This window comes from Cellvibrio sp. 25HG11W-0 (assembly GCF_057815475.1).
The window spans coordinates 3,575,632-3,806,317 of sequence record NZ_CM174230.1 but is presented as its reverse complement, the minus strand read 5'-3'; the positions used below and the strand labels follow the sequence as shown (position 1 = coordinate 3,806,317).

At 48.2% G+C, this 230,686-nt stretch carries 195 protein-coding genes, 2 tRNA genes, 1 other RNA gene and 1 pseudogene (2 of these 199 running past the window's edge); 103 read left to right on the top strand and 96 right to left on the bottom strand.

From position 1 onward, the window contains the following. The 14 genes from AC0KUT_RS15875 to AC0KUT_RS15810 all read left to right on the top strand — a co-directional run. A protein-coding gene (locus AC0KUT_RS15875) for a glycosyl hydrolase (RefSeq protein ID WP_488831370.1) crosses the window boundary here: on the top strand, positions 1-1,288 show its 3' portion. Its footprint begins 62 nt before the window's first position; the window shows 1,288 of its 1,350 coding nt (coding positions 63-1,350); the start codon falls outside the window, past its left edge; it ends in the stop codon at positions 1,286-1,288. Between the two features lie 287 nt (positions 1,289-1,575). Beyond that, a complete protein-coding gene (locus AC0KUT_RS15870; RefSeq protein WP_488831369.1) occupies positions 1,576-3,807 on the top strand; it encodes a glycoside hydrolase family 3 C-terminal domain-containing protein in 2,232 nt (743 codons plus the stop codon). Positions 3,808-3,977: 170 nt separating this feature from the next. Next, entirely contained in the window at positions 3,978-5,543 is a 1,566-nt protein-coding gene (locus AC0KUT_RS15865; protein ID WP_488831368.1) for an alpha-N-arabinofuranosidase, read from the top strand. Between the two features lie 581 nt (positions 5,544-6,124). Continuing rightward, entirely contained in the window at positions 6,125-7,186 is a 1,062-nt protein-coding gene (locus AC0KUT_RS15860; RefSeq protein ID WP_488831367.1) for an aldo/keto reductase, read from the top strand. 140 nt (positions 7,187-7,326) lie between these two features. Then, positions 7,327-7,677, top strand: coding sequence for a UxaA family hydrolase (locus AC0KUT_RS15855; protein ID WP_488831366.1), 351 nt, complete (start codon positions 7,327-7,329; stop codon positions 7,675-7,677). A 76-nt stretch (positions 7,678-7,753) separates the two neighbouring features. Further along, the gene (locus AC0KUT_RS15850; protein ID WP_488831365.1) at positions 7,754-8,977 is read left to right on the top strand and encodes a UxaA family hydrolase; all 1,224 of its coding nucleotides are present in this window, start codon (positions 7,754-7,756) and stop codon (positions 8,975-8,977) included. A gap of 68 nt (positions 8,978-9,045) precedes the next feature. Further along, positions 9,046-9,774, top strand: coding sequence for an SDR family oxidoreductase (locus tag AC0KUT_RS15845; RefSeq protein ID WP_488831364.1), 729 nt, complete (start codon positions 9,046-9,048; stop codon positions 9,772-9,774). A gap of 52 nt (positions 9,775-9,826) precedes the next feature. Beyond that, entirely contained in the window at positions 9,827-10,672 is an 846-nt protein-coding gene (locus AC0KUT_RS15840; protein WP_488831363.1) for a fumarylacetoacetate hydrolase family protein, read from the top strand. Positions 10,673-10,868: 196 nt separating this feature from the next. Then, entirely contained in the window at positions 10,869-14,084 is a 3,216-nt protein-coding gene (locus AC0KUT_RS15835) for a glycoside hydrolase family 3 N-terminal domain-containing protein (protein WP_488831362.1), read from the top strand. A 208-nt stretch (positions 14,085-14,292) separates the two neighbouring features. Next, positions 14,293-17,106, top strand: a complete 2,814-nt coding sequence (gene galA, locus AC0KUT_RS15830; RefSeq protein WP_488831361.1) for a beta-galactosidase GalA — start codon at positions 14,293-14,295, stop codon at positions 17,104-17,106. 168 nt (positions 17,107-17,274) lie between these two features. Then, complete coding sequence (locus tag AC0KUT_RS15825; protein WP_488831360.1) at positions 17,275-18,936, top strand: hypothetical protein; 1,662 nt, start codon at positions 17,275-17,277, stop codon at positions 18,934-18,936. Positions 18,937-19,053: 117 nt separating this feature from the next. Beyond that, positions 19,054-19,974, top strand: a complete 921-nt coding sequence (locus AC0KUT_RS15820; RefSeq protein WP_488831359.1) for an OmpA family protein — start codon at positions 19,054-19,056, stop codon at positions 19,972-19,974. Between the two features lie 26 nt (positions 19,975-20,000). Further along, the gene (locus tag AC0KUT_RS15815; RefSeq protein WP_488831358.1) at positions 20,001-21,596 is read left to right on the top strand and encodes a hypothetical protein; all 1,596 of its coding nucleotides are present in this window, start codon (positions 20,001-20,003) and stop codon (positions 21,594-21,596) included. Positions 21,597-21,834: 238 nt separating this feature from the next. Further along, positions 21,835-22,455 (top strand): DUF3617 domain-containing protein, encoded by a 621-nt coding sequence (locus AC0KUT_RS15810; RefSeq protein WP_488831357.1) that lies wholly within the window; start codon positions 21,835-21,837, stop codon positions 22,453-22,455. Between the two features lie 132 nt (positions 22,456-22,587). Here AC0KUT_RS15810 and chrA read toward each other — a convergent pair whose 3' ends face one another. Further along, positions 22,588-23,937 carry a chromate efflux transporter gene (gene chrA / locus AC0KUT_RS15805; protein ID WP_488831356.1) on the bottom strand — a complete coding sequence of 450 codons (1,350 nt, stop codon included), beginning with the start codon at positions 23,935-23,937 and terminating at the stop codon, positions 22,588-22,590. Positions 23,938-24,088: 151 nt separating this feature from the next. On the opposite strand from chrA, the gene AC0KUT_RS15800 reads away from it, so the two are divergent. After that, entirely contained in the window at positions 24,089-25,822 is a 1,734-nt protein-coding gene (locus AC0KUT_RS15800; RefSeq protein WP_488831355.1) for a phosphate ABC transporter substrate-binding/OmpA family protein, read from the top strand. A gap of 63 nt (positions 25,823-25,885) precedes the next feature. On the opposite strand, the gene AC0KUT_RS15795 is transcribed toward AC0KUT_RS15800, so the two are convergent. The 4 genes from AC0KUT_RS15795 to purE all read right to left on the bottom strand — a co-directional run bounded on the left by AC0KUT_RS15795 (position 25,886) and on the right by purE (position 28,859). Further along, on the bottom strand, positions 25,886-26,275 hold the full coding sequence (locus tag AC0KUT_RS15795; protein WP_488831354.1) for a hypothetical protein: 390 nt from the start codon (positions 26,273-26,275) through the stop codon (positions 25,886-25,888). A 146-nt stretch (positions 26,276-26,421) separates the two neighbouring features. Next, a complete protein-coding gene (locus AC0KUT_RS15790) occupies positions 26,422-27,114 on the bottom strand; it encodes a glutathione S-transferase (protein WP_488831353.1) in 693 nt (230 codons plus the stop codon). A gap of 137 nt (positions 27,115-27,251) precedes the next feature. Further along, positions 27,252-28,340: a 5-(carboxyamino)imidazole ribonucleotide synthase gene (gene purK / locus AC0KUT_RS15785; RefSeq protein WP_488831352.1), complete on the bottom strand. Its 1,089-nt coding sequence runs from the start codon at positions 28,338-28,340 to the stop codon at positions 27,252-27,254. A gap of 27 nt (positions 28,341-28,367) precedes the next feature. Then, positions 28,368-28,859 carry a 5-(carboxyamino)imidazole ribonucleotide mutase gene (gene purE / locus AC0KUT_RS15780; protein WP_488831351.1) on the bottom strand — a complete coding sequence of 164 codons (492 nt, stop codon included), beginning with the start codon at positions 28,857-28,859 and terminating at the stop codon, positions 28,368-28,370. A 481-nt stretch (positions 28,860-29,340) separates the two neighbouring features. On the opposite strand from purE, the gene AC0KUT_RS15775 reads away from it, so the two are divergent. Continuing rightward, positions 29,341-31,395 carry a putative bifunctional diguanylate cyclase/phosphodiesterase gene (locus AC0KUT_RS15775; protein WP_488831350.1) on the top strand — a complete coding sequence of 685 codons (2,055 nt, stop codon included), beginning with the start codon at positions 29,341-29,343 and terminating at the stop codon, positions 31,393-31,395. A 188-nt stretch (positions 31,396-31,583) separates the two neighbouring features. On the opposite strand, the gene AC0KUT_RS15770 is transcribed toward AC0KUT_RS15775, so the two are convergent. Genes AC0KUT_RS15770 through AC0KUT_RS15760 form a run of 3 tightly spaced genes read right to left on the bottom strand, consistent with a single transcriptional unit; the run spans position 31,584 to position 34,334 of the window. Next, positions 31,584-32,426: a DUF6671 family protein gene (locus AC0KUT_RS15770; RefSeq protein WP_488831349.1), complete on the bottom strand. Its 843-nt coding sequence runs from the start codon at positions 32,424-32,426 to the stop codon at positions 31,584-31,586. Then, positions 32,426-33,346: a sulfate adenylyltransferase subunit CysD gene (gene cysD, locus AC0KUT_RS15765; protein WP_488831348.1), complete on the bottom strand. Its 921-nt coding sequence runs from the start codon at positions 33,344-33,346 to the stop codon at positions 32,426-32,428. The genes AC0KUT_RS15770 and cysD overlap by 1 nt, the downstream gene beginning before the upstream one ends. Before the next feature lie 52 nt (positions 33,347-33,398). Further along, positions 33,399-34,334 (bottom strand): sodium-dependent bicarbonate transport family permease, encoded by a 936-nt coding sequence (locus AC0KUT_RS15760; protein ID WP_488831347.1) that lies wholly within the window; start codon positions 34,332-34,334, stop codon positions 33,399-33,401. Positions 34,335-34,487: 153 nt separating this feature from the next. Here AC0KUT_RS15760 and AC0KUT_RS15755 point away from each other — a divergent pair, with 153 nt between their 5' ends. Next, positions 34,488-35,429, top strand: a complete 942-nt coding sequence (locus tag AC0KUT_RS15755) for a LysR family transcriptional regulator (protein WP_488831346.1) — start codon at positions 34,488-34,490, stop codon at positions 35,427-35,429. A gap of 339 nt (positions 35,430-35,768) precedes the next feature. After that, entirely contained in the window at positions 35,769-37,043 is a 1,275-nt protein-coding gene (locus AC0KUT_RS15750) for a sugar phosphate isomerase/epimerase family protein (protein WP_488831345.1), read from the top strand. Positions 37,044-37,144: 101 nt separating this feature from the next. On the opposite strand, the gene AC0KUT_RS15745 is transcribed toward AC0KUT_RS15750, so the two are convergent. The 5 genes from AC0KUT_RS15745 to AC0KUT_RS15725 form a co-directional block, all read right to left on the bottom strand. Continuing rightward, positions 37,145-37,456: a putative signal transducing protein gene (locus AC0KUT_RS15745; protein WP_488831344.1), complete on the bottom strand. Its 312-nt coding sequence runs from the start codon at positions 37,454-37,456 to the stop codon at positions 37,145-37,147. Between the two features lie 19 nt (positions 37,457-37,475). After that, positions 37,476-38,519 (bottom strand): FAD:protein FMN transferase, encoded by a 1,044-nt coding sequence (locus AC0KUT_RS15740; protein ID WP_488831343.1) that lies wholly within the window; start codon positions 38,517-38,519, stop codon positions 37,476-37,478. 189 nt (positions 38,520-38,708) lie between these two features. Continuing rightward, the gene (rdgC, locus tag AC0KUT_RS15735; protein ID WP_488831342.1) at positions 38,709-39,626 is read right to left on the bottom strand and encodes a recombination-associated protein RdgC; all 918 of its coding nucleotides are present in this window, start codon (positions 39,624-39,626) and stop codon (positions 38,709-38,711) included. A 77-nt stretch (positions 39,627-39,703) separates the two neighbouring features. After that, positions 39,704-40,324: a BamJ family beta-barrel-assembly machinery protein gene (bamJ, locus tag AC0KUT_RS15730; protein ID WP_488831341.1), complete on the bottom strand. Its 621-nt coding sequence runs from the start codon at positions 40,322-40,324 to the stop codon at positions 39,704-39,706. A 44-nt stretch (positions 40,325-40,368) separates the two neighbouring features. After that, positions 40,369-41,496 carry an AI-2E family transporter gene (locus tag AC0KUT_RS15725; protein ID WP_488831340.1) on the bottom strand — a complete coding sequence of 376 codons (1,128 nt, stop codon included), beginning with the start codon at positions 41,494-41,496 and terminating at the stop codon, positions 40,369-40,371. Between the two features lie 377 nt (positions 41,497-41,873). On the opposite strand from AC0KUT_RS15725, the gene AC0KUT_RS15720 reads away from it, so the two are divergent. Further along, positions 41,874-42,857: a substrate-binding periplasmic protein gene (locus AC0KUT_RS15720; protein ID WP_488831339.1), complete on the top strand. Its 984-nt coding sequence runs from the start codon at positions 41,874-41,876 to the stop codon at positions 42,855-42,857. A 34-nt stretch (positions 42,858-42,891) separates the two neighbouring features. On the opposite strand, the gene AC0KUT_RS15715 is transcribed toward AC0KUT_RS15720, so the two are convergent. Both AC0KUT_RS15715 and AC0KUT_RS15710 read right to left on the bottom strand, forming a co-directional pair. Then, positions 42,892-44,301: an ATP-binding protein gene (locus AC0KUT_RS15715; protein ID WP_488831338.1), complete on the bottom strand. Its 1,410-nt coding sequence runs from the start codon at positions 44,299-44,301 to the stop codon at positions 42,892-42,894. Between the two features lie 69 nt (positions 44,302-44,370). Next, positions 44,371-45,036, bottom strand: coding sequence for a response regulator (locus AC0KUT_RS15710; protein WP_488831337.1), 666 nt, complete (start codon positions 45,034-45,036; stop codon positions 44,371-44,373). A 239-nt stretch (positions 45,037-45,275) separates the two neighbouring features. Between AC0KUT_RS15710 and AC0KUT_RS15705 the strand changes: the two genes are divergently transcribed. Genes AC0KUT_RS15705 through AC0KUT_RS15695 form a run of 3 tightly spaced genes read left to right on the top strand, consistent with a single transcriptional unit; the run spans position 45,276 to position 48,300 of the window. Beyond that, the gene (locus AC0KUT_RS15705) at positions 45,276-45,875 is read left to right on the top strand and encodes a protein-disulfide reductase DsbD N-terminal domain-containing protein (RefSeq protein ID WP_488831336.1); all 600 of its coding nucleotides are present in this window, start codon (positions 45,276-45,278) and stop codon (positions 45,873-45,875) included. Between the two features lie 2 nt (positions 45,876-45,877). Then, positions 45,878-46,630: a phosphatase PAP2 family protein gene (locus tag AC0KUT_RS15700; protein ID WP_488831335.1), complete on the top strand. Its 753-nt coding sequence runs from the start codon at positions 45,878-45,880 to the stop codon at positions 46,628-46,630. Continuing rightward, entirely contained in the window at positions 46,627-48,300 is a 1,674-nt protein-coding gene (locus tag AC0KUT_RS15695) for a phosphoethanolamine transferase (protein ID WP_488831334.1), read from the top strand. Before AC0KUT_RS15700 ends, AC0KUT_RS15695 begins: the two co-directional genes overlap by 4 nt. A gap of 14 nt (positions 48,301-48,314) precedes the next feature. Here AC0KUT_RS15695 and AC0KUT_RS15690 read toward each other — a convergent pair whose 3' ends face one another. After that, positions 48,315-49,466, bottom strand: coding sequence for a Fic family protein (locus tag AC0KUT_RS15690; protein WP_488831333.1), 1,152 nt, complete (start codon positions 49,464-49,466; stop codon positions 48,315-48,317). Positions 49,467-49,819: 353 nt separating this feature from the next. On the opposite strand from AC0KUT_RS15690, the gene AC0KUT_RS15685 reads away from it, so the two are divergent. Further along, positions 49,820-51,235 carry a hypothetical protein gene (locus tag AC0KUT_RS15685; protein ID WP_488831332.1) on the top strand — a complete coding sequence of 472 codons (1,416 nt, stop codon included), beginning with the start codon at positions 49,820-49,822 and terminating at the stop codon, positions 51,233-51,235. Positions 51,236-51,272: 37 nt separating this feature from the next. Here AC0KUT_RS15685 and AC0KUT_RS15680 read toward each other — a convergent pair whose 3' ends face one another. The 4 genes from AC0KUT_RS15680 to AC0KUT_RS15665 all read right to left on the bottom strand — a co-directional run bounded on the left by AC0KUT_RS15680 (position 51,273) and on the right by AC0KUT_RS15665 (position 54,254). Beyond that, positions 51,273-51,443 carry a type II toxin-antitoxin system RelE/ParE family toxin gene (locus tag AC0KUT_RS15680; RefSeq protein ID WP_488835764.1) on the bottom strand — a complete coding sequence of 57 codons (171 nt, stop codon included), beginning with the start codon at positions 51,441-51,443 and terminating at the stop codon, positions 51,273-51,275. Between the two features lie 291 nt (positions 51,444-51,734). Continuing rightward, complete coding sequence (locus tag AC0KUT_RS15675; protein WP_488831331.1) at positions 51,735-51,905, bottom strand: FeoB-associated Cys-rich membrane protein; 171 nt, start codon at positions 51,903-51,905, stop codon at positions 51,735-51,737. A 35-nt stretch (positions 51,906-51,940) separates the two neighbouring features. Next, positions 51,941-53,800: a ferrous iron transporter B gene (gene feoB / locus AC0KUT_RS15670; RefSeq protein ID WP_488831330.1), complete on the bottom strand. Its 1,860-nt coding sequence runs from the start codon at positions 53,798-53,800 to the stop codon at positions 51,941-51,943. A 154-nt stretch (positions 53,801-53,954) separates the two neighbouring features. Next, positions 53,955-54,254 (bottom strand): FeoA family protein, encoded by a 300-nt coding sequence (locus AC0KUT_RS15665; protein WP_488831329.1) that lies wholly within the window; start codon positions 54,252-54,254, stop codon positions 53,955-53,957. A 326-nt stretch (positions 54,255-54,580) separates the two neighbouring features. Between AC0KUT_RS15665 and AC0KUT_RS15660 the strand changes: the two genes are divergently transcribed. The 3 genes from AC0KUT_RS15660 to AC0KUT_RS15650 all read left to right on the top strand — a co-directional run bounded on the left by AC0KUT_RS15660 (position 54,581) and on the right by AC0KUT_RS15650 (position 58,980). Continuing rightward, positions 54,581-55,045 (top strand): META domain-containing protein, encoded by a 465-nt coding sequence (locus tag AC0KUT_RS15660; RefSeq protein WP_488831328.1) that lies wholly within the window; start codon positions 54,581-54,583, stop codon positions 55,043-55,045. A 100-nt stretch (positions 55,046-55,145) separates the two neighbouring features. After that, entirely contained in the window at positions 55,146-55,991 is an 846-nt protein-coding gene (locus AC0KUT_RS15655) for a DUF3014 domain-containing protein (RefSeq protein WP_488831327.1), read from the top strand. Positions 55,992-56,328: 337 nt separating this feature from the next. After that, positions 56,329-58,980: a TonB-dependent receptor gene (locus tag AC0KUT_RS15650; protein WP_488831326.1), complete on the top strand. Its 2,652-nt coding sequence runs from the start codon at positions 56,329-56,331 to the stop codon at positions 58,978-58,980. 121 nt (positions 58,981-59,101) lie between these two features. Here the strand turns inward: AC0KUT_RS15650 and AC0KUT_RS15645 are convergent, their stop codons facing one another. Further along, the gene (locus tag AC0KUT_RS15645) at positions 59,102-60,028 is read right to left on the bottom strand and encodes a glutaminase (RefSeq protein WP_488831325.1); all 927 of its coding nucleotides are present in this window, start codon (positions 60,026-60,028) and stop codon (positions 59,102-59,104) included. Between the two features lie 242 nt (positions 60,029-60,270). Next, positions 60,271-60,981 carry a DUF6445 family protein gene (locus AC0KUT_RS15640; protein WP_488831324.1) on the bottom strand — a complete coding sequence of 237 codons (711 nt, stop codon included), beginning with the start codon at positions 60,979-60,981 and terminating at the stop codon, positions 60,271-60,273. Between the two features lie 577 nt (positions 60,982-61,558). On the opposite strand from AC0KUT_RS15640, the gene nagK reads away from it, so the two are divergent. The 6 genes from nagK (at position 61,559) to AC0KUT_RS15610 (ending at position 67,619) form a co-directional block, all read left to right on the top strand. Next, entirely contained in the window at positions 61,559-62,458 is a 900-nt protein-coding gene (gene nagK, locus AC0KUT_RS15635) for an N-acetylglucosamine kinase (RefSeq protein ID WP_488831323.1), read from the top strand. Between the two features lie 112 nt (positions 62,459-62,570). Further along, a complete protein-coding gene (locus AC0KUT_RS15630; RefSeq protein WP_488831322.1) occupies positions 62,571-63,911 on the top strand; it encodes a sugar MFS transporter in 1,341 nt (446 codons plus the stop codon). Positions 63,912-63,964: 53 nt separating this feature from the next. Next, positions 63,965-65,104 (top strand): acyltransferase family protein, encoded by a 1,140-nt coding sequence (locus AC0KUT_RS15625; protein ID WP_488831321.1) that lies wholly within the window; start codon positions 63,965-63,967, stop codon positions 65,102-65,104. A gap of 63 nt (positions 65,105-65,167) precedes the next feature. Beyond that, positions 65,168-66,361 carry an N-acetylglucosamine-6-phosphate deacetylase gene (nagA, locus tag AC0KUT_RS15620; protein WP_488831320.1) on the top strand — a complete coding sequence of 398 codons (1,194 nt, stop codon included), beginning with the start codon at positions 65,168-65,170 and terminating at the stop codon, positions 66,359-66,361. A gap of 31 nt (positions 66,362-66,392) precedes the next feature. Next, positions 66,393-67,190 (top strand): glucosamine-6-phosphate deaminase, encoded by a 798-nt coding sequence (gene nagB / locus AC0KUT_RS15615; RefSeq protein WP_488831319.1) that lies wholly within the window; start codon positions 66,393-66,395, stop codon positions 67,188-67,190. Between the two features lie 159 nt (positions 67,191-67,349). Then, entirely contained in the window at positions 67,350-67,619 is a 270-nt protein-coding gene (locus AC0KUT_RS15610; protein WP_488831318.1) for a hypothetical protein, read from the top strand. Between the two features lie 40 nt (positions 67,620-67,659). On the opposite strand, the gene AC0KUT_RS15605 is transcribed toward AC0KUT_RS15610, so the two are convergent. Continuing rightward, on the bottom strand, positions 67,660-69,867 hold the full coding sequence (locus AC0KUT_RS15605) for an FdhF/YdeP family oxidoreductase (RefSeq protein ID WP_488831317.1): 2,208 nt from the start codon (positions 69,865-69,867) through the stop codon (positions 67,660-67,662). Between the two features lie 126 nt (positions 69,868-69,993). Here AC0KUT_RS15605 and creB point away from each other — a divergent pair, with 126 nt between their 5' ends. The 4 genes from creB (at position 69,994) to AC0KUT_RS15585 (ending at position 73,955) form a co-directional block, all read left to right on the top strand. After that, entirely contained in the window at positions 69,994-70,698 is a 705-nt protein-coding gene (gene creB / locus AC0KUT_RS15600) for a two-component system response regulator CreB (RefSeq protein WP_488831316.1), read from the top strand. Between the two features lie 5 nt (positions 70,699-70,703). Then, entirely contained in the window at positions 70,704-72,188 is a 1,485-nt protein-coding gene (creC, locus tag AC0KUT_RS15595; protein WP_488831315.1) for a two-component system sensor histidine kinase CreC, read from the top strand. 182 nt (positions 72,189-72,370) lie between these two features. Continuing rightward, a complete protein-coding gene (gene creD / locus AC0KUT_RS15590; protein ID WP_488831314.1) occupies positions 72,371-73,735 on the top strand; it encodes a cell envelope integrity protein CreD in 1,365 nt (454 codons plus the stop codon). Position 73,736: 1 nt separating this feature from the next. Continuing rightward, entirely contained in the window at positions 73,737-73,955 is a 219-nt protein-coding gene (locus AC0KUT_RS15585) for a hypothetical protein (protein WP_488831313.1), read from the top strand. A 122-nt stretch (positions 73,956-74,077) separates the two neighbouring features. Here the strand turns inward: AC0KUT_RS15585 and AC0KUT_RS15580 are convergent, their stop codons facing one another. The 3 genes from AC0KUT_RS15580 to AC0KUT_RS15570 all read right to left on the bottom strand — a co-directional run bounded on the left by AC0KUT_RS15580 (position 74,078) and on the right by AC0KUT_RS15570 (position 77,319). Further along, on the bottom strand, positions 74,078-75,190 hold the full coding sequence (locus tag AC0KUT_RS15580; RefSeq protein WP_488831312.1) for an acyltransferase family protein: 1,113 nt from the start codon (positions 75,188-75,190) through the stop codon (positions 74,078-74,080). 416 nt (positions 75,191-75,606) lie between these two features. Continuing rightward, positions 75,607-76,623 carry an L-glyceraldehyde 3-phosphate reductase gene (mgrA, locus tag AC0KUT_RS15575; protein WP_488831311.1) on the bottom strand — a complete coding sequence of 339 codons (1,017 nt, stop codon included), beginning with the start codon at positions 76,621-76,623 and terminating at the stop codon, positions 75,607-75,609. A gap of 285 nt (positions 76,624-76,908) precedes the next feature. Next, positions 76,909-77,319 carry an MAPEG family protein gene (locus AC0KUT_RS15570; protein ID WP_488831310.1) on the bottom strand — a complete coding sequence of 137 codons (411 nt, stop codon included), beginning with the start codon at positions 77,317-77,319 and terminating at the stop codon, positions 76,909-76,911. 246 nt (positions 77,320-77,565) lie between these two features. On the opposite strand from AC0KUT_RS15570, the gene fabV reads away from it, so the two are divergent. The 6 genes from fabV (at position 77,566) to lpxL (ending at position 82,694) form a co-directional block, all read left to right on the top strand. After that, complete coding sequence (gene fabV / locus AC0KUT_RS15565) at positions 77,566-78,741, top strand: enoyl-ACP reductase FabV (protein ID WP_488831309.1); 1,176 nt, start codon at positions 77,566-77,568, stop codon at positions 78,739-78,741. Between the two features lie 88 nt (positions 78,742-78,829). Next, positions 78,830-79,363 carry a 5' nucleotidase, NT5C type gene (locus AC0KUT_RS15560; RefSeq protein ID WP_488831308.1) on the top strand — a complete coding sequence of 178 codons (534 nt, stop codon included), beginning with the start codon at positions 78,830-78,832 and terminating at the stop codon, positions 79,361-79,363. A gap of 26 nt (positions 79,364-79,389) precedes the next feature. Continuing rightward, positions 79,390-80,286 carry a 1-acylglycerol-3-phosphate O-acyltransferase, YihG family gene (gene yihG / locus AC0KUT_RS15555; protein WP_488831307.1) on the top strand — a complete coding sequence of 299 codons (897 nt, stop codon included), beginning with the start codon at positions 79,390-79,392 and terminating at the stop codon, positions 80,284-80,286. Positions 80,287-80,424: 138 nt separating this feature from the next. Beyond that, a complete protein-coding gene (locus AC0KUT_RS15550; RefSeq protein WP_488831306.1) occupies positions 80,425-80,649 on the top strand; it encodes a DUF2789 family protein in 225 nt (74 codons plus the stop codon). A gap of 171 nt (positions 80,650-80,820) precedes the next feature. Beyond that, the gene (locus tag AC0KUT_RS15545; protein ID WP_488831305.1) at positions 80,821-81,588 is read left to right on the top strand and encodes a DUF481 domain-containing protein; all 768 of its coding nucleotides are present in this window, start codon (positions 80,821-80,823) and stop codon (positions 81,586-81,588) included. Between the two features lie 191 nt (positions 81,589-81,779). Further along, positions 81,780-82,694, top strand: coding sequence for an LpxL/LpxP family Kdo(2)-lipid IV(A) lauroyl/palmitoleoyl acyltransferase (gene lpxL, locus AC0KUT_RS15540; RefSeq protein ID WP_488831304.1), 915 nt, complete (start codon positions 81,780-81,782; stop codon positions 82,692-82,694). A gap of 123 nt (positions 82,695-82,817) precedes the next feature. On the opposite strand, the gene AC0KUT_RS15535 is transcribed toward lpxL, so the two are convergent. From AC0KUT_RS15535 to AC0KUT_RS15510, 6 genes are all read right to left on the bottom strand, one after another. Further along, positions 82,818-83,537: a pseudouridine synthase gene (locus AC0KUT_RS15535; protein ID WP_488831303.1), complete on the bottom strand. Its 720-nt coding sequence runs from the start codon at positions 83,535-83,537 to the stop codon at positions 82,818-82,820. Between the two features lie 5 nt (positions 83,538-83,542). Beyond that, positions 83,543-84,763, bottom strand: a complete 1,221-nt coding sequence (locus tag AC0KUT_RS15530; RefSeq protein ID WP_488831302.1) for a CvpA family protein — start codon at positions 84,761-84,763, stop codon at positions 83,543-83,545. Between the two features lie 71 nt (positions 84,764-84,834). Then, positions 84,835-86,148: a type II toxin-antitoxin system HipA family toxin gene (locus AC0KUT_RS15525; protein WP_488831301.1), complete on the bottom strand. Its 1,314-nt coding sequence runs from the start codon at positions 86,146-86,148 to the stop codon at positions 84,835-84,837. Further along, the gene (locus tag AC0KUT_RS15520) at positions 86,148-86,486 is read right to left on the bottom strand and encodes a helix-turn-helix transcriptional regulator (protein ID WP_488831300.1); all 339 of its coding nucleotides are present in this window, start codon (positions 86,484-86,486) and stop codon (positions 86,148-86,150) included. Before AC0KUT_RS15520 ends, AC0KUT_RS15525 begins: the two co-directional genes overlap by 1 nt. Positions 86,487-86,639: 153 nt before the next feature. Beyond that, positions 86,640-86,720 (bottom strand): DUF6942 family protein, encoded by an 81-nt coding sequence (locus AC0KUT_RS15515; RefSeq protein WP_488835763.1) that lies wholly within the window; start codon positions 86,718-86,720, stop codon positions 86,640-86,642. A 95-nt stretch (positions 86,721-86,815) separates the two neighbouring features. Beyond that, a complete protein-coding gene (locus tag AC0KUT_RS15510; RefSeq protein ID WP_488831299.1) occupies positions 86,816-87,151 on the bottom strand; it encodes a DUF6942 family protein in 336 nt (111 codons plus the stop codon). Between the two features lie 180 nt (positions 87,152-87,331). Between AC0KUT_RS15510 and moeA the strand changes: the two genes are divergently transcribed. Next, on the top strand, positions 87,332-88,576 hold the full coding sequence (gene moeA / locus AC0KUT_RS15505) for a molybdopterin molybdotransferase MoeA (protein WP_488831298.1): 1,245 nt from the start codon (positions 87,332-87,334) through the stop codon (positions 88,574-88,576). Positions 88,577-88,692: 116 nt separating this feature from the next. Continuing rightward, complete coding sequence (locus AC0KUT_RS15500; protein ID WP_488835762.1) at positions 88,693-89,421, top strand: sulfite exporter TauE/SafE family protein; 729 nt, start codon at positions 88,693-88,695, stop codon at positions 89,419-89,421. On the opposite strand, the gene AC0KUT_RS15495 is transcribed toward AC0KUT_RS15500, so the two are convergent. Continuing rightward, entirely contained in the window at positions 89,418-90,659 is a 1,242-nt protein-coding gene (locus AC0KUT_RS15495; RefSeq protein ID WP_488831297.1) for a PepSY-associated TM helix domain-containing protein, read from the bottom strand. The two genes, AC0KUT_RS15500 and AC0KUT_RS15495, sit on opposite strands and share 4 nt — an antisense overlap. Positions 90,660-90,859: 200 nt before the next feature. On the opposite strand from AC0KUT_RS15495, the gene AC0KUT_RS15490 reads away from it, so the two are divergent. Continuing rightward, positions 90,860-92,989 (top strand): TonB-dependent siderophore receptor, encoded by a 2,130-nt coding sequence (locus AC0KUT_RS15490; RefSeq protein ID WP_488831296.1) that lies wholly within the window; start codon positions 90,860-90,862, stop codon positions 92,987-92,989. Positions 92,990-93,218: 229 nt separating this feature from the next. Here AC0KUT_RS15490 and AC0KUT_RS15485 read toward each other — a convergent pair whose 3' ends face one another. Beyond that, on the bottom strand, positions 93,219-93,710 hold the full coding sequence (locus AC0KUT_RS15485) for a hypothetical protein (RefSeq protein ID WP_488831295.1): 492 nt from the start codon (positions 93,708-93,710) through the stop codon (positions 93,219-93,221). Positions 93,711-93,795: 85 nt separating this feature from the next. Further along, entirely contained in the window at positions 93,796-94,290 is a 495-nt protein-coding gene (locus AC0KUT_RS15480; protein WP_488831294.1) for a hypothetical protein, read from the bottom strand. A 187-nt stretch (positions 94,291-94,477) separates the two neighbouring features. On the opposite strand from AC0KUT_RS15480, the gene AC0KUT_RS15475 reads away from it, so the two are divergent. Then, complete coding sequence (locus AC0KUT_RS15475) at positions 94,478-95,518, top strand: IS110 family RNA-guided transposase (RefSeq protein WP_488831293.1); 1,041 nt, start codon at positions 94,478-94,480, stop codon at positions 95,516-95,518. Positions 95,519-95,793: 275 nt separating this feature from the next. Here AC0KUT_RS15475 and AC0KUT_RS15470 read toward each other — a convergent pair whose 3' ends face one another. The 16 genes from AC0KUT_RS15470 to atzF all read right to left on the bottom strand — a co-directional run bounded on the left by AC0KUT_RS15470 (position 95,794) and on the right by atzF (position 117,048). Continuing rightward, positions 95,794-97,968: a hypothetical protein gene (locus tag AC0KUT_RS15470; protein WP_488831292.1), complete on the bottom strand. Its 2,175-nt coding sequence runs from the start codon at positions 97,966-97,968 to the stop codon at positions 95,794-95,796. A gap of 78 nt (positions 97,969-98,046) precedes the next feature. Continuing rightward, positions 98,047-98,214, bottom strand: a complete 168-nt coding sequence (locus AC0KUT_RS15465) for a hypothetical protein (protein ID WP_488831291.1) — start codon at positions 98,212-98,214, stop codon at positions 98,047-98,049. An 81-nt stretch (positions 98,215-98,295) separates the two neighbouring features. Further along, a complete protein-coding gene (gene tnpC, locus AC0KUT_RS15460; RefSeq protein ID WP_488829883.1) occupies positions 98,296-99,843 on the bottom strand; it encodes an IS66 family transposase in 1,548 nt (515 codons plus the stop codon). A gap of 41 nt (positions 99,844-99,884) precedes the next feature. Continuing rightward, positions 99,885-100,232, bottom strand: coding sequence for an IS66 family insertion sequence element accessory protein TnpB (gene tnpB / locus AC0KUT_RS15455; protein WP_488829882.1), 348 nt, complete (start codon positions 100,230-100,232; stop codon positions 99,885-99,887). Continuing rightward, complete coding sequence (gene tnpA, locus AC0KUT_RS15450) at positions 100,232-100,522, bottom strand: IS66 family insertion sequence element accessory protein TnpA (RefSeq protein ID WP_488829881.1); 291 nt, start codon at positions 100,520-100,522, stop codon at positions 100,232-100,234. Before tnpA ends, tnpB begins: the two co-directional genes overlap by 1 nt. 494 nt (positions 100,523-101,016) lie before the next feature. After that, positions 101,017-101,406, bottom strand: a transfer-messenger RNA (tmRNA) gene (gene ssrA, locus AC0KUT_RS15445). 121 nt (positions 101,407-101,527) lie between these two features. After that, positions 101,528-102,550, bottom strand: coding sequence for a glycoside hydrolase family 43 protein (locus AC0KUT_RS15440; protein WP_488831290.1), 1,023 nt, complete (start codon positions 102,548-102,550; stop codon positions 101,528-101,530). A 46-nt stretch (positions 102,551-102,596) separates the two neighbouring features. Continuing rightward, complete coding sequence (locus AC0KUT_RS15435) at positions 102,597-104,075, bottom strand: MFS transporter (RefSeq protein ID WP_488831289.1); 1,479 nt, start codon at positions 104,073-104,075, stop codon at positions 102,597-102,599. Between the two features lie 469 nt (positions 104,076-104,544). Next, positions 104,545-105,240 carry an urea ABC transporter ATP-binding subunit UrtE gene (gene urtE / locus AC0KUT_RS15430; protein ID WP_488831288.1) on the bottom strand — a complete coding sequence of 232 codons (696 nt, stop codon included), beginning with the start codon at positions 105,238-105,240 and terminating at the stop codon, positions 104,545-104,547. Positions 105,241-105,243: 3 nt separating this feature from the next. Beyond that, entirely contained in the window at positions 105,244-106,056 is an 813-nt protein-coding gene (gene urtD / locus AC0KUT_RS15425) for an urea ABC transporter ATP-binding protein UrtD (RefSeq protein ID WP_488831287.1), read from the bottom strand. Next, complete coding sequence (urtC, locus tag AC0KUT_RS15420; RefSeq protein ID WP_488831286.1) at positions 106,053-107,228, bottom strand: urea ABC transporter permease subunit UrtC; 1,176 nt, start codon at positions 107,226-107,228, stop codon at positions 106,053-106,055. Before urtC ends, urtD begins: the two co-directional genes overlap by 4 nt. Positions 107,229-107,424: 196 nt before the next feature. Then, positions 107,425-109,188, bottom strand: a complete 1,764-nt coding sequence (urtB, locus tag AC0KUT_RS15415; RefSeq protein WP_488831285.1) for an urea ABC transporter permease subunit UrtB — start codon at positions 109,186-109,188, stop codon at positions 107,425-107,427. 113 nt (positions 109,189-109,301) lie between these two features. Then, complete coding sequence (urtA, locus tag AC0KUT_RS15410) at positions 109,302-110,603, bottom strand: urea ABC transporter substrate-binding protein (protein ID WP_488831284.1); 1,302 nt, start codon at positions 110,601-110,603, stop codon at positions 109,302-109,304. 119 nt (positions 110,604-110,722) lie between these two features. Then, on the bottom strand, positions 110,723-111,442 hold the full coding sequence (locus AC0KUT_RS15405) for a GntR family transcriptional regulator (RefSeq protein WP_488831283.1): 720 nt from the start codon (positions 111,440-111,442) through the stop codon (positions 110,723-110,725). 115 nt (positions 111,443-111,557) lie between these two features. After that, positions 111,558-115,211, bottom strand: coding sequence for an urea carboxylase (uca, locus tag AC0KUT_RS15400; RefSeq protein WP_488831282.1), 3,654 nt, complete (start codon positions 115,209-115,211; stop codon positions 111,558-111,560). Positions 115,212-115,257: 46 nt separating this feature from the next. Then, positions 115,258-117,048, bottom strand: coding sequence for an allophanate hydrolase (gene atzF / locus AC0KUT_RS15395; RefSeq protein WP_488831281.1), 1,791 nt, complete (start codon positions 117,046-117,048; stop codon positions 115,258-115,260). A 465-nt stretch (positions 117,049-117,513) separates the two neighbouring features. Between atzF and AC0KUT_RS15390 the strand changes: the two genes are divergently transcribed. Then, positions 117,514-118,881 carry a deoxyguanosinetriphosphate triphosphohydrolase gene (locus AC0KUT_RS15390; protein WP_488831280.1) on the top strand — a complete coding sequence of 456 codons (1,368 nt, stop codon included), beginning with the start codon at positions 117,514-117,516 and terminating at the stop codon, positions 118,879-118,881. An 83-nt stretch (positions 118,882-118,964) separates the two neighbouring features. Here AC0KUT_RS15390 and AC0KUT_RS15385 read toward each other — a convergent pair whose 3' ends face one another. Next, positions 118,965-119,699: a DUF6748 domain-containing protein gene (locus tag AC0KUT_RS15385; RefSeq protein WP_488831279.1), complete on the bottom strand. Its 735-nt coding sequence runs from the start codon at positions 119,697-119,699 to the stop codon at positions 118,965-118,967. A gap of 275 nt (positions 119,700-119,974) precedes the next feature. Here AC0KUT_RS15385 and AC0KUT_RS15380 point away from each other — a divergent pair, with 275 nt between their 5' ends. Continuing rightward, on the top strand, positions 119,975-120,877 hold the full coding sequence (locus AC0KUT_RS15380; RefSeq protein WP_488831278.1) for a VanZ family protein: 903 nt from the start codon (positions 119,975-119,977) through the stop codon (positions 120,875-120,877). A 14-nt stretch (positions 120,878-120,891) separates the two neighbouring features. Here AC0KUT_RS15380 and AC0KUT_RS15375 read toward each other — a convergent pair whose 3' ends face one another. Together AC0KUT_RS15375 and AC0KUT_RS15370 are read right to left on the bottom strand one after the other, a co-directional pair. Next, positions 120,892-122,181 (bottom strand): GGDEF domain-containing protein, encoded by a 1,290-nt coding sequence (locus AC0KUT_RS15375; RefSeq protein WP_488831277.1) that lies wholly within the window; start codon positions 122,179-122,181, stop codon positions 120,892-120,894. Positions 122,182-122,594: 413 nt separating this feature from the next. Next, entirely contained in the window at positions 122,595-122,801 is a 207-nt protein-coding gene (locus AC0KUT_RS15370) for a PA3496 family putative envelope integrity protein (RefSeq protein WP_488831276.1), read from the bottom strand. A 205-nt stretch (positions 122,802-123,006) separates the two neighbouring features. Between AC0KUT_RS15370 and AC0KUT_RS15365 the strand changes: the two genes are divergently transcribed. Together AC0KUT_RS15365 and rimK are read left to right on the top strand one after the other, a co-directional pair. Further along, positions 123,007-123,471 (top strand): ATP-dependent zinc protease family protein, encoded by a 465-nt coding sequence (locus AC0KUT_RS15365; protein ID WP_488831275.1) that lies wholly within the window; start codon positions 123,007-123,009, stop codon positions 123,469-123,471. Positions 123,472-123,564: 93 nt separating this feature from the next. Next, a complete protein-coding gene (gene rimK / locus AC0KUT_RS15360; protein ID WP_488831274.1) occupies positions 123,565-124,470 on the top strand; it encodes a 30S ribosomal protein S6--L-glutamate ligase in 906 nt (301 codons plus the stop codon). An 11-nt stretch (positions 124,471-124,481) separates the two neighbouring features. Here rimK and AC0KUT_RS15355 read toward each other — a convergent pair whose 3' ends face one another. Next, positions 124,482-126,800 carry a putative bifunctional diguanylate cyclase/phosphodiesterase gene (locus AC0KUT_RS15355; RefSeq protein ID WP_488831273.1) on the bottom strand — a complete coding sequence of 773 codons (2,319 nt, stop codon included), beginning with the start codon at positions 126,798-126,800 and terminating at the stop codon, positions 124,482-124,484. Positions 126,801-127,543: 743 nt separating this feature from the next. Between AC0KUT_RS15355 and AC0KUT_RS15350 the strand changes: the two genes are divergently transcribed. Continuing rightward, entirely contained in the window at positions 127,544-127,978 is a 435-nt protein-coding gene (locus AC0KUT_RS15350) for an STAS domain-containing protein (protein WP_488831272.1), read from the top strand. A gap of 163 nt (positions 127,979-128,141) precedes the next feature. Here AC0KUT_RS15350 and hisC read toward each other — a convergent pair whose 3' ends face one another. Continuing rightward, on the bottom strand, positions 128,142-129,197 hold the full coding sequence (hisC, locus tag AC0KUT_RS15345; RefSeq protein WP_488831271.1) for a histidinol-phosphate transaminase: 1,056 nt from the start codon (positions 129,195-129,197) through the stop codon (positions 128,142-128,144). A 254-nt stretch (positions 129,198-129,451) separates the two neighbouring features. Here hisC and AC0KUT_RS15340 point away from each other — a divergent pair, with 254 nt between their 5' ends. The 3 genes from AC0KUT_RS15340 (at position 129,452) to AC0KUT_RS15330 (ending at position 134,693) form a co-directional block, all read left to right on the top strand. Beyond that, positions 129,452-130,240 carry a TIGR01458 family HAD-type hydrolase gene (locus tag AC0KUT_RS15340; protein ID WP_488831270.1) on the top strand — a complete coding sequence of 263 codons (789 nt, stop codon included), beginning with the start codon at positions 129,452-129,454 and terminating at the stop codon, positions 130,238-130,240. A gap of 186 nt (positions 130,241-130,426) precedes the next feature. Then, positions 130,427-131,713: an HD-GYP domain-containing protein gene (locus tag AC0KUT_RS15335; RefSeq protein WP_488831268.1), complete on the top strand. Its 1,287-nt coding sequence runs from the start codon at positions 130,427-130,429 to the stop codon at positions 131,711-131,713. A 220-nt stretch (positions 131,714-131,933) separates the two neighbouring features. Next, positions 131,934-134,693 carry an ATP-binding protein gene (locus tag AC0KUT_RS15330; RefSeq protein WP_488831266.1) on the top strand — a complete coding sequence of 920 codons (2,760 nt, stop codon included), beginning with the start codon at positions 131,934-131,936 and terminating at the stop codon, positions 134,691-134,693. Here AC0KUT_RS15330 and AC0KUT_RS15325 read toward each other — a convergent pair. Continuing rightward, complete coding sequence (locus AC0KUT_RS15325) at positions 134,690-135,529, bottom strand: hypothetical protein (RefSeq protein WP_488831265.1); 840 nt, start codon at positions 135,527-135,529, stop codon at positions 134,690-134,692. The two genes, AC0KUT_RS15330 and AC0KUT_RS15325, sit on opposite strands and share 4 nt — an antisense overlap. Before the next feature lie 231 nt (positions 135,530-135,760). On the opposite strand from AC0KUT_RS15325, the gene AC0KUT_RS15320 reads away from it, so the two are divergent. Next, positions 135,761-136,594 carry a phosphatase PAP2 family protein gene (locus tag AC0KUT_RS15320; RefSeq protein ID WP_488831264.1) on the top strand — a complete coding sequence of 278 codons (834 nt, stop codon included), beginning with the start codon at positions 135,761-135,763 and terminating at the stop codon, positions 136,592-136,594. A gap of 335 nt (positions 136,595-136,929) precedes the next feature. On the opposite strand, the gene AC0KUT_RS15315 is transcribed toward AC0KUT_RS15320, so the two are convergent. The 5 genes from AC0KUT_RS15315 to metH all read right to left on the bottom strand — a co-directional run bounded on the left by AC0KUT_RS15315 (position 136,930) and on the right by metH (position 144,223). Next, a complete protein-coding gene (locus AC0KUT_RS15315) occupies positions 136,930-138,522 on the bottom strand; it encodes a carboxylesterase family protein (protein ID WP_488831262.1) in 1,593 nt (530 codons plus the stop codon). A 260-nt stretch (positions 138,523-138,782) separates the two neighbouring features. After that, complete coding sequence (locus AC0KUT_RS15310; protein WP_488831259.1) at positions 138,783-138,971, bottom strand: hypothetical protein; 189 nt, start codon at positions 138,969-138,971, stop codon at positions 138,783-138,785. 91 nt (positions 138,972-139,062) lie between these two features. Next, the gene (locus AC0KUT_RS15305; protein ID WP_488831258.1) at positions 139,063-139,569 is read right to left on the bottom strand and encodes a DUF6942 family protein; all 507 of its coding nucleotides are present in this window, start codon (positions 139,567-139,569) and stop codon (positions 139,063-139,065) included. A 165-nt stretch (positions 139,570-139,734) separates the two neighbouring features. Further along, a complete protein-coding gene (locus tag AC0KUT_RS15300) occupies positions 139,735-140,415 on the bottom strand; it encodes a hypothetical protein (protein ID WP_488831257.1) in 681 nt (226 codons plus the stop codon). Between the two features lie 91 nt (positions 140,416-140,506). Beyond that, on the bottom strand, positions 140,507-144,223 hold the full coding sequence (gene metH / locus AC0KUT_RS15295) for a methionine synthase (protein WP_488835761.1): 3,717 nt from the start codon (positions 144,221-144,223) through the stop codon (positions 140,507-140,509). Between the two features lie 387 nt (positions 144,224-144,610). Here metH and nfuA point away from each other — a divergent pair, with 387 nt between their 5' ends. Next, positions 144,611-145,198, top strand: coding sequence for a Fe-S biogenesis protein NfuA (nfuA, locus tag AC0KUT_RS15290; RefSeq protein ID WP_488831254.1), 588 nt, complete (start codon positions 144,611-144,613; stop codon positions 145,196-145,198). 119 nt (positions 145,199-145,317) lie between these two features. On the opposite strand, the gene AC0KUT_RS15285 is transcribed toward nfuA, so the two are convergent. Continuing rightward, the gene (locus AC0KUT_RS15285; protein WP_488831252.1) at positions 145,318-146,148 is read right to left on the bottom strand and encodes a substrate-binding periplasmic protein; all 831 of its coding nucleotides are present in this window, start codon (positions 146,146-146,148) and stop codon (positions 145,318-145,320) included. 341 nt (positions 146,149-146,489) lie between these two features. Here AC0KUT_RS15285 and thrS point away from each other — a divergent pair, with 341 nt between their 5' ends. From thrS to AC0KUT_RS15235, 10 genes are all read left to right on the top strand, one after another. Continuing rightward, the gene (gene thrS / locus AC0KUT_RS15280; protein WP_488831250.1) at positions 146,490-148,415 is read left to right on the top strand and encodes a threonine--tRNA ligase; all 1,926 of its coding nucleotides are present in this window, start codon (positions 146,490-146,492) and stop codon (positions 148,413-148,415) included. A gap of 26 nt (positions 148,416-148,441) precedes the next feature. Further along, positions 148,442-149,032, top strand: coding sequence for a translation initiation factor IF-3 (gene infC / locus AC0KUT_RS15275; protein WP_488835759.1), 591 nt, complete (start codon positions 148,442-148,444; stop codon positions 149,030-149,032). A gap of 61 nt (positions 149,033-149,093) precedes the next feature. Beyond that, positions 149,094-149,291 carry a 50S ribosomal protein L35 gene (rpmI, locus tag AC0KUT_RS15270; protein ID WP_488831248.1) on the top strand — a complete coding sequence of 66 codons (198 nt, stop codon included), beginning with the start codon at positions 149,094-149,096 and terminating at the stop codon, positions 149,289-149,291. A 34-nt stretch (positions 149,292-149,325) separates the two neighbouring features. Continuing rightward, complete coding sequence (gene rplT, locus AC0KUT_RS15265; RefSeq protein ID WP_488831246.1) at positions 149,326-149,685, top strand: 50S ribosomal protein L20; 360 nt, start codon at positions 149,326-149,328, stop codon at positions 149,683-149,685. Positions 149,686-149,917: 232 nt separating this feature from the next. Next, entirely contained in the window at positions 149,918-150,931 is a 1,014-nt protein-coding gene (gene pheS / locus AC0KUT_RS15260) for a phenylalanine--tRNA ligase subunit alpha (protein WP_488831244.1), read from the top strand. Between the two features lie 112 nt (positions 150,932-151,043). Beyond that, on the top strand, positions 151,044-153,419 hold the full coding sequence (gene pheT / locus AC0KUT_RS15255) for a phenylalanine--tRNA ligase subunit beta (RefSeq protein WP_488831243.1): 2,376 nt from the start codon (positions 151,044-151,046) through the stop codon (positions 153,417-153,419). A 12-nt stretch (positions 153,420-153,431) separates the two neighbouring features. Next, entirely contained in the window at positions 153,432-153,740 is a 309-nt protein-coding gene (gene ihfA / locus AC0KUT_RS15250) for an integration host factor subunit alpha (RefSeq protein ID WP_007642205.1), read from the top strand. Then, complete coding sequence (locus AC0KUT_RS15245; protein WP_488831241.1) at positions 153,721-154,080, top strand: MerR family transcriptional regulator; 360 nt, start codon at positions 153,721-153,723, stop codon at positions 154,078-154,080. Before ihfA ends, AC0KUT_RS15245 begins: the two co-directional genes overlap by 20 nt. A 163-nt stretch (positions 154,081-154,243) precedes the next feature. Further along, positions 154,244-154,320, top strand: a tRNA-Pro gene (locus tag AC0KUT_RS15240). A 464-nt stretch (positions 154,321-154,784) separates the two neighbouring features. Next, on the top strand, positions 154,785-156,977 hold the full coding sequence (locus AC0KUT_RS15235) for a DUF294 nucleotidyltransferase-like domain-containing protein (protein ID WP_488831239.1): 2,193 nt from the start codon (positions 154,785-154,787) through the stop codon (positions 156,975-156,977). A gap of 54 nt (positions 156,978-157,031) precedes the next feature. Here the strand turns inward: AC0KUT_RS15235 and AC0KUT_RS15230 are convergent, their stop codons facing one another. From AC0KUT_RS15230 to atpD, 14 genes and pseudogenes are all read right to left on the bottom strand, one after another. Continuing rightward, positions 157,032-157,541, bottom strand: coding sequence for a transposase (locus tag AC0KUT_RS15230; protein WP_488831236.1), 510 nt, complete (start codon positions 157,539-157,541; stop codon positions 157,032-157,034). A 199-nt stretch (positions 157,542-157,740) separates the two neighbouring features. Further along, positions 157,741-158,087: pseudogene (locus AC0KUT_RS15225) on the bottom strand (transposase); the annotation flags it as partial. Positions 158,088-158,178: 91 nt separating this feature from the next. Next, positions 158,179-160,791 carry an alpha-glucan family phosphorylase gene (gene glgP / locus AC0KUT_RS15220; RefSeq protein WP_488831233.1) on the bottom strand — a complete coding sequence of 871 codons (2,613 nt, stop codon included), beginning with the start codon at positions 160,789-160,791 and terminating at the stop codon, positions 158,179-158,181. Between the two features lie 10 nt (positions 160,792-160,801). Next, positions 160,802-161,806, bottom strand: a complete 1,005-nt coding sequence (locus AC0KUT_RS15215; protein ID WP_488831231.1) for a 2-hydroxyacid dehydrogenase — start codon at positions 161,804-161,806, stop codon at positions 160,802-160,804. Positions 161,807-161,867: 61 nt separating this feature from the next. Next, positions 161,868-162,743, bottom strand: a complete 876-nt coding sequence (locus tag AC0KUT_RS15210; protein ID WP_488831228.1) for an ADP-polyphosphate phosphotransferase — start codon at positions 162,741-162,743, stop codon at positions 161,868-161,870. 40 nt (positions 162,744-162,783) lie between these two features. After that, the gene (locus AC0KUT_RS15205) at positions 162,784-163,677 is read right to left on the bottom strand and encodes a F0F1 ATP synthase subunit gamma (protein WP_488831225.1); all 894 of its coding nucleotides are present in this window, start codon (positions 163,675-163,677) and stop codon (positions 162,784-162,786) included. Continuing rightward, complete coding sequence (locus AC0KUT_RS15200; protein WP_488831223.1) at positions 163,674-165,353, bottom strand: alternate F1F0 ATPase, F1 subunit alpha; 1,680 nt, start codon at positions 165,351-165,353, stop codon at positions 163,674-163,676. The genes AC0KUT_RS15205 and AC0KUT_RS15200 overlap by 4 nt, the downstream gene beginning before the upstream one ends. After that, on the bottom strand, positions 165,350-166,180 hold the full coding sequence (locus tag AC0KUT_RS15195) for a F0F1 ATP synthase subunit B family protein (RefSeq protein ID WP_488831221.1): 831 nt from the start codon (positions 166,178-166,180) through the stop codon (positions 165,350-165,352). The genes AC0KUT_RS15200 and AC0KUT_RS15195 overlap by 4 nt, the downstream gene beginning before the upstream one ends. Positions 166,181-166,183: 3 nt before the next feature. Next, on the bottom strand, positions 166,184-166,465 hold the full coding sequence (locus AC0KUT_RS15190) for a F0F1 ATP synthase subunit C (protein WP_488831217.1): 282 nt from the start codon (positions 166,463-166,465) through the stop codon (positions 166,184-166,186). A 39-nt stretch (positions 166,466-166,504) separates the two neighbouring features. After that, positions 166,505-167,191: a F0F1 ATP synthase subunit A gene (locus AC0KUT_RS15185; RefSeq protein WP_488831216.1), complete on the bottom strand. Its 687-nt coding sequence runs from the start codon at positions 167,189-167,191 to the stop codon at positions 166,505-166,507. Beyond that, positions 167,181-167,555 carry an N-ATPase subunit AtpR gene (locus AC0KUT_RS15180; protein ID WP_488831214.1) on the bottom strand — a complete coding sequence of 125 codons (375 nt, stop codon included), beginning with the start codon at positions 167,553-167,555 and terminating at the stop codon, positions 167,181-167,183. Before AC0KUT_RS15180 ends, AC0KUT_RS15185 begins: the two co-directional genes overlap by 11 nt. Then, positions 167,536-167,943 carry an AtpZ/AtpI family protein gene (locus tag AC0KUT_RS15175; RefSeq protein ID WP_488831210.1) on the bottom strand — a complete coding sequence of 136 codons (408 nt, stop codon included), beginning with the start codon at positions 167,941-167,943 and terminating at the stop codon, positions 167,536-167,538. The genes AC0KUT_RS15180 and AC0KUT_RS15175 overlap by 20 nt, the downstream gene beginning before the upstream one ends. A gap of 23 nt (positions 167,944-167,966) precedes the next feature. Next, positions 167,967-168,368, bottom strand: coding sequence for a F0F1 ATP synthase subunit epsilon (locus tag AC0KUT_RS15170; protein WP_488831209.1), 402 nt, complete (start codon positions 168,366-168,368; stop codon positions 167,967-167,969). After that, positions 168,346-169,875: a F0F1 ATP synthase subunit beta gene (gene atpD, locus AC0KUT_RS15165; protein ID WP_488831206.1), complete on the bottom strand. Its 1,530-nt coding sequence runs from the start codon at positions 169,873-169,875 to the stop codon at positions 168,346-168,348. The genes AC0KUT_RS15170 and atpD overlap by 23 nt, the downstream gene beginning before the upstream one ends. A gap of 538 nt (positions 169,876-170,413) precedes the next feature. On the opposite strand from atpD, the gene AC0KUT_RS15160 reads away from it, so the two are divergent. The 3 genes from AC0KUT_RS15160 to AC0KUT_RS15150 all read left to right on the top strand — a co-directional run bounded on the left by AC0KUT_RS15160 (position 170,414) and on the right by AC0KUT_RS15150 (position 175,225). Next, positions 170,414-171,637: an acetate/propionate family kinase gene (locus AC0KUT_RS15160; RefSeq protein ID WP_488831205.1), complete on the top strand. Its 1,224-nt coding sequence runs from the start codon at positions 170,414-170,416 to the stop codon at positions 171,635-171,637. Positions 171,638-171,729: 92 nt separating this feature from the next. After that, positions 171,730-174,153 carry a phosphoketolase family protein gene (locus AC0KUT_RS15155; protein WP_488831202.1) on the top strand — a complete coding sequence of 808 codons (2,424 nt, stop codon included), beginning with the start codon at positions 171,730-171,732 and terminating at the stop codon, positions 174,151-174,153. A 322-nt stretch (positions 174,154-174,475) separates the two neighbouring features. Further along, entirely contained in the window at positions 174,476-175,225 is a 750-nt protein-coding gene (locus AC0KUT_RS15150) for a SapC family protein (protein ID WP_488831201.1), read from the top strand. Between the two features lie 203 nt (positions 175,226-175,428). Here the strand turns inward: AC0KUT_RS15150 and AC0KUT_RS15145 are convergent, their stop codons facing one another. Both AC0KUT_RS15145 and AC0KUT_RS15140 read right to left on the bottom strand, forming a co-directional pair. After that, positions 175,429-176,337, bottom strand: a complete 909-nt coding sequence (locus AC0KUT_RS15145; protein WP_488831198.1) for a DMT family transporter — start codon at positions 176,335-176,337, stop codon at positions 175,429-175,431. After that, positions 176,334-176,840, bottom strand: a complete 507-nt coding sequence (locus tag AC0KUT_RS15140) for a M48 metallopeptidase family protein (protein WP_488831197.1) — start codon at positions 176,838-176,840, stop codon at positions 176,334-176,336. The genes AC0KUT_RS15145 and AC0KUT_RS15140 overlap by 4 nt, the downstream gene beginning before the upstream one ends. A gap of 325 nt (positions 176,841-177,165) precedes the next feature. Between AC0KUT_RS15140 and AC0KUT_RS15135 the strand changes: the two genes are divergently transcribed. Beyond that, entirely contained in the window at positions 177,166-177,585 is a 420-nt protein-coding gene (locus AC0KUT_RS15135) for a GNAT family N-acetyltransferase (protein ID WP_488831196.1), read from the top strand. Positions 177,586-177,936: 351 nt separating this feature from the next. Beyond that, entirely contained in the window at positions 177,937-178,290 is a 354-nt protein-coding gene (locus tag AC0KUT_RS15130) for a hypothetical protein (RefSeq protein WP_488831194.1), read from the top strand. Positions 178,291-178,337: 47 nt separating this feature from the next. Here AC0KUT_RS15130 and AC0KUT_RS15125 read toward each other — a convergent pair whose 3' ends face one another. Beyond that, positions 178,338-179,276 carry a LysR family transcriptional regulator gene (locus tag AC0KUT_RS15125; protein WP_488831192.1) on the bottom strand — a complete coding sequence of 313 codons (939 nt, stop codon included), beginning with the start codon at positions 179,274-179,276 and terminating at the stop codon, positions 178,338-178,340. A 136-nt stretch (positions 179,277-179,412) separates the two neighbouring features. Between AC0KUT_RS15125 and AC0KUT_RS15120 the strand changes: the two genes are divergently transcribed. From AC0KUT_RS15120 to AC0KUT_RS15105, 4 genes are all read left to right on the top strand, one after another. Next, on the top strand, positions 179,413-180,438 hold the full coding sequence (locus AC0KUT_RS15120) for a zinc-binding alcohol dehydrogenase family protein (protein ID WP_488831190.1): 1,026 nt from the start codon (positions 179,413-179,415) through the stop codon (positions 180,436-180,438). Between the two features lie 109 nt (positions 180,439-180,547). Next, positions 180,548-180,838: a putative quinol monooxygenase gene (locus AC0KUT_RS15115; protein WP_488831188.1), complete on the top strand. Its 291-nt coding sequence runs from the start codon at positions 180,548-180,550 to the stop codon at positions 180,836-180,838. Positions 180,839-181,352: 514 nt separating this feature from the next. Further along, entirely contained in the window at positions 181,353-182,810 is a 1,458-nt protein-coding gene (locus tag AC0KUT_RS15110) for an undecaprenyl-phosphate glucose phosphotransferase (RefSeq protein ID WP_488831187.1), read from the top strand. 61 nt (positions 182,811-182,871) lie between these two features. Continuing rightward, the gene (locus tag AC0KUT_RS15105) at positions 182,872-183,966 is read left to right on the top strand and encodes a hypothetical protein (RefSeq protein ID WP_488831186.1); all 1,095 of its coding nucleotides are present in this window, start codon (positions 182,872-182,874) and stop codon (positions 183,964-183,966) included. A gap of 174 nt (positions 183,967-184,140) precedes the next feature. Here the strand turns inward: AC0KUT_RS15105 and AC0KUT_RS15100 are convergent, their stop codons facing one another. The 11 genes from AC0KUT_RS15100 to AC0KUT_RS15050 all read right to left on the bottom strand — a co-directional run bounded on the left by AC0KUT_RS15100 (position 184,141) and on the right by AC0KUT_RS15050 (position 197,586). After that, positions 184,141-185,631: a lipopolysaccharide biosynthesis protein gene (locus AC0KUT_RS15100; protein ID WP_488831185.1), complete on the bottom strand. Its 1,491-nt coding sequence runs from the start codon at positions 185,629-185,631 to the stop codon at positions 184,141-184,143. 11 nt (positions 185,632-185,642) lie between these two features. Continuing rightward, the gene (locus AC0KUT_RS15095; protein ID WP_488831183.1) at positions 185,643-186,842 is read right to left on the bottom strand and encodes a glycosyltransferase; all 1,200 of its coding nucleotides are present in this window, start codon (positions 186,840-186,842) and stop codon (positions 185,643-185,645) included. A 4-nt stretch (positions 186,843-186,846) separates the two neighbouring features. Continuing rightward, entirely contained in the window at positions 186,847-187,680 is an 834-nt protein-coding gene (locus tag AC0KUT_RS15090) for a WecB/TagA/CpsF family glycosyltransferase (RefSeq protein WP_488831182.1), read from the bottom strand. After that, positions 187,680-188,846 carry a GumK N-terminal domain-containing glycosyltransferase gene (locus tag AC0KUT_RS15085; protein WP_488831179.1) on the bottom strand — a complete coding sequence of 389 codons (1,167 nt, stop codon included), beginning with the start codon at positions 188,844-188,846 and terminating at the stop codon, positions 187,680-187,682. The genes AC0KUT_RS15090 and AC0KUT_RS15085 overlap by 1 nt, the downstream gene beginning before the upstream one ends. A gap of 21 nt (positions 188,847-188,867) precedes the next feature. Next, positions 188,868-190,019 carry a glycoside hydrolase family 5 protein gene (locus AC0KUT_RS15080; protein WP_488831177.1) on the bottom strand — a complete coding sequence of 384 codons (1,152 nt, stop codon included), beginning with the start codon at positions 190,017-190,019 and terminating at the stop codon, positions 188,868-188,870. Beyond that, the gene (locus AC0KUT_RS15075; protein WP_488831175.1) at positions 190,016-191,176 is read right to left on the bottom strand and encodes a glycosyltransferase family 4 protein; all 1,161 of its coding nucleotides are present in this window, start codon (positions 191,174-191,176) and stop codon (positions 190,016-190,018) included. The genes AC0KUT_RS15080 and AC0KUT_RS15075 overlap by 4 nt, the downstream gene beginning before the upstream one ends. After that, a complete protein-coding gene (locus AC0KUT_RS15070) occupies positions 191,166-192,512 on the bottom strand; it encodes a polysaccharide biosynthesis protein GumE (protein WP_488831174.1) in 1,347 nt (448 codons plus the stop codon). The genes AC0KUT_RS15075 and AC0KUT_RS15070 overlap by 11 nt, the downstream gene beginning before the upstream one ends. Positions 192,513-192,544: 32 nt before the next feature. Further along, entirely contained in the window at positions 192,545-193,468 is a 924-nt protein-coding gene (locus tag AC0KUT_RS15065; RefSeq protein ID WP_488831172.1) for a polysaccharide biosynthesis tyrosine autokinase, read from the bottom strand. A gap of 85 nt (positions 193,469-193,553) precedes the next feature. Continuing rightward, positions 193,554-194,942: a Wzz/FepE/Etk N-terminal domain-containing protein gene (locus AC0KUT_RS15060; RefSeq protein ID WP_488831169.1), complete on the bottom strand. Its 1,389-nt coding sequence runs from the start codon at positions 194,940-194,942 to the stop codon at positions 193,554-193,556. A gap of 13 nt (positions 194,943-194,955) precedes the next feature. After that, on the bottom strand, positions 194,956-195,804 hold the full coding sequence (locus AC0KUT_RS15055; RefSeq protein WP_488831167.1) for a polysaccharide biosynthesis/export family protein: 849 nt from the start codon (positions 195,802-195,804) through the stop codon (positions 194,956-194,958). Positions 195,805-196,308: 504 nt separating this feature from the next. Continuing rightward, positions 196,309-197,586: a hypothetical protein gene (locus AC0KUT_RS15050; RefSeq protein WP_488831165.1), complete on the bottom strand. Its 1,278-nt coding sequence runs from the start codon at positions 197,584-197,586 to the stop codon at positions 196,309-196,311. Between the two features lie 389 nt (positions 197,587-197,975). On the opposite strand from AC0KUT_RS15050, the gene glyA reads away from it, so the two are divergent. Next, the gene (glyA, locus tag AC0KUT_RS15045) at positions 197,976-199,241 is read left to right on the top strand and encodes a serine hydroxymethyltransferase (protein ID WP_488831164.1); all 1,266 of its coding nucleotides are present in this window, start codon (positions 197,976-197,978) and stop codon (positions 199,239-199,241) included. 150 nt (positions 199,242-199,391) lie between these two features. On the opposite strand, the gene AC0KUT_RS15040 is transcribed toward glyA, so the two are convergent. The 3 genes from AC0KUT_RS15040 to AC0KUT_RS15030 form a co-directional block, all read right to left on the bottom strand. Then, a complete protein-coding gene (locus AC0KUT_RS15040) occupies positions 199,392-201,332 on the bottom strand; it encodes a S8 family serine peptidase (RefSeq protein ID WP_488831162.1) in 1,941 nt (646 codons plus the stop codon). A 190-nt stretch (positions 201,333-201,522) separates the two neighbouring features. After that, the gene (locus AC0KUT_RS15035) at positions 201,523-201,783 is read right to left on the bottom strand and encodes a hypothetical protein (protein WP_488831160.1); all 261 of its coding nucleotides are present in this window, start codon (positions 201,781-201,783) and stop codon (positions 201,523-201,525) included. A 29-nt stretch (positions 201,784-201,812) separates the two neighbouring features. Beyond that, entirely contained in the window at positions 201,813-202,568 is a 756-nt protein-coding gene (locus AC0KUT_RS15030) for a class I SAM-dependent DNA methyltransferase (protein ID WP_488831158.1), read from the bottom strand. 320 nt (positions 202,569-202,888) lie between these two features. Here AC0KUT_RS15030 and nrdR point away from each other — a divergent pair, with 320 nt between their 5' ends. The 17 genes from nrdR to greA all read left to right on the top strand — a co-directional run bounded on the left by nrdR (position 202,889) and on the right by greA (position 218,719). Then, positions 202,889-203,347, top strand: coding sequence for a transcriptional regulator NrdR (gene nrdR / locus AC0KUT_RS15025; protein ID WP_488831156.1), 459 nt, complete (start codon positions 202,889-202,891; stop codon positions 203,345-203,347). An 11-nt stretch (positions 203,348-203,358) separates the two neighbouring features. Further along, a complete protein-coding gene (ribD, locus tag AC0KUT_RS15020) occupies positions 203,359-204,486 on the top strand; it encodes a bifunctional diaminohydroxyphosphoribosylaminopyrimidine deaminase/5-amino-6-(5-phosphoribosylamino)uracil reductase RibD (protein WP_488831154.1) in 1,128 nt (375 codons plus the stop codon). 99 nt (positions 204,487-204,585) lie between these two features. Continuing rightward, complete coding sequence (locus AC0KUT_RS15015) at positions 204,586-205,158, top strand: RDD family protein (protein WP_488831153.1); 573 nt, start codon at positions 204,586-204,588, stop codon at positions 205,156-205,158. Between the two features lie 38 nt (positions 205,159-205,196). Further along, complete coding sequence (locus tag AC0KUT_RS15010) at positions 205,197-205,856, top strand: riboflavin synthase (protein ID WP_488831152.1); 660 nt, start codon at positions 205,197-205,199, stop codon at positions 205,854-205,856. 130 nt (positions 205,857-205,986) lie between these two features. After that, positions 205,987-207,102 (top strand): bifunctional 3,4-dihydroxy-2-butanone-4-phosphate synthase/GTP cyclohydrolase II, encoded by a 1,116-nt coding sequence (gene ribBA, locus AC0KUT_RS15005; RefSeq protein WP_488831149.1) that lies wholly within the window; start codon positions 205,987-205,989, stop codon positions 207,100-207,102. 37 nt (positions 207,103-207,139) lie between these two features. Next, entirely contained in the window at positions 207,140-207,610 is a 471-nt protein-coding gene (ribH, locus tag AC0KUT_RS15000) for a 6,7-dimethyl-8-ribityllumazine synthase (RefSeq protein WP_488831148.1), read from the top strand. Positions 207,611-207,657: 47 nt separating this feature from the next. Continuing rightward, positions 207,658-208,035, top strand: coding sequence for a GFA family protein (locus AC0KUT_RS14995; RefSeq protein ID WP_488831146.1), 378 nt, complete (start codon positions 207,658-207,660; stop codon positions 208,033-208,035). 88 nt (positions 208,036-208,123) lie between these two features. After that, a complete protein-coding gene (gene nusB / locus AC0KUT_RS14990; RefSeq protein WP_488835758.1) occupies positions 208,124-208,576 on the top strand; it encodes a transcription antitermination factor NusB in 453 nt (150 codons plus the stop codon). A 126-nt stretch (positions 208,577-208,702) separates the two neighbouring features. Continuing rightward, on the top strand, positions 208,703-209,668 hold the full coding sequence (gene thiL / locus AC0KUT_RS14985) for a thiamine-phosphate kinase (RefSeq protein WP_488831144.1): 966 nt from the start codon (positions 208,703-208,705) through the stop codon (positions 209,666-209,668). Between the two features lie 2 nt (positions 209,669-209,670). Further along, on the top strand, positions 209,671-210,147 hold the full coding sequence (locus AC0KUT_RS14980; RefSeq protein ID WP_488835756.1) for a phosphatidylglycerophosphatase A family protein: 477 nt from the start codon (positions 209,671-209,673) through the stop codon (positions 210,145-210,147). A 27-nt stretch (positions 210,148-210,174) separates the two neighbouring features. Continuing rightward, a complete protein-coding gene (locus tag AC0KUT_RS14975; RefSeq protein WP_488831142.1) occupies positions 210,175-210,843 on the top strand; it encodes a retropepsin-like aspartic protease family protein in 669 nt (222 codons plus the stop codon). A gap of 35 nt (positions 210,844-210,878) precedes the next feature. Beyond that, the gene (gene ribA / locus AC0KUT_RS14970) at positions 210,879-211,481 is read left to right on the top strand and encodes a GTP cyclohydrolase II (protein WP_488831140.1); all 603 of its coding nucleotides are present in this window, start codon (positions 210,879-210,881) and stop codon (positions 211,479-211,481) included. Positions 211,482-211,515: 34 nt separating this feature from the next. Then, a complete protein-coding gene (dapB, locus tag AC0KUT_RS14965; protein ID WP_488831139.1) occupies positions 211,516-212,319 on the top strand; it encodes a 4-hydroxy-tetrahydrodipicolinate reductase in 804 nt (267 codons plus the stop codon). Between the two features lie 10 nt (positions 212,320-212,329). Continuing rightward, positions 212,330-213,250, top strand: a complete 921-nt coding sequence (locus AC0KUT_RS14960; RefSeq protein WP_488831137.1) for a DUF808 domain-containing protein — start codon at positions 212,330-212,332, stop codon at positions 213,248-213,250. 440 nt (positions 213,251-213,690) lie between these two features. Continuing rightward, positions 213,691-214,854 carry a glutamine-hydrolyzing carbamoyl-phosphate synthase small subunit gene (gene carA / locus AC0KUT_RS14955; RefSeq protein WP_488831135.1) on the top strand — a complete coding sequence of 388 codons (1,164 nt, stop codon included), beginning with the start codon at positions 213,691-213,693 and terminating at the stop codon, positions 214,852-214,854. 167 nt (positions 214,855-215,021) lie between these two features. Further along, on the top strand, positions 215,022-218,243 hold the full coding sequence (gene carB, locus AC0KUT_RS14950; protein ID WP_488831133.1) for a carbamoyl-phosphate synthase large subunit: 3,222 nt from the start codon (positions 215,022-215,024) through the stop codon (positions 218,241-218,243). Continuing rightward, complete coding sequence (gene greA, locus AC0KUT_RS14945; RefSeq protein WP_488831132.1) at positions 218,240-218,719, top strand: transcription elongation factor GreA; 480 nt, start codon at positions 218,240-218,242, stop codon at positions 218,717-218,719. Before carB ends, greA begins: the two co-directional genes overlap by 4 nt. Before the next feature lie 115 nt (positions 218,720-218,834). Here greA and AC0KUT_RS14940 read toward each other — a convergent pair whose 3' ends face one another. Then, on the bottom strand, positions 218,835-219,140 hold the full coding sequence (locus AC0KUT_RS14940; protein WP_488831131.1) for a YhbY family RNA-binding protein: 306 nt from the start codon (positions 219,138-219,140) through the stop codon (positions 218,835-218,837). Between the two features lie 334 nt (positions 219,141-219,474). Between AC0KUT_RS14940 and ftsH the strand changes: the two genes are divergently transcribed. The 7 genes from ftsH to AC0KUT_RS14905 all read left to right on the top strand — a co-directional run bounded on the left by ftsH (position 219,475) and on the right by AC0KUT_RS14905 (position 226,264). Next, entirely contained in the window at positions 219,475-221,397 is a 1,923-nt protein-coding gene (gene ftsH, locus AC0KUT_RS14935) for an ATP-dependent zinc metalloprotease FtsH (RefSeq protein ID WP_488831129.1), read from the top strand. 118 nt (positions 221,398-221,515) lie between these two features. Further along, complete coding sequence (folP, locus tag AC0KUT_RS14930; RefSeq protein WP_488831127.1) at positions 221,516-222,379, top strand: dihydropteroate synthase; 864 nt, start codon at positions 221,516-221,518, stop codon at positions 222,377-222,379. Positions 222,380-222,430: 51 nt separating this feature from the next. Next, entirely contained in the window at positions 222,431-223,768 is a 1,338-nt protein-coding gene (glmM, locus tag AC0KUT_RS14925) for a phosphoglucosamine mutase (RefSeq protein ID WP_488831125.1), read from the top strand. Between the two features lie 311 nt (positions 223,769-224,079). Next, positions 224,080-224,790, top strand: a complete 711-nt coding sequence (tpiA, locus tag AC0KUT_RS14920; RefSeq protein ID WP_488835754.1) for a triose-phosphate isomerase — start codon at positions 224,080-224,082, stop codon at positions 224,788-224,790. Positions 224,791-224,829: 39 nt separating this feature from the next. After that, a complete protein-coding gene (secG, locus tag AC0KUT_RS14915) occupies positions 224,830-225,243 on the top strand; it encodes a preprotein translocase subunit SecG (RefSeq protein WP_488831123.1) in 414 nt (137 codons plus the stop codon). A 12-nt stretch (positions 225,244-225,255) separates the two neighbouring features. Beyond that, positions 225,256-225,340, top strand: a tRNA-Leu gene (locus AC0KUT_RS14910). 108 nt (positions 225,341-225,448) lie between these two features. Then, a complete protein-coding gene (locus tag AC0KUT_RS14905; RefSeq protein ID WP_488831122.1) occupies positions 225,449-226,264 on the top strand; it encodes a tRNA-uridine aminocarboxypropyltransferase in 816 nt (271 codons plus the stop codon). A 270-nt stretch (positions 226,265-226,534) separates the two neighbouring features. Here AC0KUT_RS14905 and AC0KUT_RS14900 read toward each other — a convergent pair whose 3' ends face one another. After that, positions 226,535-227,707, bottom strand: a complete 1,173-nt coding sequence (locus AC0KUT_RS14900) for a DUF3530 family protein (protein ID WP_488831121.1) — start codon at positions 227,705-227,707, stop codon at positions 226,535-226,537. A gap of 138 nt (positions 227,708-227,845) precedes the next feature. Between AC0KUT_RS14900 and rpe the strand changes: the two genes are divergently transcribed. The 3 genes from rpe to AC0KUT_RS14885 all read left to right on the top strand — a co-directional run. Beyond that, positions 227,846-228,526: a ribulose-phosphate 3-epimerase gene (rpe, locus tag AC0KUT_RS14895; protein WP_488831120.1), complete on the top strand. Its 681-nt coding sequence runs from the start codon at positions 227,846-227,848 to the stop codon at positions 228,524-228,526. Positions 228,527-228,920: 394 nt separating this feature from the next. Next, on the top strand, positions 228,921-230,408 hold the full coding sequence (trpE, locus tag AC0KUT_RS14890) for an anthranilate synthase component I (RefSeq protein WP_488831118.1): 1,488 nt from the start codon (positions 228,921-228,923) through the stop codon (positions 230,406-230,408). Then, positions 230,405-230,686, top strand: the beginning of a protein-coding gene (locus AC0KUT_RS14885) for an anthranilate synthase component II (RefSeq protein WP_488831116.1). 300 nt of this gene lie beyond the right edge of the window; 282 of the gene's 582 nt are visible here — the first part of the coding sequence; its start codon is at positions 230,405-230,407; its stop codon lies beyond the right edge, outside the window. The genes trpE and AC0KUT_RS14885 overlap by 4 nt, the downstream gene beginning before the upstream one ends.

Below are 230,686 nucleotides of genomic sequence, written 5' to 3'. Positions count from 1 at the left end.
GAGTATCCTCGGTTTCTTTACGTTGGGGTTGGCCGCTTGCAGCCCGTCGGAAGAGAGCATCACAACATCTTCTGAACCCAGTGCGAAGAATGTGCCCGCAGCTTTTCCTACCACTGTTGAGCGCCCCAATACGGTAGTACAGACTGCAGCCTTCGAAATCAGCCCCGTTGATAAAGCGGCGACTCAAGAGACTCGTTCACTTTTTGCTTTTATGCGCGAGCAGCGCAAACAATCGATTATGTTTGGCCATCAGCATGAAACTACCCAAGGCCTAACCATTACCGCTACTGACGGCACTCAGTCGGATACCTATAATGCAGTGGGTGATTTTGCCGCTGTTTATGGTTGGGATACACTCTCCATAGTGGCGCCTGCACAAGAGGGCGATGTAGTGGCGCAAGTGCGTAAAGCCTATGCGCGCGGCGGCATCATTACTATTAGTTCTCATTTCGATAACCCTAAAACGGATGGTCACAAAGGTGACTGGCCCACTGGCACTTCTTGGGATAAAACCCCTGCGGTGGTGGATGCTTTGCCTGGTGGTGCATTCAACAGTGTTTATAACGGCTATTTGGATCAGCTAGCGGCTTGGGCTAATGATTTACGCGATGAAAAAGGCACTGCAATTCCGGTGATTTTTCGCATATTGCACGAAAATACCGGTAGTTGGTTCTGGTGGGGAGCAGAGCAATCCACCCCTGAGCAATACAAAAAGCTCTATCAGTACACCGTTGAATATTTGCGTGACACTAAGGGTGTGCACAACTTCCTCTATGCCTACTCTCCTAATGCGTTTGCCGATGCTACGGAAGAAAATTACCTAGAGCGCTACCCTGGTGATGCGTGGGTCGATGTGTTGGGTTTTGATGCTTACGGCCCAGTAGAAGCCAATCAAGAGTGGTTTGCCAATGTGGTAGCCAATGCGGCCTTAGTGGCGCGTATGGCGGAAGCGCGCGGCAAGGTGCCGGTGATTTCGGAGATAGGTATTCAAGCGCCGCAAATTGAAGCAGGTAAATTTGATAGCCATTGGTATCGCAAGTTGATTGCAGGTTTAAAAGCAGATGCAGACGCACGCAGTATTTCGTTTTTGCTCACCTGGCGCAATGCACCTGAGGGTGTTCCCGGTCCAAATGGCACTCAAGTTCCTCACTATTGGGTACCAACTAATCGTCAGGAAAACAAAGATAATGGCACCCTCGATGATTTTATTGCGTTCTACTTAGATGACATGACCGCCTTTAATCGCGATATTCGCGGTGTGTATAGTTTGGATACGCTCGTTAAGTAGTTGCTCTAAGAGTAATGCGTCAACGCATTGAGTGAAAAACGGCCTTCTTTTGAAGGCCGTTTTTATTTGAGGGTAAAAGAGCGTTAAGTTACTTTCAGGTGTGGTGCTAGACGCTATGATTCTCCGCTCACTTGGCTGGCTGAATATTAATAGCGACTAGCTAGCGGCAATTGCAGCGAGTGCTGCTATGGTTAAGCGAGAAAAATAAAAAGTGATAGCACAGACATCACCCTTATAAACGACAGCGTATTCAAGCAATTGAATAAAATATTTCAAGAGGTCAACACATGAAACTAACCTACAGCCTACGCCTGCTGCTAATAGCAATGCTGGCGGGTACCATTGCCCCACTCAGTTTGGCGCAAACGACTACAACCGCACAGCCTTGGATGAATAAGGCATTGAGCGCCGATGAGCGCGCCAGTCTCGTGCTTAAAGAAATGACGCTGGATGAAAAACTGACCTTGGTATTTGGCTATTTCGGAACGGATTCTCCCTGGAAGGGCGTAACTCGCCCACCTGAATCTTTGCATCAATCGGCGGGTTTTGTATTTGGTGTGCCGCGCTTAGGTATTCCCAATATGTACCAAACAGATGCGGGTGTTGGTGTTGCGTCGCAAGCGGGGCCGCAGGTGCGCGAGCGCACGGCATTGCCTTCTGGCATGAATACGGCAGCAACCTGGGACCCGCAAATAGGCTTTGAGGGGGGCGCTATGATTGGTTCCGAGGCACGCACCTCAGGTTTTAACGTGATGTTAGCGGGTGGTGTGAACCTCGTGCGCGAGCCGCGCAACGGCCGTAACTTTGAATACGGCGGCGAAGATCCGCTCTTGGCGGGTACCTTAGTCGGTGCACAAATCCGCGGCATTCAATCGCAGCATATTATTTCAACCTTGAAGCACTTTGCGTTTAACAACCAAGAGACTGGGCGCTTTGTGCTCAATGCGAAGGTGGATGATGCGGGTGCGCGTATGTCGGAGTTACTTGCATTGCAAATTGCATTTGAACAGGGCAAACCCGGTTCGGTGATGTGCGGCTACAATCGCGTGAATAGCGTCTATGCCTGCGAAAGTGCTTACCTGCTCAACGAAGTGCTGAAAAATGACTGGGGTTTTAAAGGTTTTGTCATGTCTGATTGGGGTGCAACTCACTCAACGGTGCCTGCCGCCAACAATGGCTTGGACCAGCAATCGGGCTTCCCTTTTGATCAAGCCGCCTATTTTAGAGAGCCGCTCAAAGAAGCCGTCATGAATGGTTGGGTTACCCAAGCACGTATGGATGATATGGCGCACCGTGTGCTGCAGCCCATGTTCGCCCAAGGTGTGATTGACAACCCTGTAGGTGCGCCGAGCGATAAAATTGATTTTGCCGCCCATGCCAAGGTCACGCAAAGCGATGCTGAAGCAGGCATAGTGTTGTTGAAAAATGCGAATAAATTGCTGCCGCTGAACGCTGATATGAAGAAAGTTGCCATCATCGGTGGTCATGCAGATGTGGGTGTGCTCTCTGGCGGCGGGTCTTCACAGGTTTACCCTGTGGGCGGCATGGCGCTGGAAAATCTTGGCCCGGCCGTATTCCCCGGCCCTATGGTTTTTTACCCCTCCTCACCCTTGAAGGCAATTAAAGCGCGGTTGCCTAAGGCTCAGGTCACCTTCAATTCTGGCGCCGATGTGGCTGCTGCAGCCAAGCTGGCGGCCGAGAGCGATATAGTGTTGGTATTTGCTAATCAGTGGACGGGCGAATCTATAGATGTGCCAGATCTCTCGTTACCTGACAATCAAGATGCGCTCATCGCTGCCGTGGCCAAAGCCAATGCTAAAACCGTGGTTGTGCTGCAAACGGGTGGCGCGGTGTTTATGCCTTGGTTAGAAAATGTGGGTGCGGTTTTGGAGGCTTGGTACCCAGGTACGCGCGGCGGTGAGGCTATGGCGCGGGTATTGTTTGGCGAGGTTAACCCCTCGGGCCATTTGCCCATCACTTTCCCCGCTGCTGTGGCGCAGTTTCCTCGCCCAGTGTTGGACGGTTACCCAGAGGTGAAAGACAAGCGCTTTGATGTGGATTACTTTGAGGGTGCCGCTATAGGCTACAAGTGGTATGAGCTTAAGGGCCACAAGCCGCTATTTGCGTTTGGACATGGCTTGTCCTATACCGACTTCGCCTATAGCGATTTAAAAACTCAGGTCAAAAATGGTCAGCTGAGTGTCAGCTTTAGCATTAAAAATACCGGCGCAGTGGCCGGTAAAGATGTTGCTCAAATCTACATAGCGCCAGTTGCTGCTAAGTGGGAAGCACCTAAGCGTTTGGGGGCCTTCCAAAAAGTCGAGCTTAAACCGGGCGAGAGTAAAACCCTCTCGCTGGACGTAGATTCACGGCTCTTGGGGATGTACCAAAGCAAGAGCAAAACCTGGCAGATCAGCAAGGGCGATTATCAGGTGATACTGGCGACATCAGCGGCGGAACCGCAAGCGAGTGTTAAGGTTCGCCTGCCTAAGCGAACTCTCGATGTAAACGGCAAATAGTTGTAACTTTTCAAAAAGCCCCCGTATACGCCAGTATCCGGGGGCTTTTTCGTTTTAAACCGCGCGCGTTGGATAAACGTAAATTCACGTTAATTTGTAAGACAAATTGAAAGGGGGTAGCTACACTTCGACCTTACAGCGTTAATAATCAATAAAACTAAGGAGTAACTATGTCCGTCTTTCGTCAAATGATTACCCCGCTCGCCGCCGTGTTTGCACTCAGTGTCGGCAGCGTTAATGGGGCCGATATTCAGCTCAGCATCGACCCAGCCCAGCCAGGGCCGGTCATCAACAAAAATATCTATGGTCAGTTTGCCGAGCATCTGGGGCAGGGTGTCTATGAGGGAATGTGGGTAGGGCCTAAGTCGAAAACCCCCAATGTGCGTGGCTGGCGTAAAGATGTTGTGGGTGCACTCAAAGATTTGCAGGTGCCCTTGGTGCGCTGGCCTGGTGGCTGCTTTGCCGATGAATACCATTGGCGCGATGGCATAGGTAAAAAGCGCCCTGTTAAAGTAAACACCAATTGGGGCGGTGTAGAAGAAGATAACGCCGTAGGTACCCATGAATTTTTTGACTTGGCGGAGCAGTTAGGTGCTGAGACTTATATAAACGGCAATTTGGGTTCAGGCACGCCGCAAGAAATGGCGGAGTGGTTGGAGTACATGACCTCCGAGAGCAATTCTACCCTCGCTCAGCTGCGCCGTAAGAATGGCCGAGATAAACCCTTCAGAGTCAATTATTTTGCTATCGGCAATGAGGCTTGGGGCTGCGGCGGCAATATGACTCCTGAGTATTTCGCCAGCCTGTACAACCGCTTTGCGACTTTTGCCAAAACCCCTGCAGACAATCGACCTAAATTTATTGCTGCTGGTGGTACCAATGAAGGCGATCCAGCGCACTGGACTGATGTGCTGACCAAGAGCATTCACCCTAACTGGAGCCTGTCGTTTGATGCCGTGAGTTTCCATTACTACACTTTGCCAACGGGTAAGTGGGATGTAAAAGGCGCCGCCATTGGCTTTCCCGAATCTGAGTGGATGTCGACCTTGACCCGCACCCTGCGTATGGATGAGTTCATTATCAGTAACAAAAAAGTGCTGGATAGAAATGATCCTGAGAAAAAAGTGGGCTTTTATGTTGATGAGTGGGGCACATGGTATGACTCAACACCTGGCACCAACCCTGGTTTTTTGAATCAACAAAACAGCTTGCGCGATGCGGTGGTTGCGGCCCTGAACTTCAATATTTTTCATAAGCATGCCGACCGTGTGCACATGACTAATATCGCGCAAATGGTGAATGTGCTGCAGGCCATGATCATGACCGAAAAGGACAAAATGATCCTCACGCCTACCTATCACGCTTTCAAAATGTATACGCCGTTTCAAGATGCAACCTCCTTACCGTTGACCCTAAGCAATGTGCCTAACTACACGCTGGGCGATCAATCTGTGGCTGCGCTCAGTGCATCGGCAGCGCGCGCTAAAGATGGCAAAATTTATGTGGCCTTGGTGAATGCCGATCCTCATAAGGCTCAGTCATTAGCTATTAATGTGGCAGGAATGAGTGTTGCTTCTGCCTCGGGGCAGGTGCTTACGGCCGAGGTGATGGATGCGCACAACAGCTTCGCCAAGCCCCGCGCCATCGAGCCTGCTGCTTATGAAGCTAAGGCTAAAAATGGTAAGTTGGTGTTAACTATTCCGGCTAAGGCGGTGATTGTGGTGGCCCTGCAGTAGAACATTCAAACATAAAAAATCGGCCTTGAGAGGCTGAGTGAAAACAGCCTTTAGAGCTAACAAAATAACCGCGACTTTGTTCGCGGTTATTTTGTTATGAGGCACTCTAAACGGCGTCGCTTGCACTAAAGCTTTTTACTTCCATCAGACTGGAAGATTCTGTTCCAGCCGATCACCCGTGTGCGTAATTGACACGTTTACCGATTTAGTGGATCCCACCACGCTGCAAAAGGGCTTTTTATCTGCTGGGGCTAACTTTTGCGAGTGATTAACATAGCCTGGAGTGCGGGTAAGGTTCACTTGAGGCTAGTAATCTGAACTTCAATTCGGGCTATGAGGCGAAAATACCTCCGATAGAACTCGAGGTATTTACTTCATCAATTCAAGGCAGCGTAAACGTTGTTGTTTCGCAGTATCTTCAATGTCGTTTTTTACGCAATTCTTTGTTTTGGCCATAGAAATTTATGGGGTGAAAGGCTTTGCGTCAAAATGACTCTAAGTGGCCTTCCATATTGCCAAGTCTTAGGCTAGAATAATTTCATTGGTAATTGTATTTTTAATTATAAAAAGAGGCGCTTGTGGTGTATTCAAACACTAAGTGTGTATCAGCCATCTCTACTAAGGGGCAAACCTCACATTTAAACGCTCTAGGCGCGTTGGGTTTTGGCGCTGCCTCACTGGGGAACCTCTATCGGCCTATCAGCGATCAGGCGGCTATAGATACAGTCGCGGCTGCGTTGGCTACAGGGGTTCGCTATTTCGATACGGCGCCCCACTATGGATTTGGTTTAAGTGAACAGCGCCTCGGTGCCGCTCTTAAAGCGGCGGGCATAGCGCCAGAAGCGGTGACCGTGTCGACCAAAGTAGGGCGTTTGTTGGTACCGACTAACTCCCGCGAGCGCGAGCGCCATGGCTTTGTTGATGCGCCTGCGCTTGAGCCTGTGTTTGATTACAGCTATGACGGGGTGATGCGCTCCTTCGCAGAAAGCTTACAGCGCTTGCAGTTGACGCGAGTTGATATTTTGCTCGCCCATGATTTAGGCAGCCAAACTCATGGTGCCCAACACCCTGAACAGTTTCATCGTTTTATGGCGGGTGGCTATAAGGCGATGTGCGAATTAAAAGCGGCTGGTTTGGTGGGCGCTATAGGTTTGGGCGCGAATGAATGGCAAGTGTGCGAAGAGGCTATGGCGCAAGGGGATTTTGATGTGTTCTTGCTCGCGGGGCGTTACACCCTGCTGGAACAAGCGGCGAATCTTAGCTTTTTACCGCGCTGTGCTGAACGCGGTGTGGCGGTAATCGCTGCGGGGCCATTTAATTCTGGCATTTTGGCGCCAGGTGCGAGTACGCGCGGGCAACGTTTTTATAACTACGCGCCCGCTCCTGCCGCTATTTTGTATCAAGTTGCACGTTTGGAGGCGGTTTGTACGCAATTCGCCGTGCCGCTCGCGGCTGCTGCTTTACAGTTCCCCGCTGCGCACCCACAGGTTGCCACTGTGCTAGCGGGTTTCGCTAGCGCACAAGAAGTTCAGCAAGCCGAGGCTTTGATGGAAATGGCTATTCCCACTGAGTTTTGGATCGAACTGTACCGTTTAGGTTTGATTGATTCTGCCGCACCTTGTCCCGTGCGCAGCGATTCATAGGGATCATCGCTGAATGCAATTTACAGCGCGAGTACCTATCACTAGACCATTAAAACCAAGCCAGCACTAGGCCATTAAAACCAAGCCAGCACTAGGCCATTAAAACCACGTCAGAAAATGACAGATTGAAAGACCACACTATGACGCAGACTGTTAAACCTCATTTGCCTGCTCGCGCTCCTTCGGCGCTGCTGCTGCACCCCAGTGACAATGTGTTGGTATGCGTTAGGCACATAAGTGTAGGCGACAGTATTGCCATCGATGGCGAGCTAATACTTGCAAGCGCTGATATTCAGGTGGGCCACAAGCTAGCTCGTCACGCGCTTGCTGAAGGTGAAAAGGTGCTGCGCTATGGCGCGTCTATAGGTTCTATGACTGTCGCTGCGACCAAAGGCGCGCACGTTCACATGCATAACATGAAGAGTGACTATCTCCCCTCTCATACTCGCAGCCGTCAGTCGCAAACGCCCATGACGCAAGCGGCAGAATAATGACGAGAGAGCTTTTGAAAAACAGCCGCGAGCCAAGTGCATTTTTTAGTGCCTCCTCGGTCAACCTATGGAATCTATGTCTATGTATTTAGCGCAACCGCTGTCTGGATATCTGCGTGCCGATGGCCGTAAAGGTATTCGCAACGTCATATTGGTAGCCTACTTGGTGGAGTGTGCGCATCATGTGACCCGTAAAATCGTCAACATAACTGATGATATGGATGTGCATCTCATCGGTTTTCCCGGTTGTTATCCCAACCAATATGCCTATGACGTTATGCGCGCGGTGAGCACGCACCCCAACGTGGGCGGTGTGCTTTTAGTCTCGCTTGGCTGCGAGAGCATGAACCGCGAAAAATTACTCAGTGAAATTACTGAGTCAGGGCGCCCAGCAGAATTGCTGGTGATTCAAGAAGAGGGCGGCACCAAGTCGACTATCGCCAAAGGCCTCGCCGCTGTGCAGCGTTTGCAGGCGCAAGCGGCGCAAACAAAACGCACGCCCATGGCGCTGAGCGAATTAATTGTGGGCACCATATGTGGTGGTTCCGATGGCACCAGCGGCATTACGGCTAACCCCGCAGTGGGGCGCTGCTTTGATGCGCTCGTGGCTGCAAATGCTAGCTGTATTTTTGAAGAGACGGGCGAATTAATTGGCTGTGAAACAATCATGGCGGAGCGTGCGCTTACCCCTGAACTAGGCGCAGAAATTGAAGCCTGCGTCGCCAAGGCCGAACATTATTATCGCGTCATGGGTTTTGGTAGCTTCGCGCCCGGCAATGCCGATGGTGGACTTACTACGCTCGAAGAGAAATCCATGGGCGCCTATTCTAAATCAGGCTCATCACCGATTAGCGGTTTACTAAAACCTGGCGACATTCCTCCTCAAGGTGGCCTCTATTTACTCGATGTTGTCCCCGATGGCGAGCCGCGTTTTGGCTTCCCCAATATTTCTGATAACGCTGAAATTGTCGAATTAATTGCCTGCGGTTGTCATCTGATTTTATTCACCACGGGGCGCGGCTCGGTGGTGGGTTCGGCTATTTCGCCGGTGATAAAAATCTGCGCAAACCCAGAAACCTATGAACGCTTAGCTGAAGATATGGATATTAATGCGGGCCGGATTTTGGCGGGCGAAGCAAGCCTCGATCAAGTAGGCGAAGAAATTATGCAATCTGTTCTCGCCGTTGCTGCGGGTGCGCGCAGCGTATCGGAAGATCTTGGCCATCAAGAATTTATTCTCACCTATAAAGCGTTTGAACCTATTGGCCCGAGTTGTTTGCCCGTGCGGCAGATCGCGTAATACTCTACGTAGTTTAATTATGTGTTTATATTTTTTTCAATTTATTTAATCGTAGGGTTTACATAATTATGAAGCGACTTGAAGGCAAGACTGCACTCATCACTGCAGCTGCACAAGGCATAGGCCGCGCGAGCGCCGAACTGTTTGCCGCTGAAGGCGCGCGCGTGATAGCCACGGACATTAATATTGCTGCGCTCAACGAGCTAACAGAGTGCGAAACCTATGAGCTCGACGTGCTCAACAGTGAAGAAGTGCGTGCGCTGAGCGAAAAAATCGGTGCTGTAGATATCCTATTTAACTGTGCAGGCTATGTACACAACGGCACCATTCTCGACTGTGATGAAAAAGAGTGGGATTTTTCGATTGATCTCAACGTCACTTCCATGTATCGCATGATTCGCACTTTTCTGCCTGCGATGCTTGCCAAGGGTGGTGGCTCTATCATTAATATGTCGTCAGTCGCCAGCTCTATTAAGGGCGCACCAAACCGCTTTACCTATGGCATGACCAAGGCTGCCGTAATCGGCTTAACCAAGGCCGTCGCGGCAGATTTTATGACCCAAGGTGTGCGCTGCAATGCAATATGCCCAGGCACAGTACAAACGCCTTCGCTCGAACAGCGCCTACACGCCACCGGTGACTATGAAGCCGCCTACAAAAATTTTGTTGCGCGCCAGCCTATGGGGCGTTTAGGTACTGCCCGTGAAATGGCTGAGCTAGCACTTTATTTGGCGAGTGATGCTTCAGCGTTTACCACTGGCACTATTAATATTATTGATGGCGGTTGGAGCAATTAATCCCCGCGCATATTGTTCACATTTTTTTTGAATAGATTGGGAGAGAACATCTATGAAACTACTTCGCTATGGCAACCCCGGACAAGAGCGCCCCGGCATATTGGATGGGGAAGGTAATATCCGCGATTTGTCGGGTGTGGTAAGCGATATTAATGGTGCTGCACTCAGTGCTGAATCGCTACAAAAAATTGCTACGCTCGATTTAACCGCACTACCCAAAGTGGATGCGGCGGTTCGCTTCGGTCCTTGTGTTAATCAGGTAGGTAAGTTTATTTGTATTGGCCTTAACTATGCTGATCATGCGGCAGAGTCCGGCCTGCCAGTACCAAAAGAGCCTGTAGTTTTTATGAAGGCGACGAGTGCTATCACCGGCCCCAACGACAATATTATTAAGCCGCGCAACTCCACCAAATTAGATTGGGAAGTGGAGTTGGGTTTAGTGATAGGTAAGCACGCCAGTTATGTTCCACTGGAAGATGCCATGGATTATGTCGCGGGCTACTGCGTTGTTAACGATGTGTCCGAGCGCAATTTTCAATTGGAGCGCAGCAGCCAATGGGATATAGGCAAGGGCTGCGATAGTTTTGGCCCGCTTGGCCCCTATTTGGTGACTAAAGATGAAATTGCAGATCCACTTAACTTGAAACTTTGGTTAAAGGTAAATGACAAAATGTACCAAAATGGCACCACCACACCTATGGTGTTTGGCCCAGCATTTTTGGTGCATTACCTTTCACAATTTATGAGCCTGCAGCCTGGCGATATTATCAGTACCGGTACACCGCCCGGTGTAGGTCTTGGCCAAAAGCCACCGGTCTACTTGCAGCAAGGCGATATAGTGGAGCTGGGTATTGAAGGCTTAGGTGTGCAAAAGCAAACTGTTGTGAATGCTCAGTAAATATAAATTAAAATATTTTCCCCCTTCCTTTACCGCTTGGTTAACTGGCGTTAGGAAGGGGCCAGTCAGTTTATTTCTGTACAACATCGAATACACCCTAAGAAAGTAATGTAGGGTAAAGCTGCACCAAACAATAAAGCAGTGATGAATAATAAAAACCCAGCCTACAAAAATCCGTATTACGAGAACCGCACCCATGAAAACACCTAAATACCTATTAGGCCTATGCCTTATTACAGCGGCACTTTTTTCTACAAATAATACAGTATTTGCAGAGCAGAATGAGTCGCTAAAACTCTGGCCTAAACTCGAAGCACCGATTAAAGATTCGGCAGCGTTTAATGCCAAACTTGAAACGATATTGCAAAAAATGAGTCTCGAAGAAAAAGTCGGGCAAATCATGCAAGCTGAAATTCAAGCGGTTACCCCTGCGGATATTAAGCAATATCACCTAGGGTCGGTGCTTAATGGTGGCGGCTCTATGCCTAATCGCGCAGAGGGCGCTCAGCCGCAAGAGTGGGTAAGTTTTCTAGATAGTTTATACGATGCCTCCATGGATACCCGCGATGGCGGCCAAGCTATTCCTATTTTTTGGGGTACAGACGCGGTACACGGCCACAACAATCTTGTTGGTGCAACACTCTTTCCTCACAACATTGGTTTGGGGGCAATGCATAACCCAGCGCTTATTGAAAAAATTGGTGCTGCTACCGCATTAGAAGTGCGTACAACTGGCACTGAATGGGTATTCGCACCCACGCTCGCCGTCGCGCAAAATGATCGCTGGGGCCGCACCTATGAAAGTTATTCTGAAGACCCAGCGCTGGTAGCGCGCTACGCTCGGGCGATGGTTGAGGGTTTGCAGGGAAAAATAAATTCAGCTAATTTTTTAGCAGAAGATAAGGTTATTGCCACCGCTAAACATTTCCTCGCCGATGGCGGCACCTTAGGTGGCGATGATCAAGGTAATGCGCGCCTTAGCGAAAAAGAATTAATTAAAACTCACAATGCGGGATATGTGCCTGCGCTAAGTGCGGGCGTACAAACTGTCATGGCCAGCTTCTCCGAATGGAATGGCGAGAAGATGCACGGCAATCAGTACCTTTTAACGGAAGTGTTAAAAAATAGAATGGGTTTTGATGGCCTGGTAGTCGGCGATTGGAATGGGCACGGTCAGGTTCCCGGTTGTACCAATGATTCTTGTGCGCAAGCGATTAACGCGGGCATAGACCTCTTAATGGTTACCAATGATTGGAAGGCCATGATTGCCAATACGCTTGCACAAGTTAAAGCCGGTGAAATTTCAATGGCGCGCTTAGATGATGCGGTGCGCCGCATTCTGCGCGTAAAAATGCGTGCAGGCTTATGGAATAAAAAACCTTCGCAACGCGCGCATGCGGGCGATGCCTCCTTGGTGGGCAGTGCTGAGCATCGCGCTATAGCGCGGCAGGCAGTGCGTGAAAGTTTGGTGTTGCTCAAAAATGATGGCGGTCTACTACCCCTTAAACCACAGCAAACTATTTTGGTGGCGGGCGATGGCGCTGACAACATAGGCAAGCAGGCGGGAGGCTGGAGCATTTGGTGGCAGGGTGTTAGTGATGCCAAAGAAAACTATCGCTTCCCCGGTGCCACCTCTATTTTTTCGGGTATTAAGGCTGCGGTCGTTGCGGCAGGCGGCAAGGTAGAGCTATCAGTTGACGGCGCATATCGTCAAAAGCCAGATGTGGCTATAGTCGTGTTTGGTGAAAACCCTTATGCAGAAGGCAATGGCGATAGAGATACACTTGAGTTTGAAGCTGGCGATAAAAAAAGTTTGGCGCTACTTAAAAAACTTCAAGCCCAAGGTATTCCTGTAGTATCAATTTTCCTTTCTGGTCGCCCGCTGTGGGTGAATCCTGAGTTAAATGCATCGCAGGCATTTGTAGCCGCTTGGTTGCCCGGCTCTGAGGGGGCGGGTATTGCCGATGTGATAATCGCGCGCGCAGATGGAAAGCCACGCTATGATTTCAGCGGAAGCTTGTCATTCTCTTGGCCTAAGTTGCCTCTGCAAGATCAACTCAACAAACACCATAAAAACTACGCACCTTTGTTTAAGCTCGGCTACGGCCTCAATTATTCTTCGCGTAAGAAAACGGCAAAAAAACTACCGGAAGCAGTAGTAGGTATCACAAGCAGTGAGCCGCAAGATATTAAGCTTTATGTGCGTCGCCCCTTGGAGCCTTGGCATATTTTTATTGAGAACTATGAGCGCCAACAAATTTTAAGCGGGGCTTTTGCTGCCTTGCCCAAAGGTGATGTAAAGGTGCAAACCAGCGATAAAGATGTACAAGAGGATGCATTACATTTTACCTGGAAAGACACCTGGCGCGCAGGGCTGACCCTTGAAAGCGGCAAAGCACTAAATCTTTTACCCTATCTTAATAAGGGTGTATTGGCGCTAGATTTAAATGTGCTGCAGCTCAGTAAGGGCGGGCTCAGTTTTAAAATGAAATGTCAGCAGGGTGATTGCGATCGCCAAGTGCCCTTTACGCTCAAGGCGCGCGCACAAGCGGGCAAAGGTTGGCAAGAGGTTTTTGTGCCGCTTAGTTGCTTCCCGCGTGCGGGCGATAATTTTGATACGGTCACTATGCCTTTCGCGTTAGAGGTGGGTGGTGAAGGTGAGGTTGCCGTAGCGAATGTACGCTTGTTGATGCAAAGCCCCACCAATGCAGTCGTAGAATCTTGTCCTGATGTCAAGACTCAATCAGTAACGCCAGATATGTTAAATGAATGGTGGGCAATAGATTGGTGGCTGCCGCGCCATGAACAAAAGCTTGCCGATTTAAAGGCGTTAAACGCGCAGGGTAAAAAAGTCGACTTATTATTTATTGGTGACTCCATAACCCAAGGCTGGGAAAAAGAGGGCGCAGAAGTTTGGAAAAAATATTATGCCCCGCGCAATGCTTTCAACATAGGTTATGGTGGTGATCGCACTGAAAATGTACTTTGGCGGTTACAGCATGGTGAGGTAGATGGCATAGCGCCTAAGGTGGCGGTATTAATGATCGGCACTAATAACACCGGGCATCGCCATGAGAACCCCGTTACCACCGCTGCAGGCATTAAAGCGATACTGGCAGAGTTAACCCAGCGTTTGCCTAACACGAAAATTTTGCTGCTGGCTATTTTCCCGCGCGATGCGACGGTTGACGGACAACTACGTCAAATTAATGAAAAAATAAATCCTTTGATTGCGCAGTATGCAGACAACAAACGCATTTATTTTGTTAATGTTAACAGTGCCTTTTTAACTAAAGAGGGCGTTTTAACCACCGATATAATGCCAGACCTATTGCACCCACACGAAAAAGGCTATGAACTGTTGGCTAAAGCGCTAGAGCCGCACTTACATAAATTGCTAGAAATTAAGTAGCGCGATGATGTTAAGTAAATGGAGAGTGCTAAGTAAATTGAGGGTACTAAGTAGATTGATGGTGTTGGACGTTTTTCGGCGCAATACCTTGGTGGCTTTTAAAAAAATAACGGCGCGGTCATAGGCGCCGTTTTTTTTGCCTTAAGTAAGTGTATAGCTTGATCGCTCGACCTTATAGAATTCTAAAAATGGAGATATAGGTATGTATATGAAATCTCACTCTGGCTCTATGCTGCAGCGTATAGCTGCGCAACTTTTAGTTATGTTTTCATTATTGGTAGCGCTGAATGCTGCTGCGCAAACTAGTGCGGTGCGTGAACGCATTTTATTGAATGATAACTGGCGCTTTGCGTTGGGCAATGCGATAGACCCCAGCAAAGATTTCAACCATGGGACGGGATACTTTTCCTATCTTGCCAAAACGGGCTTTGGCGACGGCCCTGCAAGCCCCGCATTTGATGATCGCGCATGGCGGGTGCTGAGTGTTCCCCATGATTGGGCAGTTGAAATGCCGTTTGATGCAACGGCGAGTAAAAGTCATGGTTATAAAACGGTAGGGCCGAAATTCCCACAAAATTCGATTGGTTGGTATCGTCGCGAATTAAGCATACCAGCCTCAGATCTTGGGCGGCGCATACGTATTGAATTCGATGGTGTGCAGCGTCAATCGCAGGTTTTTATTAACGGTTTTTTTGTCGGCGAAGAAGATTACGGAAATTTAAGTTTTAGTTATGACATCACTCCCTATCTAAATTATGGTGGTAAAAATGTAATTGTGGTGAGAGCCGATGTTTCTTTTGAAGCGGGTTGGTATTACGAAGGTGCGGGGATAAATCGCGCTGTCTATTTATTAAAAACAACTCCCGTTCATATCGATCAATATGGTACCGCCGTTGTCACCGAGTTAGCGGACAGTAAAGCGGTGATTACTATCAATACCAGCTTGATTAATGAACATGAAAACTCAGCCTATGCCGATGTGCCCGCAGAACATCTGTTGCTCTCGCAAACGCTAGTGGATGCGTCGGGCGAGGTTGTCGCACAGACCAAAAAACAAAAAACTATCTTGGCAACCGGTGCGACACAAACCCTGCAAGATCAACTTAAACTTAAATATCCTATTCTCTGGTCACTCGATAACCCCTATTTGTATAAGTTGGTCACGCGTTTAGAAAATCGCGCCGGCCAGTTGTTAGACGAATATGAAACACCTGTGGGCGTGCGCACAATTCGCTTTGACGCCGATGAAGGTTTTTTCTTAAATGGCGAACATATAAAACTTAAGGGTAGCAACAATCATGAGGATCACGCGGGTGTAGGCGCGGCTATTCCCGATGCCTTAATGGCTTATCGTTTGCAACGGTTAAAAGATTTAGGGATGAATGCCTACAGAGCGTCCCATGCGCCGCCATCGCCAGCCATGTTGAATTTGGCGGATCGCATGGGTATTTTAGTCATCGATGAAAATCGATTAATGGGCATAAATGATGTTCACCTCAGTGCGGTCGAGCGCATGATTAAACGCGACCGCAATCACCCGAGTATTATTCTCTGGTCGCTGGGTAATGAGGAGTGGGGAATTGAAGGCAATATTAAAGGGGCGCGCATTACTAAGAAAATGCAGAGCTTTGCGCGTTCACTCGATCCAAGCCGCTTAAATACAGTCGCCAATAGCGGTGGTTGGGGTGGTATATCTGCAGAGATTGGCGTGGCGGGTATTAACTACATAAAACAGGCTAAGCCCGATCAGCAGCATCTGGAATATCCGCAACAAATTCTGCTTGGTACAGAAGAAACAACCACCCAGCAAACTCGCGGTATCTATGTCGAAAATAAAGCCTTGGGCCATTTGGCCCCCGCAAAAGACGGTACTGCAGGTGCTAATGCCGCCGTTGGTTGGCAATATTATGCAGCACGGCCTTATTTGGCAGGCATTTTTTATTGGACAGGTTTTGATTATCGCGGTGAACCAACACCCTATGTTTATCCTGCCGTAGGGTCACAATTTGGCATTTTAGATAGCTGTGGTTTTGCAAAAGATGGCGCTTACTATTTGCAAGCCTGGTGGGCACATAAACCTGTGTTACATATCTATCCACATTGGAATTGGCCTGGTAGAGAAGGTGAGTTAATTGATGTGGTCGTGTTTAGCAACAGTGAAAAAGTTGAATTATTTTTGAATAATAAATCTCTCGGTAAAAAAGTCATGCCGCGCAATGGTCAGCTCAGTTGGACTGTAGCTTATGTACCGGGGGAGCTTCGCGCACAAGGCTTTAGTAAAAATGAATTGATCCAATCGGCACGCGTTGTTACCACTACGCAAGCGGCCGCCATACAATTAACACCCCACGTGCATAGCATCGTGGCGGATGCGCGTGATCTTGCCGTTATCAATCTAGCAATTACAGATGCACAGGGTAGTGTGGTGCCGACCGCCGATAGTCAAATTCATTTTTCAGTTGCAGGCCCAGGAAAAATTATTGGTGTTGGCAATGGCAACCCTTCTTCTCACGAAAATGATGTAGAGCTTGAGCGGATAAGGACACAAAATTTAGGGGAGTGGACCGCCCCGAACCCTGCAGACAGCAAAACCCTGGTTAAGTTTGAAGTGACCTTTGATCGCCCGACCTTAGGTTCAGCGGCGGAAATACATTTGCTGTTAAATGCCTTAGGTAAAATGCAAACCGCGACACTCAATGGAAAGCCTCTGTATAAAGATAAGGGGCCAGAGCAGGCGCGCACTGAAATTCTACTAGCGCCTTTGAGTTTAAAAGAAAGGGATAATGTATTACGCTTGGACGCTGCTCCTTTCGATGAGTGGCGTGATCGAGAAGGGCTGTTTCAGTTTCACCCAGCAACGCTAAAAGTCGTGCAAGCTGCTGCCCCCTATAAACGCAAAGCCTTCAACGGCCTCGCGCAAGTGATTGTGCAATCAACGGGTGGGCAAGGTGAAATCACCCTGAAAGCTACAGCAGAAGGCTTGGCACCTGCAGAGGCGAGCGTTATGGCTCAGACGAAGTAAGTGCTAGCGGGCGCCTAGTGGTACTTAGATGGGTTATTAAGCCTAGGCAAAGTTAAAGGCGTTTATAACGCCCCTCTCTGTCGCCAGTATTACTGAGGCCACAGGCGTAGAAAATGGTGGTATTCAATTAATTGTTATAACTTTATGGGTTTAGAATTGGATCAACACATGACTAGGTTGGGAATGGGAATCAAAGGATCAGTTGCGATCACAATAATGACCTTATTGTTGGTTGGCTGTGGAAATACGGGGCCAGATGTGGCTGTCACACCCAGTGTGGGCGATAGCAGCAGTAACGCAAATACTGATGGGGGCGCCGTTGATTCAGCACAACATAGTTCTGTGCAAAATAGTTCTGCGCAAAATAGCTCTGTGGCAAATGAATTTTCTGCCACTATGCCAGATAGCGAACTGGTAGAGGGTAGCTACCCACTTGTAAATAATACCCCACAACCTGATGGCTCATATACTCGCTTAAAAATTAGCATTCAATTAAATAAAAAGCTTGCTCAGGTTACAAAATTATATTTGCTGGTGGATCAAAATCGCAGTACTTGCCCTACGGGGATTACGCAACGGCTTATAGCACCCGATTTTCCCGTGGAACTGGCGGCGGGCGAGGATAAAGTTAACTTTACCCTAGAGGCCTATCCTGATAGTGATGTTGAAGCTAATTGCGAGAATAGCTTCAAATTAAAAATGGTTGATGCCATAGATGAGCGAACTATCCCAGTCGAAGGTAAGGTTACCTTGATTGATGATGATGTACCTCGGAATTTTGCTGTTTCTGCAGAATATGGCAGTCATGGCAAAGTCTCCTTGATGGGTTCAAAGGAATTTGATGGGCGCACTTTTCAAGTGGAGCAGCTGGGGAAGCGCCAAGCCAGATTTACCATTGAAGACGAATACTTACATTATTTAGTGCCAGGAACCCCCGATTTAAATGTTTTACCCTATGACAATTCGGGCATTGAAGATTTTGTGTTTCGCATAACTCCCTCAAATGGAGACCCAAGCTTTACTGTTAGTTTTCCAGCATATAGGGATCTTTATGATGTCATAGATAATTTTTCAAGAGGTGGATGGTCATATACCGAAGAGGACGGCGACAAAGCAGATTTTGAGTATGCACAACAGCATTACTTAATAACCGATATAATTCTAAATGGCTTTTGGGATAATTATTTTTATAATGACTTAAGCAAAATTAGCTGGACATTGAAAACTACATTGCCAACTAATGAAATTAGGTTAGGTGTAAACGGTGTTGGTAATCTGTCTGGCTTGATTGAACCTAGTGATCTTAAGCAAGAGGAAATTGATTATATAACTAAGGTCGGACCTTATAAATTGGATTCTGATAATCGTACATTAAGAATTAATCCAGTAATCTTTCCAATCCTTGAGTCGTATATTTCAGATATGCGCATAGGCAAACTTGATCCAAGTATTGAGGTGTGTGAGTCAACATCATCAACATCACGTTGTCAGCCTCTATTTCCAACTTTGAATATTAGGCCCACCACTAAAACAATCTCCTTAAATCTGTCTGGTATAGAGAGTCGTCTTTTTATCGAAAAAGATAGATTTTACATAGTGGTTAAGGATGTAACCTCAGATGCATTAAATCATGTAACCCGCTTAATTCCGCTGTCGGCCCCCGAGACCAAGCTCACTTACTTTCATTCAGGTCAATATGAATTGAAATTGGTGGATTATAAGGGTGACTATCGGGCGAGTACTATGATCACACTTTATCCTGATGATAAAGACAAATCTGTTTCGCTAGCGGTGGAAGAGGTTGCCGCGCTGAGTAACGCTGAACGGTAGAAAAAACACTTGTGAGTTAGCTGCAGCCAGTAAGTGTAAGGCAGTAGCAATTTATGTGTTATGTGTTGTGTATAGTAGCTTATTGAATTGACCCTAGGTTTCCCCTATACGGAGATTATGACGTTGAATATTAAATATGGAATTATTTTTACAGCGTTGATTGCTGCTTTTTCCCATGATGTTTTTGCGGTAGAGGAAGGGCATGATCATGCTCTTTTATCGCGTATTCCAAACTCAGGTATCGAAACGTTTTATGAGGCTGATTTTTCTGCTTTCAATTTTTATAATGTGGATGCCAAAAACACTATTCATAAAATTACCCGAGAGGGGCGCCTTACACAAATTTATTACCAGCTAAAGCAGGCTACAACGGCTTTAGCCTTGGCCCGTAATATACAGTATTCATTAAAAGCGTCTGGTTTTCTGTTGCAAGCAAGCTTGAGTGATGATGCTATTAACCCAATTAAAGCGGAGCTTGAACGTATTATTGTGAAAAATGCGCCGCTCATGATTGTGCTTGCGCCGGAATATTTGTATATGACTCGTAAAGCTGCATCAGGCGTACAGCATGTAGCAGTTGTTATATCCTCATTAAATGAGGATCACTTCATCTATTATTTGATTTTAGAAGAAAAAACGCAGACATTTGTTCCGCTCAAAGTATCGGAGAAAGACATTGAAAAAGGGCTTCAAGAAAATGGGAAGGTAGAAGTCTACGGTATTTATTTTGATGTAGGTAATGCAACAATAAAACCAGAGTCAGGTGAAGCGTTGAGTGCCATTGACAAGGTTTTACGCGCCGATAATAAATTAACATTATACATAGTGGGTCATACCGATAGCACTGGCGACTTTTCAAAAAATATGCGCTTATCCGAACAGCGTGCTCAGGCAGTTCTCCGCAAGCTGACGGAAGAGTATGCAGTCGATAAAAATCGTTTGCGCGCCTATGGTGTTGGTTCGTTGTCGCCCCTAGGCGCAAACTCTAGCGAGTTTGGTCGAGCAAAAAATAGGCGTGTGGAGCTTGTGCAGCAGTAAAGTGTTTTTAATTCATGGCGTTTGTCATGGCTGTATTTTTAGTTAAAGAAATAATGTGGGTTGTTATGGCATGTATATGGAATTTGGCGATTAATAGTCTTGTTACAGCGGGGCTTTTGGTGTCGGTAGGTTGCAGTGATTCTGGTTCGGGTTCATCAGGCCAGACAAGAACGTTGGTAAATATCAGTCTAGGCGAGATTAGCAGCAAAAGTGAAATGGCTTCATCGTCTTCTGCCGTCAGTGAGTCTGCACCTAAAGTGCGCCTTCCTAATTACACCATCAGTGTGGATAAGTTGGAGTATCTAGAGGGTTCAGAGCCAGAGCCCAACAAAATTCTTCCGGTAACCTTCCATTTTGATAAGCCTTTGGTGGAAGATGCAGTTATAGAGGTAGATGTTAATGCTCAATTTGGTACGGGTATTTTCCCTGGGAAAATATTGCCTAGCTCTAAAGTAGCTCTACCCAAAGGAGCGAGCGAGTTTACTATTCAACTAGAGAGTTATGTCGATAATAAACCTGAAGGAGTCCAAGAGGCGAACTGGTATTTAATTCTGGAATCTGCCGGTCAACGAGTTAGCCTGCCCGTTAATAATGGCATCAATATTATTGATGATGACAAAATGCGGTCTGCCGAAATGGATGTGGAGGCAGGTCAATTAATTACTTGGGATCTCAATGGGGCATCTAAGCCCTTTGGTGGTGAAAAATTTACTGTAACTCAAGTGTCGGGTGAGTCGGTTAACTTTAGCGTTGATGGGGATGTGTTGCGTATTCTTGCTCCAGCGCCCAATAATTATAGTATGCCGAGAGGCGATCAGATGATTGGAATTAGTTTTCATGTTGTATCTGATTCTGGCGAGGATTACACCATAACGCAGAATATCTATTCTGCTACACGTTTTAAGTCCTTTGTGCAAAATATTAGATATGATGACTATGTTGATGAGGCGCCAATAATGGCTGATAGGTATCTTCAAGGGGCGACCATGAATACCGGCGGTGTTCATCATTTAATTGATGATGTTTTTGGGCCACCGGTGATTCAACTTAATTTTTTGAATTCTGACATAAAAATTAAAACACCATTCACCTTCACTTTTTTGCGCCTCCACTCGAATGATATTGTTGGCGAAGCCAATGCGCAGATTAGCGATGACGGAAAAACTATTACGCTCTCGCAAGAGGATTGGGAAAAAGCAAAGCAGATAATTGATTTTAAAGAAGATGGAATTAGACTTGAGGCTATACCTCAATTAATTGATGAAATTAATGATTCTGAAGATAGTTTTGGGCAAGGGTTCGAATTGGAAATGAGTCTGCGTATAGCAGACAAAACTGCTTCGGTAGCTATAGACGAAACCGTTCCGGATGAGGTTGTTCAATCAGGTAAATTGTTTTTGGTTTTAAGCGATACTTATACCGATGGCCCTGGGGATGGCGTTGTTTTTATTAGACGACTCGAGCAAAGGGTTACTAATTTTGAGCATTTATATGGGTCAGATTTTTTTGTTAACATAGTGGATCTATCAGGTGTGTACTCAGGGCACACAAGTGTCTCGCTGTATGATAAAGCTATTAAGCATAAATCAGTTACTATTGATGCGGAGGCCTCAATAAATTAGACGATATTGAAAGATCTGCTAGTTTTGTGTTTGGGTAGCGTTACTGAGATGTAAAAGCTTGATTCGCTTAGCGCTACTGCGTGACAGAAGGGCTGCTTATTTTACCCGTCCTGCACTAGCGACTTAGCTTGCCTAACCTGTTCTTGGCTAGGGCTTTTAATCACTGCGCTCGATGATATTTATTTAATGTTGATTTTTTTGAATTTTCTTTAATCCCTAATCTAGGAGTTTGAATGTAATGGCTATTAAAAAAGTGATATGCATGACGGGCATGATTATTTTGGCCTGTAGCAACATGGTTTTCGCCGAAAGTTTTAAAGTAGATATGAAACCAGGTCTGTGGGAGAACAAAATGGAGCTGGTGGGTGATGCTGGGCAAAAGATGGCGGCAGCTCAAAAAGCGCAAATGACCCAGGCCATGGAAGAGATGAAAAAGCAGATGGCGAGCATGCCTGCGGAACAGCGCAAGCAAATGGAAGCTATGATGGCGCAGTCGGGGATGTCATTGAAGGAGGATGGTGTTAGTTTCCAAAATGGGCAAGTTAATATTTCTGATAAAGGCACTGTGGCAAAAAGTTGTGTCACTCAAGCTGAGATTGATCGCGGTGAATTCGGTGAAATTGAAGGCGACTGCACGTCAATTATTAAGCAAGTAAAAGCCAATCACTTTAAGTCTACGCAGGCCTGTAAGGGTGGCGATGGCTCCAGTGAAATGGAAATTATCTTCGACTCGCCCAAGCACTACACGGGCAAGGGAACTGTGACGAATGTTGTTGAGGGTAAGCCGCAGGTTATGCAGATTTCCATGGTAGGCACTTGGCTGGGTAGTGATTGCGGCACAATTAAGCCGGATAAATAGAAGTGTTTAATACCTCAGGGCAATATTGCCCTGAGGTGATTTGGTCAAGGGGCTATGTTGTTTTCTAATTGGCCCATCCTGCCTGTCAATGTTTTTTCAAATCTCTCTTCTTACGCCCCCCATGTTTTGTTGTTAAACAAACCAGTGAATTGCGATACCCAAAATTGCACAAATCCCCAGTACGCGCATCACACTCATCTTTATATAAAACAACAGCACACTGGCGGCTATGCCAAGAGCGAGTGCAATTAAATCCACTTGTGTGAACCAGCCCTGCGCACTACCTTTTGGCCAGAGCGCGTGATAGCTGAAGAAAAGTGCGAGATTAAAAATAACACCTACAACAGCAGCGGTAATGGCGGTGAGGGGTGCGGTGAAATTGCTGTTGTGTTGTGTGGATTCCACCAGTGGGCCGCCTGCGAGAATAAAAATAAACGACGGCAAAAATGTGAACCAGGTTACCAGGGTTGCTGCAATGATCCCCGCAAGAATGAGCGAGTCACTGCCGAGAAAAGCTTGATTGTAGGCGCCAACAAAGCTGACAAAGGCAACTACCATAATCAGTGGCCCCGGTGTGCTTTCGCCGAGCGCGAGGCCATCCATCATTTGCGCTGGGCTAAGCCAGCCGTAGTGATTGACTGCACCTTGGTAGACATAGGGTAATACCGCATAGGCGCCGCCGAAAGTTAAGAGCGCGGCGGTGGTAAAAAACCAAGCCATATGGGTGAAGCCGTGATCCCAGCCAAAGCCCATACCCAGCGCTAGCATGGGAATTATCCAGAGCAGCGCGCCAGCTAGTAATACCATGCTTAAGCGTTGCCAGTGAAAGTGTGTGTGTTCGGCTCTGGCGGTGTGATCGTCGATAAGCGCGGGGCCATAGTCCATTTGTTTAGCTTGGTGATGGGCGCTGGCGGTAAAAATATGGGGAGTATATTTTCCGCCGAGCCAGCCAATAACGGCGGCACAAAAAATAATAAGTGGAAAGGGGAGGTGTGCGACAAAAATCGCCACGAAGGCCGCGGCGGCCAACCCCATCAACCAATAATTTTTTAAACTGCGCGCGCCTATACGCACGGCTGCTTGCACGACTATAGCGGCGACGGCGGGTTTAATGCCGTAAAAAATACCGGCAATTAAACTGGTGTGGCCAAAGGCCAAATAGACCCAGGCTAATAAAATTAATATAAAAAGTGAGGGTAGTATAAAGAGAACACCGGCGGCTATGCCGCCCCAGGTGCGATGCAGTAGCCAACCAATATAGGTGGCGAGCTGTTGTGCCTCGGGCCCGGGTAGCAGCATGCAGTAGTTGAGTGCGTGGAGAAAGCGCGCTTCAGAAATCCAGCGTCGTCGCTCTACCAACTCTTGATGCATGAGGGCAATTTGCCCTGCTGGGCCGCCAAAGCTAATAAAGCCGAGCTTAAACCAAAAGCTCAGTGCGCGTCTAAGTGTGAGCGGAGCAATCTGATTCTGTGGTGTTGGCATAACGACCTGAGTATTTCGGTTGTGAACTGAGAGCGGCATTCTGCCGGAGGCTAATCACTTTCACAAAGAGCATTTGTGATGCGACATTGTCATTTAACTGTCACAAAGCCTTCCTATAGTGCCCGCTCCTTTAAGGTCTCCGAGAGTTATTATGTCCCCGAAATCCCACAAACATATGCATTACAATGTGGCGCTGGTTGATAAATTATGGAATTTAAAGCGGTTGTGTGAAGGGCATTTGAATATGCACATTCCGCTTAATATGGTGTTAAAGGATGAAGAGTACCGCGCAGAATTATTAGAGCGAGCGCTGAGCGTTCAAAATGAAGAACTGACAGCGCTGGTGTGGGATGTGCGACATATGGAGGATGAAATCGTCTCCTCCAATCACAGTGGCGATTCGCTGAGTTTAAAAAAGAAAAGTAGTAAGCATCTTAAATTGACTCGTTTGTCGGTGATGGCCTTGGGACTCATTGTCTTTATGGCGGGCTATATGCTGCGCTCATTCTTGCCGTTAAATGCAGGCGATGTATTTGTCCTGCAGGCTTTAACTCAGGCACAAATTCAATCGGCGATTAAGTCGCCTGCTCAGCGTCAGTCTTACCTAAATCAAGATGGTTTGGCGCGCGCCACTAAACCACTATTTCGTTTGCATGGTTCCAATACTGTGGGGGAAAAATTAGCGCCGCGCTTGGTGGAATCTTACTTTATGGCGCGCGGTGCGACAAATATTAAAACCGAGCAGAGTAATAACCCTGCAGAGAAAAATATTAGTGCTGAGTTAGATGGGCGTATTGAATATGTGGAAATTCAGGCTCATGGTTCCAGCACGGCTTTTGCTGATTTGTTAAATGATAAGACGGATATGGGGATGGCATCGCGGCGCATTAAGGATCAAGAACGTGAATCCTTAATGAAATCGAAGGGTGATTTAAGTGATCCTAATAGCGAGCAGGTGATTGGTTTAGATGGTTTGGCAATTATTGTGCATGCGAATAATCCTGTGTCGTCACTGTCTTTGCTGCAACTTGTTAAAATATTTTCGGGTGAATACACAAATTGGCAGCAATTGGGCGGCAGAGAGGTCCCCATTACATTATTTGCACGCGATGAGAATTCGGGTACTTGGGATTCCTTTAAAAGCATGGTGCTTGAGCCGAAAGGTGCGAGTTTGTCGTCGCAGGCTAAGCGCTATGAGTCGAGCAGTTTGTTATCAGATTCTGTGGCAAAGGATGAGGGGGGTATAGGTTTTATTGGTTTGCCCTATGTTCGCCGAGCGAAATTGTTAGCTATTTCTCCCACCAAAAAATCTAAGGCGATTATGCCGACTCACTTTACGGTGAGTACGGAAGATTACGCACTATCGCGCCGTTTATATTTTTATATGCCGCAAAAAAATGCTAACGGCGATGCGCAAGATTTTGTGCGTTTTACTGCAACAGAGCGCGGTCAGAGTATTGTGGAAGATATAGGCTTGGTTTCACAAAACATTAAAACGGGTCAGCCCTTCAATACGAGTTTTTATCCGAGTGAGATGCGTGACCTTACGTTGCGCTCGCAACGTCTGTCGATTAACTTCCGTTTTAAGGATGGTAGTGATGAGCTGGATACTAAGGGTATGAGCGATCTAGAGCGTTTGGTTAAGTATGTAGAAGTGAATTCGCCTAAGCGCGTGCAACTCTTTGGTTTTTCCGATAGCGAGGGTGATGCCCAACAAAATCTAGAGCTGTCCCTACGTCGTGCCAAGGTAGTTGAAGAGTTTTTGATAGAGCGCGGTATTTATCCATTGATTGCTAAAGGTATGGGGGAGCTTGCGCCCTTGGCGAGCAGTAAAACACCTGAAGGGCAACATATGAACCGACGTGTAGAAGTGTGGATGCTCTAGCAGCTGTTACCAGGGGATAAAAACTACTTGAAATATAACGGAGTCTTTATGGTTGAGGCGCCGTTATGTTTTAGTTTGAGAGAAGGGCGTTAGTAGCCATTTTTTTGCGTCGTCCACATTCTTAAACAGCCGCCCATTTATCATAGAGCGCGATGAGAGCAAGTTGCGAATAAAGGTCGTGGTTTCGCGCGTGCGTGGATTGGTGTCGACCCAGGCGATACGAAACTTTGAGGTGAGCCCCGCCTGTTTGACCATATCGGGAAAGGTGAGTGCATCGAGAGTGGAGAGAATTGTGCTTATATGCTGCTCGCCGAGAACGTTATAGCAATTGTATTTGTGGCAGGTATCAATAATTTCCTTCCAGCCATCAATAGCATTAGTGAAGGTGCCGGAATCGCTGACCTTGATGTGTATGTAAAATTCATGTGGCGTGATGTCGAGCTTGTAACGCATGTTTTTTCCCGGCCTGAAATTGTGTGTTGATTGGTGTTCAAAGCAGCGCAATATTGTTATCAGCAGTGTTAGTTCATTTAATTTAGGGTTCAACGTTTGGTGTTTTTACGTATAAGTTTCTAGTGCATGGTCGCAATTAAATTGTTTCAGGGAGCGAAAGGGATGCGAAGGTCGGCAAGTAATTTTCCTGCCGATAAAACCTCTTGCTCATGTGCAGCTTCACGCCAGGTTTCTTGCAGTGCAGCCTTATACCAAGCTTGGACAGCCTGATGCTGTAAAAGGTGCTGTTGGTAAATGCGCGCGGCGTTGCTGAGTGGAAGGTTGTAGGTTTGTATACGCAGCGCAACGGGAGCGAAAAACGCATCCGCAGCGCTGAATGCTGCACCCGCGAGATAGGGGCCGTTAAAACGCTTAAGGCCATCGCACCAGAGTTCGTCAATACGTGTTAGGTCACGCTCAAGATCAGTATCCACTTGATGCATTGCAATACGGTGACCGCAGCTCATGCCGCACTGTGTGCGCAAGGCATTAAAACCAGAGTGCATTTCCGCACAGGCACTGCGCGCCCAAGCGCGTGCAGTTTTGTCCTGCGGCCAAATGTGAGGATAGCTTTCAGCGAGGTATTCAGTGATGGCGAGTGAATCCCATATCACCAGCCCTTGATCCTCAAGGCATGGAACCTTGCTATTGGGTGCAAACTGCCTAAATAGTTCACCGGCACCGCTGGCAGGAAAGGGGTGGAGCTCTTCGGTAAAGGGAATTTCAGCCGCGCGCATCAATACCCAAGGCCGCAGTGACCATGAGGAGTAGTTCTTGTTGGTGATATGCAGCTTTAGCATCTTAGGTTCTCCTTAATCCCCCCAGCATAGTTTAGTCGCTATGCAGGCTATCAATAGTTGTGCACGCCGTTTGGGTTTGTGGTGTGGCGCTATGTCGTTTTTTTGACTGCAGCTTAGGCCTGGAACCTAAAAAGGGTTTAAGGCGTTTCTACCGCTAGGGCATTTAGGCTCCAAGCTATGGCTTCATTGTAGAAGGCATCAGGCAAAAATGGTGTTAAGTCTTGTAGGGTTTGCTGTAATTCTGCCACATTCTGGCTGACAAGATTGATATGGCCCACTTTGCGCCCCGGGCGCACCTCTTTGCCATACCAGTAAGTGCGCGCAGCAGACAGGTTTAACCAGTTGGGGTTGTAGTCGGTGCCGATCAAATTGATCATCACATTTTGCCCGAGAATTTGCGGCTTGGGCGTTGCCATCCCCGCCACGGCGCGCAGGTGGTATTCGAACTGACTGATGCTCGCACCCGCTTGGGTCCAGTGGCCGGAGTTGTGCACGCGCGGTGCTAATTCATTGATGAGTAATTGGTCGCCCAAACGGAAGGTTTCCATGGCCATAACGCCTACATAATCCAGCGCATTTAATAGCTTGCTGAGCATGGCTTCGGCTTCGGCTTGGAGCTGGGCAAGGCGAGTGAGCGGGGCGATGGAAGCGTAGAGAATGCCGTTTAAGTGGAGATTCAGCGTGAGCGGATAAAACACGCATTCGCCTTGGGCATTGCGCACACCTACAAGCGAGACTTCTTCATCGAAATTGATAGCCTGCTCAGCAATAGCTTCGCCCTGCCAGTCGGTGGGCACTTGGTCATCATCGGTGCGCAGCCAGTGTTGGCCGCGGCCATCATAACCGCCGGTGCGACGTTTAAGCAGTACGCGTTCGCCCAGTTGGTCGCGCAGTTCATTGGCGGAGATGTCATTGCTGACATTGCGCCAAGGTGCAGTCGCTAAACCGAGAGAATCAATGAGTTCTTTTTGTGTTTTACGGTCCGCGAGCAGGCCAAACACATTTTGGTTAATAAAGCGCGGGTGTTGCGCCAGCGCCTCAGTGACCAGCGTTTCCGGCCATTGTTCGCGCTCTGCAGTCACAATATCCTCTGCACGCAGGTCGGGCGCTTGGGCTTCATTGATATCGATAGGGCAAACATCGAGCGCGAGCGGCATGCCCGCGTGCTTTAGCATGGCACCCAATTGGCCTGCCCCCAAAACCCAAATACGTTGACTCTGGCTCATGCGAAACACCGAACTATTAAGAGGGGATTACTGATCGCGTGGATCGGGATTGTCCAATACAGACTGTGTTTGGTCTTGACGGAACTGCTCAATTTTGACTGCAAGTGCGGGATCTGTCACCGCGAGAATCTGACAGGCGAGAAGGCCTGCATTAAATGCACCCGCAACGCCTATCGCCAGAGTACCTACCGCAACGCCTTTAGGCATTTGAACGATGGAATAAAGGCTATCTACGCCGCTTAGGGCTTTGCTTTGTACGGGAACGCCCAGTACAGGCAAGCGTGTATGAGCTGCAACCATGCCGGGTAAGTGCGCAGCGCCACCGGCGCCACCAATAATGACGGCATAGCCGTTGGCAACGGCAGACTCGGCAAATTCAGTGAGCTTATGGGGCGTGCGATGCGCTGAAACCACTTCAGTGTGATATTCCACTCCCATTTGCTCCAATACGTCTACTGCCGCTTGCATAGTGGCCCAATCGCTTTTGGAGCCCATAATCACTGCTACTTTTCTTGCCATAGTCTTGCCCAAATGGTCATCAATCAGAAAAAAGGCGCGCATCTTATCATAAAGTTATGATTGTCGAGTAAATGATGCCCCGAGAACTCGGTTTTCTGGGGGATTTTTCGGGTCTATTTAAGTGTCTATATAAGTGTCTTGATAGGCTCCTTGAGGGCTTATGCAAAAATGCCTAATTAGACGGGTTTTTTTATAGTGGTATGAGAAGGTAAAAACTCTTCGTTTAGGGCTATCTTCGTCGTTGTGGTTTGTAGTAGTTTTGAAGTGTTAATTGGAAGCGTTAATTAGAGACGTTAATTGAGGAGGCATTGGGGATAGAGATACGCATTGCGTATTTGGTTTGCTAACAAAAAATTATATTAATTTGGTTTAACTGATTTTACGTGTTTAAGAAATTGTTGTGATGAATGGCGGTAGCACTCATCAGGTGCCATCCTATAAAAACCAAATAATAAGTATGACCTGTAATTAGGGAGCCATTTTGAAAGCTGAAGTAAATGTAAAGATTCTGGTCTTGCTCCTGCTGGTTTCAATCGCGAGTATTGCATTGCATCGTGCAGGTGCATTTAATACGTCGTTTAATGTGTTGGCAGCAGCCAATAAATTTGTACACGTTACCAACACCGATGGAACGTCTCGCGCTGCCATCAAGTATGAGAATGAGACGCTATTACTGAGTTGTAAAATTGGAGATGCGGAAAGTTACAAGTATTGTGGTGTAACGATAAAGCTCCACGAAAACCCTTCTTTTGGCATGGATCTCAGCCGTTATGTCAATGTGTTAGTGGATATCGATTTTCAAAGCCCCGTAGCCGATTCGCCCGTGCGCCTTATGTTGCGCAATTATAATGATCATTATTCTTCAGTCGACAAACCTTCGTCTTATAAGTACAACTCAATTCAGTTTGTGCCAACGCCTAGTGTGCTGGCAAAACCCATTCCGATCAGTTCATTCCAAGTGGCAAGTTGGTGGATTGAAGAATATAAAATAAGTTATGAAGATGCGCAGCTTGATATTAGCAATGTGCCTTTAATTGAAATAGAAACAGCACTTGTTAAGGTGCCTGGGGACTATTCAATCCATATTAAAAAATTGGTGCTGCAGGGGCACCTGTTTGCGGAAGAGACATTGCTGAAGTTTTTGCTGGTGCTGTGGTTGGTGACGACCATCTATATGTTGCGGCGACAGCATGCGGCCTTAAAAACAATCTCTAACCGTGATGCCTTAACCGGCATCATCAATAGGCGTGGGCTGAATGAGTATTTAAATAAGTATTTTCTTGGCAAGGCGCAAAAGAAAAGCCTGTGTATGTTTTATATCGACATAGATGATTTTAAAAAAATTAACGATAGTTACGGTCATTTGGTGGGCGATGGCTTGCTGTGTGAGTTTTGTAGTGCCATAGAGGCTGAATTGACGCAATTTAGTTTTAAGGCAATCTCTCAGGAGTATTTATTGGCGCGACTATCGGGCGATGAGTTCGCGTTGATCATTTGTGACATTAATGATTTTCAAGTAATAGAAATAGCCAGCCGCTTAATTTCACGCTTCTCGCAGGTGCTGATAGTCGATGGCATAGAGGTTAAGGTCAATGCCAGTATCGGTATAGCGCGCAGTTCTGGTGATATTAATGTGCCTGAGGTGCTCATGAGTCATGCTGATTCCGCGATGTATCACTCCAAAAAAAGCGGGAAGAATCAATTTAAAATATTCGATCAGGATGTCTTAGAAGATGTCATGTTTCGTAAAAAGGTATCAGGTGTTTTGCGTGGTGCCATAGAGCATAAAAGCTTCGAAATTTTGTTTATGCCTATTTATCACAGTGAGGGTTTGCGTGTGCGTGGTGCTGAAATATTATTGCGCTGTACCTTGCCTGAGTTGGAGGGGATAGGCCCCGATGTGTTTATACCTATAGCGGAAGAGTATGGTTTAATTCGCGATATAGATGCCTGGGTGATAGAGGAGTGCTTCAAAACAATTAGTCAAATTCCCGATCTTATTGCTGCGCAGCAACTTACGTTTTGCGTCAACATTTCCGCGTTAGAGTTAGTTAATCAGCATTTTCCTAAACAGGTTAAGCTGTTGTTGAAACGCTACAATATAAACCCTGAATGTATCGAGTTGGAGCTGACGGAAACGAGTTTGGTGAATGTTGATGAGCAGAGCATTGCACTGCTGAATGAGCTTAGATCCTTAGGCGTAACCCTATCGCTTGATGATTTTGGTACCGGCTATACCGCGTTTAACCAGCTGCTTAACTATCCCGTTAACTGCCTCAAAATTGATCGCGCCTTTATTGGGCAAATTGATAAGTTGGGTGGCGGTGGCACGACTATGGTTGATGTGATTTTAGCTATAGCGAGTTCCTACGACTTAAGTGTTATTGCCGAAGGCGTAGAAACTGAGCAGCAGTATCAATATTTGCTGCAACAGCACTGCGGCTATGTCCAGGGTTTCTTTATGTCTAAACCCATTCCTTGGAACGATTTTTTACAGAAGCTCAATAATGTGGTCTTGCTGCCACCCAAGCAGTAGTTGGTTTAATTTTTTTCGTGTGGTCACAAGCAATCGTTCACATTCTCCATTCAGGTGTTTGCGGTGGCGGCGCTGCGTGTGCAAGCTCATGCGGTTCATTGGCGCTGAGAATTTTGGCATTTATTGGGCTGGCTCTGGAGTTGGTCTCTTTTTGCATGAAGCATTGTGTGTATGCGGCTTAGAACGTTCTAGGGGTTGCAAACAGGGCAGTGGCTGGGGTCTGCCGCTGCCTCTGCAGTGGGAAAGTTTTGCTCAAGGTGGCAGTTGGCGCAATGAGCCCTGCGTGCCTTGATGCCATGGGTTGGGCTGCCACAATCGCGGCAAGGTAAGCCCGAGTGCGCTTGGTCTGGCCAAAAGCCGGGTGTGTTGCAACGCGGGCAGGGCGATAGCAAGCGTGCGATGAGATTTTCCATGGCTTTTCGGATGTTCCCTCGACGCTCTGGGCAATGATGCGCGCGTAGGTCGTCGCTGATAACAAGCTCTTGCTCAAACGCTGAGCCAAGCAATCCATAACTGCCAAACCAATGTGTTAAATGTTCCTCTATCTCGTTAAGCCCATAAAGCCCCTTTGCGATACCCGCAGGGCTGCGCAACATTAAGCCTTGATTGGCGGGCGTGCTCGCGACAAATTTAAAGAGTTCTTGCGCGTTGTGAATCACTTGGGCGCGGGAGCTACTAAAACTGTAATGGTGCCCAATCAGCGACCAGCCCGATTGAATGTCGACACAGGCAATCAATTCGTGATTGGCAATTCCAAAGCCATAGGGGCTGGGTGTAAAGCTGCCTTCGCTGCCGAGCCCTAGGTTGAGCCCAGTGAGCTCACAGGCCAATTGTGCTTTTTTAAGTGCGCATTCTTTTGGGTTGAGTTTGCGCTCAATCTCGCCACTAAAAGTACCCAGCGCATCAGTGTCAAAATCTTGTGTAAGTACCAGTGTTGCGTCTAATTGCGTGGCGAGTAAGGGTGCGAGTATTTGTTCTTTTCCGTGGCGCGTTAGCAATGCAAATTGGCTGTTTGAAAAGCGTGTTTTCATTAGAAGTAGCCTTCGCGTTTTTTCTTTTCCATAGACCCAACTTGATCCTTGTCGAGCATGCGGCCTTCGCGCTCGCTGGTTTTGCTGCGCACTAACTCTTGAATAATATCTTCAATTTGAGTGGCGTCACTCAGCACAGCGCCCGTTTGCGGATAGCAGCCAAGCGTGCGGCAACGCAAGGGGCGATGAGCTAGGGTGCCGCGTTCGCGCTCGCTCAAAAATGGCAGCATGCGCTCGTCGTCCAAAATTAAATACTGGCCGCCGTTGTCGCTTATCCAGCTCAAACGCTCTGCCGACAAGTAGAGCGAAACCAGCTCGATTTTTTCTTTCAAGATATATTGCCAAATATCCAGCTCGGTCCAGTTAGACAGGGGAAACACCCGCACCGACTCGCCTTTATCGATATTGCTGTTGTAAATATTCCACAGCTCTGGGCGCTGATTTTTTGGGTTCCAACCCTGAAATGCATCGCGCACCGAAAATACACGTTCTTTCGCGCGGGACTTTTCTTCATCGCGTCGTGCGCCGCCCAAGGCCGCGTCAAATTGATAGAGTTTCATCGCCTGTTTGAGCGCTTGAGTTTTCATTAAGTCATTGTATTTTACCGAGCCTGAGGTGATCGGGTGAATGCCCAGTACTAGCGCTTCTTCATTGGTGTGTACCAATATTTTAAGTTGATGTTTTGCGGCCATGGCATCGCGAAAGCGCGCCATTTCTGCGAATTCCCAAGTGGTGTCCACATGCAACAAGGTAAAAGGAACCGGTGCAGGGTAAAAGGCTTTACGCGCGAGGTGTAGCATCACCGTTGAGTCCTTGCCAATCGAATAAAAGAAGCAGGGGTTGTCGAAGCTGGCGGCTACTTCGCGGATGATGAAAATGGCTTCTGCTTCAAGTTGCTGCAAATGGGTTTGGTTGTACATGGCGGCTTATCTCTCGGTAAATTGCAATGAATAAAGGGGGCGCATGGCGCCCCTACGCGCTCATCCATGTCAGTAATTGGTAGTACAAAGGGATACCCACTAGCACGTTGAAGGGAAAGGTCACACCTAGCGATGCAAATATCGACAAGCCCACATCGGCCTCAGGGATAGAGCCGCGAATGGCGGCGGGGGCGGCGATGTAGGAACAACTAGCGACTAGTGTGCCTAATATGAGGATGCTGCCTTCCGGGAGGCCAAGTGCTAGGCCCGCCGCTACACCTATGAAAGCCAAAAACATCGGGGCGATTAACGCGAAGCTGATCAACCGCCAGTGCTTTAGTGGGAAGGGGTTAAGGTGTTTGGATACACACAAACCCATTTCTAGGAGGAAGAGTGCTAGCAGTGCTTTAAACGCGCCGAGGAATAGGGGGGCGATTGCGGCGCTGCCCTCGGGGCCGTACCAGTAGCCAATTAACAAGCCGCCAGCCAATAAGACTACACCGCGACTCGTTAGCGCTTCGTGCCACAGGGCGCTGGCCTTGGCGGTGCTGCCGGTTACTTTACGGTAAATCATAATGGCCACCACAATCGCCGGTAGCTCTAGTAGTACTAAATACAGGGTGGTTTGCGGTGCTATGGTGAGGTTGTTGGCTTCGGCAAAGGCTAGGGCCACCGCAAAGGTACCGGCGCTGGCAGAGCCGTAGTGCGCCGCAAGGCTCGCGCTGTCGGCCTGATTCAAGCCCGCGAGCTTGCGTACCAGTGGGTAGACTAATAGGGGGATGGCAACACCAATCAGAATCACCACTACCACTTCGGGTAGCAGCTGCCAGCTAACTTGGCCATGCAGTGCAAGGCCGCCCTTTAAACCAAGGGTTAGCATCAACAAAATACTGAGGGTGTCGTAGGCTGCCTTAGGTACTTGCAGATCAGACTTGGCGACGCCCGCAAGGGCGCCCAGTAGGAAAAACATAATGACGATATCGGGCATGGCAAACCTCTAACGTGGGGTGGGTGATGTCTGGGCGCCATTATCGTTAGATTGGTTAATAGATGATAATTAATGTTTATGTTTTTATTTATAGATAATTATCTATACTGCGCTGTAAATGTATTGTGTGATTGCTCTCGGAGTGACTGTGTTATGAATATCCGCCATCTCACCTTTCGCCTGCTGCAGGTTTATATCGCCGTGGTGCGCACTGGCTCTATCTCCCAAGCGGCGGTGCAGTTGCATCTCACTCAGCCGACGGTGTCTCAACAGATCAAGCGGCTTACCGAGGCAGTGGGTCATGAATTACTAGAGCAGCGCGATGGCGGCTATCAGCCCAGTTTTGTGGGTAAGGAGTTGTATCACGCGGCTTTGGATGCGCTCAGCCGCTTTGAGGACTTTGACAATCTGCTCACCCAAGCGGCGCAAGGCCAGCGCGGGCATTTTAGTTTGGGGGTGGTGACAACCGCCAAATACATAGTGCCGCGCCTGCTCAGCCCATACGCGCAGGCGTTTCCCGCGGTGGATGTGACGCTCAATATTGGCAACCGCAGCAATATTCTGCAGCGCTTTGATCAGCAGTTGGACGACCTCTATCTATTTAGCCACCCACCCACGGGGGAGAAGGTGGTGAGCGGGCGCTTTTTGCGCAACCCGCTGGTGTTAATCGCGCCCCTCAATCATTGGGCCGCGCAGGCAAAAGAAGTCAACTTTGCTGATTTGGTTAACGAGCGCTTTTTAATGCGCGAACCCGGCAGCGCCACGCGTATGGTGTTTGAGGGTTGGCTGCGCGAGCAAAACCTAGCGCTGCACAAAACCATGCAAATGGAGAGCAACGAAGTAATTCGTATGAGCGTGGAGGAAGGCTTGGGTTTGGCGGTATTGTCCGAGCACACTCTCGCGCAAGCGGATGCCCGCGTGGCGCACCTAGCCGTGAGCGACTTTCCCTTACATAGCCATTGGTATTTGGTACGCCACGGCGACCGCCGCCTAAGCGTCGCCGCGCAAAATTTTATTCAATATATGGACGCCCACCTCGCCGACTTAGTGGAGCCAAAATATCTACGCAATGAGTTGGGTGGTTTGTTGGAGTGAGGCAACCCCACCCAAGAGCGCTACTTAAGCGACTTGCTTTATTTGCTACTATATCGCTCTTGTCAAACAGTGTTGCCTGTAAAATATTTTTCGTAACTTCCTGCTGGCTGTTACTGACTAGTTGTAAGCTTTTGTTATTTCAACTTCCACGCGGGGAAATCTTGGTTTATCGTGGTGTATCGCTTTGGTTCAGGGTTTTAATGCGATAAGTTCTACTCGTTAGAAGGCGAATTTCACATGGTTAAGCGCTGGTTGTAAGTTGACTGCTGATGTTGGTTGGTAATTACGTAAACTCCAACACTCTTTACCTGATATGAAAACATACAACAGGTCAGAAATATGAGAGTTGTAACGTCAATAATATTGATTTATATTTTTAGCCAAAACTGCTTTGCACAACATTTGATAGAATCCCAAGCTGACCGCTTACATCAGTACGCCGGACATTGGGTAAGTAGCCTCCACGCGGATACAGATAGTGTCGATACATTTCCAGCTATTAAGATGAATAGCATTTCGGTAATGAATAGTCAGGCTATGCAGGTGGAGGTACTGCAATATCAAAATGGCGAATACAAACCATTGCTTACCGAGCTAATCGGTTATGACTCAAAGAGTGATCAGGTTATCGCCTTAGGGCAAAATCAAGAGGGCGTTATTTTTAAAGGGAAGGGGCGTTTTTTATCTGAGAAGAAATGGAAAATGCAAGATGTCGATATGCGGGGTGATTTTTATTTGGCCGTCGAGTTTAATTTTAAAACCCCCACCAATGTATTGCTTGAAGGGTTTGATGGGTCAGGTAAAAGTCTTTGGAAAACCCGTTATATAAAAGCTAACCCAAAAGATAAAAATATTGGCATTCAGTTAGTTTCCTTGCACAAGGAAATGCTAAAAGACCCTGTGGCAACTCTGCGGGAACTAGGCCGGATGGGCTATAGCTACGTAGAAACTTTTGTTTATGATGACGGTACTTTTTATGGGATGTCGCCAACCGATTTTCGTAAAGTCGTAGAAGTCAATGGCATGCAATTTTTAGGGTCTATGACATTTCATGACCTTCCTGCCGGCGATGATTGGGACAGTGCCTTAAGGTGGTGGTCAAAAACGATAGATGACCATGTAGCCGCCGGCGTAAAATATTTGTCAACGTCTAATAACCAACTTAAAACCGTAAAAACTAAAGCAGAACTTAAACGCTATAGCAATTATTACAACGCTATAGGAGCGCTATGCCGTGAAAAGGGCATAGCCTTCGCTTTTCATAATCATGCCGATGAATTTAACAGGGTCGAGGGGGTTCGTATCTATGATTACTTTTTGGAAAATACCAACCCTGAATACGTTTACTTTCAGGCTGACATTTATTGGATGCAAGTGGGCGGAGTAAAAGCGGTAGATTATTTTAAAAAATACCCCAACCGTTTTTTAAGCTGGCATATAAAAGATTATAAAGAGCTAGGTGCCAGTGGAGAAATTGACTGGATGGAATTATTCCATCACCCAGAGTTTGACGTGCCTAAATATATGGTCGCAGAGGTGGAGGATTATTCCTACCCGCCAATGTATAGCGTACAGATGGCATGGGAATATTTATATTATAAGATTTTAAATTAACTCTATGCCGCAAGTAGCCCTAAATCCGAGCTGGCTCGTCTTTTTTAGGTCGGGGGCGAGGGTTGCTCCTCCCCTTTTTAAAGGGGGAGGTTGGGAGGGAGTTACGCTTTTACGCGTTCCGTTTGGCATTGCCAGCAATGCTCGAACGCAGCGTCATTTTTTTCTTGGCACTGTGAGCACATCCAGTCGGGGGCATTCTTGTCACTGAGTGCGGTGGTGATGATTTCGGTGGCGACGAGGTAGTCGTCATCGTCCAGTACCCAGAGTTCTGGCCAGGTATCAAAGGGTGAAACCTCGCCTATAGCGCCTGAGGCAAACTCATTTTTCCACAGGGTTTTAATGCCCGCCTGCTCTAGCAGGTTGGAGGCATTGCCAACTAAAAAACGATTTTCGTGGGTGTAAACGAGTTTCATTTGGCACTCCGTTTATTCGTTATTTTTGACTAAAACTGACGTCGGTTAAGTCTTTCATGGGCTGACTTTCAGACTCGATAAGTTGGTCGCCTTCCTGATCTATAAATAACACGGCAATTTTATTGTCATTGGCAATTGCCATGCCTTCTTTGCTGCCCAAACAATTTAATGCGGTAGACCACGCATCGGCGATCGTAGGGTTGGGGTGCAGTATGGTGACGGATACGGTGTTGTGCTCTACCGGTTTGCCGCTGCGCGCATCGAGTATGTGGCTGTAGCGTTTGCCGTCGCTGTCGAAATAGTGGCGATAGGTGCCCGAGGTCATGAGCGCCATAGGCGCGCCGCTATTGAAACTGACAATTTTTTGCAGCTTGCGTTCATTGGGCAGGGGTTTGTCGAGGCCGACACGCCAGGCGTCGCCCTTGGGTTTCTTGCCGCGCGCTTGCAGTTCGCCGCCAATTTCTACTATGTAGTTGGCGATCTGGTGCGCTTCAAAAATTTTTACGAGCTGCCCTACCGCATAGCCTTGGCCAATGGAGGAGACGTCTACGCGCAGGCTGGGGAGTTGTTTGCGCCAGTGGGTGTTATCAAGGGTTTCGAGTTTGTCCATGCCGACACTGGTGAGTGTTGCGCTGAGTGCTTCCTCGCTGGGTGGGCTAAATATATCTTTTTTGAAACCCCAAAGATCAAACAGGGGTTTGATGGTGAGGTCGTAACAGCCTTGGCTGGCGTGATTCACGCTGCGTGCTATGTCAATGAGCGCAGTCATTTCGGCGGTGACGACGAGCGGCTCGGTGGTTTGTTCTGCATTAAACTTTTCGATGACCGAGTCGTCACGGTAGTTGGAGAATACATCGTCAATACGCTGCAGCTCTGCGTCTACTTCAGTGTGCAGCTGCGCGCTATCGAGGCCGTCGGGGGTGATAAAGGTCAGGTGATAAGTTGTGCCTTGTGCATAGCCTTCCAGCTTGGTCAGCTCGGGGGTTTTAGTGCAGGCAAGGCTGAAGCTGGCGAGCGCGATAATTAACAGCTGCTGGCCGGTGCGGCGCAAACGATGAGTCATAGTGAGCCTCTTGATTGGGCGAGGAATAAGAATGGGTGATGGCGGCGGGCAGTATAACCCATGGTGAATGTGAACTTGGCTGCCGCAGGTGTAGTTAAATAGGGTGTTTAAGCGTGAGTTGAAGTGGTTGTAGCGGGCATCCTTGCCCACCTGCGATTTAATCTGCCTATGATTTAATCTACCTGCAATTTAATCGCCATAGGCCGAGGTATCTTCGCCGCCGAAGGCAGCAATAACGTCGGTCATAAAGGCTTTAAGCTCCAGCGCCATAATCGCAAAGTCCGCGTCGAACTGCTCCGCCTTGGATTCGGGGCTGCGTTCGTTGGCTTGCTCGCTGATGGAGTCTTCAAACTTGAGGCGTTTTAGGCCGAGTTGATCGTCGACCACAAAGTGAATGGCTTCTTTCCAGGTTAGCGCTAGCTTGCTCACATGCATGCCGCTTTCGAGGTGGCTGAGGATTTCGTCGGCGGTTAAGTCCTGCGCTTTGCAGCGAATCACGCGGCCGTCTTTGGCGGCTTGCAGTTCGCACTCTTCGCCCAAGGTGAGTTGATGAGTCGCGGCGCGCTCGCGCAGCCAGTGGGTCATCACCTGGGTGGGCAAGTTGTTGGGTGCTATGGGTAAGCAGCGCAGGCTGCCGAGGGCTTCGCGCAACTTGCTCAGTAGGTCTTCGGCGCGCTTGGCAGAGCCAGAGTTTACGACTATGAGCTTTTCCTGTGGTGCTATATAGGCAAAGTCGAGCGAGGACTTGGTAAAAGCGCGCGGTAGCAGCGAGAAGATAATTTCATCTTTCATGCCGTCGCGCTCTTTGCGTCCAATCGGGCGACCTTCGGCCTCGCTCAGGGCGAGAATTTTTTCTTCCAGTTGTTCTTTGATGACGCCGCTGGGGAGAATTTTTTCTTGTTTTTTGGCGCAGATCATCACGTAACCGTTAGTCACATGCACAAACTCGCTGCCGTGGCGGCCGAGCGGTGGCTCAAAGCCGTAGCGCAGCGGGTCGAGGCTGCCACAGGGGGTAAAACTGAATTCGGCGAGCTTTTCGTTGAGCTCTTCGGCGCTCAGGGTCCAGGGCTCCGCTAAGCGATACAGTCGTAAGTTTTTAAACCACATAAATCATTCACCTGAATAAAAAACGCCAACTCCGCAGGGAGTTGGCGTTAGTAGCGGCGGGATTAAGCCCGCACGGATTAAGCGACTATCTCAAGCAACTCTACTTCAAATACTAAGGCAGAGTAGGGGGCGATGCTGGCACCAGCGCCGCGCTCACCGTAGGCGAGGTTGTGCGGAATGAACAAGCGCCACTTGGAGCCTACGGGCATTAATTGCAAGGCTTCAGTCCAGCCAGCGATTACGCCGTTCACTGGGAAGTCGATAGGCTGGCCGCGCTGTACGGAACTGTCGAATACTGTGCCATCGATCAGAGTGCCGTGGTAGTGGGTTTTTACTTTAGAGGTGGCGGTAGGAACTGCACCGGTACCTGCACTGATAATTTCGTATTGCAGGCCTGACGCGGTCACCTTGATGCCGTCTTTTTTGGCATTTTCTGCCAAAAAGGTTTCGCCAGCAACGGCCAAAGTTGTGCTCTGTTCAGCTTGTTTGGCCTGCATGCGGGTGTTGATCTCTTCAAACGCCGCTTGCATATCGTCGTTGCTAATTGTCATAGCAGTGCCGGCCAAAGCATCTAATAGGCCTTGTGCTACGGCTTCGTTGGCTATGCCATCGAAAGGATTGTCCAGCAATTGCTGGCCCATTTGACGGCCAATGCCGTAGCTGACGCGCTCTTCAACGCTGGTATAGTTTTGCGACATGGTAACTCGCTCCGATAAATGAAAAGGGCGCGCAGTCTAGCAGATTACGCGCTCTTGTCGTTGTTTGTTGGCGACGGGTTTGTCACTTGGTCTGCTGTGGTCGGCTCTGTGGGTTCGAGCGCATCGGGGGCGAGAATGTTGACTTCGCGCATGAAAATCCCCCAAAACGCGATGAACAGTGCGGCAACTAAGGGGCCAATTACAAAGCCATTGAGCCCGAAAAGTCCTAAACCACCCAAGGTGGAAAGCAGCACTATATAGTCGGGCAGTTTGGTGTCGCGGCCCACCAAAATGGGGCGCAGTATATTGTCGATCAGGCCGATGACGCCCATACCGAAGGCCACCAGAATAATGGCCTTGGTGTTGTCGCCAGCGGCAAAGAGGTAGAGCGCAACCGGTGCCCAGACGATTGCGGGTCCCACGGCGGGAATGAGTGATAGCACTGCCATCACCACGCCCCAGAGCAGCGCGCCAGGAATACCCAGCGCCCAAAATATAAAGCCACCGAGGCTGCCTTGTACTACTGCAATGACCAGATTTCCTTTAATAGTCGCGCGCGTAACCTCGCCAAACTTGGCAAACAGCAGGCGCTCGCGTGCATCGCCCAAGGGCAAGGCGCGAATCAACAGCTCCAGTAAATAGTTGCCGTCGCGCAGTAAAAAGAAGGTGAGGTAGAGCATAAGACAGATGTTGAGTAGCAGAGTAAAGGTGTTTTGGCCAATACTTAGTGCGTGCTGGGCGACGAACTTACCGCTGCTCATGGCCATGCTTACAGAGCTTTCTTTAACCTTGGTTGCATCGACGCCAAAGCGGTCCAGTGTTTGTTGCAGGGCGGGAAAGGCGGTGCGAACCTTGTCGATATAGTGGGCGGGGTTAACTTCACCAGCTTCCAATTTGGCATACATATCTGCACCTTCGCTAACCACGGAGGAAACCAGCAAGGTCACGGGTAACACCACCACCAAAATGCAGGTAAGCAGCGTAATCATTGCGCTGAGGTTGTTGCGGCCTTTTAGGCGTGCGCAGAGCTTAAGCTGGAGCGGATAAAAAATAATGGTAATGGCGCAAGCCCAAAAGATGGTGCCGAAAAAGGGCTTAAGCACCCACATAAAACCAACGGATACCAAGAGTAAAAACAGTAAGAAGGTGCGTGTTTCCAATTGTTGCTGCATGAAGCTAATCCTTAGAGTAATACCTAATGGGTTGGGCAAGAGGACCGAGGTCGACAAAGGCTTCGACTATACGGCAGTGCTTTACAGGTGTCATCTGCCGCTGCTACTGATCGCGACTCAGTAAGTGTAGGGAGGGCACTGGCGGGCGCTAGGTTGATATAAGCGATGTTATGCGTTTGCAGCGCAGTGGGCGTTGCGACAATTATGTGCACTGCTTTTCCCTAGTTCAGAATTCGGTAAAGTGACGTCTTAGCGGAGCTTTTTCGCCAAGCTGCTATGCTTCTACTTTAGTGTTCACAAGCGCGTAGGATTTGTGTCGCGTAGCTTTCTATTTTGGCTGTTTTTAAGGCAAATTAAAAATAATGGCAGTGGTGCTTATGCGATTGACGTTAATTCCTCCATTTCTTGCGCGCTTGCTGCAGTCAGCAGTAAGCGCCGTGGCTATCGTTTTTATCGCGGGGGCGAGTTTAAGCGGAATAGTGGTCGCGCAGGTGGATAATGTGAGCCTTGCAGGCGAACAAAAAGTGCATGTGCCCATTAAGGTGCAGGCGACGGCGCTGGAGCAGCCGCAGGATTATTTTGTCAGTTTGTTGCAGATGATTTTAGAGGAAAGCAAAAGCGAACATGAGGTGATCGATATTGTTTTTTCGCCCCATGATTATTCGCAAGCGCGCTGGATAAATATGGTGGCTCAGGATCCAGATGACGTGGTGATGTGGACAATGTCGACTAAAGCGCGCGAGCAACTCATGCAACCCATACGCATTCCTCTGTTTAAGGGGCTTTTTAGCTACCGTGTTTTTTTGATTCGTAAAGGTGATCAAGCGCGCTTTGATCGAGTGAAAAACCTTAATCAATTACGCGGCTTTGTTGCAGGCCAGGGCGTGCAATGGCCGGACACGCAAATCTTGATGGATAATAAACTTTCGGTCACCACTGCAGAGCACCTTGAGTCGCTCTATCGTATGCTGAAAGCACAGCGTTTTGATTACTTTCCGCGCGGGGTGTCGGAGGCATGGTTTGAGGTGGCTCAGCGTCATGAAAAGGATGTTGTGGTCGAGAAAAGCATTTTGCTTTACTACCCAGCGCCTATGTATTTTTTTGTGAATAAAAATAATAAAGCCTTGGCAGCGCGTATTGAGTTGGGCTTTCAGCGCATTATCGCCAATGGTAAGTTTGATGAATTTTTCTATCAGCATGCGCGGGTTGCTGGCGCATTAGCGGCTTTAAAAAATCACTCGCGCCGCCTATTTGAATTGCACAATTCCGACTTGCCTGATGAGTCTTTAGTGGGGGTGAAGGGCTATTGGTTGAGCCCTTCATTTGAGCCCGATGCGGCGCTGCCCTTAGCGCCAAAATAAGGGTTGGCGTCAATCACATTGCGCACACTAAGATTCAGTTGAGTGGGAAATCCAGTGTAATTAGCAATCCCTGTGGGCGGCGATTGCTAATGGTTAGCTTAGCGCCGTGCAGCTCAGCGATGCGCGTCACAATGGACAAGCCCAAGCCGCTACCATTTCTATCCGCTGGATGTTCGCGAAAGAAACGATGGCAAAGTGATTCCAGTTTATCTGCTGGCACCCCCGGCCCCTCATCGGCAATACTCAACCGTATATATTCTGCTGTTATGTCACCGTCTAGTGTGATCTGGCCTTGCACGGGACTGTATTGGCAGGCATTTTCCAATAGGTTGCGCAGCATTACACCAAACAATACAGAATATCCCTGTAATTCAAGGGTGAAGAGTACAGGTGCTATGACTACTTTGTGGTCAAGCATTTTAGCGGGACGAGAGTCGGCTAGTACCTGCACAATTTCTTGCGCAAGTTTGCCTGGGTTAAGGCTCTCTTTTTCGCCCAGTGCGCGCGGGTCAAGGCGCGCTAAGGTGAGTAGCTGTTCAACTAAGCGCGTGCTGCGATCTACCCCTTTTAACACCTGCGCGAGATTGTGTTTGGTACCTGCGAGATCCTGACTACCTAAACCCAGTTGGGTGTAGAGTTTTAAGGCTGCCAAAGGCGTGCGCAATTCGTGCGCAACATCACCAAGGAAACGCCGCTCGCGCTCAATATCTTGTGCGACGCGCGCCATCAAACTGTTGATGGCCAGTACCAGCGGTTTTAGTTCTTGGGGAGGCAGAGTCTCAATACTGACCGGCTCTAGTTTATCGATATGGCGCTCTCCCAATTGCGCGGATAGTTTCAGCAGAGGTTGCAAGCCGCGACTGATTACAAAGATTAAACTTAAGCCCATTAACAAGGCCGCAACTATAAGGCCGCCGAAGGAGCTGAGAGAGATTTTATTTATAAGTTCACCGCGCACATCAGAGCGCTCCGCTAAAATAATCCAAAGACCATTATTAGGCATGTGCCGACTAAATACATACCAGTCGAAGGCGTCGTATTGCGTTAAGAAATAACCATTCTGTAATGGCGCGAGTGCATGCAGTGGCGCCGTCGGTGTTTTCAGCAGTAGGTGACCTTCAAGGTCCCAAATTTGTATGGCAAGCTTGCCTTCGTAGCCGTGACCGTCCTCGCTACGCTCATCGTCATCAACACCCGAGTAGGCTTGCACCGCATTTTGCAGCGCATTATTGAGATGGTCGAAATCAATCTCATCAATGGGACGGTCGACAAACCCCTGCAGCATGCGGCTGGTTTGCGCGAGTTGCGCGTCATATAGCTCATCAATTTCAATCATCGCCAAATAGCGGTTGACTAAAAACATCACCAAAAAACTGCAGGTGAGGATCGCCAATAGGCTGAAAATTAAAAATTGTTTAATTGATTTTATCTTGAAGAAGTTCACGCCTATTTGTCCTAATATTTTAGTTGTCTTGTGCTCGACCAATTAAAGGCTTGAGGAGGAGTACATTGTCTACAGCTCTACTTTATTGATGACATAACCTACGCCGCGCACCGTGCGAATTAAGTCTGGTGCGATTTTTTTTCGCAGGTGGTGAATATGAACTTCGAGCGCGTTACTTTCCACGTCATCGGTCCAGCCGTATATGCTTTGTTCGAGTTGTTCGCGGCTTAGAATGCGCCCTGCATTTTCAATGAGTTTAATCAACAGCATAAATTCGCGGCGTGCGAGTGTTACCGATTGATCTTTATAGGTAAGTGTTTGGTTGTCGGGGTTGATGCAGAGCTCGCCGTGAATAATATGCGCGCTGGCGCGGCCTGAGGCGCGACGGCTGAGGGCGCGCAAACGTGCTAATAATTCATCTAAATCAAATGGCTTGAGGAGATAGTCGTCAGCGCCGGAGTCGAGGCCTGCGACCTTGTCATTAAGGGTGTCGCGCGCGGTGAGCAGTAGCACAGGTAAAATCATCGCTTCTTTGCGAATGATTTTCAGTACCTCTAAGCCGCTAATACCCGGCAGGCCAATGTCCAACACCATAAGATCGAAATTCTCACTGCGCAGCGCACGCAGAGCCGTTTCGCCATCTTTTACCCAGTCGATGGCATAGCCGCGCGGCCCTAGTGCCTCTTGCAGGGCTTCGCCCAGCATCAAATCATCTTCTACTAATAGTAGGCGCATAGTGTGTTGTTCTCTGCAGTGAATGTAGGCTGAGCCTTTCAGCTCTCTTAAAGGTATAGCTTTTATGCTCTTGGTCATAATAAAGCTTTTCGGCTTATAAATACCCTTAGAAGCTTAAGCAAACCTGAGCTAGAGCCTGACTGCGCAAATAGTCTCTTAATATTGTACGTACCTCTCGTGGCTTAAGTTGTACTTAAGAAACATTGTGCATCATCGCGCAAGGTCTCTAGAGGTTAGTTATGCGCCTAGGTTTATCCCCTATTTTTATTTGTCGTTTCTTCCGGTGCCTGTGGCTGGGTGTTTTCTGCTGCGTGCCTTTAATTGCTCATGCAGAGCATTCACGCTGGGCTAGCCTAAACGCGCATCAAGGTGAATTTCTTGCCGTGGAGCAAGCGTTTCAACTTACGGCAATGTTGAGTGGTGAGTCTATTGAGCTGCACTGGAAAATTGCGCCAAATTATTATCTTTACAAGCATAGAGTGCGCACCAAACTACAAAAATCAGTGGCAGGCGTACAACTGGAACCATTGATATTTGTACAGCAGGCACAGTCGTTACGGGACCCTAACTATGGCCTAGTTGAAGTTTATAAACTTCAACTAGATGTGAACTTGCCGCTTGCGCATTGGCGCGCGGCCCACCAGCCACCTTTAAGTGTATGGGTGGATTTTCAAGGCTGCAGCGCGGTTGGTTTGTGTTATCCACTGCAGACCTATCGTTTGCGTATTCGCGCATCGGGTGTGGAGCTTCGCAATGAAACCCATTTGCTTAGTCGTGCGTCATTAAATTCTTTGCTGGCACAGCAGCCCCATTTCTCTCTTTTAGCTTTAAGCCTTTAACTATGAGTCATCAAAAAATAGACATATCACCTTCAGGGGTACAGCAGACGCAGCACTTTTGGTGGTGGCATTTGCAATTGCCCTTGGCGTTATTGCTGTTGTTCTCTCTCGCTATTGAGGTGTTTGGCGTAGATCGTCATCTGGCCCAGTGGTTGTATCAATGGGAGGGGGGGCGTTGGTCGCTGCGCAATGCGTGGTTAACCAATGCGTTTTTACACAGCGGTGGCAAACACTTGTCACTCGCTGTTGCTTTGCTTTGTCTCGGCGGCTTTGTTGCCAGTTTTTTTAATGCGCGCTTGGCTGCCTATAAGCGTCCACTGGGTTACCTCGTATTGTGTGCGGTGAGTGCGAGCTTATTGGTTAGCCTAGTTAAACAGAACTTAGCCGTTTCTTGCCCCTGGGAGTTTGATTTGTTCGGCGGCAAGCTTGCTTATGTGTCGGTGTGGCAGCAGCTTTGGTTGCGCACGGGCGAAGGTTGTTTTCCTGCCGCCCATGCCAGCGCTGGCTACGCTTGGGTTTGCGCTTACTTCGCCGCTCGCTCACTCGGTGTTAGCTGGGCTAAATGGCTTTTAGTGGGCGCCCTCGCGTTCGGCTTTTTGTTCGGCTTTGGGCAGCAGTTGCGCGGTGCGCACTTCATCTCCCACGACCTTTGGACTCTGGCTATTTGTTGGTTCACGGCGCTTGTGGGTTATCGCTTTTTGTTGATGCCCAAGGCCTCGCGCGCAATTTTTTCTGAAGGTGTAGAACAAGTATGATGAAAACTGCAGTAACGTCCCCTAAAGCTTTTTTATCGCGGCTTAACCCCTTATCCTCAAGGCTCACACCAAGGCTATTTGCTGCTTTTTGGTCGCTGGTATTTGTGGTGTTTTACAACAGTGCTTTTTTTGGAGAAGTGCATAAGCTAGTCGACGTATTTAGTGTGGGTGGTGCGCTATTTGCTCTCAGCCTCGCACTGCTCTTATGGCTACTGACATTTTTAATACTGAATTTGGTCGTGCTTCCCTATATTGCCAAGCCGCTGTTCATCTTAATTATTTTTGGCGCGGCGTCAGCATCTTATTTTATGAATGCCTATGGCATCGTCATACATCGGCTAATGATTCAAAATGTGGTTGAGACTGACGTGAGTGAGGCAGGTGGGCTTTTCTCTGGGCGCTTGCTGTTCTGGTTATTGCTGTCGATTATCCCCGCCTTGATGGTAGCACGCACGCGCTTAACCTTTGGTAGTTTGCGTGGTGAAGCTTGGAGTAAAGTAAAAACAACCGCCATAGTACTCGTGTTAATCCTGCTGCTTATATTTAGCATGTCGGCGCAATATGCTTCTTTCTTTCGCAATCACAAAGATATTCGCCAGCGTGCGAATCCGCTTAATTTCATCTACGCTGCTATGAGCTATGCCGCCCAGTCGAATGAGGTTGTGGTAGTCGCACCTATAGGTACAGATGCGCAGCTGATGCCGCAAGCGCTCGCTGCGACTAAGCCTAATTTAATTATATTGGTGGTGGGCGAAACCGCGCGCGCCGATCATTTTGGTATTAATGGCTACGAACGCGATACCACACCGCAATTGGCGCAAGAAAATATTATTAATTTTTCACAAGTACATTCTTGCGGTACTGAAACTGCTGTCTCTGTGCCCTGCATGTTTTCACAACTAAGACGCGACAACTACTCGGATAAAAAAGCAAAATCGCAAGAGTCGGTGTTGGATGTGATTCATCGCGCGGGTATTCCCGTTTATTGGCGCGATAATAACTCCAGTTGTAAGGGTGTTTGTGATCGCGTGGAATACGAAAATATTCAACAGTGGACGCTGCCAGAAGTGTGCAATGAACGCGAGTGTTTTGACAACGCGCTGCTGCACCAACTCGATGAAAAGTTGGCGACCATGCAGGGTACACGCGGCGCTCAAACCAAACTCATTGTGTTACATCAAAAAGGCAGCCACGGCCCAGACTATTATCATCGCTACCCTAGTGATGCAGAGGTGTTTAAGCCTGCCTGCCAAACGAATCAGTTGCAGGATTGTAAGGATCAGGAGGTAGTGAATGCTTTCGACAATACCATTCACTATACCGACCAGTTTTTGGCTAAAACGATTGAGTGGTTAAGAACTAACGACACAAACTACAACACCGCCATGATCTACTTGTCTGATCACGGTGAATCGCTCGGCGAGAACGGTTTATACCTGCATGGAATGCCCTATGTATTGGCACCTGAAGCGCAAAAACATGTACCTATGTTTATGTGGTTTTCAACCGGTTTTGAGCAAGCGCAGGTCATTGATCGGACCTGTTTACAACAGCGCACCGGCGATGAGTTTACCCACGACAACTTGTTTCATACCCTGTTGGGCTTAACCCAAGTAGGCACCAAGGTTTATGACCCTGCTTTGGATATGCTGCAGGGTTGTCGGCACTAAGGTTGTTTAATATTTTAATGAGGCGGGGAGATTTTGTAGCGCGTACTGCGCCCCGCCCCCGGCAATCTCTCCAAACAACCTTTGCTCAATAAATCAGTGAGGTGGCGCGTCGCCGTCGCTTTACTGACCTGCGCCACTTTTTGATATTGCGCAGCGCTAATTCCCCCCTCAAAACCGCGCTCGCCGCCATCGAGTAAACGGTTAAGCACTTTGCGCTGTTCGGGCGAAAATGTTTCCTGCTGAAATTTTTGCCAAAAGCGACGTTTGTGTAACACGCGTTCCATTTTTTCGAGCGCTGTATTCAAGCTGGTGTTGAGTGTTAGTAAAAACCATTCCAGCCAGTCGGTTAAGTCAAGGTCGCCGCGCTGAGTGGTTTCCAGTATTCGATAATAATCCGCACGCTTATCCAAAATGGCTGTGGACATGGCGTAGAGCCGAATGGCTTGGTTGTCGGTTTGCGCCAGCGCCAAATCGGTCAGTGCGCGCGCTATGCGTCCATTGCCATCCTCAAATGGGTGCAGCGTAATAAACCAAAAGTGGGTAAGGGCGGCGCGCACTAATGGGTCTAAGTGCGCATGGTTGCGGGTGCGATTAAACCAAGCAATAAACTCACTAAGCTGCGCATCCAATTGCGTGCGCGGCGGCGCTTCAAAGTGAATCCTTGGCTTGTCGATGCGACCGGAAACAACCTGCATGGGTTCGTCGCCGCGCAGTTGCCCAACGGCGAGCGAAATTAAGCGAGGTGCATCGTCGGGAAAAAGCCAGCGGTGCCATTGCAGCAGGCGCTCCAGCTCCAGTGGCGCGGTAATATTTTGCACCGCATCAAATATCAGCTCGGCCAAACCCTCGCTGCGCGCAGTGTGTGAATAGCTAAGCGCATCCCCCTCAAGCAACAGCCCCAAGCGCTGCGCAAGGGAAGAGCGCATAGACTCAGCATTAAGCTGCTCCCCCTCAATCGCCGAGGAGTTCAAGATATTCTGCAAAAGCGCATCCAGCGCCGCTGCCGCACTTAAGCTCGCATCCTCCGCCCCCGCGCGCCCCAAGAGTAAACCCAGCGACATATGGGTTTTGCGCAACAAAGGCTCCAGCGTTTGCTGCTGCCAATGAAATACAGGCCACTCAGGCTGTTGCCAAATCCAGCGAATATCCGGTGTGTAATCAACCATGGGCTAGCTCCGTATATGGGGCCTAGGTAGGAAAAGAATCAGGTATGAGCCGATTAAATATATTATTCAGCTCACCATATGAGCCGAATAATGCATTTAATCGGCTCATATGGCAAGTTTTGGGGGATTGCTGGGTGGGTTTTACGGCTCTAAAGCGTGGTGGGTTGGCATGAAAGGCTTATATACTCTTAGCAAAAATATGGAGAACGCCTAGCATTAACGCTTTTAATTGGTGGGCGCCCTGAATTAGCGATTACATTTCCGGCTATCAGCTTGATGATTGGGTTGAGGCTTTGAGCAAAAATTTCAATGATTTTGTAGAAGTCGTTCAAGTAATTTAAAGGAAAATTAAGATGTTTTTATGTGAAGTTCGAGAGTTTGGTAGAGGGGCTGATTGGGTAATCGTTAATGATCATATGTATCGAAGGGATAGATATTTTTTCTATGATGAGAATTTACACCCATTGCACCCTGTCGATCCTGATCTGTATGGTATTTTTTATGTTGATGATGGGGCGTGGATTGAATATAAAGATGCCGCAGGAAAAATCACAACAAAGCATCTGTCCTTTGATGGATGGAAAATAGATTCCATAAAAAATCACAGATATTGTTCTGATTGCGAAACTATTGGTGAAAAAGTATTTTACGTTGACGGTAAAAGAAAGGACAAAAAAATAGTTGCTTACCTTGGTGAAAGGGAAGTTGCAGCTATAAATGTCCCTAGAATTAATTACAGATTAAAGTCTCATAATGAATATGTGTATGGCTATGCCAGTCAAACAATTCATTGTTTTGATTCTGAGTTGAAGAGCGTTTGGACTGAAGAGTTGGGTGCTGAAGTTCTTTCGACCCATATTGAGGTTGATGCTTCTGATGAAAATAATGCGGCTCTAATCGTATATTTTGGTTCTGATTCGACGTCTTATGGTGTTCGCGCTTGTAGGGTTGATACCGGCGCCTTGCTCTGGGAAATGAAGATTGAGGCTCAGGCCTTAAACATGAAAATCACAGAGGGAAAAATATATTTCTGCTGTAAGGGAAAGTTTATGCGATTGAATGCGTTAACCGGAGCGCTAGAGGTTGATCAATTATTGTCTTTTGAGAAGGCTGATGGTGGTCAGTGTTCCTTAAGTGCAGTTGTGCCTATTAAAACAGAAATTTTATGTTTTTATGAACAAGAGAAATTCTTTGAGGTTAGGACGGCAGACGCTCGCAGCCTGTTGCAAAAAATTACCTTGCCTGAAACACTTTTTGTGTTTCCTTCAGAGCCTGATGTGTTCGAATACGCGGGTCGATACTACTTTGGGCTTGAGCACCAAGTGATGTGGCTAAACCCCATGAAATCTGCACAGGCGGTGTTAACTTTAGATAATACAGCGCCTAAGGATTGCGAGGTGATATTTGAAAGTCGCCCTCCTTATACGGTGGAGCCTATTAAAGATGCTAATGGAAAAAATGGGTTTTATGTTCGAATGGAAGGGGATGACCCAGACAAAATTATTCGTTATGCCAATGTTGTGTTAAAAGAGCTTGCATATATGAATGGAAAAACATCAGAAATTGAATTTGAAACTCGTGACCATGATAATGCGGGTGCCATAATTTTAGAGGTTAGTACCAATAAGCTACCTTGCAATAGAGCTTTATCTGAGTGGGCTGAAATATTTTCTGTTATTAAAGAGCGAACTGAAGAAGAGTTATCTATTAGTGAAGTTAAAGCTGGTGATGGCGAAAGTAATTTTGTTGTTGATTTACGTGTTGTGTGACGATTGAGCGATGTCCTCCCTGGCATATGTATAGTGCTTACCGCTCGCGGTGAATATCTTCTGGCTGCAGGTCTCGGCGCTTATGGATTACGGCGAGTATGTCAATTTGAGTGGGTTTAATTTCATATAAAATACGGTAGGAGTAGAGCGAAGTTTCTCTTACTGTTTCGTCCTTGAGTTCTGTAACTATTTTCCCTTTGTGGGGCAGTGCATTAATGGTGAGTGATTTGCTTGCCAGTGCCTCTGCAACACGCTTAGCGTAATGCGCTGATCCTGGGCTATCTAGTCATAAATATGGCGCAGCTGCACTCTTGCGTGATCTGGCCATCTCACCATGCTTGAATATCTTTAAGAAGTTGTTCGGCGGTAATGGCTTTGTCTTGCGCGGCATCTTGCTGGCCGCGACGAATATTTCCCAGTACATAAAGCCGTAAGCTAATTGAAGGGGGGGGTATTGATGTGTCGTTAGTTTGCTAGGCGACGCGGGGCAATAACTGCATCAAAACTTCCCCTTATCCTCTGGGTTCGCACAGCTAGACGTACTCGTTGAGCCGCAGCCGCTGCAACCACCGCAGGCGGCGGCTTTTTTATGGGCGGAGGGCCACCAGCGGCGTACGAGAAAGATGAAGGCGATGAGTACGCAGGCGCCTACGATAATTTCTTGCCACATATTTGCCTCCTCTTAAATATTAATTCTGCTAAACCCTATTGGGATAATAGCAGGGCAATTTGGTAGGTCGCCCAGGCGGCAAAGTAGGCGAGGGCGAATAAATAAATAGTAAAGCCTGCGGTGGCTTTTATCGAGTTGGTTTCGCGTTTGACCACGGCAATGGTGGATATGCATTGGGGCGCATACACAAACCAGGCGAGGTAGGCGAAGGCGACCGGCAGGCTCCAGCTTGCAGCGAGGGCAACGCCTAATGCGGCATCGACTGATTCGCCGCCTACGGCGTAAACGGTTGCCAAGGCACTTACGGCTACTTCGCGCGCGGCCATAGCGGGAATGAGCGCTATACACATTTGCCAGCTAAAGCCCAAGGGCGCGAACAGCGGTTGCATCCATTGGCCGAGTTGACCGGCAAAGCTGTATTCAATGGCGGGTTGGGTTGCGCCTACTGGTGCACCGGGGAATGTAGCTAAAAACCACAGCACTATCGAGAGCGCAAGAATAATGGTGCCTACGCGGCGCACGAAAATCCAAATACGTTCGCGCAGCCCGATTAATAAATGGTAGGCCATGGGCCAGCGGTAGCTGGGCAGCTCCAGCAGGAGTGGATATTCCTCGCGAGTTTGGTTGCGGCGCATGATCCAAGCGACTAAGGCGGCGCTGGCGACACCGGCGAAGTAGAGTGCAAACAGAGTTAAGCCCTGCAGGTTGAAGATGCCCCATACCGTTTGCTCGGGTATAAAGGCGGCGATAATCAGGGCGTAGACTGGCAAGCGCGCCGAGCAGGTCATGAGTGGGGCGACCATGATGGTGATAAAACGTTCGCGCGGGTCGGAGATAGTGCGCGTGGCCATAATGCCCGGTACGGCACAGGCAAAGCTGGACAGCAGCGGGATAAACGAACGGCCAGAGAGGCCTAGGCCGCGCATGGGGCGATCAAGCAAAAAGGCGGCGCGGGTGAGGTAGCCAGTGTCTTCCAATACCAATATAAAGAAGAACAATATAATAATTTGCGGTAAAAACACCAGTACGCCACCTACGCCTGCAATCACGCCGTCGGCAATAAAGTCGCGCAAAATCCCTGCGGGCATATAGGTGCTGACCAGTTCACTGAGTGCTCCAAAGCCGCCATCTATGAGGTCAACTGCAGGCCCCGCCCAGGCAAATACCGCTTGGAAAATGGTCAGTAAGACGCTGAACAGCACCAATAAACCGAGCACGGGGTGCATCACGATACTGTCGAGCCGCTCCTGCCAGAGCGGCAAGTGGTCGGGCTGTATCACGTTGTCTTTCACAATGTTTTCAATTTGAATATAGAGCGCTTCAACAGATTCTTGGCGATCGCTAAGGGTGAGTGCTTGCTCACCTTTGGCTAAGGGTGGTTGCTGGGCAAACTCATTGAGAACAGCGCGCAAGTCATCTACGCCTTGGCGTTTAACGGCCACGGTATCAATGACCGGAATGCCAATAGCCTGAGCGAGGCCGGCGGTATTGATGCTAATGCCACGGCTGGCGGCGGCATCCATTTGGTTGAGCGCCAATATCATGGGGCGATTGAGGCTTTTTAGCTCCATCACCAAGCGTAGTCCCAAACGTAAGTTGGTTGCATCGACTACGGCTATAAGCACATCGGGTTGTATTTCTCCGGCAAAGCTACCCAAAATAACATCTCGGGCTACCTGTTCGTCGGGGGAGGTGACAAAGAGGCTGTAGGTACCGGGTAAGTCGAGTAATTCTGCCGAGCGACTCAAACCCTGTATTTGACCGGAGCGACGCTCAACGGTAACACCGGGATAGTTGGCAACCTTAGCGCGCGCGCCAGTTAAGCGATTGAAGAGCGAGGTTTTACCGCAGTTGGGGTTGCCGATAAGTGCGAAACGTAGCGTTGGAGCAGACATGGTACTACTACCTAATGTTGGTGAAGCGGGCTAGCTGATAGGGGCGAGGCAGATTTTTTGTCGACTTTTTGTGAGGCTTTTTATCGATCTTTTGTGGCCTTTTTGTAGGTATCTTTGGATCGCTTTATTGGTAAGCCCTACCTAACAAATTTAATCAAATACTACCAGAAATCACTTCTACTCCGATTTTTGCGGCTTCGGCGCGGCGCAGCGCAAACTTAGTGCCGTTTACTTGCACTGCCAGTGGGTCTGAACCCATTAAGCCGAAACCTATAACCTTGAGCAGTGCACCGGGTAGAAACCCCAGTTCCTTAAGACGCAGGCTAACTCTCTCATCTTGTGTGCCGAACAGTGGCTGCGGCAATACTGCGGTCACGCGCAATTGCGCGCCCTTGCGGCACTGGTCTAAGCGCAAGCTGGTGAGCATGGCATCAGGAAATACAGCACTGTTCATAGTGATTGGCTCATAGATAAGTGTTGCTGAATGTAAATGAGAGTGATTATTAGAAAGAATACCTTATTTGCACAGCGGCTGCAATTTCGCACAGTAGATATTCGGATGATTTTTGTGGATTGATTGCGCTGCAACCTTGTCTTCTAAAGATGATGAGTGTCTGACGCAAGTAAACGGGCTCTATAAATGGGCTCTATATAGGCGGCACTAATCGTGGGGTTCAAGGTCGCAATTAAGGGTTTTGGGGTATTTAGCCCCCAATCAAAGCAGGGCTGTTAAGCTATAGGCCGATTTGTATATCACGTTGACTTCATTTAGGAGGGGTTATGAAGCTGGTTCAATTTGCAGGGGCAATAAAGGGCGTTGGGATTGGCGCTTTCATGGCGGCAACCTTAATTGCCTGCGCGCACAAACCGGCCCCTGAGCCGAAGGTTGAGCAAGTGCAGTTGCCGCTTGTAGATACCTATTGGCATCTCAGTGCCATAAAAGGTGTTGCGCTGAGTTATGATCAAGGGCAAAAAATTCCTTTTATTCAACTCTCGGCAACACAAAGGTTGCAGGGCTTTACTGGCTGTAACCGCATTACCGGTGGCTATGAACAATCGCTCGCGTGGCTTAGGTTTAATCAGCTAGCAACAACGCGTATGTATTGTTCAGCACGCGCGGGTGGGCTTGAGGCGAGGCTATTAGAAGGGCTTAATAGCAGCGCAGTTTTTCGTTTGGCGCAAAATCGTTTGCAGTTGCTCGACTATAAGAGTCGAATAATTTTAGAATTTACCCCAGCACCTTAAGGGTTAAATCGCTGGTGGCCTGTTAGACTGATTGGCCCGCTAGAATAGCGCTCGCTCAGCCTCTTTATTATTGTCTGCTCTCACTTTAAAGGAAGTACCTATGCAAGAAGATTACCGTCCTTCGCGGAAAAGCTCCTCAGCAACCACTATCGCTGTGGTAGTCGTATTAATTATTTTGGGCGCAGTAGCATTCTTTTTTATGCGCGGTGAAAAGCCGACGCTAGAAACTCTGATTAAACCTGTAGCCGTAGCGCCCATTGTTGAGCCAGAAGTAGCGCCAGCGCCAGTGCCTATGGTTGATTATGAAGCACCGAAAGAGCCAGAAGAAGTGCTCGAGCCACTGCCTCTTCTCAATGAAAGTGACAGCGTGATACTAGATGCACTTAATAGTTTACGTGGTGAGGGCTTATTGAATTTGTTGGTGCCGCAGGAAGTGCTGCGTAAATTTGTATTAGCCACTAATGCGGTTGCAGAAGGCAAGATAGTCACTGAGTATCGTCCAGTCGTATCGCCACCGCCGCCATTTAAAGCGGAGAGCTATACCGTAATGATAGAGGGCGAAGCCGTTGAGCAGGAGCGTATAGGCGCGGCTAATTTTGATCGCTATGAAACCTATGTGACGACGCTTGCATTAATCGACTCCAAAGCTGCCGCCGCGCTGTATTTTCGCTTTTATCCATTATTGGAAGAGGCGTTTACGGAATTAGGTTTGAAGAAAAGCAACTTTCACTCGGTGATGATTGCAGCGATTGATAATGTGTTAGCGGCACCTGATGAGCGCGGCGATTTATTATTGGTTCACCCTAAGGTGTTTTATCAGTTTGCTGATCCTTCATTGGAAAAACTGCCCCAAACTCACAAGTTAATGTTACGTATGGGCCCTGAAAATGCGCGCAGTGTTAAGGCCAGTTTGCGCCAATTGCGCGCAGCCATAATGGCGCACTGATCTAGTCCGGTGCATTTTTTTTGCTAATCATTTTGTTTTAAAAAAGGGTCGCATTGATGCGGCCCTTTTTTATTGGGTAGATGGGTAACTTTTTCTGCTTTTTTAAACAAACCCATAAAAATATTTTTTGTGAGTTTTGGCGCGCAAACCATCCAGCTTGTTGATTTATAAAGAAATTAGTCAAAACTTACGCGATAAGATGCGCGCCTCAATGTGTTGACAACGTTGTCCAGTCGGTTTACTGTTGGTTTCACGACAACGTTGTCTGCTGATGGCGATTGTAGGGATTAGTTGAAAACACACACATACATAAATTGCTTTATTGCGGGAGCAAACCATGCAAAACAAACTGAGTGCAGCTATTAAACTGGCTAACAGACGCGTAATTCTTTTGGGAACTGTAACGACTATCGCCTTGGCGAGCAGCGTTTCTGTAGCGCAAGCCGCCACCGGTGATGTTGAAGAGGTAATGGTGTCTGGTATTCGCGGCGCCCTGAAAAACTCTGTCGATATCAAACGCAACTCCACCGCGTTAGTGGATGCGGTTTCCGCAGAAGACGTCGGTAAATTACCTGACTCTGACGTAGGGCAAACTCTTGGCCGTATTCCTGGTGTAAGTGTTGGGCGCGCATTTGGTCAAGGTGCTTCCGTGTCTATTCGCGGTTCTGATCCACAAATGACTTACACCACGCTCAATGGTCAAGCAGTTGCCTCTACTGGCTGGTACGACCAGCAGGCGATGGATCGTTCGTTTAATTATTCTCTGCTGCCTTCTGAATTAATAGGCGGCATGGATGTGTATAAATCTGCGCAAGCTGATCTCGCCGAAGGCGGTATTGGTGGCACAGTGGTGGTAAAAACCCGCAAGCCGCTGGATTTGGATGCCAATACTATTGTGGGCAGTCTCAAGGGCAGCATAGGCACAGTAAGTGACGAGTTTGCACCTGAGCTTTCTGGTTTGTACAGCTGGAAAAATGATGCAGAAACCTTTGGTGTGTTAGTGGCCGCAGCTAAAAGTGAAGGTGACTATATTCGTCGTGGTGTTGAATCTGATACCCGTTGGGCCGCAGATGTTGCACCAACTACGTTTGTACAAGAGCGTGAACGCACCGCCTTGGATGTTAATTTGCAAGCGCGCCCCACCGATAATATCGAATTGGGTTTACATGCATTAACCATGGAGTTAGTGGGTAATAACTCAAACACCAGTCATTATATTTTTCATGATGCAAATTGCACTGCGCGCAATACTGACGTTAGTTCTGGCTTTAACCCTAACGGCGTGTGCTTAAGCAGTAATACTACCGCGGCCAATGCAACTGATGCTTTTATTCAAACCTGGGCGCGTGTAGGTACTATGACCTCGGACAGCTTGGCATTTAATGCCAGCTATACCGGTGAAGGGTTTAAAGCTGAGTTTGTAACAGGTAAAACCAGTGCTGATGGTGGTACTGATATGACCACTAACTATTCTTATGGCTCTTGGACTGCAGGCTCAAGCTTGCCTAAGTGGGCTGGTGTGATTGATGCAACAGGCAAAGAAATTGTTGTTAAACCATCGCAAAGTCAAGCGACCTTGGTCAGCCAATTTAGCCCTACAACTGGCCCTGGCGGTTCATGGGCGACAACGCGTGGCCCCAATACCGATGAAGAAACTTTCACGCAATTAGACTTCACGTTTGATTTGGATTTGGGTGCAATTAAATCGTTCAAAACTGGTATTCGTACTACTGAACATGAATTTGAAAAGCGCACTGAGCGCTCAGTCTTTAATGCTACGGCCACTACCGTCAATACTGCTTCACTTTACAGCGGTACTATTGCGATGGGCACGCCAGGTTGGTCATCACCCAAACCGAACATTGGTGCCATGATGGCAAATACCATGGCCAATATCAGTGGTTGGGTTGAAGAGCGTCCCGGTTATGGTTTGTTGAATGAACAGAATCAAGCTTGGTACGGTATGTTTAATTTTGAAGCCGATGCAGTGCGCGGTAATTTTGGTTTGCGTTACATTTCTTCGGATGTTTATGCCAGCGGTTATGATCTAGATGGCACTGCGCTTGCGGCTGGTGATGTAGGGCAAAATGCTGGTTGGAGTAAGCGTAAGGTTAAAGAGTCAGCAGATTACAGCGATATATTACCGAGTGTGAACGTCGCCTTTGACTTGAGTGATGAGTGGGTGTTGCGTGTTGCTGCATCGCAAGCGATTACTCGCCCCAATTATGAAAATATGTTTTTGGGTCAGCAATCGGGTTGGCAGGATCAAGTTGCTGGCAATGAAACTGTAACACTCGGTGATGTGGGCTTGGCGCCGATGAAATCCAGCCAAGCTGATGTGAGCTTGGAATATTATTACGGCGATGGCAATATTGCCTCTGTAACATTTTTCACCAAAGACATTTCAAACTTCATCACCACAGAAACCATGATCAATCAAAAAATTGGTGTCGTAAGTCCTGACAGCGGTTTGGATAGTTGGACTGTAAATCAATATGTAAATGCCGGTGGCGGTGAAATTGATGGTGTTGAATTGCAAGTGAATCATGCCTTTGATAATGGCTTTGGTATTTCTGCTAACTACACCTACGCTAATGGCAATGCCCCTGCCAGTAGTTTCCAAGATGATATTGGTGTGTTCACGCTTTCATCTAATCACAATGCCAATTTGGTAGGATATTGGGAAAGTGACGAGTTCTCTGCGCGTGCGGCCTATAACTGGCGCTCTAAATACATGGTGCGTGAAACTGGTTGGTACGGCAATCGTATGCATGATGCCTACGGCACCTTGGATTTAAGTTTTGGTTGGAATGTTACTGAGATGGTGAATGTTTCATTGGAGGCTACTAACGTTCTTGAAGAAAATGATATTCAATATGGTGCTGCAGAAGCCTATACCAGCGTAAAAGATCCATTGAAAGAGGGCTACCCTGCATGGTCATTTATGGGTGAAGCTGTTTATAAGCTTGGTGTAAATGTTAAGTTTTAATGCTTAGCTTAAGCTGCATCTAGCTTGGTTAGTAACATAAATAAGCCCCGAACTTTTCGGGGCTTATTTATTTGTGGCGGGTAGCTTTTTTAAATAATTATCTGAGTATTAATGTGTGCGATTAAAAAATTGAGGAGTCTGTTTTTGTCGTTATTGCTTCAAGCACCTTCATGCCTTTATAAGAATTGCCGTTAGAGTTTAGTTTTGGACTCCACACGGCAATGGCGTATTTACCTGGGTGAATAGCAACTATACCTCCGCCCACACCGCTCTTGCCGGGCAATCCTGCTCTAAAAGCAAATTCGCCCGCTTCGTCATAGAATCCACACATTTGCATAACGGCATTAATTCGTTTGGTTCGCTGGGGGCTGATGATCACTTCATTTGTTATGGGGTTTACACCGCCTGCCGCTAGAAACAAAAAGGCTTGTGTTAGTTCTTTGCAGGTCATCTCAATTGAGCAGAGATGAAAGTACAAGTCCAGAACGCGCTCTACATCATTATGTATATTGCCGAAATCTTTCATGAAGTTGACCAAGGCATAATTTCTATAGCCAGTACTCTTTTCTGATTCAGCGACTTTTGAACAATAATTAATTGTTGCTACGCCCGATGTTTTGCGAATGAACGCCAGTAACTCACGTTTTGGGTCGCCCAAGCACGACACTAAGATGTCGCAAACAACAATAGCGCCAGCATTGATGAAGGGGTTGCGAGGGATACCATTTTCATATTCTAACTGTACCAAAGAGTTAAATGCAGAGCCTGAAGGTTCTACACCTACACGATTCCATAAATCCTCCCCGACGCATTTTAAGGCCAAGGTGAGTGATAATACTTTGGCGATACTTTGAATGGAAAAGGCCTCCTCTGCATCGCCAAAAGAATATTGCAGTTGCTCGACGGTGGTAAGGTAAATACCTAGCTTTGTGGGGTCTACGTCACTGAGTTCCGGAATGTAGGTAGCGACTTTACCGTAATCTTCAGTGTGCTCAAGGTCGGCTGCGATTTCTCGAAATATATGTTGATACTCTATCGTTGGGCTCATGTGTACTGGTCCGAGGTGGCATAGGTTGCTAAGGCGCTAAACGCAGGGCTGTTGTTATAACGCTTATGGAAAGGGTTATAGCACCCACCAGGCTTTAATAAACGACGTATAACGGTGTATATATTGTGATGGCGCTAGATTGTTGGCAGGTGTGGGCTTGATGTTAAGCGCGCGCAAGCGCGGCGCAGTCTAACAGAGTTGGTTGCGCTAGTCGTGGCGAGAGATGAGCGGCGGGAAAGAGGTTAAAAATCAAAAAAAGAATTGAGTGTTAGACGTCCGTGCACTGGATCGCTACTGATGCTGACGTCGGCATTTATGTAGGGGGCGTGAAGGAGTGAGCCAGGGTAAATAATGAGGCGATTGAACTTCGCTTCGATAAATCCGATTTTGCTAAATAGCTCAGTGGAATCGCGAAAGTAAGTTTGCTGAGGGCGGTGTTGGTTTAGTTCCTCATAATACGTATCTAAATAGTGTTCGCGATTATCGGCTGTTATGCGCGCAAGCCCTGTTGTTTTGTGCCGATAAAAGGCGGTGCCGCCATGCTCTTGACCACACAAAAATAAAAGCACAGCAGTGTGATACTGGGTGCTGGCATCAAAGTGTGGTGTAAGTTGTAGTGGGCCTAATTCTTGCGGTTTCATGGTCATGAGTGAGAAGGCGCAAATACTTTTGCGAATATCCAGTTCGGCGGGCACATTAAATTCGCTTTTTAATAGTGGCTCTAAAAAAGTAGTTAAGGTGTAGGAGTAATCCTCAGGCGCTTTAGCGCGGATGCCGGGGTAGCCTTTTTTTTCGTTGTAGCCGGGGTAGGGGCTAAATTGCGCGTGGGTCGCTGTTGCGCATATAGTCTCCGGTTGCTGTAAAAAATTATCTATAACCAATATTGTGCTGCCGTCGATTTTAAGTCGACTTAGCTGTGGCGGATGATTGAGGAAATCAGCGTGTTCAGTCATAAATGTTGCTATAAAAAATGAATGATTTAAAGGCAATAAAAAATATTGAGTATGAGGCTAGCATTAAGCTCGGAAAGGAGCAACTTGCGCGTGGAATGATTTTAGTTAGACGTTTTTTGTGTTTTCGGAATGCGACTAGAATGCGATTAATAGAGTCTAGATGTGTAATTCTTTATCAGGCTTTTAGTGGTAGAGATGTTACATTCTCGCGGAGCCATTATTTTTCACGATATTACGCGGAATCATTTGACAACGTTGTCTTTGGTGCGTAATCTGAAATAGTTCGCTGCTACTAGGCCTGTACTCTCCTCGGGTTCTAGTGTCAGTGTGAGTTCTCTAGAGCGTAGTAGTGGTCTTGTGGTTGGCACTTCGCGTGAGTGCCAACCTTTTTTGCCCCTAAGGCTTTGACGTCGCGCTAGAAAGGTTAAGGCGATACGGTCTGAGCTTAATTTTCGCTAGGTTTTGTTTTCAAGTTTGCGCCTTTAACGCTGAATGAGCGATTAGAATAGCGCCCGATTTTGGACGGTGGCCCTGTGTGTGTTCAGGTGCGGCCGATGCGAGTAGCAATGAGGTAGATATGGGTAAGCAACCCTTGAGTGATCAGGCTTTGTATATAGGTATTGATGGCGGAGGCTCTAAGTGTCGCGCGCGTATTTTAACTGCGGATCAGCAGGTGCTAGGCACTGGCGTCGGTGGCCCAGCAAACCCCTATCACGGGGTTGAGCAGGCGAAGTATTCCATTCGCACTGCTGCAGAATTGGCCTTGGCAGATGCGCACTTGCCAGAATCGCAGTTGAGCCAATTGATTGCGGGCATTGGTTTGGCGGGCGTAAATGTGCCCAGTCTTTATAAAATGATGAATGAGTGGCAGCACCCGTTCGACAAAATGTTTTTAACCACCGATTTACACATCGCCTGTTTGGGCGCGCACAATCGCGATCAGGGTGCGGTGATGATTGCAGGTACCGGCTCTTGTGGTTATTCATTTGTAAAAAATCAGTCGCTTATTTTGGGTGGCCATGGTTTTCCCATGGGCGATAAGGGCGGTGGTGCCTGGATGGGGCTTGAAGCGATTAAGGCCATTTTATTGGCTTATGATCAGCTTGGGCCAAGCACGGTGTTAAGCGAATTAATTGGTGATCACTATCAAGCGCGCGGTGTTGCCCTGGTTGATAAACTTTGCGGGGCCAAGTCGAGTGATTACGCTCAGCTGGCTATTTTTATTCTCGATGCGGCGGATGCGGGCGATACAGTTGCACGCACTATAGTGCAAGAGGGTGCAAATTATATGAGCGCCGTCGCGCGTCGCCTCTGGGCCACTGAACCTGAGCGCATGTCAATTATTGGTGGCCTTGCTCCACGGCTAACAACCTGGATGGATAAAGAAATTGTAGATTGTCTGTCACCCGCCGTGTATCAGCCAGAATTTGGTGCGGCTTATTATGCGCGGCAGTGCATGGAATTGCGGGCTATCTAGTTGCTCTTAAGCTCCTTAGATTTTTAGCATTATTTTTTAATCAATATTGCACGATGTCTCAGTGGTATTAATCATGCGATATAAACCAAAGCAATATAAATAGGAAACGACCATGAATCACAACGCTAATTCGTCTGCTGCTTCTGCACGTCCTTCGGCACCGGTTTCCATGTTTGTCCCTATGCTTATTATAGGTACGTTATTTTTTGTATTCGGCTTCGTTACTTGGCTCAATGGTTCGCTCATTCCTTTTTTAAAGATTGTGTGTGAGCTTAATGAGTTTCAAGCACTCTGGGTTACCTTTGCTTTTTATATTGCCTATACCTTAATGGCTTTGCCTGCTGCAGCCGTTTTACGCCGTGTAGGATACAAAACAGGCATGGTGTTGGGCTTAGGGATTATGGCGCTGGGTGCGGTGATGTTTATTCCTGCTGCTAAAACCAGTTGGTATGGATTATTTTTAATTGCATTGTTTACGCTCGGCGGTGGTTTAACTTTGTTACAAACTGCCTCTAACCCTTATATCGTGTGTATTGGACCGCGTGCCAGTGCGGCTATGCGCATTAGTGTTATGGGGTTAATTAATAAAGCGGCGGGTGTGGTTGTTCCTTTGGTATTTACCGCGTGGATTCTCACGGGAATGGATCAGTTTAGCGGTGATGCATTAGCGGTTTTGAGTGAGTCTGAGCGCGCACTACGTTTGAGTGAGTTGTCATCTCGTTTGGTGTTTCCCTATGGATTGATGGCCATAGTGTTAGTGGGGCTCATGTTGTTTGTGCATTTTTCACCACTTGCAGAATTACAATTCGATGATGAGCCGCAAGAAAAAGCGGATGATGGAAAAAGTATTTTGCAGTTTCCACAATTAATTTTAGGCGCTGTTGCACTCTTTACCTATGTGGGTGTTGAAGTCATCGCAGGGGATACGATTGGGTTGTACGGCAGTTCACTGGGCGTTACGCACTTTGGTTCGCTCACCTCATACACCATGAGCTTTATGGTGTTGGGTTACATTATTGGTGTGGTCGCCATTCCCAAATATTTGCAGCAAGCGCACGCGCTTTTAATGTCGGCTGTGTTGGGTATTGTATTTACCGCTGGTGTTGCGCTCAGCTCAACGGCAGATATGAGTATTTCACAGGCTTTGTTGGGCTGGGCTGGTATAGCGCCGGTACCGAATAGTGTGATGTTTTTAGCCTTGCTCGGTTTTGCGAATGCATTAGTGTGGCCCGCTATTTGGCCGCTGGCACTCGAAGGCTTGGGTAAGCATACCAGCACAGGTTCAGCGCTGTTAATTATGGGCATTGCTGGTGGCGCGCTCCTGCCTTTGGTGTATGGCCAATTTGCACATCTGTCCGGCAATAGCCAAGCCGCTTATTGGATGATGATTCCCTGTTACCTCTTTATTCTGTTTTATGCGCTTAAGGGCCATAAGCTGCGCGCCTGGAAATAATATCATTTTGGTGTGTTTGATACTCACAATGCTAATGTATGTGCGAGGGTTTTATGGTTAAGCAGCGATTTTTAGCCTTAGATGTCATGCGCGGTTTAACCTTGGCGCTGATGATTTTGGTTAATACACCTGGCTCATGGGAATATGTTTACAGCCCTTTATTGCACGCTGATTGGCATGGTGTAACTGCTACAGATTTTGTGTTTCCCTTTTTTCTGTTTATTGTGGGCTCTTCCATGTACTTCTCAGTGCGTGGTTTGGCGCAGCGCACGCGTATGCAGCAGGCAACAAAAATTCTACGGCGCGTTGCTCTGCTTTTTGTTATTGGTGTTTTACTTGCTGCTTATCCTTTTGCTCAGCCGCTAAATGAATGGCGCATTATGGGTGTCTTGCAGCGCATCGCTTTAGCGTACGGTGCTGCCGCATTTATTATTTTATATCTTGGTTTTACTGCACGTATGTTGCTCGGTGCTTTTATGTTGCTGAGCTATTGGGCATTGATCGCGAGCTTTGGCAGTGACCCATTAAGTTTGGAGAATAATTTGGTTCGCCATTGGGATCTTATTCTTCTCGGTGAGAACCATTTGTGGCAGGGCAAGGGCGTGGCGTTTGACCCTGAAGGCGTGTTGAGCACCTTGCCAGCAGTTGTCAATGTATTAGTGGGCTTTGAGGCAACGCGCGTGCTACTAAGCGCGCAAACAAAAAGTGCCGTCACAGCAAATTCCAGGCAGGGTAAGGCAAGCCTCTCGACGTTTACAGTGCTCGCTATGACTGGTTTTTTGATGATTGCGTCTGGGCTTTTATGGCATCCATTATTCCCCATGAATAAGTCATTGTGGACGAGCTCTTTTGTGCTGTTAACCTCGGGCGCGGCCATCCTCTTTTTATTGGTATTGTTGCGTTTGGAGCGCAGCCCTGCGCCGCTACTTCAGCGGGTTGTAAATCCGGTTTATCTCGCCTGCGCCATTATGGGAAAAAATCCTCTCTTTATTTATGTGTTGTCTTTTTTGTGGGCGACAACTCTTTATGTGGTAACAATTGGTGATCAATCGGCTTATGACTATCTGTATCAGTGCTTCAGGGCGTTTGCCAATCCTTATTTGGCCTCCTTGTTATTTGCACTCATGCAGGTCGCCTTGTTTTGGTTGGTTGCTTGGGTATTGCACAAGCGCGATATCATCATCAGCTTATAGCATTTGTAAGTACGACTGACATAAGGTCGGTTTGATGCAGTCATTTTTTTGGATCATAAAACAATGAAACAAAAGCAAGCCCTGCTAGGCGCAACAGTATTTACCGGTGAATCTTTTGTGGAAGGTTGTGCGGTAATTTTGTGTGAAAATTTAATTGAGGGGCTTATTCCGCAAGCAGATGTTAGCAGCGAGTGTGAAAAAATTTATTTAGAGGGCGGCATCCTGGCGCCCGGTTTTATGGATTTGCAAGTGAACGGCGGGGGCGGTGCCTTCTTCACTAACGACACCTCCGTTGCTGCACTGCAAACCATGTTGGATGGTCATCGCCCAAGCGGTACTACGTCAATGTTGCCTACGTTAATCAGCGATACCCGCGCTGTACATCAAGCCGGTGTTCATGCGGTGGTTGAAGCAATAAATCTGGGTGTGAAAGGCATTCTCGGTGTGCATATTGAAGGACCATTTTTTGCGTTGACACGGCGCGGCGCGCACAACGAGCGCTATATTCGCACCATGGAGCAGGCCGACATTGATTGGCTGACACGCGCGGCAGAAGGCCTAGGTGCATCAAACGCTTCGGCGCACTTAGCACCTGCGGGAAAAATAATGCTGACCTTAGCGCCGGAACATACTGCGCCGGGTCAAATTAAAACATTGGTCGATGCGGGGCTTATTGTCTGCGCAGGCCATAGCGATGCACTCTATGTTGATGTGGTGCGCGCACTCGAAGAAGGACTCTCGGGCTTTACTCATTTATACAACGCTATGCGCCCTACCACAGGGCGCGAGCCAGGCGTGGTTGGTGCTGCGCTAGAAAATAAAGATGCATGGTGCGGCATTATTATTGATCAGCATCATGTGCATGCGGCTTCTGCGCGCATTGCCTACGCCGCTAAACCGCAAGGCAAAATGTATTTGGTGAGTGATGCAATGTCCACCGTTGGCGCAGAGCAAAAACATTTTGAAATTTATGGCGAAACCATATTTGAAAAAAATGGTTGCTTAGTGAATGCCGAAGGGCGTTTAGCAGGCAGCGCTATAGGCATGATCGACGCAGTGCGCTTGAATACCGAGTGGTTGGGCGTGGCGCTGAGTGAAAGTTTGCGTATGGCAGCGCTTTATCCTGCGCAGTTTATGCAGTTGGATAACTGCCTTGGACGGTTACAGCCAGGCTATCGCGCCGATTTAGTTCACTTCACTGCCGACTACAAGGTTACCCATACTTGGGTGGCGGGCGCAGTGCGTATTCACGTTTAATTTTTGCAATAACCTGTGTTTGGAGTGCTCCATGAAAGTTGTCATATTGCCTGATGCCGCCGCTGTTGCCGCTTATGGCGCTGCTATTTTTATACGGCAAATTGCCCATAAGCCCGACTCTGTTTTGGGGCTGGCAACGGGCTCTACACCGGTGGCGCTCTATAGAGAATTAATCGCAGCTTATCAAGCTGGCACTGTGTCTTTTGAGCAGGTCACCAGTTTTAATCTCGATGAATATTTGGGCTTGCGCGGTGATCACCCACAAAGCTACCGCTATTTTATGAATCAACAATTGTTTGACCACATAAATATTAATACAGCGAATACTCATGTGCCTTTGGGGGATGCGCAAGACCCTATAGCGGCCTGCGCAGCCTATGAGGGCGCGATAAAACACCTGGGCGGTATTGATATACAGCTGCTCGGTATAGGACGCAATGGTCACATAGGGTTTAATGAGCCATCGTCTTCCCTGCGTTCGCGCACCCGCGTTAAAACCCTCACTCGCGCGACCATTGAAGACAATGCGCGTTTTTTTGGCGCCGATGAATTTCAGCCGCATTTGTCGCTTACTATGGGGATAGGGACTATTTTAGAATCTAAAAAAGTGTTGTTGCTCGCCACCGGTGAGAATAAAGCTGAGGCTATTAACGCTTGCGTAGAGGGCCCATTAACTGCTGCCTGCCCAGCGTCTGCGCTGCAACTGCATGAGCAGGCGGTATTGATTATTGACGAGGCGGCGGCCTCACAATTGAGCGATGTGGAATTTTATAAACACATTGAGCGTGAAAATCAGACGTTATTAGCAGGGTTGGCGGCGCAAGCCTAGAGTGCTTCCAAGTAGTTCACTTATTGTGCAAGATAAGTGGCTATTGATGTTTGAAAGTGTGAACTCTGTGTCAGTGTTCCGTTTATTTTGGTTATATTACTTAAGTATCAGCGTAGGTTGCCGATAGATTGACTATATCCAGATATTTACGGAGGCCCTATGGTGTACCTAGGCCCAATTGAACTGCGTTATCAAAAAGTGAAGAACCCGGCGACTCGCCTTGCACCTGCAGGTGCCGTGAGCGCCTACGCCAAAGAAGCACATGACATGCCGATTGGCGGTGCGACTGAGGATGTGGTTACCGCGCCCGATGGTGTAGAGCGCAGAAAGAGTAAAAAAGATCGCCGCGGTAAAGGCCACAATACGTTGCTGGAAACCAGAGCAGGCCGCGACCGCCGCAAAGCTAAGTCGATCAACATCTCCATTTAAGCGCATATCTGCTCAGTCTAAGCGCACCCCCCTTTTTTGTTTAACCTCCACGTGCAACTCGAACTGCAACCGATTTAAACGCGGGGGTTTTGCTGCGTGGGTCGTGCGCAGTGCCGATAAGTACGTTGGCCTCTGGATAGTAGGCCATGAGGTTGCCGCGCGGTAAATTAAAGCTAAATACTTTTACCTGTAGCATTTCACCGTGTGGCGATTTAAGGTCGATGAGGTCGCCCGCCTTTGCATCTAGTGCTTCTATGTCTTCTTGGTTCATCAGCACAGACCAACGCGTGTCAGTGCCACGATAGGAATCGCTCTCCTCATAAATAATCGAATTGAATTGTCCTTCGCTGCGAATACTCGCCAGTACGAAAGGGAATTCTTGGGTGGCGATGTCTGCGGGAAGCGAGCTGGAAGAGAACTGCGCTTTGCCGGACGTGGTGGGGAAATGCTTTCCTTTTAACAGCCGGTCGGCGACGGTGAATTCTTGTTTAGTGCGACCTATGTCTTTGAGTTGTTCAAGCCCAGGAATCGTGGCAGCTATGGCAGCACGAATGGAGTCATGCTGTTTCAATTGGGCGAAATCCAGAGGGCTATCCGGCAGCAAGCGCTTGCCCAGCTCGCATAAAATTTCCACCTCGGGTTTAACATTGTTCAAGCGTGTTATACCTCCATCGCTCAGGCGCACATAGTTGAACATGGATTCTTGCGTAGTGGGTTGCCACTCCTCATCCCGTGCGCACACGGGCAATATCAAGGCGGCACTGGTTTCCATCCCCTGTATGTGGCCAGCATTGAGGGTAGTGGTTAGGTAGGCTTTGAAGGGAATGGCATCAAGTGCGCTGCGTGCCCAGGCGCTATTGGGTGTGGCTGCATAAAGGTTACCGCCCATAATAAGCGCCACATCCATCTGCTTGTTGTGAGCCGCTTCAAGGCAGGCGAGGGTGTCCAAACCTTCGCTGCGTGGCAGGCGAATGGAAAAGAGCTGCTCGAGATGTGCGAGTACATCTTCTGCCAGCAGGGGTTTAACACCGACAGTGCCAATACCCTGCACATTGCTGTGGCCGCGCAGGGGCAATAGGCCGGCGACAGCTTTGCCAAGCATACCGCGCAGCAGTGCCAGCATGGCGATGGCCTCGACATTTTCCACGCCATTCAAGTGATGGGTAATGCCCATGCCCCACGCGAACACCACCTGGTTTGCCTGCGCATACACCTTGGCCAAGGTGCGAATCTCGGCTTCTGCTACACCGCAGGCTTGGGTTAATTCTGCCCAGCTCAGTTGCGTGATCTGCGTTTTATAGGCCGCAAAGTTTTCGGTGTGTTGATCGATAAATTCTTGCGTCAGTGTGTGGGTTTCTAACAGCGCTTTGGCAAGCGCCTGCAGTAGCGCTAAGTCAGAGCCAATTTTGGGTTGCACATAGTGCGATGCAATCCAACTGCCGCCCATGAGCATAGACTTCGCACTTTTAGGCACGGCAAAGCGCACCAGCCCAGGTTCTTTCGCCGGGTTTATCACCACCACATCGCCGCCGCGCTCGCGACAGTTTTTGAGTTGATGGACAAAGCGCGGATGATTCGAAGAGGGGTTGGCGCCTATTACAAAAATACAGTCGGCGGTACCAACATCGTCGAGGGATATAGTCGCGGTGCCGCTGCCAATCACATTATAAAGCCCGACGCCGGTTGCTTGGTGGCAGTAAAAAGAACAGTTATTCACGTTGTTAGTGCCATAGAGCCGCGCCAAGAGCTGCAGCACAAAACCTGCTTCGTTGGAGGAGCGGCCTGATGAGTAAAAAAAGCTGCGTTCAGGCGCGCTCGCGGCAAACGCCTGCGCCAGTTTATCTAGCGCAAACTCCCAGCTTACGGGCATGTATTTATTGCTATCGGCATCCTTGAAAATTGGTGTATTCAAGCGCCCTAAGGTTTCCAATTCGCGCGCCGAGAGCTGCTTAAAGTCATCCAGCGTATGATCAAAAATTTCTGTGGGAATAGGTGCTTGAATATCAGTGCTCTGCGCCTGAATACTTTTATTGCACACCGAGGGGAATTCATCTTTCTCATTGGTCATACCGCCGCGCTGGCCGCCCATGCCCAAGCCGCACGCCTTACAGGCATTTTTGCTGTTAAGTGCCTTAGCGGAGTTCAGTAGCCCAATGCGCGCAACTGTTTTAAGGGTATAGAGAACTTTTTTAGGGCCACCACCAACAATGGTGATGGGTTCAGCGGGGGTAGTATTTTTTAATGACATAGCGGGGCATCATTGTTAAGGCGTGTGCCAAGAGGTTATGGCTTCAGAATCAACATTGCAATACGTTAAATGCTCCCTTTTTGACGTAGAATCCCAAAACTTGTTGGAATCGCACGGAACCTGCTTATGCCCCATATTTTAATCGTGGAAGACGAACCCTCTATTGCTGAAAGCTTGGAGTTTGTGCTGCGCGCGGATAGCCACACAACCCATTGGCTCAGTTTGGCGGGGGCGGCGTTGAACTATGTTCAGCAGCACCGGGTGGATTTGATTGTGCTCGATGTCGGCCTGCCGGATATGACCGGCTTTGAAGCTTGTAAATTACTGCGTAAATTTAGTGAGGTGCCGGTGATATTTTTAACCGCGCGCGGTTCGGAATTGGATCGTGTGGTTGGCCTTGAGATAGGTGCCGATGACTATGTGGTTAAACCCTTTAGCCCGCGCGAAATGGCTGCGCGGGTCAAGGCGATTTTAAAGCGCGTGCCTGCTGTGTCTTCGGCGGTACATATAAGCGCAGAAGTTGTTCATTCACTGGCTGAGTTCACCCTGGATCACAATGCTAAAACCATTAATTATTGGGGCCAACCCTTGGTGCTCACGCGCTTTGAGTTTTTGTTGTTGAGTGCGTTTATCGCGCAGCCGGGGCGCGTGCTCAGCCGCGATCAATTGCTCACGGCGGCGGGTGCAGCGGCAGAGGCGGGCTACGAGCGCGGCATTGATGGTCACATTAAAAGCCTGCGCAGTAAATTGCGGCACATCAAACCTGAGGCTGAACCGATTAAAACCCAGCGCGGTTTTGGTTACTGCTATCAAACGGCGCCGACGGAGTAGCGCTCATGTCCTTAAGTTTGCGTATTTTTATTGTTTATATGGTGTTTGTAAGCCTCTGTAGTTATTTTGTGCTGCGCACGGTGATGGAGGAAATTCGCCCCGGTGTTAAGCAATCGACAGAGGAAACCTTGGTGGATACCGCCAACTTACTCGCCGAATTTTTGCGCGAGCCAATGTTGCAACAGCGGTTAGACAGCGAAGCTTACACCGACATATTCAAAGCCTATGGCCTGCGTCAACCTAAGGCCAGTATTTGGGGCGTTGAAAAGTCTGCCGTGAACCACCGCATTTATGTCACCGACAGCAATGGTATTGTGTTGTTGGATTCAAAAAATATTGCCGTAGGGCAAGATTACTCGCGCTGGAACGATGTGTATTTAACCTTGCGCGGTCAATATGGCGCGCGCTCCTCGCAAGAGTTTGAAGGCGATGAAGGTTCCAGCATTATGTATGTGGCGGCGCCAATTAAAAGCGGTGCAAATATTATCGGTGTCGTCAGCGTTGCCAAACCTATGCGCAGCTTGCAGCCATTTATCGCACGCACTGAGCGACGCTTACTGTTGTTGGGCAGCAGCCTTATTATTTTGGGCCTACTGAGCGGAGCGCTGTTTTCTTGGTGGCTAAGCCGCGAGCTGCGCAAGTTGCGTGAATTCGCCCAAACCATCAGCCACGGCGAGCGTGCACCCATTCCGCAAAGTAAAATTGCCAGTGGAGAATTGCGTCAATTGGCCTTGGCGCTCGACAGCATGCGCCGTGAATTAGATGGTAAAGCCTATATTGAACACTATGTACAAACCCTCGCCCATGAACTTAAAAGCCCTTTGACGGGTATTCGCGCTGCCGCGGAATTATTGCAATCGCCTTTGTTAGATGCGCCAGAGCAAGCTGAACAGCGCCAGCGCTTTATTGGCAATATTGCGGGCGACAGTTTGCGCTTGCAGCAATTAATCGAGCGCCTTTTGGATTTAGCAAAACTGGAGCAGCAGCAAGTTTTAGCAAACCCGACCACAGTGAATATCAGCGCATTGTTGTCTCAACTAGTGGAGCAGCAGGCTGCGCGTATTAGCTTGCAGCAATGTCTGTTGAGCGTGGATATTGCTGCTAATTTATTCATCAAAGGTGATGCTTTTTTAGTGGGGCAGGCGCTCACTAACTTACTCGATAATGCATTGGATTTTTGTGTGCCCTCAGGCGCATTGCGCATTAATGCAGGGTTAGAGCGCGTAACGGCGGAGGAAAATACGGGTGCGAATACCGAGGAGGCAATCGTCATTCGTATTTACAATGAGGGTGAAGCCATTCCCGATTTCGCCCTTGCGCGGCTTACTGAGCGTTTCTTTTCCCTCGCGCGCCCACGCACGGGTAAAAAAAGCACGGGGCTGGGGCTGAATCTGGTGCAAGAGGTTACAGAGTTGCATGGCGCTTATTTTCAGCTGCACAATTGCGCACAGGGTGTGGAAGCACTCATGCGTTTTCCGTTAAAGGCCTGAGAGGAATCTGAGAGAGCCCTGAGCTGAATCTGAGAGAGCCCTGAGCTGAATCTGAGAGAGACTAAGAAAGACAAGCTCCACATAAACTCCATCCAAGCGCCATAAAACCTCCACACAACCCTCATACACCCCACACACGAGCAGGGCATTATTTCTCCTATCAAACACACAAGGAGAAACCCATGAAACGCCCCTTACTTTTTAAGTCCCTCACTATTGGCTTATTGATGCTCTTGCTCTTAATACCCTTGGGTATGATTGGCAGTTCGATTGATGAGCGCCGCGCTTACAGTGAAGATGTAGTGGCAGATATAGCGCGCAGCTCCAGTTACAGCCAAACACTGGTCGGCCCCATTTTGGTTATTCCCTATAGCAAGCTTGAGCGCTATGGCGTGATTAACAGCAAAAAAGAAACGGTGATTGAGGCTCGGCGTGTGACGGGCGCCTTGCATTTTTTGCCTGACGTTTTGCGGATTAACGCCCAGTTAAATACCGAATTGCGTGAGCGCGGTATTTACCGCGCGCGACTCTATCATGCAGATAGCCATATTGATGGCGCCTTTCGCTTACCGATACAGCTTGGCATTACCCAAGATTTTGCGGATTACAGTTTCTCTACGCCCTATGTTGCTGTGGGGATTAGCGATATTCGCGGTATAGAAAATTCGCTCAAATTAAAGATGAATGACGAAATCGTCGCGTTTGCTGCGGGTTCAGATCTGAGCATATTGGGTGATGGTGTTCATGCAACCCTCGCGGCAAGCAGCTTGGTAAAGGCGGCGGAGCAGCCGCTGGAATTAAATTTTGCGTTCGACCTTAAGCTGCAAGGTACTGAGCAACTGCAGGTGTTGCCGATCGGTCAAGAAACACATGTTAACCTCGGTTCTGATTGGCCACATCCCAGCTTTAGCGGGGAGTTTTTGCCGGTAGAACGCAGTGTTGATGCTCAGGGTTTTAGTGCGCGCTGGCAGACATCTTACTTCTCTACCAACATCGCGGAATATTTTACGCGCTGTGTTGAGGAGGATGAATGCAGAGAGTTTAAACAGCGCTTGTTAGGTGTTAAGTTGATAGACCCTGTCAATCAATATGTAAAAAGTGATCGCGCCATTAAGTATGCCTTGCTCTTTATAGGGCTCACCTTTGCCAGCTTTTTCCTGTTCGAAATTCTTAAGCGTCTGCAAATTCACCCCGTGCAATATGCGTTGGTGGGGGTGGCCCTCGCACTTTTTTATCTGCTGTTATTGTCGCTCGCTGAGCATATTGGGTTTGTATTGGCCTATGTATTGTCTTCCGCTGCCTGTGTGCTTTTGATTGGTTTTTATGTGTCAACCGTGCTGCAAAGTGTTGGGCGTGGAATTGGTTTTGCCGCGGGTTTGAGTTTTCTGTATAGCATTCTCTATGGCTTGTTAAGCGCAGAAGACTATGCCCTCTTAATGGGTTCAATATTGTTGTTTGTGCTGCTTGGTGTGTTTATGTTGCTCACCCGCAACGTAGATTGGTATGGCTTTGGCAATGCCACTGCTATCGCCAAGGAGCACAAATAACATGGTGATACTCTTGATGTCGGGGGTTATTTTATTGAGTGTGTTGGTCGGCGGTGTAGGTGTGAGCTATTGGCTCTGGCGCCGTGGATTTTGGGGGCGCTGTGTATTGATCGCAGGTTTAGCATGCGTCGCAATGGAAGCTCATGCAAAGATCTATCCTCAGCCCCACTTAAAGCAACATTACGAGCGAATAATTTTAGGTATGGATTCTGGCCGCTGAGTCGGTTTGTAGATTTGCGGTTCTGCGCCGGTAGCTGCTTTGCAGCTTATGTTTGGTAGATGCTACTTTCTGGTAAGTGCTACTTTCTGGTAAGTGCTAGCAATTACCGGCGCAGGTGTTTACTACACTTTTTTAGTCTCTAAATTGTATTTTCGTTTAGCTCTGCTGAGAAATTTGTTGCGCAAGCTCTCGCCTAAGGCTACACCACCAAGTTCTATGTGGTTGTAGGAAATATAGGCGAGGCTAAAGCTACACACGAGTGCGGAGAAACAATAGACCAGTGCAGCAAAACCACTATTGCCCAGTAGGAAGGTTACCCCATTGAGTAGCGCAACAATTAAAATCGTGTGGACTAGGTAGAGGCTGTAGGATATATCCCCCAAAAATCTAAACACAGGTGCATTTAGCAGCGAAAATTTCTCGGGTGAATAGTAAATAATAGCGACTAAAGGTGCTATGTAGAGGGTTTCCCAGTAGACAATCCATAAGTCGCCGAAGCCTGCGCCCGTGAGCGGTCGCGCTAGATAAAACCCCAGTGTCAATATGGCAATTAGGCACCAAAAAAGTGTGCTTGGTAGTTTTTCTACGCGCACTGCAAGCCACTTTCCCCATAGCAAAATACTCAAACCTAGATAAAAGCTAATGATGTAAAAATTCCAATGGTGTTTAAAATCTAGTGGAATGAGCGAAAGCACAACACAGGCACCTAGCGCTAATAGAACATTGCGTAGGCTGGTGCCTGATAACAACATGACAGGAATTAACACGGATCCAATTAGTTCAACAAAAATTGACCATATAGGTGGGTTGGCTTTAAGTGAATAGCCAATATAACCGGCGATAAATTTAAGCGGGGTAAAGTCGCCATACTCTTTGGGATTAAGTGAGTGGCTCAGGTGTGGGTCGATAAACAGAAGGTAGAGCCCGCCGCAGCTTACGGTGACAAACATCAGTGGCATGATTCGGAAAAAGCGGCGGTGAGCATAGATGGCAATTGAGTCTTTGGTGAGCTTATGTTTTGCGAGCGATGAGCCCACCACCAAACCACTCAGCACAAAAAAGAAGGTGACGGCGGCACTGCCATTAAATATGGGTGGAAACGTAAAGTCGGGAAAGGCATCAGCGACTCGCCCTTGTAAATGAACCAGCAGTACTATCACTGCCGCTAATCCGCGCAATGCATGTAAGGGAATGGAGAAACCTTGTTTTCTGGCCGCATCGAAAAATAAATTCATATCAGCAATCCCTGTGAATTTTCAGGGCAGAATTAAGCTGCACCTGAATAAAAAGAATGGACGTTTTAGCGAAGTAATAGAGCGTTCAATAAAATTGCCCTTGTTGGTGGGGCTGGCAAGCTTTTAATGCAGACTATGTGCCATGGGGATTTGTGCGACATTGTGCGGTTTTTTTTTGCGGTATCTGCTGTAAAAGGTGTGTTAGTTCTCAGGTAAGGCGGGTAATGCGGTTTGTGCTGGGGCAATTAACAGGCTTTGAACGCAGCCAGTGCATTAATTTTGTGCAGTAAAAAAGATGCGCATTTACTGATTTTAGCGCTAGTTTTCTTGTTTGATGCATTATTACTCTTAAACGCCATAGGGCGAGTTATTTAACATGCCTCGCCCTATGGTTTATTTTGTTTTTACTCTTTTGATTACCCTTTCAGTATCGATTCAATTTTAGCGAGTTCATCGCTGCTGAACTCAAGGTTGTTAAGTGCGGCTACTGAATCTTCAATTTGTGCTGGGCGGCTAGCACCGATTAAGCAGGTGGTGACGGCGTCATTATGCAGTGTCCAGGCGATAGCCATCTGCGCGAGTGATTGGCTGCGGCTCTCGGCAATGACATTGAGCGCTTGTACCTTAGCAATTTTTTCGGGGGTGATATCTTTGTTGCCGAGATAAATTTGCTCGCTGCGCGCCGCGCGTGAATCAGCGGGAATACCGTTCAAGTATTTGTTGGTGAGCACACCCTGTGCGAGGGGTGAGAACACAATCGAACCAACGCCTTCGCTTTTTAATACATCGGTCAAGCCATCTTCAATCCAGCGGTCAAACATGTTGTAGCGCGGTTGATGAATTAACAGCGGTGTGCCCAGCTCGCGCAAAATACGCACAGCGGCTTGAGTTTGTTCGGGCTTATAGTTGGATATGCCCACATAGAGCGCGCGACCAGAGCGCACAATGTAATCCAGTGCCTGCATGGTTTCTTCAAGAGGTGTTTCTGGGTCCATACAGTGATGGTAAAAAATATCAAAATAATCGAGCCCAGTGCGCTTTAAACTTTGATCGCAACTGGCGACTAAATATTTACGCGAACCGCCAATACCAAAAGGGCCTGGCCACATGTCGTAACCGGCTTTGCTGGAGATAATTAATTCGTCGCGGTAATGGGTAAAGTTCTGCTTAAAAATAGCCCCAAAAGTAGACTCTGCTGAGCCAAAATGCGGGCCGTAGTTGTTGGCCAAGTCAAAGTGATTGATGCCTAAATCGAAGGCTTTACGCAGCATGTCGCGCGCATTCTCTTGGGAGTCAACCGCGCCAAAGTTTTGCCATAAACCGAGCGACAAGCGCGACAGACGAATACCACTTTTACCGCAGCGTTGGTATTTCATTTGGGTGTAGCGATCGGGGTTGGCAAGGTAGCGCGGATTAGGTTCGTGGGTAATCATGGGGTTCCTCTTTCTCTAAGTAAGGGGTCGTCACTTAAAAAGCATCGATAAGTTGAGCGTAAATAAGGCGCAGGCAATAATCTAGGTGTGGATATTCTAAAAATAAGGGGCGCAAAAATGCGCGCTATTTCTTGGTGTTATTGTTTTGCGCGCTATTCTACCCGAAAAAAATCTGCCCCAGTTTTTGTGTGTGTAAAGATTGGTAGTGATCTATTAAGTATTCACCTTGCAAGCCTAGCTTTTAAACCTGTGCTGACGGGGCGTTATGAGTTTGTTAATGAATACTTAGGGGTGAAAACTATAACTCGCCAGCAATAGCAGCCACATAGTCAGCACCAATATAAGCCCAGCGGCAAAGGCGTAGAGGCGGTGCACAACATTATTATTAGTGATATGAATCCAACTATGCACCACCCGCGTGAGTACGAAGCCCCAGGCACAAATAAGCATGGCGGTGGAGTCCACACGCAACACGAGCGTTAAGATTCCCGCCGCATAAAAAAGCAGGGGTACCTCAAATAAATTGGAGTAGTTGCGCGCGGCTTGTGCAATGGCCTCGGGAATATCGCTGCTGTTATTGAGTCGAAATTGACTCAGTTTAAGTTGTTTTGATTTGACGGCGTTGATGCGCAAGCTTAGTAAATAGCCGGCAACGACACATGTGAGTAATACCATCGCAAACATGGGGTAAAGCATAAACTCTCCTTAATCTTATGGGATTGAATCTGGTGGATTTGGCTCTGCGCAGTGCATGAATGTCAATATTGGCGCACGGCGATGAAATAGCGCTGCAGCCCTTAGTGTAATACTAATGGCGCCTTGCTCAGGCTAAATTACCCAAAGCGCTGCTTTATTGTGTCTATGCCACTATAATACCCACCGTTTAGGGCAGCCTTTCTGCTCATTATTTAATCGACTCGTAAACCAAAACAAGGGTGATTCATGATTATCAGGCCAAAAGTTCGCGGTTTTATCTGTACCAATGCCCATCCACAGGGTTGTGCAGCCAATGTACAAGAGCAAATCGTTTACACCCAAGGCAAGGGCGCTGTTGCTGGCGCACCTAAAAAAGTGCTCATACTGGGCTGTTCAACCGGTTTTGGTTTGGCGTCGCGCATTACCGCAGCCTTTGGCGGCGGTGCGGATACTCTGGGTGTGTGCTTTGAAAAAGAGCCCTCGGAAGCAAAAACCGCCACCGCAGGTTACTACAACACGTCTGCCTTTCACGATGCAGCTAAAGCGGCTGGTTTGTATGCACAAACCTTGAATGGCGATGCTTTCTCGGATGCCTTGAAAGAGCAGGTTATCAATGAACTTAAAAACTCAATCGGCAAAGTCGATTTAGTGATTTATAGCTTGGCATCACCGCGCCGCACTGACCCAAAAACGGGCGAAGTTTATAATTCGGTACTCAAGCCTATCGGCAAACAATACATTTCTAAAAACCTCAATACCGACACCTTGAAAATCGGCGATGTCACCATTGAGCCGGCTACAGAACAAGAGATTGCTAATACCGTTAAGGTAATGGGCGGTGAAGACTGGGAGATGTGGATTGATGCACTAAAGAGTGCTGATCTGCTCTCTGATAATTTCCAAACTGTGGCTTATACCTATTTAGGCGATAAGCTTACTTGGCCAATCTACGGTAAGGCGACTATCGGCAAAGCCAAAGAAGATTTGGATCGCGCAGCGACTGCCCTGAGCAGTAAACACGGCGGTAAGGCGCGCGTTGCCGTGCTTAAAGCAGTCGTCTCCCAAGCCAGTGCGGCGATTCCGGTAATGCCTTTGTACCTCGCTATTTTGTTCAAGGTAATGAAAGAAGAGGGCACCCACGAAGGCTGTATCGAGCAGATTCAACGCTTGTTTACGGAGTGCCTCTACACGGCTACGCCGCGTTTGGATGATGCCGGCCGCTACCGCGTCGATGAGTTGGAATTAAACCCCGCTGTGCAAGCCAAGGTGGAAGCTATCTGGGATCAAGTAACGGAAGAGAACCTGTTCGACCTGACTGACTTTGCTGGTTACAAAGCGGAATTCTTACGTCTCTTCGGTTTTGGCATAGATAATGTAGATTATGATGCCGAGACAACTCCTCAAGTGGCGACGAATTTTTAATTAAGCACTGCGGTGCTGCATTGATTAATCCCTCGCCCGCCGCGAGGGATTTTTTTTTGAACGCTAATTTTGTAAGAGGCAGATAAGTATGCGCGAGCGAATTGCGATAGATATGGATGAAACCATCTGCGATACCCTTAGTCGACATTTGGATTGGTACAACACTGCGTTTAATCAAACCTTATCCAAAGCAGATTTGGCCGGCAGCAAAATCTATGACAAGGTTCTGCCCGAAGCCGTCAGTCGAGTGCGCGCCTATCCAGACAATCCGGATTTTTTTGTGGACATTCCTATTTATCCACAAGCGCGTGCCGTAATCGAAGAGCTGCATCTGCAGTTTGACATTGTCATAGCCACTGCCGCTATGGAGCATCCCAACTCTTTTGCGCCCAAGTACCAATGGTTGGTTAAGCATTTGCCCTTTATATCGCCCATGAATTTTGTGTTTTGTGGCAACAAAGGCTTGGTAAAAGCCGATTATTTGATTGACGATAGCCCGCGCCACTTTGAGGGCTTTGGGGGGCAGGGTGTTTTGTTTAGCGCGCCGCATAATCTGCATGAGCCTGCACTGGTACGGGTAAATGATTGGCAGGACGTTAGCGATTACTTTCTTAAAATATAAATCTGCTGCAATAGGGAAGCTTTACCATGTCTATAGTCCGTCACCTATTAGGGGTAACTATTACCCTATTGTTTGTGTTGCTCACCAGTTTGGTTTTTTTGCCGATCATTGGGTTGGCATTGTTGAAACTGCTAGTGCCCATAGTGGCGTGGCAAGCGTGGTGTAATCGCCGCTTGGATTGGTTGGCGAGCCTGTGGATGGATGCCAATGCGCGCCATCAAGCTTTGCTCTTACCTACGCGGTTGCAGTTGGACGGAATGGAGGGTTTGAGTGAGCAGGAATGGTACATGATGATAGCGAATCATCAGTCCTGGGTGGATATATTGGTGCTGTTACGGGTGTTTAATCGCCGTATCCCCTACCTTAAGTTTTTTTTAAAACAATCGCTTATTTGGGTGCCGCTACTGGGCTTGGCATGGTGGGCGCTGGAGTTCCCCTTCATGCGTCGCTACAGCAAAGAGCAGCTGGCGCGCCATCCCGAATTAAAGGGTAAGGATGTGGAGCAGACGCGTAAATCTTGTGAAAAGTTTCGCCATCACCCCGTTACCATTATTAACTTTTTAGAAGGCACGCGTTTTACCTCAGCCAAACATGCGCAGCAGTCGTCTAGTTATACGAATTTATTGATGCCCAAAGCGGGGGGGGTGGCCTTCACCTTGGCGGCGATGGATGGACAGCTGCATAAGTTGCTGGATGTCACACTTTGCTACAGTGCGGGGCGCCCAAGTTATTGGGAGTATGTGTGCGGCAAGGTGCCAGAGGTTCAGGTACATGTTCGTCAGCTGCCGATTCCCGCTGAATTAATAGGCAACTACGCTGATGATGAAGTGTTTCGCGCAGCGTTTCAGTTATGGGTGAATGAGCTTTGGCAGCGAAAGGATGCTCAGCTTACGACTATGTTGCAGCAAAAAGCATCATCATAAAAAATACACTAGGAGCTTAGCGGTCTTTAACGTTATTCTAGTGCACCACTCCTGCGCGACCTGTGTTTGTACATCTAACCTAGGCGTTGCGGAGTCATTGCACTGGGTGATTGCTGATCACCCATAAAGGAGGGCCTTATGATGTACACCCTGAGCGAACTTTTTGCCAAACTCGGCCTCCCTAATACCGCTAGCGACATGGATGCCTTCATCGCCCGCTATCGCCCGCTGCCTCAAGCTGAGCCACTCGCCAGCGCGAGTTGTTGGAATACAGAACAGGCGGATTTTTTGCGCGAAGCACGCCAACCTTATTCCGATTGGGCTGAGGTTGTGGATGAGTTGAATTGTTTATTGCGCGATTAATTGGCTAGTTTTTCATCTGTTATATCTAAAATGGTCAGCGTTTGCTGGCCATTTTTTTTGCATTGCCGTGTTTAAATCGCGTTAGCATTTGCCATTTATAGCGGTCGCGGTTAAGGTTTGCTTTCGTAACTACTTAATTTTCATGACAAATTAGTTTCAAAGGACGATTTTATGTTAAAGCACAGTCTGGTTTTGGCACTCTCAAGCTTCCTGGTAATCCCCGCTTTTGCGGCGGATAAGCGCCCTTGGGATATTGAGGTTGATTTAGGGGCGAATGCCACCTCGGGCAATACGGAAACATCGAGCTTTCAGGGGAAAATCGACGCCAAGCAGAATTTCACTAAGTGGGAAAACCAATATGTGCTCAGTGCGCTCTACAAAGACGATCAGGTAGAGCAACTCGACGGTACCAGTAGCTCAGAAAAAACCGCCGAAAAATATTTTGGCTCGATTAAATCCGCCTATGTTTTTGGCGCAGAGAAGTCCTATTTTTTTGGTTTCGGTTCTCATACGAGCGACAAGTTTGGCTCCTACCGCAGCTACTCTACCTTATCGGTAGGTTATGGTGATTGGCTTTACTCAACCCCAACATTAAATTGGTATGCCGAAGTCGGCCCCGGTTATTTTGAAGGCGATAAAGTCGTGCAGGGCGCTAATGCCACTCTTGCCGATGTGTTGATTAAAGAGAGTGGTGCCATGTTGCGTTTGGCATCGGCCTTGGAGTGGATGATCACCCCTACGGCAGAATTTAAACAAACCCTCAGCGTTGAAGCGGGTGATAACAATACTCGTACGCTGGCGGAGACATCTCTCTCTACCTCTATTACCGATGCGATGAAAATGAAAGTAGGCTTTGCAGTGGCGAATGATACGGATGTAGCACCGGGCAAGGTAAAAACGGACACTACGACGTTTGTTAACTTGGTTTATAACTTTTAAGTCGGTTGTGCTTGGTCTTAATTGATTGTTTCGGTTAATTGTTTCGGTTAGTTATCTCGATCAATGTTTTGTTTGTTCTAGCAATTGTTTATGTTCAAATGCTTCATCTCAAGCCGCTCATGCGTAAGTATTAGCGGCTTGAGTCTGCCTACCGCTATAATCGCACCCTACCTACCAATAGATTCTTGCTTATGTCTGCTACTTTTACTCGCCAGCTACTTGCGCCACGCCATTGGTTTTCTTGGTTGGGTGTGGCCCTATGGGTGCTAATAGCGCAACTGCCTTTTAGGCTGCAGCTGGGTATGGCGAGACTCTTAAGCCCGCTATTGCGCATGAATAAAAAACGTTTGCACCAAGCGCAAACCAATTTGCGCTTATGTTTTCCGCTGTTGTCTGATGCAGAGCGCGAAGCACTGTTGCGCGAGACTTTATTCTCAACCGCAATGGCTGTGTTCGAAACGGGTATCGCCTGGTTTTGGCCAAAGTGGCGCTTGCGGCGGCTCTTCACTGTGACGGGATTGGAATATATAGAACAGGCGCAGGCGGAGGGGCAGGGCGCGCTGCTGTTGAGTTTGCATTTCACTACCCTAGATATCGGCAGTGCGATGATGGGGCAGCTGATCAATTACGACGGCATGTATCGTCCTCATAACAATGCAGTTTACGACTATCTGCAACAAAAACGCCGCGAAGCCTATTGTAAGGGCGGCATGGCATTTAGCCGCGACAATGTGCGCGCTATGGTGGGCCAGCTGCGCAAGGGGCGTATGATTTGGTACGCGCCAGATCGAGATCTCGGTGAAAAAATTTCGGTATTTGTTCCCTTTTTTGGTGTGCAAGCGGCGACAGTAACGGCCACCGCTCAGTTTGCACGCATGGGACGCGCACGGGTAATTCCCTTTAGCCAGCAGCGCTTGGCTGATGGCAGCGGCTATGCAGTAACAATTCATCCGCCATTTGCTCATTATCCCAGCGGCGATGAAATAGCGGATGCGCGCCGAGTGAATGAATTTATGGAGCAGGAAATTTTAAAATGCCCTGGGCAATATTTTTGGGCGCAGCCGCGGTTTAAAACTCGCCCCGAGGGTGAGCCTAGCGTTTATTAGTGTCGACGACTTAAGCTAAGCCATTATAAAAAAGAACGAAAAGAATCGCGCGGATTAATAATCCGCGCGATTTTTTTTGAGATGATTTTTTTAAGAAAGGGGGCTGCGCTAGATGGTTGGCCGTTAATGCAAAGCCGCTACTTCATGGCAGTCTAGCGCGCGATATTCACCTAAACCGAGCGCAGGGTCTAATTCTACACTGCCGATGGCGCTGCGGTGCAGTGCTACCACGGGATTGCGAAAGCGGCCAAACATACGTTTTATTTGGTGGTAGCGCCCTTCGGTTAAATGCACTTCGGCAAGGCACTCTCCCAAAATTGTTAATTGTGCGGGGCGGGTGGTGAGGTTTTCAAAAGGGAAATGCATACCTTCCGCAAAAGCGCTGATGTAATCCTCGCTTAGCGGGTTGGCGAGGGTGACTATATAGCGCTTGGCAATTTGCTGTTCGGGGGCGCTCAAACCGCGCGACCAGCGGCCATCATTGGTGAGTAGCACCAGCCCTGTGGTATTGAAATCGAGGCGGCCGGCGATGTGTAAATTATATGCGGCGAGCTCTGGCTCGCGGCGTAAAATTAAATCGAGCACGGTGGGGTGTTTGTCATCTTTGGTTGCACTCACTACGCCTATGGGTTTATGCAGCATGAGATAGATGGCTTGATTGGCCTGCAGTATTTTTTCATCGAGTGTTACGCGCGTAAACTGATCGACAAATTGATGAATATCAGTGGCAGGGTTGCCGTCAACCTGTAAACGGCCTTGTGCTAGCAGCAGGCGAACATCTTTGCTGTTGATGCCAGTTTGTTGGCTGATAAAGCGGTCGAGGCGGGTGCGTTTAGATTTCATCGGTGTTAGTGGGGCGATGATTTGGGTTTGTCAGAGTAGTGCACCTTGCCCTGCGCATCGGTCCAGCGGTAAATTGGTACTGGTGCATGATCGTCAGGATTATTGTCTGCTGGTGCCGTATCTGGCGTTGTATCTATAGGCATATAGTTTGCGTCGCGCCCACTTTGATCCAAATCCTGTATTTGATAGCGGCTCATGCCATTGGCTGCAGGTGTCTCGCTGCTAAAAATAATTTCGGTGAGTTGATTAAGTTTGGGGTTCATCATCAGCTGCATTTTATTGGGCGAATTTAACTGCGCTTGGAATTCTGGATCTTGCACTATGGCGATAATGCGCGGGTCGTGTTTTAAGGTGTCCACTCTACGCCAGGCGGCGACCATTTTTTCTGCGGCGGCCTGTTGCCCTGTGCCGCCACTTTCTGCGGTGTCAGCAGTTGCCAGCAGCGCTTGAATGTCGGGGTCATTCATCACGTTTTGAAACTCTTGGTTGCGCATCAGTGCATTGACATCACCCGTGGTTAAGAGCGACTGCACGTCTTCGTTTTCAAGTAACAGTTTCATTTTTCCGTTGTTAGCTGCTTGTTGCACATGGCTGAGCATCGTTTGTGGGTCTTCCATAAATGCGCGCGTTACATGCGTTGCGGCGGGGTCATCGAAGGCGATATCTGCAGCGCTGGCAGCAGCCGTGCTAATGAGTTTTTTCGCGCTGGCTTCAATGAAAGAATCGCGCGCACGCGCGAGGTCTTTTATCTGCGGTACAGGCGCGCCTAGGTCGCGTGTTGTGGCGTCGCGGTCTATTGCGCTGTTATTGGCAACGCTATTTTGTACTGGCTGAATATCTGGTTTCTTGGTTACGCCAATGGCATATACAACCAGCAAGCCTAGCAGTGTGCCCATTACCAAGCCAATACTTGCACCGCCTACTTTTGAGCTGGTGGCGACGGCATCGCTTTGTGGGATTGCGCGGGCTGCTGCTTTGAGGAGGAGTTCTACCAATAAGCTCACGACTAAAAAAATACTGCTGCCGGCCACAAAATAAGCCACTAAACCATCGAGCGGTGTGTAGTGCACAACCCACTTAGCCAGTGGCTTGGTGAAAAATATGGCGGCAGGATAGGCGATAGCCCAGCTCATAAGGCGGCTTATGGATTTAACAAAACCCTTCTGGTAACCACGCCAGCAAAAAAATGCGGCTATGACTAAAAAAATAACAGTGACCAAGCCCATGATGTTTTCCTTTTCTATGCAGGTTGCTTTCAGTGCGGGCGATCATCTTTTCGCCGACGTGAATGTTATGTCTATAAATGAATGCGTAAGTTGTTATAAATTTCACTGCTGAAGTCGGTGCTGACTCCGGCTTGCTGCGCGTAATCTTGCCAGCCGCTTACCACCGCAATGACTTGTTCAATAATGTCTTGGGCTTCGCGTTTAAAGTTGGTGATTAAATTCGCTGCCTGCACAAGGTCGGCGCGGGTAAAATTATCGCGCTTGCCATTTAAACTGAGTTGGTGCGAATTCACCCAGGGTGAACCAGGTTTGTAGCTGTAGGCTATGTCAAATGCGGGCGCCAGTTGCCAGTCAGCTTTGGGGCTCGCCAAGATAAAGCCAGTATTTTTGCTGTGGTCATCGTGGTTGCGCGCGACTATGTTGAACACCATACGCCGATAAATTTCTATCGCTTCTGCGCGTTTTAAGCGCAATTGGCGGGCAACACTGAATAGCTGTTCGTAGCTGTAGTGGCCGGGCTGTTTGAAATCGGCATGATCCATAGCGCAGAGCGATTGATAGTGCAGCTTGTGATTACCGTTGCGATCAAATCGTTTTGTTAAAAAGTGAGCGCGCTCACCTTCAAGTAATAGTTCGCACGGCGATATGTTAATGCCCGCTGCGCGCGCCATTAAATAATACGCATATTCCATGCGACCAAAACCTTGTGGGTCGCCAAAAGTTTCACGTTTGCTGCCGCGCTCGGTAATACCGTCAAATTTTAGCAGGTAGTGCTCAAAGCCTGCGGGTGCGTCTATTTGCCCCGAGCGAATTTCGTTGCGTGTTTTATTGATGGCAATTAAGGCTTTGGCGCGCGCACCCCCCGCAGAGGTTCCTACTTGCATAATGGCGCGCATGGAATCTTTGTCGGTTTGATCAAGTTGGCTGTGAATACCCGCGCGCTCATTGAGTACTTCTTGCGCCATGCTCATGAGTGATTCGACTTCCAGCGCGCCTTGATTGGTTTGCGGACGCTGTTCGGCGGGTGCATATTCGAGCGCGCCCATGCCGCGCTTACCGGTATAGAGTAGGCGCTCTAAGGGTGTAAATGAGTCGGGGTTGCGCCCATTGCGTGCCAGCCATGCATCAATCACCGCATTGCCAAAATCATCGGGCAGGGTGTCTGCAAACGCGGCGGGTAAGCCTTTGTAGGTGGCGTTGTTTAAATGCGGAAATTGAAAGCGGCTTTGCCCTTTGGGGGTGATAGGCATTTGCAAAGGGGCAATTTGTACGCCGCTTGCCATCCATTCGGGGGCGTATTCAAAGGTCGCGCTGGCGGTTTCTGGTGCCCAGGCCAGAGCGCCTACAAACTTATCCCATAGCCACACTTCTGCGAGGTTTTGCATTACCAGTCCAACCTTGGTTCATTCACTGCTAGGGGTTCGCTGCTGGCAGGGCGGGCGCGCTGTCGTTTTTTGCCACGCAGTTTAAGCTGCTCTAGCGGGCTAAATGCGGTGGTGGTTATGAGGCTGTCCAGTTGCTGCAGTTCATTAAGTGCGCGCAAGGCTGCGATAAAGTTTTCCAACTTGCCACCGCCCGCAATAAGTTGGCGATAGCTTTTGGGGGTAATACCTATCTCATCAGCGAGGGTTTGCTGGGTGATGTTGCGCTCTAAACGCAGGCGCTCTAGGCGTTGGCCCAGCTCGGCAGCTATAGCGGTGTCACTTAGGGTGTATAGATTCATAATGGGTATTATATTACTTCTAATTTATTATTTTTACCAATAGGCGTTAGTTATATACCTATTATTTTTAATCTTAATTAGTGGGTATTTTTTTACCTTTAAGCTACTGTAATTTTACTTAATGGGTTTTATTTTACCTTTTATTGTCGTGTGCTAAGAGCCCTGCTTTAGATGGAGTAATCGAGCAATGCGCTCATTGGATAGCTGGCGATAGTCAGTGTAGGGGCAAACGATGAGGCGGGTGGCGTGATTGGATGCAAATAATTATCCAGTCAATGCGGTGACGGTAGTTCTAGGCTGGCAGTGTAAGTTTTACCGGCCACTATACATCAATGCTTCTGCTGCTTGCGTTTGTAGTAAGTGTTGGTCGCGATAGGCTTGCCGGCTCGATGGAAGCACATGTGCTGCTTGACGTTGGTGCCAATCAGGATCAACTTTGCATAAGCGTTAAACAGCTTGCGCCAGTGATTGCTGGTGTTGGCCGCAATATAGGCAGTTTCGCCTAGCTTAAGGTTATGCGCTGTGAGGAGTTGCGGGTAATGATCAAGTTGCGGGCGATTAGCGGTATACGGTTTTATCTGCGACTGCTCTGAGCCTAGGCCAATGGCGGTGTGCGCAGTGGCGTGAAGCGGGGGCTGAGTTGATGATTGCTTAGAGTGCGTCATTCGGCATTTAAATCTCTTCTGCTGATTAAATAACAGAAAGGATACGTGCGGTGCTAGCGGTGAAAAAAATGAATTGTGACTAAAAACCATGCCAATAGGTTGTTGGGATAAACTGGCCGCTGTTAATGGCTTCTGCCATCAGAAACGTGATTTTTCCATATTATATAGAGTGAGTTAACAATGGATGCCTGTTCCCAGCCTGATTTACTGGCGGTCGATGTAGCGTTGGCGCGTATCTATCAGCAGCTGAAGCCGCTTAGTACGCACATCCACGAATCTGAATGGGTTGATGTGGCGCATGCCCTCGACCGAGTGTTAGCTGAGCCAATAATGGCGGCTATTAATGTACCTGCCGGTGATAACTCGGCAATGGATGGCTATGCAGTCAAGGCGGCCGATTGCTCGGGGCCAAACGCTAGGCTCACACTGGTCGGTCAGGCGCTGGCGGGGCATCCATTTGAAGGTGCGTTAACTGCTGGGCAAACAGTGCGCATTATGACGGGCGCACTGGTGCCCGCAGGTGCAGATGCGGTAGTGATGCAGGAAAATACTGAGCGCTTCGCGCAAGCTGTCCATATTCAGCAGCAGGTTAGCGTGGGTGAAAATATTCGCCGCGCGGGCGAGGACATAGCCCTCGGCGAGCAAGTGTTAGCACAGGGTAAACGCCTAGGCGCATTGGAAATAGGGCTACTTGCCTCCCTTGGCATGGCGCAGGTTGCTGTATATCGCCGCGTTCGAATTGCTGTGGTAACCACAGGTGATGAATTGTTGCCTGCGGGGGCGGCTCCTGCAATGGGTAAAATATTCGACAGCAATCGCCCTCTGCTGTTGGCCTTGCTGCAGCGCCTCGCAGTAGATGTGATGGATTTGGGCATAGTTGCCGATGACCCCGTTGCGCTCAAAGCTGCTTTTACGCGCGCCATGAGCTGGGCGGACCTGCTCATTTCAACGGGTGGTGTGTCGGTGGGCGATGCAGACTACACCAGGGATGTATTAACCGACATGGGCGAAATAGATTTTTGGAAAATCGCCATGAAACCGGGTAAGCCCTTGGCATTTGGAGCGCTCGGCACTGGCTGGTTCTTCGGTTTGCCTGGCAATCCAGTATCCACCGCTGTGACCTATCACCAAATAGTTGTGCCGAGCGTCCGTTATCTCGCGGGTGAACAGCTTGTGGTGCCGAGTATGTTGACGGCAATCGCCGCTAGCCCCTTAAAAAAGCAGCCTGGTCGAATGGATTTTCAGCGGGGTATTTTAACCACAGTGCAAGGCATTAATTCGGTCGTTAGTGCGGGGTCGCAAAGTTCTGGGGTGCTGCGCGCTATGGCCAATGCCAATTGCTACATCTGTTTGGCGAGGGAGTCAGGCTCGGTCGCAGTAGGCGATGAAGTGAGTGTGATTCCGTTTGATCGTTACATTCAATAACGTGTTGCTATCTTTAATAAACTATCGCTATTTTCAATAGCTTGCCGTGCACTAGCCTATTGAATTACGTGGATTAGTAGTCTGAGTATTTACCCGAGGAATAACGTTTGGATCTTATGATGGTATTGATAGCGGGCGGGATATTTGTCGCCGCGCTCCTATATTCCTCCGTCGGCCATGCAGGTGCATCCGGCTATATTGCAATCATGGCGCTCGCCGGTTTAGCGCCTGAAAGCTTAAAACCCGCAGCGCTCTGTTTAAATATTTTGGTGGCAACCATTGCCAGTGTTAAATACATCAAGGTCAGCGCCTTTTCGTGGCCCTTGCTCTGGCCACTCATTATTACTTCCATTCCTTGTGCGTATATTGGCGGGCTCATGAGTTTGCCGAGCAACTACTACAAGCCGGTGTTGGGGGTGATGTTGGTGTATGCCGCCTTCCATTCGTTCTTCACGGCAAGGTCTGCCAGCCAAAAAACAACGCGCGCACCGCAGCAGCTCTGGTTGATGGCGGCGGGCATGGTGATAGGTTTTTTCTCGGGTTTAATTGGCGTGGGCGGCGGCATTTTCTTGAGCCCCATTTTACTGTTTTTGCGCTGGGGTGAAACACGGGTTATTTCAGGTGTCGCCGCGGTGTTTATTTTGGTTAACTCAACAGCGGGTTTGCTCGGTGTTTTCACTACACATCCTACCTTGCCCAGTGGCCTTGCTTATTGGGCGCTTGCCGCCATCATCGGCGGCTGGATTGGCGCCAGCCTTGGCAGCAAGCATCTCAGCAATATTGCGATCCGTCAGGTCATGGCACTGGTGTTGTTGATTGCGGGCGGAAAAATGCTTTTCACCTAATAGCTGGATGCAGCGAGGTTGTCGGCAGCGCTCGCTTTACTCGCGCGCGCTAATTGCCGCGATTTGCGTTTGCGCGCCCAAATGATAATCCCCGTCACTGATAGCATCGCAATCACCAGCCCCAGTAGTGTCACCAGAATTCTACCCGTTAATCCAATAATACGTCCCGAATGAAGCGGGAATTGCGCCTGCATAAAAATATCGCCTGCCGAGCCTTGGCCAGGGAAAGTGCCACCTAGATAAGCGCCAGTTGCACCATCAAAATACAACCAAGGGTTGCCCAGCCCCATGTCTCCGTGCCCCATCCCTGGTGCAAAGAAACCAACACCATATATATCCTTAAAGGACGCGTAATAAATACCGCCAAGTGGTGCTTGAATCGATTCCTTGTCAGCCTGCTGCTGGGCGAGGGCAACTATAGCCTCGCGGCTCAGCGCGGGCTCTGCCTCGGTAACGGGCGCTTTGAGTTCGAAAGGGGTGGGTGTTAGCGCCGAGAATACGCCGACCAAGGGGCGCACTACTTGCGAGCTAAGATTCATAGAGACTGAAGTGACAGCCATCATTAGCAGCAGCAACCATACCCACACACCGCCAGAGCGATGTAAATCAAAGGTGACTTTTTGGCGGTTGCTGCCCCAGCGAAACGCAAAGGATTTACGCCACTGGGCGCGCGAGGGAAAGGAGATGCTCAGGGCAATCAAACAGTCCAATACCCACACGATGCCGATAATACCCATCAACAATAAGCCCGTCTCCAGCCCAGATACATCGGGGAGGTGCAGGGAATAGTGCAGTTTATAAATGAACGGTAAAAGCTTATCCGGTGCGAGCGAAATCTCACCCCACAGGCGCTTGGCTTGAATGTCGCCGCTATAGGCATTCAGTGCGACTTGGCTGTAAGGCAGGCTTACTGCTGGGGCTGCTTTCGCTTGATCTGCTGAGAGTTGCTGGCGTGCCACTACCATGGCGCTCATGGCATCTCCTTCTTCCAGCATAAGCGGCATGAACGTAACCCTAAGCTCGGGGTGTTTGGCCTCTAGTTGCGCTGCCAAAACGAGGGGGGTGAGCTGCTCAGTCCGTGGATTGTTGGTATCGCTAGAGTGATAAAACTCGGGTGCAAGCCAAGCATCCAGTTCGTGATCCCACGCGATAATCGCGCCGCTTAGCCCCGCAATAAACAAAAATACGGCGATAAATAACCCAAACCAACGGTGTAAAAGCCCAAGAACTGTACGCATAACAAACCCAAAAAATGCTAATGAATGATGATTTCTAACACTATAAGGGAATTCCTATCAAATACAAATAATAATCATTACTATTGACATAAAATTCTAACCCCTTATATTTGTCGCTCCTTTCAACCTAAGACCAACATCCCTGCAGCATCACCTCTCATAAGGGTGGTGCTTGCCTCATCTTTATTTTGGAGTGCTTTATGTTTAACGCCCGTCATCGCCGTCTGCCTACTAAGCTTGCCGTCGCCATCGCCCTACTGAGTTCAAATAGCCTTGTGCTGGCGCAATCGGCGGCGTCAGCAATAGAGGGCAGTGTTGTTGAAACGAGCGCTAAAGAGGCGGGAGTGGAAGAGATGTACATCCTAGGTGTGCGCGCCAAACGTATCAGTAAGGGTGCAACAGGCTTGGCGCTAGAAATCAAAGACACCCCTCAATCCATCAGTGTTGTAGGGCGCGATTTTATTGATGGCTTTGCCACCAGCAACCTCAATGATGCCTTGCGCTTAGCGACCGGTGTACAAGTTGAGGAGTGGGAAACTAACCGCTCCAACTACATGGCGCGTGGACTCGAAATTAAAAACACCCAAGTCGATGGCGTAGGCTTACCTAACAACTGGGGCATAGTAACGGGCGCTATGGATTCGTTTGGCTATGAAAAGTTAGAAGTGATTCGCGGTGCAAATGGTCTTTTAACCGGAGTGGGTAATGCCTCTGGCACTATCAACTACGTGCGCAAGCGCCCCACCAATGACACCCAAGGCAGCCTAGGGGTAAGTGTTGGCTCTTATGATTTCAAACGGGTTGAAGCAGATTACTCAACGCCCTTCACCGACAGCAGCGACTGGGCTGGGCGCGTGGTCGTCGCGAGTGAAGATAAAAACTCATACCTACGCGACCTGTCCAACGACCGCACCTTTTTGTATGGCGTAGTGGATGGTCAACTTGGTGAAAACGCTACCATCACCTTTGGCTACTCCTACCAAGCAGCAAACACTACTGGCAACATGTGGGGCGCACTGGTATTTGCAAATAGTGATGGCACTCAGGCCGAGTTTGATACCAGCGCCTCAACCACGCAAGATTGGACAATGTGGGACACGCTCAATGAAACGGCTTTTGTTGAATATACCTATGCACTCGCAGACAACTGGGATGCAAAGCTCACGTACAACCATCGTGACTATTCAGACAACAGCAAATTATTCTATGCCTACACCTCGGCTGGGCTTGATAAAGAAACGGGTCTAGGGTTGATCGGCTGGCCTGGGAAATGGGCAGAGGAGACAACGGCAGACTTGGTAGATATCACCCTGAATGGCTCCTTTAGTTTGTTTGGACGTGAAAGTAGTGCCATTTTCGGCGTGAGTAGCGCGCGCAGTGACAGTGATTCCTACAATAACCCAGCGGCCTATACTGAGCCGGCATTTGGTGCGTTGCCAGCCTTTCCCTATGCAGGCAATGCAATAGCAGAGCCCGCATGGGGCGCCAAAACACTCAATGGCGAAACCCATCAAAATCTTCAGCGCATCTATGGTGCCACCAATATAGGCCTTACGGACAAACTAACGGCGGTGGTCGGGTTTAACAGCGCTGAATATCAGCGCGATGGCCAAACAAGCGACAAACCATTCGATCAAACTGAGCGTGAGTTCAGCCCCTACGCAGGCTTAAGCTATCAAATAACGGATTCGGTATCAGGCTACGCCAGCTACTCCGACATCTATCAGCCGCAAGATTATTACGACATCAACAAAGATTACTTGGCCGCAAGCAAGGGCGTTAACTACGAGCTGGGTGTAAAAGCAGATTGGTTGAATAAACGTTTATTAACCACCTTCGCCATGTTTACCGCCGAGCAAAAAGGCCTTGGAACATACGCAGGGCTCGCCAGTGACGGCACCTATTACTACGCAGGTATGAATGTAAATTCCACCGGTGTAGAGGCAGAAATAACCGGCAAACTAGGCGACACGACTGAGCTTATTTTGGGGGCCACCTCGCTTCAGCTGGTAGACGATGACGAGCAAAATGCCTATCTCTGGGTGCCGCGCGAAACACTCAACTTAGCCCTAACGACGCGCTTGGCACAAAACGAAAAAGTGCAATTAGGCATTAGCGGCAAATGGCAAAATGATATTCGCAACGGCACGGTACGCCAAGAAGCCTACGCCACGCTCAACACATTTGTGCGCTGGGATTTTGCATCCAACATGCAAGCACAGTTAAACATCAACAACATAACTGACCAAAAGTACATCACCAGCCTATACAACGTAGGTTTCTACGGTGCTCCCCGCAATGCAAGCCTCAGTGTAAAACTGAACTTCTAGGCTGTTCTTGTTGAGCAAAGTAATGGAGGCTGCACCGCTCGATTGGGTGCGGCATTTCATTCTTTAAAGAGGGGGGAACGAACTTGTACCCTCCTCCTAAGCTTCTCATTACTCCACTATTCACCACAAAGCCGTGCTAAGACTGGCTTTGCCAAACCCTCTTAGTCTCGTTACTCCGCTTAAAGCCGCATTGTTTTCGACACTTTTTCGACACTATTGGTTAGAAAAGTTAAAATCTACTGGCCCAAAGTGATATTTTTTTCGAATTAAAAAATAGTATTCCCGCTGAAAATAACTCTACACCTGTTGCAAAAATATTTGCTTTGTTTTCAGGGGCTAAGGTCGCGTACATACCACCCTCGCCAAGGTTAAGTACCGTCAACCAATAAACAGTGTCCAAAATTGAGTTGTATAGGAAAAACAAAGATATTGCAGAAATAAAAACTGATAGCAATGCGTTGGGTGACATTCCTGTAGGTTCTATTTCTGATCCAGGGGGTATTATTTTCTTTGCAATAGATAATGGGAAATTCCAAAGAAGTATGGCTAAAAACAACCAAGGAAGATAGATAAGGCCTGATGCTGTGGCTGATGCCAGTATTCCTTGAACTGTTCCATAAATTATGTTTTCAAGGAGAAATGCCATATTTTTAATGGAAAACAAGAACAACCCAATTGCGAATAGCTTTATTCCAATTCCTAAGTAATGATATGCCTTCATAATTTTTCCATTTTTAGCAGATTAGTATTAACTATTCATTGATAGGCAAAAGGCAAGACCTGCCCCCGAATTTCTTTATAGCTTTTCACGTAATTGATTCTAAATACTTATTCAAAGCCATAACAGACTTTTTCAATTCGGTTTTAGCTTGTGGCAGTATTAATAACTTGCAGATAACCCACCCAAGAGGGCCATGCGGTTTAACATACACTTCTTGAAGAACCTGACAACCATTTGAAGATTCGCGAAAAACCGTTCGGAAAGCCATGTTATGAAATGGGAAAAAATAACCACGCCCAACACGCTCACCATTTTCATAAAATGCGTCTTTTGAAAAATGTCTAACCTCTTTACAAGGCTCATAGTGAGTAATTTCCATAAACAAAGTTGCTTTTTGCGAACCCATGTCACAAAGAAGCTCTATACCTACAAGTCTTTCTCCTTCAAAATTATTTTTTACGCTGTGAATCCCTTTTTCAGGCGGAGTCCAACTTGTTATGTCTTTATTAAGGATTAGATATTCAAATACTAAATCTTTACTGTAGGGAAACTCACTTAAAAGACTTGCAAACATTTTCACGGATCCGTTTATGTGGCGCTAAAACAGTTTATTCAACGGACTCGGCCGCATATTTACAGGTTGGTTTTAACTATTTTATAAGGGGCAAAAGGCAAGACTTAATGGGATGGTCCGCCCCACTCCCAAAACGGCTTCGAATGAGCCATGATGTGTGTGCGAACATACATCAACAAGAGCGGAGCAGACCATGAGCAATGATAAACCAAAAAATGATGTGGCGGTGCTGGGAATTGATTTGGCCAAACAAAGCTTTCAGCTTCACGGTGTCGACAAAAATGGCGCCACTGTCTTGAAAAAGAAGTTAGCCAGAAAGGATCTTTGCGAGCTTATCGCTCGGCTTCCTGTTTGTATTATTGGCATTGAGGCCTGTGGCGGTGCAAATCACTGGGTGCGAGTGTTTCAAAAGTTTGGCCACACCGTACATATGATTGCCCCGCAATTTGTAAAACCTTTTGTTAAATCCAATAAAAACGATGCTGCTGATGCCGAGGCAATCTGCGAGGCGGTGCAGCGCCCGTCCATGCGCTTTGTGCCAGCAAAAAGTCTGGAGCAGCAGGATATTCAAAGTCTGCACCGAATTCGAAGTCAGGCGGTTGCCAGAAGAACCGCGCAAGCCAATCAAATTCGTGGCTTGTTAATGGAGTATGGCTTTATCATTCCGCTAGGTATTTCATACGTTAGAAAATCCATACCCCTACTTTTAGAAGAGGCTGATAACGGATTAACCACCATGTTTCGCGAGTTGCTGGCTGATCTTTACGAAGAAATGGTTCACCTAGATACGCGCATTAAAACCCTTGAAAATAAGCTTGATGCGCTATGTACCCAAAATGAAGACTGCCAGAGACTGCGCAGTATTCCCGGCGTTGGGCTTCTTAGTGCAACGGCAATGGTGGCCGCAATTGGAGACATTAGTGTCTTTAAAAATGGCCGAGAATTAGCGGCCTGGTTGGGCCTAGTGCCACGACAACATTCCACCGGCGGCAAACCAACGCTGTTAGGTATCAGCAAGCGGGGCGATACTTATTTGCGAACACTGCTTATCCACGGCGGGCGCACAGTGGTAAGAGTGGCCAATAAACATCAAGACAAACGCAGTACATGGGTAATGAAGCTAGAGGAGCGTCGAGGTAAAAATATTTCGGCGGTTGCGGTCGCCAATAAAAATGCGCGCGTAGCCTGGGCGCTGCTTAGTCACAAAACCACATATCAAGCTATCGCCGCATAAGCGAAAGAATTTAACAGCAAGCTGTTATCAACGAGTTGCGTAGATAAAGTTCAAGTGATGGCAAAAAAGGTAATACCTACATATCAGTAAGTCTGACGGGGTCTCGGGCTCATTAGAAGCCGAAGACTTGATGAGACAGATATGTGCGAATTCCATCAGGGCCAGAGGCTTTAATTGCCTCACCTCAAGGCCGGATATATGGAAGCAACCTTTTTACAATTACGAACACTTTCATCTTGCAATACGGGGCGGACCATATATGACCCTGAATCCCTTTACAATACGTTTCTGTCGTATCTTTTGAGTCGATCTGTTTTAAGGTTATCTGAAAGATCAGACATTAGTGTAGTTATTCTTCCTGGCGAATAATCCTTCCATTGCTTAACATCAGCAAGAACTTTATGAAATACTTCATCTTTGAGCCGATTCCCTAGCTGAATTCCAAAAGTGCTAGGAAATATATTTTTAAAACTATCCCTAACATGTTCACATTTTGGAGACATAGATATAAAATTTAGTATATATTCAGGACGCATAATATACTCAGAATTTTTTTCCCGTATAATTTCTTTCGTATGCTCTAGAGCGCGTGTCTGGTTTGTCATCCACCATGTTTTTAAACCCATTTCAGACACCGTTCCAATTTCGTTATTTTTCTTTCGTAGGCCATATACGCCATGCACCAGAAGGGATGTATTATAGGCGAGGTTTTCATTATTTTTGGTTTGATTTGACATCATGGTTTCTGATAGCGAATTAACTTTGGTAATATTACAAACGGATTCAAGATCCTCATTTGAAATGAATTTTAGTTTATATTCCGTAATTAGGTATTTTCGGAGCTCTTCGCGCCCCTTATCGTTTTGTACATTATCATAAGTTAGAAACTGCTCTATGTATTGTTTCCAACCTCTGACCTTGCCATCTTCTTTAGCATAGAAATATGATCTAATTAATATCTTACTGCTATTTCTTGCGATCTCTCTCGTCATGTACTGTTCCATTTGAGAGAAGTGATTAATGAACTCATAGTAGGTGCCCTGAATATGCGTGTATATTTCTTCAAGAACACATTCTGAAAGGTATAGTGACATACCTGTTTCGGAGGATATTTTCAAAAGATTCCGAGCGACTTGATTATCTTCTTCCAAATACCTTTCAGAAATTGCTTTAACGAGAATATCACTTCCTAGAAACAGATTGAACGATGAACTCATCGTGCTGAAATATTCAATAACCCTTGGTTCAGCTTGCAAGGAGAAAAGAAGAACATAGGTTCTAGAAAGATGTGTAAGGTATGTCCTCTGATTGGGAGACCCGTTATAAAATACTCCTCGAAGTAATACCTCGATGCATTCTCGATAATTTTCAATTTTATTCTGTTCAATTGCGTCCAACTCAATAACTTTGTCAATACAATCAGAAACAATTAGTGGTGGGTCATTGTTTTCCTCAGAGGAAAGGAAATGTGAAAACAATAACCCTTGGCTTTCGAATATTGCATGAATAACTTTCACGCAACAATCTGCAACTATCTGATACTCCCCGTCATCGGCATCAAACATCGTGCTAACAAGTAGCTTAAGCTCAGCTAAAACATTTATTTTTAATGATTCGTCATTTTTATTTTCATTGAAAATTGATTGTCTTGTTTCATAAGGTAAGCAATATTTTTTTTGTTTTTTGTACCATCTTATTTCTCGTCCAGATGCATTCTTTGATCGAAGAAAATCTAAACGCTGTCGAATATGCCCTTTAATTAACTTATCCGACCAAGGGAAGAACTCAAATATTTTTTTACAGATACATTCCTCAGACATAAGAATTCCTTTATCTGGATCAGTTTCAGATAAAGCCCAAAGAATCATTGTGTCTGTTATCGAGTGTATTAACTTCCGATTTCCTAACCTGTTAGTAACTTCATGCTGTAAAAAAACAAAAGCTGATGGATCTTTAGAGTGTAACGAAGAAAATGCATCATCTCCTCTAGCAACATGTGACAGAAATTCCGTGTATGTAGAAAGGTGATTTTCAAATGCATTTATTGTTCCGATAGAATCATTCATATGACTAGAGATATATTTTCTATCACGGATTTTAATATTTACACCCAGCTCATCTGACAACAAATCCTCCTCTCTATCGATATGAGGTATTGCTCTAGATGTCAGATAGTAAATTCTGGTTACATTTCTACCAAACTCCTTTAGTCTGGCGTTTGTCTTCCTTATTTTTTCACGATGATTTTCTTGCCTAGTGAATTGGTAAAATATGCGTCCATTATCGCATTCGTATAAACCATCAGCGCCGCCATCTTTTACACCACCGCAAGGTACAAAATTACGCCCCTCTAATGCAGATAAAAAATCTTGAGCAAAACGCTCGAATGCAAATCCCTCAACCTTATCGAGAGCAATTTCTGATAGATCTGGATGTATGTTCTTACTCATTAGAATGACTTCCTAAATTCTTTGGTCCCTAACAGTTTATTCAACGGCCTCGGCCGTATATTTACAGGTAAATTATTTTTACCCTTTTAAAAAAACAATGTGTATCAATGCCTTGGCGGTTGACCAAAATAAAGTTGGAAATGTACGGTTAGATATATTTGGAGATATACGGCGTTTGATTTTTGGAATTGCTGTGGTGCGAGAGCTGATTGATTCAGCTTTGTTTTTTTGTGTAACTTGTTTCATCGTTCCCTCCGCCATTTTTTGGCAATCCTGCTTGCTGTTATCAAGTCTTCTGAAGTGTTCTTAATTCTATTTGGTAAGCGTCTAACCAACCACACCTAGATTTACTTGCCAAGGCATCAAATCTTCAAGTCCATCATCTGTATTGCGCTTAGGGATTTCTGTCAGCAAATGCTCAACATACTTTACCGGATTCAGACCATTTGCCTTAGCCGTTTCGATAATCGAATATAAAATCGCGCTGGCTCTCGCACCGCTGGCGGTGTTGCTAAACAGCCAGTTTTTGCGGCCGATCACAAAGGGTTTTACGGCGCGCTCCGCGCGATTATTGTCGATGCACAGTTGTCCGTGTTGTGTGTAGGTAGTGAGCTTTCTCCATTGTCGCAGCGTGTATGCGACCGCATGACCTAATGTGGATTTAGGGGGCGTCTGTTCCACTGATTTATCGAGCCATGCTTTAAATTCAGTGAGCAGCGGTACAGCATGCAACTGCCGCAGGGTATATTTTTCTTCCGGTGTTTTGTCGTTCAGTAGCGCTTCCACACGGTAGAGTTTCTGAATGTGCGCCACTGCCCAATCAGCACGGCCTACTTTGCCCTTTGGTTGTACTTTTTGCGCATCGGTAAATTTCCGGCGTGCATGAGCCATACAACCAGCCAGTGTTGCTTGAGTGCTTTCGTAAGCCGCATAACCATCAACCTGTAAATAGCCTTTATAGCCGCTTAGAAATTCTTTCGGGCAAGCAGCTGCGCGACTGGGTTGATAGTCGTAAATCACAATGTTGTTCGCGGAGCTGTTCGGATCAGGAGAATCTCTGCCGCTACAGTAGACCCACATGTAATTTTTTTTGTCATCCTGAAGCACTGTCACTGGCGTTTCATCTGCATGGATGGCGGTTTGTGTTAGCAGCGTTATTGTTAATCGCTGCAATAGCCTTTCAAGAACATCCGCACTACGCATTATCCAGTTGGACAGGGTGTTGCGATTGAGGTCGATATTCAGTTGCTTAAAAATAATTTCCTGGCGATACAGCGGCAGTGCCAATTGGTATTTATTGCCGATAATGTGTGCCAGCAAGCTGGGCGTGGCCATACTTTTGGGAATGGGGCTGGCTGGCACAGGGGCGATCACAATCGGCGTATTCGTATGGTTCTTTTCGCACTGACGACAGGCGTATTTCAGGCGCAGGGTTTCAATGACTTTTAAACTGGCGGGAATGTATTCTAGTTGTTCACTTTTTTCTTCGCCGATTTTGTGTAAGTCGCCATTACAGCAAGGGCACATTTTTTCTGTATCAGCGATATCAATTATGCGTGTTTCACGCGGCAAATCGGCGGGCAATGGTTTACGGCCGGTTTTCTTTTTAGTTGAAGTGGCGGCAGATGTGATATCCGCCGCTGTAGCGTCTGTTGTTATCTCTGCGTCACTGTCTGCACGGATTTCGTCTACTATTACTTCCGCTTCGTTAAATAACCAATCAAGTTGATCTGGGGATTTTTCTGAAGACGTGCCAAATTGGCGGCTTTGCGCCAGCTTGAATTGCTCACGCAGAAAACGAATTTCTTGCTCCAATATTTTATTTCGCTCTTTAAGCGAATCAATTTCGACAAGTAATTTATGAGAGTTTGGCATGGCCGTATTTTACTACGACCACCGAGGTTACATCAAAATAATTAACTGGCTTGCTGAAAAAATACCGGTTGATGCCCAATCACATCATAACCGCCTAGCAGCCACTGTAATTGTTGTTCACTCAAGGTAAGTGTTGCAGTTTGAATTTGTGTTGGCCACTTAAAGCGGGATTTTTCCAAACGTTTGTACCAGAGTACAAAGCCTGTAGCATCCCAATAAAGAATTTTCAGTTTATCGCGCGAGCGATTACAAAATACATACAGCGCAGGCTCAAATGCCGAGCGCTCCAACGCTTGCTCTATCACTACGACGAGGCCATTGATGGATTTGCGAAAATCGATAGCATCCTTGTACAGAAAAATAGCAGGCGGATCAACAAAGCAGCGCATTATGCAAGCGCCTTAATAACGTCCGCTAACCATTGCGCCGATACTCCCGTGGGCATACGCAGCTGTGTGGCACCGATGTGAAGCTGAATACTTTGGTTTTCGAGGGGTTTTGTCGTTATCGCAACAAAGCGATTTTCTGCGGGTTGCGTCGCCAATTGCTTTTTGCGTGTACTGAAATATTTATTATCAATCTCGCGCTCTGCGCAAAATGCCTTCGCGGTTTGTCCTGAGGCGGCTTGCTCCTTAATCAGTGCTCGCCATTGCTCTTGTGTTAATCTGGCCATCATCATTCCTCTGTTGAAAAAGGATTAGGCTAATGATTGGTGGCCAAAATGGGAATGTGTGCTTTATTGGACGCTTACTCTATTTGTGCTGCTTTAGTCATTGGGCTGATTTGTCCGCTCTCTGGAATAACCTTTGACTGAGTATATCCAATAGTATGGGATTCGAGAACCTATTCATACAGTAAAGGTTATTGCTCTGACATGGGCGGATCAGGCTAGAGGAGAGGTGCCATAGATATTTTCACTAAAGCTAGGTGTTCAATCAACAGCGTTAGAGCCTTAAGAAAATTAGCAGAATTGGCCTTCATTATTGAAGGTTCGACGGGGGGAGTGGTTCTCACACATCCATGTGTTTGACCGCTTAGCGGCAGCCTAAAGGCTGACCAAAATTGATCCAGTCAATTTTGTGAACCCGATGGCCCTCTGCGTCCAACCCGCCTCCACCAACACCAAAAACAAAACCCCCGACCATTGCTGATCGAGGGTTTTGTTTTTGGTGTTGGTGGAGGCGGGGGGACTTGAACCCCCGTCCGCCAGGACTCCATCCGCGGCTCTACATGTTTAGATCCGTTTATTGAATTTAACTCTAATCAGCCCAACTGGCAGGACGAAAAGAGCGATCCTGTTAGGTTTTAGCAGCGCCGTTCCAGGCAGACTTTGCCGCGATCCAGTTCTGTATGACGGGCTTTAACGCGGTACTGGCACCTTGTTATAGACCGCTAGCGGCGTACCACTAGAAGGTGCTTCAAAAGCTGCTTACGCAGCTAATTGGGCACCGTAGTTGTCATCATTGGCAACTGTATTGTTTGCAGCTTTGGATTAACGTGATTGGCTACCCTCACGACATGCACCTTGGACTTTGTTACCAGCGTCGAATCCTAATCGCCCCCGGTCACTGAACTTTATGGGGTGCTCTTGCAAGCGCTCCGTGGATCAAGTCAGCGAGTGGGGCATTCTACCCTTATTCGCCGAGTTGATCGAGTGTTTATATTTAACGGGGTGATTCTTTGCTTATTTATCTCTATAAGGCGTAATGGTTTGAATGCTGCCATCGGCGTTGTAGCTGATAGGGGTCATCTTTATAGAGCGCAAGTGGGTGATGCCTTGTGACAGTACGCAGTCGTGATAGAACAGATAATCTTGATCTTGGTAGCGGCAAATTGAGTGGTGTGTTGTCCAGCCTACGACGGGAGTCAGTATTTGGCCGCGATAGGTGAAGGGGCCGTAGGGGTTGTCGCCTGTGGCGTAGCACAATAGATGTGTGTTGCCCGTAGAGTAAGAGAAGTAGTAGGTGCCTTCATGCTTGTGCATCCACGAGGCTTCGAAGAAGCGACGGTCATGATCGCCTGCGAGCAGCGGCTTACCTTCTTGGTCAAGGATTAAAATTTCACGGGTTGGCTCGGCGAATTCTTTCATGTCGTCGCTTATGCGTGCGACTATAGGGCTGAGTGCCGGTTCATGATCTGCAGGTTCTGTGTTTGTTTCTGCATATTGATGATTGCGGTAGTTTTGCAGTTGTCCGCCCCAGATGCCGCCGAAATACATGTAGTGGGCGCCGTCATCGTCTTCAAATACAGCGGGGTCGATTGAGTAGCTGCCTTTGATGGCTTCAGGCTCTGCAACGAAGGGGCCTATTGGCGAATCGCTAATGGCAACACCAATTTGAAAAATACCGTTGCTACGCTTAGCGGGAAAATATAAATAGTATTTGCCATTTTTATGGGCTGCATCGGGCGCCCACATCTGACGTTCGGCCCAAGCTACATCTTTCACGCGAAGTGCAACGCCGTTATCCACGGCGGGGCTGGCGGGAGATTCCATGGAGATTACGTGGTAGTCCTCCATGCCGAAGTGGTCGCCGTTGTCGTTGAAGGGAATGCCTGCTTCAATGTCGTGGGATGGGTATATGTAAATTTTTCCATCAAAGACATGTGCCGATGGGTCTGCGGTGTAAATATGCTCAACCAATGGCTGAGCTATGGCGCGCGCCTTTAAATCGGCAACAACTTCCGGTGCTAATAATTCTTCAGACATAAAAATCTCACTACTTCTTAATCAATTTCAAATGTAATGCTAACGATTAACGACCTGCAGATTTTCTGCGTTCGTTTAGGTCGTTTTCAATTTGTGTTTCCATGGGTTTGTTAATCGCGTAGAGGAACATACATGCGGCGGCTAGAAAGAATGGCAGGGAGGCGAATACGCTGACTGCTGTTTTAATGCCCTCGATAGTTTGCTCGTTTTGTACTGCCAGTGATGCCTCATAGCCATAGTGGGCAAGTAGGCCCGCTACCAGTGAGCCGCCAATGGTTAAACCTGCTTTGAGGCCGAGAATCATGGCAGAAAACACTATGGCGGTGGCGCGACGGTTGTTTTTCCATTCGGAGTAGTCGGCGACATCGGCGATCATGGCCCATAATAGTGGAATGGTTAGACCGTAGAAAAAGCCGTGCAGAATTTGCGAAATAAAGATGATGCCAATATTGTCGGCGGAGAAGAATTTAAAGGCCAATACGAACAGCGTTGAAACAAAGAGTGCGCCTGCAAACACGTTGCGCTTACCGAACTTATCGGCGAGGCCTTTAGAGAAGCCAATACCTACAATCATCATCAAAATACCGCAACCGTTAAACAAGCTGAAGGCTGAGGTGGGGGCATCTTTAGGCCATTGAAATTCAGAAAGTCCGATGCTGGTGAGGCCGCTGTTCATGCCTGCAATAAAACTATTGAAGCCGATATTTTCTAAAAATGAAGCCAAGGCATTTTCATTTAAATAATTTTCAAAGTAGAAAATGTACATGCCGCCTTTAAGTGCAAGGGTGACGAACACCAGCACGGTGACCGCAAGCATAATAATCCAAGGTAGATTTTTCAGCAGATCGCTAACATCTTGTGCGACGCTATTGCGCGCTTCAACAACAGGGAGAATACGTTCTTTAGTCGTCGCGAATGCAATCAAGAAAAACACCGTGCCGACGATAGAAAAAAGCAGCATGGTGTTGTGGAAGCCAACGGCTTTGTCGCCGTCGCCCAAAATAAGTACGAGCGGCAAGAGCAATACCTGAATGACAAACTGCGCCACCATCACGGCGACAAAGCGGTAAGACGATAGGCTATTACGATCGGCCATACTGCCAGTTAATACACCGCTGAGTGCGGAATAGGGTAGGTTGTTGGCAGCGTAAACGACCAGCAGGGCGATGTAGGTTACAAAGGCGTAAATGACTTTGCCGCTCTCATCAAAATCGGGGGTGCTGAATGCGAGTAAGGCAATAGCACCAAAGGGAATCGCGGTCCAGAGTAGCCAAGGGCGAAATTTACCCCACCGCGTGGAGGTGCGGTCGGCAATGATGCCCATGACCGGGGTGAAAAAAGCGCCGAACATACCGCCAATAGCCATGATAGTGGCTGCCTTGCCCGGGCTAATGCCGTAAACATCGGTATAAAAGAATGCCAAGAAGGTGAGTAGGGTTTGAAAGATCAAGTTTGCGGCTAAATCGCCGAGGCTGTAGCCAACTTTTTCAACAACAGATAGTTTTTGTGTAGGAGATTGAGTCATTTTGATTTTATCTACTTATTGGAGTGGGACTTCTTATGTGTGTGGCATTGGATTATGGCTTGGTGTTTGGCGTAAAGCATCTGGGTTTGCGCCAGCCTATTAGAGCGAGCATTAATGAACCTCTAGAAGAATAGCTCCTTTCCACACAATACGATGATGCTTAGCGCATGCCTTATTAATATCCCTAAACATAAGGTTCAATGCTTAGAACCCTGAAACATAGCATACTAGAATCGCTTAAAGGAGGCTTATAGTCAAGAAGTATATAACATGCAAGGTGCCAATAGGGGGGCTTTAGTTTGTGCCTTGGAGCATCAAAACCAATGTGACTGTGAGATCAGTGGGTAAATGAGGCCTGTTAAACCTGATGGGTGTTAAGAGCTGAGAATCAAGAATCGCATGCAAAGGTTTGGTGCGAGTACCGGTAGGAGGGCAAACCGGTGACTCGCTGTGATTTTTAAGTTGTGTATTAAACGCTCAAATAACGCTGTACTAAATCGTCGCTAAGCTCAGCAATTGGCCCAGTTGCGACTAGGCTGCCTTTTTCCATAATAAAAAAATCATCCGCAACACGGCGAGCGAAAGGTAACTTTTGCTCCACAAGCAATACCGTGAGATTAAATTCACGGTTGAGTTTGCGGATTACCTCGCCGATATCGCGCACCACATTGGGTTGAATACCTTCGGTGGGTTCATCCAAAATCAGCAATTTAGGGTCGAGCACCAAGGCGCGGCCAATGGCGAGCTGCTGTTGTTGGCCGCCAGAGAGATCGCCGCCGCGGCGACTTTTCATTTCTTTTAATACCGGAAATAGTTCGTAAATTAGCCCAGGCACAAAGCGCGCCTTGTCTTTACGTGCGCCGAGGGAGATCTTTAAGTTTTCCTCTACGGTTAACAGCGGAAAGATTTCGCGGCCCTGTGGTACAAAACCAATACCGCTACGCGCGCGATTTTCGGTAGAGAGTTTGTTGATGTCGTTGCCATCAAATTCTATGAGCCCATCGCGAATGGGAAGCAGGCCGGTAATACATTTCAGCAGGGTGGTTTTGCCCACGCCATTGCGCCCAATCAAGCAGCCGCAGGTACCTTGTTTTAGGTTGAGCGATAAATCCCAGAGAATATGGCTTTGGCCGTAATACTGATTAATGTTGTTTATCTTAAGCACCGCTTATTCCCCTAAATAGACTTCGATAACCTTAGGATCATTTTGTACTTGATCCATAGTGCCTTCGGTTAATACCGACCCCTGGTGCAGAACCGTCACCTTTCGTGCGATAGAACGGACAAATTTCATGTCGTGCTCAACCACTATGACGGAGTGCTTGCCCGCGAGTGAGAGTAATAGCTCTGCTGTTTTTTCTGTCTCTTCGCCCGTCATACCCGCAACAGGTTCATCCACGAGTAAAACGCGCGGGCTTTGCATGAGCAGCATGCCGATTTCAAGCCATTGCTTTTGGCCGTGAGAAAGGGCGCCAGCATCCTTGTAACGCAAATCGGCAAGCCCAATTTGGACCAGCACTTCATCGATGCGAAATTTTTGTGCGCTGTTCAGTTTTTGGGTGAGTGTCCACCACACGCGTTTGTCGGCGGCGGTTGCTAGCTCTAAATTTTCGTAAACGCTTAGCGCTTCAAATATGGTGGGCTTTTGAAACTTGCGCCCAATACCGCCGCGCGCAATTTGGTGTTCAGACAGTTCGAGCAAATTAATTTGCTGACCAAAATAAACGCTGCCACTGTCGGGTTTGGTTTTGCCGGTAATCACATCCATCATGGTGGTTTTTCCCGCGCCGTTGGGGCCAATAATGCAGCGCAGCTCACCTTCATTAATATAAAGGTTGAGGTTGTTGAGCGCGCGAAAACCATCAAAGCTAACGGTAATACCTTCAACATACAAAATAGTGCCGTGGGTAGTATCTAAGGGGGCGCCAAAGTTGGGGTCACTGGGGCCAAGGTTGCGTCGCGCTTGATTAATAATATTCATGACTGCGACTCCTTGGTGTTAGCGTCTGTTGTTGTGGCTGCTGCATCTGTATTTTTTTGCGCATCTGTTTCATCGGCGAGCGGTACTTTTTTCGCTTTAAAGCGATTTGCTAAACCGACAATGCCTTGAGGTAGCACTAAAGTAACCAATACAAACAGTGTGCCTAAAGCAAACAACCATGTTTCAGGTGAGTAGGATGTAAAAATTGTTTTGCCATAGTTCACCGTGAAGGCGCCGACGATTGCGCCAAATAACGTACCGCGCCCACCCGTTGCAACCCAGACGACTAATTCGATGGAGTTGAGCGGTGAAAATTCGCCGGGATTAATAATGCCGACTTGGGGTACATAGAGTGCACCGGCAATACCCGCGAGCATGGAGGAGAATACAAACAGCCAGAGTTTGTAAGATTCTACTTTATAACCACAAAAACGCGTGCGACTTTCGGCATCGCGAATGGAGACAATAATTTTCCCCATACGCGAGGTGACTATGTAGCGACAGGCGATGTAAGCCACTATCAACATAAAGCCTGAGGCTAAAAATAATGAAATGCGTGTGCCATCGCTGGTGATGGAAAAGCCGAGAATATCTTTAAAATCCGTTAAGCCGTTGTTGCCGCCAAAACCCATTTCGTTGCGAAAGAACGCGAGCAGCAGTGCATAGGTGAGTGCTTGCGTAATAATCGAAAAGTAAACGCCGGTTACGCGCGAGCGGAAGGCGAGCCAGCCAAACACAAAGGCTAGTATGCCGGGCACAATAACGACCATCAGCGCGGCAAACCAAAACATATCAAAGCCAGACCAATACCACGGCAGTGAATCCCAATTCAAAAACACCATAAAATCTGGCAGCTCTGGGTTGCCGTATTGACCGCGCGCGCCGATTTGACGCATGAGATACATGCCCATGGCGTAGCCACCGAGTGCAAAAAAAGCTCCGTGACCGAGGGATAGAATTCCACAATAGCCCCAGATTAAATCTACCGATAGCGCGAGTAGGGCGTAGCATAAAAACTTCCCGACCAGTGTGACCGTAAAGGTTGATACATGCAGGGCCGACGATTCGGGCACTATTAGGTTGCAGATAGGAATAATGATCATGGCAATTAGCACCAGCCCCAGCACTATCATGCCGCCGCGATCACTTAATAATAAACGTTGAGTTAACATTCAATTCTCTCTTTATTAATTCTTTCTGTTTGTAGACTGGAGGAGAGGAGCGAGCTCCAGCACGACCATGTTTCCGAACAAACCAAAAAATAAAATGTGGGCTTGTTAATTTTTTACACAATGCCAACAATGTGTCGATTGCAAGTGCGAATGTTGGGGGTCGCAAGCTCACCAACAACAAACGATTTGCCACAGGTTAGTCCGCTGCTGCACGTCCCTTCTGCGGAAATATTCCTTTGGGTCGTTTTTGAATAAATAAAATTAACAGCACCAATACCAGTACTTTGGCGAGTACCGCACCGGCATAGGGTTCTAAAAATTTATTGATAATTCCGAGGCCCATAGCACCTACAAGTGTGCCCCAGAGATTGCCTACGCCGCCGAATACCACAACCATAAAGGAGTCAATAATGTAGGCCTGCCCAAGGTTGGGGCCGACGTTGGTTAATTGGGAGAGTGCAACACCGGCGATACCCGCAATGCCTGAACCCAAACCAAAGGTCATCGCATCTACCCAGCTTGCGCGCACACCGACTGCGCGCGCCATGGCGCGATTTTGCGATACGGCGCGCACTTTTAAACCGAGTGATGTTTTCTTAAGAATCATCAGCAGTGCGAAAAACACAATCAAACCAAAAAAGAAAATGTACATGCGGTTATTGGTGATGGAGAGTACAGGGTTAATCACAATGGAGCCGCTCATCCACTCCGGTAGTTCTACGGCGCGATTTAAGGGTGAGAAAATACTGCGTGCTGCTTGTTGCAAAATAAGGCTGATCCCGAAGGTGGCAAGCAGGGTTTCAAGTGGACGACCATAGAGAAAGCGAATCACGCCGCGCTCGATAGCTACGCCGACTAAGCCCGCCACCAAAAAGGCCGAGGGGATAGCAATCAGTAAGCTGTAGGCAATTTGGTTGGGGAAAAGCTGTTGCACCATCCACGTCACGTAGGCGCCGATCATCATAAGCTCGCCGTGGGCCATATTAATGACGCCCATAACACCGAAGGTTATCGCCAGCCCAATGGCGGAAAGCAGCAATACAGAACCAAGGCTCAAACCGAAAAATATATTTTCTGTTAAGCGAAATGCTGCAATACGGTCTTCAATAGAATCCAACGCAAATTGTGCTTGTTGTTTAACTTTGGGGGCTGAGTCGTTTTGGGCGGTTGCTAAGAGTGCGGTGCGCGCCTCTTGCACGAGTGATCCGCGCAAAATTTGTATAGCATCAAGACGCACTTGCGTATCAGCACTTTGTAAATTAAACAGACCAACAGCAATGGTAATTGCATCGCGCACGGCTTTATTGGGTTCAGTTTTTTGGCGCTCTTGCAGGAGCACTATAGAATCTTCGTCGATACCATCAGAGATCATTCGCTCTACCGCATTTAGGCGGGCAGCGGGGAGTTTGTTATTTAAATTCAATTGGGCATAAAGGCTACGTAACTGAGTGCGCATGGTGTTGTTGATGGGAACACGTTTTAGTTTTTTGGTGTCTTCTTGCACAATCTTTGCGCCGTTAATAGCATCAATAAAACTGTCATTGGTGCCGGAAATGGCCACCATCGGTGTGGCTGAGCGCGTTGCGTAGAGTTTGCCTTGCTGTAAGGCGTCGATAATGCCGCCTACGCGCTCATCATCGAGTTGCGCAAGTCTTTTAATGTGTTGTGTGCGTTTGGGTAAACTACCTTGGGTCAGTGCTTTTACCAGCTGTTCAAATTCGTTGTTTGGGGTCGCCGTTGGCGCAGGTGTAGGTGCGGCCGCAGTTTCATTGGAAACGGCTGGCTCTTGAGCGCTGTTAGTTTCTTGCCCGATATTAGCTTCTTGAACTACAGCGGCCGCTTGAGTCATCGCGGTTTCTTGCGCGGCGCAGATGCTGGAGTAGGCGATGAGGGCGGAAAACATAAAGCCCAGGTAATAGCTGTTGCGGAAAACTCCCGCCATCCTCTGAGTGATTTGCATAAACATATCTCGGTTAAAGCAAGCTAGATAAGGGTTTAGCTGATGGTGCAATAATTTTTATATTTTTACGGTGAAAACGGCTCGCAAGCTGAGCTTGGGAGCCGTCGACTTACTTATTGCGCAGCTGCTGCAGCACCCAAACATTTTTTAGTTTTGGTGTTGTAGTTACCGCACTTCAAGGTGATCCAGTCAGAGGTTAAGTCTTTGCTGCCTGGCAGAAAGTCAGACCATGCATCGCCTGGCACCAAACCTTCGGTTTGCCATACGGTAAGGAATTGACCGTCTTCTTGAATTTCACCAATTAATACGGGCTTGGTGATGTGGTGGTTAGGTAACATTTTGCTCATGCCGCCGGTCAAGTTAGGTGCTTCAATACCAACGATGGCATCAACTACTTTATCGGTGGCAGTAGTGCCCGCTTTCTCAACCGCTTTTACCCACATATTGAAACCAATGTAAGTCGCTTCCATAGGGTCGTTGGTTACGCGCTTATCATTTTTAATGAAGGCTTTCCATTTTTTAATGAAGGCAGCGTTAGCATCGTTCTCTTCGCTCATGAAGTAGTTCCATGCGGCCAAGTGCCCTACCAGTGGTTTCGCATCTATACCTGACAGCTCTTCTTCACCGACAGAGAAGGCCACTACAGGAATATCTTCTGCAGTTACTTTTTGGTTGCCCAGTTCACGGTAGAAAGGCACGTTGGCATCGCCGTTAATAGTAGACACTACCGCTGTCTTTTTACCGGCTGAACCAAAGCGCTTGATGTCAGACACAATGTTTTGCCAGTCGGAGTGACCGAAAGGTGTGTAGTTAATCATGATGTCTTCTTTAGCTACGCCTTTGGCCATCAAGTAAGCTTCAAGAATTTTGTTGGTGGTACGTGGATACACATAGTCGGTACCGGCTAATACCCAGCGCTTAACTTTCATTTCTTTCATGAGGTAGTCAACGGCAGGAATTGCTTGTTGGTTTGGTGCGGCACCGGTGTAGAACACGTTGCGTGAAGACTCTTCACCTTCGTATTGCACTGGGTAGAAAAGCACGCCGTTTAACTCTTCGATAACGGGCAATACTGATTTGCGTGATACTGAGGTCCAGCAACCGAAAATGGCAGCCACTTTATCTTTGGTCATCAGCTCACGGGTTTTTTCCGCAAACAGTGGCCAGTTAGACGCTGGGTCAACTACAACGGCTTCTAGTTTCTTACCGAGCAGGCCGCCTTTTTTGTTTTGCTCATCAATCAGCATTAATACGGTGTCTTTCAGGGTGGTTTCTGAAATGGCCATGGTGCCTGAGAGTGAATGAAGTACACCAACCTTAATCGTATCAGCCGCTGCTGCACTGAACGAGGCGATGCTTAAGCCGCAGGCGATACCAAGTGCCCCGACGTGTTTTGCTATTTTCTTCAACTTCATGGGTCTTTCTCCTAGTGATGGACTTTCTGTGGTTTAACGTCTGTGTTCTAACTTTTTGTTCGTTATTACGCATTAAATTTTTATCAGGTATTTCTGATGAGCAGTATTTTTTTAAAAATCTAGCTGTCAGGATTTTGCAATTTTTGTGCCTCATAGAGCATATGTATGGTGATCTTGCGTACTTCTGCCTTGCTCTCTTCGATGTGGTTCTTTAAGTAGCTTTTAGCATCCTCTGCGCGGCGCTCAATAATGGTGCGTAATATTTTTGCGTGCTCGTTATAGGTTGCTTCAACACGATTTTTTTTGGTGAAATCTATCCGGCGAATAATGCGTAAACGTTCACTGATGTCGTGATGAATGCGCGCCATTTCTGCATTGCCTGTAGCTTCCACCAGCTGTTCATGAAAACGCTCATCAAGTGCGCCCACGGTGGGGCCATCTTCTAATCTGTCTTCGGGCTTTATTAGCCAAATCTTTTTTAGGTCTTCGAGATTGGGCGCTGGCTCCATTTCGCAGAGTTTTTTTATGGCAGCTAATTCCAACACTATGCGCACATCGTAAAGCTGTTCAAATTGATTGAAATCAAAGGGCCTAACTTGCCAGCCACTGCGAAATGATACGTCGACAAAACCTTCGCGCTGTAAGCGTGTGAGAGCTTCGCGCACCGGTGTGCGGCTAGCTTCTACGCGCTCGGCTATTTCGTTTTCGCTGAATCTGTCGCCGGGTAAAAGCCGAAAGCTAAAAATATCCTGCTTAAGCTGCAGGTAGATGCGCTCCGTTAAATTGGTGCGAGGCTCTTCAGTTTTCTTTTTGTTTTTGTCGATTTTAATTAATTTCATATCTTTACCGTAGGTTGGTGGTGAGCTTGCGAACCCCAACATGACTATGTTAAAAATTTCCGCGTTGCTTGTGTTGGGGTTCGCTTCGCTCACCGCCAACCTACGGTTATTAAATTTATTCTTCCTCAAGTACCAGTAATAAATCGCCAGCGTTAACTTGATTGCCCGGTGTGCAATGAATTGATCCAACTTTGGCAGCGCGATCTGCATAGACCGAGAACTCCATTTTCATTGCCTCTACAATTAGCAGCGGCTGATCTACTTCTACCATTTGCCCCGGCTCTACGAGCAGTTTCCAAATATTGCCGCTGATATCGGCGGTAACGGCGTGGCCGTCTACTTCGATGGGGTTGGTGTTTACCTTTACCGAGAGTGCCGCATCCACTTGGGCTTCTTCATCGGCCTGCCAAAGCGCTACTTCTTTTGTGAAAGCCGCTTGTTGTTTGGTTTTGAACTCGGCAATGCTGCTAGCGTTGTCGGCAAGAAATTGTTCGTGCTCGGCGAGGCTGAAAAAACTTTCTTCAATTTTTAGTGGCAGGCGGCCCTCACGGAAGGCTTCACGCTGTTCGGTGAGTTCTGCTTCGCTCACTTCGTAGTAGCGCACGCGGTCAAAAAATTTCAGCAGCCAAGGTTCGCCGTTTGCAAATACGGGGTTCTTTAAAAATTTATTCCAAATTGGCAGGGTGCGGCCCACCAGTTGATAGCCACCGGGTGAGTCCATGCCGTAAATGCACATGTAAACGCCGCCTATGCCTACGGTGCCTTCGGCGGTGTAGGTGCGCGCTGGGTTGTATTTTGAGGTAAGCAAACGGTGACGCGGGTCAATGGGTACGGCGCAGGGCGCACCCAGGTAAACATCGCCCAAGCCCAACACCATGTAGCTGGCCTCAAACAACACCTCTTTCACTTGCTCGATGGAATCTAAACCATTAATGCGGCGCATAAATTCGGTGTTGCTAGGCAACCAAGGTGCTGTGTCGCGCACCGATTGGCGATAGCGTGACACCGCATCAAGGGTGGCGGAATCTTCAAAGGCCATGGGCAGGTGCACTATGCGGCTGGGCACTTTTATGTCGCGCGCATCACCGAGTGTTTCTTCTATAACTAATAATTTTTCTATCAAAGCGGTTTGGTGAATTGCGCGGCTGTCGTAATTAATTTGCAGTGAGCGCACACCGGGCGATAGTTCAATTACGCCCTTGATGGGGCTAGCTTTGAGCGCTTCCATTAAGGCGTAAACACGCAGGCGTAAACTCAGTTCTAAAATGTTGTCGCCGTATTCCAGCAGTAAATATTTATCACCCGCTTGGCGATAGCTCACCAGCGGGCGGCTGCCTTGTGCAGGCAGTGACGCGCGAATGCATTCAGAAATGGTGTCTGCAGGTTTGATGCTGGCAATAGTCGCTACGGCGGGTTGTAGGCTTAGGGTTTCTATGGCCTTGTCGGCTGCCAATTCCAGTGCGAGTGCTGTATCAAAGCTGAGCGCTTTAAAGCGAATTTTATCGCCCGGTTTTACTTGGCCTACTTTCCACAACTCCGCTTTTACAATAGTTACGGGGCATACAAAGCCGCCGAGACTGGGGCCGTCTTTGGTGAGAATAACGGGCATGTCGCCGGTGAAATTAATTGAGCCAACCGCGTATTCGGTGTCGTGAATATTCGATGGATGCAAGCCCGCTTCGCCGCCGTCACTGCGTGTCCAGGTTGGCTTGGGGCCGTTAAGGCGAATACCTAAACGGTTGGAGTTGTAGTGCACTTCCCATGCGGTATCAAAAAACATCTTGATGGCATCTTCGGTGAAAAAATCTGGCGCGCCGTGGGGGCCGTAGAGCACACCAATTTCCCATTCGTTAACGCCATCGACCATGTTGATGTAGTTGGGAATTAACGCGGCGGGCGCGGCCTCGGGTGAAAAAATAGGTGCGGGTGTGGTGCAGGCGGAAAAATTTGGGTTGCTGATGGGCAGCATGTCGGTGGCGCGCAGTGTGCGCCCGGCGTGGCCGCCAAATTGGCCGAGTGCAAAGGTAGCGCGGCTGCCTAAATACACAGGCACATCAATACCATTGCGCACCGCGAGATAAGAGCGGCAACCGCTTTCTGCTTTACCGACGTCTAATACTTGGCCAGCTTTCACACTGATAGGTGCCCAAAAATCAATTAATTGGCCGTCGAGTTTGGCGGGGGATTTTGCACCGGTTAGCGCTATAACTGTGTCGGTGTGAAAACGCAGCTTGGGGCCAATTAAAGTGATTTCTAAGGCGGCGGCATCGTTGTGATTGCCGACAATGCGATTGGCTAATCGAAAGGCGTAGTCGTCCATGGGGCCTGAAGGTGGAACTCCCACGCTCCAGTAGCCCACGCGGCCGGGGTAGTCCTGCACGCTGGTGTAGGTTCCGGGTTGCAGCACTTCAATCACGGGCGCTTGGTAGACGAAGCTGGCGAGTTTGTTGGTGGCAACATCGCCGCTACCAAAAAAATCTGAGCCGACGATTTGGCGTAAATAATCTAAGTTGCTCGCAATGCCCGCTACGGTTGTTGCATTGAGTGCGGCAGTCATTTTGGCGATGGCATCGGCGCGGTCATCACCGTACACAATTATTTTGGCGATCATGGGGTCGTAGTAGGGCGATACTTCAGTGCCGGTGGCGACCCATGTGTCAATTCTTGCCCATTTTTGTTCTGAAACATCGGGGAAGGTAACTTGCGTTAAAACGCCGGGCGATGGTTGAAAGTCGCGCACTGGATCTTCCGCATACAAGCGCACTTCAATGGCGGCGCCCTTGGGGTTTATTTCAATGTCGAGTTTGGGTGGCTCGCCTGCGGCGGTGAGAATCATCCACTCAACTAAGTCAATGCCAGTGCAAGCTTCGGTAATAGGGTGCTCTACTTGCAAGCGCGTGTTGACTTCTAAAAAGTAAAAGTCGTCGCGCGCGGCGTCGTAAATATATTCAATGGTGCCGGCAGAACGGTAAGCAACGGCTTCGCCCAAACTTTTAGAAGCGGCCAATAATTTTGCGCGCGTGGCGGCAGGTAAGTTGGGTGCGGGAGTTTCCTCTACCACTTTTTGATTGCGGCGTTGCAGTGAGCAATCGCGCTCGCCCAGGGCTAAGACATTGCCGCGACCATCGCCAAAAATTTGCACTTCTACGTGACGCGCGTTGTCTACGAAGCGCTCTAAAAATACGCCGCTGTCGCTAAAAAAGTTTTGGCCTTGGCGTTTTACTGTGTCAAAGGCGTCAATCAATTCTGCTTCGCTGTTGCAGCGCGTAAGGCCAATGCCGCCACCGCCGGCGGTGCTTTTTAGCATGACGGGGTAGCCGATTTTTGCGCCGGCGGTTACCGCGTCCTCAAGTGAGTCCAATAAACCTGTGCCAGGGGTGAGTGGCACGCCCGCTTTTTCGGCAATTTCACGCGAGGTGTGTTTTAAACCAAACTCGCGAATTTGCGCCGGGGTAGGGCCGCAAAAGGCGATACCTTCGGCTTCGCATTGCTCACAAAATTTTGCGTTTTCCGACAGAAAACCGTAACCGGGAATAATCGCTTGAGCGCCGGTTTTTTTCGCGGCGGCGAGAATTAAATCTACTTTCAAGTAACTTTCAGCGGCGGTGTTGCCACCGAGGCAGATAGCTTCATCACAGGCGCTGACATGCGCAGAGTTGCGATCCGCATCGGAATAAACGGCTACCGATTTAACGCCCATTTTTTTCAGGGTTTTGGCGATGCGAACGGCAATTTCACCGCGGTTAGCAATTAAGACTGTGTGAAACATTTTCCTTCTCCGGTGTTATGTTTTCTGAAAAGTTTGTTGTTGAGCGTTATGCCTGCAGCGACTTGATGTAAGCGCGCCAGCCACCTAGGTGGGTAATATCGGTTGCGCCATTGACGGCGGCGCCTTCACATATAAACCCTTTTACCTCGCGGCCATCGCACAGGGTGAGCGTGCCTATGCCGAGCGGCGCGGGAATGAGTGCGACAAAGCTGCCAAATTTTTCCAGTGGTACATCCCACAGCTCCACAATAATGTCGGCACCGGTTTCGCTGCGAATTAGGCCGGGCTTGGGCGGCGTGGTGTTGGGTAGTGCATATAAGCGGTAATTGCTGGCGCTGTAGGTGCTCTCTACAAAGAGTGCGTTGCGCTCTTGCAGTTGCGTGTTTAGCGGCATGCCGGTGAGGTGTGCACCCACTACCGCGAGACGCACATAACCGGCAGGTACAGTGTTATTTTTTGGCGACGGCACAGAAACAGGCGCGTGCGCTATGGCACCCAAAGGTAATTGTGTTGTGGCTTGCCAGCTTTTACCCCAAGCGGCCAACGCGGCGTCTTGCCATGCAGCTGCTATGAGGGTGATGCCGAAGGGCAGGCCGTCGCTGCGCATAGCGGCGGGCAGTGCCAGCGCTGAGCAATCGGCAAGGTTTACGAAGTTGGTGTAGGTGCCGAGTTGGCTGTTTACGCCAATAGGGTCGGCGGCGACTTCATCTAATGTTGGGTGGCGCGGTGATGTAGGTACTAAAAGTGCATCCACACTGCTCATGAGGGTTTGAATGGTGCGAGCTAAATCGGCACGGCGATATTCGGCGCGAAATGCATCGCTGGCAGTAAAGCTGCCACCTTGTTGAATAATGCCGCGCACTACCTCATTCATGTCGCTGCCATTGGTTTGTAAAAAATTGCCAATAGCTGCTTTGCGCTCTGCTATCCAAGGGCCACCGTAGAGTAATTGCGCCAAGGCGAACATGGGCGTGAAATCCAATTCGACCAGCTCTGCGCCTGTGGCTTTAACTTGTTCGAGGGTTGCCAACCAAGCCGCTTCGGCGTGACTATCACCAAACCAATTGGGTGCGGTGGGAATACCAAAACGCGGGGTGCTGGAAAAGTAATGGGCGCTAGCGGCTGTGCGCGAATAGCCATCTGCGGGGTCAAAAGCTTGCATCACTGTAGCGACGGTTTCCGCATCCTCAACGCTCAAGGCAAAAATAGATACGCAATCCAAACTGCGACAGGCGGGCACTACACCGCTAGTGCTAAAGCGTCCTTTAGTCGGCTTAAGTCCCACAATGTTGTTAAAACCAGCCGGTACACGGCCTGAACCGGCGGTGTCTGTGCCTAAGCTAAAGGGTACTAGGCCGCGCGCAACACTGGTGGCGGAGCCGGAACTGGAGCCGCCAGATACATAACTACTGTTAAAGCTATTGGGCACTGCGCCATAGGGCGAGCGTGTACCTACTAGGCCAGTGGCAAATTGATCGAGGTTGGTTTTGCCCATGACTATAGCGCCAGCTTGTTTGAGAAGAGCAACGGCGGTGGCATCGGCGGTGGGAATATAAGTGAAGGCAGGGCAAGCTGCGGTGGTGGGAATACCCGCGACATCTATATTGTCTTTTACCGCGAAGGGTATGCCATACAGAGGCAGCGATTGTTGGCTGCCTAGGCTGTCGAGTAAATCTAGCTGCGCATCGAGTTCGGCGGCAGAGAGTATATAAATCCAGGCGTTATCGGCCCCGCTTAATTGTGCGCGTAAACCGTGCAGAGCAGTGCGTGCATCGAGACCTTGGCTGCTATAGGCATCTAGCCATTCAGCAATAGTCCTGCTTATTAATTGCGTCATTATTGTTCCTGCTTGAAATCAAAAATACAATCTTGCATACAAGATTGTATTCAGCAGGAAGCGTGCCAAGAGAAAATTAGGTGGTGTTTTTTGGGATTGCCATAAATTAAATTCTTTGTAATTCAATGAGTTAAATGACGTATGGTGCGAGGGGTTAAGGCTGAATTTACACCTTTTTCCTATTCCGTGTATGCGCTGAAGTTGTGCGCGGGCTTTTTGCAGTGGCATCAGCTTGGTGCGTCTGTTGTGCGGATTATTCACCTGTATTTATAGCCTGGTGATAATTATTGAGCTGTTAAGCTCCACACGCTATATATTCCCCCAAGGGTATTTATTTTTGAAGATGTGCTGCGCCGAGCATGCATGCTTTTTAATCGTCGAAGCCTGCGGCAATCTTTTTTGCTAGTCTTGTTTTAGACATGGCTCGATATTCAGCATTTTAAAATTGGTTTTAAGGATCTATTTATGACTATGAATTGGCACCAGCTGCTCTGCGCTGATCGCTTAGGCAATCGCGTGGCAAAACACGAAGAGGGGCGCTCGCCATTTCACTCGGATCACGACAAAATTATTTTTTCGGGGGCTTTTCGCCGTTTAGCGCGCAAAACCCAAGTGCATCCCATGGCGACCAACGATCACGTTCACAATCGCATGACCCACAGTTTGGAGGTGGCCTGTGTGGGGCGTACCTTAGGTATTCGGGTGGGTGAGGCTTTGAAAGATAAGGGCGACTTGCCTGCGCAATTTTTGCCGACCGATATAGGCGATATAGTACAAGCCAGTTGTTTGGCCCACGATATTGGCAACCCGCCCTTTGGGCATACCGGTGAAGATGCGCTGCGCAATTGGTTTCAAAAAGAGGGAGCGGAATTTCTGCAGGATTTATCCCCCGCCGAGCGCGATGATATTCGTGTATTTGAAGGCAATGCACAGGGTTTAAGGGTGCTGACTACCTCAGAGTATCATCAGTATCACGAAGGCATGCGCCTAACCTATGCAACCCTTGCCTCTTCTATTAAATACCCTTGGTGTTCATCGCCCACGGTATTGGGGCAGCGCCCTAAAGATAATAAATACGGCATATTTCAAACCGAGTTAACTTACTTTCACGAAATTGCGCGCAAAACTGGCTTAATTGAGCGCGGTGAAAATTGGTATTGTCGCCACCCGCTGGTCTATTTAATGGAAGCTGCCGATGACTTTTGTTACGGCATTATCGATTTAGAAGATGGTTTGGAAATGGGAATTCTAAAGTGGGAGGAAATTTATGAGTTACTGCATCCCGTTATTGAAGACTCGGCGCAACTCCCAGATTTAGAGCGGTTGCTTAAAAAAGTAAACGATGGACGTAAGCCCGCACTGATGCGCGGTAAGGTGATAGATGCCTTTATTAATTCGGGAACGCGTGCTTTTATAGAGCATCAGGAAGCTTTTTTAAACGGGGAGGTGGATGGCGATTTGATTTCGCTGTGTGACCCTAAGGTAAAAGTAGCGGTGCAGGCAGCGAAAGAGCTGGCTAAGCGCAAGATCTTTAATCACTCGCGCAGAGTGGAGCTGGAAATTGGTGCCTATTCGATTATAGGGACGCTTTTGTCGACGATTTGCACGGCAGTCTATGCCTCTTTGGGCGGAGCCGAGCAGATGACCTACAAGGACAATCGCGTTATGGCCTTAATCGGTGAGAATAATTTTCACCCAGATGTGATCGATAAAACCGGGCGCTACAAATATCATGCACTCATGGCGGTGATTGATTTTGTGAGTGGCATGACCGATAACTATGCCACTAATCTCGCCAAACAATTTAATGGTATGGGCAATTCAAATTATTGAGTTGTGTTTTTTTTTGCAAAAAAAATGCCCAGCTATGACTGGGCATTTTTTATTCTGTTTTGCAACGTGAATAGGAGCGGGCGTTATTTACTTGGGAAGGCAAAAAATACTTTGGTGGCGGCTATTCCCAATCCGGGCCCAACTTGTCCCTTAGATTCAAATTTCACGCCGGTTATGATCAAACCATCGCGGGCAACGGCTTGCCAGGCTTGTGCTTCTTGATCGCGGTCGAGTTGTGCTCGCTCTAAATTTAAATCGTCAAAATTACTGCTGGCTTGGCTATTAATAATTTCTGCCACGTAATAGGGGCAGGGCGTGGTAATGCACATAATGCCCGAACTGCGTACGTTCAAGTAGGTGCCCACAGGGGTGTTTTTATTGGCGCCGACCCATGCGGCTGATGTGTTTAGGCGCGTGATTTTTAAACCGAGTCGAGGTTTTACTTGGGTGCTAATACTGCCACGCAAGAGTACTTGTTCTGCGTGCAGCGCTGCGTTCAGTTGTGCATTTTGCTTGCTGTCGAGTTCCAGTTTTTTGAGGTTAAGTTCCGCAACATAAATGCTGTTGGGCAAAATGGTTGCGCTTTGTAGCGCCTCATCTTCAGTGGTGAGATAGAGCGAGTATTGATTAACGGGGGTGAGAAACCAACCGCCACACATGGGGTAGGCGCACTTGCGATAGTCTGGTTTAACTGAGTAGGTTTGCTCGATGGGACTTGGTTTACTTTGCGCTAGCGCGCTGGTGCAGAATAAGAAGGTTGCCACGCATAGAATACTGAAGTTGGCTAGCAGGCTAACGGTAGATTTCATGGTTTTCATAATGTTCTTTCCCATAGTTTTCATTACGGAGTTATTGTCATTAAAGCCTTGATGAAAAAGGTAACTGAAACAAAATATTTAAAGTGGAATAGCTAACACCGAGTATTGCGCATAAATGCACCGCACTCTTTGTGTGGCGGATACCGACATGATCCTCACACGGCAAGAGTTTAGTGGGATAGCCTCGATTAAATAAAGGGCATTTGCGCCCTCATGCGCCAGTGATTTGTAATAAGTTGTTATAGTGCGAACTTCATACGAGGCGAGGCAGTATTGTGCGAGTTAAAGCAATGACCTGGGGTTTGCTAGCGCTTTTGTGCGGGGTATTTCCGTTGTTTTTTTGGGGTGGACCTGATTGGGTTTCGCCGCCGTTAATTTGTGCCTTTTGGGATTTAGGGCATGTTGCCTTTTTCTCGGTATTGTTGATGTTTGTGCAGCGCTTTAGGGTGTTTGACTTGCCGCGCCAATGGCTAATGATAAGCCTTATTTGTGTGGTTTCAGGGGCACTGATTGAGTTCATACAACAATTTGTGGGGCGCGATGCCAGTGCAGCTGATGTCTATCGCGACTTGGTGGGAGTGTGGTTGGGATTGTTTTGGGGGCAGCGCGCTAATCGCCGCATATGGATTATGCGTAGCCTTGCGCTGCTGCTGACGCTGCCAAGTGCTTGGCAAATAATGCAGGCAGCTAATGCACATTGGCAAGCACAGCGAAATTTTCCGCTGCTGGCAGGCTTTGAAGATAGGGCAGAACTATTGCGCCTAGGTGGACAAGGGGAATTCAGTGTTGATCGGCATACTCAGGGTCAGCAGTCGTTCAAAGTGACCTTGGATACAGTGCAATACTCCGGCACGGGTATCAATAAATTACTTGGCGATTGGCGCGGTTATGAAACCTTGGTAATGGACATTTACATTCCCGACACTGAATATTTGGCGCTTGTGTTAAGAGTGTCAGATTTTACCCATGATCGTGGCGACAACGATTATTACGATCGTTTTAATCGGCAGTTGGTATTGGTACCTGGGTGGAATCAAGTGCGCATTGCGGTCAAGGATATCGAGCAAGCGCCAAGAGCGCGCGCGATGAATTTAGCGGAAATAAGTCATTTGGGTTTGTTTGCTGTGGCGCTACCCTCGCCGCGTATTTTTTATTGGGACAATGTGCGCTTAGAATAAACCTGTAGGTTGCGCTACACGACGACGACACGATTTCGCCCCGTGGATTTGGCTTTGTAGAGTGCCATATCAGCGGCTTTAAATAATTCATCGAGTGTTTCGTGGGCAATAAACGTGGTAACACCAAAACTGGCTGTTATTTTGAAGTCTTGAGAGAATTCTAAATTGGCAATCAATTCACGCAATTTTTCAGCGAGAAGTCGGGCGTGATTGATGTCGGTGTCGCGGCATAAAAGTACAAATTCTTCGCCGCCCCAGCGCGCAAATAAATCTTGGGTGCGAATTTGCTTTTGGACGGCGGCCGCTAGCGTAGTTAAGACTTGGTCGCCTACATCATGGCCATAGCGGTCGTTAACTTGTTTGAAGTGATCTATATCCAGTAGCACGAGCGACAGCGGTTTCTTGTATTTACGCCACTCGCTTAAACCTAAGTGAATGGCCTCTTCAATGCCTAAACGATTAAACGCACCAGTGAGGAAATCAGTTTTGGATTTCAATTCGAGAATCTTACTGCGCGCATCCAGCAGCGTGTTAACTTCGATGAGTTCTGATTCTCGCTTGCGCTGAAACAGCACTTGGTCTTTAAGGTTCATCACGCGGTAGCCTAGAAAGGCCAGAATGATGGTGAGCCACACAACGATGATGCTCAAATACCAGTCAGCTGTATTGAGCCTTTGGCCAATCAATTCTATGCGATGTAGCTGAAAGCTGTGTTTACCTAAGGCTTTGCCAGAACCAGTTTGCACATCAAATACCACAATGTTGTCAAACTGTGGGTGGCTCAGTGACGGGGGGATTTTGTTGTCGTATATCCACCAGTTGGCCACAAAAAAATCTCGTAGAGAAAACTCACTCATGCTGGAGAGCAGTTTAGTATTGAATTCAATTTGATTGTATTTGGTGCTCTTATCAATGGCGGGGTCGCTGTACTGCGGGTCGAAGTTGCGCAGAGAAATACGCAGGGTCTTGCCGACACCACTGTAGTCTAGCCAGATGCGAATTTTATGGAAGTTGCGCAGATCAAGCCCTTTTACCCGCTTAGGGTCAAAGATGACTTCAAAGCCGCAAAAAGGGTATTCATATTGGTCGCGCAGAATGCAACTCCATTTGAAGTGCTCTGCATCCTCGAGATCAATAAGTGAATTACCGCCTGACTCTTCGTCATGATAGAGGCGCACAGTGTAGCCACTGTTAGGGTCCACAACGAGGCGTTGTTCGAGTAGTGTTTGTTGAAATGCAATGGCGAAGATGGTGAGAACAACCAGCAGGCCTAAAGTGGCTTCAAGCCTTAAATTCTTTTTCATGGCTGGCATGGCTCCCATTGGGGCAGGTGCAGTAATGCATCGTTATTGTTTTATTGGCTATTATCTATTCCTTTTGGCCTCAGGGTGATTAAGAACTGTTAACTGTGTTCGACGCTAACTGATTTGGGGGCAATAGTGAATATTAAGTATATTTATTGGGTCGCATACTTGTATGCACGATCATAGTGCCTATTGCAGTTATCGGCAATGCGTAAGCGTGGGTCTTGCAGATTAGGTCTAAAAACTGAATTATGAGATTGCAATGATATAAGAGGCGACAGCTGGTTAGGTGCTCTGAGGCTAAATAAGTCTAGAGGTTTGAGGAAAGATGTGGTGGCTTTAGTTGATGGGGCGGGTTAATAACGTCATCTACCTTGATCCAGATTGTCGCTGGAGCAAGGTAGAGTCAGGCATTAAAAATCTAATCCGTAAATATCATCGTAACCAAGTTGGTCTTTAATACGACGACGTTCCAAGCGATCTTCGATTTTGCGACGCATTTCCAGGGTGTGCTGGCTGGCTTCTTTCCCAGTTAGCTTGGGAGTTGCCTCCTCGTCATCGATTTCGATGCTAACATCATTGATCAAATCACTATCTTGCGACTCTACATCAACAGACATTTGACTACTCCAGTATTGATAGAGAAGGGTTGGTTAGGTCCTCGGTGGCGAGGTTATTTCTGACCCGCGCTATGTACCATAGCTGATGAAAAAACAAAAGAAAAATCTTCTGTGGGTACTAAGATTTTTCTTTTTACCTGGGCGCAAATTTAGGGTACAAAGCGCGCCCAATCACCATGTCACTGTATTAAATTGAGGTATGTCTGTGAGCATAAAGCAGCCGCAAGTAATCGGTTGGCGCGAATGGGTAGCGCTGCCCGACTTAGCCATTCCCCATATTAAGGCTAAGGTGGATACGGGAGCGCGTACCAGCGCGTTGCACGCCTACTATGTCACCCCTTTTGAAAAAAATGGTACACCTTGGGTTCGGTTCGGTTTGCATCCAGTGCAACAGGACAGCTTGACTTGTATTGAATGTGAAGCGCCTATTAAGGATCGTCGGCAAGTCACTGATTCGGGAGGGCACAAGGAGGAGCGTGTGGTGATAGATACTCGCCTGCAAATCAACGGCGTGGAGTACACTATAGAGCTGACCTTGACTGACCGAGAAAATATGCGTTTTCGCATGTTGCTGGGGCGCAGCGCGCTTAAACAGGGCTTCTGGGTTGATAGCAGCAAATCGTTTTTGCTGGGCGGTAACAAGCAGCGAGCACCGCAAGCAGCACTCTAATCACATTAAGTTTCTCAGGAGGCGGTTGTTGCTTTTGCACCTAACTAGCCTCGACTTCTGTCCTAACTCATTCTGAGTACAACCAGGTTATTTATGAAAATTGCCATACTGTCGCGCAATCGCCGTCTTTATTCCACTCGTCGTCTCATGGAAGCATGCACTGCGCGTGGCCACGACGTACGCGTCGTCGACATTCTCAAGTGCTATATGGATATTACCTCTGCTAGCCCCGCTATATGGTATATGGGCGAACGGCTGGAAGGGTTTGATGCCGTCATACCGCGCATAGGTGCGTCTGTCACTCACTATGGTTTGGCGGTTATTCGTCAATTTGAAATGATGGGCGTTTACTGTCTCACCGAATCTATTGCGCTGGGGCGCTCACGGGATAAGTTACGTGCGCTGCAGCTGTTGTCGCGCAAGGGGATTGGATTGCCCAAAACAAGTTTTGCCTACAATGTTCACGATACGAAAGAGCTGATCAAATTGGTGGGGGGAACGCCGCTGGTGCTGAAACTCTGCGAGGGTACTCAGGGGCGCGGCATAGTGCTGGCAGAGACGCCAAAGGCAGCAGAGAGTGTTATTGAGGCCTTTCGTGAGTTGCGTGCAGAGTTCTTGGTGCAAGAATTCATCAAAGAAGCCAATGGCTGCGATATTCGCTGCTTTGTGATTGGCGATAAGGTAGTAGCCTCTATGGAACGCACCGCGCAAGAAGGTGAGTTTCGCTCTAATTTACACCGTGGTGGCAGTGCAAAAATTGCCAAGCTCACCCCGACGGAACGGCGCACTGCTATTAAAGCGGCCCAAACCATGGGGCTGCAGGTGGCGGGGGTAGATTTGTTGCGCTCGAGTCGTGGGCCTTTGGTGATGGAGGTGAATTCCTCACCGGGATTGGAGGGCATTGAGGCATCAACGCACAAAGATATAGCTACCGCTATAGTAGCTTTTGTCGAAGAAAATGCGCGCCCCAATGCCAATAAAGTCAGAGGTAAGGGGTGATTTCAGGGCGCCTAGGCGCCCAACTTCATAGCGGTATCTAGGTTTACAATAGTGCCTTTGACAGAATAGCGCCCCTTCACAAAATGGCTTTCAAGCTGCTCCACATTCATGGGTTTCGCGTAGAGAAACCCCTGAACCTGATCACAACCGTTGGCGCGTAACCAACCTGCTTGAACGGGGTTCTCTACTCCTTCCGCGACTACACGCATCTTCATATTGTGTGCTAAGCCAATAATTGATTTGGCGATGGCAGAATCGGTACTACCTTCGGTTATATCATTAACAAAACTGCGATCAATTTTGAGCTTTTGAATGGGGAAGCGCTGCAGATACGCCAGTGATGAATAGCCTGTGCCAAAGTCATCTATGGCGAGAAACAAACCCATTTGTCTCAGCTCTTTAAGTTGCTTGATGGCCTCACCGGCATGCTCCATCGCCGAGCTCTCGGTTATTTCCAGCTCTAAATATTTTGCGGGCAAGCCTGTCTCTGCCAGTATGGCTTTTACCTTGCCGGGGAAGTCTTTTTGACGGAACTGACGTGGCGATAAGTTCACCGCCACTGTGCCTATATTTAGGCCCGCCTTGAGCCAGCGCTGCTGTTGCAAACAGGCTTCGCGCAGAACCCACTCACCAATGGGCACTATGAGCCCTGTTTCCTCTGCGAGGGGGATGAAATGTATGGGGGAGATAAGACCACGTTTCGTGTGTTGCCAGCGCACAAGCGCTTCCACGCCCATTAGTTCGCCGCTGTGTAAATCAAATTGTGGCTGATAGTGAAGCGTGAGTTGCTCTTGCTCTATGGCGCGGCGCAGTTCGTTTTCTAACAGTAAATAGTTGACCGCCGTAGCGTTCATGCCCTTAGTATAAAATTGACAGTTATTTTTACCGAGCTCTTTGGCTTTATACATGGCTATATCGGCATGTTTTAATAGCTCATCGGCCTCTGTGCCATCTTCAGGGTAGAGGCTGACGCCAATGCTTACTGTGGTGGAGATTTCGTGGTCGCTAATATCCATCGGGCGCGCCAGTGTGGCCAGCAATTTATTGGCAACAAAAACAACATCGTTAATATCGTGTATGCCCTCCAGTACCACCACAAACTCATCACCGCCTAAGCGCGCCACTGTATCCATATCGCGCACGCCTTCATGCAGACGCTGGGCAATGGCTTGTAGCAATATGTCACCCGCGTCATGGCCGAGGCTGTCATTAATATTTTTAAAGCGATCGACATCAAGTAGTAAAAGCGCGATTTTACTACTGCTGCGTTTGGCGCGCGCCAAGCTGTGATTAATGCGATCGTAAAAGAGCGCGCGATTGGGAAGGGCGGTGAGCGGGTCATGAAACGCCATGTAGTTGAGCCTGGTCTGCTGTTCACGCAGGGCATTTTCTGCAATTTTGCGCTCGGAAATATCAGTGCCTATAGTGGCGACGCCAAATATATTGCCTTCTTTATTGCGCAGCGGGAATTTCACCAATAAATAGGTGTGCAGGCTGCCATCTTTATGAAGTAGCTCAAGTTCCCGTTCAAATGTTTGCTGTTCATTGCGCGCGGCCGCATCTAGGTCCCACATAGCGCGAGCTATGACTTCTGGGTAGATATCAAAAACATTTTTGCCGACCAGTCCGGTGTCATCGACATTGGCCATCAGCTTAAAATGCTCACTTGCCAGCATCACATTGCCATCGAGATCCTTCACGGAAATTAATGCGGGAGAGTAACTTAAAATGGCGTTTAGGTAGGTTTCACTCGCCCAGAGGGCTTGCTCTGCGAGACGAAAGCGCTCGCTCTGCTCTTCATAATGTCGGCTATCAATGATTTGGCGTACTAATAAGGAGCTGAAGGTCCAGAGTGTTTCTAGGGCTGCATCAGCTTGCTGTAATTTATCAAGCGGTACATTGGACTCAATATAAAACACGGCGAGGGTGCGCTTGTTCTCAATAATTGGGCGCAAGAGTGCCGACTGGGTTCCTTGTTGAAAAGCCTTATTGCCGAGCAGCGTTAATGCTGGTTTATCAAGGTCGCAGTTGCTGCCATATTTAAAGGTATCTGCGATATGTTGCTGGGGTAAAAAACTGAGGCGCGCAAGCGGCGTTGATACGCTGGTTGCAATTGTTTCATCGATAGAGCGGGTTGCTATTGTTTCTACAAACAACTGTTGGTTTCGCGCAATGATGAATACAACGCGACTGATTGCTTCTTGCGCAATCACAAGTTTTACGAGGCGCTCAGCAATTTGCTTGTTATTTAAATCAGTAAATAGCTGCTGAAATTTTTTGATGAGAGAGACAGTCGAATGATTTGACTGCGCGGTAATATCTTTTTGCATAGCAACTCAATTTGGGTGCGCGTCCTATTGGCAAGACAAGGACGCTTATCGCATGTGGCGAATAGAGTGATGCCGCATGGCCTAAGCGATAAATCGCTCCTTAGGCAGATGAGTCAAAGCAATGCTTGGCGCTCATGAATACTGCGGTTTGCTGCCTTGCATTTGTTTTCCTGAGCCCAGCAATCCTAAGGCTGACGTTATCCCAAATTTTTACTTATAAGCAGAACTATTTTTAGTGGATCTGCTACTGAACGCATCATAGCTAAAATATTTGCACCTGTCTTTACTAAAGCTGAATTGAAACTTTGGCGACTATTATGTGAGCTAATAGTTTGTGGGTATAAGCTTTGGGTTGGTGATAAATACTGAATTATTTTTAATCTACTTATCAATCAATTTTTAGTATTAATAACGAAGGGCGAAATAGTGAGTCAATAGTTTGCTCTTTGTTAGGTTGCTCGCTTTAGGCTGGGGCTGGTCTAGAATGATTTAGCATCTAGCTTCTCAAACGGCGTTTTAACAGCTGTTTGCCGATATTGTGTTACTGGTGTTGTTACTTATATATACAGTTGCTTGTTTGTGTAGTGGTGCGGCTGGGTTGCCAAATTGTCGTAGGTAGTCAATAAAGTGTTCGCAGTCATGAATTGTCACAGCGACATGAAAAATGTAATTGCAAGTTTTGCTGTTGATGCAAGGCTGTAAATAAAAGAAATGCAAAGAAAAGCAAAGTAAGGGCGCTGAACATGAAAGACCCTAAATCAATAAAAGCACGGGACCCGGTTTTGGTGCCAAAACCGGCGCTGAAACCTAAGCCCGCATCTGCATCTAGTGATGGCATAGCTTTTTCTGATGGCCCTATGTTGGAGTGGAAGCTGATTAATGATGGGCGCGGTATGCGGGTGGATATCATTGGCGATATGGATGCCACCTTGCGCAAACAGTGGAAAACGTTATTGGTGGAGACTGCAAGCAATGACATTAAGAAGATTGAATTTAATATGACCGATGCATCGTCAGTCAGTCTCGCAGGTTTGGGTATGTTGCTGCTTTTGCGCGAGCGCAAGGGATCGAGCAAAGACGCCATAAGCTTGCTAAATTGCACGCCTAAGGTAATGGAACTATTGAGTTGGTGTGGAATGGAAAAGTATTTTACGGTTGTGCCGGTACATAAACGTTAGTGGTATAAGGTTGCGCGAGGTTTACGTAAGTCTAATTTCGTAGCGGGTTTCCGGCACCATCGGCGAGACTTCAATCGCTCGCTAGGTGATGCCAGTAGAGTAACCTTTTACGTGGGTGAGGTGCCGCACATATTTCATTCGGAAGCACCTCACTGTGTGCAAATTAAGTCGCTTGTTTTAAGCATGAAATTAAACGTCGCATTTGCTCATCAGTGCCTATGGTGATTCGCAAAAATTGGTCGATGCGTGGCTTGTTAAAGTAACGCACCAAAATCTTGTGATCGCGTAGCTGCTGAGCAATTGCAGCGGCGTTATCACCCGCAGGGCGCGCAAAAACAAAATTAGCTTGCGATGGCAGTACCGTAAAGTTTAATTTTTCCAATTCGGTAACAGTCCATGCGCGTGTTGCCATAATTTTAGAGCGACAAGCTTGAAAGTAGGCCTCATCTTCAAATGCCACTACCGCGGCAGCCTCTGCAATACGATCCAGTGGATAGGAGTTGAACGAGTTTTTAACGCGATCGAGCCCATCAATTAAATCCCTATTGCCTATGGCAAAACCCACGCGCATTCCTGCCAGCGAGCGAGACTTAGACAGGGTTTGTACAACCAGCAAGTTGGGGTATTTATTCACTAAGCTAATCGCGGTTTCGGCTCCAAAGTCGACATAGGCTTCATCTACCACCACCAGTGACTCTGTGTTTTGTTGCAATAGCGCTTCAATCTCGGCTAGGGGCGATCCTATGGAAGTGGGGGCATTGGGGTTGGGGAAGATGATGCCGCCATTGGCGCGGGCGTAATCTTTAAAGTCAATGCGAAAGTCATCTCTTAACGGGATGCATTCATACTCAATCCCAAATAGCTTGCAGTAGACAGGGTAGAAGCTGTAGCTAATGTCGGGAAATAGCAGCGGCTTTTCCTGTTGAAAAAACGCCATAAACAGCAGGCCTAATACCTCGTCGGAACCATTGCCCACAAACACCTGATCAGCGTCTACAGCGTAGTAATCTGCCAAGGTGTTTTTAAGTTTTTTAGAGTTAGGGTCAGGGTAGAGGCGGAGCTTATCCACCGCATCATGGGAAATCGTATCAATAACTTTGGGGGAGGGCGGATAGGGGCTTTCATTGGTGTTGAGCTTGATTAACCCATCAATTTGCGGCTGCTCGCCGGGAACATAGGGCTCCAGCTCGCGGACTACCTGGCTCCAAAACTTCGACATAACGACTCCTCAAGGTCGGATAAAAATCAGGGCGCAGTATACGCTGCAAGGTGAATAGCTTCTATCTATTCACCTTTGCTATTGTTGATTGCGGTTTTTTAGTCAGTTTATTTTCGCGCAGCGTAATAAGTCAGTGGCAAATGCGCTTAGGGTGATAGTTGTACGAGTTTAGCCCGCGTTATAGTTTATTCATTCATCACATGAGGCTGTGTGGCGAAGTTTTTGCTTTAGATCTTTTGATTGAGGAGTGAAATATGGTTACTGCGCCTAAATTAATCTTACTCGACTTGGACGGTACGCTTTATGTCGGCCAAGAGCCAATTCCAGGTGCTGTATTTGCCGTTCAACAATTGCGAGAAAGTGGCATACCTTTGCGCTTTCTTACCAATACGACGACCAAATCCCAAGCGCAATTGGTCGCGCAGATGCATGGCTTGGGTTTTGAGCTAAAGAGTGAAGAGTTAATCAGCGCGCCTGGCGCCGCGCGCCTTGAATTACATCGATTACAGCGGCAATTGGGGCGAACCATAAGGATTTGGCCAGTGGTGGCGGAGGTGATAAAGGCGGATTTTAATGAGTTTGATCTAGATGAATCTGCTCCAGATTACATTGTATTGGGGGATATAGGGGCGGCGTGGAGTTTGGCGCTAATTAATCGCCTTTTCAATGCGATGTACCAAGGGGCAGAGTTAATCGCGCTGCACAAAAATCGTTTTTGGCAAACGGAAGCGGGTTTAAAGGCCGATATCGGCTTTTTTGTAGCTGGGTTGGAATACTTATGCAGCAAGAATGCGCGCATTATGGGCAAGCCCAACCCAGAGTTCTTCCAGTCAGTATTGACCTCTACTGGCGTGGCTGCAGCAGATACCCTCATGGTGGGCGATGATATAGACACGGATATTGGCGGCGCACAACAAATGGGGATGAAGGGCGCTCTGGTCAAAACAGGGAAGTATCGAGAGGCCTATTGCGCGGAATCACGGGTGAAACCAGATTTGGTGCTCGACTCTATTGCAGACTTAATGGCCAATATGAGTGCGTAGTGATAGAAAGCGAATTTAGTTAACGGCCCTGATAGGAATAGCGCCGTTGAGCGCGCGGCTTAGATGGGAGCCATAGTAGTGTTTTGTTCATCTTGCGGTAAAAAATCGACTATTCGTTCTAATTTGAAACGGGAAATAGAATGAATTCAGCGCTAGGCTTAAGCCGTCTAACTAAATGGCGAGAGAATGTCGAAGCAACAAAATAAAAATCTTATCAAAATACATGTATCCCAGTTAAAACTGGGTATGTTTGTTAGTGAACTAGATAAGAGCTGGCTGGAAACGCCTTTTGCTGTGCAAGGTATGCCCATGAACAGCCAAAGGGCAATAGATGCCATTGCAGAGCACGCTGTTTATGTATGGATTGATCCGCTCAAGCAGGCGGCAAATAGCTTGGGTTCCTTAAAAACCCTTACTGCAGTAACTACCTCTAGTACGGCCATTTCCCACAGCGCCAGCCTCGGCGCGCAAAGGTCACCGCCTAAGCGTAAACACCTGTACGTCAATAGCGTTACGGCAATTGAGGAGCAAAGCTATGCTCAGATACTTTATACGCAGGGTAAATCTGCCATCAAAAAAATACTTAGCGAAGTGGCTAGTGAAGGGCGAGTAGCGATTGCTGATGCGCGCGGTATTGTAAAGGGCTGCGTTAAAAGCGTCATTCGCAATCCATCTGCGTTAATGTGGATGTCGAAAATTCGTGAACAAGATGCCTACACCGCAGAGCATTGTTTGAATGTTTGCGTGTTAGCTATGGTGTTTGGGCGGCACTTGGGTTTGTCAGAAAAAGACATCGTGCGCTTAGGGCTCTGTGGTTTGTTGCATGATGTCGGTAAGATGAAAGTTCCGCTCGATCTTCTCAATAAAACCGGAAAGCTTTCCAGCGATGAATTTGAGCTTATTAAAGGGCATGCTCTGCGCGGCTTTGAGCTCTTGCAAGAATCGAATGAGTTTATTCCGCCTATTGTAGCTGAAGTGGCTAAAAGCCATCATGAACGCATGGATGGCAGGGGCTACCCTTACAAAACACCGGCAGCAGCGCTTGACGAAATGGTGCGTATGATCACCTTGGTGGATGCTTATGATGCTATGACGTCTGACCGTTGCTATTCCAAAGGTAAAAGCAATACCGAAGCCCTAAAGATTATTTATGATCAAAAAGGCGCGCAATTTGATGAGAATTTAGCACTGGAATTTATCAAGTGTATCGGTATTTATCCTGCGGGCAGCATAGTGCAACTGATCAATGGTTGTGTCGGCATAGTGGTAGAAGTCAATCAAAAGTTTCGTCACCTTCCTAAAGTTCTCATAGTGCGCGATGCTGAAGCCCGAGTGGAAAACCCCTATTACGTCAATTTATTGGACATAGAGTTTGGCTCCTTAAGTAATGATCATCTTGTGCGCTCGACACTTGGCAGTGGCGCCTTGGGAATATCGATTGCTGAATATACTAATACGGAGGTCAAGGTTTAACGTGGCACTGTATGAGTGCACCGCAATCGCACATTTATAGATTTTGTCGTTCCATGCAGGGCTCCTATCCTCGGGGCGCACTGTCGCCTCCTATTGAATAATCCTTTTTGCCAGATTAAAAACGCTTGTTTGCTCTCTGTAAGAGTGGATTTAAGGAATTGAGCCTGTTTATACTCGCAACCCCATTCTAATAAATACTATGCCTTAAACGGAAGTTGCTATGCGTATAGCCGTTGCCAGTCGAGTTGTGACCTTAATTGTTGTTTCCCTCACCGCTATAACTCTCACCTCAGCCTATGCGGTCAACGAGCAGTATGCGCGTCAGGCCGTTGTGTTGGAGGAGCGCCATCGAACGCTCAAAGCCATGGAGATGATGATTGAGGGGATTAATAAACTCACCAGCTTGGCACGGGCGCATGCAGCTACCGCGGAATCTTGGTATCGCCGCGACTTTGAAGATGAGGTGAATGTATTAAAAACCCGCGATAGAGCCATTAAAGAGATGGCTGAGTTAAATATCACGGACGAAGAGATGGCATTATTGGTCAGTGCTAAACAAAGTTCTGATGAATTAATGCAAATTGAATTCAAGGCGTTTGAAGCGGGCGCTCAGGGCCGACGCGATACTGCGATTGGGCTGGTGTTCGGTGCTGAATATCAAGCGGCAAAGGTGCGTATTTGGGATGCATTAGGAATAGCGGAAGCGCTTATTGAAAAGCGCTTACAAGCGGAGGCGTTCGAACATGCAAAAACGGCGCAATGGGCGCGCTGGGTATTTATCCTTTCCGTCACTCTCACGGCACTCACTAGTCTCATCGCCTTACTTTATTTTTATCAAAGTCGTTTTATCGCCCCGCTGATAAATCTCGCGCAAAAAATGCAAGCGCTCCTCGCAGGTGATGCCCTTGATCACAAAGTTTTCATCAACTTAAAATCTGAAATTGGCGATTTGTCGCGCTCTATAGAAGACTATCGTCACAAGCGTGAGGGCTTGGATGCCGAACGCCAAGAGGTGGAAGAGAATTTAAAAAAATCGCAAACGCGTTTAGAGCAAATATTAGAGGAGTGCCCAGCAGGCGTAACTATTTTGTCGCCTGATGGTGAGCCGGTGTTTGCCAATAGCCGCATGGCCGAAATATTAAAATTTAATCTTGACGAGTTTTTTAGCCGGAGGGCAGAGGAATTTTGGGTCAATGTAGAAGATCGTAAAGAGTATATCGGCCTTTACAAAAAACATAATCGAGTAGATGGATTCGAAACGCTGTTACGCTGTGACGACGACAGCCACATATGGGTGCGAATCAGCGCCCGACCCATAGAGCATGAAGGGCGGCCCTATCTTCTCACCTGGGTTTTTGACATAGATCAAACGAAAAATACCGAGGTAGAACTTAGGGAGCAGACGGCCTTCCTGCAGGTGCTGATAGACACCATTCAATTCCCAATTTTTTATCAGGGCGCCGATACGCGTTTTATTGGTTGTAATAAAGCCTACGAAAAAGTGTTTGAGCAAGATCGCCATGATTTAGTGGGTAAAAGTGTGTTGGATTTGGACTATCTGTCGGTTGAAGATCGCTTCTTCTATCAAAAAGAAGACGAGCAACTCATTAAAAACTCTGGCAGCGTTCATCGTACCGTCACTATTCCGTTTGCAGAAGGTGAAAGCCACGAGGCGCTTTACAGTGCCTCAGGGTTTCGTAAAACTGATGGTCGGCCCGGCGGTTTGGTTGGCACCTTTGTTGATATTGAGGAGCAAAAAGCAGCAGAGCGCACCATGCAGGCAGCGAAAGAGTTGGCAGAAGAAGTGTCGCAAATGAAATCAAACTTTCTGGCGAATATGAGCCACGAAATTCGAACGCCAATGAATGCGATTATGGGGATGTGCTATTTAATTCTTAAGACGCCGTTGTCTGGTAAACAGCAAGAGTATCTTGAGAAAATTCAGTTGAGCAGCGAGCACCTGCTACATGTAATCAATGACATTCTTGACTACTCAAAAATTGAAGCCGGAAAATGTACCATTGAAAAGGTACCGTTCAATATAGCTTCGCTCATGACGAGCCTGTCAAATATGATGCAGCACAAGGCGCACGATAAAGGCTTAGCGTTTACGATTCTGCTGAGTAAAGATCTACCTGAATGGGTCATTGGTGATTCATTTCGTATCGGGCAAATTCTTATCAATCTCGTCAATAATGCGATTAAGTTTACCGATCAGGGCGCTGTTGTGATTGAAATAAGTGCGGTGTTACCTAACTCAGTATCGAATAGCCTAAGGTTTTCAATTAAGGATACTGGGATTGGTATTACGCAAGAGCAAAAGCTTCACCTCTTTCAATCCTTTCAGCAAGCAGATGCCTCCACCACGCGGCGTTATGGTGGCACAGGTTTAGGATTGGCCATTTCCAAAAACTTGGTTGAACTCATGGGCGGGGAAATTGGCGTTGAATCCCATTTGGGGCAGGGCTCTGTGTTTTGGTTTAGGTTGCCGCTCGAGCCTATTGAACATGATGCCCGCTTATTGGAACAACAAGCGCAAGTTGCTTCATTGAATGAAGCAACCAATAAAGACAATATCGAAAAAACATTGCTGCTTATGGCAGGCGCGCGCATTTTGTTGGCGGAAGATAATCGGCTGAATCAAATCGTCGCAGCGGATATTTTGCACGATGCCGGATTTATTGTGGATATAGCTGATAACGGTGAGGTTGCCGTTGCCCTTGCCAAGGCGCGCAAATACGATTTGGTGTTTATGGATGTACAAATGCCGGTGCTGGATGGCCTGTCGGCAGCGCGGGTTTTGCGTCAAATACCATCCCTTGCCAATTTGCCTATTATTGCGATGACCGCCAATGCCTCGCATCAAGATCGTGAAAAATGTCTCGCAGCCGGCATGCATGATCACCTTGCTAAGCCCATTGAAGTCGACCAACTTTGGCGCGTGCTCACTAAATGGATATCGCCAAAAGTCGGCTCTTAATATGAGTCAGATTGTTCTGTGGTCGGGGTGCGCGTGTAGAGGCCTTCCAGCGCTTTTGGGTAGCTATTGTCAAATTCCTCTAGATTTACATTCGCACGCTTTTGGCTGAGTTGCTCATAAAGTGCTTTGGCTTTTTTAGTGATGTCTGCTCGTACGGCTTCATCTAATTGAAATTGCTGGTAATAGTTATTCTTATTGAAATTAATTACTCGGTCGCCACGCATAGCCCCCACTTCTAACCAGGCCAAGGCCTCGTGCTGCTGTTCTTCTGCTTGCGCGTGGTTGCCTGCGGATTGGTTCATTTTACTTTGCATGAGTTTAATGCTGGCGAGCTCGCTCAGGCTGAGTGTATAGCCATGAACGCTCGCATTAATTAAATAATCTTCTGCAGTGGCGAAATCGGCATCGCGCATTTTTGCTTGGGCATAGAGCAGCATCGCTTGGCTATCACCTTGGTTCGCCATGGTTGCTAAGGTTTCATTCGAGTAATACTCATAAGCGTTTGAAAAATAATTCCCGTCTTGATCCACCTGCGGGTACCCGTGAGCCTTTTGCCATTCGCTAAATAGCTGGAAATTCTCATCAGAAAGATCAAATGGGCTAGTACTGAGGGTTGGCGCTATGGCTGCAGGGCTTGATGTCACGCCGCTGGTCTTTTTTATGCCGTGTGCTTGGTTTTTGGTGAGGCGCGCGCGCAAAGAGTGAGTTTCTAGTTCTGTGTCTATATTCACGGCCATAGCAGAACGTGGCGCTGTTGAGGGAGCGTAGTGAAAATAAAATGCGCCTAACAGCATTGCTATGAATACAAAAATATATGTACGGTTTTTTAATGCCATCTGCCTGTCTCTTGTGAAATTATTATTTTAAGCCAAATTGTGCCGTTGATTGCGGATACTCTACGTATCTTAGAGGGGTATCTCAGCCTAGAGTTTACTGGGTTAACGTTCAGGGTTGCATATCTTTCCATACTTAATGCTGATTTAAGTTAGCGGCATTAAGCTGGTGTTCTCTCTTGATAACAACCAAACTCGGTTAGACAAGATTGCATGACGGAAGGGTGACTGGCAATGAAGAAACCGAGCGGTGGCGCTTCCATTTCCAGTCAAGAGCTTGTTATTGATTGGTTTAACTGGGTGCTTAGGCTCACCCTAGTGGGCATTGGGTTATTGGTGCTTTTTTGGAGGTTGGACCTCGACCAGCGCCTTGCATTGTATTTGTCGCAACAGCCTGGCGGCTTTCCCTATGCGGCTTCATCAAATTATGAATATATCTTTCATAAAATTCCTAAGGTTATTTCTGGTTCTGTCTTTATTGGTATGTTGTTGTTGGCCATTTTTTTGTTGCCTTGGTGTAACTGGTTTGAAAGAATTTCCCCCACATTTTCGTGTCAACGCCTTCAGTTACCGATAATTGCTAAGCCGCGTGTATGGCTGCGCCGGTTTCCCGCTGGGACTGCCGCAAGTTTATGGGTGACCATTCTCGCTATGGTGTTTGTAGCGGAGATGATTGGCCATCTTAAGCGCGCCTCCAGTGTCGACTGCCCGATTCAAATACAGGTATTTGGTGGCCATAAAGTGGTCGCGCTAAGCGATATTCATGAACCTTTCCCTCATTTTGGCGAGGGCGGACATTGTTGGCCTGGGGGGCATTCGATCACTGGCTTTTTGTTTGTCGCATGCTTCTTTGGTTTTAAGCGCATGGGGATGAACAAAGCTGCACGCATCAGTTTGGTTGTTGCGCTCGTCTACGGTAATTTTTTAGGGTTAACTCAAGTGTTGCGCGGGCAGCACTATCTCTCACACCAGTTGTGGTCAGCTTATTTGGTGTGGGTGTTAAGTTTGATTTTTTTTATATTTTTCGGGTTTCTGCAAAGATTTTTTTCAAAGACGCGTAGCGAGTAAAAATATGTATTTAACATCTGGCGCATTAGGTACTCTATGGTTTTGTAAGTTGGGTTGAGAATGAAGATCAAGTGAAATAAAAAACCGATAGAACCTTAGATTAGGGGTTTTATAGTGGTGGTGTCGGAAAGAATGATGTTAGCTTTTATAACCCCCCCCCCAGCCAACGATCTGCCTAGACTACTAACCGTAGCGCAACCAAATTTTTAAGTTATAAATAATTGTTTGAGAAAGAATATACCATCTTGACTTTTTGTTAACCCCCCGTTGCTAGCGGCTCGGGGGGGGCAACTGAAGCTTGTCTTCAATATTATCCTGCATAATTCCAACTGCAATTAATAACCCTGCAAATAAATTTCACTCATACGTGCCGCATTAAATTTTTTCACACGCAGGTAGCGAGTCGTGACCATGACTGGGTAGTGCTTTAGCACTAAATAAGTATTCAGTTGGTCTGCCACTATAACCTGTTGTGAATGACTTGGGTCTGCGTCAGAAAACTCAACCAAGCCAACCCCGTTAGCATCGAAAAAGCTAATCTCTGTCAGTGTATATTCACGCCCTAAATCGAGAATCGCTTCAGCTGGGTAAATAGCCGTAGCCCATCCGGGTAGCCAATAGTTAGTGGGTGCAGAGTTTGTTTGTTCATCCATTAAGGCTTCGGGATTGCCGAGTGCGCCGGGCATTATCATAGAGGGGTATAAGGCGATAGGGGCGGGTGTGTTTGTTGCTGCGCTGGCAGCCGACGACGATGACTCGCTCGTGGCGATGGAGCTTGCGTTAGCTGTACTAGAACTGCTTAAACTTAATGACGATGACGATGACGATGACGATGACGATGACGATGACGATGACGATGACGATGACGATGACGATGACGATGACGATGACGATGACGAGCTAGAAAGATCGCCGTAGTGAATAGGGAATAGGGCTTTTCCTTGGTCTGAATTTTTTTGGCTTAGCATCCAGTTGTAAATGCTTTTTTCGGTGGTGGGCAGCGCGCTGTGGGTCGTGTTATACACACTGCGCCAGCCACTGTGGCCATCATTGGGCATGAAGGTCGCGCGTAAATTATGCGGGCGCAATGCGGAAAACAAGGTGCAACTTTTTCCGTTATAAATACAGCTGTAACTAGGGTGTTGGTATTCAATGGTAGCTTCTGGGCAGCTAGCGGAACCATTAATAATACTTTTTGTATTGCTCGACGCCATATTGCCAGATGCGCCGCCCGCGAAACCCCAGAAAGGAATGTTGTGATCGCGTACAAAACAGGGATCAATCGCGCCCGCCGCTTCTATAGGCACTGCGGCAGCAAAGTGGTCTGGGTTTGCCATTAGGTATTTCATAAGGCTGCCGCCGCCCATACTCAACCCCGTAAGGTAAACACGGTCTGCATCTATTTCTATACCTTTGGTTGCCAATTGCTCGGCTGCATCAGAAATTATTCGTCGAATAACATCAACACTAAACCCACCCTGCGCCATGGACTGCGGAATAATCACCAGCATATTTTCCTGGGGTGAAAATTGCCCTGTCACTATGGCGGCACCAGGCCCACCTGCGGCTGCCTCCACTTTATTAAGCGTACTGGCAACGCCCGCGTAATAGTTGTCGTCGCGGGTGTAGCACATATTGATGATCGATGGCCCCTGTTCACCCTGGCCATGTAAAAACACCACCAGAGGAAATTTCCCCGCTTTTATTTGCGTGCTACTGGTGGCAGGCGCATACACATAATAGGGCACACGGGAGCGCAAATTGCTGGCGACTCCGGGCGTACACTCTGGCCCCTCGTGAGATAGATATTGCAAGCGGATGATATTGGCATTGGCCATGTAAGTGGGCGCTTCAGGAAAACGCTGATCTATAAGCGCGAGTGCAGAGAGCGAAAACAAGCAGAGCATGAGTGCGAGTATTGATTTCATAGCATTTTCCTACTTAGGGCAAGAAGGTGATGGTGCAAATAACAACAGCCACAGACTCACTTGGTATATACAAGGAAGTTGGCGTTAAGGGATGGTGGACACTAAGTGACCTTAGCTGAAGGATAAAGGCGGGATAAATGTTTTGCTAAAAATGAGACAAAATCCCTTTGTCATACCGTTGGGTTAAATTAATAGCGGCTAAGGTGGGCAGTTTATAGATGAAAGTTATGTTTGGAGCCCAAGGTGTATTTCGATTTAATTTAAGGTTTTTGGCGCTCTTTTTCATAATCTTTGTAGGGCAGGCTATTCGCTTTTCGGCAGACCTCTTGGGCACTTAAGGTGGGCTCTTTATTGCAGTCCTGTAGGTTGTTGTATTGGATGTTGTCGTAAACATTGTTGGCGGTACAGCCCGAGAGCGCAATCAGGCTGAGTGAAAGTAAGTATTTCATGGTAAATAACTCCGTGTAGTTAGGCGAAATAATTATCAGCCTGTAAGACTAATAAAATGCTGTAAAGTTCGCAGCCAATAACGGATTGCTGTTAGTCGATGGTTTGCATTAACTCAATCAATCGCGCAATACGTTTATTGGATAGCTGGCGATAGTCCGGGTAGGGCGCAACAATTAAGCGGTGTTCTTGGTTGATGGCAAAGTAGGCGTCCAACCAAGTCAGTGGCGGCAGCCTTAAGTGCGCGGCGTAGGTTTTGCCTGCGATGATATGAATTCTGTCATCCTGATGAAATTGCGGTGCATTGAATAGCAGCGCGGCCTGCGAGTCCTGCTGAAATAATTCTTTATCGCGCAGCGCCTGCCAACTGGGCGGCAACTCACTTCGTTGTTGTAGGCCATACCAATCAAACAATAATTTGGCGTACACACTAAACACCTTGCGCCAGTGGTTGCTGGTGTTAGCCACAATATGCCCCAGCTCCCCCATCGCCAAAGCGCGCAGTTCGCCCATAAGCGGGTAATCATCCAGCGGCGGGCGATTGGCGATATAAAAATTGACGCGGCTGTCGCTAGCTCCAAATCCGATTTTGTTTGTCATTGTAGGCGTAGGTTGGGTTGAGGAACGAACCCCAACATGACCATGCTGGGGGTAAGATAAAAAGCCGATGGATATTTTTGTTTTGGATTTTATAGGTGATTGGTGGTGTCGGCGAGCGTGGTGTTGGGGTTCGTAAACTCACCCCAACCTACGGGTCATCTTCAATTATGGCTTCTTGTATTTTTTAAGGGTCAGTTTTTCAATTTCACCATCTTGAATAATTAATATTTCATTGTTGTGTGGATCTGTTAAGAATGTTTTCCCATGTAAATAGCCTATATATTTAAATGTTTTGGTCCCTAATTCTAAATACCAATACTCGCTATTAGTTATTATTTTGTACGCGTTGCTTTTTCCTGTTGCAAATGAGTAAAACGGGGTACAACAAAATATAAATAAGACGACCGAGCGTATGTGAGGTGGGAACATATTTGATGCTAAGTTGCTTTTTATCATCGCTACAGCAGGGATGGTTGATAATAAAATCGCACAGGTTGTCCATCTGGATCCTATATTTTCAGTTACGACAAAGCCTATTACGCCAGGAATGAAAAAGCCCACAAAAATAAGCCAATCCATAGGTGACATCTTTTTTTTATTCTGTTCCGGTGTTGCTTCATTCGGTTGTTTATTCTGAGATGCAAATGTACCGATAGCAGCGCCAATAAGTACAAAGGTAAGGCCTGAAGCTAATGGTATAAATGATGCAATTATTGCTTCATTTATAGAAGCGTATTCAAAAGCATTAATATCAAATGTACTCCAGTAGCCCCAGATATACATAGTCCCTGTTACTAGAAAGTATGGGATGATGAGCCAGAAATACTTTCTTTCTATTTGTTCCATAATTATTCCTTAGTTGGTAATCCGTATGGAGCTTAGCGCGATACGGAGTTTTGATTTGATATCCCCCAGCAATCCGCTCACTCCTTGCGGGCTACTCAGCAACCCCCGGCTCATACGCCAACACCGGGCTCATCCAGCGCTCTATCTCCTGCACACTAACCCCCTTGCGTTCCGCCAAACTTTCTACCTGATCTTTCTCAATTTTTCCTGTGGGGAAATAAGAGGATTCTGGGTGCGCGAAGTACCAGCCGGATACCGCTGCTGTGGGCAGCATGGCGAAATGCTCGGTTAGGGTTATGCCGGTATTGTCGGTGGCTTTTAGCAAGTTAAACAACTGGGTTTTTTCGGTGTGATCTGGGCAGGCCGGGTAACCGGGCGCAGGGCGTATGCCTTTGTATTTTTCTGAGATCAAATCTTCATTGGTGAGATTTTCTTCGCGGTCGTAGGCCCAAAATTCTTTGCGTACGCGCTGATGTAGATGCTCGGCAAAGGCTTCGGCTAAACGGTCGGCGAGGGCTTTTACCATGATGCTGTTGTAGTCGTCGCCGTCGTTTTGGTATTGCTTGGCGAGTTCTTCTGCGCCTATGCCCGCAGTAACCGCAAAGCCGCCAATGTAGTCTTGCTTGCCAGTTTCTTTTGGCGCGACAAAATCGGCGAGCGAGTAGTGGGGTTTGGTTTCCATGCCCTGTTTTAAGTGTTGCTGGCGAATGTGGTGCAGCTTAGATATTTGTGCGCCGTCTTTGTCGTACACCGCTATGTCATCGTGATCGACTGTGTTAGCGGGCCAAAAGCCGATAACACCGTTGGCGCTAATTAATTTTTCATCGATGAGTTTACGCAGCATCTTTTGTGCATCGGTAAAGAGGTCACGCGCCGCTGCGCCTACGATTTCATCTTCCAAAATGCGCGGGTATTTTCCGGCGAGGTCCCAGCTTATAAAGAAGGGCGTCCAGTCGATATATTCAACCAGTGTATTTAAATCGTAGTTTTCCAATACTTTGATGCCGGTAAAAGCGGGCGTGGGCGGCGTGTACTTGTCCCAGTCTAGCTTCAAACCCTTTGCTATGGCTTCGGGGTAGGTACGCACTGTGCCGCGCGGTTTGCGGTTGGCGTTGCGCTCGCGCACTTCTACATATTCTTGCTGTAATTTTTCTACAAAGGGTGGGCGCAGCTCGTCCGAAAGTAAGGTGCTGGCAACACCTACCGCGCGTGAGGCGTCTGCCACATAAACGACTTGGTTGAGTTTGAATGCAGGGTCAATTTTTACCGCCGTGTGCGCTTTAGAGGTGGTGGCACCGCCAATCATTAACGGCTTATTGATGCCACGGCGTTCCATTTCGCGGGCGACAAACACCATTTCATCAAGCGAGGGGGTGATTAAACCCGACAGGCCGATGATGTCGCAGTTTTGGTCGATAGCTGTTTGTAAAATTTTATCGCAGGGCACCATTACTCCAAGGTCGACTACCTCGAAGTTGTTGCACTGTAAAACCACGCCCACAATATTTTTGCCAATGTCGTGCACATCGCCTTTTACAGTGGCCATTAAAATTTTGCCATTGGGTTTGGAGGCTTCGGTTTTTTCCAGCTCTATGTAGGGCTGTAAATAGGCGACCGACTGTTTCATAACGCGCGCGGATTTCACCACCTGCGGCAAAAACATTTTACCGGCGCCGAATAAATCGCCGACCACGTTCATGCCGTCCATGAGTGGGCCTTCAATGACATCCAGCGGGCGCGGGTAGTGTTGGCGCGCCTCTTCGGTGTCTTCAATAATGTGCGTTGAAATACCTTTTACCAGCGAGTGCTCAATACGTTTGGCTATAGGTAGCGAACGCCATTCGGCATCTTCTTTTACTTCACCCGTAGAGCCGTCGCCGCGATATTTTTCGGCGATGTCGAGCATGGCTTCGGTGCCATTACTAGTGCGATTGAGGATGACATCCTCAACGCGATCTTTTAATTCTTTGGGTAGGTCATCGTACACCGCCAACTGACTGGCGTTCACAATACCCATGTTCATACCGGCTTTAATGGCGTGGTACAAAAACACCGAGTGAATCGCTTCGCGCACCGGGTTGTTGCCGCGAAAAGAGAAGGACACATTAGACACGCCGCCGCTAATGCCAGCATGAGGTAGGTTTTTGCGAATCCAGCGGGTGGCTTCAATAAAGTCCACTGCGTAGTTGTTGTGCTCTTCTATGCCGGTAGCTACCGCAAAAATATTGGGGTCGAAAATAATATCTTCCGGCGGGAAGTTTATTTTGTCCACCAAGGTGCGATAAGAGCGTTCGCAAATTTCTTTTTTGCGTGCCATGGTGTCGGCTTGGCCGTCTTCATCGAAGGCCATTACCACTACCGCTGCGCCGTAGCGCATACAGAGTTTAGCTTTGTACAGAAATTCTTCTTCACCTTCTTTTAAACTGATGGAGTTAACAATCGGCTTGCCTTGAATACATTTTAAACCGGCTTCTATCACTTCCCATTTTGATGAGTCCACCATGATGGGTACGCGCGCAATGTCCGGCTCGCAGGCAATCAAGTTTAAAAATTTCACTATGGCTTTTTCGGCATCGAGCATGCCTTCGTCCATATTGATGTCGATAATCTGTGCGCCGTTTTCAACTTGTTCTAAGGCCACTTCGAGCGCGGTGGTGTAGTCCTCTTCCACGATTAGCTTTTTAAAACGCGCGGAGCCGGTCACGTTGCAGCGCTCGCCCACGTTTACAAAGAGCGAGTCTTTGGTGATGTTGAAGGGTTCTAAGCCTGACAGGCGACAGGCAATTTCTAACTCAGGAATTTTGCGCGGTGGGTATTTTGCCACTGCATCGGCGATGGCTTTAATGTGCGCGGGCGTGGTGCCGCAGCAGCCGCCGATAACATTTAAAAATCCGCTAGCGGCGAACTCTTCAACAATTTCTACCATTTCCTGCGCGGTTTGGTCGTATTCACCAAACTCGTTGGGCAGGCCAGCGTTGGGGTGTGCGGATACATAACAGTTAGCGACGCGCGACAACTCTTGCACATATTGGCGCAGTTCTTTGGCACCCAGGGCGCAGTTCAAGCCCATGGTGAGCGGCTTGGCGTGGGCGAGAGAGTTATAAAAAGCTTCGGTGGTTTGGCCGGACAGGGTGCGCCCAGACGCATCGGTAATGGTACCGGATATCATAATCGGTAATTCAAACCCGACTTCATCAAAATATTTTTTTACCGCAAATACCGCAGCCTTGGCGTTGAGCGTATCGAAAATGGTTTCGATCAAAATCAAGTCGGCGCCGCCGCTGACTAGGCCATCCATTGATTCGAGATAGTTTTCCACCAATTGATCAAAGGTGACATTGCGTTTGCTGGGGTCGTTGACGTCGGGCGAAATGGAGCAGGTGCGGCTGGTTGGCCCGAGCACGCCCGCTACAAAGCGCGGTTTGGCCGGATTTTTTGCGGTGAACTCGTCGCACAGCTCGCGCGCGAGTTTGGCGGAGGCGTAGTTGAGCTCGCGGCTCAGGTCTTCCATGTCGTAGTCAGCCATGGAGATGCGCGTGGAGTTAAAGGTGTTGGTTTCGAGAATGTCGGCGCCAGCATCAAGATAGGCACCTTGAATTTCGCGCAACATTTGTGGCTGAGTAATGGCGAGCAAATCATTATTGCCGGCGATATCCATGTGGTAATCGGCAAAGCGCGCACCGCGATAGTCGGCCTCCTGCAGCTTGTAACTTTGAATCATGGTGCCCATGCCGCCATCCAAGATAAGGATGCGCTGGGCAATGGCGTCTTTTAGGGCTTGCAGGCGGGCTTGGCGGGCGGGAGTCAGTGTCGCTTTGGTCATAGGGATAGAGCCTGTATGTTCGGTGGTCATTGCCTTAAGGGCAATATCAAAAAATATTGATATAGATGTTTGGCGTGAATTCTAGCAGAAACTGGCGTTGCTGTGGTCGCTCGCGAAATACCAAATTGTGCTGAAAGCTCGACTTCAGCTAGGTTGATGCGCCTGCTGCAGGGCATTTTTTGCGGGGCAGCTAAGATTTATCCGTGCCAATTGTCATTTCTGAGTTTTTATCCCAAAGGCTTTGCAGTAGAATACCCGAGTAATTTGATCGGGTATATTTCCCATCCAGCCGCAAAGCATAGTGCAGCTGCCTCAAGCACCGAGCTGCAGCCATGTTGCGCCGCCCTAATCTGAAGGTCCGCCAAGATTATTATGGTTAATGTTGATATCACTGAGTCTGCTCAAGCGTATTTAAAAGAACTTCTCGACAAGCAAAAGGACAATTCCGGTATAGGAATCCGTATGTTTGTTGCCAACCCAGGCACGCCGAGCGCGGAAACCTGCATTGCCTACTGTCGCCCCGGTGAAGAAAAAGAAGGCGATGTCATTGTGCCGCTCAATGGCTTTAGTGCGCATTTTGAGGAGCGCAGCCTGCCGTTTTTAGAGGATGCCAAAGTAGACTATTCTGCTGACCGCATGGGTGGTCAGCTGACGATTCGCGCTCCCAATTCTAAAATGCCGCGCGTGACTGATGACAGTCCCTTGGAAGACCGTATTAATTATGTGTTGTTTAATGATGTAAACCCCAGTCTTGCTTCCCATGGCGGCAATGTTAGCTTGGTGGAAATTACCGAGGATATGATCGCGGTACTTAAGTTTGGCGGTGGCTGTCAGGGCTGCGGCTCGGTGGCGATCACGCTTAAGCAGGGTATTGAGGTGCAGCTGATGGATAAGTTGCCGGAGCTGAAAGGTATTCGCGATGTGACCGATCACACTGATCGCTCTAATGCCTATATGTAATTTGCTTGTGCGGCCTGTTTAAGGGTTGCGGCGCTAATGAGTTGTATGACACCGCCCTGTGCGGTGTTTTTTTTGCCTGAATCTTAGTGTTTGTGTGGTGAGTAATCGCCATGATCAGGTTAATTGGCTTCTGCTAATTCTTGATATTGACCTGAGGCTTTTAGGGTCTTTATGCCTTTGTCCAGTTGTTCGGCCATGTCTGTGGCATAAGGGTATAGGGGCGAGAAGGCGACGTAGACGCCGCCTGCATGAAGTAAAAAGCGCGCATCAATACTGCTGCTGGGCAATTGCATGTTATTAAGTGTGTATTCCGCTTCGCGTGCGAACATGATTCCTGCGTCTATTCTGCCTTGGCGCAACATGCCGATGATCTGGTTTTGGCGGGAAAGATTCACCTCAGTAAAGTGCTGGCGATACTTTTCATACTCATCGCCGTATTCATAGTCACGGATTATGCCTACTCTCAAGCCCTTGGGCACATCGGCTAGTGAGCTGAACTCCTTGAATTTATTGGGCAGTACATACCAGTAAGCGCTTACGGTAAGCAGTGGCACTTTACCAAAAATCAACTTGCTGCGGTTATTCATTTGCTGGGTGATGTTATAGCCGCCGTCTAACTTTCCGACAGATAGATCATGCAAAACTCGGGAGTAGGGTAGAACGCGTAATTGCGGGGTAATGCCGCGGGTGGCCAGTGCTGCGCGGATGATATTGGTTGTTATGCCTTCACCATGGGCATTGGTATAGGGCGGCCAGCTGTCTTCTGCGCCAAGCGTTATGCGTGAGGGCAGCGGGATGTTAAGGCTGTTGTTGTCTTTGCTGGTAGGTGGAGTGCTTGCAGCAGAGTGCAGAGTAGCAGGCTCGGCGGCCTCTACTGTCGTTTCTATAGCTCCGATAGCATCGATGGAGCAGCAAATCAGTAGCCAGTTTAAAAGCTTGATTGATCGCATGGGCCAAGGGTCCTTTGGCTGTGGCGTGTATGTAGCCGGTTGCTTAGAATTCCAGCCTAGTGCCTAAGAGGGGTTGAGGCAATAGTTAATCGCCTTGAGGTTGCTTTTGCGTGCGTGGGTCGGTTTTTGGGATTCGCCTATTAAGTAGATGATTGTTGTGCTGTAGTGCCTTGCCTCTTTGGCGGTGAGTTTTTCATTACTGGTAGTTACAGTCCGTCTCGCATATACTCCACGCCCCGCGATTTTTACATCGCTGTTTCGCTGAACGCTCTGCGAGAGTGCTCCTAATATTGTTATCAAGTGGCCTTTGGTAGGGGTCACCACTGGAAAAGGATACATACATGCCTGTTATTACCCTTCCCGATGGCTCTAAGCGCCAGTTCGATCAAGCTGTATCCGTGTACCAAGTCGCTGCTGATATTGGCGCTGGTTTGGCGAAAGCCACCATTGCCGGCCGTGTAAATGGCGAGCGCGTTGATGCGCATGATCTGATTACTGGCGACGCTGAGTTAGTTATCTTTACGGCCAAAGATGAAGATGGCTTAGAAATTATTCGCCACTCCTGTGCTCACCTTTTGGGGCATGCGATTAAGCAAATGTGGCCAGATGCCAAAATGGCGATTGGTCCTACCATTGAAAACGGCTTCTATTACGATATAGATTTGGAGCATGCGCTCACCGATGAAGATGTAGCGGCGCTTGAAGCGCGCATGTTGACCTTGGCTAAGACCGAATACGATGTCGTTAAAAAGAAATCTACCTGGCAAGAAGCGCACGATGCGTTTAGTGCGCGTGGGGAAAACTACAAGTTAGAGATTTTAGAGCGCGATATTCCGCGCGATGCGACCCCAGGTCTGTATCACCACGAAGAATATGTCGACATGTGCCGCGGCCCCCACGTGCCCAACATGCGTTTTTGTTTGAATTTTAAATTGATGCGCGTTTCCGGTGCCTATTGGCGTGGCGATTCCGATAACAAAATGTTGCAGCGCATCTACGGCACCGCCTTTGCTGATAAAAAGCAATTGGCTGCTCATTTGAATATGCTGGAAGAAGCGGTAAAACGTGATCACCGCAAGCTGGGTAAAAAGTACAACTATTTCCATTTGCAAGACGAAGCGCCAGGCATGGTGTTTTGGCATCCGCGCGGTTGGAGTATCTATTCCACGCTCGAAACCTATATGCGCAATGTGCAGCGCAATAACGACTATCAAGAAGTGAAAACCCCGCAGGTGGTAGATCGCAGCCTGTGGGAGCGTTCGGGTCACTGGGATAAGTTCCGCGCTGGTATGTTCACTGTCTCGTCTGAAGATCGTGATTTCGCCGTTAAGCCCATGAACTGCCCGTGCCACATTCAAGTATTTAATCAGGGTTTGAAAAGCTACCGTGAGCTACCGCTGCGCTTGGCTGAGTTTGGCGCCTGTCACCGCAATGAGCCTTCGGGCACACTGCAGGGCTTGATGCGCGTGCGCGCGTTCGTACAAGACGATGGTCACATCTTCTGCACCGAAGCTCAGGTTCAGGATGAGGTGTCGACCTTTACGGATTTGCTCTATCAGGTTTACGCTGATTTTGGCTTTAGCGACATTATCGTCCGTATTTCTACTCGTCCAGAACAGCGTGTGGGTAGCGATGAAGTCTGGGACAAAGCCGAAAAAGCACTGATGGATGCCTTGGCGGCCAAAGGCTTGCCCTATGAGTTGTTGCCCGGTGAGGGCGCGTTCTACGGCCCGAAGATCGAATTCTCGCTGCGTGATTGCATTGGTCGTGTATGGCAATGCGGTACGATTCAGGTAGATTTCTCTATGCCGGGACGTTTGGATGCACAATATGTTGCTGAAGATGGCTCGCGCCAAGTTCCAGTGATGTTACATCGTGCGATTCTGGGTTCATTTGAGCGTTTTATCGGCATTTTGATCGAGCATTACGAAGGCGCTTTTCCCGCTTGGTTGGCACCGGAACAGGTTGCGGTTCTCAATATCACCGACAATCAGGCCGATTTTGTGAAAAAAGTGGAAAAAACCTTGCGTGATAAGGGCTTTAGAGTGATTTCGGACTTGAGAAACGAGAAGATCGGCTTTAAAATCCGCGAGCACACAATTCAGCGAGTTCCCTACTTGCTTGTCATTGGCGACAAAGAGGTCGAAAACGACTCTGTAGCAGTTCGCACAAGAGACGGAAATGACTTGGGTGTAATGAATCTGGAAGCCTTCATCGAGCACTTGACCGCCGATATCGCGCGTCGAGGCAGAATTGCTGCTGCTTAAAAGCCGCTTTTTTGTTTGAAAGATGAATTGCTGGGCAGATTTGTTCCTATAAATTAATTGGAGATACAACTATCAAACGAGATAACGCCACCGCCAGAGGCAATTCTAAAAAAGCGCGGATCAACGATCAAATCGAAGCCAAAGAAGTTCGCTTAATTGACGCCGAGGGCGAACAAGTAGGTATTGTTTCCCTGAGCGACGCATTAGCGAAAGCGCAAGCAGCTACTTTGGACCTCGTGGAAATCGTTGCAGATAGCGATCCTATAGTCTGTAAGATTATGGATTACGGCAAGCATCTGTTTGAAATCAAGAAGACTAAAGCTGCTGCGAAGAAGAAGCAAAAGCAACAGCAAATAAAAGAAATGAAGTTTCGCCCAGGGACGGAAGATGGTGACTATCAGGTTAAGCTTAAAGCGCTGATACGTTTCCTTGAGAGCGGGGACAAAGCCAAGGTAACTCTTAAGTTCCGTGGCCGCGAACTCGCCCACCAAGAGTTGGGAATGGAAGTGATGCAACGCATCGAACAAGACCTGCTTGAGTTGGGCACTGTAGAGCAAGCTGCGAAAATGGAAGGCAAGCAGCTCACTATGGTTATAGCTCCTAAAAAGAGAAAATAGTCGGGCTTTTAGCTGCCTTGATTATTTAAATTGTTTATCTAAATGTGTGGAGTTTTATCCCATGGCAACAAAAGCTAAAGTACATAGCGGTGCTGCAAAGCGCTTCAAAAAGACTGGCGCAGGCTACAAGTTTAAACACGCCAACAAGAGTCACATTCTGACCAAAATGACTACTAAGCGTAAGCGTCAACTGCGCGGTACTAGCATCGTAGATGCGGCAGATGTACCACGCGTTAAGCGTATGTTCCGTGCCATTTAATTGGCCCAATAGTAATTATTAAGAGGTTTAGAAAATGGCTCGTGTAAAACGTGGTGTAGAGGCGCGTCGTCGTCACAAGAAAGTAATGAAAGCTGCAAAAGGCTACTATGGTGCACGTTCACGTGTATTCCGTGTTGCCAAGCAAGCTGTTATCAAAGCTGGTCAATATGCTTACCGCGATCGTCGCGTTAAAAAGCGTAATTTCCGCGCTTTGTGGATTGTTCGTATCAATGCACAATCTCGCGCTGAAGGCATGACCTACAGCCAATTGATTGCTGGCTTGAAGAAAGCGAGCATCGTTCTCGACCGTCGTGTATTGGCTGATCTGGCTGTATACGATAAAGCAGCATTTGCTGCAGTTGTTGCGAAGGCTAAATCAGCTCTGGCTGCTTAATCGTCCAATGACTTGAGGTGCTAATTTATTGGCACCGCTGTGAACGCGATGAAAGGGGAGGAGCTTCAGGTTCCTTCCCTTTTTATTTATCCGGTTGTCAGAAAATGAATTGCGGTATTGGCTGCTGCAGCGGTGTGAGCTAATACCGCAATTCATTTCTGAGTGCGCAGAGCGCTCGGCGTGAAATCGGTATTCGAATTTATTAATTGTTATCAATGACTGGAACAAGCAGATGGAAAATCTCGCTGCGCTGACTGAAGAAGCGCTCAAATTAGTGGCCGATACTCAAGATTTAAATGCGCTGGAAACCTTGCGCGTGGACTATCTCGGCAAAAAAGGTCATATCACCGCCTTGATGAAAAATCTCGGCGGTCTGTCGCCCGAAGAGCGCCCCGCTGTAGGTGCTGAAATCAACAAGGCAAAGGATGCAGTGCAAGAAGCGTTGAACACGCGCAAAACGCTGTTGGAGGCTGAGGCTATCAATGCCAAGCTCGCTAGCGAAGTGGTCGATGTAACTCTGCCGGGTCGCGGTCAGCACAGCGGTGGTTTGCACCCTGTAACGCGTACCTTGCAGCGCATTGAGGAGATTTTTGCGGCGGTGGGCTATAGCGTTGAAGTCGGTCCTGAAATCGAAGACGATTATCACAACTTTGAAGCGCTCAATATTCCTTCGCACCATCCGGCGCGCGCCATGCACGATACTTTTTATGTGGACGATACACACGTATTGCGTACCCATACGTCGCCCGTACAAGTGCGCACTATGGAAAATAAAAAGCCTCCCATTCGCGTGATTTGCCCCGGTCGTGTTTACCGCTGCGATTCCGACATCACTCACTCTCCGATGTTTCATCAGGTCGAAGGTTTGGTCGTCGATAAAAACATCAGCTTCGCTGATTTGAAAGGCACTATGGATCAATTTCTTAAGGCCTTTTTTGAGGCAGACGTGCCTGTGCGTTTCCGTCCATCCTATTTCCCCTTTACTGAGCCATCGGCTGAGATGGATATTCAGTGCACCCAGTGTTGCGGCAAAGGCTGTCGTATGTGTAAAAACACGGGTTGGCTGGAAGTGGGCGGCTGCGGCATGGTGCACCCTGAGGTGTTTAAATCCAGTGGTGTTGACCCCGAAACCTATACTGGCTTTGCCTTTGGTATGGGCGTAGAGCGTTTGGCCATGTTGCGCTATGGCGTAAACGACCTGCGCTTGTTCTTCGAGAACGACCTGCGCTTCTTAAAGCAGTTTTAGCTTATGTAGGTTGGGCAGTCATGCCCAACACGACCATCCTGCCGATTATTGAGTGCGGTAAAAACAACGGTGATTGTTGGGCATGACTGCCCAACCTACGGAAAAATGAATTATGAAAGTAAGTGAATCCTGGTTGCGCGAGTGGGTTAATCCCGCCATTACAACGGATGAATTAGTTGCCCAGCTCACCATGGCGGGCTTGGAAGTGGATGCGGTGGAAGCTGTCGCGGGCCAATTTACGGGCGTCATCGTCGGTGAAATCGTCGGCTGTGAACAGCATCCTGATGCGGACAAATTGCGCGTCTGCCAAGTAGCTGGGTTGCCTGATGGTCCCACGCAAGTGGTTTGCGGCGCGGCGAATGCGCGGGTCGGCATCAAGATCCCCTTTGCGACTATTGGCGCTGAGTTACCTGATGACTTTCATATCAAGAAAGCCAAATTACGTGGTGTTGAATCCTTCGGCATGCTCTGTGGTCAAACCGAACTCAAAGCAGGCGACGATGATACGGGTTTGTGGGAGTTGGCGGCTGATGCGCCTGTCGGCCAAGACATTCGCACCTATTTAAATTTGGATGACAAGCTAATCGAGGTTGATTTAACTCCCAATCGCAGTGACTGCTTAAGCCTTAAAGGTGTGGCGCGCGAAGTGGGTGTGCTAAATCGCGTGCCGGTGCAAATGCCTGCGATTAATCCCGTAGCGGCGACCATTAGCGATGTACTGCCCGTCAGCTTATCGGCAGGTGCTGCCTGTAGCCGCTATGTTGGCCGTGTGATTCGCAATATCGACATTACCCGTCCTAGCCCTGCGTGGCTGCAAGACAAGCTAGCGCGCGCTGGTTTGCGCTCTATAGATGCAGTAGTAGACGTTACCAATTATTTGTTGGTCGAGCTGGGTCAGCCCATGCACGCTTTTGATTTGGCTAAATTAAGTGGCGGCATCAATGTGCGTTTGGCTGAGCAGGGCGAGCAGTTGGTATTGTTGGATGACCAAGAAATTAAGCTGAATGCGGATACGCTCTTAATTACCGACGACAAAGGCCCCTTGGCCATTGCGGGTGTAATGGGGGGTAAGGCCAGTTCGGTGACCGACACTACGCGCGATATATTCTTGGAAAGTGCTTTCTTTAATCCATTGGCGATTGCTGGTCGCGCTCGCGCCTATGGTTTGCATACCGACTCATCACACCGCTTTGAGCGCGGCGTTGATTACGCTCTGCAGCTTGATGCGATGGAACGCGCAACCGCGCTCCTGCTGGAGATTGTTGGCGGTGAAGCCGGCCCAGTCATTCACGCACAGAACGAACATTTGCCCCAAGAGCGTCAGGTAACCTTGCGTAAAGCGCGCATTCTGAGCGGTTTAAGCTTGGAAATGGCTGATGCTGAAGTGGTTGATATTCTCAGTCGCCTTGGTTTGGGGTTAGTTTCACAGAATGATGCAGGTTGGACTTTCAGTGTGCCCAGCTATCGTTTTGACATATCCATTGAGCCTGATTTACTCGAAGAATTGGCGCGGGTTTATGGCTATAACCGTTTGCCTACGCGCAGTCTCGCTGCACCTATGGATATTGAAGCTCATCCTGAAGTGCAGATGGGTTTGCCTGCGCTGCGTAAGCAATTGATCGCGCGTGGCTACCAAGAGGCAATTACCTACAGCTTTATCGAGCCTAAGTTATCCGCATTGTTTGATCCTGAGGTTGCGCCTGTCATGCTGCGCAACCCTATTAGTGCCGATATGGCTGCAATGCGCACCAGTTTGCTGCCAGGTTTGGTGAGCGTGTTGCGTCACAACCTCAATCGTCAACAAACGCGCGCACGCCTATTTGAAACCGGGCAGCGTTTTGTGCCCTCTGCGGGCGGCCTTAAGCAGGAGCCTATGTTGGCTGGCTTGATCTACGGCAGCCGCGCACCAGAATCATGGGCTAATCTGGCTGAAAGCGTAGATTTCTTCGATTTAAAGGGCGATTTGGAGGCTCTACTGGCTCTAACTGGCGATGAGGCAGGCTTCACTTTTGCGCCTGCGCAGCATCCCTCTATGCACCCTGGTCAAACTGCTGGAGTTTATCGACAAAATGAACTGGTTGGTCATATAGGTGCGCTGCACCCCACACTCCTGCAAAAGCTGGATATACCGCAATCCGTCTATATGTTTGAATTGGCGCAGGCGCCGCTGCTGCAGGCGCGGATACCGGCCTTTAGTCCTCTGTCTAAATTCCCCGAGGTGCGCCGCGATCTGGCAGTTTTAGTGGATCGCAACTTGGCGGCAGACGAACTCTTGGTGGCGGTTAAAAAGCAGGCGGGTGAATTCATCAAAAACTTAAAGGTATTTGATGTTTATATGGGCAAAGGCATTGATCCACAAAGAAAAAGTGTCGCAATGGGGTTGACCTTTCAACATCCATCACGCACTCTTAATGAAGATGAGATCAACGCCTCCATAGACACAATTGTGCGGTATTTGGAGGTGAATTTTTCCGCCACCCTCAGATAGGGAATAATAATTATGTCGGATGGTGCTCTTACAAAAGCTGACCTGGCCGAGAAACTTTATGAGGATCTTGGACTCAATAAGCGCGAAGCCAAAGAACTGGTGGAACTCTTTTTTGAGGAGATCCGTCACGCGCTAGAAAACAACGAGCAGGTCAAGCTGTCCGGCTTCGGCAACTTCGAGTTGCGCGATAAAAGCCAACGTCCGGGTAGAAACCCCAAAACGGGGGAAGAAATTCCCATTAGCGCACGCCGCGTGGTTACCTTCCGCCCCGGACAAAAATTAAAGGCACGAGTAGAAGCTTATGTTGGAACCGAGTCATAACGACGAACTCCCTGTCATTCCGGGAAAGCGCTACTTCACCATTGGTGAGGTTAGCGAGTTGTGCGCGGTCAAGCCTCATGTGTTGCGTTATTGGGAGCAGGAGTTCCCCCAATTAAAGCCAGTGAAGCGCCGTGGAAACCGCCGCTATTATCAGCGGCAAGATGTCTTAACCATTCGTCAAATTCGCGCTTTATTGTACGACCAAGGCTTTACTATTGGTGGTGCAAGGTTGCAAATGTCGAGCGAATCTACTGCTGGCGATAATGGCCAAATGAATCAATTGGTCACTCAAATGATTGGCGATTTAGAGCATATTTTGCAGTTATTGAATACTAAATAGTCGATAAGTTTTACCCGCGTCCTTAGCTAGGTATTGCAAATTCCCAATAAGAATTTCCCCCACAATTCCTTCTTGCAATCGTGAATAATTAAGGTATTATGCCCCTCCCTTACAGCGCTGGCCCAGCCGGCGTTGAGCATTGAAGTTTAATGCAGTTTTATTTCGGAGCGTAGCGCAGCCAGGTAGCGCACTATACTGGGGGTGTAGGGGTCGTGGGTTCAAATCCCGCCGTTCCGACCAAAAAAACGTTGTTACTCAACGATAAAAAAAGCCCGCCTAAAAGCGGGCTTTTTTTTGCGCCGAACATAGCGACAATCTAGAAAGTGACAGCCCTCAAAAATGATGTGAAAGCTCAAGGGCAACAACTCTCGGTATTAATTGAACCTAAACGAAGAGTCACCCATCTCCAAAACATCTTAAGCATCTTGAGGGCACCCACCAATCAAGAAGTCGTAGTAAATGGTGGGTGCCCTGAAATATCCCACAAACCAAATGACGCTTACCTCGCGCCGTTACCCTCCCGCAGGCGGGAGCCCAGAGGCCTTTAGCAGCACTTCACTAGGCTTTCGCGGCTTTCGTAGCTTTAGCCGCCATTAATTCCGCCACTCCGCCCTAATCTCTAGTACCTGCCTTTCAGGCCTGCCTATAATCCCACCACTCGCGCAAACCACTTGCACTCCACACTTCACCGTGAACACGCACCTATGCAAACTCATGTGCCCACCCAAGCCGATCAAACCAAACAACAGCAAAACAAAGTCGCACTACAACCCACGCAGACAGTTGGTGAGCAGCAGGGCGAGTTTGTGGATAACCGGCCAGAAATGGCAGGGGGCCTGCAGTTGCGGCAATTAATGGACAGTAGCCGTCAAGCCGTAGCGGGCAGAGCGCTGCAGGCGATGATGAATACCAGCGCCCAAGCCCGTGAGGGCCGCGCAATGCAAGCCATGATGAACAAAAGCACTCTAGCCCGTGAAGCACAATCGGTTCAGCTGATGCTTAACGCGATTGCGCAGGCGAACTCGCCAGTGCAGCGCGTTGAAGAGGAAGAAACCTTACAGGCCAAAGCCACAAATGAAAATACCGCGCAGCTTGAAACGGCAGCAGAAGCGCCAAAACCGAATAATACCGGCCTGCCCGACAACCTTAAATCTGGCATTGAGTCGCTTTCTGGCATGAGTATGGATCATGTGAAAGTGCACTATAACTCCTCGCAACCAGCGCAGTTGAATGCGCATGCTTATGCGCAAGGCAGTGAGATTCATGTGGCACCGGGGCAGGAACAACATGTACCGCATGAGGCTTGGCATGTGGTGCAGCAGGCGCAGGGGCGGGTGAAACCGACGATGCAGATGAAGGCTGGAGTGCCGGTGAATGATGATGCGGGGTTGGAGACTGAGGCAGATGTGATGGGGGCGAGGGCCTTGCAGATGCGCCGACACGAGGACGCGACGCCAGGCCACAGCTCCACCCCGCTGCCTGCCGTCCAGTTCCGCACCCTCTACCAACTCTCCGCGCCGGGCGAGATCGTGCAGCGGAAGATCTACTTCGAGACGCCGCCCCACGGCCTCGGCAACGAACTGGAGGTGGAGCAGGTCCTGGAGCGGCTGCATCCGCTCATCCGCCACGAAGCGCTCTCGCCGACGATCCGCGGGTTTATCGTCGACATCCTGGACGAGTACGACGAGGACGACCGGGGGTTCCGCGACCTGGCTGATCTGGCGGTGGCGGTCGAATTCGATGTCCGAGCGGAGGACCCGGACCAGCACATCCTCATTGGCGACGAGGAGGCCGAGATCATCCTAGACCCCACGTTCCAGAAGATGCTCGAGAACGTGGAGCTTCCGGCGCTACAGCAACGTCTGCTGACCTCCGAGATCAAGAACCAGGCCATCTGGATGAGCGATGTCTACAACGTTCTCGCGGCAAGAGTGAAGGCACGCAAGATGTCGCCGGAGGACATCCTCAAGTGGTTCACGGCGCAGACGCGGGAGTTCGCGTTGAATATCATCCGCGCGGCCGCGAATGCGTTTGGACAGCCCAATGTGCCACTGACCGTGCTCATGGCGGGCTCCGGCGCTCGCGGCGAGATGTTTCCCGGGTCGGACCTCGACTTGGCGGCGGTGACGGAGACCAGCAACCATCAGGAGACTATCGAGATCTTCGAATTCATGCAGCGCGTGGAGAAGATCCTGCAGGTGACCATCCTGGCCGTCTCTCGCAAGCTGACGGGCAGGAACGAGGACATCGGGCTGGGCCCCGACACGGGGGTCTACGGGTTCCGGAATTCGCCCGAGGGGTTGGCCGAGAAGGCGCTCGGGATGCAGAACACCGGCCAGGACGCCTCGCCGCTCGTGCATACCAAGAACGGCGAGAAGGCCAAGCTGGGACCGCGCTTCTTCGCCGCTCGCGACAAGCTCGGCGGCGAGGCGCACGGGCTCGTCAGCCTCGGCGAGATCCTCAGGGAATTCGGCCCACCGCCAAAGGTGGTGGGCAAACTCAACATCAAGACGGACTTCCTGCGCATGCCGACGCTGGCGCTGCGGGACCTTACCCAGGTCTGCGGCCTCAAATCGACCAGCTCCTTCGACCGTGTCCGGGAGCTCGTGAGCAGGGGCTTCCTTGGCGGGGAGACGGGCGGAAAGGTGATCGACGCCTTGAACGCCATCGCCGGGGTGCGGCTGCAGTGCCACGTGCACTACGGGAAGGAGACGGACACGTTCGCGGTCACCGACCGCGACCAGACGAGCGACTCCGACTACGTGCTCACCAAGTCCGAGGTCGCGCAGTTGCAGCAGGCTGCGCTGGACTTGACGGCGTTCTGGGATCGGCTGAGAGTCTACCAGGACAAGCGGACGAAGAAGTCGTGGGGTGCGCTGACGGGCAACACCATCTGACCGTGCGTCAGTTACGGACACAAATCAATAGGGTCAGACTCGAATGGCACTAAGTTAAGCCGCCTGCGCTAGCATTTCGGCTCTTAATACTGATCTCGGTTTTGTCATGAGCTTAAAGGGTTTGGGTCTTTGTTTTATATGCCGAGGCTCAACTCTTCCTTGCCGTTGGTAGAGCGTACATTTCATGATTTCATTGAGTAATAAGTTCTTATGCTTTGCTGGAGAAGTAACGGCGATAGCGTTGTCGCTATTGCAGTAAGATATTAATGTTTGTACGCAAGATTTGAACGCTAAGACAAAATCTCCAGAGCTACTTCCAGCTTCTGACATCAAATAACGAACAACGTTGAATACGATAAAAAACATCTGTATTTCTTTTTTCACCATCTCAGGTGTTTTTGATTTTAAAAACTCCATGCCCAAGGTTGTTTTTAGGTCTCGAAAGTAGAGCTCAACACTCCACCGCTGGCGATATAATTCTGCGATCAAAAAAAGAAGGTCATATATGGTCCGCCCCGTATTGCAAGATGAAAGTGTTCGTAATTGTAAAAAGGTTGCTTCCATATGTCCGGCCTTGAGGTGAGGCAATTAAAGCCTCTGGCCCTGATGGAATTCGCACATATCTGTCTCATCAAGTCTTCGGCTTCTAATGAGCCCGAGACCCCCGTCAGACTTACTGATATGTAGGTATTATCTTTTTTGCCATCACTTGAACTTTATCTACGCAGCTCGTTGATAACAGCTTGCTGTTAAATTCTTTCGCTTATACGGCGCTAGCTTGATATGTGGTTTTGTGGCTAAGCAGCGCCCAAGCTACGCGCGCATTTTTATTGACGACCGCAACCGCCGAAATATTTTTACCTCGACGCTCCTCTAGCTTCATTACCCATGTACTGCGTTTGTCTTGATGTTTATTGGCCACTCTTACCACTGTGCGCCCGCCGTGGATAAGCAGTGTTCGCAAATAAGTATCGCCCCGTTTACTAATACCTAGCAGCGTTGGTTTGCTGCCGGTGGAATATTGTTACAGCACTAAGCCAACCACGCCGCTAGCTCACGACCATTTTTGAAGGTACTTATATCACTCATCGCGGCCACCATCGCCATGGCGTAGAATGCTATGAGGCACGTAATTTCAATCGATAAGACCTCAATCGTTTGTTCTTGTACTTCACAATGACGTGCTGAAAGAATCGATTTGCTAGCTTCCTTTTTCTTCCCAGCGAATCAAGCTGCTTTCCGCAGGTATATTAGCGTGTGAATGGGCGCTGATTACGCGCACCGTATAATCTGTCATGTTGCGTGTAGTGGTGATTTCCCCTGTGTAGTGATAGACGCTGATGGCGCCCGCTAATGGTTTGGAATACTCCAAGTCAATTATCTCTGCTGAGAATGGAGTGTTGGCATTGTTGTTGGAATTGCTGTCGGTAATTGGCTCGGCAAACAGTTGTACCTTAATAAATTCTGGGCCTATACCGCCAAGGTAAACTTGTACACCAATTGTAAAGCCACTGTCTGTGACTTGATATTGTGGCCGCTCTATATGCACTTCATGCCAGTGTTTCTGTAATTCCTGTTGCCATTGCAAGAGTTCTTTGGCGATGGCGCCGTTATTTTGAGTGCGCGCGTGTAGATCCTGCGCAGCAGGATAATAATAATTATCGATATATTCTTGCAGCATGCGGTTGCTGCTAAAGCGAGCGGTGAGCTTACTCATACTGGCGCGCATCATTTGAATCCACTGTGCGGGCAGGCCCTGTTTATTGTGCTGATAAAATAACGGAATTATTTCGTTCTCTAAAAGTTGATAGAGTTGTTCCGCATCTTGGGCGTCGTGTTCGCTGCCATGCTCTTGGCCATCGCCCAAGGCCCAACCTACATCAGGTTCGTAGGCTTCGGCCCACCAGCCATCGAGACTGGATAAATTTAATCCGCCATTGACTAAGGTTTTCATGCCGCTCGTGCCGCAGGCTTCCCAGGGCCGGCGTGGGTTGTTGATCCAGAGATCTACGCCTTGCACAAGATGTTGTGCAAGGGTGATGTCGTAGTCTTCAACGAGTGCTAGGTGGTGGCATATGTCTTGGCGTTGGGCGAACTCGTGCCAGCGCTGTAATGCGCGCTTGCCGGTGTTGTCTTTTGGGTGTGCTTTACCCGCAACAATAAGTTGCACAGGGTAGTGACTGTTACAGAGTATGCGCGCGAGTCGTTCAGGGTCGTGCAGCAATAGATCGGGGCGTTTGTATTCAGCAAAGCGCCGTGCAAAACCGAGGGTGAGAATGTTGGGGTCGAGCGGTAAATCTTGCGGCAGCGCGCAACTGGCCAAGTCGACATGTTGGAGCTCGTTGTGACTATGTTCGTTGCGCCATTGATTAATAAGGCGCTGGCGGGTGTAGTCAACTAATTCCGCGCGATTTTGTGCGGCCATCTGCCAGAGTTCGGTATCTTTTAATTGTGAAAATTTAGCGGGAGATATGTTGCTAATGTCTTCGCGCCAGCGATCCTTTCCGAGCAATTGAGTCCACTGTTCATCGGCGGCGCTCGAATCCCAGGTGGGAATGTGTACGCCGTTAGTGACAGCTCCAACCGGAATTTCACATTGGGGCCAGCGTAAGAACAGCGGTTGGAAAATACTCTGACTAACGCGGCCATGAAGTTGACTTACACCATTGCTGCGCGCACAAGTGTGCATAGCGAGATAGGCCATATTAAAGCCGGGTGCGGCTTGCGTGGATTGATCATTGAAACTATTGGCCGGCGCGCTGCCTAGTTTAATAAGTGTATCCAGATCAATACCTAATTGCGGTACATACTGGCTGATATAGCGCATTAAAAGCTCGTGGGGATAGCGGTCGAAACCTGCGGCTACCGGTGTGTGTGTGGTAAAAACATTGCCGCCGCGTGTGGCCCAGAGCGCCTCCCAAAAATCGACTTGGTATTTATCTTTATAGGCGCGAATTCGCTCCAGCGTGGCGAAGGCAGCATGGCCTTCGTTGAGGTGACACACATCAATATTAATTCCGCTGTTAGGGTCTTGCGTTAGGGTTTCTATTAAACGCCAACCGCAAATACCTAATGCGATTTCTTGCACTAAACGCAGCTCTGTGCCACCGCCATAAAGTTGGCTGGTGATACCGCGGTCAGTAACTTGATTGCTGGAGTCGTTACTGTCCAGAAGGTAGAGCGTGATTCTACCCACTTGTACCTGCCAGACGCGAAAGCGAACGCGGCGACATAAAAATTCTGTTTCAATTTGCAACCAGCTGCCGTCGCTGGCGCGCAGCGGGCGAATTGGCATATTGCCTGGCTCGTTAAATAAATAGGTTTCTTGTTGCCAACCGTTTTCATCAAGGCTTTGGCGAAAGTAGCCCTCTTGGTACAGCAGCCCAACCGCCACTAAGGGCACGCCAAGATCACTGGCAGTTTTTAAAAAATCACCGGCGAGTAAGCCTAAACCACCCGCGTAGAGCGGCAGTGCATCGCACAAACCAAACTCCATGCTGAAGTAGGCAACGCCGCGTAAAGGCGCTGCTGGATACTGGCGGTTATACCAAGCCGGGTCGCTCATGTATTTTTGGCGTGCAGATAAAATATTGTTGAGTTGTGCAACAAAATCGTCATCCTTCGCCAGCGCTTCAAAATGGCTGTCACTGGTTAGCTGTAATACTTCTATGGGGTTTTGTGTGCGCTCCCAAACGTCGGCATTTATTAGTCGAAGCAGTTGATCGCCAGCGTGATTCCAGCTCCAGTGCAAATCTGTCGCCAGTTCATGCAGGGGTGTAAGCGCGCTGGGCAGCGGTCGATTGAAAAGTGGCATGATGATTCCTTTAGTTGACGCGACAAATTTTTTCTAATTCGCTGCGCTCAAAATAGCTAATGTTAGCGAGGGTGACGCGGCTTATTTCGCTCAAGGCCTCGCGGGTAAAAAATGCTTGATGGCCAGTAATAACCACATTAGGGAAGGTGAGTAAGCGCGCGAATACATCGTCTTGCAGTAATAAGTTTGATTGATCTTCAAAAAACAATTCGGCCTCTTCTTCGTAAACATCGAGGCCGACGTAGCCAATTTTTTTACTTTTTAACCCTTTTATGACTGCCGGCGTGTCGATTAAACCACCGCGCCCAGTATTGATTAACATCACGCCGTCTTTCATTTGGGCGATGGTTTCGTGATTGATCAAGTGATGTGTGGCGGGCGTAAGCGGGCAGTGCAGTGAAATAATATCGGCACGGCGCCAAATTTCATCGAGTGAACAATATTGAGTGCCCTGAGCAATGAGTTCGTTGTTTGGGTAAGGGTCGTAGGCAATTATATTGCAGCCTATGCCTTTCATAATCTGTGCGAGAATGCTGCCAATTTTCCCTGTGCCAATAATCGCTACGGTTTTATTGACCAAATCAAATCCCAGCAGGCCATTAAGCGCGTAGTCATTTTCGCGAATACGATTGTGGGCGCGATGCAGGTTGCGATTGAGCATTAAGATCAAGCCCAGCGCATGTTCGGCTATTGCATGGGGCGAGTATTCAGCCACGCGTGCGACACACAGCCCCAGCTCAGTGGCTGCGACTATATCTACCTGATTAAAGCCGGCGCAGCGTAGCGCAATTAATTTTACCCCTAGCTGCGCTAGCGCGTGCAGCACGGGAGCATCTAGCTGATCATTAACAAAGCAGCAGACTGCACCACAATCTTTCGCCAATATCACCGTATTGAGGTTGAGCGCTACTTCGTGAAAGATTAATTCGTGGGTAGGACCAAGGTTGTTTAGGTCATTGGCGCCGCTAAGAAATTCTCGGTCATAGGCTTTGCTGCTGAAGACAGCGACTCGCATGGTGCTCTCCTATATGTGCTGCTTTCTCGATGCTGTTTGGTTTATTACATAAATATAAATACTATTCGCCTGCGACTAAACGCGCTCTGATACTGGCGAGCTCCTCCTTGCGTGCGCTGTCTACCGAGGGCGCCTTGAGTTCTAGTGCGCGCAGTGTATTTAATAGAATCTCAGAGATGATCAGCCGTGCATTTTCTTTATCGTCTGCGGGTACCAGATACCAAGGCGACTGTTTGCTGCTCGTAGCGGCTATGCATTTTTCATAGGCGCGCTGGTATTGATCCCAATACTGCCGCTCTTCAATATCAGAGATGCTAAATTTCCAGTTTTTATGAGAGTTATCAATGCGTGCTAAAAAGCGCTCGCGCTGTTCATCTTTTGATAGGTGTAAAAATATTTTTACAATTTTGGTGCCGCTGTGATCCAGATGTTTTTCCATATCTACAATCGATTTATAGCGACGCTTCCAAATATCCTTATTGTGTAATAAATCTTCTGGCAAGCGCTGCGCGTGTAAAATTTCTGGATGGACGCGCGCGATCAACACTTCTTCATAATAGGAACGGTTAAAAATACCTATGCGCCCACGTTCGGGTAGGCATTGATTGGTTCGCCATAGAAAGTCGTGATCCAACTCTGTGGCGCTGGGGTGTTTAAAACTAAAAACCTGGCAGCCTTGCGGATTAATGCCTGACATCACATGTTTGATAGCGCCGTCTTTACCCGCGGCGTCCATGGCTTGAAAAATTATGAGTAGTGAATAGCGGTCATCGGCATACTGCAGCTCCTGCTGGTCACTAAGGTCAGAAATCTGCTGGCTTAATTGTTTTTTGTAGTCAGTTTTTGAGGTGTAGTAGGGCTCTGTTTTGGTGGGCCACTTTTTCAAATCGATTTTTTTACCTGGCTTGGCTTTAAAGTCATCTGTATCTATTTTCATGGCTTGGTGTCCCTGTGTCTGCTGTGTAGTGGGCGTTTTTTTACGTGCTTTTAATCTGCAGCGCTTCAAAGCCAGAGATTAAATCAAACAATTCTTCATCGATACCCGCTTGGCGCAATTGATGATAATTGCGCTGCATGTGTTCGAGTAGTTCATCGATGTTTTTCTCGGCGCGCTGCATGGCGGCCAAGCGGCTGGCGTTTTCGCTGGCGAGTGAGTCTGCACAGGCGCGAAATAGAGTAATAAACAAATATTCATGGATAAAGCCCAAAAGCGCGCGATGACTACCGCCAATAACTTCGGGAATGTTTTTACTGGGCCAAGATTGTTGGCGGATACTGGCCTGCCAGTTGTTATCCAAGGGTAGCAGGCGCTGTGCAACAGGCCTATAGCTTGCTCCTCCTGTGGGCTGATGATGGTATAGGTAGACCTCATTTATGTCGCCGCGCTCATAGCTATTTTCTAAGTCTAACAATATACGGCTCACGAGCGGTGAAATCGCCGCGATACTATTGGGCAGTGGAAAGCGCTCGCTAATTGTTAAGTCGCTTTCGCGCAAGCGCGATTCTAAGCGTTCACCTAAAACCCATATTTTTTTCTCGCCAGGAATATTCGTTAACTGAGCATTTACATAATCGCTCATGGATTCGTTGAATTGGCCCACTAAGCCTTGATCAGAACCAAAAACTAGTACGCCTACTGCCGCATTTTTTTTAATTGGCGCTGCCGCTTGGCTTATCAAGAATTGATTGTCGGCCTTAAAGCACGCAAGTAACGCAAGCTGTAGATTTTGATAATAATCATCCAACGCCTGCACTGCATTTTCATATTGGCTGATGCTGGTGGCCGCCATTGCTTTCATGGTACGCACTACGCCCTGCAAGTCTTTAGCGCTTTGGGTTTTATGCAGTAGGCTTGCGGTAGTGTCTGTCATGGTCTTGGTGTTGTAGTGTTGGTTTGTTTGATGTCGGTTTTGGGGGCTGTCACAGGCACATTTTCTGGTGTAGCCACAGGCGCATTAGCCTTAATATTTGTTTGTAGATTTTTTAACACGTCTTGCGCGAGCGCGAGAATAGTGGCTCGGTCACTATCGGTTAACTTGTCACCGCTGCTAAAGCTAGCGCGCAGATTGTCGGGAATAGATGGCGCTGCTTCATAGAGCGCGCGCTCCACCGCGGGTATCTGCGCAAGGAGGATTTCATCGAATAATTTTTCACTCAGGGCTAAGAGCATTAAAATTTGTGCAGCTACTGTCACCGGTGAATATTCTGGTTGGATCAAACAGGCGCGAATGCGTTTGCCGTGTTCAATAATTGTGCGCGAGTCTTCATCGAGGCGCGCACCAAAACGCGCGAAGGTTTCTAGCTCTTCAAACTGTGCGTAAGCTAATTTTAAATGGCCCGCGACGGCGCGAAACGCGGCGCGCTGGGCTTTACCGCCCACGCGTGAAACAGATTTTCCCACATCCACTGCGGGCAATACGCCCAGTTCAAATAGCTTGGGTGAGAGATAAATTTGACCATCGGTGATGGAAATTAAGTTGGTGGGAATATACGCGGAGATATTTTGTGCTTCAGTTTCAATGATGGGTAGCGCAGTCAGGGAGCCGCCTCCGCGCTCAGGGCTTAAATGGGTGGCGCGCTCTAGTAGCCGTGAGTGAATATAAAAAATATCGCCGGGATAGGCTTCGCGCCCTGGCGGCCTACGCATTAATAGCGACAGCTCGCGATAGGCGCGTGCGTGCTGGGTGAGGTCGTCGTACACAATTAAGACATCGCGTCCTGCTTCCATAAAGTATTCAGCAATACTGGTGGCGGCATAGGGGGCGATATAACTTAAACCGGGTGGACTATTGCCTTCAGTAACCATGACTAAGGTGTAAGCCATGGCGCCTTTTTCTTGTAGCGTAGCGATAGTTTTAGCGACTGCGGATGCGCGTTGGCCAATCGCGCAATAAATACAAATAACATTTTCATCGCGCTGATTGAGAATGGTATCTACCGCTATTGTGGTTTTACCTGTTTGCCGGTCACCTAAAATTAATTCGCGCTGGCCACGGCCAATGGGCACCATTGCATCTATCACTTTAATGCCGGTTTGCAGCGGGACAGTCACAGCGGCGCGATCCATAATGGCAGCGGCGGGGCGCTCTATGGGTAAACGCTGTTGGGTGTTGGGGGCGGGTTTGCTGTCTTGCGGGCGCCCTAGTGGATCTATAACGCGGCCCAACAGTTCAGGGCCAACGCCAACATCCATGACGCGCCCCGTGCGCTCAACGGGGTCGCCAGCTTGAAGCTTCCAGTAGTCGCCCAGTAAGACCACGCCAATTTCTTCTTCATCTAAATTGAATGCAATACCAAAAATATCACCGGGAAATTTTAATAATTCCTCTGCGCCTACACTGCGCAAGCCGCGCACCTGGGCAATGCCGGTGGAGACCTTGACGACCACGCCAATTTCTTGTGTGGCAAGTTGTGGTGATACTTGCGCGCGCGCCTGTGCGAGATCGCTAAATATAGTGGTGAGCATGGGTGCTAGCAGCGGAGCTGGAGGCAGCACTTCCATTTCCTCTTCTATCTGCGAGCCGGAAAGTGATTGGTGATCACTCATGATGCGACCTTACTTGCTTGAGCGCTCGTATCGCGGTCGGTAGCTACAGTGTCATCTTTGATAGATGCGAGTTTCTGAGTGAGCAGGTCCTGCACGCCTTGTTCAAAATTGAGCAGATAATTATCTATAGTCCATGCCAGTTTTTGGTCGCCGGCAATAAGGGCTATACCGGTACTGGCTGTAGGCTGTGTTTCAAACTGCAGTGTGGTTGCGATGCTTAATTGGGTATTGATCTGATCGCGCAGTTGTTGTTGCTGGGTTTCATTGAGTGGGAATTGACTGCGAATTAACGCCTGTTGTTGCGTATCCTTCAACGCCTTGGCGAGTGCTTGTTGTTCACTGTCGGCAAGTTTGGCGAGTTGTATTTTAAATCCTTCAAACATTGCGGCCTCTAAAGAGCTATTCGCCAAATCATGAAGTGCTTTATTCGCAATCGCAAACACCTCAGTGCGCGCATATTGCGTGAGGTTGGCTTGCAAGCTTTGCTGCTCGGCAACAAGTGCCGTTTGACGTTGCGCGCTTAATTTATCGGCTGCGCTGCGCGCTTGGGTTAACAGGTTTTGTTTTTCTTGCTCTGCCGCAGTGCGAGCATCTGCTAAGAGCTTATTGCGTTCAGTTTCAATTTCACTGTTTTGGGTTTGCCAATGCGTTTTGGCTGCGTCGGCGTCTTGTTGCGTTTTAGCGGCTTCGGCCAACACTTTGGCGGTATGCTCTTCGCGTGCATCTATTGCATTCAATATGGGTTTGTATAAAAACCGTTTGAGCAGCCACACAAGAATAATAAAATTGAGTGCTTGAGCCCCTACGGTAAACCAGTCAATTAACATGATTTATTTTCCTGCAGCTTGGGCGATGGCATAGTTCCAAAAGGGGTTGGCAAACAACAAAATCATGGAAATAACAAAACAGTAAATGGCGGTCGACTCAATCATTGCTAAACCGACAAATAAGGTGCGGGTGATGGTGGAGGATGCATCGGGCTGCTGTGCTAGCGCACTGAGTGCTGTGGCTACGGCGCGCCCTTCGGCAAAGGCTGGCCCCATAGTGCCAAAGCCGGTAGTGATTCCAGCAATAGCGATGGATACCATGGCGATGAGGGTTGCAGAGTCCATAATGTTGTCCTTTTAAAATATACCAGTAGATGAGGCGGGTTAATTTTTTGTATTAACGGGAGTAACAATTTGAGTCGCTGCTGCGATATAAACCGCGGCGAGCACAAAAAATATATAGGCTTGCACCAAGCCGGTAAGCAGCCCGAGCAGCGTCATAATGATGGGAAAAATAAGCGGCGTAATGACCAGGAGGATGGCGATAATCATAGCGCCGCTCATCATATTACCGAATAGACGCACCGCCAGTGCAAGGGTGCGAGATAGCTCGCTGATTAAATTAAAGGGCAGCATGATGATGGTGGGCTGGGTATAGGTTTTTAAATAACCGAGCATGCCCTGATTGCGAATACCATAGAAAGGCACGGCAATAAATACACAAAGTGCCAATGCGGTGGTGGTGGAGAGTGAACCGGTAGGCGGCTCAAACCCCGGAATAATGGTACCTATATCGGCGCAGGCGACTAATAAAAATAGGCTGCCTAAAAAACCAATATAAGTACGTGCATGGCGCAGGCCTAAATCCTTTAGTTGTTGTTCTAGCGTCGTGACTACAATCTCTAAAATATTTTGCCAGTGCGAACGCTGTAAGCCATGAGACAGACGGCGCGTGATAAATGCTGAACCTGCGACTAGGACCAGCATTAGCAGCCAGGTGTAAACAATGGTGGCATTGAGCTTTATCACGCCATACTGCCAAAAAATAATTTGGTCTGGACTAAGATGCATAGGTCTTGTCCTTTGAATTTTGTGCGCTTGCTAGAGGTGAGTCAATTTGGGCTAAATTGGCGGTATTTTTCATGCGTGTGCTATAGCCATTCACGAGCAAGCGACCAATAAAAAATCCGAGCATGCAGGCGGCGAGTTTTTTCCAGTCGCCTGCAGCAATCCAATAAATGCCACCTAGTGCGATTGCCATACGCGCAATAAACCCACCCACAAACCACAGCGCGGCGCGTGGGTGCGTGAGCCGCTGGGTAACAGTCCACCACAGGCCGCCGTAAAAAATACCCCCCAATAGAATGCCCGCAAATAATGACCAGCCGATGACGGACCAGATAACTTGCGAGTCATTAATCTCTATGCCGATCATGGGGGTTCTCCTCGAGTTTTTTGGATGCATCTTTTGAATCTGAATCAGTATTTTGTTCTAGGTCTTGATGCATGGCTTCATCTTGCTTTGTTACCCAGTGCCATGCATTGAAACAGCCGAGGCTAAGGCCTGCCATCAGCAGCGCTAGAGTCCATGAGTGTGTGTCGCGGTAATGGGTGTCGAGCCAGAGGCCTAAGGCTGCGCCCAATAGAGTGGGCACTACAATCGACCAGCCGATTAAACCCATCATGCCCAAGCCAAACCAAACACCCGTGCTGGGATTGCGCCGCGCGCGCTGTTTGAGTTGTACGCGCGTGCTCACTTGTCGCCCATACTTATCTTGGCGGCTGTGTTCGTCATTTTTATTGTTGGGTTTTGGGCTATTCATTTTTCATCATGTGTAGCTGCCGTTTAGTTTTGGTGTAAATTTACAAACTGTTTGAGAAACCCGCTTTCCAGCTTGGCTTTTAAATGTTGCTCCTTGCGCTCTTCCTCATCTAATACGAGAAACTCCTCTGTGAGTTTTCGATGTAACTCATTGAGGTCGTTACCCTTGAGTGCGCGCCTTACCGATAGCACAATGTTCAACCCCGTTTTCACTAAAACACCTTCGTCCAGCGCGTAAAAAATCTCACCTTGGCCTGCAGACTCAAGGGTAAGAATGCCGGGTACAATGGCGGCAGTGCAATCGCGCCGCTGGGGTAAAAAACCATAGGAACCCGCACTAGTTTCTGCGACTAAACGCAGTACATCTTTATGCTCTGCGAGGCAGCTGCTGGGCAGCAGTAATTTAACCTGCAGTTGTGCGGTCATGGGCTGGCTGCTCTGTGCTTTGATTCGGGCTAGGGTTTTGTGTGTGTTTGTCGTCTGAGGCTTGGTTTTTATCAACCGCTGCGCTTGGTTGTGTATTGGCGGTTACTTTTTTGTCGGCAGAATATTTTTGTTTTGCTTCATCCACCGCGCCAATCATATAGAGCGCACTTTCGGGGTAATCTTTAAATTCATCGTTCAGAATCCGCTCGCAGCCATCGAGGGCATCTTCCAAACTCACTAATTTCCCAGGGATGCCACTAAATTGTTCTGTGGTGAAAAATGGCTGTGTAAAAAAACGCTCTAGTCTGCGCGCGCGCCCGACTAGAGTACGATCTTCTGCTGACAATTGTTCTAGGCCGAGCATGGCAATAATGTCTTTGAGTTCAGCGTACTGTGCGAGGGTTTGGCGTACAGCTTGCGCGAGTTTGTAGTGGCGTTCGCCGACGATACCGGGCGTTGCCATTTTGGAACTGGATTCAAGAGGATCTAACGCGGGGTACATGCCTTCACTGGCGCGTTGGCGCGAGAGCACTATAGATGCCGATAAGTGCGAGAAGGTGTGAACCGCGGCGGGGTCGGTGAAATCATCAGCGGGAACGTAAACAGCTTGAATAGATGTGATTGCGCCCTTGTCAGTATTGGCTATGCGCTCTTCTAAGCTCGACAATTCAGTGCCCATAGTGGGTTGATAGCCCAGTCGCGATGGCATTTGCCCCATTAGGCCCGATACTTCTGCGCCCGCTTGTAAGAAGCGAAAAATATTGTCGATTAATAGCAGCACATCTCTATGAGCATCATCGCGAAAATATTCCGCCATGGTTAAGGCGGCATGCCCCACGCGAAAGCGCGCTCCCGGTGGTTCATTCATCTGGCCGTAGACCATCACCATGTTGGGCAGCACGCCTGCCGTTTTCATGTCGCGGTAGAGTTCTTCGCCTTCGCGCGAGCGCTCGCCTATCCCGCAAAAAATACTGACACCGTTATGGTGACCGAGCATGTTGTGAATCATTTCCGTGAGCAGCACCGTTTTGCCAACGCCCGCGCCGCCAAACAAACCAGCTTTGCCGCCGCGCTCAAGTGGTACAAGAACATCAATAATTTTGATGCCAGTGGTAAAAATTTCGGCTTGAGTGGAGCGCTGTGTAAGGCTAGGAGGCGTATTGTGCACAGAGCGCCAGCTAATATTTTCCGGCGGAGGCAAGCGGTCAATGGCGTTGCCAAAGACATCGAACATGCGTGAGAGTATGGCATCGCCAACGGGCGCCTGTAGTGGGTTGCCGCGCGCTTCTACCACTGCACCGCGCGCTAACCCTTGGGTTGGTGTGAGCGCAATCGCTCGTACGCGGTGGGCGTCTTGCTGCACCAATACTTCCATGACTATGCGGCCTTGATCGGCGTGCAAGAGTGATTGAATTCCTGGTAAATCTGTTTCGAAATAAACATCGACAACACTGCCGCGCAGCGCGACAACCGTGCCGGTGTGCATACTGTTGGAGCCACTCTTCATAGTGCTTCCTGAGCATTTCGGCGTCTAAATTACCAATATGTAAATAATGGCTTAGATGTTTAGTCTAAGGGGAATTTAACTATCTAGATTTGTTTTAGATCAGATAAGGTTTAATTAAAACAGGTTAGAGTGATCTTAGCAGGTTAGAGTGAATTTAGTGATCGCACTTAAATTGCAACCTATCTCATTTAAGTTGCTCTCATTTAAGTTGCTCTCATTTAAGTTGCTTTCTCATCCAGCTCATCCCAATGTGCTTGTTAGCGCCTACTGAAGCCTATTAGTGTTCAGTAGACCGCAAATAATGGCAGAGTTCTGTGCGATGGCGAACTTAATAGGTCGCTTACGCTATAGGGCGGAGTTGCACTTATATGAGCTGATCGCGCTTCGGTGTGCTAACGAACAGTTTTTTAAATGCTAAGTGTGCATTCTGCCGTGAGGAATCGCTGAATTAATACTTCTTGCTGAGCTTGCGTGAGGCGTTGTTCTGGGTTTTCTTCGCGTTCAATATTACGTTGATCATTATTAGAGAAGATGCCACATGAAATCAGATCGGCCTTTGGTGTTAAGTGTGAATGGTGGATCTTCCAGTATTAAATTTTCGCTCTATAACCGCGATGATTATTTGGTGCCGATCTTTGAAGGTCAGTTGCAAAAAATTGGGCACCCTAAAGCGAGCCTTAGTGTTAAGGGCGTTGAGGCTGCGCATAATTTTGTTAAAACAGTTGGCCTAGGTGATTATGCTGCTGCCATTGAGTTGCTGATAGAGTGGATCGCATCGCAGTTAGATTCTACCTTGGTGCAAGTTGAGCTCGGGCATTTAGTGGCCATAGGTCATAGAATTGTGCATGGTGGTATTAGTTATTGGAAGCCGACAGAGGTAACCCCCAGTTTTATTAAAGAGCTGCGTAAGCTCACTCCACTTGATGCTGAACATGTACCAGAAGAAATTATGCTGCTTGAAGCATTTTTAGCGCGCTTTCCTGCGCTTAAACATATTGCCTGTTTCGATACCGCTTTTCATCACAGTATGCCGCGTGTTGCGCAATTGCTTCCTATTCCGCGTCGCTATGCCATTAAGGGAATTCGTCGCTACGGTTTTCACGGCTTATCGTGTACTTACTTAATACAAGAGTTGGCGCGGCTTGAGGGTGAGGAAGTTGCACAGGGAAAAGTGGTGTTAGCGCACTTGGGCAGTGGTGCCAGCGTAACCGCGGTGGCGGGCGGAAAAAGTATGGATACCAGTATGGGCTTAACGCCTTGCTCGGGCTTGCCTATGGGCACGCGCGCAGGTGATCTTGATCCGGGCTTAGCCTGGTATATGACGCAGGCTGAGCGCATGAACAGTGCGCGCTTTCATACCATGATCAATTATGAGTCGGGTATGTTGGGGATATCAGAGATTAGCGCTGATATGGGTGTGTTGCTCGAGCATGAAGTTAATGATTCCCGCGCGGCTGATGCCGTTGCTTTTTTTTGTTATCAAACCAAAAAATGGATTTGCTCTATGGCTGCGACCTTAGGCGGTATTGATACTTTGGTGTTTTCTGGTGGTATTGGCGAGAACTCACCCGAGGTGCGTGCGCGCATTTGCAGCGGCTTAGCGTTTATTGGTATAGAGCTGGATGCCGCGCAGAACCAACACAATAGCGGCGTTATTTCTTCCGTGAAGAGCAGAGTGACAGTGCGAGTAATGGATACAGACGAAGAGCGGGTCATTGCACAGAACCTTAAGCAATTTTTGAAAATTCATGACGGCAATTAATTTACAGCAATGGCGTTATTTTTGGTGATGGTAATGACGTGTTTAATCAGCTAGCGAATTTAATTAGCCAACTTATTTAAAAGGACAATACTGTGAATATCTCGATACATGAACAAGAGTCTAGCGCGAAGCTTAATGATTTAGAGGGAGATAGTGGTTTGGCAGATCAGCCGCTATCACAAGCATTGTTGAGTAAAATGAATGCCTATTGGCGTGCGGCAAACTATTTGGCTGTAGGTCAAATTTATCTCTATGCTAATGCCTTGCTCAAACAGCCGTTAACACTCGAGCATATTAAGCCGAGGTTATTGGGCCACTGGGGCACAACACCAGGATTAAATTTTATCTATGTTCATTTGAATCGGGTTATCAAGAATTTTGATTTGAATATGATTTATATTGCGGGCCCAGGCCACGGTGGCCCCGCGTTGGTAGCCAATACCTATTTGGAGGGAGTCTATAGTGAAGTTTATCCGCAGGTTAGTCAAAATGAAGCGGGTATGGAAAAACTCTTCAAACAGTTTTCATTTCCTGGGGGTATTCCCAGTCATGTCGCACCGGAAACACCGGGTTCAATCCACGAAGGTGGCGAGTTGGGTTATGCCTTGTCTCATGCTTTTGGTGCCGTGTTTGATAACCCCGATTTAATTGCTGCCTGTGTGGTGGGTGATGGTGAAGCAGAGACCGGCCCATTGGCGACGAGTTGGCATTCCAATAAATTTTTAAACCCCATTAGTGATGGCGCAGTCTTGCCAATTTTGCATTTGAACGGTTACAAAATTGCCAACCCTAGTGTGCTTGCACGTATCCCCCACGAAGAGTTGACAGCGCTATTTCATGGCTATGGTTATACGCCATTTTTTGTGGAAGGTGATGATCCTGAGGTTATGCATCAACTGATGGCGGCAACCTTGGATAAGGTTGTTGCAATGATTCGAAAAATCCAAATGGATGCGCGCGCCAGCGGAATTAGCAAGCGCCCCTTATGGCCGATGATTATTTTGCGCTCGCCTAAGGGCTGGACTGGGCCAAAAGAAGTGGATGGTGTACACATTGAAGGAACCTTCCGTTCACATCAAGTGCCCCTAAGCCATATGGATAAAGCGGGCCATGTACAGATCTTAGAGGCTTGGATGCAGAGTTATAAACCGCAAGAGTTATTTGATGCGGCAGGTAAATTAAATGCAGAACTTTTGGCGCTAGCGCCCGTAGGTGTGCGTCGTATGGGGGCCAATCCTCATGCCAATGGTGGTTTATTGCTGCGCAATTTGCATCTGCCCACGTTTGATACCTATGCCGTAGACCTTCCTTCTCCTGGTGCGATAAAAGCAGAGGCAACGCGTGTTATGGGTTGGTTTTTACGCGATGTAATGGCTAATAATTTATCCAATAAAAACTTTCGCATTTTTAGTCCCGATGAGAATAATTCGAACCGTTGGCAAGATGTGCTCGATGTAACTGAACGCAGCTGGATGGCGCAGACGTTTGAGTTTGATGATAAGTTGTCAACCTCTGGGCGAGTGATGGAAATTTTAAGTGAACATCAATGCCAGGGTTGGCTAGAAGGTTATTTGCTCACAGGGCGACATGGCTTTTTTTCTTGTTATGAGGCATTTATTCATATCGTGGATTCCATGGTGAACCAACATGCTAAGTGGTTAAAAACAGCTAATCATATCCCATGGCGAAAACCTGTTGCCTCGTTAAATTATTTGTTGTCTTCCCATGTGTGGCGCCAGGACCATAACGGCAGCAGCCACCAAGACCCAGGCTTTATTGATCATATCGTCAATAAAAAAAGCGAAGTCACTCGTATCTATTTGCCGCCAGATGCGAATACCTTGCTGTCTGTTACCGACCACTGTTTGCGCAGTCGCAATTATATTAATGTGATAGTGGCAGGAAAGCAGCCTGAGCATCAATGGCTCAATATGGATCAAGCAAAAGAGCATTGTGCAAAAGGTCTCGGTGTTTGGGATTGGGCAAGTAACTACCATGGAGAAGCGCCTGATGTTGTTATAGCCTGTGCGGGCGATGTGCCTACCTTAGAGGCACTTGCAGCCGTTAAGCTACTTAGGACGCATTTTGCTGATCTCAAAATTCGCTTTATTAATGTAGTTGATTTGATGCGCTTACAACCTCAGTCTGAACATCCACATGGGTTAAGCGATACCGATTTTGATGCATTGTTTACTTGCGATAAGCCGATTATTTTTGCTTTTCACGGTTACCCAACCTTGATTCATAAGCTGACCTACCAGCGCACCAATCACCATAATTTGCATGTTCATGGGTTTAAAGAAGAGGGCACAACAACTACCCCATTTAATATGGTGGTACTAAACCAACTAGATCGTTTTCATATATTTCTTAATGTTATAGAGCGAGTGCCGCAATTAGCGTCTCATATTTTATGGGCTAGAGAGTTTCTACAGAATAAGTTGGCTACTCATAAAAACTATATTGAAGAACACGGAGAAGATTTGCCTGAAATTCGAGATTGGGAATGGCGTTAAGGCCATTACTCCTATCTCGGCTGGTGCTCTGTGACTCGTATTTCATGGTGCGAGCGGGTTTGTACCTTTGGTTTTTGGGGCAGGCCTAACCGGTGATGTATACCGGCTTTGGAAATCTGAGTATGAATAAGGAAAATCTGAGCGGGCCCAAAGAAAAGGCTTGGAGGTAAAATCCTATACAGAAGTGTATTGTTTTTATTCTGGCTGGGTGTTTTTTGAGCAAAATTCGCGGGTTTATGCTAGTGGCATATTGAATCTAAAGTGCTACTATGAGCCTCGATTTTTTCTACTCCCAGCCCACACAATAAAAAGAGGTATCCCCGTGGCAAAGCAACTTATGATATACGAAAAAATTCAGCCGCTGTCTTCAGAGGCGCATCGTACTTATTCTGTGCAGGTTGATGACTATAAATTTGCCGGCGAATTGATTTCAGTGCCTGTTCTGGCCAATGAAATCCCCTTTGCTGCCAATGAATTTCCTATTGTGTTTTCTTCGACTGGCGCGGAAGGAGCATACATTCCTTTGGCCATGATGGGCTTGCAATCCGGTGAGAACCTGCTGGTAAGTACTGAAGGTAAATTCAATACCCGTTATATTCCTGGGTTCTTTCGCCGTTACCCCTTTGTCCTAAGTACTGGTAAAGACAGCGATACCATGACCTTGTGCATTGATGACGAAAGCAGCTTTATCGATAAGACTGGCGCAAAAGGTAATCGCTTGTTTGATGATGCAGGTGCACAAACACCATACTTGAAAGAAGTGTTGACGTTTTTGCAGGATTATCATCAGCGCGCTGAAATGACACAGGTGTTCTGCAAGCGCCTCCACGAATTAGATTTGTTGGAGCCTATGCAGGCCAATATTACCTTTAAAGGCCATGCAGAAGCCGGCATTAATCTAACGGGCTTTTTTGCGGTTAAGCGCGAAAAGCTTAAGGCGATAAGCGATGCTGACGCGCTCGATTTCTTTAAGAAAGATGGCCTAGAGTTAATTTATAGTCATCTGCAATCTATGACGAATCTGAATAAGTTGATCGATGCAAAATCTGCACGTTTAGATGCGGCAAAATAAGGGCAGTGCTTAATTCACTGCCAAGGCCGAAGCCCGCAAGGGTTTCGGCCTTTTTATTTTAGCGTTGCTAATTCTATAAGCACCCTGCGAAATGGAAATAATTGAATAGAGATGAATTATGAGGCTTTTCTTTACGAAGCGATGTATGTGCTGAATTCAGCTCGACCTATTTGATACTGCACCTGACGAATGATTACGCTCATTTATATCCGCTTTTGTGTGGCGAGACTCACGCCGCCAATTACCAATCCTGCGCCAAGTAACTGTACAGTTGTTATATTCTCACCTAAAAAGAATGCGGCCAAAAACAGCGTGATAACAGGGCCTATACTGCCTAATACCGCCGCTTTGCCGCTGCCAATAAGGCTTATGCCTTTGTTCATTAAAAAGCTGGGAATTACGGTGCAAAAAATGGCGAGTATCAATGCCAATCCATACACTTTGTTGGTTTGTGCAAAACTGTTAAAACCTAAAACGCCAATGCTATGCACCACTACGCCAGCGCAAGCGGCAAGCATGGCATAGGCCGTAAATCGGCTCGAACCCACCTTGGGAATAAGGTCGCCCGCTAAAACCACAAAAAGTGCAAATGACATTGTGCTGAGTAGCACTAATCCACTGCCGAGCAAGGTGAGATCCCATGCTTGCGTTAGACGCATATCCTGTACAAATACCAACAGCATACCCCCATAGGCGAGCGCTAGAGCCAGTTTGGTTTGGCGGTTAATGGGCTGCTTTTTCCAGCCCGCGAGCATCAGTAATACAAGGGTTGGGTAGATATAAAGAATCAACCGCTCCAAGCCTGCCGAGATATATTGCAGCCCCATAAAATCCAATAGGCTAGAAAAGTAATAACTTAATAAACCAAGACCAATAATTTTCCAAAGATCGCCTTTTTGCAAAGGTGCTAAGGGGAGACGTTGAATTAAGACTGCTATAGCAGCGTAAAAAGGCAGTGCAAAAAGCATGCGTAGCATCAGCAAAGGTGTTGCGCTAATACCTTCGGCGTAGGCCAGTTTAATAACAATCCCTTTGGCTGCAAAACAAAAGGTGCCGAGCACAATACATATTAATCCAAAGCTAACAGATGAGTCGTTAAGTAAACGTTTCATGAATAAATATCACCAAATAAATCCAGTTGTGTAAGATACAGGCGGACGTCAAACTCATACTGGTGATAGTTGGGTTCCATATGGCGACAAAGTTGATAAAAGGCTTTGTTGTGCTCTTTTTCCTTAAAGTGCGCTAGCTCATGTACAACAATCATTTTTAAAAATGCTTCGGGTGCAACGCGAAATAAACTAGCAATCTTAATGTCATTTACAGCTTTTAATTTTCCACCTTGCACGCGGCTAATGTAATGATGCTGCCCTAGCGCATGTTGTATTACTTTTATCTTATTGTCATAGGTCACGCGATTAAGTGGTTGGGTTTTACTCATGTGGCGATTTTTAAGTGCCATAGTGTAGTTGTACAGTTGGCTTTCAGAGCGAACCTGATGCGCAAGTGGATATTTCTTTAAAAGGACTTCCGCCAAACGTCCGTCGCTAATCAACTGATTGGCTTGGCTGATAATCTCTGCAGAGTAGCCCGTAAGGTATTTGAGTTGCGTCATTGATGGTGTCTTATTTAGCTGTGTCTTAATGACATGAGGTGGTTAGCACTGAAGCCTTAGGCGCTTGGCTGTGGTTTTTTTGGCAGGCTTCAGGGTAAAGGCCTCGTATTATATAGCAATAGAAAACGGTATATGCTTATTATGCCGTCTGATTTCGTTGGCTTTATATTGCTTATCGCGAAGTATGAGCAAAGACTGCTAAATGCTATGGCCTTTTTCACAAGCATAGCGGGCTATTATTATGAAAGGATAAATCGATTGTCGAAGACTCTCGTGGTGCAAAATGCCTTCCCCATTCATGCTGACTAATTTATGTGAGAGTTCTATGCTGTGTGAAGAATTGAAATCTGAAGAGGTTGCTAAAGTAAATGACTTTTATAGAAAAACCGCTTATTTTCGATCTGTTACAGAGAAAGAAAGAGTCTTTATTGTCCGTGATGAAGGTAAGATTGTCGGCGCTCTGTGCGTTGAATCTGAGGCAGATATACGGGTTTTACGTGGAATGTATGTATTGCCTGAGCTGGTTCGAAAGAAAATTGGCACGACACTTTTACAGTTTATAGAGCCGGTATTGAAAGATAAGGACGCCTACTGTATCCCTTATCGTCATTTGGAAGGTTTTTATGAAACTATTGGCTTCAAGGCGGTAGATGTAAATAGAACACCAGACTTTATTGCTAATCGCTTTAATTTGTACTGCGCTAAAGGTCTTGAGGTTTTAATCATGTATCGGCCCAAGGGGTAGTTGCATGTGAAATTTAATAAGTAATGCATATTTTTTAATGTCTGTAGCAATGGTGTCTGTAATGTTGGTAAAAGGTGCGTTAAAAAATATGGATCATGCTAAGTTTTAAAACTTAATATAACAGCTTTATATCCTAGTGGAGGAGCTTGAAGCTATGTTTCCTGGGAAGTAAATGCCTGCCAACGGACCGTTTCAGGTGTCGCGGGTCAAGCTCAAAGAGTTGAGTAAGCATGCTGAGGAGTCTAACCGAATACCTCGAGTAGCTTGGTAATTTTTTTTAGATTATCAAAGTGGTTTATTTGCCCGCCATAGAGATACCTAATTGCTGTTAACCTGAGTGGTTTTTAATTAATGAGTAGATTGCGTAAATTATTTCGCTGGGAGCGCGGACGTCAAAATACAGGTTACGAGAAAATGTTGTTGTGCACTGCTCACTGGCCGATAAAGTTTGACTTGTACATTTTAAAATTCAATCTTGGTAGCGAAATTTCCTCTCATATAGATTCTGTGGCCTTTGGTAAACATTACAGACTTAATATCGTTTTGTGGGCAGCCAGTGAAGGTGGCGAATTTATTTGTGTGAATCCTATTTTTGCCACCAAGAGGATTAAGTGTTTCCGGCCTGATATTTCGGAACACAGCGTTACCAAGATCCGTAAAGGGACGCGTTATGTGTTGAGCTTAGGTTGGATTAGGGCTGCATAGCCGATCTTTACGCGTTAAAATTTTGCATTCTATGGTGTAAATGGATATTACTCTTCCAATACATCTGCCGTTAAAATATTCCTCTCAATCAATTCCTGCAGAATATTTCTACACTTTTCTTTTAGCATATCTCTAAGTAGCCGCACTGCGGGCGTAATCGATTGTCGACTGGGGCAGATGAGCCACAGTTCTGTGGCGGTGGGTTGGTAGTCGGGCATGAAGTTCACCACATGGCCCGCTAGTAAATCTGAGGACATGTCTAAACAAGACTTTACTGCTAGGCCTTTGCCCGCCACACACCAGCGGCGCACCAAATCTGCATCGTTGGCGATACGGTTGCCGCGCATTTTTACGGTGTAGTCGCTGCCTTGATGCGTGAATCCCCATGTATCGTGAATCATGTCTTGCAGTTGGTAGAGCAAGGCATTGTGTGCGGGTAATTGATGTGGGTGTTGCGGTGTTCCGTGTTCTTGGAGATATGCAGGGGTGGCACAAAGTAGGCGCGGAATTTTACAGATTTTAAAACCATAGAGGTTTGCGTCAGTCGGTGAGCCGTAGCGCAGGGCGATATCAACGGCATCGCGATAAAAGTCGATATTGGCATCGCTGATGTGTGTCCTCAGGCTTACCTTAGGATATTTATCCATGAATTCATCTAACCACGGAATAATGCGATTGCGGCCGAGATCAGATGAAACTGCAATGCGCAGTTCGCCATCGATAATGCCCAGCTCACCTTGCATACTTTGCTGCGCTTGATCGAGCATTAACAGAGCCTGTTCGCACTGCGGAATGTACTTTTCACCCGCGTTAGAAATACGCAGTTGTCGTGTCGTACGAATAAAAAGCTCTACACCTAGGTTCGCCTCAACCCGTTTAAGCGCCGCACTGGCTGTCGCCACACGCATGTCTAGGCTCGTGGCTGCGGCAGTAATATTGCGAAATTCCGCTACTTTGAGTACAACCTTTAGGTCTTCTATTAGCATATTGTCAATTTATATTTGATAATGATTCAATCATTATGCTGTTTAAGGCGATTTAAGCAAGGGTTACTATGGCCTCACGGACAAGCAATATTCACAGGCATGAATGTACATGCAAAGATATTTTGAGGAATTCCTTATGAAAGCTGTTGGCTATAGCAAATCTCTCTCCATCCATGACGCTGATTCATTGATTGATATTGAGTTGCCGCAACCCATTGCGACAGGTCGTGATCTATTGGTGAAAGTGAAGGCGGTTGCGGTAAATCCGGTGGATTATAAAATTCGTCAAAATATGGCGCCAACCGAAGGTGACTACAGGGTATTAGGGTGGGATGCGGTGGGTGAGGTAGTGGCCTTAGGTGAAGCTGCATCCCATTTTAAATTAGGCGACCAAGTTTATTATGCCGGTGCGTTAATGCGGCAGGGCAGTAATGCGGAATATCAATTGGTGGATGAGCGATTGGTGGCTATAAAGCCTAAAAGTCTCACCGATGCAGAAGCGGCGGCATTGCCGCTGACCGCGATTACGGCATGGGAATTATTATTTGAGCATTTAGCAATTCAACCGCAAGCCCCCAATGCTATAAAGCCATCCAATGACGTTATTTTGGTTGTGGGCGCAGCCGGTGGCGTGGGCTCCATTTTAATTCAACTTGCAAAAGCGATTACCGGCGCGACGATTATTGCTACGGCTTCGCGTGAAAGTTCGCAGGCCTGGGTGAAAGAGTTGGGTGCACATTATGTGGTTGATCACAGCAAACCACTGCAGCCGCAAATTGATGTCTTAGGCATTGGGCAGGTAACGCATGTTGCCAGCCTTAATAGCACAGAAACCTATTTTGAAACCTATGTTGATTTACTTGTGCCTTTTGGGAAAATAGCGCTTATCGATGACCCTAAGACATTGGATGTCGCTAAGATTAAAATGAAAAGTCTGTCTCTACATTGGGAATTTATGTTTGCACGCTCCATGTTTAATGCGATTGATATGCAAGAACAGAGTCGCCTTTTGACGCGCGTGTCTGATTTGATTGATCAAGGTCATATTCAAACAACAGTAGGAAAAGACCTAGGTACTATTAACGCTGCGAATCTGAAAGCAGCGCATGCTACTTTGGAGTCGGGTAGTTCAATAGGGAAAATAGTGTTGCAAGGCTTCTAGTAAAATGGGTGGCAGTAATTCGTCACCTGCATCTTATTTTTCACAGCCTTAAAAAAGACATCAAAAAAGTAACATTGTGTTTCATTGGTCACTTAAAGAGAATTAGATTATGGCGAGATTAACGATAGTTGCCAATATTACGGCTAAGGAAAACCAAGTAGATTTGGTCAAAGCAGAGCTTTTAAAGTTGGTTGATATTACCCGCAGCGAACAGGGTTGCATTAATTATGACTTGCACCAGGATATAGCCAATCCTGCACATTTTATGTTTTATGAAAGTTGGGCGAGCCGCGAACTGTGGCAGACGCATATGGGCAGCCAGCACTTGGTTGAATATCTTGCGGCAGTAGAGGGTGCCGTTGCAGGCTTTAGCCTTAATGAGATGACGCAACTTTCTTGATCGTTAAATCGATCATTCGAGTAAAATGTTGAGTTAGGCGAGGGAAGTATTAATACAATTAATACTTCCTTTTTTTATGGTAAAACTAGCCGTTTGGCCAGATAAAGAAAGGGCCGCCAGATAATCAACAGCGAGGTAAAAAATAAAGTCAGGAAAAAATGCAGCCAATATTGCCCGCTAAAATATTACAGCGCCAATGTGCACCTAAGTGAGCTTGGTCGATATGCATACTGCAACATCTTGGGGCGGAAGATTCAGCTACTATTCCTTCTATTTGTGATCTAATCTTTGCCTTTGGCGTAACAATAGTTGTTTTAAGGCTTCATTATGTTTTTTTTGAGCGGCTTGTTCAAAAAAAGGGATGAAACTTTATTCTAATTATTGTTTGGCCTAATTAATGCTTTATACCTTATGAGTGACTAGCACCTGAGCTTTAATTTCTAAGTTGAATGTAAAGGTGCTGCGATCCTGTGGCAGTCAATTGCTGAAGTTGTCGTAATTTCATGGAGGTAGTATGAGCAATCTGTCTGTAAATAAGGTGCTGGCAAGTCCAGTGACCTTATCGAATATCCCCCCTGTTGTCCGTTTTCATCACTCGCAAATTCTTGCGCTATTCCGCGCTATAGATAGCATGTTAATTGTATCGATATTGTGGGCAATACTAGAGTTGCTTGGTATGACCTGGACCAATGTTCACACAGCATTTTCTATAAGTACGGTAATTTTATTTGGTTACTTTGCCGAAAGTAATGAGGTCTATTATTTGTGGCGCGGTCACTCTATGGCAGATTTGTCTACACGTATATTTTTAGCCTGGTTTGGCACAATGCTAGTTATGGTTTTAGCCTTTGTCTTAATTTACCCTTTTATCGATGTGGCTATATTGCCCATGGCAAGCTGGTTAGTGGCCACGCCTGGCGTCATGATTGGTATGCATATTGGTCGTCGAGTATTGCTCGCTAAGTTACGCTCTAATCCCACTGAGCCACGGCGGGTAGCTATAGTGGGTGCAAATGATTTGGGTTTGCGCTTGCTCAACTCTATGGCGGTTATGCCTTGGCTTGGCTACAAAGTGATTGGGTTTTATGACGATCGCGTAGCGCAGGAGGAAGTGGGGCGACGCCTAAATAATACTAAAATTAAGATTGTGGGCGGTTTAGATCAACTCTACGCAGATGCCCATGACGGAAAATTAGATATAGTTTTTGTTACCTTGCCGATGCGTGCAGAATTGCGTATGCACTCAGTGATAGATCGTCTTGCCGATACCACTGTGTCGCCCTATGTTATTCCTGATGTATTTAGTTTTGATTTGCTGCACTCGCGTTTAACCTGCTTGCAAGGTATTCCAGCCCTGAGTATTTATGACTCGCCCTTGGTGGACAATAGTTGGGCTAAGCGGCTTGAGGATTTTGTGTTGGGCTGTGGCATTTTATTGATGTTGGCCATCCCCATGCTGATGGTTGCTGTAGGTGTGAAGTTAACATCACCCGGCCCCGTATTTTTTAAGCAGACACGTTATGGTATGGGTGGTGAAAAAATTAAAGTGTGGAAGTTTCGCTCTATGACGGTCTGTGAGGATGGGCCGAGTGTGGCTCAAGCAAAACGTGAAGATCCGCGCATTACGCCCTATGGTAATTTTTTACGGCGTACGTCGCTCGATGAGTTGCCACAATTGTTTAATGTTATCTCCGGTAGTATGTCGTTAGTAGGCCCACGGCCCCATGCGGTGGCACACAATGAATTCTATCGCGGACAAATTAAGGGTTATATGTTGCGTCATAAAGTTAAGCCCGGTATTACGGGTTTAGCACAGGTTAATGGCTTTCGCGGTGAGACGGAAACCCTCGACAAAATGTCTGGTCGTATCGCCTATGATTTAGAATACATACGCAATTGGTCGGTGATGTTGGATATTAAAATTTTATGGAAGACGATATTCAAAGGCTTTGTCGGACAAAATGTATATTAATAGATATAGGATAGAGAATGGTGCACGCGCAGCGCTATTGTGCACGCTAGGAGTAGCAGGGATGCTGACAACAACCACTGCATGGGGAGAGGATCGCTTTAGGTTGACTTTAGGTGCCCATGAATACTGGGATAGTAATTTTGCACGCAATGCCATTGTGGACTCTGAGCATTACACTCGCTCGGTTGTAGCGCTTGCCGTGAATGAGCACATTAGTAAGCAACATTTTTCTTTTGGTGTAACAGGCAATCGCTATGATTATGATCAGCGCGATGATTTAGATGTGAGCTTCTATGAAGGTAATGCAAGTTGGCGCAGTGATTGGAATCAACGCGTCAAATCTTCATTGGCTTGGACGCGCGATGCTTATGCTGTTGATCGCCTAGAGTTTGCCGGTAAGGACGTAGTTGCTGTGGATAATCTCACTGGGCAATTTACTCTTGGTACAGGAAATAATGTTGGCGTCACACTAGGTGCAAGCAAGGTGGCGCAAGCACACTCAAATGATGCACGTGAATTATTAGATTTTGATGAGAATGAATTTTTTGTTGAGGGTACTTACACTTCAGCCACTCATTCTTTGTTAAGTCTGCGGCTGCGTCAAGGTAAGCGGGGCTATGTAAATACGGCGCGCGACAATCCTAGCCCATTAGATTTTGATTATGATCAGCTAGAGCTTGGCGGCGTTTGGGTACTGACGCAAAAAACCCAAGTGGAGTTTACCCTAGGGCGCTTTAAGCGCGAGGGTATTATTAATACGGGTACGGGTACTCAGGCGTCGCTCGATATTGGTTGGGCGATCAGTGAGAAACTTAAGCTAGCATTAAGCTATAGCCAAAGCGAGCCTGCACTCGGTGAAACGTCAGATTCACCAGCCGATATACGCGCAAGTAAATTGATGCTTACGTGGGTGCCGGCACACAAGTGGCTGGTTGGTATTAGTGCTGGGTATAGTGAGCAGGGTTATTTGCCGCAGTTGACAGAACCAGCGCGCGAAGAAAATATTATTACCATCAGTCCTTTTACGCTAACCTATCATTTTTCCTCGCTTGCTAGTATTCACCTTGATAGTCAGTGGGTGGATCGTCAATCACCTTTACTCTATCGTGACTATCATTATCTTCAGGCGAACCTGGGTATAACCTTGGTGTTTTAATTCAGATATTTTTCTGATGGTTATTTTTGATGGCTGTTTCGATGGTTTGTTGTGAAAGTTGCTTTTGATAGCTGCCTTTGATAGCTGCCTTTGATAGTTGCTTTTGATAGCTGCTTTTGATAGCTGCCTTTGATAGTTTTCCTGCTGTTGTTGAATCTTCTTACAGAAGTCCCCCTAGGTTAATCTTAATAAACGTTGAAGATAGTGGATTGCCGGTATTGCTTTAGCCGGAGCCATGGCCGCGCCTTCATGTAGAAATTGTTTAGTCTCGGCGCGAAAAACACATGACATAATAAATATATATACCGCGCCGCCAAAACTGGCGAGTAATACTAGGCGTAGTCCTAATGCCCAGTCCTGTGGGAGTAAGAGTTTGGCAGCCTGTACCAAACCTAACATGAGTAAAGCCGCACTAAATGCGGGTGCGACTGTGCCAAGCTGACGTAATATGCTCACCTGAAACACTCTTTTGAAAAACACCAAATTGAAATAAATACTTAGGTAAGAGCGCAGGGAGAATCCGGCTGCAGCGACGGCTATTCCGTAGGGGACCAATAGCAATCCTAACAGGCAATTTATGATAAAAACGATACTTGCGATTGTCATCACAGCGCGGGCATGGCCGTTTGCAGTTAAGGCTGCGTTGATTTGCGCGCTCATGGCGAGCGGTGCAATACCTAAAGCTAGTAAGGTCATCACGTAACCACTTTGAATCCATTTTTCAGTAAAGGCGAATTCAATAAATTCTGGCCCTATAGCTGCTGCACCAAATGTAATTGGAAAAATAAAGTAGGCGCTCATGCGCATAACCCTCAAGGTAGCTTGCGCGCGTGCGTCGCGTTCATCAAGCCGTGCCAGTGCTGGCAATAGTGCTTGCTCAAAAGGTTTTATAATGATTTCTTGGAGAATGAATAATACGCGGCCACCGACTCGGAAGAAGCCTAGTGCTGCGGGCCCCAGCAATATTGCTATCAGCATTTCATAGGCTTTATCCGCAAGGTTGCTAATAATTTGCGAGAGCGTGAGGTGTGTAGAAAAGCTGAATAGGGAGCGAGTGTGAACCATGGAGAAATTAAGGCTGGGTAACCAATGCGCAGTTTTCCAGGTGATGACGGTGATGAGCACCTGGTTAATGAGCTGTTGCCACACCAATGCCCAAACACCGTAGCCGTTAAAGGCAAGCAGTACCCCGATGATGCCGGACAGCAAGCTGGCAATGATGCTGCGCAAAGCAATGGCGCGAAAATTAAATTCGCGTTTGAGTTTTCCTTCATGAACAGATTTGGCGCCCTCGAGCAAGAAGATAATAGAAAGAACCTGCAACAACAATGCTGCACGGGCATCGTAGTAGTGGGCAATTAAGGGCGCAATTGCTAAAAATATTGCCGCTATAAAGACGAGGGCTAGTACTACATTCAGATAGAAGCATGTCGTTGCATAGTCTTGATCCCATTCAGTGTGGCGCACAATCGCATGGGACAAGCCGGCGTTAACAAAAACCCGCCCCAGCTCTACGACTATAAGCGCAAAGGCGACCAAGCCAATTTCCTCTGGCGCCAGCAGGCGCGAGAGAATGATAAAAATCACAAAGCTGAGCAGGCTGTTCGCGCCCGCGGCAGCGCTCATCCAGAGCCCACTTTTACCAAAACTATTTTTTAAGCTCATAGCATCTCAGTTTAGGCGTTAATTAATTGTTGCAATGCGTGCCGGTATTTATGTTGATCAATACAGGTTTGCATTTGTTGGGAGCAACATTGTTTTTTTTCTGCTAGTAGCTCAGGGGACTGATAAATTTCTGTCAGCATTCGCGCGCTGTATTGAATGTCGGCATCGGCCCAGGTGGCATCTTCAAATTCTTGGAACTCGGGGTGGGTGGAGTTAACCTTTATAGGTTTATAGGGTACTAAAAAACTATTTTCGGCGGTACAAAAATCCATATTGCCCGACCAGCTGGTAGCCAGTACGGGGGTGTCTAGCAGCATGGCTTCTGCCATTGTTAAACCAAAGCCTTCTGAACGATGTAAAGACGCATAGAGATCGGAGCTTTGAATTAGCCCGAGTATATCGGCACGACTCCACTGCTGATCGATCAATATGATATTTGTGTGCGCTGCCAATGCCTTAAGGAGTGAGATTTTTTCAGGTGAATTACTCCCAGCATTTGCCTTCAGTACTAAGTAAGCATCAGGGGTATTTATAAAAGCTTGTTTGAAGGCGGCGATTAACCCCAACGGGTTTTTTCGCTCCATGGCGCTGCCAAAACTAAAAATGGTAGATATTAAAAATGCCTCTGCAGGAATATGTAGCTGCGCGCGTATACCGGCCGCAGCGTCACCGCGGGTGACGGGGTGCGTTACGGTTATTACTGGGGAATGTGTGTAGCGCTTAATAGCGCTAGTGGTAAAGCGCGAGGGAGTGAATATGGCATTCATATAACGCAGTGCGCGAACCCATTCGGCAGGAATAGTTTCCAGTTCCCAAGCCCAATAGCCAATGTTGTAGGTCTTTTTAAAATCCACTAAGCCCATTTGTAAAATGACGGGTGGCAGCATTGGTGGATTAAGATGATAGATTCTGCAGTTAACCTTAGGTGTTGTTATATTGTTGAACGTCGGTTCCGGCCAGTCCCACGCTAGTTCTTTTGGTTTTCGAAAGTAGCTTTCTACGCTGGTGCACTTAACGCTATAGCCATCAGCCGCTAATTGCTGCGCACAGAGTCGCGCTGATTCACCAATCCCAGAGATGCTGTTAAAAAAACCAATTACTTCGATATATAAATCATCGCTATTCGGTAGTGGCCTGTGGCTTTTGGGAATCAAGCGCTGCAATAGCCGCGCACGCAGTAGCCGGTACATTTTCCGCAACAGGTTTTTCATGGGTTCACATTTTCTCAGTGAGTTTATTCGTATTCGGCAGCGCTGTTTGGGCGGCATTAGCGGCGCAGTATGTGTTTGTTAGGCGCTTGCCACTGCGCAGGCAGAGGATTAGAAATTGGCCAATATCTAGGGTGTAGCGTCGCAGTAAGCGTGAGGGTTCTAAGCACAGACGATAAAACCACTCTAACCGCATGCGTTGAATTAATACAGGTGCACGGTTTTTTTCTCCTGCAAGAAAATCGAATAAGGCACCCACACCCATTAATACTTGAACATTTAATGTTGAACGATTGTTGAGTATCCACTGTTCTTGATGGGGGTTGCCCATGGCGACGAGAACAACGTTGGCGTTGCTGCTATTAATCGCACTGATAACGTGCGCGGTATCTTTTGCTTCGTCGTAACCATTGCGCACGCCGACTACATTGATGTGATGTTGATTGATAAGGTTCTGTGCTGCACGTTGCGCAATACTCGGTTTCGCCCCGAGTAAAAATACCCGTGCGTCGGCACCGAGGCTTTTTAAAAAATAGGGTGTGAAATCAGTGCCGTTTAAGTTTTCGATAAAGGTGCGGCGATGAACCAGCCAGCTCGCTATATCAATACCGATACCATCGTTAACAATGATGGTGTTGCTATCAGACATTTTGGGAATGAGCGGCTGACACTGCACAATAAAGTTGGTGTTGGCAAAAAACAGCGAGAGCGGTTGGTTTTGTTGTTGCTGCATTTTTTGTCGCACTAGCGGAGCGAGAGCGGTGGCGGTGGTGCGTAAAATCGGAAAACCGCCCAACGCTAAAATGTCTGTGGTGTCGCGCTCATGCTGGGGAGTATTCATCAGGCAAATACCTCGGTGTCGTCGAATTTTTGGGGCGCGAGCATACGTTCAGTGACTTGCTTCCAATTCAGTACAGTGCGTTTTGGATGTGACCCTTGTGGATTCAATGCGCGCGAAATAGCCAGCGCGATGGAATTCTCATCGCCGATGTCGTAACCAAAGCGAGTGGGGTAATCAGCGGCAATAAAATGGGGGCAAATCGCGGGTAAGCCAAAAAACTCATACTGCGTTAATTTGAGCGAGGTATCGCGCAGATACGCTGGTAAATTCACACTGGAGTAGGGCGCAATGCCGAGTGTGGCGTGTTTTATGTAAGGTAGTGTTTGGGCGAAAGGCATTTCGCCATAGACGCTGACATTTTCACCATACTCAGGATGGTGTGGCTGACAGGAGCCGATAATGTGAAATTGAATCTGTGGGAAACGCTTGGATGCCAGCACAAAAAATTCTGGGTCAAATAACATGGAACCCACCGATACCGCATGAATACCCTCGGGGTAAGGCGATGGCCCAGCATTTTCTGTCGCGGCATAATCTATACCTTGGGGTACAAAGGCGAGATTGTGTACCGAGGGGATGGTCTCGGCCAGCGCTTTTGACGGCAGCACTATGGTGTCTATGTCTTTGGCAACGCGGGCAAACGTTTTACGAATATAGTCAGCGGCATCAATGGTGTCGAGTGAGTCTGAGGCGCGGTAAAGTATTTTGGCTTGTGGGTTTAGTTTTTTAATTAAATCGAAAAATATCGGCGCTATGCCGCTCTCTAATACAATCACATCTGAGTCTCGTATCCACGCGCGCAGTACGCTGTTGAAACCAAAGCTGTAGAGGTGATACATAAACGATTCAAAGGGACGAATACGAATAGGGTGAATTAAAGTTTTCCACAAGTAGCACTCCACACCTTGATAAGTCACAACCTTGTTGGCTTGATCATCGAGCGATAGGCGCGGGTCATGTTTATAGCGCGATAAAAAACTGTAGCGTAGGGAGAAGAAACGGGTGGTGCCCATTTGCGCCAATTCGCTGGCGACAAAATGAATGCCCGCTTTGCGCGGCGAGCGAAAATCGTGCGCGGAGAGCAGCAAGTATTTTTTCTTTGCAGTGGGAGATGTAACGGCAAGTTGCGGCTCGTCAATATTGCACAGGGTATCGAGCGTTGTCATAGCGATCTCCTTCATGGCCCATCAAAAGTTAGGTTCAGTTGTAGGTTCGGTTGTAGGTTTAGTTAAGGGGTCAGTTAACGGTGCTTCAGGAGGGCTTATAGCCTCGGCTTTTTTTGCGTCATAGAAAAACAACTGCAGTGGCCCCCATTGGGGTGCAAGTGGTTTATCGGGTCCACTTAAGGCGAGCGGGTAATTGCCCCACCAGCCACCAGCGGCCCAGTAGCTCCAACCCAGCCATGCTTGGCTATTCATCATTTCCAAAAAACGTGTAAGGGTCGCGAGACATTCGCTACTGGCAGGCACGCCAAATTCACCTAAAAATAATGTTTGTTGATGGGTGTTGGCCCAGCTACTGATACGCTCAAATTTATCCGTAAACTCTTCGGCAGCGCGACAGCCTGTGCCCGTAGTGGCGGTGTGAGTGCCTGAGTAGTTGCTGTCAGTGTATTGATGCACTTCAATAACCGCGCGTTTAAGCGGATCATGTAAATCTTCAAAAACATTCGCATTGCTGTTGGGCGCGCCCGCAAACCAATCCTGTAGACCGCTCCAGTGTCCACCGCTGACAAAAACCAGATTGCTAACCTCCGCTGCGCGCAGTGCTGCAAGTGTTTGTTTGGCAATTGCTGCCCATTGCAGCAAGGGGATTTTTGCGGGTTCATTCATTAATCCAAATGCGGTGAGCGTGGGGTCGTTAAATTCAGCGGCCAACGCGAGCCAAAACGCAATATAGGCCGCGGTCAGGTCGGTGCCATCGGGCAGCGTTTCATCTAATGTATAGCCGCGATAACTGGCGTAGTTGTGCACATCTAACAGCACGCACAACCCCTGCTCTTGCGCGCGCTTAACCGTGAGTTTGATGTGCCCTAATTCGGTAGCGTCAAAAGGTTGATTCAGCGCAGGTTGCAAGCGCTCCCAGAGAAACGGCAGGCGAATCATATTGGCGCCTTGCTCGGCGATAAATTGCAGCTCTGCTGCGCTGGGGTAGGTGTAATCGCGGAAGACAACCCCCGGTAATGCGCGCCCATTAAATTCGGCACCGGCAAGGTTGACACCCGTTAACCGCGCCTGATCTAGGCAGCCTGCGTGAGCTGGTAGCCATGCCATGCTGAGAAGGGTAATCAGCATCACTTTACTGAGACACATTAAGGGTTGGCGAATAACGTTGTTCATGATGCGGTGCGCAGTTGGTCATAGAGTGCGAGGTAGCGATCTGCCACCTGCGGCCAGGCATAACGGGTAGCAAATAGCTGTACGTTGGCCCGCCGACTTTGGTAGGCGCTCTCCCCTTGATTGTGGAGCTGCAGAAGTCGGTCAATGGTATTTTGGTGCGGGCATGGTTGTAGGTTTTGTTGCGCTGAATCGGTACAAAACCCAATCTCTGACGCATCAATTAAACGTTGAAAAGGAGGAATTGGACTGAGCACCGGTGTAAGCCCCGCGCTCATTGCTTCTATGGGTGCAATACCGAAGCCCTCGTGACGCGAGAGACACACAAAATAACTGGCTTGTTGTAGCAGTGCTTTTATTTCGTTGTCGCTGGGGTTGGCGGCGAGCGTAACGGCGTTGGATATGCCTAAGGTAGTGCAGTATTCCTGCAGCTCACTCAGGCTGTGATCGTATTCGCGTCCAGCAATAATCAAACGCCATTCTGCATGCTGAGCATGCAGTGTTTTAAACAAGTCTAAGGTTTCTATCAGGCCTTTGTTCGACGACCAGCGCCCAAAATACATGAGGGTGGGCTTGAGTTGCGGCGCGGCGCAATCGGCGAACTTTTCTACGTCGACGCCGTTTTCAATCACTTCTAATTTTTGCTTGCTCATAATCTGACTGAACAACTCGCCGTCGTTGGCGCTGGTGGCAATGACCTGGTTGTAGGCATTAGCCGATAAGCGGGTAATGCTTTGGAAATAAACTTTTTTAGCGCGTGATGCAAAGCCGCTATGAAAGAAACCGCCGTGCGTGGAGAGCACCAGCGGGCGGCGGTGTAGCCATTTGGTGGCGGCGAGAAAATCGTAGAAAAAGTCTACGCCGTGAACGTGAATGACATCGGCATCTTTCAAATATTTAAACACGCTCGGGCAGAATGGGTAGCGACTAGAGCCGTGGTAGGGCAGGCGAATCACCTCTATGCCATCGATCATTTCGCGCTCGGGCAGTATTTGAGTTGAATTTCTGAAGAGTCGGTCGAGGGTGATAATGCGCGTAGCGGTTTGCCCTAAGCTCAGTTGATGGCGGGCAATATTGCGCACCACTTCTTCCATGCCGCCAATTGACGGCAAATATTGGCGCACTATATGGGTTACTTTTAACGAGGATCTACTGGGCATGGAGGGCTCCTTGGTGTGCAGGTTGGCGGACCGATGTGGGAGCTGTTGGTGCCGGTCTTTGTAAACTGCAGCCCACTAAAAACCAGAGGACTGCGGCGCTTTTGAGGGCGAAAAATGAGGTGCCACTGACGCACAAAATGAGCGCTATATAGATGGAAATTAGCGCGCGAAAACGACGGCTTTCAGGTGTGGATGCAGGTAGATTCCAAAAACTAAACCACAGTAACAGGCAGAGCGGCAGGCCGAATGTTGAAAGTATATGGGCATAGCCTTCGTCAAAGTATTCACTGTGAATATTCGTGGCTAAGAGCATGGGCAGGTCAAACTCCATGAGCGCCCAACCGCTATAGGCGAGACGCCCGCGCAGGCCGTCATCGGTCATAACGCCATTTACACTCTCCGTTGCAAACCCAACCACCAGCAATAAAGCAACGGCCGCAAAAGGCGCCACAAGGGTGATAACAACTGCGTTGGTCGGCACCAGTAGGCGCAAAACAATAAATAAGCTAACGGTCATAAGTGCAAAGCGTGAGTCCGACAGGATGATCATGACAATAGCGGTGACGACAAAAAAGACACCTGCACGCCAGTCTTCGCGCGCGCGACACAAACCCCAGGCGATGCAGAGCGAGGCAAAGTTTCCGAGTGATACAGGTTCGAGAAAAACCGAGGAGATACGATGGGGGCCCAGAAGGCTGGGAAAGAGTGTGCGGCCTATGCCTTCGGGGCGCAGGCCATTAAGTTGCAGGCGACTTTCGCGCACGTAATCGGTGATGGGCTGGAGATTACCGGTGCTGATGTAGTAACTATAGATATCGAAAAACTGGGTGTAGGTATCGACAAACAAGGCTTCAAACATTCCCATCGTCAGCACCACCCAAATGGCGACCTTGAGGGCTTTGTCGGCCATAGCGATGCTGCCTAGGTTGCAGCCCAGCCAGAAAAAACAGAGGGGAATCGCAAGGTCGCGGAAGGTCTTGATATTGAGTTGTTCATTCACCAGTGCGGTGATGCAGAAGGTGGCGCCGGCTATGCAGGCCAGTATGAGTACGCCGGGTAAGAGGCGGCGGGCCAAAAACGGCAGGCAGCTCACGAAGATCAGTGCTTCGGCGCCACCCAAGATTGCGCGCGAGGTGGGCATCACAAAGGTATTGAGCAAGCACAGCAGGGCTTGATAGCTCACGCAGGCAACAACGATGAAGGTTGCTAAACGCTGGTCGCTCAGCCACGCGGTTTTTGCCAGCGGCTGCCAGTATTGCCTAGCAGAACTATGATGAGTGGCCTGAAAGCCTCTAGGCGCAGCGCCTCCGGGTTGATAACTGACGGGTTGATTCATCCTAACCTCTACTACAAAAGCCCAGCAGGCTGTTAGGCGCGCAGTGTGGCGCCGAGCAAGCGCACGCCTAATTCACGTAAGCGCTGAGCAATAACGGCAAGCGCTTTGGTGCGCGTATGGTGTGCGCGTGCAACCAGTAGCGCGGCACCTGCATGAGCGGCAATTAAGAGTGCATCGCGGTTCGAATCCATAGGGCTAGTCGTTATCAGGGTTATGTCGAAGCCCTGTGTCAGCGCGGCTAGGCGCGCGGGATATTGTTTACTTGAGAGCAATTCCTGCGGGTTGGGCGCACAGGTGCCTGCGGGCATAATTGAGAGCGAGCTAATAGTGTCTATCCTGCTGGGCGCAATGATTGCGCGCTCGGCAATCCAATCAGACAAGCCTAGGGCATGGGGTGGCAGGTTAAATAAGCTATTGAGCTGCGGGTTGCGCAGGTTGGCATCAATGAGCAGGGTGCGCATGCCCAGCTGGGCAAAGCTAATGGCTAAGTTGGCGGCAGTGAGCGCGGTGCCCACACCATCTTCTGCACTCATTAAGGCCAGCGCTCGCGCGTCGCGTTGACTGGATATGTTTTCGAGTGCTAGGTGTTGATAGGACGCGGTTTGTTGGCTGGCATTGAAATAGCGCAGCATCAATTCACTGCGCAAGCTGCGCACCGCTTCGGCCTGAATGCTGTCGGGTTGAAACAGTGCGCTCAGGCGACGATCAAATTTGCTCGAATTGGCGGGGGTTTGGGTATAGGCAAACTGCTCCGCCAGAATCGCGTGAATATCTTCAGGTGCCAGCAAACCCAATTTTAGTGCGGCGTCGCCAAAGCGCAGCCCCAACTTTTTTTGAGTCGCGCTGATGTGGTTGAGGTCCCCAGCGGTGAGTTTGCCCTTGGCCACCAGCATCGCGCCCATTTTGGTGGCGCTAACGGCTGGGTTATCCGTCAGAGCTTGAGCTAAATCGTTCATGGGGCGCCTCCTGCAGGGCTTATCTATTGCTAAACACAAATTTCAATTTTTACGTTTTTTACCTTGTAGATTTTTACGCTGTAGATCAGCTCGGGCTAGCAAGCCCTGGGCGAGTGTATTTTTGCGGAAACTCAGCGGGAATATAGGCGAGCACTGCCAGCCCCAAACCCTCTTCCAAGTCTGCGGGGGTGCGAATGCGTTGATCGAACCATTCCCAGCAGAGCGCCAAGGCGGTGCCCAGCAATAGGCCCGCGATACAGGCCAAGGTGAGTGCTAGCGCGGGCTTGGGTGATGTGGGGCTGCGCGGAGGTAATGCGCTGTTAAGTACCGCCACATCGGTTGCGGCAATTTGGCTCTCTAGGCGCGATTGCGCGCTGCGTGCAAGGGCCGCGTCATAGGCAGATTGTGCGTTGTCTACTTCTTGCTTCAACAGGGTCAGTTCATTGCGATTGCGGCTGAGCAGCAAGACGCGCGCTTTCTGTTCCGCAATGTCCGTTTTGAGTTGATCTTCGAGGGTTTGGGAGAGTGCAACCGAGGACTTAAGGCTGCCGTTTATCATCTCCAGCATCTTGTTCATTTGTTTTTGTAGGCTACCTACGTCGCTCTGCGCCTGCTTGTATTGCGGGTGGTTTTCACCTACTTGATTTGCCAGTTCGCTCACCCGCGCTTGGGCTTGGGCCAAGTCTGCACTTAAGCGCTGCACTTGGGGGTTATTCAGCGCCTGAAATTCCGCTTGGCCGCGTTTGGTGCCTTCAATTTGGTCGCTGCGGCTCTGGGAATTGAGGCGCTCACTTTGCACGGTGATCAGCATGGACGACAGCTCTGCCAATTTGGCCGACTCCAAATCTAAGCGGTCAGAGGTGGCGATGATGTTGTGCGCCTCTTGGTAGTTGGATAACGCGTCCTGTTTCTCAATCAGTTCGGCGCGCAGCCCAGTCAGCTGCTCCTTGTACCAAAGGCTGGTTTGTTTGGCCGGTTCAACACGCAGTTCAAGGGTGGTGTACATATAAGCTTGGGCAAAGGCGTCGGCCAGTTGTGCGGCGAAGGCGGGGTCTTGCGCTTGAAAGGTAATGCTTAACACGCTGCTGTCGCGCTTGGGGACAACCATCAGTCCTTGGGCGAGAAAATACAGCATTCGCCCTTTGTCCTGCACGGGGTCGCCGCTGAGTTTGGCGGCCTTGATCATGGCGGGCGACTGTTGTAGCGCCAGCTTCTCGATAACCTTGCTGGCCACGTTGCGGCTGCGAATAATATCGGCTTGGGTGGCGGTGTAGCCGCCCGTTAAGCGCCCCGGTTGAGATTGCCCGCTGATGGGATCAAGCCCGCGCCCATCTACCAATAAATCAGTCGATGCCGTGTAGGTTTTGGGGGTAATGACGATAGCCACCAGTGCCATCACTAAGGCTAAGAGCGTGGTGTGAATGAGCGCCCATTTGCGCGCGAGCAAGATACTGATCAGCGACTGTAAACTCATGTTCTAGCTCCGGTTAAAAAAGGCTTTCCTTAACGACCAATACATCGCCATCCATCACACTGTCGCTCAGTTTGGCGCGAAATTCTTTAAGCTTGCCATCCGCATCTTGGCGAAATAGTTTGATACTGCTATCGCTGGCGCGCGCATTGGGGCCACCGCCCGCACTTAGCGCCTGCATAACATTTAACGGGCGATCAAGCGGATACATGCCGGGAGTGTGAACTTCGCCGTTAAGGTAAAAACGCCCCGCGTTAGGCACATAAAGCGTGTCGCCATCTTGGAGCCACACCAGCGCGGTTTCATCTGCATCATAATTCAGCAGTTTTTGCAGATCGTATTCAGTGCGCTCTTGGCGGCCATTACCCTTGGTGCGGGTCAGTATTAAACGTTCGCTACCGCTCGGCGCTATGCCACCCGCCCACGCGATAGCTTGGGTAAGGCTGGTTGGCCCTTCGAGCACCAACTTGCCGGGGCTGTTTACCTTGCCCAAAATCGCGACGACCTGACTGCGATATTTGGTCACCAATACATTCACTTGTGCACTTTTAAGGTAGTTGCCTTGCTGATAGCGCTCGGCAATTAGCTGCGCAGCATCGGCGCTGGTTTTACCCGCAATCGCCATAGAGCCAACCAGCGGTAAAACTACAAAACCTTTGGCGCTGACTTGGCTCTCGGCGGTGAGTTCAGGTTGCCCATACACGGTGATGTGTACCTCGTCGCCCGCACCTATGGAGTAGGCGCCATTGCTATTATCCTGAGTCGCATAAGGGCTAGCAGATTGCTCCGCCGCGATTAGCGCGCAGGGGCTTACAAGTAAGACAACAGCGGCACATAAAACCCTAAGACGTAGCTCCACGTTCATGACAGATCCTTAATGGTACAAATTGACTTATGCGCTCAGTTAGACAGCGCGACTAGCAACTTCCAAACGCGGGTGCGGGCCCACATTGCCAAACGCTACAGGTGTTTTCTTTAAGTGCTGTTGCAAAAGCGAGGCCTAGTTGCGCACATGGTGCAAAAAACAACAAAAAATCAGCGAAACGTCACGTAATAGTGGATCGAGGAGGTTTTAAGTGCAGGTCTTAGGCGCTGTTCGCAATAATTTCATCGCTGCCCGTCGATTTGCTCGGTGCAAACAAGGGAGTCTGGTGCTTTTGTGTATTATTTTGGTGCATTAACTAATGTTTGGACTGAAGTAGAGTCGATGCTTGAATTGAACTTAAGGTCGAGCAGCGAATGTGATTTCTTTGTTATCGTTTCAGGCACATAAAAAAGGAGGGAGGGCTTGAAGCCTTCCCTCCTTTTTTGATTGCACTGCGTATCTATCTTTTGTGCTTTTGTGCTTTTGTGCTTTTGCGCGTACCCGTTAAAGAGCTTCCGGCTTTACAATTTCAAGCGAGTATTGAACGCCTGAGCGAGTATTGGCCACAATTAAAAGAGCATAGTAGGTTTGATGGTTGTAGGTGATGTTACTGGTGACTATTCCGTAGTCTGAACTGCCATCCACAAAGTTGTCGAGACCGTCAAACTTGTTGTAAATATCGCTCGCATCTTGTCCTCGATCAGAGAATATAAAGCGCCTAGGGAAGAAGTAGCCGCAGTTCTTATCGGCGGAATCACACTCCCACATAACACCGAAACCCGCTGAACGTAAGTTTTGCTTTAGTTGGGTTAACACCTTCAGGTAGGATTTTGAAACGCTGGTGGGAACGTCAAATATTTTTACTTGTTGCTCGCCCGTAAGCTTCAGCTTTTTGTAGTTGTCAGGCTGGTCTTTTAGATTTTTAGATAATGGAAAGATTACGCGCGTGAGGTCATTGATGTTTTCAGCTTGAAGGTTGGCACCTTGGAATTTTTTTACCAAGTCAAACCCATTGGTGCTTCCGGTGATTGGCTCGCTAGTGGTGGCAGGCGCGGCGCGCTCTATTGCAGCGTTGGGTGCTGGGTCATCAGCGCGTATTATTTCGATAGAGTACTGCACTTTACCGCGATATTGCGCGGCTATAACTGTAACAAAATAGGATTGATTTTTGCGCACTGCCTTGCCGGTATAGATGGCGTAATCTGAACTGCCGTCAACAAAGTTATCGAGCCCATCAAATTTGTTGAAGATGGCACTGGCGTCTTCGCCGCGATCTGAAAAAATAAACTGTCGAGTAAAGAAGTAACCGCAATTTTTATTGGTGGAATCACATTCCCAAAGTTTGGTAAAACCCGCTGCTTTTAGGTTTAATTTAAGCGTGTTGAAAACCTTGAAATAGGATTTAGAGACTTCTGTTGGAACGTCATACAGGTAAACCGACTGTTCACCGCTTAGCTGGAGTTTTTTATAGTTTGTTTGGTCGCTGCGTAAATTGCTAGAAAGGGGTAGAACAACTCGGGTTAAATCGTTGTTTTGCTGGGCGTTTAACACACTGCCGGGGTACTTTGCGACTAGGTTGTTTTCTTGAGAGCCCTGTAGATCGGTGCCCTGAGTGAGAGCTTCCGTGGGGTTTTCGATGACTTCTGCGATTGAATCCTTTAGCTGCTGTTGTTTGTCGATCAGTTTGCTGGCTTTGTTGAAGAGATCCATGCCGCTGCCCGCAAAGCTTGGCTGAGCTGCAAGGGTGCTTAGAAAGAGTATGAGTGATATATGTTTGATCATAATGTGGCCTGTCCTTTGGGGGGTATGCGTAGCAATTTGAATAGGTTAATGAGGAGGGTAGAATCTAACCTATTGAAACTGAACACTTAGTTAATCCTTTCGCTGTCGCTTAAGGTGCTCAATGGGGTTGGCAATATAGCGGGCTTCAGCCGCGAATTCCAGTGAATGCTTAGAGCAAATTGTGCGTTACAGTGCTTTAGACTTACGAGGTTTTACTAACTCCTTAAGTGGCTAGGCAGTCCATCTTGAGGCAAATTGTTGCGCCACATGAATTTTTTGCATGGAAGCTTTTTGCGTGCTTGGTGTACAATGCCTGCCTAAATTTTTCCCCCTTCCCATTAATACCACAGCCTCACTCGGGGACCTGTGGGTCAGCTTAGGACTCATCTATGTTTGATAAGAACCAAACTATCGCTTCTTTTGACCCTGAAATTTGGGCTTCCATCCAAAATGAAGGTCAGCGCCAAGAAGATCATATCGAGTTGATCGCCTCGGAAAACTACACCAGTCCGATGGTGATAGCGGCTCAGGGTACCAAGTTGACCAACAAATACGCTGAAGGCTATCCGGGCAAGCGCTACTACGGTGGTTGTGAGTTTGTTGATGTGACGGAAGCCTTGGCTATTTCGCGCGCTAAAGAACTGTTCGGTGCCGATTACGCCAACGTGCAGCCGCACGCCGGTTCTCAGGCTAACCAAGCGGTTTACGCTGCACTTTGCGCCCCCGGTGATACCATTTTGGGTATGAGCCTGGCCCATGGCGGTCACTTGACTCACGGTGCCAAAGTGAGTTCGTCAGGCAAGTATTACAATGCGATCCAGTACGGTTTGAATTCCGAAACTGGCTTGATCGACTACGACGAAGTTGAGCGTCTGGCGCTGGAACACAAGCCTAAGGTCGTTGTGGCAGGTTTCTCGGCTTACTCTCAAGTAGTAGATTGGCAGCGTTTCCGCGATATCGCTGACAAAGTAGGTGCTTACCTGTTTGTCGATATGGCGCACGTTGCGGGTTTGGTTGCTGCAGGTCTTTACCCTAACCCAGTTCAAATTGCCGATGTAACCACCACCACCACGCACAAAACATTGCGTGGCCCGCGCGGCGGCCTGATTTTGGCCAAAGCCAACGAAGAAATTGAGAAGAAGCTGAATTCAGCCGTATTCCCCGGCGGCCAAGGCGGCCCTTTAATGCACGTAATCGCCGCTAAAGCGATTAGCTTTAAAGAAGCTATGACCCCTGAGTACAAAGCGTATCAACAACAAGTAGTTGTTAATGCCAAGGCGATGGCGAAAACCTTCTTGGCGCGCGGCATCAATATAGTGTCTGGCGGTACTGAAAACCACTTGATGCTGGTTGACTTGATCGGTAAGCAATACAGCGGTAAAGATGCTGATGAAGCCCTCGGCAAAGCGCACATCACCGTTAACAAAAATGCCGTACCTAACGACCCGCGCTCACCTTTTGTGACCTCTGGCATTCGCGTAGGTACACCTGCAGTAACCACTCGTGGTTTTGGCGAAGCGGAATGTGTAGAACTCACCAACTGGATCTGCGACATTTTTGATGCACTCGAAGCGGGTAATGCCGATGCTGTGATCGAAACCGTTAAAGTTAAAGTAGCGGCACTCTGCAAGCGTTTCCCTGTTTATGCTGACTAATTTTTAGTAAGTATGGAACGACAAAAAAGCAGCCTGTTGGCTGCTTTTTTTTGTTGCGATATTTCATCGCCGCTGTTTTTACCTTTCAGAAAAAAGCCGCTCAACTTTCGCCGAGCGGCTTGCTGCTACTACTTGCTAGTCGGTTTGAGACTAGTTGTAGTAGTTCATGTACAGGCCCATGCGCAACGCAGAGCTGTTATCGCGATTGGCATAGCGGCTGATTTTTACGGTGTAGTAGCCTGATTGCGTGGGAGTGAAGTTTACATATTCAAACGAATTATCCCAAGAATAAGAACCGCCTACATAGTTGCCGTTAGGTGCGTAGACTCTCATGTCTAAGTCCATGCCTATAGGGTGCGCATTGTTGCGGTTGTTGTAGGTGTAAGTGCCGCGATTCATCCAAGACAACGCAACGCGCGCATTTTTGAAGCTGTTAGAAATGTAAATGCGTTTGGTGACATAGCCATCGCTGCTGCCATCGTCTTTATCAAACGTGCTCCATGAGGCGTTGTTGCCGCTCCACCAAGCCCAATAGCCAGAATATTGCGCACTTAAAAAATCAATGCCGCCCAATCCGACTTTATCAAAACCACCGCTAATGGCATCAGTAGCGCCTGCCAACATTTTCGCCTTGGCTAAATAAGGGCGATATTTCAAGTAGGTAGAAGAGCTCATCATGTCGGCCGTAAACGCCGCAGCGTGAGGGCAGGACATACTGGTGCCCGTCATGGTGAAGCCGCCAGCGGTAATGCTGGTGCCCGGTGCAGAAAGCTCGGGCTTATCGTTGCCAATGCTAGGGTCAGTGAATGATGAGCCGCTGTTAATAGCATTGTTTGAATCGTTGTAATTACCTACCGCAATGATATTCAGACCTTTGCCCGGAGTAGAAATACTGCCTGAGGTAGTACCTGAGTTGCCGGCACTGTTAAACATCGCAAGGCTGTTGTTGTAGCTGTAATTGTCCCAGCTGCGGTCAGTGGTGCCATAGTTATTGCTGGAAGCGTCGCCATTGGAACGGGTGGTAATGTAAATACGGTCATTGCCGCCCACACCATCCAAATCACTATCATTGGGGAGCACGGCGCTGCCGCGGCAGTATAAAAACGAATTGGGCGATACGCTGCGAATGATCGCGCTCACGTTGCGCGAGTGATTGGTTTCTGAGCCTGCCAAACGATCGTAATTGGTAACGCGCGACTCGTTGGCACAGCCGCTTTCAGTCATATAAATACCAATGCCATCGCCGCGCGTGGTACTAAAGGGCAGCGCCCAATTAGTGATGTTGGTTGCGTTCATCGCCCCGTTAATATCGTCTTTGAATTCCGGTGCGGGTTCAACGCCTGCGATCATGGCGTCATCGTTTTCGATCAAGCGGGCAAGGGCGTCAGCGGTCAAGGCAGCTGTTAAGCCTTCTTCGCCGCGCGCCAAGGCTTCGCGTACACCTTTAGCGTCGAGCAACTTGTTACTTTCAGCCCAGCGTTGAACCGTTGCGCTGCGTAAACGGTTAGCTTCGCTTTGCTGTTTGCGCAATGCTTCAGCGCTGGTATCGCCAAATTGATTCAATTCTTTGGCGCCAATTTCGCGGCCATTGACAACGCCGCTCGCGGTTTCGCCATTGCGAATTTCACCGAAGCCAATCTCTGTGGGCAGCTCAACTACAACCTCAACGTTCAAGGCGATATCCACGTTTAAGGTAGCGCTGGTGTTGCCTTGGCTCAGCATGGCTTTCACCCACTTCACGACACGCGGGTCAAACTTCTCGGTTTTGGCAAGGGGTACTTCGCGCTCAGAAATTTCCTTCCCATTCGCATCGAGAATTTGGGTTTTTAATTCCCCTTTTTCATCCGCAAACTTAGTGAAGGAATAGCTGGCGCCATTAATAACTTTTACCTTGTTATCTACAATTGCCGGAGAATCCGTCTTAGGTTCAGTTGCGGCAAGGCTAGTGGTGTTAAGTGTGGTGGTGAACGCGGGAGTGACAACGCTAGGTTTGCTCAGATTGGTTTGCGCACTGCTCGCACTCGCGGCTAAAGCAGTGGTTAAACTGAGTGCAATCACAAGTGGGTGTTGAATGAATATTTTGAATTTCATGATAGTTTCCTTTATGACGTTAAGTTCAGTTGCAGCCCAGATAATCCTTTAGGCTGTACACAGTCTATGCGCGTGCAGAGTCATCCTCTGTAAAAAAATACCGAGGAGGTTGTGAGATATTTACGTGAGGGCGCGCAGAGGTGCTTGCAGTGGGAAGGGTGCATGGTTCATGATGCCGCTGCATGAACGCTTAGCCAAAGAGTCTCACATCTTCGGGGAACTTCGTAAACTCATCGGAGTGTTTCTGTGTTATTTCGCCAGTATGACTTCTTGAATTCCATATTCTGTTGAGGTGAGCATAAGAATGACCAATTAAAACTTCAAATTCATGTTCATCGATCTCACTAGCTGGCGTTATGCGAGAGCTTAACTCCTGCAGATGTTCGATAAGCTCTTCAATTTCATATGATAGTAGAGCCCATTCAACTGGATTGCTTTTTCCATTGATCATCTTATATCCTCTTGTGGTCTAGCAAATGTTTAGGCTGCCGCCTTAGTGCACACCAAAATCACATTCCCCTCTTGCCCATCCCAGCCTTCAATCTTACTGAAATCCCGCTTCAATACTGTCACCTCGAACCCTATAGTAGTAAGCAGGTTTTTCATGGTTTGAATATCCATTGCCAACATGCTGTGGTGATCTTGCCACGCGGTGATAGTTGCATTGGTTTTTTTATGAATCGTTAAATGTAAATCAAGTAGGTCGCCTTCGCCTTTGTAAAACCAGCGTGATTGAAAGCGAAAGAGGTCTGCGCCTTGTAAGTGTTCGTGGCTTACGCCTTGATCGTTGGCGATGGTGTTTTTGTCTACGGCATCAAAACAAAATACACCGCCGGGGTTGAGGGCGGCGTAAGCGCGGGTGGCAGTGGCTTGAAATTTTGCGCTGGGGTAGCAGTAGTGCATGGAGTATAAAAAGCAGGTGATGAGATCGAAGGTTTGTTCAAAGTGAAATTCGCTCATGTCTTGGTGCGAGAAGTGGGCGTTGGGGCAGCGTTGGGCGGCGAGTTCGAGCATGGGGGCGTTGAGGTCTACACCAGTTGCCGCATAGCCAAAGCGCAAAAAGTGTTCGATGTGTGGGCCGGTGCCGCAGGCGAGATCGAGATAGGCATTGCCGCCGCTGCCGAAGAGTTTGTGCAGCCTATGAGCTTGATCGCATTGTTCACCATAGTTGATGTGCGCGCACATGAGGTCGTAGCAACCCGAAAGGTCGGTATACAAAGTGGTTTCAGCTATCAAGGCGGTGGCTCACATGAAACCCTGGGCGGGTTTTGGTTAGGGGGCGGGCCAGTTGCGTGTTGATAGGGTGTGGCCATTTTGGATGCGGGCGCATTCTATAGATTTATGGGTTTAATCATAGATTCTTGAGCTAAATAATACAGTTGTGGTGCTTAGGTTGGGGGCGCGGAATTTTCGGGTTTGTTGCGCGGCTTAGGCGGCGAAAAAGCCTTTGGCAGCAGGTGCCTAACAGAATTGGGTTTGAGGTGAATTTGTCTAAGGCTGAGCTATGGGGTTTTATGCTAGTATGCGCGCACTTTTTATGGCTGGGGCCCATAGCTATGCATTGTCCGTTTTGTAGCGCTGAAGATACCAAGGTTATAGATTCCCGTTTGGTCGCCGAAGGCGATCAGGTGCGCCGTAGGCGCGAGTGCTTGAGCTGTCACGAGCGTTTTACAACGTTTGAAGTGGCGGAATTAGTGATGCCGCGCATCATTAAGCAAAACGGCACCCGCGAACCCTTCGATGAAAACAAGCTGCGCGCTGGCCTTTTGCGCGCGCTGGAGAAGCGCCCAGTAAGTATTGAGTCTATCGAATTAGCGCTCAATCACATCAAACATTACTTACAAGCCACTGGCGAGCGCGAAGTAAAAGCGCTGTTGGTGGGTGAAAAAGTGATGGAGCAGCTGCAAAAGCTCGATGAAGTGGCCTATGTGCGCTTCGCGTCTGTCTATCGCCGCTTTAAAGATTTAAACGAATTCCGTCAGGAAATCGACCGCCTCGAACAGCAACCGGATTAACACAAAGCGCTATGGCTCTCTCTCCTCGCGATGTTGAATTTATGGCACAGGCTTTGCGTTTAGCAGAGCGTGGCTGCTACACCACTATGCCTAATCCTCAGGTGGGTTGCCTGCTGGTAAAAGACGATCAAGTAATTGCTGAAGGCTGGCATATTCGCGCCGGCGAAGGTCATGCGGAAGTAAATGCACTTACCGCCGCAGGTGAGAAAGCGCGCGGCGCCACCGCCTATGTGAGCCTTGAACCCTGCAGCCACACTGGCCGCACTGGCCCCTGTGCCCTGGCGCTTGCCGAGGCGGGCGTGGTGCGCGTGGTGTATGCGATGGAAGACCCAAATCCGCAGGTATCAGGGCAGGGCATCGAAATGCTTCGCGCTGCAGGCGTGTTAGTTGATGGGCCGCTGTTGGAAGATGACGCGCGAGCGCTCAACCCTGGTTTTATCAAACGCATGACCCGCAGGCTGCCTTATGTGCGCTGCAAAATGGCGATGAGTTTAGATGGCCGAACCGCTATGGCGAGCGGCGAAAGTAAATGGATTAGCAACCCCAAGGCGCGTACTGATGTGCAGCGTATGCGCGCGCGTTCCTGCGCGGTCATCAGCGGTATTGAATCGGTACTGCAAGACAATCCATCACTCAATGTGCGTGCCGCAGAGTTGGACTTACCCAATGCCGAAGCGGCGGCGGCTAAGCAGCCACTGCGAGTAATTTTGGATTCTCACTTGCGCTTGCCGCGCAACGCGTTTTTGTTAGGCTATGAGTCGCCCATTTTGGTGGTGCACAATGGCGCTGAAGCGAATCAGGATAAGCTGACGGATTGGCCTGCTCATGTAGAGTTTTTGGCGCTGCCCGCACGGGATGGGCGCATTAACCTAGAAGCACTCTTACGTGAGTTGGCACTGCGCCAATGCAATGAAGTGTTGTTAGAAACAGGGGCTACATTGGCGGGCAGTTTTTTACGCCGTGGTCTGCTTGATGAAATTATTATTTATATGGCATCTAAATTGATGGGCAGCAATGCGCGCCCGCTGTTTGATTTGCCCATCGACAATATGAACGCAGCCCTCGCGCTGAAGATTACCGATATGCGCGCGCTCGGCCAAGATTGGCGTATTACCGCCATGCCGGATACGGAGTATTAGTCGGCACTGAATGCCGCGCTTGTGCGTACTCACTCTTTATATGGCGCTTAGTTTGTTGAGCGCAATTGTATTTTCAACGCTTACACGAAGGTTTTCCCTGTGACAGATCAAGAGCCTATTGCTCCACTCCCAACGCCGCCCGCAGTGGATAACAGCGCGACGCGCGCTAAGCGTTTGGGTGCATTTTTGATTGATTGGGTGATTTTGGCTGGCTTTATGGGCATGTTGTTTGAATATCTGGATTTGGCGCCTACCCAATCTATGGATATGAACGCGGCCATTATCGAGATGGCGCAAAAAATGAGCGCACTCCCCAGCGCCGATTACTGGACCTTATTTTTCTTTCCCTATGTCATGTTCTTTTTGCTGCATGGTTATTTGCTGTTTAATTTTGGCCAAACCATCGGTAAACGTGTAATGGGCATCGCCATAGTGACGCTGGATAATCGCAAACCGCCGTTCGCGAATTTGATATTGCAGCGCTACCTCACCCAATGGGTGCTGGGGATGATCCCCAATTTCGGCATAATCATTCGGGCGCTCGATGTTTCAGCTATTTTCCGCGACGACAAACGCTGCGTGCACGACCTGATTGCGGGCACCAAAGTAATAGATTTACGTATTCCTACTGCGGGTAATACGCCCGGGCAGCAGGGTAGTTTGATTGTTTAGGTTCGCTGACACGACTGACAGTAAGAAGAGGTAAGGCTATGTTTACCGGAATTATCGAAGCGATTGGTGAAGTGGTGGCACTGCAGCCCAAAAATGGCGACTTGCGTCTGCGCATCAAAACCCATGGTTTGGATTTGGCGGATGTGCGCTTGGGCGATTCCATCGCCACCAACGGCGTTTGCCTAACGGTGGTGGATTTGCCAGGCGATGGCTACTGGGCCGATGTGTCGCGCGAAACAATGGACAATACCAGCTTGCCCCAGTGGAAAATGGGCCAGCGGGTCAATTTAGAAAAAGCCTTAACTCCGCAAACGCGTCTGGGCGGTCACATTGTCAGCGGCCATGTGGATGGTGTGGGCGAAGTAATTAGCCGTCACCCCGACGCGCGCTCCGAGCGTTTTCGCATTCGTGCACCTAAGGCGCTCGCCAAATATATCGCCCATAAGGGTTCTATTACGGTAGACGGCACCAGCCTCACGGTGAACAAGGTAGATGGTGCTGAGTTTGAGCTGAATATAGTGCCTCACACCCTTAAGTGGACCATCATGGATACTTACCAAGCAGGCACACACTTAAATTTGGAAGTGGATGTGCTGGCGCGTTATTTAGAGCGCTTAATGCTGGGCGACAAAGCGGCAGAGCCTGCGCCTGAGTCGGGCATTACCCTGGATTTTTTGGCGAAGAATGGCTTTATGTAGGGCGCGGTTCGAGCGCTAAGGACTAGGGTGAAGGTTAATTTTTCGCGAATTTTACTGAACCTTACTAATATGCAGGTCGTTACTCGAATGTAAACCTGTAAGAGAATGCAGCCCCATAACGAGACTGATTATGCCACTCAACACAATTGAAGAACTCATTGAAGACTTGCGTCACGGCAAAATGGTTATCCTGATGGATGACGAAGATCGTGAAAATGAAGGCGATATCATTATGGTGGCTGAGCACGTGCGCCCCGAGGATATCAACTTTATGGCGACCCACGCCCGTGGGCTTATTTGCCTAACGCTCTCTAAAGAGCGCTGCCAGCAGTTGGATTTACCGCTGATGGTGAGCGACAACAAATCTCAGCACAGCACTAACTTCACGGTTTCTATTGAAGCGGCAGAAGGTGTTAGTACGGGAATTTCAGCGGCGGATCGCGCCCTTACTGTGCGCGCAGCGGTAAAGGCCACGGCCAAGCCGGCTGACTTGGTTCAGCCTGGGCATATATTCCCGCTCATGTCTCAGCCTGGTGGCGTAATGAGCCGTGCAGGGCATACGGAAGCGGGCTGCGATTTAGCAATGCTTGCGGGTTTTGAGCCTGCCGCCGTGATTGTTGAGGTGATGAATGCCGATGGTTCCATGGCGCGCCGCGCCGATTTGGAGCAATTTGGCGAGCAACACAACATGAAAATCGGTACCATTGCCGACTTGATTCACTACCGCGCCACCAAAGAGAAGACGGTTGCCTGTATCAATACACGCAAGGTTGAGACACTTTACGGTGAGTTCGAACTGCGCACCTATCGCGATTTGGCGCGCGGCGATTTGCATTTTGTGATGGTAAAAGGCGAAATTGACGCAGAGCCAACCCTCGTGCGCGTCCATGTGATGGATATAGCGCGCGACGTACTCAGCCTTAAGCGCACCTCGGTCGCCGGTGGTAAAAGCTGGACCTATCAAGAGGCGCTTAAAGCCGTCAGTGAAGAAGGTAAGGGCGTGGTGCTTTTAATCTGCCACGATGAATCTACTGGCGAAGTAGAGGAGAGTATCGACTGGCTGATTTCGGGTAAGCAACAGCGCCGCAGCTCCGAGACTCTGTACAAGCAAGTTGGTACCGGCTCGCAAATCTTGCGCGATTTAGGTGTGCGAAAAATGCGTGTGATGTCGGCGCCCATGCGCTACTCAGCGCTCTCGGGTTTTGATTTGGAAGTGGTGGAATACATTTGCCCTGAAGGCGATTAATTTTCTAACAAGATTATTTTTTTAGTGAGCGAGCATCATGAGCAATATTAAAGTTATTGAAGGCGATTTTTCCGCATCAGCAGGCAAGTACGCGTTGATCGTCAGTCGCTGGAACAGCTTCGTAGTAGAAAGTTTAAAAGATGGCGCCTTGGATACTTTGCGTCGTCACGGTATTAAAGACGAAAACGTCAGCATTTTTTATGCGCCGGGCGCGTTTGAGTTTCCCTTGGTTGCGCAAAAAATTGCCGCTAAAAAAGAATTCGATGCAATCATCGCGCTTGGCGCTGTGATTCGCGGCGGCACACCACACTTTGATTATGTAGCGGGCGAGTGTACCAAAGGCTTGGCGCAAGTGTCGCTTAACGCGGGCGTGCCCATTACCTTCGGTGTATTGACCGTAGATTCTATTGAGCAAGCGATTGAGCGCTCGGGCACTAAAGCGGGCAACAAAGGTGTTGAAGCTGCTGCAACGGCGCTAGAAATGGTGTCTCTCATCGGTAAAATTTAATAAGCCAAGCGGTAAGTTTTTATTAAGTAAATGCGAGGTGTCATTAGATGGAATTTGTCTCAACGCATCGCCTAAGTTGTCACTGTGGCGCTGTGCAAATCGCCTTAAATTTACCGCGCGGCTTGGAAGAGTTACGTCGCTGCAACTGCTCTATGTGCAGTCGCAGAGGCGCTATAGCGGCATCAGTTGCGCTGGCCGATTCAAAGATTGAGCAGGGCGAAGATAAGCTGAGTTTGTATCAATTTAATACCATGACGGCGAAGCATTACTTTTGCTCGGTCTGCGGTATTTATACTCACCATCAGCGCCGCTCTAATCCGCATTTGTTTGGTTTTAATGTCGCCTGTGTGGAGGGAGTTGATCCTTTTACCTTGGGTGATATTCCGGTACTGGATGGCAGGTTGCATCCAAAAGATCGGCTTTAGCATCGGTAAGGAAATCGTTAATTGTTTTTTCATTTAGTGGTCGAATCTATCGATCATGCGTTCTTTATCAGGTAATCAGTTCATGAACATGCAAAAAGGCCATCAGGCCGCCACTCGCCGTATGGCACGTCACTATGCTATGCAAGCGCTCTATCAATGGCAAATGGCCGGTTCCTCTATCAATGCGATAGAAGCGGAATTTCGCACTGACAATGATATGAGCAAAGTGGATGTTGAATACTTTCACGAAATTATTCACGGTGTGCCCGAGCACCTGAGCGATATCGATGAAATTTACCTGCCGTTTTTAGTGGAGCGTTCACTCGCTGAGTTGGACTCGATCACCCAATCGCTGTTGCGTATGGCTACTTACGAATTCAAATTCCGTGTTGATGTTCCCTATAAAGTTGTTATCAATGAAGCTGTTGCGCTTGCGAAAAAATTTGGTGCAGAAGATAGCCACAAATTTATTAATGGTGTGCTTGATAAAACGGCAGCCGTAGTGCGCGCCGTAGAAGTTAATGCTAATCGTAACCGTTAATTTTTTTGGCGGTTTTAGTTGCCGAGAGCACAGCGGTAGCCAGCTTAAAAGTGACAGCCAAAATAGCAAAGGTGCGCAACCTACGCGCCTTTGTGTTTCCTCCCTCTATTATTCAGCAGAGCACCCGTGTTAGGCGAATTTCAACTTATCCAGCAATTTTTTCAGCGCGAGCAAGCGGAGAATCCGCAGGCGGGTGTATTGCTGGGCATTGGCGACGACTGCGCGCTGTTGCAAATTCCCACCGGTAAAACCCTCGCCGTTTCGGTAGATACATTGGTTGCCGATGTACATTTCCCCGCGGACGCTGAATCAGAACTGATTGCTGAACGCGCGCTGCGCACTAATTTAAGTGATCTTGCCGCTATGGGCGCAGAACCTTTGTGGTTCACGCTCGCCTTAACGCTACCTGATGCCAATGAAGACTGGCTGCGCAGTTTTAGTCGCGGGCTGTTTAAGTGCGCACGCGAATTTAACATCGCCTTGGTGGGCGGCGATACCACTTCTGGCCCCTTGAGTATAAGTATCCAGGTAATGGGTGCGCTCGAACCGTACACGGCTATGCGACGCGATGGCGCCGCTGCAGGAGACTTTATTTTAGTCACGCATTTTCTGGGTGATGGTGCTGCAGCTTTAGCGTCATTGCAGGGGCGCTGCGAATTTAATACAGAACATAGCGACTATCTGTTTGAACGTTTTTATCGCCCTGTACCGCGCTTGGCGGAGTCGGCCTTAATTCGCAGTATCGCCAGCAGTGCGTTGGATATATCTGACGGGCTAGTGGCAGATTTACAGCATATTTGTAACGCGAGTGATTTGGGTGCGGTAGTGGATGTGGAAAACGTGCCGCTATCGCCCGCACTCCTGGCGCTGAGCGATAAAGCAAAAGCTATTAACTGGGCGCTAAGTGGCGGTGACGATTACGAGCTTTGCTTCACCGTCTCGCCTGAGCGTATGTCTGAAGTGGCTATGTTGATTGCTCAGGGCAAACTTAACGCAACGGTTATTGGCACTATGGTAGTGGGCGATCGCGTGCACTGTGAATTTGAAGGCGAGCCGTTTGCGCTCGGTCAAACTGGCTATCGACATTTTTAATGATGAAAAATCCTCGTTTTAAAGAATTACTCGCTAACCCTAATCACTTTTTTGCATTTGGTTTTGGTAGCGGTTTAGCACCTAAGGCGCCGGGTACTTTTGGTACCCTCGTGGCCGTGCCGATTTTTTGGTTGATTCAAGATTTATCTTGGCCAATTTACCTAAGTTGGTTGCTGGTTACCTTTGCGTTAGGTGTACTTTGGTGCGAGCGCTCATCGAAAGCGCTGGGTGTGCACGATCACGGCGGCATCGTCTGGGATGAATTTGTCGGCTATTGGATTACCATGTTCATGGCGCCTAAAGGCTGGTTGTGGATCTTGATTGGTTTTGTGCTTTTCCGTTTGTTCGACATAGTAAAGCCCTGGCCCATTAATTGGTTGGATAAAAAAGTGGAAGGCGGTTTTGGCATTATGATTGATGATGTGCTGGCAGGTATTTATGCCTTGGTGTGTTTACAGTTGCTGGCGCATTTTATTTAAATTTTTGTACACGCGGGAGTCGAAACCATGAAGTGGGTGATTCAGCTGTTGTGTTTGATGTTTAGTGCAATGTTTGGTGTGGTTGGCGGTTTATCTATATCGCTTCCTGCAAATGCCACCGAAATCCAAGTGAAAATGCTTGCCGCTGGCAGTGCCCTCTTGGAAATAGATGGAAAGCAGCATATGTTGCGCGCGGGTAAGCGCAGCCCTGAGGGGGTGCTATTGGTTTCTGCAACCGGCAAAGAGGCGGTGATTGAAATAGATGGCGAGCGTCACACTTTGAAGCTAATGCGCCGTATTTCTAGCGGTTTTGTTACACCTAATAAAGCCGAAGTACGTATTGCATCGAGTAATGGCGGCCACTACGTAACACCTGGGCGCATCAACGGCTTGCCCGTAGAGTTTATGGTGGATACAGGTGCGACCAGCGTTGCCATGAATCGATTTGAAGCGGAGCGTTTGGGTATTGATTATCGCGCGGGCACGCCTATCAATATCAATACGGCGAATGGCGCCACTCGCGCTTACGCCTTAACGTTAAACAGCGTAGCGGTTGGCGATGTGGAGTTACATCAAGTGTCCGCGAATGTAAGCGAATCAAGCTCGCCCGATATTATTTTGTTGGGAAATAGTTATTTAAGTAAAGTGGAAATAGCGGTAGAGGAAGGTGTATTGGTGTTAAAAGCCAAACACTAAAAGCCTTCAAATACTCCAAATATTGAGGTTAAGCAGTGACCATTCGTTTTGTAGAGTCTTCTAAATTACCCACGCCTTGGGGCATGTTTGTCATGCACGGTTTTAGCGATGATGAAAACATGAAGGAGCATGTGGTGCTTACCATGGGGGATATCAGTGGTAGCGAACCGCTACTCGCGCGGGTTCACTCTGAATGTCTAACAGGTGATGCCTTATTTAGTATGCGCTGCGATTGCGGGCCCCAATTGCAGGCGGCCATGCATAAAATATCTATTGTGGGGCGCGGTGTTATTTTCTATTTGCGTCAAGAGGGGCGCGGTATTGGTTTGCTTAATAAAATTAAAGCCTATCACCTGCAAGATCAAGGCGCTGATACCGTTGAGGCTAATGAGCAGCTGGGTTTTGGCGCTGACATGCGCGACTATTCCATTTTGAAACCTATGCTGGCGCATTTAAATATCACTGCATTAAAGTTGCTCACCAATAATCCCCGCAAAGTAAAAGCGCTGCAGGACATGGGCATTAATGTGGTTGAGCGTTTGCCGCATCAAACGGGGCGCAATCCCCACAACGCCAAATATTTAGAAACCAAACAGGGCAAGCTTGGCCATTTATTTAATGCGGCCGACGAAGAATAAACTCCTTCCCCCTTTTATCGTTGAGATTAGAGTTATGACACGAATAGCAATCGCCGGTGCTGCCGGACGTATGGGTAAAGCGCTCATCGAGGCTACGCAAAAAAATGCTGAAACTACCTTGGGGGCTGCGAGCTTACGCCCCGCCAGTTCTTTAATTGGCGCGGATGCGGGCGAGTTAGCTAATGTGGGTAAGCTCGGTGTTTTTTTAGTGGGCGATATCGCTGAAGTGATGAACGACTTTGATGTGCTAATCGATTTCAGTTCGCCCCAAGCCACGCTTGAAAATGTAAAACTCTGCGCCGCCCACCACAAGCCCATAGTGATTGGTACTACCGGTTTTAGCGACGCTGAAAAAGCAGAGCTACTTGCCTTTCAAAGCCAAATTCCATTGTTGCTCTCTGCCAATTTTTCTACGGGCGTGAACCTGTGTTTTAAATTATTGGACATAGCCGCGCGCGTATTGGGCAATGAATACGATGTAGAAGTGTACGAAGCCCATCATCGCCACAAAGTGGATTCACCCTCAGGCACCGCAGTGCGCATGGGTGAAGTGCTCGCCAATGCACTGGAACGCGATTTAAAACAAGTCGCGGTTTACGGTCGCGAAGGTCAAATCGGCGCGCGCCCACGTGACACCATCGGCTTCGCCACAGTGCGCGGCGGCGATGTAGTGGGTGACCACACTGTCATGTTTATGGCCGACGGCGAGCGCGTGGAAATAACCCACAAAGCCTCCAGCCGTTTAGCCTTCGCCAATGGTGCTGTGCGCGCTGCCGTATGGCTGCAAACACAAAAAACCGGCTTGTTTGATATGCAAGATGTGTTGGGTTTGCGTTAGGACTTAAGTTATGGCCGGTTCCAGTTTATTACTGTTAATTGATGATATAGCCGCGGTGCTCGATGACGTGGCGGTTATGGCCAAGGTCGCCGCTAAAAAGACGGCGGGTGTACTGGGTGATGACCTTGCGCTCAATGCCGAGCAGGTTTCGGGTGTGCGCGCTGAGCGCGAGCTGCCGGTGGTGTGGGCTGTGGCTAAGGGTTCGTTCCTTAACAAATTAATTCTGGTTCCGGCGGCGTTGTTGATATCGGCGTTTGTTCCCTGGCTAATTGCGCCCTTGTTGATGATTGGCGGCGCCTATCTTTGTTATGAAGGGTTTGAAAAACTCGCCCATAAGTACTTACATTCACCAGTGGAAGATCGACAACACCATGATGCCTTGGTGGCTGCTGTTGCCGATACCAAAGTGGATATGGTCGCCTTTGAACGCGACAAAATTAAGGGTGCAGTGCGTACTGACTTCGTTCTTTCGGCGGAAATTATTGTTATCGCCTTGGGTAGTGTTGCTTCGGCGCCCTTGGCAACACAGGCTGGGGTGGTGGCGAGCATTGCATTGATCATGACCGTGGGTGTTTATGGCTTTGTGGCACTGATTGTTAAGCTTGATGATATGGGGCTTTATTTGGTCAACAGGCCTGGAGCCTTAGTTCGGTTTATTGGGCGAGGCTTAGTCGCAACGGCGCCTAAACTGATGAAGCTTTTGGCAGTTGTCGGCACTGCTGCCATGTTTATGGTGGGCGGCGGTATTGTGACGCACAGTATTGCGCCGCTGCATCATCTTATAGAACAAGCTACTGCGGCGACTCAGCCGATAGGCTGGTTAAGCGCTTCACTTTTGAATGCGCTGGTGGGTATTTTGATTGGTGCTTTAGTGTTGATAGTGGTGAATTTTGCTCGGCGTTTTATAACTAAAAATAAGCTTGGAGCTTAGGTGTTCCCATGGTGACGTGCTGATTGTCATATTGGGGCAATATCCATTGGACACTGGCGCCTCACTCCCGTAGAATTCTCGGTTAGATTGCGCTCGGCCAAACCGAGTCAGGTTCGCACCAGATTAATGATAAAGCGAGATGAAATTAGGTTTCATCTCGCTTTTTTACAACCCGCGCCCGCGTGCTTGGGTTGGCGACCTGGCCTTCATTTACGTCCTTTGAACAGAATCGCTATTTCGCGCCCACCTCAAGTGTGTTCAGTGCGGCTGCTTTTTTGAGCCTGTGAAAAGTGAATTTAAGTTGCCCTTTGTGGCTCGCCAGCGCCAGATTTCGTTTTTAAATTGCTAGCAGTTTGTTGTTTGCCACGGTGACTTTTGCATTGCTATGTTAAAGCACCGCGGCACTGCACAGCCAAAACCCAACCAGTTAGGAGGTTGTTTTGACTACTCGGGAATCCCTTCCTGCCAAAAAGAAGGCTGCATTACTGGTCCTTGCCGACGGCAGTGTGTTTCGTGGTACTGCAATTGGTGCCTCAGGTCTTTCAGTCGGTGAGGTGGTATTTAATACTGCAATGACTGGCTATCAAGAGATCATTACTGATCCATCCTACGCGCAACAAATCGTCACGCTTACTTACCCTCATATTGGCAACACCGGCACTACGCCTGAAGATGCCGAGTGCGATCGCATTTGGGCGACAGGTTTAGTGATTCGTGATTTGCCCTTGTTGGCGAGTAATTTCCGCAATCAGCAGGATCTTTCCAGCTATCTGCAAGAGCGCAATGTGATTGGTATCGCCGATATAGATACCCGTCGCTTGACTCGTATTCTGCGCGATAAAGGTGCTCAAAACGGCTGCCTAATGGCGGGCGATGATATAGATGAAGCTAAAGCGCTGGCGGCGGCTCAAGCCTTTGGTGGCCTTAAAGGGCTGGACTTGGCAAAAGAAGTTACCGTAAGCGAAGCCTACAGCTGGAATGAAACTAGCTGGAAGCTGGGTGAAGGCCACAACACTGGCGCCGCGACTAAGAAATTTAAAGTGGTTGCCTATGACTACGGCGTAAAGCGCAACATTCTGCGCATGCTGGTAGATCGTGACTGCGAGCTGGTGGTTGTTCCGGCTAAAACTACCGCTGCTGAAGTTTTGGCGATGAATCCTGATGGCGTGTTCTTATCCAATGGCCCTGGCGACCCGGAGCCATGCACCTACGCGATTGATGCGATCAAAACCATTTTGGAAACCGACATTCCGGTATTCGGCATTTGTTTGGGGCACCAATTATTGGCGCTGGCCTCGGATGCCAAAACCATCAAGATGAAGTTTGGCCATCACGGCGGTAACCATCCGGTACAAAACCTTGAAACCAAGCGCGTAATGATTACTGCACAAAACCACGGTTTTGCGGTGGAAGAATCTAGCTTGCCTGCAAATTTAGTGGCGACCCATAAGTCGTTGTTTGATGGATCTTTGCAAGGTATTCACCGCACCGATAAGCCAGCGTTTAGCTTTCAGGGTCACCCTGAAGCAAGCCCCGGCCCGCACGATGCAGATACTTTGTTCGACCACTTTATTGAATTGATGCAATCCCGTAAAACCGCTTAATAAATCGTGATTTAGGGTGCGCCCTGAACTGATTGGAGCGGGGGCAGGGTTGTGAGACCGTCGGAGGCAGGATGCCGACGTCGAGCCTACAGGGAAGTATTCAGGGCGCGTCTCGCAAGCCTGTCGCCGCTCCAGCGATGCCTCAAAGCATCCCAACTGGAGCAGACATGCCAAAACGTACAGACATAAACAGTATTTTGATTCTCGGTGCCGGCCCCATTGTTATTGGCCAAGCCTGTGAGTTCGATTATTCCGGCGCGCAAGCCTGTAAGGCACTGCGTGAAGAGGGTTACCGCGTTATTCTGGTGAACTCCAACCCCGCGACTATCATGACCGACCCCACCATGGCGGACGCGACTTATATCGAGCCGATTGAGTGGCAGACGGTTGAGAAAATCATCGAGAAAGAACGCCCCGATGTGATCTTGCCTACTATGGGCGGTCAGACTGCACTCAACTGCGCTTTGGCGTTGGCTAAGCACGGCGTGCTCGAAAAATACAATGTTGAGCTGATTGGCGCCAAAGAAGAAGCCATCAACATGGCGGAAGATCGCAACCTGTTTGATCAGGCCATGAAGCGTATCGGCTTGGAATGTGCGCGCGCTAAAATCGTTCACACTATGGAAGAGGCCAAAGAAGCACCGAAAGAGTTTGGCTTCCCCTGTATTATTCGCCCCTCATTTACTATGGGCGGTTCAGGTGGCGGTATCGCTTACAACTGGGATGAGTTTGAAGAAATTTGTACGCGCGGCTTTGATTTGTCGCCCACCAACGAGCTGTTGATTGATGAGTCGCTGCTCGGCTGGAAAGAATATGAAATGGAAGTGGTGCGTGACAAAAACGACAACTGCATAATCGTTTGCGCCATCGAAAACTTTGACCCCATGGGCGTACACACCGGCGACTCCATTACTGTAGCGCCAGCGCAAACCCTGACCGACAAAGAATATCAAATCATGCGTAACGCCTCGATCGCGGTACTGCGTGAAATTGGCGTAGAAACTGGCGGTTCTAACGTTCAGTTCTCCATCAACCCCGTTGATGGCCGCATGGTGGTAATTGAGATGAATCCGCGCGTATCGCGCTCATCTGCCTTGGCTTCAAAAGCGACTGGCTTCCCCATTGCAAAAATCGCCGCAAAACTCGCAGTGGGTTACACGCTGGATGAGCTGCAAAACGACATCACCGGCGGCGCAACACCGGCGTCGTTTGAGCCGTCTATCGATTATGTTGTAACAAAAATTCCACGCTTCACCTTTGAGAAGTTTGGCGAAGCCGATGCGCGCTTAACCACGCAAATGAAATCCGTGGGCGAAGTCATGGCGATTGGCCGCACCTTCCAAGAGTCGCTACAAAAAGCACTGCGCGGTTTGGAAGTCGGCTCTGCTGGTTTTGAGTCTAAAGTTGATTTCACTACCGAAGAGGGTATTGCCCGTATTCGCCGTGAATTGACTACTCCTGGCGCCGAGCGTATTTGGTATGTGGGCGATGCCTTCCGTATGGGCATGAGCGTCGAAGAAGCATTTAGTATTTCAGCAATAGACCCTTGGTTTTTGGTGCAAATTGAAGAGCTGATTAAAATTGAGCAGTCCCTGCGCGGCAAGTCAATTACCGATTTTGATGCAGACGGAATCTATCAGTTAAAGCGTAAAGGCTTCTCAGATAAGCGTTTGTCATTGTTGTTGGGTGCGACTGAAAAGCAAGTGCGTCATCATCGCCAGGCGTTGAATATTCGCCCAGTTTATAAGCGCGTTGATACCTGTGCGGCAGAATTTTCTACCTCAACCGCTTACATGTACTCAACTTATGAAGAGGAGTGCGAAGCTAACCCTAGCGACAAGAAAAAAATTCTCGTTATTGGTGGCGGCCCTAACCGTATCGGCCAAGGCATTGAGTTTGATTACTGCTGCGTACATGCGGCACTGGCGATGCGTGAAGACGGCTACGAAACCATTATGGTGAACTGTAACCCGGAAACTGTTTCGACCGACTACGATACCTCTGATCGCTTGTTCTTTGAGCCAGTTACGCTTGAAGATGTATTGGAAATTGTGCACAAAGAAAAACCAGTTGGTGTAATAGTGCAGTTCGGTGGCCAAACGCCGCTGAAATTAGCGCGCGCATTAGAGGCGGAAGGCGTACCTATTATTGGTACCAGCCCCGATGCAATTGATAAGGCGGAAGACCGCGAACGCTTCCAGCAAATGATTCAGAAGCTTGAATTGTTGCAGCCGCCCAACGCGATTGTGCGTTCATTGGAAGAGGCGCTGTTGTGCGCAGACAAAGTAGGCTATCCATTGGTAGTTCGCCCTTCCTATGTGTTGGGTGGTCGCGCTATGGAGATCGTTTACAAAGAAGATGAGTTGCGTACTTATATGCGCACTGCGGTACAGGTTTCAGAAGATGCACCGGTGTTGCTCGATCACTTCTTGAATGCGGCAATTGAAGTGGATATCGATTCCGTCTCCGACGGCGAACAGGTTGTTATCGGCGGCATCATGCAGCATATCGAGCAGTGTGGCGTTCACTCGGGCGATTCTGCTTGTTCATTACCGCCTTATTCGCTGCCGGCGGATGTGCAAGATGAAATGCGTGAAGTTGTTAAAAAAATGGCGATTGAGTTGGGCGTAATCGGTTTGATGAATACGCAGCTGGCCTATCAGGACGGCAAAATCTATGTGATCGAAGTTAATCCACGTGCTTCGCGCACAGTGCCTTTTGTCTCCAAATGTATAGGTGTGTCGCTGGCGAAAGTTGCCGCGCGCTGTCAGGCGGGTATGACCTTGGCGCAACAGGGTTTCACCAAAGAAATTATTCCGAGTTATTTCAGTGTTAAAGAAGCAGTATTCCCCTTTAATAAGTTCCCAGCGGTGGATCCGATTCTCGGTCCAGAGATGAAATCTACCGGTGAAGTGATGGGAGTAGGAGATACCTTTGGCGAGGCCTATGGCAAGTCGCAATTAGGTGCGAGCAATCGAATTCCCTCGAGTGGTACTGCGTTTATTAGCGTGCGCGACATGGATAAGCCTGGCATTGTTGCAGTGGCAAGTGATTTGGCGAAGATTGGTTTTAAATTAGTCGCAACTCGCGGTACTGCTTTGGTGTTGCAAGAGGCTGGACTTGAAGTGCAACTTGTTAATAAAGTGCAAGAAGGTCGCCCGCACATTGTGGATATGATCAAAAATGACGAAATTGATTTAATTTTGAATACCGTGGAAGGGCGTCAAGCTACGCGTGATTCATCGTCAATTCGTCGCAGCGCAGAAAACCATCGCGTTTACTACAACACGACGTTGGCGGCAGGAGAGGCTGTGTGCATGGCGCTCAAGCAGGGCCAGGACATTCAGGTTCGCCGTCTGCAAGATTTGCATAAGAGGATAGGCGCATGAGTTCTAAATTCCCCATGACCAACAAGGGTGCCGAGCGGTTAGCGGCTGAGTTGGAAGATTTAAAGAAAGTACAGCGCCCACGTATTGTGAATGCTATTGCAGAAGCGCGCGCGCATGGCGATTTAAAAGAAAATGCTGAATACTCTGCGGCCCGCGAGCAGCAGAGTTTTTGCGAAGGGCGTATTCAAGAAATTGAAGGCAAACTGAGCAATGCGCAAATCATCGATGTCACCAAAATTCCTCACTCAGGAAAGGTGATTTTTGGTACTACCGTAACCATGATTAATTTGGACACGGATCAGACCGTTACCTATCAAATTGTGGGTGATGATGAAGCGGAAATTAAAGCGAATAAAATTTCTGTTAACTCGCCAATTGCCCGCGCCTTAATTGCTAAAGAAGAGGGTGATGTAGTGGTTGTTCGAGCGCCTGGCGGTGAAGTGGAATATGAGATAGGCAAGGTCGAGCACATTTAATGGTGTTTGGCTTGTAAAAAAGGCTGGTCAGTGATGGCCAGCCTTTTTGCTTTCGAGTCGCGCTTTGTATGAGAGAGCGATAGGCGCGTCACATCATGAATCGCACTAGGTTTTTTTAGGCGCGATGTAAGTTAGACAACTTTGGGTTGGCTTTTTTATTGGCTCTATAAAGTAAAACGACTTTGCCAATCTCTTGAATAAGCTCAACATTAGGCAGTGCAATCAGCTCGGCAACGGCCTCTTTGCGGTCTTCGCGTTCAGCGATGGCCAGTTTGATTTTGATCAGCTCGTGGTCGTCAAGCGCGCGATTCAGCTCGATACGCACGTTTTCGCTTAGGCCGTTACCGGCAATAGTGACAATAGGATTAAGTTTGTGACCAATGGTGCGAAATTGCTTTTTACGGTCGGTACTAATGGGCATAAAATTACCTGAAGGTTTACAGAGAGAAAGATATGCGTCATTGTAACCGATCTTTCGGTTTTGGTTTGTATTTACCTTTTGGTGAATAGGGCTCTAAATAAGCGATATTCGGCCAATATATTAAGGTCTTTACCTTGGTTGATGGGCTTTCTAGCAGAAAAGGCCATCTATTCGGCCTTGTAAATTATAATTAGACCCCAATATCCATCCAGTATTGAATTTAACACGTAAAAAATAAGGGACCACATTGACGCTTTTGAGCGCTGACTAGGGGTCATGGCTAGTAAATAAGCTAGTTTTACACAATTTTTGCAGTAAATATGAGGAAAACTCCTTGAACGATATCACCAAGAATCTCGTGCTCTGGCTGGTTATAGCAGTGGTACTTTTTAGTGTTTTTGAGAGCTTTAATAAGCCTGCTAGCTCGCAAAACCTAAGCTATTCCGAATTTATCAGCGCGGTTAAAGATAGCCGAGTACGCGAGGCGACCATCTATGCCGATAGCATTGAAGGCGTTTTGGATAACAGTGCACCGTTTAAGACCATTCGCCCCTTGGTGCGCGATGATAAGTTAATTGATGATCTTTATAACCACGGTGTTAAATTCGAAGGTCGTGAAATCGAAAAACCTGGTTTTATTTCTCAAATTCTTATTTCGATGGCACCGGTGATCCTCATTATTGCGGTGTTCTGGTTCTTTATGCGACAAATGCAAGGCGGTGGCGGCGGTAAGGGCGGCCCTATGAGTTTTGGCAAGAGTAAAGCGCGCCTATTGGGCGAAGATCAAATTAAAACCACCTTTGCTGATGTTGCAGGTGTCGATGAGGCTAAAGAGGAGGTTGCTGAGCTAGTCCAGTATTTACGTGATCCCTCAAAGTTTCAGCGCTTAGGTGGGCAGATCCCCCGCGGTGTATTGATGATTGGTCCGCCAGGTACGGGTAAAACCCTTTTGGCGAAAGCCATTGCTGGCGAGGCGAAAGTACCCTTCTTCTCGATTTCTGGCTCTGATTTCGTAGAGATGTTTGTGGGGGTAGGCGCGAGCCGCGTACGCGACATGTTTGAGCAGGCCAAGAAACAAGCGCCTTGTATTATCTTCATTGATGAGATTGACGCTGTAGGTCGCCACCGTGGCGGTGGTCACGGTGGCGGTCATGATGAGCGTGAGCAGACCTTGAACCAGCTATTGGTTGAGATGGATGGATTTGAAGGCAATGATGGTGTGATTATTATTGCGGCTACTAACCGTGCGGATGTGCTTGATAAAGCTTTACTGCGCCCAGGTCGTTTCGATCGCCAAGTTTATGTGGGCTTGCCTGATATTCGTGGTCGCGAGCAGATTTTAACGGTGCATATGCGCAAAGTGCCATTAGAGGAGCGTGTGAGTGCTTCGGTTATAGCGCGCGGTACTCCAGGCTTTTCCGGTGCTGAGCTGGCTAATCTTGTTAACGAAGCTGCTTTGATGGCTGCGCGTGGCAACAAGCGCTTAGTAACTATGGAAGACTTCGAAAAGGCGCGCGATAAAATCATGATGGGCGCAGAGCGTAAGTCCATGGTGATGAGCGAGAAAGAAAAAGAAAATACCGCCTATCACGAAGCTGGCCACGCCATTATTGGTTGTATTGTGCCGGAGCATGATCCGGTTCATAAGGTCACTATTATTCCGCGTGGTCGCGCCTTGGGTGTTACGCAATATTTGCCTGAAGAGGATAAATACAGCTGGAGTAAGCGTTCATTAGAATCGCGTTTATGTACTCTATTTGGTGGCCGTATTGCCGAAGAGATGACGCTGGGTATTGATGGTGTAACTACGGGCGCATCAAATGACATTGAGCGCGCGACAAGTATGGCGCGCAGCATGGTAACCAAATGGGGTTTGTCGGCAAAACTGGGTCCATTGCACTACGGCGAAGAAGAGGGTGCCTACCCAGGTATGGCGACTCAGCAGTACTCAGGTGAAACTTCGCGTCTAATTGATGAGGAAGTGCGCAGTATTATTGATGAGTGCTACACCCGTGCGGTCAAAATATTGGAAGATAATCGCGATATATTAGAGTCCATGAAAGATGCTCTGATGGAGTATGAGACTATCGATTCTGATCAGGTCGCTGATTTGATGGCGCGTCGTAAAGTGCGCCCACCGCGCGATTGGAATGATGATGATATTGATGGCCACAAGAAAGATAGAGAAGCAGCTGCAGCTGCGGCGGCGAACGAGCAGTCGGATAAGCCGGTAGGCGGCCCGGCAAACACTCACTAGCCGTAGAGTTGTTTGTAAAATAATAACCCCGAGCTTGCTCGGGGTTATTATTTGGGGTTCGTAAATTCTGATCTCTGGTGAGTTTTACTCAGTTGGAGGTGTTATTGGCTTGAGGTGAATGTTGTTGACCAGCGGTGTTTTACGGTTGCAGTGTGGAAAACATCAGTTGGCTTTGAATCGGCCGCAGGTGATGGGTGTCCTTAATGTGACCCCTGACTCCTTCTCTGATGGTGGTAGTTATCACCGTGCGGGTGCTGTTGCACTCGACTTGGCGGTGGCCCGTGCTGAGCAAATGTTGGCAGAGGGGGCGGCTATTATTGACGTGGGTGGTGAGTCCACTCGCCCAGGTGCAGCGAGGGTGGGTGAGCAAGAGGAACTGGATCGTGTTCTGCCGGTAGTTGAAGCGCTGGTTAATAAGTTAGATGCAGTAGTTTCTATAGATACCAGCTCGCCCATGCTTATCGCTCAAGCCGCCATGTTAGGGGCTGGGATGATTAATGATGTGCGCGGTCTGGAGCGAAAAGGTGCCTTAGCTGCTGCTGCACAATCTGGCTTGCCTGTATGCCTAATGCATATGCAGGGGCAGCCCGTAGATATGCAAAAAAAACCTGAATACACCGATGTTGTGGCCGAGGTGTCGTCTTATTTTAATCAGCGAATCGCTGCAGCCATGGCGGCAGGTATTAAGACTGAGAATATTCTGCTGGACCCAGGGTTTGGCTTTGGCAAAACTCTCGCGCATAATCTCGACCTTTTGCGTCGCTTGCCGGAAATTGCGGCACTTGGATATCCGCTATTAGTGGGTTTGTCGCGCAAATCTATGTTGGGCCATTTGTTGGGGCGCGCTGTGGATCAACGGTTGCCAGGCAGTTTGGCCTTGGCAATGGAGTCGGCGCGGCGCGGCGCGGCAATTGTTCGTGTACATGATGTTGCAGCTACGGTGGATGTATTAAAAGTTTTAGCCGCGCTTGAAACGCGATAAATTGTTGCAGAATTGAACATCATAAAAATTTGATTTGATAGTAGGGAATTTATGTCACGTAAATATTTTGGTACTGATGGTATTCGTGGGTTGGTTGGCGAAGCGCCGATCACGCCAGACTTCATGCTTAAGTTAGGTTGGGCTGCTGGTTGTGTGCTCATGGATCGATTTTCTGGCCCTAATATGATTTTAATTGGGAAAGACACACGTATTTCAGGCTACATGTTCGAATCTGCGTTGCAGGCGGGTCTTATTAACGCGGGTGTTGATGTGGGTCTTCTCGGCCCAATGCCAACACCGGGTGTAGCCTATCTGACGCGTACTTTTCAGGCACAGGCAGGCATAGTAATCAGCGCGTCTCACAATAGCTATGTAGATAACGGCATCAAGTTCTTTGGTGGCACCGGTACTAAGTTTCCCGATGAACTTGAGCGTTTGATCGAAGAGCAGCTTGAAAAACCGATGATCACGGCGGAAAAACTAGGTAAGGCGCGTCGAATTGGCGATGCTTCAGGGCGCTATATTGAATTTTGTAAGGGCACTATGCCTTGGGGTTTTAGTCTGAAAGGTATGCATATCGTTTTAGATTGCGCACACGGCGCGACCTATAACATTGCTCCCGATGTCTTTACTGAGTTGGGCGCGCGCGTTACCCCAATTTTTGTGGAGCCCAATGGTACCAATATCAATCGTGGCTGCGGTTCCACGAAGCCCGAAGCCTTGCAAGAAAAAGTTGTCGAGCTGGGGGCTGACTTAGGTATCGCTTTCGATGGCGATGGTGATCGCGTGGTATTTGTTGATCACAAAGGCGAATTGGTTGATGGCGATGAGTTACTTTACATTATTGCTGCTTATAAACATCAGTATGCGGGTGGCTGTGATGGAGTAGTGGGCACCCTAATGAGTAATTTTGGTTTTGAGTTAGGGCTAAAACAGCTGGGTATTCCTTTCGCGCGCGCTAAGGTTGGCGATCGCTATGTGATTGAGCTTATGCGTCAAAATGGTTGGACCCTGGGCGGCGAAAATTCTGGTCATATAGTGTGTAGCTGTGTGACCACTACTGGTGATGGCATTATCTCTGCATTACAAGTGCTCTTGGCTATAACCACTATTGGTGAATCCTTACACAAAGTGAAAAAGGGTATGAATAAGCTACCTCAAGTTATGATTAACGTGCATATGAGTAAGCGCACTGACCTAAGTAGTAATGAGCAAGTAAATGCGGCCGTAAAACTAACCGAAGAAAAACTGGCAGGTACTGGTCGGGTGCTGTTACGCCCATCGGGTACTGAGCCTGTGGTGCGAGTTATGGTAGAGGGGGAAGATAAAACACAAGTTAAGGAGTTGGCCCAAGAATTGGCTGCAGTTGTAGAGGCCGCACTTAACTAACATCTGCTAAAAAGTGGCTGGCTAATTTGAGCTTAAATTTTGGTTTGGTTTAGAAGTTGCGTTTCTTTGGTGGATGTTGTTCTCGGATAGAAAATGTTCGGCTTGTTGAATATCTATCCGAGTGTGGCGCTGGTGCCCATAGAAAAGCGTGCTAATAAGTAAAAAACAGATAAAAATCAGTCTCTAAGCTAAGATTTAGTTGTATGTTCAAATCATCTTGGCTACCATTAGCGCCCGCTTTGGGGGAGGTATTGCTGTTGAACAAAGCAAGTAACACCAAGCGTCGCCAGTTGGTAGTTGCCAACTGGAAAATGAACGGTGATCAGCAACAAAGTATTGAGCTAATGCGCAATATTTTGTCTGGTTGGCAAGAGGAGGCGCAGGGCGCCGAAGTTGTAATTTGCCCTGCATTTCCCTATTTGTATCAAGTGGGTGCCGAGCTTAAATGTTCGTCGCTATCGCTGGGCTCGCAAACGGTTAGTCAATTTGCACAGGGTGCTTATACTGGTGAAGTTTCTGCAAAAATGCTTGCAGATTTACATTGCAAATTTGTAATAATTGGTCACAATGAGCGCCGCCGAATGCAGCAGGAAACAGACGAGCAAGTGGCTCAGAAGTTTATCGCCGTTCAGCAGGCAGGTATGATTCCAATTCTTTGTATTGGTGAATCACTAGCTCAGCGTGAACAAGGTCGTCATTTAGAAGTAATTGGCGCGCAACTGCAGGCTGTATTTGCTCAAACAGGCAAGCAGGCCTTTTTAGATGCAGTGATAGCTTACGAGCCTGTATGGGCTGTAGGTACAGGCAAAACGGCGACACCTGAGCAGGCTGAAGAAGTGCATTGCTTCATTCGTACGCAGTTGGGTGAAATTGCTGAGCTTGTAAGAATTTTGTACGGTGGTAGCGTCAAAGCTAGCAATGCAGAACAGTTGTTTGCATTGCCAGATATAGATGGTGCCTTACTCGGTGGAGCGTCTTTGGATGCCGCGGAGTTTTTAAAAATTTGCGCCGCTGCTGGCTAGAGTAGACAGCAAGCGCTAGTAGCTCAAGAGAGCCATCTAATGGAAAAAATTGTACTTATAGTTCACTCGCTGGCAGCGTTAGTCATTATCGGGCTGATTCTGTTGCAGCAAGGTAAGGGCGCAGCAGCAGGCGCATCTTTTGGTGCGGGTGCATCGCAAACTGTTTTTGGTAGTGAAGGTAGCGGAAACTTTTTTACTCGTGCTACTTGGACTATTGCAACACTGTTTTTCTTGACGAGCTTTGGATTGGCTATTATTGCGAAGAACCACTCAAAAGTTGTTACTGAAGGTTTAGTCATTCCAGCAGTGCAACAAGAAGAAGTTCCTGCAACAAATGCAGATGCACCAGTGAGCGATGTTCCAGCTGCTGTATCTGTACCTGCTGATGAGTCCGCTCCTGTAGAGAGCGACGTGCCTGCAGTTAATGAACAGTCTGAAGGAAAGGCTGAGTAGAAATCGATTTATGCCCATGTGGTGGAATTGGTAGACACGCTATGTTGAGGTCGTAGTGGCGTAAGCTGTGCCGGTTCGAGTCCGGCCATGGGTACCATCTGTAAGACCGATACCTTGTGGTATCACAAAAAACCCCGCTTTTGCGGGGTTTTTTGTTTGTATTCAATTCAGTATTGCGGCCTGCAATGGCAAGAGTTAGCGGCTTATGAATCAATATCAGCAACTGCGGAAGCGCTGCATGGCGGAGTCAACACGTGCGTTTTTGGCGCGAGGCAAATCGGTAATACGTTGCGAGCAGTGCCAGTTAGCGCGCTATGCCTGTATATGCCAGTGGCAGCCGCATGTACCTATCACGGCAGAATTTATTTTATTAATGCATCGTGATGAGGTTTTCAAGCCGACAAATACTGGACGTTTACTGGCTGATTTATTTCCAGCTCAAACTCATGTCTTTGTGTGGAATAGAACGGCTCCTGACGCTGAGTTGTTAGCGTTGATTGAAGATCCTCAGCGGCGCTGCATGATAGTGTTTCCCGCGGAAGGCTCTGAGACGAATCAGTCGGAAGTTGTCGCTCCAAGTGATATTGCTGTTTCTCAGCTGACACGACAATTGTGGCGTGAGCTTCCGGATGATGGCAAACGCAATACGTTTATTTTGCTGGATGGCACTTGGAAGCAAAGCGGGCGAATGTTTAATCAGGGGCGTTGGCTCGACAAATTGGCTTGCGTAGTATTACCTGAAGGGCGCAGTCGTGGTTATTCGGTGCGTAAATCTCATCAAGATGATTATTTGTCTACCGCTGAGGCGGCCGCGCTCTGTTTGGTGTTAGCTGAAGATACATTGGCGGCTGAAACTCTCTTGGATTACTTTGAATTGTTTAATACCCATTATCTGGCGACAAGAGCTTGTTGCGCCCCTCAGATTGGAGACTTGCATCATCGATTAGCCCGACTTAAGGCGGTGCTCAATGGCGATAGGCTGACAACCTGTGCGGAAACATCGGTGGTTGCGGCTCTATAGCGGCCGCAGACTGTGGCGAATATCCTACAAATAATTGCGAGCTTGACGACTATTTTCAAAATCAAAATTCCGTAGAATGACAAACACAGGGAGGTTGTCAGGGAAGGTAGGTTGACCAAGTAGGGTCAAGGGAAGCGACTAATTCAATGGCTTCGGTTATGAGCTAGTAATATAAGGGACGCCAGCAAGGAATGCTGGTATATGAAAGGGAACCGAGACGGGACTGGCTTAAGCTGGTCCCGTTTTTTTTGTCTCATTTTTTAGTATTTTTTAATTTTTGATTTCGCCTCCCTTGGCATTGCGCATCATAAATCCGCGAACTCTTTGCATTAGAAAGCTGTTGGTATCTTGGCTTGTAGTTTGTGGTTGCGGTTCTATTGTACTTAGTACGTAATTTTCTAATTTTTTACGCATAGCGACACCATGATGCCGTTGTTGCTCCATAATTTTATCTGCAGTATTTGGTGCTAAGAATATATCCATGATCGGTAGTTGGGGCATGCTAAATATGGCCTCAAGCTGGGCGATAGAGAGCGCCTCTTGGTTTTGCAAGTTGATTAAAATCAACGCCTGAAAAGGTCCATCAAGTGTATTTGTGCTGCGTGCGCTCGGCTTAAGTTGTGTCAGCAGCGTCGCTAGGCTATCGGGTGCGCTGGAGTTGTCCACTAGCAGTACTACGTTGTACTGGTTCTTCTCGGTCAGAAATTGTAAGGCCGCCGCTACCTGGCTATTGATAAGATCTATTCTGCTTGGTGGTGGAGTTATTGGCTCTTCAGCGGCTTTTTGAGTGGGTGCAACTGCTGTTGGCTCAGGGTCTTCTTCAGTATTTGTTTCCGTATTTTGTTCTGTGGTATTGGGATCTTCCTCGACAGTTTTTTGTTTGTCGTCAGGCTTGTTGGGCGGAGGCTCTGTCTTGGCGCGCGGCGGTATTGTTAATGGATACTGAGGGGGGAGCGCCACAGAAAGCGTTTCCCAGCCATATTTTGGCAATGCTAAACGCAAGTTTTCCATTTCGGGCGGCCAATCCTGCGGGTCGCTTAGTGCATGAAGCATTAGCAGCACGCCATAAGTTTTACGCGCTTCGGTGCGACCATAGAGCGCCAATACTTTTCCTTCGGGTGTTTCTAGCCACTGTGCCTGATCAGGTAAGGCCTTAGCGAGTAAACTTTGGTTGCGCGTTCTGCGTGAGTCAAAAGGTGGTGCTTCTGGCGGCGCATCAACCGGAGTTGCTTCACCTTCGGTACTTAGGGCTGTCTCTGTGTTAGCCGGTAGAGCCTGTTCTGCAGTTGCCTGCGCCTCATCTGTGGGTGCTTGTGCATTGGTATGAGCCGTATAGAAAAAAGAGCTAAAAATTAACCATAACGCCAGCCAAATACCTCTAGCTGAGTTGATTTGGTCTAAATTATCGTTTTTTGTTGGCTTGCGTTGGTCTATGTATGGCATTGTTAGAATCTTAAATTAAGAGGCGGCTTGGCTGGATTGACGCTCGTTAAATTGGCGTCTTTCCGAATAGTGTTCTGTTTCTATCAATGTGTTTAATTATAAGAAATTACACCCTAGTAATAGGTCATCGGGAGTTTTATGCATAACTTTAAACGAGATTTCAAAATTGCCCCTTCAATATTGTCTGCGGATTTTGCGCGTTTAGGTGAAGAGGTTGATGCTGTGCTTGCTGCAGGTGCCGATTGGATTCATTTTGATGTGATGGATAATCACTATGTACCGAATCTTACAATTGGCCCTATGGTGTGCAAAGCTCTGCGCAACTATGGCATAACTGCTCCTATAGATGTGCATTTGATGGTGGAGCCAGTAGATGATTTGATTGTGCAGTTTGCTACGGCGGGCGCCACGTCAATTACTTTTCACCCTGAGGCGTCACGCCATGTAGATCGCTCACTGCAATTAATTAAAGATCATGGCTGCGCGGCTGGATTAGTGTTGAATCCGGCTACTCCTCTTGAGCCACTTCATTATGTTATGGAAAGGTTGGATCTGTTGCTGCTTATGTCGGTCAATCCTGGCTTTGGTGGACAGAAATTTATCCCCTATGTGCTTGATAAGGTGGCTGCTGCGCGGAAGCTAATTGATGCGAGGGGGCTGACGACTCGCTTGGAAGTGGATGGTGGCGTTAATCTGGAAAATATTCGTGCCTTAGCTGAAGCCGGTGCAGATACATTTGTTGCGGGATCGGCAATCTTTAATGCGCCTGATTATGCCTTGGCTATTGCGGCTATGCGTGCGGAGTTGGCTTTGGCGTAAATTCCTTTGTATTGATCACTTATTGTTTGATAAATGCTGATAATAGAGGGTAGGCATAGTGGTAATATTTGAGTACACTTCGAATCAGTCCCATTAGGAATAGCCTTAGTGCCTAACTCATCGTTTTATATTTCTGCAAGCCTCTCTCTCGTCGCTCGATGGCGTCGTTAGTCCTCTTCGACTTGGAAAAATGATTGGCTGCACAGGTTGTAAATAAGCATTGCGTCCTGTGTGATTGCTATACATTTTGAGCCAAGAGCAATTCGCTTAACCATTCAAATAAAAATCCTTTGTGTACTGATATGGTTAGGCGTTCTTTGTAATATGTGTAGCGCACAATTAAATCTTAATAAATTTAACCTTGTAATTTTGCGTGAGCTCCAAAGGAAATAATATGACTCCCGAAAATTTTTCTGCCTTAGCCCAACAAGGCTATAACCGTATTCCTATCGTACGTGAAGTTCTTGCTGATTTAGATACTCCTCTATCTTCCTATTTGAAGTTGGCGCGAGGGCCTTATTCATATCTTTTTGAATCGGTACAAGGAGGTGAAAAGTGGGGCCGATACTCCATGATTGGCCTGCCTGCACGCACGATTCTGAAGGCATTTGGTGACCAGATTCAAATAGAGCGCGATGGTGAACTCGTTGAAACTCATGAGTGCGCTGATGCACTAACATTCGTCGAGGAATTTAAAGCGCGTTATCGCGCGCCAGAATTACCTGGGTTGCCGCGTTTTACCGGTGGCTTGGTAGGCTACTTTGCTTATGATTGCGCACGCTATGTTGAGCCGCACTTAAAAGCGACAATACCAAAGGATGTAATAGGTACGCCGGATATTTTATTGAGCGTGTCTGATGAAGTGTTGGTATTTGATAATCTTGCTGGAAAGCTGATTTTTGTGATCCACGCAAATCCTGATGTCGACGATGCTTACCGCAAAGCCAATGTGCGATTAGATGAGCTGGAAGCAAAATTACGCGGTGAAATACCCGCAACGCCGAGCTTATCGCTGGGAAATAACGGCCACAGTGAACCTGATTTTAAATCAAATTTTGGCGAACAAAATTTTCATAAAATCGTCGATAAAATAAAAGATTATGTTTTAGCTGGCGACACTATGCAGGTTGTCGTGTCCCAACGCATGTCGATAGATTTTGAGCAGGAGCCGATTAATCTTTATAGATCATTGCGCCATTTGAACCCCTCGCCCTATATGTACTTTATGAATTTAGGTGATCACCATGTGGTGGGTTCAAGCCCTGAAATATTGGCGCGTTTAGAAGACGGTGAAGTCACGGTGCGACCTATTGCGGGCACTCGCCGTCGCGGGCGTACGCCCGAAGAAGATAAAGCCTTAGAAATTGAGTTGGTCAATGATCCTAAAGAAATAGCGGAGCATCTCATGTTGATTGACTTGGGCCGCAATGATGTAGGCCGAGTTGCTCAAGTAGGTAGTGTAAAGCTTACCGATAAAATGGTGGTGGAGCGCTACTCTCACGTGATGCATATTACATCAAATGTTACTGGCCAATTAAAAACGGGTCTTACCGCGATGGATGTGTTGCGTGCAGCACTGCCGGCGGGGACACTTTCCGGCGCACCTAAAATTCGTGCCATGGAAATTATTGATGAGCTAGAGAATGAGAAGCGCGGTATTTATGGCGGTGCTGTGGGTTATCTTTCATGGAATGGCAATATGGATACGGCCATTGCTATTCGTACGGCGGTTATCAAAGATCAAAAGCTTTATGTGCAGGCGGGTGCTGGTGTTGTGGCAGACTCGATTCCAGCGCTTGAGTGGAAAGAAACCATGAATAAAGCACGCGCTATTTTTAAAGCTGTTGATATGGTTGGTGATGTAACAGGAGAGTCAAAATGATTCTGATGATTGATAACTATGACTCTTTTACTTACAACCTTGTTCAGTATTTTGGCGAGTTAGGGGCGGATGTAAGTGTCGTGCGTAACGATGAAATTACCATAGAACAAATTGCAGCTATGGCGCCTGAAAAAATCGTTATCTCTCCCGGCCCTTGTACACCTACAGAGGCGGGCGTGTCGGTGGAAACCCTAAAAACATTTGCCGGTAAAATACCGCTTTTAGGGGTTTGTCTTGGGCACCAGTCTATAGGTCAGGCGTTTGGCGGAAAGGTGATA

Excerpts from the sequence above, each read along its gene's own strand:
- AC0KUT_RS15870 (WP_488831369.1), top strand. The coding sequence starts at position 1,576 with ATGAAACTAACCTACAGCCTACGCCTGCTGCTAATAGCAATGCTGGCG.
- AC0KUT_RS15865 (WP_488831368.1), top strand. The coding sequence starts at position 3,978 with ATGTCCGTCTTTCGTCAAATGATTACCCCGCTCGCCGCCGTGTTTGCA.
- AC0KUT_RS15855 (WP_488831366.1), top strand. The coding sequence starts at position 7,327 with ATGACGCAGACTGTTAAACCTCATTTGCCTGCTCGCGCTCCTTCGGCG.
- AC0KUT_RS15850 (WP_488831365.1), top strand. The coding sequence starts at position 7,754 with ATGTCTATGTATTTAGCGCAACCGCTGTCTGGATATCTGCGTGCCGAT.
- AC0KUT_RS15845 (WP_488831364.1), top strand. The coding sequence starts at position 9,046 with ATGAAGCGACTTGAAGGCAAGACTGCACTCATCACTGCAGCTGCACAA.
- AC0KUT_RS15840 (WP_488831363.1), top strand. The coding sequence starts at position 9,827 with ATGAAACTACTTCGCTATGGCAACCCCGGACAAGAGCGCCCCGGCATA.
- AC0KUT_RS15835 (WP_488831362.1), top strand. The coding sequence starts at position 10,869 with ATGAAAACACCTAAATACCTATTAGGCCTATGCCTTATTACAGCGGCA.
- galA (WP_488831361.1), top strand. The coding sequence starts at position 14,293 with ATGAAATCTCACTCTGGCTCTATGCTGCAGCGTATAGCTGCGCAACTT.
- AC0KUT_RS15825 (WP_488831360.1), top strand. The coding sequence starts at position 17,275 with ATGACTAGGTTGGGAATGGGAATCAAAGGATCAGTTGCGATCACAATA.
- AC0KUT_RS15820 (WP_488831359.1), top strand. The coding sequence starts at position 19,054 with ATGACGTTGAATATTAAATATGGAATTATTTTTACAGCGTTGATTGCT.
- AC0KUT_RS15815 (WP_488831358.1), top strand. The coding sequence starts at position 20,001 with ATGGCTGTATTTTTAGTTAAAGAAATAATGTGGGTTGTTATGGCATGT.
- AC0KUT_RS15810 (WP_488831357.1), top strand. The coding sequence starts at position 21,835 with ATGGCTATTAAAAAAGTGATATGCATGACGGGCATGATTATTTTGGCC.
- chrA (WP_488831356.1), bottom strand. The coding sequence starts at position 23,937 with ATGCCAACACCACAGAATCAGATTGCTCCGCTCACACTTAGACGCGCA.
- AC0KUT_RS15800 (WP_488831355.1), top strand. The coding sequence starts at position 24,089 with ATGTCCCCGAAATCCCACAAACATATGCATTACAATGTGGCGCTGGTT.
- AC0KUT_RS15795 (WP_488831354.1), bottom strand. The coding sequence starts at position 26,275 with ATGCGTTACAAGCTCGACATCACGCCACATGAATTTTACATACACATC.
- AC0KUT_RS15790 (WP_488831353.1), bottom strand. The coding sequence starts at position 27,114 with ATGCTAAAGCTGCATATCACCAACAAGAACTACTCCTCATGGTCACTG.
- purK (WP_488831352.1), bottom strand. The coding sequence starts at position 28,340 with ATGAGCCAGAGTCAACGTATTTGGGTTTTGGGGGCAGGCCAATTGGGT.
- purE (WP_488831351.1), bottom strand. The coding sequence starts at position 28,859 with ATGGCAAGAAAAGTAGCAGTGATTATGGGCTCCAAAAGCGATTGGGCC.
- AC0KUT_RS15770 (WP_488831349.1), bottom strand. The coding sequence starts at position 32,426 with ATGAAAACACGCTTTTCAAACAGCCAATTTGCATTGCTAACGCGCCAC.
- cysD (WP_488831348.1), bottom strand. The coding sequence starts at position 33,346 with ATGTACAACCAAACCCATTTGCAGCAACTTGAAGCAGAAGCCATTTTC.
- AC0KUT_RS15760 (WP_488831347.1), bottom strand. The coding sequence starts at position 34,334 with ATGCCCGATATCGTCATTATGTTTTTCCTACTGGGCGCCCTTGCGGGC.
- AC0KUT_RS15755 (WP_488831346.1), top strand. The coding sequence starts at position 34,488 with ATGAATATCCGCCATCTCACCTTTCGCCTGCTGCAGGTTTATATCGCC.
- AC0KUT_RS15750 (WP_488831345.1), top strand. The coding sequence starts at position 35,769 with ATGAGAGTTGTAACGTCAATAATATTGATTTATATTTTTAGCCAAAAC.
- AC0KUT_RS15745 (WP_488831344.1), bottom strand. The coding sequence starts at position 37,456 with ATGAAACTCGTTTACACCCACGAAAATCGTTTTTTAGTTGGCAATGCC.
- AC0KUT_RS15740 (WP_488831343.1), bottom strand. The coding sequence starts at position 38,519 with ATGACTCATCGTTTGCGCCGCACCGGCCAGCAGCTGTTAATTATCGCG.
- rdgC (WP_488831342.1), bottom strand. The coding sequence starts at position 39,626 with ATGTGGTTTAAAAACTTACGACTGTATCGCTTAGCGGAGCCCTGGACC.
- bamJ (WP_488831341.1), bottom strand. The coding sequence starts at position 40,324 with ATGTCGCAAAACTATACCAGCGTTGAAGAGCGCGTCAGCTACGGCATT.
- AC0KUT_RS15725 (WP_488831340.1), bottom strand. The coding sequence starts at position 41,496 with ATGCAGCAACAATTGGAAACACGCACCTTCTTACTGTTTTTACTCTTG.
- AC0KUT_RS15720 (WP_488831339.1), top strand. The coding sequence starts at position 41,874 with ATGCGATTGACGTTAATTCCTCCATTTCTTGCGCGCTTGCTGCAGTCA.
- AC0KUT_RS15710 (WP_488831337.1), bottom strand. The coding sequence starts at position 45,036 with ATGCGCCTACTATTAGTAGAAGATGATTTGATGCTGGGCGAAGCCCTG.
- AC0KUT_RS15705 (WP_488831336.1), top strand. The coding sequence starts at position 45,276 with ATGCGCCTAGGTTTATCCCCTATTTTTATTTGTCGTTTCTTCCGGTGC.
- AC0KUT_RS15700 (WP_488831335.1), top strand. The coding sequence starts at position 45,878 with ATGAGTCATCAAAAAATAGACATATCACCTTCAGGGGTACAGCAGACG.
- AC0KUT_RS15695 (WP_488831334.1), top strand. The coding sequence starts at position 46,627 with ATGATGAAAACTGCAGTAACGTCCCCTAAAGCTTTTTTATCGCGGCTT.
- AC0KUT_RS15690 (WP_488831333.1), bottom strand. The coding sequence starts at position 49,466 with ATGGTTGATTACACACCGGATATTCGCTGGATTTGGCAACAGCCTGAG.
- AC0KUT_RS15685 (WP_488831332.1), top strand. The coding sequence starts at position 49,820 with ATGTTTTTATGTGAAGTTCGAGAGTTTGGTAGAGGGGCTGATTGGGTA.
- AC0KUT_RS15675 (WP_488831331.1), bottom strand. The coding sequence starts at position 51,905 with ATGTGGCAAGAAATTATCGTAGGCGCCTGCGTACTCATCGCCTTCATC.
- feoB (WP_488831330.1), bottom strand. The coding sequence starts at position 53,800 with ATGTCTGCTCCAACGCTACGTTTCGCACTTATCGGCAACCCCAACTGC.
- AC0KUT_RS15665 (WP_488831329.1), bottom strand. The coding sequence starts at position 54,254 with ATGAACAGTGCTGTATTTCCTGATGCCATGCTCACCAGCTTGCGCTTA.
- AC0KUT_RS15660 (WP_488831328.1), top strand. The coding sequence starts at position 54,581 with ATGAAGCTGGTTCAATTTGCAGGGGCAATAAAGGGCGTTGGGATTGGC.
- AC0KUT_RS15655 (WP_488831327.1), top strand. The coding sequence starts at position 55,146 with ATGCAAGAAGATTACCGTCCTTCGCGGAAAAGCTCCTCAGCAACCACT.
- AC0KUT_RS15650 (WP_488831326.1), top strand. The coding sequence starts at position 56,329 with ATGCAAAACAAACTGAGTGCAGCTATTAAACTGGCTAACAGACGCGTA.
- AC0KUT_RS15645 (WP_488831325.1), bottom strand. The coding sequence starts at position 60,028 with ATGAGCCCAACGATAGAGTATCAACATATATTTCGAGAAATCGCAGCC.
- AC0KUT_RS15640 (WP_488831324.1), bottom strand. The coding sequence starts at position 60,981 with ATGACTGAACACGCTGATTTCCTCAATCATCCGCCACAGCTAAGTCGA.
- nagK (WP_488831323.1), top strand. The coding sequence starts at position 61,559 with ATGGGTAAGCAACCCTTGAGTGATCAGGCTTTGTATATAGGTATTGAT.
- AC0KUT_RS15630 (WP_488831322.1), top strand. The coding sequence starts at position 62,571 with ATGAATCACAACGCTAATTCGTCTGCTGCTTCTGCACGTCCTTCGGCA.
- AC0KUT_RS15625 (WP_488831321.1), top strand. The coding sequence starts at position 63,965 with ATGGTTAAGCAGCGATTTTTAGCCTTAGATGTCATGCGCGGTTTAACC.
- nagA (WP_488831320.1), top strand. The coding sequence starts at position 65,168 with ATGAAACAAAAGCAAGCCCTGCTAGGCGCAACAGTATTTACCGGTGAA.
- nagB (WP_488831319.1), top strand. The coding sequence starts at position 66,393 with ATGAAAGTTGTCATATTGCCTGATGCCGCCGCTGTTGCCGCTTATGGC.
- AC0KUT_RS15610 (WP_488831318.1), top strand. The coding sequence starts at position 67,350 with ATGGTGTACCTAGGCCCAATTGAACTGCGTTATCAAAAAGTGAAGAAC.
- AC0KUT_RS15605 (WP_488831317.1), bottom strand. The coding sequence starts at position 69,867 with ATGTCATTAAAAAATACTACCCCCGCTGAACCCATCACCATTGTTGGT.
- creB (WP_488831316.1), top strand. The coding sequence starts at position 69,994 with ATGCCCCATATTTTAATCGTGGAAGACGAACCCTCTATTGCTGAAAGC.
- creC (WP_488831315.1), top strand. The coding sequence starts at position 70,704 with ATGTCCTTAAGTTTGCGTATTTTTATTGTTTATATGGTGTTTGTAAGC.
- creD (WP_488831314.1), top strand. The coding sequence starts at position 72,371 with ATGAAACGCCCCTTACTTTTTAAGTCCCTCACTATTGGCTTATTGATG.
- AC0KUT_RS15585 (WP_488831313.1), top strand. The coding sequence starts at position 73,737 with ATGGTGATACTCTTGATGTCGGGGGTTATTTTATTGAGTGTGTTGGTC.
- AC0KUT_RS15580 (WP_488831312.1), bottom strand. The coding sequence starts at position 75,190 with ATGAATTTATTTTTCGATGCGGCCAGAAAACAAGGTTTCTCCATTCCC.
- mgrA (WP_488831311.1), bottom strand. The coding sequence starts at position 76,623 with ATGATTACCCACGAACCTAATCCGCGCTACCTTGCCAACCCCGATCGC.
- AC0KUT_RS15570 (WP_488831310.1), bottom strand. The coding sequence starts at position 77,319 with ATGCTTTACCCCATGTTTGCGATGGTATTACTCACATGTGTCGTTGCC.
- fabV (WP_488831309.1), top strand. The coding sequence starts at position 77,566 with ATGATTATCAGGCCAAAAGTTCGCGGTTTTATCTGTACCAATGCCCAT.
- AC0KUT_RS15560 (WP_488831308.1), top strand. The coding sequence starts at position 78,830 with ATGCGCGAGCGAATTGCGATAGATATGGATGAAACCATCTGCGATACC.
- yihG (WP_488831307.1), top strand. The coding sequence starts at position 79,390 with ATGTCTATAGTCCGTCACCTATTAGGGGTAACTATTACCCTATTGTTT.
- AC0KUT_RS15550 (WP_488831306.1), top strand. The coding sequence starts at position 80,425 with ATGATGTACACCCTGAGCGAACTTTTTGCCAAACTCGGCCTCCCTAAT.
- AC0KUT_RS15545 (WP_488831305.1), top strand. The coding sequence starts at position 80,821 with ATGTTAAAGCACAGTCTGGTTTTGGCACTCTCAAGCTTCCTGGTAATC.
- lpxL (WP_488831304.1), top strand. The coding sequence starts at position 81,780 with ATGTCTGCTACTTTTACTCGCCAGCTACTTGCGCCACGCCATTGGTTT.
- AC0KUT_RS15535 (WP_488831303.1), bottom strand. The coding sequence starts at position 83,537 with ATGAAATCTAAACGCACCCGCCTCGACCGCTTTATCAGCCAACAAACT.
- AC0KUT_RS15530 (WP_488831302.1), bottom strand. The coding sequence starts at position 84,763 with ATGGGCTTGGTCACTGTTATTTTTTTAGTCATAGCCGCATTTTTTTGC.
- AC0KUT_RS15525 (WP_488831301.1), bottom strand. The coding sequence starts at position 86,148 with ATGCAAAACCTCGCAGAAGTGTGGCTATGGGATAAGTTTGTAGGCGCT.
- AC0KUT_RS15520 (WP_488831300.1), bottom strand. The coding sequence starts at position 86,486 with ATGAATCTATACACCCTAAGTGACACCGCTATAGCTGCCGAGCTGGGC.
- AC0KUT_RS15510 (WP_488831299.1), bottom strand. The coding sequence starts at position 87,151 with ATGACGCACTCTAAGCAATCATCAACTCAGCCCCCGCTTCACGCCACT.
- moeA (WP_488831298.1), top strand. The coding sequence starts at position 87,332 with ATGGATGCCTGTTCCCAGCCTGATTTACTGGCGGTCGATGTAGCGTTG.
- AC0KUT_RS15500 (WP_488835762.1), top strand. The coding sequence starts at position 88,693 with ATGATGGTATTGATAGCGGGCGGGATATTTGTCGCCGCGCTCCTATAT.
- AC0KUT_RS15495 (WP_488831297.1), bottom strand. The coding sequence starts at position 90,659 with ATGCGTACAGTTCTTGGGCTTTTACACCGTTGGTTTGGGTTATTTATC.
- AC0KUT_RS15490 (WP_488831296.1), top strand. The coding sequence starts at position 90,860 with ATGTTTAACGCCCGTCATCGCCGTCTGCCTACTAAGCTTGCCGTCGCC.
- AC0KUT_RS15485 (WP_488831295.1), bottom strand. The coding sequence starts at position 93,710 with ATGAAGGCATATCATTACTTAGGAATTGGAATAAAGCTATTCGCAATT.
- AC0KUT_RS15475 (WP_488831293.1), top strand. The coding sequence starts at position 94,478 with ATGAGCAATGATAAACCAAAAAATGATGTGGCGGTGCTGGGAATTGAT.
- AC0KUT_RS15470 (WP_488831292.1), bottom strand. The coding sequence starts at position 97,968 with ATGAGTAAGAACATACATCCAGATCTATCAGAAATTGCTCTCGATAAG.
- AC0KUT_RS15465 (WP_488831291.1), bottom strand. The coding sequence starts at position 98,214 with ATGAAACAAGTTACACAAAAAAACAAAGCTGAATCAATCAGCTCTCGC.
- tnpC (WP_488829883.1), bottom strand. The coding sequence starts at position 99,843 with ATGCCAAACTCTCATAAATTACTTGTCGAAATTGATTCGCTTAAAGAG.
- tnpB (WP_488829882.1), bottom strand. The coding sequence starts at position 100,232 with ATGCGCTGCTTTGTTGATCCGCCTGCTATTTTTCTGTACAAGGATGCT.
- tnpA (WP_488829881.1), bottom strand. The coding sequence starts at position 100,522 with ATGATGATGGCCAGATTAACACAAGAGCAATGGCGAGCACTGATTAAG.
- AC0KUT_RS15440 (WP_488831290.1), bottom strand. The coding sequence starts at position 102,550 with ATGTCTGAAGAATTATTAGCACCGGAAGTTGTTGCCGATTTAAAGGCG.
- AC0KUT_RS15435 (WP_488831289.1), bottom strand. The coding sequence starts at position 104,075 with ATGACTCAATCTCCTACACAAAAACTATCTGTTGTTGAAAAAGTTGGC.
- urtD (WP_488831287.1), bottom strand. The coding sequence starts at position 106,056 with ATGAATATTATTAATCAAGCGCGACGCAACCTTGGCCCCAGTGACCCC.
- urtC (WP_488831286.1), bottom strand. The coding sequence starts at position 107,228 with ATGTTAACTCAACGTTTATTATTAAGTGATCGCGGCGGCATGATAGTG.
- urtB (WP_488831285.1), bottom strand. The coding sequence starts at position 109,188 with ATGCAAATCACTCAGAGGATGGCGGGAGTTTTCCGCAACAGCTATTAC.
- urtA (WP_488831284.1), bottom strand. The coding sequence starts at position 110,603 with ATGAAGTTGAAGAAAATAGCAAAACACGTCGGGGCACTTGGTATCGCC.
- AC0KUT_RS15405 (WP_488831283.1), bottom strand. The coding sequence starts at position 111,442 with ATGAAATTAATTAAAATCGACAAAAACAAAAAGAAAACTGAAGAGCCT.
- uca (WP_488831282.1), bottom strand. The coding sequence starts at position 115,211 with ATGTTTCACACAGTCTTAATTGCTAACCGCGGTGAAATTGCCGTTCGC.
- atzF (WP_488831281.1), bottom strand. The coding sequence starts at position 117,048 with ATGACGCAATTAATAAGCAGGACTATTGCTGAATGGCTAGATGCCTAT.
- AC0KUT_RS15390 (WP_488831280.1), top strand. The coding sequence starts at position 117,514 with ATGACTATGAATTGGCACCAGCTGCTCTGCGCTGATCGCTTAGGCAAT.
- AC0KUT_RS15385 (WP_488831279.1), bottom strand. The coding sequence starts at position 119,699 with ATGAAAACCATGAAATCTACCGTTAGCCTGCTAGCCAACTTCAGTATT.
- AC0KUT_RS15375 (WP_488831277.1), bottom strand. The coding sequence starts at position 122,181 with ATGAAAAAGAATTTAAGGCTTGAAGCCACTTTAGGCCTGCTGGTTGTT.
- AC0KUT_RS15370 (WP_488831276.1), bottom strand. The coding sequence starts at position 122,801 with ATGTCTGTTGATGTAGAGTCGCAAGATAGTGATTTGATCAATGATGTT.
- rimK (WP_488831274.1), top strand. The coding sequence starts at position 123,565 with ATGAAAATTGCCATACTGTCGCGCAATCGCCGTCTTTATTCCACTCGT.
- AC0KUT_RS15355 (WP_488831273.1), bottom strand. The coding sequence starts at position 126,800 with ATGCAAAAAGATATTACCGCGCAGTCAAATCATTCGACTGTCTCTCTC.
- AC0KUT_RS15350 (WP_488831272.1), top strand. The coding sequence starts at position 127,544 with ATGAAAGACCCTAAATCAATAAAAGCACGGGACCCGGTTTTGGTGCCA.
- hisC (WP_488831271.1), bottom strand. The coding sequence starts at position 129,197 with ATGTCGAAGTTTTGGAGCCAGGTAGTCCGCGAGCTGGAGCCCTATGTT.
- AC0KUT_RS15340 (WP_488831270.1), top strand. The coding sequence starts at position 129,452 with ATGGTTACTGCGCCTAAATTAATCTTACTCGACTTGGACGGTACGCTT.
- AC0KUT_RS15335 (WP_488831268.1), top strand. The coding sequence starts at position 130,427 with ATGTCGAAGCAACAAAATAAAAATCTTATCAAAATACATGTATCCCAG.
- AC0KUT_RS15330 (WP_488831266.1), top strand. The coding sequence starts at position 131,934 with ATGCGTATAGCCGTTGCCAGTCGAGTTGTGACCTTAATTGTTGTTTCC.
- AC0KUT_RS15325 (WP_488831265.1), bottom strand. The coding sequence starts at position 135,529 with ATGGCATTAAAAAACCGTACATATATTTTTGTATTCATAGCAATGCTG.
- AC0KUT_RS15320 (WP_488831264.1), top strand. The coding sequence starts at position 135,761 with ATGAAGAAACCGAGCGGTGGCGCTTCCATTTCCAGTCAAGAGCTTGTT.
- AC0KUT_RS15315 (WP_488831262.1), bottom strand. The coding sequence starts at position 138,522 with ATGAAATCAATACTCGCACTCATGCTCTGCTTGTTTTCGCTCTCTGCA.
- AC0KUT_RS15310 (WP_488831259.1), bottom strand. The coding sequence starts at position 138,971 with ATGAAATACTTACTTTCACTCAGCCTGATTGCGCTCTCGGGCTGTACC.
- AC0KUT_RS15305 (WP_488831258.1), bottom strand. The coding sequence starts at position 139,569 with ATGACAAACAAAATCGGATTTGGAGCTAGCGACAGCCGCGTCAATTTT.
- AC0KUT_RS15300 (WP_488831257.1), bottom strand. The coding sequence starts at position 140,415 with ATGGAACAAATAGAAAGAAAGTATTTCTGGCTCATCATCCCATACTTT.
- nfuA (WP_488831254.1), top strand. The coding sequence starts at position 144,611 with ATGGTTAATGTTGATATCACTGAGTCTGCTCAAGCGTATTTAAAAGAA.
- AC0KUT_RS15285 (WP_488831252.1), bottom strand. The coding sequence starts at position 146,148 with ATGCGATCAATCAAGCTTTTAAACTGGCTACTGATTTGCTGCTCCATC.
- thrS (WP_488831250.1), top strand. The coding sequence starts at position 146,490 with ATGCCTGTTATTACCCTTCCCGATGGCTCTAAGCGCCAGTTCGATCAA.
- rpmI (WP_488831248.1), top strand. The coding sequence starts at position 149,094 with ATGGCAACAAAAGCTAAAGTACATAGCGGTGCTGCAAAGCGCTTCAAA.
- rplT (WP_488831246.1), top strand. The coding sequence starts at position 149,326 with ATGGCTCGTGTAAAACGTGGTGTAGAGGCGCGTCGTCGTCACAAGAAA.
- pheS (WP_488831244.1), top strand. The coding sequence starts at position 149,918 with ATGGAAAATCTCGCTGCGCTGACTGAAGAAGCGCTCAAATTAGTGGCC.
- pheT (WP_488831243.1), top strand. The coding sequence starts at position 151,044 with ATGAAAGTAAGTGAATCCTGGTTGCGCGAGTGGGTTAATCCCGCCATT.
- ihfA (WP_007642205.1), top strand. The coding sequence starts at position 153,432 with ATGTCGGATGGTGCTCTTACAAAAGCTGACCTGGCCGAGAAACTTTAT.
- AC0KUT_RS15245 (WP_488831241.1), top strand. The coding sequence starts at position 153,721 with ATGTTGGAACCGAGTCATAACGACGAACTCCCTGTCATTCCGGGAAAG.
- AC0KUT_RS15235 (WP_488831239.1), top strand. The coding sequence starts at position 154,785 with ATGCAAACTCATGTGCCCACCCAAGCCGATCAAACCAAACAACAGCAA.
- AC0KUT_RS15230 (WP_488831236.1), bottom strand. The coding sequence starts at position 157,541 with ATGGAAGCAACCTTTTTACAATTACGAACACTTTCATCTTGCAATACG.
- glgP (WP_488831233.1), bottom strand. The coding sequence starts at position 160,791 with ATGCCACTTTTCAATCGACCGCTGCCCAGCGCGCTTACACCCCTGCAT.
- AC0KUT_RS15215 (WP_488831231.1), bottom strand. The coding sequence starts at position 161,806 with ATGCGAGTCGCTGTCTTCAGCAGCAAAGCCTATGACCGAGAATTTCTT.
- AC0KUT_RS15210 (WP_488831228.1), bottom strand. The coding sequence starts at position 162,743 with ATGAAAATAGATACAGATGACTTTAAAGCCAAGCCAGGTAAAAAAATC.
- AC0KUT_RS15205 (WP_488831225.1), bottom strand. The coding sequence starts at position 163,677 with ATGACAGACACTACCGCAAGCCTACTGCATAAAACCCAAAGCGCTAAA.
- AC0KUT_RS15200 (WP_488831223.1), bottom strand. The coding sequence starts at position 165,353 with ATGAGTGATCACCAATCACTTTCCGGCTCGCAGATAGAAGAGGAAATG.
- AC0KUT_RS15195 (WP_488831221.1), bottom strand. The coding sequence starts at position 166,180 with ATGTTAATTGACTGGTTTACCGTAGGGGCTCAAGCACTCAATTTTATT.
- AC0KUT_RS15190 (WP_488831217.1), bottom strand. The coding sequence starts at position 166,465 with ATGGACTCTGCAACCCTCATCGCCATGGTATCCATCGCTATTGCTGGA.
- AC0KUT_RS15185 (WP_488831216.1), bottom strand. The coding sequence starts at position 167,191 with ATGCATCTTAGTCCAGACCAAATTATTTTTTGGCAGTATGGCGTGATA.
- AC0KUT_RS15180 (WP_488831214.1), bottom strand. The coding sequence starts at position 167,555 with ATGATCGGCATAGAGATTAATGACTCGCAAGTTATCTGGTCCGTCATC.
- AC0KUT_RS15175 (WP_488831210.1), bottom strand. The coding sequence starts at position 167,943 with ATGAATAGCCCAAAACCCAACAATAAAAATGACGAACACAGCCGCCAA.
- AC0KUT_RS15170 (WP_488831209.1), bottom strand. The coding sequence starts at position 168,368 with ATGACCGCACAACTGCAGGTTAAATTACTGCTGCCCAGCAGCTGCCTC.
- atpD (WP_488831206.1), bottom strand. The coding sequence starts at position 169,875 with ATGAAGAGTGGCTCCAACAGTATGCACACCGGCACGGTTGTCGCGCTG.
- AC0KUT_RS15160 (WP_488831205.1), top strand. The coding sequence starts at position 170,414 with ATGAAATCAGATCGGCCTTTGGTGTTAAGTGTGAATGGTGGATCTTCC.
- AC0KUT_RS15145 (WP_488831198.1), bottom strand. The coding sequence starts at position 176,337 with ATGAAACGTTTACTTAACGACTCATCTGTTAGCTTTGGATTAATATGT.
- AC0KUT_RS15140 (WP_488831197.1), bottom strand. The coding sequence starts at position 176,840 with ATGACGCAACTCAAATACCTTACGGGCTACTCTGCAGAGATTATCAGC.
- AC0KUT_RS15135 (WP_488831196.1), top strand. The coding sequence starts at position 177,166 with ATGCTGTGTGAAGAATTGAAATCTGAAGAGGTTGCTAAAGTAAATGAC.
- AC0KUT_RS15130 (WP_488831194.1), top strand. The coding sequence starts at position 177,937 with ATGAGTAGATTGCGTAAATTATTTCGCTGGGAGCGCGGACGTCAAAAT.
- AC0KUT_RS15125 (WP_488831192.1), bottom strand. The coding sequence starts at position 179,276 with ATGCTAATAGAAGACCTAAAGGTTGTACTCAAAGTAGCGGAATTTCGC.
- AC0KUT_RS15120 (WP_488831190.1), top strand. The coding sequence starts at position 179,413 with ATGAAAGCTGTTGGCTATAGCAAATCTCTCTCCATCCATGACGCTGAT.
- AC0KUT_RS15115 (WP_488831188.1), top strand. The coding sequence starts at position 180,548 with ATGGCGAGATTAACGATAGTTGCCAATATTACGGCTAAGGAAAACCAA.
- AC0KUT_RS15110 (WP_488831187.1), top strand. The coding sequence starts at position 181,353 with ATGAGCAATCTGTCTGTAAATAAGGTGCTGGCAAGTCCAGTGACCTTA.
- AC0KUT_RS15105 (WP_488831186.1), top strand. The coding sequence starts at position 182,872 with ATGCTGACAACAACCACTGCATGGGGAGAGGATCGCTTTAGGTTGACT.
- AC0KUT_RS15100 (WP_488831185.1), bottom strand. The coding sequence starts at position 185,631 with ATGAGCTTAAAAAATAGTTTTGGTAAAAGTGGGCTCTGGATGAGCGCT.
- AC0KUT_RS15095 (WP_488831183.1), bottom strand. The coding sequence starts at position 186,842 with ATGAAAAACCTGTTGCGGAAAATGTACCGGCTACTGCGTGCGCGGCTA.
- AC0KUT_RS15090 (WP_488831182.1), bottom strand. The coding sequence starts at position 187,680 with ATGAATACTCCCCAGCATGAGCGCGACACCACAGACATTTTAGCGTTG.
- AC0KUT_RS15085 (WP_488831179.1), bottom strand. The coding sequence starts at position 188,846 with ATGACAACGCTCGATACCCTGTGCAATATTGACGAGCCGCAACTTGCC.
- AC0KUT_RS15080 (WP_488831177.1), bottom strand. The coding sequence starts at position 190,019 with ATGAACAACGTTATTCGCCAACCCTTAATGTGTCTCAGTAAAGTGATG.
- AC0KUT_RS15075 (WP_488831175.1), bottom strand. The coding sequence starts at position 191,176 with ATGCCCAGTAGATCCTCGTTAAAAGTAACCCATATAGTGCGCCAATAT.
- AC0KUT_RS15070 (WP_488831174.1), bottom strand. The coding sequence starts at position 192,512 with ATGAATCAACCCGTCAGTTATCAACCCGGAGGCGCTGCGCCTAGAGGC.
- AC0KUT_RS15065 (WP_488831172.1), bottom strand. The coding sequence starts at position 193,468 with ATGAACGATTTAGCTCAAGCTCTGACGGATAACCCAGCCGTTAGCGCC.
- AC0KUT_RS15060 (WP_488831169.1), bottom strand. The coding sequence starts at position 194,942 with ATGAGTTTACAGTCGCTGATCAGTATCTTGCTCGCGCGCAAATGGGCG.
- AC0KUT_RS15055 (WP_488831167.1), bottom strand. The coding sequence starts at position 195,804 with ATGAACGTGGAGCTACGTCTTAGGGTTTTATGTGCCGCTGTTGTCTTA.
- AC0KUT_RS15050 (WP_488831165.1), bottom strand. The coding sequence starts at position 197,586 with ATGATCAAACATATATCACTCATACTCTTTCTAAGCACCCTTGCAGCT.
- glyA (WP_488831164.1), top strand. The coding sequence starts at position 197,976 with ATGTTTGATAAGAACCAAACTATCGCTTCTTTTGACCCTGAAATTTGG.
- AC0KUT_RS15040 (WP_488831162.1), bottom strand. The coding sequence starts at position 201,332 with ATGAAATTCAAAATATTCATTCAACACCCACTTGTGATTGCACTCAGT.
- AC0KUT_RS15035 (WP_488831160.1), bottom strand. The coding sequence starts at position 201,783 with ATGATCAATGGAAAAAGCAATCCAGTTGAATGGGCTCTACTATCATAT.
- nrdR (WP_488831156.1), top strand. The coding sequence starts at position 202,889 with ATGCATTGTCCGTTTTGTAGCGCTGAAGATACCAAGGTTATAGATTCC.
- ribD (WP_488831154.1), top strand. The coding sequence starts at position 203,359 with ATGGCTCTCTCTCCTCGCGATGTTGAATTTATGGCACAGGCTTTGCGT.
- AC0KUT_RS15010 (WP_488831152.1), top strand. The coding sequence starts at position 205,197 with ATGTTTACCGGAATTATCGAAGCGATTGGTGAAGTGGTGGCACTGCAG.
- ribBA (WP_488831149.1), top strand. The coding sequence starts at position 205,987 with ATGCCACTCAACACAATTGAAGAACTCATTGAAGACTTGCGTCACGGC.
- ribH (WP_488831148.1), top strand. The coding sequence starts at position 207,140 with ATGAGCAATATTAAAGTTATTGAAGGCGATTTTTCCGCATCAGCAGGC.
- AC0KUT_RS14995 (WP_488831146.1), top strand. The coding sequence starts at position 207,658 with ATGGAATTTGTCTCAACGCATCGCCTAAGTTGTCACTGTGGCGCTGTG.
- nusB (WP_488835758.1), top strand. The coding sequence starts at position 208,124 with ATGCAAAAAGGCCATCAGGCCGCCACTCGCCGTATGGCACGTCACTAT.
- AC0KUT_RS14980 (WP_488835756.1), top strand. The coding sequence starts at position 209,671 with ATGAAAAATCCTCGTTTTAAAGAATTACTCGCTAACCCTAATCACTTT.
- AC0KUT_RS14975 (WP_488831142.1), top strand. The coding sequence starts at position 210,175 with ATGAAGTGGGTGATTCAGCTGTTGTGTTTGATGTTTAGTGCAATGTTT.
- dapB (WP_488831139.1), top strand. The coding sequence starts at position 211,516 with ATGACACGAATAGCAATCGCCGGTGCTGCCGGACGTATGGGTAAAGCG.
- AC0KUT_RS14960 (WP_488831137.1), top strand. The coding sequence starts at position 212,330 with ATGGCCGGTTCCAGTTTATTACTGTTAATTGATGATATAGCCGCGGTG.
- carB (WP_488831133.1), top strand. The coding sequence starts at position 215,022 with ATGCCAAAACGTACAGACATAAACAGTATTTTGATTCTCGGTGCCGGC.
- greA (WP_488831132.1), top strand. The coding sequence starts at position 218,240 with ATGAGTTCTAAATTCCCCATGACCAACAAGGGTGCCGAGCGGTTAGCG.
- AC0KUT_RS14940 (WP_488831131.1), bottom strand. The coding sequence starts at position 219,140 with ATGCCCATTAGTACCGACCGTAAAAAGCAATTTCGCACCATTGGTCAC.
- folP (WP_488831127.1), top strand. The coding sequence starts at position 221,516 with ATGTTGTTGACCAGCGGTGTTTTACGGTTGCAGTGTGGAAAACATCAG.
- glmM (WP_488831125.1), top strand. The coding sequence starts at position 222,431 with ATGTCACGTAAATATTTTGGTACTGATGGTATTCGTGGGTTGGTTGGC.
- tpiA (WP_488835754.1), top strand. The coding sequence starts at position 224,080 with ATGAACGGTGATCAGCAACAAAGTATTGAGCTAATGCGCAATATTTTG.
- secG (WP_488831123.1), top strand. The coding sequence starts at position 224,830 with ATGGAAAAAATTGTACTTATAGTTCACTCGCTGGCAGCGTTAGTCATT.
- AC0KUT_RS14905 (WP_488831122.1), top strand. The coding sequence starts at position 225,449 with ATGAATCAATATCAGCAACTGCGGAAGCGCTGCATGGCGGAGTCAACA.
- AC0KUT_RS14900 (WP_488831121.1), bottom strand. The coding sequence starts at position 227,707 with ATGCCATACATAGACCAACGCAAGCCAACAAAAAACGATAATTTAGAC.
- rpe (WP_488831120.1), top strand. The coding sequence starts at position 227,846 with ATGCATAACTTTAAACGAGATTTCAAAATTGCCCCTTCAATATTGTCT.
- trpE (WP_488831118.1), top strand. The coding sequence starts at position 228,921 with ATGACTCCCGAAAATTTTTCTGCCTTAGCCCAACAAGGCTATAACCGT.